Raw genomic sequence first — 230,686 nt, forward strand, 5'->3', positions numbered from 1 at the left:
GACCACCAATCAGATAATATTGCATAATCGGCAATCGGATATCCTATATTAAAATACAGCTGAGGAAGAACATAGTCGATCCATCCTTTTTCCTGCCACAACAGTATATCGGCATACAGACCATCATAGTTTGTCATGGCCTTTGTTTCTGATCCTCTCGGGTCCTCTGTCTTGTTTCTCCAGATAGCGAAAGGAGAGATTCCAAATTCAACCCAGGGTTTTACCGACTTTATAGTTTCATTTATTTCTTTGATGATAAGATTGACGTTATTTCTCCGCCAGTCTTCTTTATTCCCGAAACCCCTCGGATATTTCACGAAGGTCAGGGAGTCGGGAAATTCTTGTCCCGATATTTTATATGGATAAAAATAATCATCCATATGGATGGCATCGATATCATAATTGTTTACAATATCTTTCACTACTTTACACGTAAATTCACGAACTCCGTCTAATCCCGGATCGAAGTATTTTGCTTTCCCATAGTTTATCACCCAATCGGGATGCTTATTGATTATATGATCTTTAGCATATGTATTATAGGCAACCGTATCGTTATTTATACGATAGGGATTTAACCACACATGTATATTCAGTCCCCGCTTATGGCATTCATCGATTGTAAACTGTAAGGGGTCATATCCGGGATCTTCCCCCTGCACGCCTGTCAACCAATGGCTATAAGGTTCGTAGCTGGATTTATAAAAAGCATCTGCTGTAGGTCTTATCTGAAAAATAATAGTATTCATATTATAATCTTTTACTTTATCAAGTAAAAAGATCATCTCTTGTTTCTGCTCTTCCGAAGAAAGTCCCTGTTTGGCAGGCCAGTCGATATTGGTAACGGTAGCTACCCAAACACCTCTTAATGCTCTTTTATTAGTTTGGGCATGTGCAATATAAGCCGAAAATATCAGTATAATTAAATATAAACCAAGTTTTTTCATATGTCTAAAGTGTGTGAATATATATTTAACTTACAAAGATTAAAAAGCACTTCCCCATTGAATAGATGGGGAAGTGTTTTAATTATATAGGATTTTATTGCCAACCTGGCGTTTGAGTCAATTTATAACCCTGACCGGCATATAAGTCGATCTGATTCTTTCCCACAGGAGACAAATATACTCTATCTGTAAAATCATCTCTGTCTTTCACTCCTTCAGGCAAGTAATATCCGACCATAGCGGCGGCATTGGTTCCGTCAAATTTAACTATAGTCCCATCTTCTTTCATGACCTGTGTTATACCTTTTTTTGTTTCAGCAACTAACGAAGGTATCTCATTAGGAATGTCTACCCAAATGCCTTTCAAGATATCTGGCTTAACAGAACCTTTCATATAATTTATTTTCTTCCAACGTTTGATATCTAATAAACGAGCAGGTTCCATATACAATTCCATACGGCGTTCACGACGGATTTCCCAAATTAATTGAGTGACATCAGCATCGCGTGCTGGATCGTTAGGTAATGTACTTAGATTCATTGGAGCCGTTTTAACCACACCTTTACTAATGGCTTCCTGATCCAACGGTCTGTTACGCAAAACATTTACGGATTTGTTTATATCGGCCTGAGTAATCGCTGCCCCTCCTATTGTAGCCAATTCAGCTTTTGCTTCTATCCAGTTCAAAAGAATTTCTCCTAAACGAATAACCGGAGCATCATTTGTATTAGTATTACTATAATATTTGGCTGGGATCGGTGGTGTAAGCCTAGGTCCTTCCCTGTCTACAAATTTTACCGTAAAGAGCAAAGCTGCCGCTCTTTCATTTAATTGATCAAAAAATGAAGCTTCAAAGCGTGGATCACGTGTTTTTATCAGGTTAGCCAGATCAAATTTTTTCGCATCTGTTACCGTCGAACTTTGCCAGACATTTCCATCCTTACAAATAAAGGCTCTCACCACATCAAGGTTTGCCGACAAATCTTGAGCTTCATAACTACAGTTATAAGAAGCTATACAATGTGTTATCGATTGGGAGGCATCATAATGCCTGTACATAATACATTCTTTGTTGCCTGCCAAATTGTCAGAGCCAAAAAGTGTACGCAAATCGGTAGCTATTGCGTAACCCTTATTCGAATTCATTACAATTTCGGAAGCTTCGACTGCGAATTCAAGGAATTTTTTAGCTCTCGTTTCATCTCCATTATGATATTTCTGCCAAGTACCCTCAAACAACATCCATCTCGATATAAAGGCAGCAGCCACATCTCTGTTTAAAGTTTGATTTCCATCATTTTCACGAAGATTTTGCAACACTGATTTAAACTCGTTATACACATTATCCATGACCTCGTTGCGAGGAGTCCGGTCTTTGTACATAATATCTTTATCCGCAGTAGTAAATTCTTGTTCGAAATAAGGGACATCACCAAATACACTAACTAAACGACAATAGTCGAGCGCTTTGAAAAAGCGTGCTACTGCAATCCAATGATTTGACGCTTCCTGCGAAAGAATGCCTTGCATTCGTGTTTCTATACGATTAATCATAAGATTTGATTTCCGTATCCATCCGAAATACCATGTGGGCCCTGCATATTGGGATCGCCATGCTGGAGCGCTTGGTACACCACTCGTATTGGATGTATTGCTATTACTGCCCAATGTAGAGGGTACGCTGGTCTCGAACAAGGCCTGCACATTTTTTGAAACTACATCATCGCTGAAAACATATCCTTTAAAGTGGGAATAATCCAAAGTCCAGCTCGAATTGTATCCCACAAAGAACTGTGTGTAAAATTCATTTGCGAACAGACGCACATTACTCTCCTGTGTCCAATATGTTCCATCATCCGGACTATTTAACTGCGGACGATCCAAGTAATCACTACAACTTGATATAAGAAGTATAGACAGTAAAGCAAATGCAAATACTGCTTTCTTTGTTATGTTGATTATTTTCATAATTGCTTAATTTTAGAAAGTTAACTGAACACCAAACGATACATTCTTAAACATAGGCGCTCCAACACCAGTTCTTCCAGAATTGTAATTTGATGCATTATACATTGAATAACCATTAATCACTTCGGGATCGATAGGCAAACCTCTCAATTGATCCCATGTATATATGTTTTCCATCGACATATACACCCTCGCTTTAGTCAAATACGCTTTTCTAATTATATTTGGAGGCAGACTATAACCAAAAGTCACGTTCTTGAGTCTTAAATAGGCCATATTCAATAAATAACGATCTTGCACGTGAGTATTATTAGAAGCAGTGGAACCTCCGGCAACAGCACCTATATTGTAAGGCCGCGGATAGAAAGCATCCATTCTGTCTTCACGCCAAAAATCACCTGCAATCGCTTGAGACATAGCTCCATCTGATACGTTATAGCCGGGTATAGCCAATGCTCCGTCTCCCCATATATCACGTTTACCCACACCTTGGAAAAATAATTGGACATCAAATCCTTTGTAATCGGCCCCCAAACGGAAGCCATAGTTGTAACGAGGCGTTGTATTGCCTATCACAGCAAGGTCACCCGGTTCATCGGCTGTATTGCTACCATTCGTAATTTTCCCATCACCGTCCAAATCTTTGTATTTAACGTCGCCGGGGCCGAATCTAAAATTAGCAGAGTTTTGGACAAACGGTTGATATACAGGATTATCTCCTTTAAGTTTATTCATAGTTTTGCCATCTACTATAATAGTCTGGAAAGAACCGTCCGGATTATATTCAAAATCATCCGCCTGATATAAACGATCTGTTTTATATCCCCAGATATCGCCATAGCGTTTCCCTTTCCAATATGAATCGGCAGCGGTACCTTTGATCGCGCTTTCATCATAACCGGTAATATAGGTTTCGGCGTCAGATAAAGTAAACATAGCATTTACACTTAATCCGTTCGCAAATCTATGATTATAATCAAGGGTTATTTCCCAACCTCTTGTTCTTAATTCTCCATAATTACCGACAGGAGCCGGAGCGCCAAATGTGTACGGTAATGTAAGACCTGGTGTAATCATATTTCGTGTATAACGCTGATACCAATCAAAAGTGATATTAAGTCCATTAAAAACAACAACATCCACACCAAAATCCAACGTTTCGAAATCTTGCCATGTAATATATCGGTCTACGGGTAACGGAGTTCCATAATAAGGAAATTTAGTAGTTCCATCAAGCCAGGTAGAAGTACTATATGCTAAGGTCGGCATATACAAACCAGATGATACCGATTGGTCACCAATGACTCCCCATGATCCTCTGAACTTCAAAGAATTTAATGTCGGTTTCGCCCATTCCATAAATGCCTCTTCACTGACACGCCAACCTGCAGAAAAAGACGGAAACCAACGCCATTTCAGATCGGTAGGGAATTTAGAGGTTCCATCATAACGCAAATTGCCTTCTAAAAGGTATTTTTGTTGGAATGCGTAATTAACACGGCCAAAAAAACCGGCTTGTGACTCCCAATAGGTCTTACCTCCGGATGTTTGTGTACCGGTAGCCATATCAAACTGAGGATTAGTAATATCCAGTAATTCTGTTTTTTGTGCCCAATGGCTCTTTGTCTTCGATTTTACGGCATTCAAGCCCGCCATAAACTTAAACTGGTGAAAATCTGCCAAATTCAAATTATAAGTACTGTATAAATTAAAAGTATGTTGCTGTTTATTTTCTGATTCACGATAGATATGATCCGGATTAGCCCCTTTTGAAGTATAAGTACTTACAGGTAATTGATAAGCTTGCATAGCTCCGGTAGTTCCGGCAGGAACAATATCACCGTTTTCATTCACATAGATCTGATTGCCGTTTTCATCCGTTCTAGGTATCGCAGCCGACCAAGAATCTGCTGCAGTATAGCGTGTCCCGGGTCTATCCTGCAAATATTCATTGTTGGCAAATGTATAATCAAATTCCAAATTCCAATCTTTGGTAAAATTAAGAGTGGCACCAAGATTTACATTCATATAATTTGTCTGCTGAGATGCTGTATTTGCCTGAGCAGCTTCGGATGCGGGGCTTCTAACAAGATTGCCATTTTCTGTGCCGAATGGCTGTAACGGCCCCCATCTGTATAGATATAACCAAGGGTCAGCCGTTGTGGAATTAGTTATATAAGGATAATATTTGGTTCGCTGAGAGAATAAAAATCCACTTCTTACGGTAATGTATTTATTAATCTCAGAACTTATTTTTGCAGTAGCATTATAACGTTGGAATTCATCTTTTTTAGCTGTTTTCATTAAACCCTTCTGATCAAAATAGCCCAACCCTATATTATAATTTACTTTACCCGACATTCCGTTAATCGACAGGTTATGAGTTTGTGTTGGTGTCCATTCTTCAATCATATAATCATAAGGATTATACATACGCACTCCCATTTTATTAGCTCCATTAACATACCAGTCTCTGCCATATAATATTGGGTCGTTTGGATCTACACTGTTTCCATATTTTGCAACCCATGCCTTTGACTTTTCATAACTCGCCCGGTCCAGCTTCCAAAAGGCGCCCGTCATGTCAGTACCAACCCTTTCGATCGCCAACATGGCGTACTCAAGGCCATCCAATGTAGCCATATCAATATCTTTAGCCACTTTTGACCACGAGAAATTGTTAGAATACTGAACAGTCACCTTATCAGTTTGAGCACCTTTTTTTGTTGTAATTAAAATTACTCCAAGAGCAGCTTTTGCACCATAAATAGATGAAGCAGCCGCGTCTTTCAAAACACTTATTGATTCAATATCGTCAGGATTTACTAAAGAGATACTCGGGATTTCCACATTATCCAACAATATCAAAGGGCTGGAGCTTGCTGTACTATTAATAGAAGCTATCTGACCACGTATCCTGAATACAGGATCAGAACCAACTTCCCCACTCGGTATCACAATCGACAATCCAGGGACCGATCCTTGCAAACTGCGACCTACATCTGCTATAGGGCGACTATCCAACGTTTTACCTACATCAACAGAGGATACTGCTCCCGTAAGATTTTCTTTTCTTTGGGTACCGTAACCAACAACTACGACCTCACTCATCATTTGCGAATCTTCCTGTAGTGTGATATTGATGGTTTTATTATTGCCAACCGTACGTGATTCGGATTTATATCCTACGTATGTAAATACTACAACATCGGTAGATGCGACACTTATACTATAATTCCCGTCTATATCGGTCAGAGTACCCTGTGTGGTTCCTTTTACTACCACACTCACCCCGATCAATGGCTCCCCTTTTGCGTCTATAACTTTTCCTTGAACGGTAATTTTTGCTTGTTGTTGCTCGGTTATATCCTTCAGCAATGTACTCGTGTCGCTGGCGTAGCTATTTCCTAAGGACGAAAAGACCAGTCCTATAGCCAACAAACAAAGAATTTTCTTTGACAGCATTTTTCTGCTTTTTTTAGAGTTATTCATAATACTTTGTTTATAATTGATACTTTTTATTAAATAAACACAAATCAAAGACCAGCTCTGTAGTCAATATATAAAAAGATGCATATCTGAAGCATATAAAAAACTCAGACAGCTAACACTGATTGGAACACATCTTAGGGGAAATAATAATAGAGGACGAAAAGTAATTTTAAATATTTACCCGGTGTTTTTTGTATTCCTTCCTAATAAAATACAATTCACTACTACATCTCTAATAGAAAGAATGAGGATATTTATATTTTGTATTTCATCAAGCATAAATGAAGTTTGCTTATATAATTACTGACCTACTAAAATGATTAAATTTTGATTTGTATCTTAAGCACTAAAACATGAGAAGACTAGATTTTCAATTTAGGTTCAAGGCTTTTTTTTCATAATTTTTTTTTTAAGGTTTTACAAAATATTTTAGTATGTTTTTCCAAACTTAGTATACCTCAGATCTTATTTATCCTGAATGGATAATAAGCCGACAATTCCCTCACCAGATGTAAACAGGCAGGAGCGACCATTTAAAGGTACAACTGTGTTTATCAGTGAATTTCCCACTTTATGCTTCCATAGAAGTTTACCGGTATCGGCTCCTAAAGCGAAAATAATTCCGTTCTTCGTACTGCCAAATACAACATTATTTTTCTCCACAGGCATCGATGGTGCATGGTCATAGCCATAACCTGCATTTACCGACCATATTTTTCGGGGTTCAGATCCAACAGCTGAATAACAAACAACACTGTCCTGCATCGTTTTACTATACAATCTGGTTTTATCTGCAGACAGTCCTATTGTTTCGCGTACCATCGATTCTTTTGTACGCCAGATTGTTTTTCCGGTTTCAGCATCCAGAGCGGTCAGGACTCTATCTGGAGCAGTAAAAAAAACTTTTCCGTGAGCGGCCACAGGCCATACTGCAGCCGGAGAAAAATGCATCCGGGTCAATCCGCCATTCCACGACCATAACAACTTTCCTGTTTCTTTTTCAAGAGCATACATATTATTGTCCCAAGCTCCAAAAATAACTTTATCGTCATAGATTAGCGGGCGCGTTTCTATATAACCTTTTATTCCGCTATATTCCCATTTCAGTTTACCTGTTTTAATATTTATAGCCCTCATAGTATGGTCGCCGGAACCTATATAAGCTATACCTCCATCAATAGTCACAGCTCCCAGAACAGCTCCTTCAGTAAGATATTTCCAAACTAACTTTCCGGTTATGGCATTTATGGCATAAATACATTTATCTGCCGAGCCAAAAACAATAATATGATCAGATGCTGCAGGAGTTCCTATAATTTTATTATCTGATTTAAAATTCCATATATGTTTCCCGCTTTTCAACGACAAGCAGGACAACAAACCGGTATCGTCACCTACATATATTTTACCGTCATATACCACCGGTGAAGAATATATAGTATTTCCAATTTTAGTTATCCATTGTGGTTTCACTTTCGGATAGACTGTATTCACCGAATCGGATGGGCGTTTATAAGAAGAGTTGTCTTCTGTATAATATACTTTATTTAAATCATAACCGCCCCATTTTCGTGGAACACGTCCTATTTTTTGCTCATAAACAAGTATAGAATCATTGTTGACCTCATAAATAGAATATCCTCCTATATTATCTGTTTTATCACGCAAGTTGGATCGGTTTATCACAGCAGGTATTCCATCATAAAAAACCAACCTGTTACTATGATAATGCCCACCCAATATTGCCTTAACATTATACTTTCTGGCCAGATCAGTCACTTCATACCAATTATCCACATCTCCATCCAATAGCGGATAGTGTGTGACAAGAATAAAAGGAGTCCCTGCTTTTGCCTGCAAGAATTCCTTTTCCAACCATGTTATATCCTGAGGAGCTACATGCCCGTCCATCATACGAATAATGGGACCTGTATTAAATCCCAGAAATGTATATCCATTATGTGTAAACTTAAATCTTTCACTTCCAAATATGCGGCCGAAATCCGTAGCACCTGACTCACTCCATTTTGTTTCATGGTTACCAGATACAGCATAATATTTCACATTCAGCTTGTCCAGTAAATCTTTTACCTTTTGCAACGACTCTCCATCTCCCTCTTCGGTAAGGTCGCCGGTTACAAGAACGAAGCTAATACCCGGAGTTGAATTTACTTGATTCACCGACCGGACTAAATCATTATATGCCAATGAATCTTTAGTTACATGGGTGTCCGTGATCAGAGCAAAACGAAAATCTTGCCCCCGGAGAAATGTGAATGAGGAAAGCAAGAAAATTGTTATTATTATACGACCGGAAAAGTTCTTCATAGATTGTGGCGTTAATTAATTAAATTAATTCGTGAGCACTTTTCATTTTATGAGATATACAAATGTATAAGATTTCCTCATATCTTTTTCATGTTATTCATTTATTTTTATATATATTATATATTATTTATATATTTTAATTATTGTTAATATCAAGAATATCAACACTAATAATTGTATATCAAATATTTGATTCATTAAATGATGATACACAAACAAATAAAACCAGCAATATATTTAGTGTTAGATATTTATTTTAACTATATTTAACTATATAAAGTAATTTAATAATATAAACACCCAAACCAATCCTATATACTCAAAGAATAATTTGTACAAAAATCAAATCAGCAGCGTAAAAACATAAAAATAAAAAGAAATAGAACATTAATTTATGTATTTAATTATAAATAATAGTTAATTATAAATATTTATCAGGACATGTTATTCGATATTCAAATATATCACCTTATATTTGTTCATATAATTCACTGGGATACATCTTGGATAACGATTTAAGTCATGACCATTCATACCTGATAAAATATAAACCATTAAAAAAGATAATAAAAATATCCATTCTGTTATTAAGCATACCAACTTTCTGCGTTCAAAAAATATCAGCGAACTTGCAGGCGAGTATGCTCTTATGCCGGAATATCCGACCCGCATTTATTGAATTATTGATCTTTAACCGATAAGAAATCATAACGACATAAAATAAATAGAAATGAAAATCAATTGCTTTATATTTTTTCAAAACTCAAGTCAGTCAAAAGAAACCATAACCAATCTAAAAGGCTCATCGCTGGTCAATAAGATATTCTTACTGGCAGACAACGATCATGGGGATATAATCAACGGTTGCCAAACAATACCTGTCGATTCTCTCCACTCTACAGCCACGATCAAGAAGATAGCCGAAATGGCCGATTCTGATTACACCCTAATTTACACAAAACCGGCTGAGCTCCGCCTGGGTATGTTTGCCCTGGACCGCATGGCGCAGGTTATAGCAGATTCGGGTGCAGGGCTTGTGTATGCCGACCATTACCAGGTGGTGGGCGACGAAAAGAAAAACAATCCGCTTATCGCTTATCAAAAGGGCAGCTTAAGGGACGATTTCAATTTCGGGTCGCTACTGCTGTACAAATCTCTTGACCTGAAAATGGCTGTATCTAAAATGGACAGGGAATATAAATTCGCAGGAATTTACGATCTGCGCCTCAAAGTATCCCAGGAGGCGGATTTAGTACATATCAACGAGTACCTGTATACTGAAATAGAATATGACACACGGAAAAGCGGAGAAAAAATATTCGATTATGTTGACCCGAAAAACCGGGAGGTACAGAGAGAAATGGAACTGGCATGCACCGACCATCTCAAAAAGACAGGGGCCTATCTGACCCCGGATTTCAAAAACGTAGAGTTCGGAAAATCTGACTTCGAATATGAAGCATCGGTCATCATTCCGGTAAGGAACCGTATACGGACTATAGGCGATGCCATAAAATCGGCCCTGGAGCAAAAGACATCTTTCAAATTCAACATTATTGTTATCGACAATTATTCTACCGACGGTACAACGCAAGAAATCAGGAAATTTGCCTCTGACAGCCGGCTGGTGCATATAATACCCGATAATAAGGAACTGGGGATCGGAGGGTGCTGGAACCTAGGCGTGCATCATCCCAAATGCGGAAAATTTGCTGTACAGCTCGATAGCGACGATGTATATGCTCATGAAAAGACCCTGCAGAAAATTGTCGATGCTTTTTACGAACAGAATTGCGCAATGGTCGTGGGAACATATATGCTCACCGGTTTTGATATGAAAATGATACCCCCGGGCATTATAGACCATAAGGAATGGACTCCTGACAACGGACGGAACAATGCCATTCGAATCAACGGACTGGGAGCTCCAAGGGCATTCTATACCCCCATACTGAGAAATATAAAGGTACCCAATACAAGTTATGGTGAAGATTATGCGCTGGGGTTATATTTTTCACGCGAATACCAGATAGGACGTATTTATGAGGTCTTATACCTGTGCCGCCGATGGGACGATAATTCGGACGCGTCTCTCGATATTGTCAGGTTGAACGCTCACAATACATATAAGGACAGGATTCGTACATGGGAACTCGAAGCCCGCATTGCGTTGAATAGGAAATAAATAAAGGGGGATAAACATGGCGGAAGATCATTTCAACATAGACGGGCTATTCTTTTCCCAACTTCAAAAATGGGAACTGGCAAGGGCGAATTATAAGGCCTTGCAAAAAGTAAATACCAAAGATTTCGTTTTCGGCGACTTCACTGTCAGGGTACAGTTCAATCCCGGGAGGATCATTTCTTCGGCGGCAAAAGTGGATACGGAGTCTATACGGCAAAGGAAATGCTTCCTTTGCCCCCAAAATTTACCACCCGTCCAAGTGGGGATACCATTCGGTACGCAGTACCAGATCTTAGTAAACCCATATCCAATATTCCCGCGCCATTTGACTATAGCGGCTTACTCCCATGCCGACCAGCTTATTTTCAACAGGTATGGCGATATGCTGGACATGGCTAAAAGCCTCAATGGGTATACACTGTTCTATAACGGGCCAAAGTGCGGGGCTTCTGCGCCTGACCATGCGCATTTCCAAGCGGGGATAAAGGGCTTCCTCCCTTTTGAAAGGGAGATAAAGAATATTGGCAAGGAGATCATATACCACACCGATGAACTGATCCTGTATGCCATCAGAGACTATCTCAGAAACTGTTTCCTGTTAGAAACAGAAAATAAAAATGAGGCTCTGGCCTGCTTCAGGAAATTATATGCATTGCTCGAATTGAAAGACACGCATAACGAGCCCATGATGAATATACTCACTTGGTACGAAAACAAGAAGTATTACAGCTGCATATTCCCTCGCGAGAAACACAGACCGGAATGCTTCTTTGCCTTAGGGGACGAAAATCTGCTCGTCAGCCCGGCGGCCGTTGACCTGGCCGGAGTATTTATAACTCCGCTAAAAAAGGATTATGACAGGATAACAAAAAAAAATATCGTAAGCATTCTTAATGAAATATGCATCAGCAACGAAAAAATGATGGCTATAGCTAATTCAATGAAAATTATATAGCTAGAATGAAATAAGTTTTGTGCTAAATTATAATAATTACTGCATTACTTTGTAGATGCTATTTTTGAAAAATTGTACTAAAAACAAAACGATGAAAGAGAATAAAAGATCACCATGGGCATGGATTCCTTCGCTCTATCTGGCCGAAGGACTACCTTACGTTGCCGTAATGACTATTTCCGTGATTATGTACAAACGCATGGGTATATCAAATACCGACATAGCCCTTTATACCAGCTGGTTATATTTGCCTTGGGTCATCAAACCGTTTTGGAGTCCCTTTGTCGACTTGCTGAAAACAAAACGCTGGTGGATCACAACCATGCAGATACTTATCGGTGCCGGGTTTGGCGGAATTGCATTCACGATTCCCCTACCCTTCTTTTTTCAGGCTACTTTAGCTTTTTTCTGGCTATTGGCCTTTAGTTCGGCCACACATGATATTGCCGCCGACGGTTTTTATATGCTGGGACTCAACACCAATCAGCAAGCAAAATATGTAGGTATCCGCAGTACATTCTATCGTGTAGCCACCATCATGGGGCAAGGTGTGCTTATAATCCTCGCCGGTTTTCTGGAAAGCACATCCGGTTGCGAACCTGTAAAAATAAGTATTGATGCTTCACCCCAATATACACAATCTACTTTATATATTCCAAAAGCCAGAAATATAACACCGCAAGAAGGGGATATCCGTTTTATCGTAGATACAGATGTAGTCCGGATAGGTACGCACGGGGTTAATAAAGATAGCCTCGATTCTTTCCTGCAGGAGGTGATCGCGCTAAATGAGCGAAACGGTTTTACAACTAAAGATAAAGTCACTGATGAAGAAGCGGCGAACAAGGAACAGAGTATGTGGACGACTCATATTTCAAAGCCGTTCGGAAACTGGATAAAAGATAACTTCGGAGAGAAACGTTATACCATTAAATCCGAACATACAGGTAATGTAGCTGTTGCGATTGTCAGCTTATCGCAGCAACCTGAAAAAGGAAAGGAGATGGTATTAAATACAACCTTGAACAAGGGTGACAACAGTATATCCTTACTTCATGGCGACCGCCTTACATTTAATGAAAAGAATTGGAACAGGCAGGCTTATCTTGTTTTTCAGATCGATCCCAAACTCACTACAGCCAGTACAGCCGAATACAAAGGATTGTCAGGAAATATCCCATTTGCATGGTCAATTACATTCTTTGTTCTGGCCGGGCTATTTATATTCTTCAGCTTCTACCACAGGGTATTTTTACCAAAACCTGAATCGGATAAGCCTCATACTCATCTGACAGCAAGCTCAATAGCAAGTGAATTCTTATCTACATTCAAATCATTTTTTAAAAAACCACAAGCTGCCGCCGCAATATTCTTTATGCTGACATTCCGTTTTTCAGAAGCCCAGCTTTTAAAGTTGATCAATCCGTTCCTGCTCGACTCTATCGATACAGGTGGACTTGGCTTAACCACAGGGGAAGTAGGACTTGTATATGGTACTATCGGTATCATCGGCCTCACTTTGGGAGGTATTATCGGCGGATTTGTTGCAGCAAAAGGAGGATTACGCAAATGGTTGTGGCCTATGACATTCAGCATGCTGCTTACTATTGCCACATTCTTGTATCTGAGTTTCACGCAATCAGACAGCCTGATAGTTATAAACATATGTGTGTTTATAGAACAATTCGGCTATGGATTCGGATTCACAGCCTATATGCTCTATCTGATGTACTACTCCGATGGGGAACAAAAAACCGCTCACTATGCCATCTGTACTGGCTTTATGGCGCTGGGGATGATGATACCGGGCATGTTTGCAGGATGGCTACAAGAACAATTGGGTTATAATCACTTCTTTATCTGGGTAATGATATGCAGCATAATCCCTATCATTGCGGTTGCCTTATTAAAAATTGATCCCAATTACGGTAAAGCCAAAGAAGAAACAAAAGAATAAAATTATCAGAACATGAGAAGACCATTAATAATACTATCAGTTATGTGTTTTTTATCCCTGACGGCAATTGCTCAAAAGGTAAAGATAAAGACCGGAATTGAAGTATTGAAAGAACAGAAGTTCAAAATACTGGAAGGAAAGCGTGTAGGACTTATAACCAATCCTACGGGAGTAGATAACAGAATGAAATCGACCATCGATATTCTGCACGAAGCAGCCAATGTAAGACTGGTAGCTCTGTTTGCTCCCGAACACGGCGTTCGTGGTGATGCCCACGCCGGAGATCCGGTAGACAATGTAACCGACCCTAAGACAGGACTACCTGTCTACTCTCTACATGGGAAAACCAGATTTCCTACACCGGATATGCTGAAAGGCATTGACGTATTGGTATACGACATACAGGACATAGGTTGCCGCTCTTTCACTTACATCAGCACCATGGGGCTGGCTATGCAATCTGCAGCAGAGAATAATATCGAATTTATTGTCCTCGACAGGCCAAATCCGTTAGGAGGATTAAAAGTCGAAGGAGGCCTGGTTGAGGACAATTTTATTTCTTTTGTAAGCCAATTCAAAATACCTTATGTATACGGACTGACTTGTGGCGAATTAGCCTTATTACTTAATGGCCGGAATATGCTTAGTAAGCAATGTAATCTACAGGTGGTGAGAATGAAAGGATGGAAACGTAAAATGACATACGAACAAACCGGCTTGCAATGGATTCCGTCATCTCCCCATATTCCTCATCCCATATCAGCAGTGTTTTATCCGGTATCCGGTATCCTTGGAGAACTTGGATATATGTCTATCGGAGTAGGCTATACAATCCCATTCCAGATATTTGCTTCGGAATGGATAAAGGCTGAGGAACTGGCAAACAACCTAAACCGGTTACAACTTCCGGGCTTACATTTCAGACCGATATACCTGAAACCGTTTTACTCGGTAGGACAAGGGAAACAATTAGAAGGAGTACAGGTTCATATAATGGAATATGAAAAAGCCCGGCTATCTGAAATACAATTTTATGTAATGCAGGAAATCGCAAAACTATATCCGGATAAGGCCATTTTCGAAAATGCGAACGATAAACGATACAGAATGTTTGATCAGGTTTCGGGTAGTGACTATGTAAGACTTACCTTTGCAAAAAACAATAAATTTGACGATATTAAGAATTTTTGGTATAAAGAAACCGAACCATTCAAAAAAATATCAAAAAAATACTATTTGTATAAGTAAAGAGAATCACGAGGCGTCATATGATAGATCAAAAACCAAGTAGCAGACTTTTATCTCTTGATATACTGAGAGGGATAACGATAGCCGGTATGATAATGGTAAACAATCCCGGATCATGGAATTTTGTGTACACTCCGCTAGGACATGCTGCCTGGAACGGGCTTACCCCCACCGATCTGGTTTTCCCTTTCTTTATGTTTATAATGGGAATTTCTACATTTATTTCATTACGTAAGTTTAACTTTGAGTTTAATAAACCGACATTGTAGAAAATACTCAAGCGCACAATTGTTATCTTCCTGATAGGACTCGGGCTAGGTTGGCTATCACTGTCGTTTCGTACATATCATCAGTTGTCGGGTGAAGAATCCGGTTTTCTGGATATCTTTTTCAAATCCATCACCAATTTTGAAAATATACGCATACTGGGCGTAATGCAGCGGTTGGCTATCACATATGGTGCCACAGCCCTGATAGCCATATTAGTAAAACATAAATATATACCATATATTATAATTGTCACGTTGATCGGTTATTTTCTTCTCCTGGTATTCGGTAATGGATTCGAATTTAGTGAGAATAATATTATAGCCCTTCTCGATAAGGCTCTAATAGGTGCAAAGCATATGTACGTAGACAATGGGGTCATTCTCGATCCTGAAGGATTGCTCAGTACCATTCCCGCTATTTGCCATGTACTTACAGGGTTTTGCTGTGGTGAACTATTATTGAGTACTAAAGACAATTACGAGCGTATAAACAGGCTCTTTATCATTGGAACGATCATGACATTCATCGGTTTTTTACTTAGTTACGGTTGTCCTATTAATAAAAAAATATGGTCTCCCACATTCGCCATTGCGACATGCGGCCTCGCAGCCATATTGTTAGCACTACTAATCTGGATTATTGATATTAAAGGACATAAAAAATGGAGTATATTTTTTGAATCGTTCGGAGTAAACCCACTCTTCATCTATGTAGCGGCAGGCGTATTTTCTATCTTACTTGGCAGTACGCTGTTTATGTACGACGGATCGTTGATAAGTATTAAAAATTTCATATATAAAATCTGCTTACAGCCTTATCTGGGCGATTATTTCGGCTCGCTTGTTTACGCCCTGCTGTTTGTCGGATTCAATTGGGTGATCGGTAACATTTTGTATAAAAAGAAAATTTATATAAAGATATGATAATATTAGCAGACGGAGGTTCTACAAAGGTTGATTGGCGTTTTGTAGAATACAATAAAGAAACAAAACAGGTTTTCACAAAAGGTGCAAATCCATTTTTCCGTACAAGGGAAGATATAAGCAAGGAAATTAGTGCAACTATAAAACCCATAATAAACGGTCATAATGTAAAAGCTGTCCATTTTTTCGGTGCCGGCTGTGCCTCGCCTGATAAAAATCAGATTATCAGAGATGCAATCGCAGACAATATAAATACGACAGACATTGAGGTCGACAGTGATTTACTTGCTGCAGCCAAAGGTTTATGCGGTACAAACAAAGGTATTGCCTGCATCCTTGGTACAGGCTCAAATTCCTGCTATTATAACGGAGAAGAAATAGAAAAAAGCGTATCTCCTTTAGGATATGTACTGGGAGACGAAGGCAGCGGAGCCGTGATAGGCCGCCTGTTTCTGGGAGCCTGTCTCAAAAATCAACTAACAGCAGGCCTCAAAGAAAAATTCCTGAAAGAATTCGACCTCACTCCTGCCCTTATACTCGACAGGGTATACAAGCAGCCGATGGCAAACCGATTCTTAGCAAGCCTGTCTCCGTTTTTAATAGAGAACATTGATGACAAAACCATCTATGATCTGGTATACAATGCTTTCAAAGATTTCTTTGTAAAAAATGTAATGCAATACGATTACCAGCACAATGAGGCACATTTTACAGGTTCGGTTGCGTATCATTATCAGGAAATATTGAGGAAAGCCGGTTCGAGCCTCAATATTACGATCGGATCTATAGAACAATCTCCCATGGCCGGACTTATCCGATATTATACGAACTTGATAACTGTCACTAAATAGTAAACATATAACTTCTTGAATAAAATGACTTTTGTAAAAATTTCGGAGCAACCTTCATTATATGATAATCTCGAAAACAAATCGGTTTTGGAGTTATTGACTGATATAAACAAAGAAGACCAAAAAGTAGCAATAGCCGTAAAAAAAGCGATACCTCAGATTGAAAAGCTTGTATCACAAATCATTCCGCGCATGCAACAAGGCGGGCGTATTTTCTATATCGGGGCAGGCACAAGCGGGCGTTTGGGGGTACTGGATGCTTCGGAAATACCGCCAACATTCGGTATGCCTAATACACTTGTCATAGGGTTAATAGCCGGAGGTGATACCGCCTTGCGAAACCCTGTGGAAAAAGCCGAAGACAATTTAGACGCTGGTTGGAACGACCTGCAGACATTCAATATCAACGATAAAGACACAGTCATAGGCATTGCCGCATCCGGTACAACTCCCTATGTCATAGGTGCTTTGCATGAATCCCGAAAACATGGTATCCTTACAGCATCTATCTCCAGTAATCCCGACTCACCTATTGCTCAGGAAGCTGATATTCCTATCGAGATGATCGTAGGGCCTGAATTTGTTACAGGCAGTTCGCGAATGAAATCAGGCACAGGTCAGAAAATGATACTCAATATGATCACGACTTCTGCCATGATCAAACTTGGCAGGGTAAAAGGGAACCGTATGGTAAATATGCAGCTATCGAACGCCAAACTGGTAGACAGGGGCACACGTATGGTACAGGAAGAGCTAGGTCTTGACTATGAGCAATCCAAACGCTTGTTATTACTACACGGTTCGGCAAAGAAAGCAATCGACACCTACCGGGAAGAAAATAAGTTGTAAAAAATATAAACAAGGGGAAGAATAATAAATCCTTCCCCTTGTATTATTATATCGGCATCTCACGGTTAAAATTCAGGAGGACTAATTGAAATACTCTACAAAAAATACTTTTATTGCCTTCCTATAGAATTCCAGTCGATTGATAGCCTCTATTTTACCAGAAATGAATCCGGATATTTCACGTTATATAGAATATTGTTGTCACTAGAGTGTATCCAGGTATTAAATATTCGTTCATTGTCTGTAAGTTCAATAACTCTTGCCCCGTAGCCCAAGCTGGTATAAGTTGTCTTACTTCCTGAAAAACGACCGTATGCAAGGCAAATCCCATTCAGGTATCCAATGTAATCGTTGTCATGATCGTGTCCTGTAAATGTACCCATTACATCTCCACCTTCAACCATTGCAGCAAACATTCCGGTATTTATAATTCCGGGGCATTCTTTTTCAGTTTTATTGCCAAATACAGGAGTATTTTTTACATAGTTCTTAGTTGTATCAGACAATAGTGTGTATTCCTGTAAAGGAATATGGAAAAATGCCAGGGCCGGATATGGTTTACCTTTGTTTTCTCTCGTAAAAAAAGCACTGTTCGTTCTATACCAGTCTACCTGGTCAAAGCCGAACCAGTTATATCCTTTTTGCTCCCCTACTTTATTATATGCGTTAGAATCCATAAAATAAAGTATTGCACCTGTTTTCTCTTGGGTATTCCTTATCTCAAGAACATAGTTTCCAACACCGGTCAAGTATACAGGCCCTGTCTGCGCATAGCAATATGGCTTACTAATCACATAATCCATTATTTGCCGGCGGGTCCAGTCATGCTCGTCATCATGATTTCCCAATACGATCGCATATGGGATTTTTTGGCTGATAACGGGAGCCAGAACCTCATCCCAACCGTTCTTTGCAGGAGTATCTGTAACAATATCACCTGTAAATGCTACAAGATCAGGTTTCTCATTATCAAGCACCTCTTTCATCATTCTGATAGACTTTGCAGATTCTTCAGATCCGCATTTATAATGTATATCAGTGAACTGTACAATCTTGAATTTACCATTTTTATCGAAATATAACTTCTCCTGAGCATAAGTACTCGTAATGCATATAAGCATTAGCAATATTGATACTATTCTTTTCATCGACTGAATATTTATTTTAACCACCAGGTTTTTTGATTTATTTTATCATTGCCGTTTCCGAATTGTCTTGTTATAGCTGCTGATACATTGTCCGCATTGTAGTTATATTCCGATTGCGGATATATCCAGCGATAAGGAATTTCCACACCTTTTGTGCGGTGAAATTCAGGGTAACCAGTCCGTAAGTTTTCATAGAAAGGAGTCCATCCTCCCTGAAAGAAACTTTGAAAGTACTTTTGCAATACAATAGCTTCTATTTTCTCATCATTTGTCAATTTTGTAGAAAAATTATTCGTCGGATTAGTCAGGTAGCTATTTGCTATATCTTCGCTGACATAGGCACTTAGTCCTTTCGCATACGATTCATAAAATTTAGGTAATGATATACAAGTTTACACCAAACTCGATAACTAAAAAGGGATGCTGAAAACATCCCTTCTATTTTTCTTTATCTTTTGGATTATAATTTAAAGCTTTTTGTATCAATCTATCAAAATCACCCATTGGTCTTTTCTTTGGTGAGTTTTTCAAATCTTCATCAATTAAACCATTTAAACCAAATCTTGCAAACATCTGTAATGTTTTTAAATTAAGATGTTCTATTGTATCTCTAAAAGAATAAGCCTTAGTTTCATTGTTGTTTTCATCAATAAGGGTGTGTAATGTAACATCAGGATTATCTTTAAAATACATCCTTATACCTTCTCCAATATATCTGCTATTATCATATAGTATATATGAATATATATGCATTTGTTCAATTTGTATATGAACTGTATTTTTTATCCTCTTATTCATTAGTTTTTAGAGTATTGAACATATTTATAATAAAACATAAAGGTTATGGAAACTGAAAAAATTATTCAAGAAATTAAAGAATACCAAGATAAACTCAATCTATTAATAACAGAATTAATAATAAACGATAACGATTTAGATATTTCTGTACATTCCAATACTAAAAGGGGTAAATGTTATTATAACAATAAATATTCAAAAGAAAATACTAAACATTTTGGTATTGAAATTAAAAAGAATCTCCTTTATTATTAAAACTTGAATCAATTTCTGTTGTGTGTATAACTCTTTCACAACAAGCATAAGAAATTGTAACAAACTCTATCCATTCAGATTTATCAGAAACTGTCACAACTCTTTTGATAGATTCTAATACTGTCTTTTCTTCACAATAAGGACAGTGGATTTCTGTGTTTTTTTCGTCCATAACATTTTAATTAATCAGCAATTAAAACATGATACTTTAATCTCTTATTTCCTACATTACATAAGAAATGATTAAACCTACTGCTTTCACTTTCAAAGGTACGAGTATTGTATCTAAATACAAACTCATCTATATAATATTGAAGATGTTTCCTTGATACAAAATGATAAATTCCTACAATACCCCTCTTTAACAAACTCCAAAATCCCTCTATTGTATTGGTGTATATCTTACCATCTACAAACTGATTATCATTATGCTTCACATACAAACGATTGTATATTTTCCCTATTTGGTTATATCCATACCATTCATCTGTATATAGTGTTGCTGTATCTTTTATTACTTTTACAAGTTCAGGTGTTAGATGTTCTGATGAAGTCGATTTAACAACCTTTGCTACAAGTTTTCCTTTTCTTTCTACCATCCCCAAAACAGGTGTTTTATCTTTAAAACTTCTACCTTGTGAGTTTTCAACTTTTTTGCTTGCATGTCTGTTTTTATTCTTACCACCAATAAAGGTTTCGTCTGCTTCAACTTCATTTTCAAGTTCAGAATTATTTTCAATATCAAAACAATTCCTTATTCTTTGGAGCATAAACCAAGCTGTTTTTTGAGTTACATCAATATCTTTAGCAAGCTGATGAGAAGAAATACCTTTCTTATGAGAACATACTAACCATATACCCATAAACCACTTTTGTAATTCTATCTTAGTATTATCAAATAAGGTGTTAGTCTTAGCATTAAAGTATAGACCTGTATTCTTACACTTATATTTATTACCTGCACACTTATATACCTTTGACGCAGGGTCAAAGGGTGATATAGGGTTTCCATTCCATCTCATTTCCTCTAAGTACAATATACAAGTTTGTTCATCAGAGAAAGTTCTGACGAGTTCAATTAATGAGTTAAAATGCAATCCAAACATGATAATAATACTTTAATGTTTTTAATGCTACAAATATAAGTATTTAATTACACTAAAACAAATATTTGGTGTAGAATATTTCTCGCTTTTTTATGTAAGGTCAATTTTTTTATAAAAAATAGTGATAAAATATAAAATGTAAGTATTTATAATAAAATACAATATATAAAACATTGTTAGAACAATTGCAAGATAAGTCATGTAAACCTAAAATGAGAACAAAAGATAATTTTGTGACATTTGAGAAGCAAATAGATTACATGATTACTTGTGATGGGGATAGTGGAGATTGGGAAGACGCCTTAATTGAAAGTATTGAGTTTGATGAAAACACGAATACATTAACAATCACTCAAAAAGGTGGTAATGTACAAAGTGCAGTGTTAAATATGGCTTCCATATTGGAATGGTTGTATTTTTAAAAATAATAAAAGAATAAATAAGAATTATAAACAATGGCAACATTAAATTTTTTAAAAGGGTTAAAAGCTGATTTACCTTTACTTCGTCAACCTGATAACTTTTATATTACAACTGATGAGGGGGCTATATACTTGGATAATCATAAATGGACATCTGACAGTAGTGGTGCATCCTCTCCTAATATTTGGATTTTATTCTATAAAAATGGTGATTTACACCCAACTCCTGAGGTGGGTGATGTTTCCACACTTGATAAAAACGATTGGGATTTATATGACTATGGGGATTACCAAACTATATTAAGTGATTGGTCTGTGGTTAAAGTTGGAGACATTATTTCTTTAATCGACACAAAACTATACAAAAGGGAGTGGGTAGCAAATGTAGGTGTACAGGCAAACAACACAACATCCTTAGATGTTAAATTCGTAGAAAGTACGCAAGCCTTTGCTCACAAAGCAATTGGAGATTCCATTGAGACAAGTACATTAATACAATCAATACCCAGTTCATATCCTTATGGCATATATACAACACCTATTAAATATGGAGATGATATATTACTTCCTATATATGGTGGTGTTTATAGTGGTAATGCTGTGTTTTATGGTATAGCACCTGATGGAACATTAAAAACATATCCAACCAATTTAAATGAAGCTAATGACATCATTTTTATGGACTTTGATGGTTCTAATATTACATTGCTTCAACAAGGTTATATTTGGTATGGGCAGGACTTAAACAACTTGGTTAAGACACCTACATCAGATGTTCAATATTCTACATCAATATATAAGGATGGTACACAGTATGTATATGCCAACGTAGTAAGTAATAAATTAGTTATCAGCACATCAGATACATTATTAACTAATTTACAACAGGTAGCAGTATATGACAGTGAAACCATTAGTGAAAGTAATACCACTATAGAAAAAATTGGTAATTACTTCTATGTAGGTACTTCAAGTGGCTTATTCAGGATTGATTTGACAACAGGTACTATTGAAAAAACAATTCAGGATAATAGTAATGTTTCTTTTTACACTTATAAACCATTCAAAGCTAATGTTGGAAATACAGAATATATGTTTGTAAGTAATAATACAAGTGGCGGGACATCAGTATCAACAGATGGGTTGAATTTTACTGTAGCATCAGGTTTTGGTAATTTCCAAGCATTGGGCTATATCCCAAATGGTGAGTTCTTTTATGGATATAAGAATGGCTATTTGTGTTTTGCTCATGTTGACAGCAACTTGAATGTAAATATAAAATCAACCAATATTTATATTTCCAATTCTTCATATTCTAATATTGCATTAGGGAATACAATATTGAGTTATTACTATGGTACTTTATACAAAAATGTATTGGATGTACAAAGGGAATTGGATTTCTCTGATTTACCTAATACTGATAAAATAATAGCATTCAAGAACAATGCTTTTTATGAATTACCTGTTGCTTATGATACTGATTTTAAAGATACAAATATTGCATCAGTGGGTGTCATTGATAAGAAAATTTTAAATAAATCTGATTTGATTTATGTAAAACCACAAGAACCATCCTTAATAAAACAGTTTAATCCATCCTCAGCAATATATCCTCGTACATCGTCACAAGGTGGGGTGTATTGGGTAAATAATGCAGGAAGTGGAACATCTGCTTATTCTTCTGATGGTTTAACATTCCAAAACTTAAATACTACAATTAATTCGGCTAATTATAGTACTTATGGTGGTATTTGTATGACAGTATCTTTGACAGGGACTGACGATTGGCAGATAACAACCAATGCAGTTTACAGGGTTCAGGGGTTAAATGTTACTACCTTTTCAGCAGCCACAGTAGGTTTAAACAATGTTGGAACTAAGTTTGCCCCATCAGATGGTTATGTGTATATAACCAATAATACAGGTGCTGCTGTAAGGACTAATGATGGTAGTACATTCTCAGCATTACCTGCTGCCATAACAATTACTAATATTGATTATAATTCATTAGCAAATAAATATGTTTATACAAAAGCTAATGGAAAAGATATTTATCTAACTGATGATATAAACGTTAGTGAAGGAAATTTACTCTATTCTAATGCGAATAATATACGCTTTATCAAATATGTGAGTGTATTAGAAAATGACCATATCATATTTATTGATAATATGGGTGTGTGGAAACTTCCATTAACAAATGAATTACCAACTCTTATCTTTTCAATAGTAAATAATTTTACTACTTGGGGTCAATGGAATGGTTATATAGTTCTTTGGAATGGCGTTGATATACTTCTAACAAAAAACTTTGTGAATTTAAAAACCTTTAAGCTTTCACCACTTGAAAGTGGTGGTTATGGTAGTGGTGTAACTAAAATTGGGAATCAGCTTGTTTGGTATTCATCGTATGGTACAAGTGGTGGTGGACTAAAAATATACAGCTTAGGTAAGTTCCCTGTATTGACAAATTTTAGTGATGCTGTCAATGACCCATCCAAAGGCATTGTAGGTATAGATTCTGCAACAGGAGAATGGGAATCTATTGGATTACCAACAATACCAAGTGCTGATGGTTCATATAAACTTGTAATATCAGGTGGGGTAGCAACATGGGAAACTATATAAATCAGTATTAATAATCAATAATAGATACATTTATGGCAAATAGTAATTGGGAAGACGCATTAATTGAAAGTGTTGAGTTTGATGAAAACTCAAACATATTAACCATTACACAACAAGATGGCAACGCTCAAAGTGTGGTTATTGATGAAACTTCAAATGTTGAATGGGCGTATTTTTAAATTAAAAAAGTAAGAAGATGCAATAATAAAATTCCCAAATCATTCTTTAACATGATTTGGGAATTTTGATTTATTTGAAGTTGCTTTATTTTTTTTGTCAGATATTGTCATTTTATGAAAGAAATAAGTATTTATAATTATAATACTTATGTTAATGGCAAATTTAATACAAATTAAAAATGGTACGAATACTGTAAATAGTGAAGCAGATGCAACAACTACTTTAAATGGATTAGCCTTAAAAAAAGGTGAAATGGCTGCTATATCTTATATAGATACTGATAGCATAGAAAAAAGTTATTGGCTATTGGTAATGGTGAAATAAAAAGCCCTTCAATTTTTTATGACAAAAGTAAAGTTTTAGGTATAGAAGCTGATAAACAAAATAAGTTAGTTGCAGGTAGTAATATCACTTTAACTGATAATCCAAATGGTACTACTACAATAACATCTGCTGACCCTGAGTTATTTATTGTTTTACCTACGCTTCCACCATCAGGACAAGAAAACAAATTCTATTTTATTCCTAAAACAGGTACAACAACGAATGGATATGATGAATATATTTGGCATAATACCACAGGGTGGGAGTTAATTGGTAATGAGGTTTTTCAGGTCGATTTAACCAATTATTACACAAAAGGTGAAACCAATACTTTATTAGGAACAAAAGTTAATACAACAGCAACTGTTAATGGAAAATCTTTCTTAATAGGAAATATTGTATTGGATGCTACTGATATTGGTTTAGAAAATGTGGATAACACAAGTGACCTTGATAAACCAATTTCAACAGCTACTCAAACAGCTTTAAATGCTAAACAAACTACATTGGTAAGTGGAACTAATATTAAAACATTTAATTCTAATTCATTACTTGGAAGTGGAAATATAAATTTTACTGCTTCTGATGTTAATGCGTTACCAAACACAACAACTTATGCAGGTTCAAGTTCTATTGGTGGTTCTGCTAATTCAGCAGTTAAATTGGCAACAGCAAGAACAATAGCATTAACAGGTAATGTTACAGGTAGTGGTACATTTGATGGTAGTGGAGATATTTCTATCGCAACAACTGTTAATGGTGGTTCTGCTTCATCTGTTGCTAATAATATGATTGTAAAACTAAACAGTGGTACAACAGAAGGTACTAACCAATTTACATTTAATGGTTCAGCAGCTAAAACAGTAAATATTACACCAACAGCAATTGGTGCATATACCTCAGCACAAGTTGATACTGCACTTGCAGCAAAGGTTAATACTTCTACAACAGTTAATGGCAAAGCCTTATCAGGTAATATTACATTATCAGCAGGTGATGTTAGTGCATACACCAAAACAGAAACTGATACAGCATTAAGTGGTAAACAAGCTACGTTAGTAAGTGGAACTAACATTAAAACAATTAATAGTACAACGTTGTTAGGTTCAGGAAATATAGCTGTTCAACCTACATTAGTTTCAGGCACAAATATTAAAACTATTAATGGTGTTACATTATTAGGTACAGGTGATATTACTGTTAGTGGTGGTGGTACTACAACAGGTACTTTAACTGTACAAGGTAATGGTACTACTATTGATACATTTAATGGTTCAGTAAATAAAACTATTAACATTACTCCAACAAATATTGGTGCAGCTACAACAGCACAATTAGCTAACTACTTACCATTAAGTGGTGGGACATTAACAGGTAATTTAAGTATGCCATCATATACATTAACAACAGGTTATTTATCAGTAAATAATACTTCCAATTTTACAGGTGCTATAACTTGTGCTGCTAATATTACAGGTCTTGGTTTTTATCAAAGTTCAGATAAAAGATTGAAAGAAAATATTAAAGATATTGATGATAATTTAATTAAGAAAGTTAATGATATAGATTTCAAATCGTTTACTTGGGTGAATGATAGTAAAGAAGATATTGGTGTAATAGCGCAAGATGTTCAAGAAACATTACCTGAGTTAGTAAATGAAAATGAAGATGGCTTTCTTTCAGTTAATTATATTAAGTTATTAATTTTAAAAAACATTTCATTAGAAAATGAAATAAAAGAACTTAAAAATGTTGTTAAATCATTAAATAGAAGTTTCTCTACAAGAAACAATCTTTTTAACAACTCCTTTTAAATATGAAAACAATGTTTATCTTTGTCTTTGAATAGGTAAACATCAAAGAGTTGATATACCAATTCAGTTTTAGTTTGTTAAAATTAAGATGCATTTATATTATTATCCTTTGTATCAAAATCTCCTAAAATTTTAATTGCAATAAGGATAATAGGCAAGTGTGTTCCATGTCAAATATAAAAAAGGCATGGAACTGTTTGCTTATTCTGTTGCATGGGTTTTTAGGAGAACCTTGATACAGGAATAGGCGTATAACAGTTCCCATGCCTCTTTTCTTTTTTAGAACCTGTTCATTTTGGGGAATTGATGGATATTAATCTTTGTTTTAAAATTATGGAAAAAGTTAAGTCTCCTACGTTTACAGAAGAACAAAAATTAGGGATGCTTTATTGTCCTAAATGTGGTACAAAATGGGATGGTATAAAATGTTTAAATCCAAATTGTCCTTCAAATAAACCATTACATGGTAAACTAAAATGTGATAAAATAATTCCACCACAGAAACCAAAACCTGATAGAGGGATAATTCCACCTAAACAGCCTAATAAGCCACCACAAACAGAAAAGAAGGAAAAGAGAAAAATATTATTAGATTAAGTATTATAACAAAATGGACGAATCAAAAAAGTTCGTCCACTCATTTCAATGTCATTAATATTTGGTAATAAAAGTAATCTTGGAAAATATTCAATCCTAATTACCCCACCAATAACTATATGGTAGAAAAAATGTAAAATAATACTGATTTTTTTTATTTCAGGGCTGTTTTTTGAATAAATCAGATATTTATATATAAATAAAAGACATGGCGAATAAAATTGCAAGTAAAACATATTGTAACACCCTTAAAGCAAATTCATTCACATCTGATATGAATAAAATGCCTACAAAGAATGAAATTGAAGCAGTTGGTTTAACTGTTACAGGTACTTATGCAACTAATCAATTAGTGGTAGAAACAGATGTTTCATATACAACTCCTATAATTATGCCTAATTTAATTGTTGTTGGTTTGGGTGGTAATATTCTTGCTAAAACATCGCTACCTTAAATTTTAAAATTTTACAAATATGACTAAAAAGTTTTGTGTTTTTTTGATATTAAGTGTAATTACATTATTGTCATGTGATAATCAGGAAGATTCAATTATTGAACCACCTGTTATTGCAGAACAAGAACCTAATAACCCTGAAAAAACTGATAATCCAAATGAATGGATTACAGCAGAGGGGGGGGTATTTAAATATAAGATTAATGATATAAATATGATAGTAGGAACAAATGATTGGAATGGGGTTTGTCGAGGCACTAATGTTAGTACCCCATTAAAAGCGAAATATATAGCTTGTGGCAATCAAGGCTATATAGCTGTGTCTGATAATGGCACAAATTGGACAGCGACAAAATTAAGTGTCGTTAATGCAAATTTGAATGGGATTGCATATGGAAATTCTGTATTTGTAGCAGTAGGTCAAACAGGTAGAGTTGCAACATCTACTAATGGCGGTACTACTTGGACAAGTCAACAATTATCTCCATATTGTGATTGGTATCAAGTCAGGTATATCAATAATCTGTTTATAGCAGTGGGGGGACAAAATGGTTATGTAACAACGTCAAGTGATGGTATTAATTGGTCAAACCCAATACAAATTTCAAATATATCTACTTTAAATTTATACGATATTACCTATAATGATATTGGCAAATATGTAGCAGTAGGTGGTAATTATATAACACAGTCAGCAAATTTGGTTGATTGGACAACTCCTGTGGTAGTAGGTACAAGTAGAAGTTGGAATAGTGTTGCAGCTAACACTCAAAAATATATAGCAGGAGATACTAATGATGGCTATATAACAACATCCACTGATGGTATTAATTGGTCAAACCCAATAACAGTAGGTTATCCATATCCCAAATGGTATGATATTCTATATTATGGTGGGCAATTTATAATGATTGGTAATAGACCTGCATTAGCAACATCAACAGATGGTGTTAATTGGACGACTTATGACAGATTAACAGATGAATCAGGAAATGATGTGACAGAACAATTCAATGCTACATGTATATTGATTGACTTGTAAACTCAATCAGCTATTTAATAACAACAATAAAAATATGACCACCACAAATTAAACATGTGGTGGTTTTTTATTTACATTTGTTGAAATACGATTAATTTATAATAAAATAGTTTTGGTGTAAAATGGTATATCGTTACCAAAATTTAAATGATGATTTTATACCATTGTTGTAATATGTAGCCGCATCACCGGATATCCAGCCTCTGACACAAGCCTCTGATAAGATAAACTGTAATTCTGCATACCCTAACAAGATCGAAGGCTCATTGGTCGGGTCCTGATAGAAGCGTTCCAACACTTTCGAAACTTTTCCTTTTGTCGCTTTCTCATTCACCGTGCCATATGGAGCTGCCGGATCTCCACCTTCGTAAGCAGTAAAATCATCAATGGCTTTTCCGGCCTCTTTTGCCTCTTTCGTTTGAGTACAAAATAAGAATAAGCGAGGATCTTTATGCTCTTGAAGCCGTTTGATAAAAGTAGAGTCAATATACATCCCGGAACCGAAAGAACTTGAATTGAATTCAGGATAACGGTTGTCTGCCTGATCCAAATACACCAATTGTCCGTTATCCTGATTGCCTCTCATAAGTGGTTCACTTTGAACGATTGAAGCAAATTTGCTTTTGACATTCAAGTCTGTATCGCTTTCCTTATGAGATAAGGATAATAACACTTTCAGGCGGAACGAATTTATAAGGCGCTGCCATTTGTCTGTATCTCCGTTATAAATTATATCTCCTTTAATTGCAGCTTTCTCATTTTCAATAATAGTATTGGCCTCCTCCAGTTCATTGAGGATACCTGTTATCACGTCCTTCTGGTTATCATATACAGGCGCAAATATATTATCTGATTCACCTTTTAGCGCTTCCGAATAAGGTATATCTCCAAACCGGAGAGCCATATTGTAAAAATAATAAGCTCTAAAGAATTTTCCTAAAGCAATATAGCTGTTCTCGTTTATCTTTTGGGCTTCCTCCGTCATTTTACTGATATCTTTCATCTTTGTATATGAATAATCGCCCCTGTTCCATTTATAGTACTGATAACTATTCTCACCATCTGTCTGTACCAGCATTTTATTTGCATAAAGAGGCGATGTTCCAAGGAATTCCCTGAAAGCAGTCCATTGTATCTGCGTAAGCAAAAGTTGAGGATGGGTTTCTGTCGGATTATTCGGGTCCTTGTTTAGTTCTTCCAGGTCATTGCATGATGTGGCACAAACCAGAATAGTAAAAATAAAAAATATAATCTTTTTCATAAAATACGTTCTTATTTACAGGATAAATACTTCGATTAAAATTTCATTGTTGCAGAAAATCCGATATATCTTGACGAAGGATCCTGCAGATTATCATCATTACCATAATCAGGATCTACATAAGGGATCTTTTTCCACATCAACAGATTGTAACCATACAATGAGACATCTAATGATTTGATTTGTCCCAGATCAACAATTTTCTTCAGATCGTAACCAATAGATAGCCTTCTCAATTTGAAATAAGAGCGATCAAATACATTCGCAAATGTTTTATCATCCGAATCCAGTACCTGAGCCTGATAAGGATAAATCTGACTCCATGTCTGCCAACTCACAACTGTAGTATTAGGCGCATAGGTACGGGTATCAGACACAACTGCACCATTTACATCCCGTGTAAGCTCGCCTCCCGTAACATTTACTCCCTTAGGTACATATATAGCATGTCCGGCTTCATATTCTGCATCTCTGTATGTGATTGATTCCGGATGCTTTCCTCCCCACCACATCTTTTCGATAGTAACTGATCTTAGCAGGCCTCCCCAGGCTCCATCTATATCTATCTCAACCTTAAAATCTTTTATGTTAAACTTATTCTGGAACCCTAAACGCCATGAGGGATCGAGGTGTCCAAGTTTTTTCTGATATGCATCTTTTATCGGCAGTCCGCTATTGGGATCAATGATTAATTGTCCGTCGGCAGAAGTTTGCCATACAGTAGCATAATATGCATCTGCCCTGTCACCTTTACTTAATGCATTATACTTACTTTGTCCTCCATAAATATCGGTGAGGCGTCTGACATACCGGCTCCAGTTTACGGCTACATCCCAAGAGAAATCTTTCGTAACAACAGGTTTTGCGCCCAGGATTATCTCCACTCCATTTGTACTATATACATTTCCGTTTACCTTTCTGGAGGTAAATCCGGATGCCTCCGATACATTCAGATTGATGATCTGATTCTCATCTTTGATATGATAATAAGTAGCATCAAATGTTATCCTGTTTTTTATAAAAGCAGTTGACAGTCCGAACTCATAGGATGTCGATTTTTCCGGTTTGATATTTGGATTAACCAGACTGCTGGGATAAGTTACAGATGGTGTCGAACCATAAGTCACACCTTTTTGATAAGTCGCATATATACTGTACGGATCGAGGTCGCTGGATACCTGTGCCCATGATCCGTAAAGCTTTAAGTAATCTATTGCTTTAGGCATTTTCACATATTGCGATACAAGGGTACTTAGCGAAACTGAAGGATAAAAATATGAATTCCCCGAAGATGGTAAGGTAGAAGACCAGTCGTTACGGGCTGTGAAGTTTAAGAATACAGCATCATAAAAGTCTATGTTGGCAGAGCCGTATATACTATGTACCTCTCTTTTGCGGACAATATTTGTCGCATTTGTCGGCCCTTGCGAATTACCCATGTTATATAATCCGGGAACAATAAGTCCGTCTGTGGATTGATATTCTTCCTGATAATTGGTATTTAATATTGAAGCTCCGACATTTGCGGTCAAATTAATTTTACTTGTTACAGGTTGAAAATAAGAAGCTAAAACATCAGCATCGATATTCCGTTGATTTCGATTCCATATCTTTAAATCACCAACCCGTGAATCCCCATAGTTCATATAAGACTTTGGAGTCTGAAGGTCTTCATATGTCCCTATTTGATGCATCGCGGCACGTCCCTGTATTCCTAAGTTAGGAAGTATCTGCCAGTTGAGCCTCAACTTACCATCCAGTATGTTCTGGTCTCTCTTTTGCTGCAATTCTTCTGTCGCAAAGTATGGATTATTATACCAGGCATAGTTATAATTAGCTTGTCTATAACCTTCCAGTCCGGGAACCCATTGGTGTTTTTGAAGTTCTTTTCCATTCACATCGTTACCCATCCAGAGCAATATTGTGTACATGTGGTTTTTGGGCCCATATCCATATCTCGGATAATTAGGGGAATATACCTTATTATAGGCTAATGAAGCATCAAGTTGGATATTGTTGGTAATATCAAATGATGAGTTAAAATTCAATCCGGTTGTTTGAAGCGAAGTGTTAGGCACCTGTCCTTTTTGATAAGCGTATTTCCCCGAAGCATAATAGCGGGCTTTAGCTCCTTTGTATGATACAGAGAAGTTATTATTTGTAACCACGCCTGTACCTAAAAAATCTTCAAGATTATCGTGTGATACCCAATCAATAGGGACTCGTTCATACAACGATTTGTTATCGTAAATTGTACCGGAAACATTCCCGTACCATTCAATGACCTCGCCTGTTTGTTTATTCCGGATCGGGCTGTTCCATTGGGCAATCTTCTGTCCTGTATCCAATTTTGGCCCCCAGGTCATATCTCCGTCCGAAATACCTCCGTCGGCTCCGTCCCAAAATTCGTATTTACCATTAGACCCGCTACCATATGTTTTCTGAGATTCGGGGTACACTGTAAAACCGGCAGTAATCATATTGCTTGTGCTGACAGTAATTTCCAGTCCATCCTTTTTCGCAGATTTACTCGTGATAAGTATAGCTCCGTTTTTACCCCGGGAACCGTACAGGGCGGAAGCCGTCGGCCCTTTCAATACGTTTACACTTTCTATGTTCTCGCTTCCAATATCAAAAAAATCCGTTTCGATAGGAATACCGTCTAATACGATTAACGGATTTTTCCCTCTAAGAGAGAATGACGGAGCCTGAAACAGTCCGGTCGGGTTAGTCACAGTAAGTCCGGCAATTTGTCCCGACAAGGCACTACCCACATTCATAGTCTGAGACTCGCTGAGTGCCTCATTGTCTATCTGCTGAGTCGTATATCCCAGCTTTTTCTTCTGCTGTTTAATCCCGATAGCTGTTACAACAACTTCATCCAGATTTTGCGACTCTTCGGACATTATAATGTCTATAATAGTCCTGTTATCTACTTTCACTTCCTGAGAAACAAACCCCATATAAGAAAAAATAAGGGTTTCGTCGCCGGCAACTTTTATTTCATAGTTACCATCAAAGTCTGTAATGACACCTCTTGTTGTATTTTTAATACTGATATTAACTCCAATCAGTGTTTCTCCTTTCTTATCTTTTACAGATCCTTTAACCGTTTGGGCATGCACCATTCCCGGGAGCAGTAAGAATACTACTCCTAATAGCATTAGTAATGTTTTCATTTATTGGTTTTTAAGTCAAATTTATTTGATACTTAGTAGATATTGTTTATTTTCACCTGATTAAATATGCTGATTTGGTCTTCTATGCTTTTCTTGTTTCGGTCGAGGGCTTCCTCAAAAGCTTCGGTATCAGCTTCATTTATGATGGTAAGGCTAACTTCGAGAATGTGAGTAAAATCGTTAATCGCTTTTTCCAAAGGGATATTTCCTCTCTTCACTTCTTTTTTCAGGTGTTTTTCTATTTTGCGGGTCGTATTATAAATATTGGGTTTCTTTATTATCGTTCGTCTCATCGGGTCCCCGGGTACAACCTCTTCCTGAGTTACATAATATTCTTCCATCAGAACCTTGAAACATGCGACTTTAGATCCGAATTCATGCTCTTCTGCTTTTTGGATAGTGTTGTTATCAAATGTAGATGGTACTGAAGAATCGAACTCCCAGACATATCTTTTATTTTTTACATCGTCATCGCTTGTTGTGTTTGTGGTGATTATATCTGTTTTATTTTCAATGCCGCGATGATTGTTCGCATAATAGTTCTGAGCCGAAATATTGAGTATTATTCCGAGCAATAGAATAAATAGGGATAACCGATTAATTGCTTTCATACATTTTGTGCTATTTTAAGTTTATTGCACAAAAATAGAATGCCAATATTTCACTCTAATTAAAACAATGTGACATTGCGGTTAATTAACTATTATATAAAATTCGGAATAAAATCACAAAACTTTAACAATCAACTAAATACGATATAAATAGAGAAGACTTTCAGAGTATAACAGATAAAATTATTGAAGTGAGTGCCTCGAAAAAGAAGAAGAAAAGAATACCGTTTTGTAGCAGATCTGTCTTTGAAGTGATAAAAGAGATATGATTGCAGAATAATTAAGCAGATAGATATGGGAATGTGGGAAAAGTTGTTCAGAAAGGAAAGGACATATATAAATTTAGAGCAGAAGCTTGTGTAAATAGGGGTTGCAGGGTAAATTTCTGTAAAATGCGACAGATAGGATTATGAAAATCCGGCTCTCATAATCATCCAAATAGGAAACCTTTTAAAGATATCCCTTTAATTTATTAAATAACATCCATAAAACTTTTTCTATATATCGTAGACTTTCTAATATTTGATTTGAATACACATCATTCTTTTTGTACGCCAGCATATGATCCCGGAATATCTGCCTGTGACTTGATATACCTAATGTGGAGGCCCCTCCGGTACGCATTGTCACACAATCTACCGGCACATATTTTATTCGTATTCTATTTACAAAAATCAGCCGCAGGAGATTTTCAAAGTCTGCACCGATTTTAAAAGCACAGTCAAAAGCACCATATTTATCATACACCGACTTTCGGCAATAGAATGACGGATGAGCAGGCATCCACCCCATCCGCATTTTCCATCTCCGGAAGTTTGCTGATGAGTAGTAGCGGACGCACTTACCCAGATTATTATGCTTCACATAATGAATGTCTCCATACACTGCGTCAGCACCCGATAACCAGAGTTCTTTAACCAGAGTTTCTAGGATTGTATCAGATGTGTAGAAATCATCACTATTAAGAATACCTATTACATCACCCGTAGCCATCGCTATCCCTTTGTTCATGGCATCATATATGCCGTTATCGCATTCGCTTATCCAGCGCATTCTGCCTGCAAACTGAGGTTCATATTCTTTAATGATACTCATTGTACTGTCCGTTGATGCCCCGTCAACAACAATATATTCAATTTTCTTGTAGGTTTGGCACAAGACGCTTTCAATTGTGCACCGCACTGTTGTTGCACTATTGTAAGTAGCTGTTATGATTGAGATTTTCACCTTATAGGTAATTAAGTAATGATATTGCAAATGATTCAATTATATATTATTCTATTATTCTGTCCCTGATTTTTACGGCGGGTATCCCCAAATAGATACCATAGCCTTCTAAGTCGTGGTTGGCTACAGAATTTATACCTAAAACTGAGTGTGAATGCATTGTAACTCTAGGGCAAACTACCGATTGCGCACAAATCCAAACACCGTCTTCTATCTTTATTTTGCCTGTCATCAAATCAAATGCAGCAGATTTGTAATTATGGTTTCCGCACAACAACATAGCCCCCTGGCTTATACAAACATTCGACCCAATAGTAACTTGAGTGAGATTATCTATCCATACATTTTCGCCAATCCAGGAATAATCGCCTATTGATAAATTCCACGGATATTTGATATTGACTCTGGGTTTTATTACAACTTTTTTCCCTATTTTAGCACCGAAAAGACGTAGCAGGCGTACTTTAATTCCTGAAGATGGATTAAATGGATTGAGAATAAACAGTACATTGATAAAGTACCATATGATTCTCTTCATGCTACTGCCTCTTGTTTCGTACCATGAATTATCATAGCGGGATAAATCTGTTTTTATCATTTGGTAAACAAATTAATGTAATTTTGCTCGACAAGAGGATTCTCTCTGACCTCTTTTGCATATTGATAGGCTCTACCTGCCATGCTTTCGTATTGCTTCGATGACAGTTTCGCACATTCATCGATAGTTGAATAAAACAATTGTTTATTGTCCAGCGGCAAATCCCAACCTATATTTTTCTCCCTTAAATATCTCCAAGGTGTCTTATCACTAATTATCACAGGAGAGCTATTCATTAAACTTTCCAATATGGCATGACCGAAATTTTCCCCTGTTGAAGGTAAAAATAAGAAGTGATAACCCTTATATATATTCGGCATTTCTTGTGGGGATACCGTCCCTTTGTACTCCACTGTTACATTATCAGGTAAGTCTTTTATAACTTGTTCGCATTCGTCCCAATAAGACGGAGAATTTATTTGTCCGTAAATATGATACACCACTCGTTCTTTGCAGTACCTCAAACATTCAATAGCATACAAAGTATTCTTTTCTGAAGAAATACGAGCAAAACTGACCAATTTCACTTCTGCATTATCTTTCTTTGTAGCAAAGAAATTAAGATTCACTTTTCGAGGCAGATTTTCAACTGACTGAATTTTTCTTTTTGCGCCTAAAACCTGTTTGATATAATTTGCTTCTTCATCGTTTGTGGCATGAAATTTAACTTTATTAAATAACCCCAAACTTTTAGCAACAATCAGATAGCCCTTTTTTGCTGTTGATTTGATAGCCAATGCATGAGGAGAAAGCATTCCTCTTGCTGATACTATTACACATTTGGGATGCGTTATTTTTGCTAAAATTAAGGGAAAGACAGAGAAATATTTAGAATAGATTCCATTAATATACCAAGTACCGCAACCCGATTCTTCCACTGCTCTTTTTAGTGTCTTAAATGATAAATTTCTGTGGCTGAAATAATAGACGGAAAATCCATTTTGTTTCGTCCACCTGTCAGATAAAATATTTTGATAAGGTTTGGATTCGTGATAGTCTGTATCGGTCGTAACCACATAGAAATCAAACTTATCCTTTAAATGCTCTATAATGTTCATATTGGATGTGGTAGGGCCTCCTGCTTTGAATCCGGGAGCAAACCAATCAATAAAAATGAGAATTTTTTGCTTATTCATTATCTTACAAATCACTTTTTCCCTAATATGCTATTATATAAATCATTATACTTTGCAGCAATAATTTCGGGAGCAAATCGTTTCACATTTTGTAACCCTTTTGAAATTAGTTCTAATCTCAGTTCCGAGTTACCCAGCAACTCTACAAGTCCTTGCTTAATGGCATTGGTATCAGTTGGATCAACGAAATAAACTGCGTCTCCGGCTACTTCGTGAAGAACTTCAATATCTCCAGCCAATATAGGTCTACCTACGGCATTCGCTTCCAATATGGGCAAGCCGAATCCTTCATATGTGGACGGAAAACTTACTACATCACAATTACGATAGAGTTCAAGAACTCTACTGTATGGTAAATCGTAATAGTTCTCATAACAAATTTTAGAAGCCTTCATCAACCCATGTTGATTATAAGTCATTTTACCAAGGACTACTAATTTACACGTCAACCCTTCAACTGCTTTTATTACACGTTCAAGATTTTTATTCACCTTTGTCCCCAAGTGCAGTATGGTTGGTTGCAGACCTATCGCTTTACTTGCTGAATATTGAATATCTGAACAAAAAGGATCATGAATCACCACAATCTTATGTTTGGCAAAAGGGATAGTCTGTTCCAGTTCTTTACGAGTAAAATCGGATATAACTGTAATTTTCTTCACAATCAATGCAGGAAGATAAAACCACAATAACTTGATATAAAATCGCTTCAGTGGGTTAGTTATCCGTAAAGCAGACTGTACATCATGTATTGTCAAAATTGTATTTCGTCCTAATCCTATTGCTATATAATGAGTATCTCCTGTGATATGATTCACCTCCGTACGATGCTTATAAGCATATATAATGTTTTTAAAGAGACAGACAGGAGATGCTCCCTCATATGGAAGACTTACATTACGATGCGATAGTAATCGCCTGTCTATTATTTCAAATACGGTCTCAATACTATTAATACCAATCCGTTTCCAACGAAAAAAAATTGAAATCATTTATCCAAAAATAAACTTTGATTTTGGTAATAAGTTCACCAATCTTACAATAAAGTAAGAAATAACAATATTAAGGGAAACAACTAATAAATTTATCAGTAACACAACTATACCATTCAACTCCAGGCCACACACATCCCTAAAAAACAATGGGAAAATATAATATATCACAGCTTCATGAATCAGATATATTCCAAAAGAATATTTAGAGAGAGAATTAATTACTTTCATTATATAATCATTTGTCACTCTAATCTTCCATAATATCGAAAATGCCAAAATTGAAAATAGTACCGGTACTATAGTCACATAAGAACTAATTTCCACAGTAGTCATATTAAGATGGAAGTATCCGGCATATATAAAAATAATGCCTATCAAGAATATACTTCCTAATATCAGGCAATTTTTTAAATTCCAATTTCCAAATATCCATATTGGATTAAATCGTTTAATGTAGTAACCAAGAATATAGTAACCAAGATACCCGCCTATATAATATGTGATATAAGTGATGTTATGATCAAAAAAGGTATGGCCTGTTAAATGATAGTAATAAGTAAAAGTTGTACTTGCTAACCATACAATCAGATAAAATTGAAACATTTTCTGAGAGCATTTATGAAAATACTCCGAAATAATGGGAGTTATCATATACAAGGCTAATATTGCATAAATATACCACAAATGAGCACTTGTAGCGATTAAAAATAGATCTTCCGAATTAGGCCTTATTAATGCTCCATTTTCAAAAATAGCCGATAAAACACGATATATAATACACCAAAATAAGAAAGGTATAAAAACTCGTTTAAATCTTTTTGAGATAAACTCCATATCTCCATATTTCATAGGTAAATTCAAATATCCTGATATGATGAAAAATAAGGGAACACCGCACTTTCCTACAAACCATTTAAGCTTGACAATACCAGGCGATACATTTTCAAGTCCTATTTGAGTATGACATAAGATGATAAGGAATAGAGCGATACATCGAATAATGTCTAATTGAATGTTCCTATTTGCCATTATAAATATTTTTTGTATTTATTGAACGGTGAGATATATTTAATTAAAAATACATACACAAGACTCCATATAAAGAAAACGAAGCCGCCATCGGTGAAATTTTCAAAGTCTTTAAAAATCGTTTTTATGATTGTATAGAAAGCCCATATCGCTATTGGATCGAAAGGAACTCGTGGTCGCAAGAAATGCCAAAACCAGCAAACAAAAAGTCCTGCAATAAATGGAAAAATCAAAGTCCCAATTATGCCGAATGAAAAATAGCATCCCCCAATAAACCCTATGGTAACCGCAACATGAGATTTTGCTCCGGATATTTCCCAGTCATTGTGGCCTGTAGCCAGTTTATACATCATACCACCTATTGCTACAGGTGGCTTATTAGGCCATAATACTCTTGGAACTATAGCTGTAGCACAGTAATAAAAATATTGGGGCTGTAATCCATTTTCTTGAGCATAGTGAATAGACCATGCATTACATACAATAGAACCTGCTCTACTCAACGCATATTCCAGACCTTTATCTGTAGTTTGGTTTTCATTACTATATAGACCTTTACCGGTCACATAATCTATATATTCGAAAATAGTCTCCTCTACAGTGACTTCATTCCAGGAAATATGTTTTCTGTCTGCAATTTCTCTAAAAATATTTATGTATGGAAAAACGATAAAAACAATAAAGACGAATAATAATCCAAGTTTTGTGAGTAATTTAGTATCAAGAGGTATTTTCCCACTTTTATATCCTGCAATCAAATATATAATGTAAGGTAAAATATTGTGCAATATACTTTCTTTCATTCCATAGCCAAGTACGCATACTATTTCGATGACAGTTATCAGCCAAAACAATCTTTTAACATTACGATTTGTATCATTCTTCAACATTAAGAATACCAATAATGTAAGTGGAACTAATTGCCCTTGTGTGTAAACTAATGAGAATATAGACGAAATTGAAGATAACGGCAAAATGCCATATAATATTCGAGTTAACCAAACAATAATATAAATGATAACAGCCCATTTCATGTAAGGCACCTCTTGAGAAGAGATATTCGTGTAATCAGTTTCATAATCTTCTGAATATTTCATTTTTATTCTATCGTAATAAAAATACCCCAGAAAGATAAGAAAATGTTCAAGCGATAAAAATAATGCACCTTGTGTTATATAAGGACTTATCTCATAGATACCAAAGAATATGGGTATTTTTTCTACCATATTGAAATACAAATTAATACCATTAAACCCTATGTATTGTATGACAACTAAAGGGAAAATTATGAATGGATGAAAATAAGGAGCTAATTTTATCTCTTTATAAAATAAATATGCATATGATACACAATTCCAACATGATAGGAAAAGCAAAAAAATTGCTGATCCATTTAAATTAAATGCATAGAAAAATGTAAAAGCAAGAACTATAAAAAAGAACTGATAATATAAGAACCTACGTCTTACTATATCTAACGAATGTATCTTAGCCATATCCGCTATATTGTGTTAGCGTCCAATTTTTACGTATAGTGTTTCAGAAAGCTATTTTCAGCCTCTTCCATACAAAAAACATTAAAATAGACTTGATTTTTAAATTTTATCAGGTTTAATTCCGATGGTCATCGGGAGGAGATTTCCATAATCTCGACGTTCCATCACTATTTTTCGGAAGAACTTCTTGAAGAACTCCAGAGATGAGTACCATACATCCGGCAAATAGATTTCTCAAACAGATTATAAGGGACGTTGTTTTTTGAACAGAATGACTATATCGACTCTCCCCGGAGAACTGCTTCCGCTCTTTAACGAACGAACAGATGTCCAAATTCTCTAGAACTATACATATATTTCAATAGCAAAGATCCTTCTTTTACATTAGTAGCACAAGACGCCAGAATTGGATACTTACTAAACATAATTAATGTATATATTTAAGAAATTCAGAATAAACATTTTCACTAAATCTATTGTAATTGAAATTGTCTATTGTTCGTGGAGACAAATCAATTTTAGGAAACCGACTATTTTGAATATCTAACTCAACAATATCTGGCGCAAACACGCTTTTGTCCATCTCATGCAACAGGGTCATCTCCTTAGGATACCACACCTCTAAACCGTTTATCAGGTATTCATAGAATTTATTGGTTTCACAATATCTAACGTTTAAAGTTGTAGCCCGATATAACAGAAGTCCTACATCGTATTTGCATAAAACTTTTGGAACATCTGAGTAGGTGATTCCTTTTTCATGAAATGAAATATATGGCGAATCAATCTCTCTTATTGTAGTCTTGACATCTGCATGAAAGTTAAACGAATATATATCAAAAGTTACTTGCCCATGCTGCCTCGACACCCATTCGCAAAAATCCTTTATAAATGTGTCTTTCAATGAAAGAGATCCGACATATACACACTTGATGACCCTGTCCTCTACATATTTTTTCTTTTGTACATGCCAAGCTTTCGGTGGATAGTTAGGCATGATATGACAAACCGTTTGAGGTACAAACGGATAATCTTTCAGGAAAAAATCTTTCCTGTTCTGGTTCGTTTGTGAAATCCAATAGGCATTCTTATACAAATAAGAGATTTCAGATTTATGATTAAATTTCGATAATCTCATTCCCGGCCTATCATACTCCTCCGGTGTCATGTATTCATGATAATGGATACATAGTTTTACTTTTCTATTAATAAAACGTTTATATAAATAAGGTGCAAATGCCGAAATAGATTCATAATAGAGTATTACAGCAGGCTTTTCACAAAACAGTCGCCACAATGTATAAAAGGTAAAATAGCAATATTTTATCAGTACTTTTATGGAACTATCTTTTTTGTTTTCCTTGATAGGTCGGTAAATGCGAATTCTGTCAAAAGTATAGTCTGCTAATGAATTTGACTTTCGAATTGATACCACTGACAATTTAACTTTATCCTGCAATGCCTCTATCAGATTCATTACAGGAGGAAAATAATCAAGCGGATAATAATGTATTACAAATAATTTATTCATTAAATAGCTCCTCTATCTTTTGTGTATAAGTTGCCGGACTGCATAATGCTTTCATTTTTTTCTTCGCATTATAAAAACATTCAATTGTCTTTTCTTTATTGGTGATCAAGTTTATGATTTGGTTTTGAAAAGCATTTTCCCAATTGCTATGATCTGTTATCATATACTCCGCTACACTAAAATTCCGGGCCAGTTCGCCAATCCCGCCAGATTGAAATCCGATGAAGGGGATTCCGAAATCGAGGGCTTCCATTAAAATACGCCCAAGGGGTTCTACCTTATTGAAATGCAATAAAATATCTATTGATTGATAGATCTGGATTTTATCTTTGACAAAACCATGAAATACGCACTTTATCTGTTTATATGAGTTGGTTCTTTCAATAAAAGAACGAACCCCGGATATTTGACCGTCAATGTCACCATAAAAATGAAATTCCAATTGAAAGGGTGTTACATGCTTTTCGCAATATTCACAAAATCGTGATATATCATGCAAGCCTTTTGTTGTCGTAACCCGGCCAATAATTCCCAAACGGCATATTGTCTCCGGCTTCATATCCCTGATTTCATCAAACCCGGATATGGGTTGATAGATGTCATACAAAATTCTGCACTGTATATGTGTATTCTGCATTACTTCATGTGTTATATATTCCGATACAGATATGTACGAGATATTATTCCGTCTTTTTCCTAAGCGATGCACATGGCAATCTTCCAAAAGCCGTATATGCACAAAAAAACGCTTGCGGGGGAACAAGTCGGCCAAAAGATTCAAATACTTGATATGTCCTCCTTCGTTAATATATATACCATCATACTTATTGAAAAGGAGCATGAACATTAAACGTATATATAAAAACTTCACAGAGGAATACGAATGAGGGCAATGTTTATTTTGTCCCCTTATCTTATCATAAAACAATCCGTGGGAAAGATAGACTATATATTGATGCCTGGTTGCGGAAAGAAAATCAAACAAGACCTGCTCACTTCCATAGAATTTTCCGGACGGACTGACAATTGCAATTTTTTTCATACTATAACCGCCATATTTATCAGTAGATTTCTCATTATCGATTCATAGTCAAATCCGCCTGTTTGTACCTTTTTAAAGCTTTTTTCCATGAGTGTTTTCAGTTCATCCATGTGAGCGTTGTAATACTTCACCTTTTCTACGAGTTCTGTAATTCCTTCATAATAAATCACCTCGTCGTCTGCATAGAATTCTTCAATCTCCGAGTTTTTCTCTGTAAGCAAAGCCGTCTTGCACGCTGGAATTTCAAACGTTCGGGTAGTATGCTTTTCCGGAATCCACTTAGATATTGATCCCCAAGCATAGAGGCTGCTACTGATAACACATACATAGTCATCACCGAATACTCCCGAACCCAGATAATTCAGATGTTCTGATGGATGTGATTTCACGAACTTCTCCCAACCGATGCCGGCTAATGTCACATCAATACCATTTTGCAGCATAACCTCGATGGCTTCCAAACGTTCATCTTCATAATGCCCGATAAATGCAACCCCTTTTTTATGTTCCCATTCCATTATAGGACGATGCAGGTTCTTGTCGAATCCTTGAGTAACATACAGCACCTTATCTTTACTTCCCATCACACGAATGAAATCCTTCACCTCAAAACTTTTTGTTGTTACCATATAATCATATAATGGCATACTATCGTAGAAGAGTCTGGAACGATGGAAAGTAAAAGCAGGATCGGGAGTATAATGCACCAACTTATCAGCATGCTCGCGAAGCACTTGCGTAGTCTTTCGAGTCAGGTAGATAGCTTTGTCTACCCATATCAAGTCATAGTGTTTTCCTCCAAGATTCTCCAATACATATTGATTAACTTTGCCAATCAAGGGGCCCTTTTTATATCGGAACCCGATAGATTGCCACAGACGACACATTTTCTGTTTAGGAATATCCGTATTTATCACATCTATCTCCCAATCCAAAAGAATTCCTCGAATTTTCTCAGCTCTCATTTTCGAGGTAGATCCATCATTATAGATACCGATATATAATACCTTCATTTCTTACAACTTAATAAATGTTTTATGAATAAAACATTCCAAAACCCAATTAAGTAACAAAGAATTCTAAAAATAGATCCTCCAATATTAGGTTTATCCTTTATATTACCAAGAGCTTTTACTTGTTTTCTCGCTCTATCTACAATGTGATTATATATGACATATTGATATGCTACCGCCTGAAACAATTTTTTCAAGCCAACCTTAGCCATTGGTGTAAGCAAATTTCTGCTCTTTAGATATTCTAAAATTAATTCATAACTAAAAAGTAACGATGCGCCTTTGGCTTCTATCGGTTTGCGACGCGATATAGAATTGGGATTGTTGCTTCTATAGAATAGACAACCATGTTTGGAAAACTTAATTTTATCAGCATTAGCTATTACTCGAATAAAAAATTCACCGTCTGTATTAATTGTTAAAGTTTCATTCCATGTACCTGCTTTATCTATAATTGAACGAGGTGTCAAATAACATGTTAATCCAAACATTCCGTCATTAAGTAAGTCTTCAATTAAACCGATTGAAGATTCATAATCCTTATATACAGATTTCTTTTCAATGTTAAAATCATCAATGGAAGTATAAAAACGGCCCCATGAGCATGTCGCAATCACATTATCATTTGCCCCCTCTAATAATTCCATTTGAGACGATATTAAGTCCGAGGATATAAGATCATCAGAATCTAAATAAACAATGTAATCACCGGTAGATCTTTCAAAAGCAAGATTGCGAGCACAGCACACACCTGAATTTGGTTGTGAATACAGTTGAATATTATCGAATTTATGAACCCAATCTTTAGCTATTTCAACAGATTTGTCAGTTGATCCATCGTCAACAATAATTATCTCAATATTAGGATATTGTTGTGTAATACAACTCTGAAGTGTTTCCTGTAAATAAGTTTCAGAGTTATAACAAGGTATAAGAATTGAGACTTTGGGCTTATCCATAATTACTTCCGGGCATAAATATTTCACATATAGTGTTTGAAATAGATCAATTATTATAACTGCCTAATTGATAGATTCAAATCTTGAACAACCGAGTTCTTGGACGGTATACACTTGTTTGAAAGCGTCGTATTAAAACCAACTATTACATCTTCACCCAATATACACCCTTTTAATATTGATACTTTTTCTCCTAACCAACATCCATCACCAATTTTCACCGGCCGGGTTACCGGCTTTTCAGTTTCTTTTCCAAATGCGGGGAAAAAATCAACTGTCATTTTTCTTCTCACATCAGAGGGGTAAATGCAATGTGTATTGGTATCCCAAATTCTATTATTATAAGACACTTGGCAAAAAGATCCAATACTTACGCATTCATCAACTCTAATTTCTGTACCATCATTTATATTAATTCAAGTTGCTATTTATAGAATTATCCAATAAAAAAGGTCAATCCCTTAACTTTGCGGTGCTAACACACAAAAAAGGACTGACCATGGTTACAAAAACCATTGCAATATACGTATTTTTTGATGATATATTGAAATCGATGAACCACAAAGAGCCTGAGAGCCGTAAGACCAGTGATGCGGAAATCATTACGGTAGTTCTGATTGCCGCCCAGTATTTTGCAGGCAATATAGAGAAATCCATCTGTTTTGTCCGTTCTACCGGATTGATGCCTCGTATGCTTGGCAAAAGCCGCTTCAACCGCAGGTTGCACAATATAGGAGAATTTCTTAGCCAACTCTTTTTCTATACAGGCCAGGCAATAAAGGGTATGAGCCTTGAGACAACTTATAGCATCGATAGCTTTCCTGTAGAGGTCTGCCATAATATACGCATAAGTAGATCCAGGATTGTCAAAGGGGAACAATACCGAGGTAAATGTGCTTCCAAACGTGTTTATTTTTATGGTTTTAAAGTTCATATGATAGTTACTTCGGATGGTATTCCCGTAGAATTTACCTTTACAGCAGGCGGAATCCATGATATTGACGGTATAAAACAATTGCCGGTCAACCTGCCTGATGGAAGTCAACTTCTGGCTGATTCCGCTTACACTGATTATTTGCTTGAAGACATGCTGGCCGATAATAATATTTATCTGAAAGCTGCCAGGAAAAGTAATTCCACAAAGCCGCATAATCCGTGTATGGAATATCTGATATCTATTCACAGAAAGCGGATTGAAACAGCTTTTAGTGATATTACCAAGTATTTGCCTAAGAAAATTCATGCCGTCACTCAAAAGGGGTTCTTGATTAAACTTATTGCTTTCATTTGGGGATATACTTTTGATAAAATTTACAATCTATAAATAGCAACTTAAATTATATTAGTATAGTTCCCAATTTTACAGACTCCGCCATATCTGATCCATACCCTTTGACAAGCTAATTTAGTATGGTCACCAACAATTAAACTGCCATCATTAATAATATATTGGGGCCTTACTGAATTTCTATTTAATTCAAAAAAACTGTATTTATTAATTTCAACAATTGCCCCATTTGTAAGAAATAGTTCGACGCCTTCAAGCCTAACCTTTTCTTTAAGAATTAATTTTGAAGACGAGTCTACGAAAATATCAGAGTTTTTAACTATGGCAGTGTTGTCTATTTCAGCTACCCCTCCCCGAATTATGCGTACGTTTGATTTGTATCTTTTATACTTCCATCGAGTTTCACTGCATTTTTTTATTATTCGAGAAATAAATGATGACATATTGTATCCTTTTTTTGATGAATATCTGCAATGTTTATTACAATCTTTTCAAAAATCCAAGTATCAATGACTTACATATCCGAATCCCATCGTTTTTTACCAAGAAATTCAATGTAATATATAGAATGGCAAATAAACTACCATTTATTAAGAGATTTAATATATATATATTCGTGTCAAAACATAGATATTTCCAAAATATCAATATACTGGCAAACGGAAAAACATAACTAAGTATAGATTTTAATTGATCTTTAATGGGTAATCCGATAGTGGATCGAGTAGTAAACACCGAAGGAATAATCTTAATAATCCCTGCAATGGATATTGCCCATATATATCCTTTAAAGCCGAAATATAAACCAATCGGAATTGCACAAAGAACCAAGATATTCCGGAAAACACTTAGCCCAAGATACATTGTCATCCTATTTACTACTGTAAGTATGGTATCAAATACAATTGGTAGACATAATGAGATAGAAAATAATCCTAATATTTTAAATATTTCAATTGAGCCTTCCCATTGTTTACCGTAAAGGAAGAGAATTAAATCTTCAGCGCATACATACATCAAACCTGCAAATAGAAAAGTCAAAAAAGATATTACATGCAGTAGTTTCAAAACACTATATTTAAGGGCATTGAGATCATTTTGCAATTTACTTAAAGAAGGAAGTAGTACATTTCTTATTGAAGAGAATGAATATTCTATTACAAGATTATTTAATGATTGGGCTCTATTGAATAATCCTAATGTTGAAGCTGAATAAAGTTTTCCTATAATAAGGGTATCCAGTTGGCGTATAATTCTATTTAGCAATGTAGATAATGTCATTTTCCATCCAAAAGAGAACATATCAGACACTGATTTCGGGTTGAAAATAAATTTAGGACGCCATGAAGACATAAACCATATAGATGTGGTATAAATAATCCATCCAGCAAGATTTGAATAAACTAATGCCCAAACATTAAAATCAAATATCGCCAACACAATACCCAATATTCCTGAAGATACTCCAGAAATCAGTTTTGCAATAAACGGTTTACGGAAATTTAAGGAACGTTGGAATAATGCAGTCTGTAATGTTCCAAACGAACTGATAAGAAAGCACATTGATGTGACGGCAACGATACTACGTAACTGCGGTACATCATAAAACCATGCAAAAACAGGTGCACAAATGAAAACAAGCAGTGTACAACAGCCACCTATCAATATATTAATCCAAAATACAGTAGATGTTTCGGTATCAGTAACTTTATTTTTTCGTATTATAGCATTGCTAAATCCAAAATCAGCTAAAGTATCTAATATAGCATTTAATACCATTGCCATACTTACAAGACCAAAGTCCACCGGAGTAAGCAATCTCGCTAAGATCAATGTTACAATGAAGTTCCTCAATTGATTAATCATCATGCTAAGGAAGTTCCAGACACTGCCCTTAAGACCTTTGGTTTTCAGTTCTGATACATCAGGCATTTAAATGCTTTAATTATTTATAGTTGTACAACAAATTCCCACAATCTGTATGGCTGTAAATCTTTATTTTATCAATTTATAAACGTCCATCAACAATATCGCGAGGCAATAAACCCTTGACATCATAAATAACGCCATCCTTCTTAACGAGACTCTTGACATTGAGTTCAAGGAACTGTTTGTGAGCTACTCCAAGGATAATTGCATCGAACTTTCCAGTCGGTAATTCACTCACAATATCGATGTTGTACTCATGCTTGACTGCCGCAGTATTTGCCCAAGGGTCATAAATAGTTATATTATTGGTATATTCAGCAAGAGTACTATAAATGTCCACGATTTTAGTATTGCGAATATCCGGACAATTTTCCTTGAATGTTATGCCAAGTATGAGGATTTTTGCGGCCTTTACAATTACACCCTTCATATTCATATATTTGATCGTCTGATTTGCGACGTATGCTCCCATACCGTCGTTCAAACGACGGGCAGAAAACATGATGCGTGGCAGGACTCCATACACTTGCGCTTTCTGAATCAGATAGTATGGGTCCACACTGATACAATGTCCTCCTACCAAACCGGGATTCAGTTTGATGAAGTTCCATTTACTCGCAGCCGCATCGATGATATCTCGAGTATCAATGCCCATTGCATTGAAAATTTTTGCCAACTCATTCATAAATGCGATGTTTACGTCACGTTGTGAGTTTTCTATAATTTTGGAAGCTTCCGCTACTTTTATTGATGGGGCTTTATGGGTTCCATTGACGAGTACAGAGTTGTAAACACGATCTATTATGTCCGCAATCTCAGGAGTAGAGCCAGAGGTTACTTTCTTGATTTTCTCTACAGTATGTTCCTTGTCGCCAGGATTGATACGCTCAGGAGAATAACCGGCAAAGAAGTCTTCATTAAATTTCAAGCCACTCACTTTCTCTACTACCGGCAAACACTCCTCTTCGGTTACTCCGGGATAAACTGTAGATTCATAAACAACGATGTCTCCTTTGGCTATAACTTTGCCAACGGTTTCACTTGCCCTCCAAAGCGGCTTCAGATCCGGACGATTGCTTTCATCTACGGGCGTTGGGACAGCCACAGTATAGAAGTTACAATTTCGTATTTCTTCTATATCAGTGGTACACTTAAAACCATTAGTTATCGCTTCTTGCAACAATTTGTCTTCGACTTCGAGTGTAGCGTCATGTCCGTTCATCAAGGTATCCACACGAGTCTGGTTCATGTCGAATCCTATGGTTTCATACTTGGTTGAAAATAAACGAGCCAAAGGAAGTCCAACATAACCTAAGCCTATTACGGCAATCTTTATTTTGTCCATTGTTTTTATGAATTATTAGTAATTATGCAGCGAAGTCATCTTGACTTTTCGTTTTTGTTAATTTTGTTCAATAATATACTCATAAATGCCAGATAGTTGAAGGCTTTCCATGTTGATGCCTTGGGTTCAAATCTGTTAAGCAATGTTCTGCATGAATCCATCTAGGCATTTGCTTTTTCAATAGCATATCTTTGTTCATAAAGAAATTCATCAAATAATACATCTTCTTTCTTATCTTCATTTCTTTGGTTTAGAGCCGTGTTAGCTATTACATCATGTTCAAAGCGCTTATTTCTAAACCCTGCTGAATCGAATCCAGCATCAGCATTAATAAATAAACCATCAACAGCAATTCTGGCCTTGCTTAAAGTGCTAAAGAGTTCATCTAAACGATCTTCAATATCATTGAGGTCATGGTGGTTACCTGCTACAGGAAAGATAATGTCATAAGTGGGATGCCAATCTGTATCCATAACCATTCCATTTTTATATAAAGTCTGATTTTTGAATATCTCATATTACCAATTTTTTCAATATTTATTTTTATTAGAGAGTTATCCTACTCGGCTATACAGTTATAAATATCTTTCGTATGCAAAATTCCATCTATAGGAGATTTTTAACAGAAGAGCCTTTTTCTCAAGATGGACAGCATGCTGTCAGTGATTATTATAATTACCTCCATAGCCATAGTTATACCCATACCGCCCTTGCCTATATTGTGTTCCGTTCAGGAGCAGGGTCATATTATTGAATTGTTTCCTTTCATACATTATTCCTATCTCCGGAAGCATTCTCCGGTCCATAAGTCCTGACCGAACTACAAAAATTGTCAAATCAGTAATTTTACCGACAATAGAAGCGTCTGCGACTATCTCAGCAGGGGTGCAATCCAAAAACACATAATCATATTTCTCTTTCAAACTGTCCAATAGTTCTGAGAATTTATTGCTTAGCAGAAGCTCTGCCGGATTTGGAGGTATCGTCCCCACCGGCACTATATCCAGATTCGGATGAACAGATTCCTTTTTAATTATATATTCCACATTATCTATCATATTGCCCAGATAGTTGGATACCCCTATCGGAGGAGAACCTATATATGTGCTTAATGAAGCTTTTCGCATATCAAGATCTACAACGACAACCTTTTTCCCTTTTATAGCCATGCTTATGGCCAGATTCATTATTGTGAATGTTTTTCCGGAACCGATATTGAAAGATGTAAACATGATGACCTTTTGATGCTTCTCCCCGTTTGTGCTCAATATAAAGTCAAGATTAGTACGTATAACCCTGAACGCTTCATTCATGTAATCTTGTTTTCCTTCGCGAACAATAATGTCATCCCTATTCTTCGGCGGCTTGTTTTTCAACAACAACCGGTTCTTCCGGTTCATTATCAGAGGAATTTCCCCAATAAACGGAATGGACAGGAATGTCAAGTCTTTTCGTCCCCTAACTGTTGTATTCAGATTCTCCTTGATAAATATGATAATAACGGGTAGCAGAAATCCTATGATAACCGTGGCCAATAAGATCGGCATTTTTCGGGGAACTGTCGGGAACATGCTCCCCGCTGGGGGAACTATCAGTTTGGTATTGTAAGCAGTAAAAGCCTGGGATAATTCATTTTCTTCCCGCTTCTGTAATAAGAATAAGTAAAGGGCTTCTTTTACTTTCTGCTGCCTTTCTATAGAAAGAAGGTGTTTAGCTTGCTTTGGACTTGATGCGATACGACTGGTCGTTTCTTTGTCTGATTTTTGGATATCTTTTATTTGGGTATTAAGCGATACTGACAAATTTTCGACAGAATTTATTACTCCATTACGCAAGGTTTTTAAAGATTGGGCTAAGTCCTGCGCCAGAGGATTTTTGTCGCTGCTATTTGCCAATATAGTATTATACCGTAATAATATTGTATTATATTCATCGATCTGCTTTTCTATACCGGCGCTTTCAATTCCCATATTTGCAGGCAATAACTTATCCTTTGTATTAGAATCTTTGAGATAGGATAAAATATAGCCGGCAATAGTATATTGAGTACTCAATGCTAGCATCTTAGTACTATTCTCATTTGATTGGGCCATATACAAGTTAGAAGCAGCCTGAATATCCGGCATTAAATTCTCGCTTTTAAATTCCGATATATTGTCGTCAACATTGCCTAATTCATTTTCAATAACATTCAATCTCTCATTAATAAAAAGAGAAGTATTCACCGCTACCTGATTCTTGTCCTTAACCCAATTCTCGTTGTACACGGTAATTAATGTATTCAATATATCTTCTGCCCGCTGAATGGAAACATCATTTATCACAATGTCAACAATCGAAGCTTTTTCATCGGCTAAAAAAACATTCAGGGCCTTGGTATAGTAATTTACGACATTAGACAGCTTACCTTTTGAATATAATATTTGCTTACCTGAAAAATCTCCGGAACAATCCGAAGTTGCTGAAATAATAATTTTCCCCCATGGAGTATTAACCGGTTCGGACAAGGCGCCGTCTATTATTTCAGATACTTTGGAATCATCGCTGTTGAAAATCAACCTGGAAATTTTTATTTTATTTTGAGGCAGCAATTCTATTGAACAAGAAAAAGGCATTGCCTCTGATAATGAATCAACAGAAACACGAACCGGCGCATTTTTGTATAGTACTTTTTCTCTAAAGAAACCATCAATACTATAATTTTCATACAACTTCAGACGTTGTACAACTTCTTGCATCAACAATGGAGATTTTAATGTTTGTATTTCATTGTGGATGTTAGTATTAGATTTAAATAAGCCCATATCAGAAAATGTACTTATTTCATCCGACGACATCCCTCCTTTAGAATTGTCTTTAATTAACACTGACGCGGAACGGGTATATATCGGAGCTGTAATTGATACATATATAAATGCAACAAACAGGCTAATGGCAAGTGATATAGCAAACCAATGCCATTTTGCGACCGACATGTACCATAAATCTTGTATCCGGATGAATTCTTCTTCTGGACTCTTTTTCATTTTTAGTAATATTTTTTTAACAAGGATTCCTCTTTACTTGAATATCAACACACTTAATGTAGCTGCAAGGGATACAACCGACATCCATAATGATACAGACTTTGCATTGTTATCATTTACAGTAGACTGTCCAGCCCGCACATTATTGGGTTCTACATATACGATATCGTTTTGTTGAAGGTAATAGGCCGGGGAAGAAAATATCTCTGAAGAACGCAGATCCATCTTATATGTAATACGGCCTCCATCCTTCTCCCGCATGACAAAAATCCTGTCACGTTTGCCATAAATAGTGAGGTCGCCGGCCATACTTATGGCTTCCAGGATATTTATCTGATCGCGGTCTATACTATATTTTCCGGGAGATTTCACTTCTCCGAGCATAGATATTTTCAAATTCATGAAATCGACTGTTACAACCGGATCATTTATCAGATTCTCATTCAACAACCGTTCTTTTATCATAGATGACAATTGCTTCCTGTTTAACCCCGCCACATGAATACTCCCCAATACCGGGAAATCGATATTACCGTCTGAATCGACGGTATAACCCAAAATCTGATTGTTCGTATTTTCACTTGGGATCGTACTTCCCGCCTGGTAGGAAATTTTTGGCAAATTGAAAAGAGCGGCAAGCTCGGGATTCTTACTCGACACGACTATCGAAATCAAATCTCTCGGCATAACTTCTATATCAGAAGATTTAACAGTTGTAATATTTTGTCCGACAGGGATATCCTGAAAATATACAATATTTTTAGATGAATTACAGGATGAAAGGAATAAAATACAAATGGGCAAAAATCCAAATAAAGATCTCATAAAATTCTATACTTAATAAATGTTTGATTATTCTTATTAATAAATATCACTGGTATTGAAGTAGGTTATTCTGTATCAGCCAAGATTTATTCCAAAGAGCCTTAAGAAAAATTTTCACTGAAATTTGGACAGGCTCCTAATATCCCACGCTATATAATTTATACTAAAAATCCCTCGTTTCAGTTATTTCAGCTAATTGTCTCTTACGAATTTTCATTGTTATCAAGACATGCATGGCAGTCCACAACACAATATCGAGAATCAGCAAAATATTAATGTTCACATACGGCACTAACAAAACATTGCTTGCTCCAAAAAATACTGCGATTGACAATATTACTATCATTGTGGATTTATGGGACAGACCCAAATTCAGAAATTTGTGATGGATATGGTTCCTATCCGGTTTGAAAGGACTACGTCCGCAACGCACCCGGTGTATAACCACCCTTATTACATCAAACATAGGCACGATAAGCAAGGAAAATGCTATTACAATAGAATGAGGAATCTGTACCATTTCCGGCTCGAAGTAGCATAATTTTATCGTAAACACGGAAAGTAACATCGCTATAGTAAGAGAACCTCCGTCTCCCATAAAAATCTTATGTCCTTTTTTTACATTTCCAAAAACATTGTAATAATAGAACGGAACCAGCATCCCAAACGCAATAAAAGCCTGTATGCAATAAAACCATAAATGGAGATACATAAAAATACAACCATAAAAAAGAAAAGCGATCATGCTCAATCCGGAAGCCAGACCGTCAATGCCATCAATGAGATTTATGGCATTAAGGATAAAAATTATAATAAATATAGTAAGAGGTATCCCGCAATATAATGAAATATCATAAATACCGAAAATACCATATAAATTGTTTATCCATAAACCGGAAGCTACAAAAACAGAAGCTACAAAAGCCTGTATAAGAAGCTTATGCCGGTATCGCAGGCCTACCAGATCGTCTCCGATTCCGGTCAGATACAATATCATGGTGCAACATAATGTTAATATCCATTCTTTTATGGATTCAACACCAACAGAAATATCCAGTGTGTTCCTGAAAATAATATAAACATATAAGAATGATGACGATACAAGCATGAATGTCGGAAAAAAAGCGACACCGCCCAGTCGGGGGACAATACCTATGTGTACTTTCCTTTCATCTATAATATCAAATAGTTTTTTCTTAAACGCTATAAACCGGATTTGAGGTATAAGAAACCACGATGAAAGCAGACTAATGATAAATGGCAAAAAACAACAAATACATAATTCCATATTTTTCTACACTTTTTGATGATATCCAACTAAAAAACAAGTTATTATCCAGTTAAAGATTATCTATCTTTTCTAAAAGTGACGGATGAATGTGCGCGCTTACTACAGCAATCACCCCATCGATATTAACCATGATCCGCCTGTCTCGCTTTATTCTAATGATGGTGCCTTCTACCCCTTTAAAAATGCCGTTGGTAACTCTTACCCGCGTTCCATTTTTCAATACCGGAGCAATATGTGTTAAATAGAGTGTTTGTTCGTTCTGGGTACTGGATATAGCAATAAAATGTTTCATTTGCTCATCAGGAACAATGATTGGCATTTTCCTTGCTTTATCAATCATATACCGGATGGGGAGACTTCTCTCCAGCTCCTTTTTTAAAATATCCAGGGTCGAACGGTTGGTATGAATGAAAATCAGATTATGGATAGCAGGTAATAATTCTTTTTTGGTTTTTCCATTCTTAATGGTTTCGGTCAGTTTTAAAGGTATGAAACTCTCTGTTTTTATGGTATCCAAATATGCTTTTAGCTTAATTTCCCTACCATAAGTAACTCTAATGGCAAACCATTTGTATGAATCATTTTTTTTGACTGGCATACTTCACAAAATAATATACCTTGGGGACACCCCGATAACAACATTATCGGATTAATTTGATTATGAGTAAATTAAAAATTGAGTATATACCAAATTTGCACTATCCAGTAACAAATTCCCTCTATGAGTATTATTAAAAAGATTATTCCTTTGCTAATTCTTATTCCTTCACAAAATCAAGACTGTTTAGCAATTAAAAAATAATTATCTAGCTCATGACTTCATACTCTTATATAGATAAGAGACATTTTACTATACAAACAATTTTTTGTCAGGTAGAAAAGGTTCTTTTATTGAAAAGTATCAATAAATACCGCATTTAGTTTACAAAAATAATAGATAATTCTTTATTTATATACATATTTCATTTAAAAAATTTATTAAAAAGAATATGTCCGGACAACAGACTTTTTCTATTTGAATTCAGAATATAATTCATGCTAAAACATAGGTCAACTTTATAGATTTTTTGAAGTTTACTATAATTAATATGAAAGTGCTTCATCTCAGTTTCATTTGGGTATTTTATAGTAAACCTTAAACCTCCCGTTTTTTATAAAGCCGGCAAAAGGGCATGTTTTTATATACATTGGTCAAAGCACGTGGAAGTTCAGGAGCAGTTAATCGATAGTATTGAATTTCTGTAAGCCTGGGTATTATTTCCATAAGTATAATTTTATGCAGACAAAGTTAGATTCAATGTTCTACATATACAATTATCAAAGTATAATATACTATCAATCTGATTTTTAATCTCACAAAATGTAATTTAAAAAAAAATCGATAAACAATCATGTTTTCTTGATAGAATATGTTAATTTTGGACATTATCTATAACGAAAAAATTTATGAATGAAGTGGTTGAGAAAAAAAACTCCATACATCAGGGTAGGAATATCCGGTTTGCCAGAGAATTTAAAGGCCTATCCCAACAGGACCTGGGCGATAAAATAAATAAACAACAAAGTGAAATATCCAAAATAGAAAATCAAGAAGTAATTGAAAATGAAATATTAGACCGGATTGCGCTTGCTTTGGATGTAAGTGCAGATTTTTTGAGAAATTTTGATTTCCAGAGTGCAACGAAGAATTATTACAATGACACTACCATACATTCTGCTGAAAAATCACAAGATGTAGTGAATCAAGGTGACCAATCTCAAGTTTTTAATTACTATCCACTGGAACAAGTAATGGAAATGACAACCAAACTGCTTAATATGCAAAAAGAGCATTACGAGAAAGAAATGCGGTTGTTAGAAGAAAAGCATGAAATAGACAAGGAAAAAGCGTTGTTAAAACAGGAATTAGAATTCTTGAAGAATAGTAAATAAATAATCAGGATAGACATACTACCCGCTGATTTTTTTCAGCGGGTATTTTTATTTATAGTAAATCCCCATCATGAGTGGATATTACCATGAAATGATTGTTTGTTTTTTAGAAAATACTTTATCTATATATTAAGCCAATAGCCTTTAGCTGATAGCTCTTTGAAAGAATGAACGAGCCCCCTCAATCCCCCACCTTAGCTTTGAGGAGAGAAACCTTGGCTTTGAGGAGAGAAAATAATTGATAAAAGTGTAACTTTTGTGACTTTTTTGATATAGTTACGAGTTTGCCTCGCCTTCGCTTCGGCGAATGTTATTTCTGCGCCCTTTGGGCAGTTACAAGTTACAAGTTACAAGTTACGAGTAGACAAGATACAAGATACGGGTTGTTAACTGCTGACCGTTTACTGTTTACTGATATATCTGTTACCTTTGTTACCTTTTTTGAGTTGACAGTTACGGGTTTTGTCACTTCGCACCGCTAACGGCTAAAAGCTATCCGCTAATAGCTAATTCTGTTAACTGATGACTGCTAACTGTTCACTGATTTTGTGTTACTTTTGTTACCTTTTAACTATTAACTGTAAATATAGGTTAATTTAATAATGGCCACAGAAAGTATATTGTTAAAATAGGGATGATATCCGATAAGAGATTATATTAATTAATCAATAAATATTTCAAATGAAGCATGATCTTTTAAACAAAGCCAATTCGATCTTTTAAACAAAGTCAATACTACTAATACTATCTACTTTTGCTCTAACAAAACATATAAGAAATGAAACGGAATAATAATCAGGGAGCGTTACAAAAACCTATTGGTTCAGGATTTAACGCAAAATCGAATACAAGCGATGTAATTAAAGGCATTGACCTCACAGGAAAAATCGCCGTAGTAACGGGAGGAAACACCGGGATTGGTTTGGAAACAGCCAGAACACTTGCAACCGCAGGAGCCAGGGTTATTGTTCCTGTACGGGATATTGAAAAAGCTAAGAATAACTTACAAAGTGTTGCCAATATAGAAATAAGGCCTATGGATCTGATGAATCCCGTGTCTATTGACACCTTTGCTGAAACATTTCTTGCTTCAGGCAAACCTCTTCACATTCTCATCAATAATGCGGGGATCATGTGGGTACCGCTTCGCAGGGATAGCCGAGGCTTTGAATCTCAATTGGCCACCAATTATCTAGCCCAGTTTCACCTTACGGCAAGGTTATGGCCGGCCTTACAAAAAGCGGGCGGAGCGAGAATAGTCAATATCAGCTCATACGGGCACCAGTTCGCTCCTTTCAATTTTGAAGATCCTAATTTCCTAAACAGGGAATATGATACATTGCAAGGTTACGGACAATCAAAGACGGCTGTAAATCTGTTTTCCCTTGAACTGGACAACCGGGCCAAGCTATCAAAGGTTAGGGCTTATGCGGTACATCCCGGCTCAATCGGAGGGACAGAGCTGGGAAGAGAAGCACCGCGTGAGTTGTTTCAAAAAATGGGTTTCTGTGATGCGGAAGGGAACTTACTGCCGGAAATAACTTCATCATTGAAAACAATACCTCAAGGTGCCGCCACAACTGTTTGGTGTGCCACCAGTTCGAGACTGAATAATGTGGGTGGTGTATATTGCGAAGATGGTGACATAGCGGAACTGGCTTCCGATCCTTCGGTGCCAGGAGGAGTAAAACCCTATTCTCTGGACGAAGACAATGCCAAAAAGCTGTGGAAGTTAAGCGAAGATATGACAGGTATCGTATTTAATATCAGTTGATCCGGTCAATAAGAAAAGAATGATCTTTTAAACAAAGTAAATTGCATAATACTTTTTATCTTTGTAATCACACTTTACTTTGTTGATGAATTCTATAGGGTATGGAATATAAAGCCAGATATATAACGGAGGATATAAAATTATCCTGTTATGAAGACAATTTTTTTAAGTCAGACATCATGTTCGACCAACATATGCTGGTATGGTTCCTTTCAGGGGAAACAAAAATCGTGCAATCAGACACCACCTATCACTTCAGTAAGGGTGATATTTTCCTGATCCCCAGAAATCAATTAGCTACGATCATCAATTATCCCAAAGACGGGCAACCTCATAAAACAGTAGTGATGCATTTATCCGTGGAAAGGCTCAGAGATTACTACCTAAACCTGAATGTCAGGCCCAAGGTCTTTAAGTCTCAAAAGATCTACTGCTTTAAGGACCATCCGTTGCTCGAAAGCTGTCTTGCGTCCTTGTTACCTTACTTTGAGATGAAAGAAATTCCACCGGATATCGCTTCCCTCAAGATTACCGAAGCTATCAGTATTCTCAGAGTCATGGACGAGAGTATCGACAATGTGTTGGCAAATTTTGAAGAGCCCGGTAAAATCAACCTGGCAGACTATATGGAAAAGAATTTCATGTTTAATTTACCAATGGAAAAATTCAGTTACCTTACAGGCCGGAGTCTGGCAACTTTTAAGAGGGATTTCAAAAAAGTATTCAATACCACTCCACAGCGGTGGCTTACAAGGAAACGGCTGGAACTGGCTCACTACCAGCTTGCCGAGAAAAAGAAGAAACCTATCGATGTTTGCTATGAAGTAGGTTTTGAAAACCTGTCGCATTTCTCTTTTGCCTTCAAAAAACAATTCGGCTACCCTCCTACCGGGTTGCTCAAATAAAGAGTACGCTGTTTCACATTGCATGGCCGGGCGCGGCATTCAGCGATATATTATACAATGGCAGGATATGGAATAACATACAGCATTCTCAATACATCAGAAGATGGATAGAAAGGAGGTAACGAATTACCGGAAATTTATAGTGTTTAACCCCGATTTGCATCAGCTTAATTGATTTTTAACCATCTTGTCGTCATATGATAATATAAAATACCATCCTTTGTCTCAGACATTAGCAGAATTTGTCTCACGAATAAAAACAGATACAAATGGACAAGATAAAGGTTGTGTTTTTCGCAGATATCTTAATTGGGGATTTTGACGGGGCTTCGAGAACTATGTTCCAGTTAATAGACAGAATCCCTTCCGACCAGTTCGATTTTTTATTCATATGCGGACTTGGACCGGATAAGATAGGGAATTTCAAGTGTATCCATGTCCCTACAATGGGTGTCCCCGGTAATAAAAGTTACAGGTTTGCCACACCCTTATTGCAAAAAACGGGATTAGATAAAGAACTACAAGATTTTTCTCCGGATGTTATTCATATCTCCACTCCTTCCCTATTGGGTAATTATGCTTTGAAGACCGCCAGGAGATTAGATATACCGGTAGTTACGATCTATCATACTCATTTTATAAGTTATGTTGATTATTATATAAAGAAATTCCCCTTATTGGTAGATTTTACCAAGCAACGGGTCAGAGATATGCTTCGAACCTTCTATAACCAGTGTGAAACGGTTTATGTCCCATCAACTTCAATCATAGAGGAGCTTGCTCATGAGGGAATAAATCCTAACCTAATGAAACTATGGGAAAGAGGCATCGACCGAAACATATTCTCCCCGGGCAAGAGAAATCCTGAACTAATGAGAGAACTTACAGGGAATGACTATCCTTGTATCTTGTTCGTAAGCAGGCTCGTTTGGGAGAAGAATTTACAAACAATGATCGAACTCTATCAATCAATAGAACAGCAAGGCCTCAAATATAACTTCATCATTATAGGTGAAGGTGTTGCAAGAGATGAAATTGAAGAACAGATGCCTAAAGCTGTATTTCTCGGCCATATGGGGCATGACAGGCTATCGGAGGTTTATGCCTCCGCTGATGTGTTTTTCTTCCCTTCGGTAACGGAAACCTTCGGTAATGTTGTACTTGAAGCGATGGCTTCAGGGCTTCCCTGCGTTATCGCAAATAAAGGTGGCAGCAAGGACTTTATCAAGGATGGATACAATGGGTTTAAATGCGCCCCATATGATGCAGATTCTTACCTGGAGTATATTGTGAAGATATTGGAAAATAGCAGATTAGCAAAACAATTGTCAGAAAATGCAGTGGAGACAAGTAAAAAATACGTCTGGGAAAATCTGGTCTCGGCATATTTTAATGATTTAAAATCATTAGCCTTCGATCTATATATAGCATAAGGATGAGAAGATTATTACAAACCTTACTTATTATCAGTATATGCATTTGCTTTGTCTTTTTTCTAAAAGGAACCAATATAAAGGAGTCTATTCTCCTGATAAGGCAGTTAGGCATCTATTCGGCTTTTATAATTATCTCTACTTTTCTGGCATATATTTCGGGTACATTAGGTTGGAAGTATTGCATCGATTGTCCTGATAGGTTCCCGCTCGTTAAATTATTTATGGTAAGACACATCGGCAATACGATCACATTGTTTAATCCAACAAGCGCAATAGCCGGGGAAATGTTTAATGCCAAAGCCCTGATCAAGGAAGGAATGAAAGAAGAAGAAGCTTACAAGTCAGTCTTGCTAAGCCGTATTCTTATGATATTGAGCCAGCTTACATTGCTAATCATATTAGTCTCCTGGTTTCTCTTTTTTCTTTCCGGCAGGTTCCCTTCCGATATTATATACCCGGTTTATATCTGTTTTTTTATACTGTTAGCGATGTTTCCGGTATTAATATGTTTCTTGTTAAAAGAAGAGCGCCATGCCAGGACTTCTCTTCCTGACAGAAAATGGAAGACGGTAATACTCCGTATTATCAAAATGCGGTCTCTGTTAGCCAGCTATATCCGTATGCGGCCCCAAAAAACAATATTGGCATTTCTATTATTCTCTGCCCACTGGATACTGGGATCTCTGGAATTATTTTTCATACTGTATTTCTTACAGTACAATGTAGATATTTTGGACGGCCTGTTCTTGGATACTATAATTATTGTTTTGAAATCAACCGTATCATTTATTCCCGGGCAATTAGGCATAGAGGAACTGATAAATAAGTTTGTCTTACATCTGATAGGAATATCTTCTCCCCACTTATGGTTATCGGTTTCCATTCTTAGACGAGCCCGGCAATTGTTCTGGAGTGGAATAGCTCTCATATTCTATCTGTATATAAGAAACAGGAAAAAGATATCCGAAAATCATGGAAATATTATTCGTGAGTCATAAATTTCCGCCATCAACTGGGGGAATGGAAAAACAATGTTACGAACTGGTAACGGGCATGGAGAAAAAGAGTAAAACCCATCGCCTTGTTTTTGACAGGAAAGGATCAAAATTCACATTCTTTTTAACATTAGGACGAAAGATAAAAAGAGTATGTAAAGAGAATCCCGGTATAAATATCATTTACTTTAATGATGCTCTCATAGCCTGCTTTTGCTCATTTCTGAATCTTCCAAAAAATATTGCATATGTAGTTACATTGCATGGGCTTGATGTAGTTTTCCCAAGTCGCTTATATCATAAATACATCCTTACCCGGCTCAACTATTACCATTGCCTGATTGCCGTAAGCAATGCGACTGCCCGGAAAGCAATTGATTCTGGGCTAGATCGGGACAAGATAACTGTCATCCCTAATGGCGTGGATATTTCGATGTTTCAGGAAATTCCGGAAGAAATATTTACAACCTGGCTATCTGAAAAAGGTATCTGTCTATCAAACAGAAAAATTTTGATGCTGCTGGGCAGACCTGTCAAACGAAAAGGTTTTTCATGGTTTGCCGGACATGTATTTCCGTTATTGAGGCAAGACCAATTCTATCTGATAATCGCAGGACCGTTTCATAACAAAATAAGATTACAGGAGAGGCTTATTTACATGCTTCCTGCAATATTCAGAAATAAACTAATGTTATTTTCGGGTTATTTTTCTGACGAAAAGTTATTGAGGAAAATCATATATAAATCCGAAAACATTAAACATTTGGGAAGATTATCCTATTCCGAGATCCAAATGCTTTTCAGTAGAGCTGAAGCCTTTTTGATGCCCAATATTGCAACAGATGGAGACATGGAAGGTTTTGGATTGGTATGTCTTGAAGCATCTGTCAACAAAGCACTGGTGCTGGCATCTGATATAGATGGTATTCCGGATGCTATTATCGATGGTAAGAACGGCTTTCTTTTACCATCAAATGATGCCGGAGCCTGGGCTGAAAAATTAAATTATATGATTGGGGAAAGGGAACATGAATCTTTCAATCAGTACAGGTCAGAATTCAGCTCATTTACAAGAGCAAACTTTAATTGGGAAAGAATGGTAAATGATTATTATAAAGTTTTTACAGGTTTAAAATCTAATATGAAGTAAACATATCCTAATTTATGCAAGGACCGGAACCATACAAAATCAACATAAAAAATCTGCTTTCTGAAAGGCTGGAAAAAAAACTTCCTGAAATAGTTATCAAACTTTTAAAAAAGATAGCACGGATAGATGATATAAATATACTTTTTGTAAATGCCAGGGGGAAGAAAAATCTTGATTTTATAGACTCGTGCATGGAGCAGCTCCGCTTCTCCTGCAATGTCATTGGAAAAGAATGCCTTCCGCCATCTGTCAGTAATGAGAAGTTAATCTTTGTCAGCAATCATCCTCAAGGTGGAGCCGAGGCTATTTGTATTGCCCATATATTAGGCCATCAATATAACGGTAATATCAAATTTTATGCAAATGAGTTTCTTACTGTTCTGGACCCTCTGAAAGAAATGTTTTTACCGATATACAGACATCAGAGACAGAATAGGGACAGTATTCATATGATAAAAGAATTTTACCGGTCGGACAGTCACTTGATAGTTTTCCCCGCAGGGGTAACGGCTTCCCGGTCAAAGAGGAAGATTGTAGATCATGAATGGCGCAAGAATTTCATAAAAGCGGCCATTGAGCATCATAGAAATGTTGTACCTCTATATTTTGAAGCCAGAAATTCAAACTTATTTTATAATATAGAGAACTTCCGTAAATGGATTCGGTCAAAAGTCAACTTTGAGGTATTGCTTTTTGCTAATGAGTTTTTTAAACAAAAGGGCAATTCATTTACACTATACATAGGAAAGCCTGTCTGCTGGCAAACATTTGATAAAAAGAAAGCCCACCAGGAGTGGGCTGACTGGATCAAATACCAAGTTTTTGATCTGCCTAACCAATATAGCAGGCAGCTATAACCAAACAAACTCTTCTCTTCTGTTTACCTGATTTCCGGATTCAGCTATTTTAGCCAGCAGGTCCGGATAATCCGTTATAATTCCGTTTCCTCCCGCGTTTTGATCTTTATCAGGGTCCGGGGTTGTCTACTTATCATAGTTATGGCCATCTTATCCGGCTGCCTGTCCCTGTTGTCGCTGTGGATACAAGCCTCAAACGGGACTTTAACCTCTTTACGGGCTTCCAGACTATCTATGCCGGCCATCGGTATCGAGACTGTGAAACCATCAATCTTATTTTCCGCATTGCGATTAAATACAATACTCCCACCATATTGAGGCAAGGCAAAAGTTTCTCCCTCAACATATTTCAGGTCGCATTCTCCTACTGAGGCTGTAATATTGAGAACCGTATCATTTACGATTGAAATAACAGCGTCCTCAGCAAGGCTGCCTTCCGGAAAGACATAGCGCCCTGTATAATCCTGCAAATCCGTTTTAACCTGAGCGTTCATTACCGGAAATGAAACCGATAATATAATAAATAAAAAGATCTTTTTCATTGCTGTATTATAATTTTAGAATCCTACTTTAATCTGTACCCCGTATTGACCGGGATTACCTCCCACAAATGTCGGCATGCCTATGGTATTGCCACTGTTTCCGGCATCAATAATGTATTTCTTATCAAAAGCATTCTTACCATAAGTGCTGAACTCACAATACAACTTATTCATTTTAAATCCAATTCCGGCTGTATAATTAAATAGTCCGTAACCCTTTTGGCTCAACAACTCTGTATTGTCATCCTCAAAATAGACCTTCGATTTATAAGAATATGCGGGACGTAAAAATATAGTTTGTCCGCCTTTCAATGGTATATTCGCATCGACCCCTAACGAAAAAGTATGTTTGGGGGTAAGCCGGAATCTATTCCCTGCATATTCCTGGGGATTCCCGTCTTCATCTTCGTTATTAAATTTGCCATCAATGTATGCGTAATTTGCAAACGCACTTAACTGAGGCATAAAATGATATCTCAAGCCCGTTTCAATGCCGAAACTATGAGCTTTACCTGCATCATTAGCCTGATATTGAGGTGTGAGGCTGCCTTCGATCGTCTTTAACGAAGTGGTCTGGAAATGATTCCAGTCATAATAAAACATGGTGAAATCATAGTTAAGCCTACCTCTGAACACATTCCCTTTTATTCCGGTTTCATAACTCCAGATAATTTCAGGTTGAAGATAAGTCGTTTCAGAAGGTAACACGCTAACGACGCCCGGACGCCTGCCCCGTGATACGCTTGCATAAATATTGTTCCGGTTAAACATATAGTTTAATGCCAAACGTCCGACATAAGAGAAATAGTCTTTTGATGCTGAGATTTTCCCGTCCGAAACAGGATTCAACAAATTAGGAGATTGATTCATCAGTTGTCCAAATATACTTGGCTGTGCTGAACCGGCCGATTCGTATGATCCTTTCTGATGTTCGTAACTTAATCTGATACCGCCGGTAAGTCCCAGCCTGGAAGTAATTTTATATGTGCCGTCGGCAAAAAACTCTGCCGCGTTATTTATACCTGTATTTTTAGACGTCTCCTCATGGTAAGCATTTATAGGATGATTGGAGAGCAAATCAATGGTTCCGATCAGTTGTTGCCGTGTCTCTAAAGGCAATTGCGCGAATATTTGCTCCAGTTTCAGAGGCATACCCATCTGAGCACTGAATACCTGTTCTAATGTAGTTCTGATATCGGGAATATTACTTACATAATTCGGCTTGCCATCTGTTAATGCAGGAATAGGAGGAAATAGCATATCGGCAATCCCCGCAACCTGCTCTTCAGACAAAAATCCTGTTGCCGCGAACTGGTCGGTCAGCATTTTTTTCAATACAGGAGAAATATAGGCCGGATATAAGCTTTGCTCATTAATACGCATCGGTACTTCCTGAGAATTGTTTTCGTAAAAATAACTCGCTCCGACAAAGCCTGAAAAATTATCCTTATTGTCATAATTAAAGCGGAATTCCTGACTTAGCTGTGTCCCTTTCGCTTTTTCCGACACCCAAAGAATAGGGGCTGCGGTACCATCCGCATCGAACGATTCGTCTGAGTTGAACGCACGAAATCCGGATATAGAAGAGAATTTCCAGTTTGGATCAAGTGTATGATCAATTAAGAGGCCGGCTCCTCCGACATTTCTTTTTATATAAAGATTTTTACCTTGTTCCAGGTCTGCCATCGTATTCGGGTCTGTATTTCCTCCGGCAGGGGCATACTGTCCGTTTTTGAAAGAAGTTCCGGGATAATTGTCCCGTTGATAGTCTAAAATAAGATCGGCAATTGTGTTTTCTCCACCAAACAACCGCGTAGAGTTCCTGACTGCCCAGGTACTTTTACCATTCAGATCACCACCCGAAAGATTCCTGATAAAACCGTCCCGGTCTTCATAATTGAATGAAAAGCGGTTTAACAATTTATCTTTTATTATGGGAGTATTTATAAATCCGGAAGCTAACTTCTGATTATGAGACCCGTATCCAAGAGTAACCTCTGCACCCAAAGTATTTACAGGTTTATGGCGCACGATGTGTAATGCCCCTATTTCCGCACCACGCCCAAAGAGTGTTCCCTGAGGACCTTTAACTACTTCTATCCGTTCCAGGTCGAACAACTCTACAGCTGACCCTCTGGATCGGGATATAGATATACCGTCCTGAAAAACAGAGACTCTGGGTTGCGACCGGGAATCTCCGTCGTCTGACGTTACCCCGCGGATCACATAACCTGGATTGTTGGGACTTTGCAATTGCATCTGCATACCCGGAATGTATTCCGACAATTCATCCAATTGCCTAACATTCAAGGCTGTCAGATTTTCGCCGGATAATGCGCTTACCGCAGCCGGGACTTCAATATTGCTCTGGCTCCTTTTTTGAGTAGTTACAACCACTTCATTCAGTAGTTGTGTATCTTCCTGTAAAGTCACCGCCATATTCTCGTTGGCTTGTATCTCTTTTGTAATATAGCCTAATAACGAAAAAACAAGGATATCCTGTTTTTTTACATTCGAAAGAGTGAACAGCCCTTCCTGATCGCTATTAACTCCGGTTCTGGTACCTTTAACTATAATACTGACTCCGGCTAAGACCTCTCCTTTATCATCTGTCATTTTTCCGGATATCCTGTTTTGTTGCGCACTAAGCGTTACATTAAAACAGATAATAAGTAGTAAACTGAATAATAAACTGGTAAGCTTCATAGCAAGTTTTTAATTTGTTTATATGCTTTTCTATATACAGTTCAAAGCAACATAAATACAGTTACCGGCAGGTGACCGGACTATTACAATTTTGCTAATATTTTACAAATGCAGTATTATACGATACTTAAAAACCAGGTTGCTATATAAAAAAATAAGCGACTAATCTCTAGCCGCTTATTCCGAGTTAAGTAGTGTTTTTTATTTAGGAAGTTCCTTTATCTGATAACTGCTGTTTTGAGTAAATACCCGTCCAAACATATCAGTTGCCCGAACTTCTATACGGTGTTCCCCTACCGGGAGATTACTTGGTATACTGGCACGCCACAAATGGCGGCATATCTGCGCGTTCGAAGGTCTTCTTACAGGTTTCACTTCGTCCGAATAATCCCAGTCCTGCATATAACGGTAATAGGCAGGATCATAATCATCTATTTTTGTCATTTTTGTCCATGGCCCTTCATCGACACGGTATTCTACACTGTCGTTATTTGATCCCATAAAGAAATTGGCATATATCCCCGATGTGATCCATCTTCCTTTATAAGGTACCACTTTGGGATTATATATAGATATCTGGTAATCGTCCGGCTGCCCGGCTACTTTATAGTCCAATGTATATTTGTCGCCTTTTATATTTACAATTGCATACCCCTGAGGCGTTCCGTCGCGCATTGTAGACGTTGGCAGGCCTTTAGCATTAAGTGCTCCTGAATACCAGTCTCCGCAGGAAGTTCCCACATTATATTCATGAATCGGTTTCTCTCTGTTCAACCCATCTTCTTTTCCGATAAAATTATGGGACTGAATGTGTGTATGGGCAGATAATACCAATACATTCGGATAGCTATTCAACAACGAGTACAATTGTTGCCTGTCTGTTTCCCTGAAGGCATCTTTGTCCCGCCTGTCTAATAGTGGTATATGCATACTGATAATTATAAGTTGATCCGGCCGTACAAATTTAAGATCGTTTTCTATAAATTTCAATTGATCTTCTCTCAATCCCCCCATATACTCCTTGCCTGTAACAGGGTTAGGATAAAGTATATCGTCCAGTACAATGTAATGCACTTTTCCATAATTGAAAGAATAGTTCGCCGGGCCAAAATTAGATTCAAATGTTTCGTCAGAGAATATATCTTCCTTGGCATCGTAATTCATATCATGATTACCAATGACGTTATACCAGGGTAATCCCATTTGTTTAATGGCCTTTTTGTATGATAAATGCAGATTCAGATTATCCCCTACAAGGTCTCCTAACGTAATGCCGAAGCTAAGTCCGCTTCTCTCTTTTGCCTCATTTACAATACCTTTTGTAAAATATTCCACTTCCTGTTCAGAATAGGTCTGAGAGTCACCAAAGATAAATGAAGAATAAACTTCCGGTTCATTGTATCTGATAAGGCCGAAGTCTATCGATTCCGGCAATTCGCCTGTCGGCTCTACTCCTTTATAAAAAGATGATGGCGACCCTTTAGGTTTATGTATATAGTAAGATTTCGGGAAGTTATATTCATTCGCAGGAATTTTATATCCGGCTGGTTTTATTACAAAGATGATATTATCATCACCTACAGGTAAATTATATTTACCTTCGGAATCTGTCAATACAACATCCGTTCCGTTCGATACGGCAACATTGGCGATCCCTTTTTCTTTTTTTTCTTTTTGTCCGTCGTTGTTTATGTCTTCAAATACATATCCTTTTGCTATTTGCTGTGCCGACAAATTAAATAAACTTGTCAATAAGAATGTAGTAAGTAATATTTTTTTCATAAAAACTGTTTGTTTTGTTATTTTAATAAAGATAATAATATTAATAAGGAAGTAAAAGATTCTAACTTACCCAGGTTCTCAGCATCATCCGACTGTAATAATTCGAGTTTTTCGCGGATAAGGGCAATCGTCTTTTTCGACTTATAGCTCACCGTTTTTTCATTCATATTCAATCTTTTTGCCGTTTCCTTGATAGACAATTCTTCTTTATATAAAAGAGTGAATATTTCTTGCAGAGTTTCAGGTAAGCCGGCAATAATAGAATTGATGATGCTATTGAACTCCGTTAGTTCAAAATCCTCATATACATGAGTATAAGAGGATATTTCCGATATCTCTGCAATCGAACGTTGTCCTTTAAGGGACAACAATCGTGTTGATGCCGCCCTTAGGTAATCGATCATCCTGAGATTGAACAGATGGAGCAGGAATCTCTTTGCCGAAGCATTTTCGTCTAATTTTACAATCTCGGGTTCTTCCCATAACAAAATCCAAAAATTTTGAGATATATCGTCTGCTATGTCCTCATCCCCGATTCTTCCTAAAGCCCAGTCATATAACCAATCTGAATATTTATTATAAAATTGATTATAAGCTTTTACATCCTTTTTTGCAATCGCTTCTAATAATTTTTTATCGAACATGAAACTTGAATGTTTAGATAATTGTATACAAATCTAAGAGCCCGGTATTACATTACAGTTACGAAAAAAATAATTATGAAAAATAAGTCGCAAATATTTGACAACATATACTAAAATACTATCAATATGAATATTACAAACTACTTTCACAAAGTAACAATAATGTAACCCGATTTCTGCCCGATTCGCTTCTTCTTATTTCGATTAATATATAGATGGCAGAAAATATAAAACAGAAATATAAAACAGAAATATAAAACGAATGAAAAAAAACGATCCGCTACTCTGGGTATCAATATTACTTCACCGATATTTCAAGGGAGAAGCCAATAACGAGGAAAAGAACATTGTAGAGAACTGGAATCCCGAAGATACTAAAAAGAGATTTCCTACAAACTCGTCTCAGGTGGAAGAAGGCAGCAAAAGGGTTAAGGAAAATATCTTCTTCACTCTAGGCCTGAATGTGGATAAACACGCAGACGAAAAGACTGCAAAAAGAGCAGGATATACAATAATTTACAGATATGCTGCGGTAGCTGTATTCTTTATTCTGGTTTTAGGGACAGGCCTATATATAACTTCTATTGGTAAGGGAAATAAGAGTTATCGGGAATATTTCCATGTTGATATACAACCTGTATATTATGAAACGGATTACTCAGAAATTAAACAAGTAACATTAAGTGACGGGTCTATTATCCATCTCAACGGAGGGACAAAACTCGGCATCAAAGAATCTGAATTCGGCAAACAAAAAAGAGAAGTCTGGTTAGTAGATGGAGAAGCATTCTTTGATGTGGCCAAAGATCCTGACAGGCCATTCATTATATACAGTAAAGATCTGCAGGTAAAAGTAAAAGGAACATCTTTCAATGTAAAGGCATACAATGGGCTAAAGGAACAAACCGTCTCGGTTCGTAGCGGAAAGGTAGAAGTAAGTAATGAACAGCAACTATTGGGCATGCTTACGACCAATGAACAAATAAATTACGACAGCTCCGTTGGTCGTTTTTCCAAGAATGTTTGCGATTACCAGAATGCGATGGCATGGATAGATGGCCGCGTAGTTCTGGAGAATGCCAATGCACAGGAGTTGGCAATCAGGCTCAGGCAAAAATTCAATGTAAGTTTGACAGGTTATGCTGATCTTCTTCAAGAAAGACGCGTAAATGCTATTTTTAATAGTGAAGCGACCCTTGAAGATATAATGAGCAACGTGTGTGCGCTATATAATGTGAAATATAAGATTAAGGATAAAGAGGTTCTTATCTACCGGTAAACTTCACCTTTTTTCATAATAACTATTTATGCCTTCTTTCAGAGGGCACAGGCGAAGCCTTGCTATATAACAAAGTAGAAATATTTACTAATTTATTGATCAATATGAAAAAATTGTTATTTATTTTATTTATTTATCTTCTCCAGTTCAGTCTTCCGGTTGATGCACTGGGACAGACTATCGGGGTTTCTTATCCCAAAGAGCTCTTGTCTGAACGTATCAATCGAATAAGTAAAGACAGCGGTTATACTATCAGTTTCGATTCTCAAAGTCTTGGGGGAATCAGCGTCCCGTCATTAACCATGAAAGGAGATGTAGAATCTGTTCTGAGCAGGAGTCTGGAACTGACGGCTTTCAGGCATAAAAAAGTAGCTGATAAGTCGTATATAATTATACAGAGTAATCCGGCTACGGCTACATCGCAAGGTAAACATTCTCTATCCGGCCTGGTATCTGACAAAGAGGGTGAACCGTTAATCGGCGTCAGCGTAGGAGTAAAAGGAAGTGGAAAAGGAACCCAAACAGATGAAAAAGGGCTTTATTCTTTATCCGGCATATCTGAATCCGACATTTTGATTTTCAGATACGTTGGCTTTGAGACAAAAGAAATTGGTGTCGCGGCTAAACAAACAATCAATGTTATACTAGAGGAATCGCAGAAATCGTTGAATGAAGTAATTGTTATCGGTTACGGTGTTGCCCGTAAAAAGGACTTGACAGGTTCTATTTCATCTCTGGATGGTGCAGATATAACAAGCCGTCAGAATCCTCAGGCTTCTATGGCTCTGCAAGGAGTTATTCCCGGAGTTACGGTTACCCGTTCCAGTTCGGCCCCGGGGGCAGGAGCGGATATACGGGTGCGCGGGATTACATCTATGCGTAATAACGGCCCGCTTATCATAGTCGATGGAGTTGCCGCGAACAGTATCAACGATGTAAATCCTTACGATATTGAAGACCTGACTGTTTTGAAAGACGCTGCATCGGCCTCTATATACGGCGCGCGGGCAGCTTCCGGAGTTATTCTCATAACTACCAAGAGAGGTTCGAGACAGGATATCAATATCGATTACAATTATAGCTATTCTATGGACTTTGCCAGTGACATGCCTGATTATGCGGACGCGGTAACGTATATGAAGATTGCCAACGAGCGGGAATGGAATGGTTCCGGGGCCGCATCCGGAGTCGGAGAATATAGTATCTACGCTAAAGACCTGATAGATAATTACTGGACGTTGAACAAACAGGACCCGAATAAATATCCTAATACCAACTGGACAGACCTTATCCTGAAAAAGTATGCCCCCCGCCAAAGCCATCAGGTAGGCATAACAGCCGGAAACACCCGATACCAGACCAAGGTAGGGATAGGATACGACAAAGTGGACGGGCTTTTCGAAAATAATCTTTCCTGGGATAGGGTTACTTTGCGTGTCAATAATGATATTACGATAAATAATTGGCTGAGTACAAGCATTGATGCCAACCTGAAGAAAACATCGTCAATCAATCCGGCATACAGCCCGTCCACGCAAATGAGATACGCCGCTTCGGTGTATGCCGGAGTATACACTGACGGCCGGCTGGCAGGAGGAAAAGACGGAACTAACCCTTACGGGAAGATGAGGGATGGCGGAGATTCGAAGTCCGATGCTTATCTGGCCAGTATCAAGGCTAGCATTACTCTGAAGCCAATGGAAGGGATGTCTATTACCGGTATTTTTGCTCCTACATACAATTTCTCAAAAGATAAGACATTCACAAAGCAGGTGAAATATTATACCAGTTTTGAAGAAGAGCTTCCGACAGGCATTATGGATGGCACCAAGACAATGTCTCTTACCGAAAACCGGAACGACAGTCACTCTATCAACTCGCAAATATTTGTGAACTATCTGAAAGGAATAGACAAACATAACATCAATACAATGCTTGGCTATGAAGACTACTATTATTTCAATGAGTCTTTATTGGCCGCCCGCGATCAGTATCAACTGGCATACTATCCTTATTTAAATGCTGGTCCCGAAACATTGCAGACTAACAAGGGTGATGCCTACGAAAATGCCTATCGTTCCTTTTTCGGGCGATTAATGTACAATTGGGATCAGAAATATTATTTCCAATTCAATCTACGCCATGACGGCTCATCACGTTTTCACAAAGACCACCGTTGGGGAACATTCCCTTCCCTGTCAGCTGCATGGATTGCGAGTGAGGAGGCTTTTATAAAAAGGATTCCGGTAATATCAATGCTCAAATTCAGAGGTTCGTGGGGACAATTAGGGGATGAACGTATCGGTAACTATACCTATCAGTCTTATATGAAATTCAACAATCCAACTCTTTATGCAGGAGATATTCCAAGTTCTGTTCAGGGAGCCTCTGCAGATCAATATGCAATAAAAGAAAATACTTGGGAAACCACGACTACTGCCGATATCGGGCTTGACTTATACTTATTGAATAACCGCTTGCAATTCACCGGGGACTATTATTGGAAAAATACTAAGGACATGCTCATCGCAGTAGATATACCAAACTTTATGGGTTTTTCAGACCCCTATCAGAATATTGGCAAAATGAGAACCAAAGGATGGGAAATAGAACTGGGCTGGAATGATAAGATCGACCAATTCAGTTATGGGATAAGTTTTAACTTATACGACTATAAGTCTGTAATGGGCTACCTGAAGAATACCCGTGACTACGACAGTGATAACTGGACTATAATAACAGAGGGTTCTGAATATCTTTCTTATTACGGATACCTGAGCGATGGAATTTACCATAAGGGTGATGACCTGGGTGCCGTTACTTCTTCTGTAGTTGGCCCGGGCGATATCCGTTACAAAGACATTAGCGGACCGGAAGGGGTGCCTGATGGGAAAATTTCGGCAGATTATGATCGTGTTGTTATCGGTTCGTCCCTTCCCAGATTCAATTACGGAGGAAATCTGAGCCTCGCTTATAAAGGTCTCGACTTTCTGCTGACTTTTCAGGGCGTTGGTAAAAAGGATGCTATATTGACCGATCAGATGGCACAGCCCGTACGCGCCGACTGGTATAATGTGCCTGAAATTATATTAGGTAAATACTGGAGTAATTACAATACCGACGAGCAAAATCTCAGGGCTCAATATCCACGTATAATGCGGGATACAAATGCTAATAATTATGCGGCATCTGACTTCTGGTTATTCGATGGCTCATACTTCCGCATTAAAAATATAACATTAGGCTATACTTTGCCTAAACAACTAATCAGTAAAATTTCAGCAAACAGGCTGCGGGTATATGCAAATATACAGGACTTCCTCACCATCAGCCATTATCCCAAAGGCTGGGACCCGGAAGTAAGTACGACAGGTTATCCAATAACCAAATCAATAACATTCGGAGCATCAATACAATTCTAAATTAATATTCTATAAAACGAAAACTGATAGATTATGAAATTAAAAAAATTATATATCCCAATTCTTGGAATATCCTCTTTACTTTTTTCCGCATGCCACGATTTGGATTTGCAACCACTATCTCAGGCATCGAGTGAAACATGGTTTACAGACGGGCCACAGGTAGAGATGGCTTTAAATACTCTTTATCTGCATCAGTTCTGGCCTATGTTTAAATGCGACTGGGGTGAAACAGCCATCATGTCTTTAGACGAAGCATCGGATGACTGGATGAATCGTACAACTTTGGTTCCGCTTACTAATGGGACATTAAACGGGGACAATTCCACTTTCTTAAAAAACACGTGGAGTTATTCGTATAAAGCAGTCAGTAGGGCAAATACTATTCTTGAGAATATTGAGAGGTCAAAAGCAAATGTATCGGCGGAACACTATGAAAGGTATATTGCAGATGCCCGTTTTGTACGGGCGTGTATGTACTCCCGCCTGATAAGCCGTTTTGGGAATGTTGTGTATTATTCACAAAATATGGAACTGGAAGATGCTTATCATGCAGGAAAAACAGATAAAGACGAAATACTGAAATACATTTACCAAGACTTTGACTATGCCGCAGAAAGGCTTCCGGTTGAATATGCTTCTTCCGAAGTCAAAAGAGCTACTAAAGGGGCTGCATATGCGATGAAAGCGCGCGTTGCGTTGTTCTTTCAAGATTATGAAACTGCAAAAACTGCGACAAAGAAGTGTATAGACCTAAACTATTACAGCCTTTATTCCGATTTCGGCGAATTGTTCAAAAGTAAAACGAAAAATTCAAAGGAAACAGTCTTTGGCATACCCCGCGATATTGCCTACAATTCGGCTATTCCGGCAAATGGAGTGAAACCGTACCTCAGCCGCAATGTAACATCACCTTCGGCCACGGCACAACCTTCCTGGGACTTATTCTGCTCTTTTTTATGCACCGATGGCAAAACGATTGACGAATCTCCATTATATAATCCAAACGAGCCTTTCAAAAACAGGGATCCCCGATGCAGCTATACAATCGTAGAGTTCGATTCTAACTATTTCGGTTATAATTATACCGTACATCCGGATTCGGCTCAATGCTGGAATTATAATCTAGCACAGTTTGTACCCAACAAAGATTCCAAAGCGGGAGACCAGTATGCCTCTTACAATGGACTGATGCTGCGCAAAGGTATAGATGAAGACTGGGGCGACGACTTCTTTGCCAATAATGATAAACTGATAATGAGATATGCCGATGTATTATTGATGTATGCCGAAGCCAAAATAGAGCTGGGTGATATAGACCAATCCGTTCTGGACGCTATGAATATGGTTCGAGCCCGGGCATACAAAGTGGCTTACACTTCGAATAATTATCCGAAAATAACAGAAACGGATAAAAGCAAGCTGCGCCGGATTTTAAGGATAGAAAGACGGATGGAATTTGCATTCGAAGCCCTTCGTTACGATGACATTATCCGCTGGAAGATTGCAGAAACTGTAATGAACAGGCCCAATTACGGGCTTCCTACGTCTGTTACCGACTGTAAGAAACTCGTTACTTCGCAACTCTGGTTTTTTGGAGGAATTCCGGAGATAGATGAAAATGGTTGTCCGGATTTCTCCAAGATGAATAACATATCGAAATACAGGGTGTTGAGTAAGCGTGTTTTCGATGCACAAAAGAACTATTTATGGCCTATTCCGGCATCGGAAATACTAATTAATCCCGCTTTGGGGAATAATCCGAACTATTAATGTAAACAAGTATGCAAATGGAGACATATAATAAATTCAGGTTCTTAATAATTCTTATCGCATTGTTTATTACATCGTGTGATAAGTCAGAAGCTCAGATAGATTCTCAGGACGGTAAGGGAAATAATCCGGGTATTACAAACGAAGGTTATGTACGTAGCGCTCAAACGGGTGTTGCCAATGTTGTGGTAACAGATGGAACTAATTTTGCAGTGACAGATAAAGACGGTAAATATATATTGCCATATAACACTTCGGCATCGCTTATATACCTGTCCTCGCCGGCAGGATATACAGTCCCTGTAGAAAACAGTGTCCCTAAGTTTTGGATAAATATAAGGAATGTAGCGGATAGGAAAGCGATCAACTTTGAGCTTATAAAGTCCCCGGCATCAGACCAGAATCATTATTTTATCGCAGTCGGAGATCCTCAGGTAAGAAATACCAAAGAGCTTAATCTGTTGAAACCCATTTTATCCGAAATGGCAAATAATATAGATAAGAATAAACTAAACCCTGTCCATTTGATGGTAGTAGGAGATATTGTGTTCGACACGCCCAATATGCATGATGAAAGTAAGATGTATTTTTCAGTCCTAAAGCAGCCCGTATATTACGCGATCGGCAATCATGACCATCTGAAAACGACTACGACTTCTATTCTGAACGACCGTACTTCAGATTCAACTTATATCCGGCACTATGGCCCTACTTACTATTCTTTTAACAAAGGACAAGTCCACTATATTGCACTGGACAATATTCTTTTTGAAGGAGGCCCCGATACGAAATACAGCGTTGGCTTTACACAAGAACAACTCGATTGGGTGAAAAAAGACCTTTCTTACGTATCAAAAGATAAAGCTTTGGTAGTCATGTTCCATGCGCCCTCAATGTCCAGATTTCAGGAATCTTACGGCAATAGTGCCGATTTGCATAAGCTACTGGCCGGATATGCCAATGTCCATTTGCTGAGCGGACATACACATTATAATTCGGTAATGGATAATGGCGCCGGAATTATAGAACATATGGTAGGTGCTGCATGCGGTGGCTTCTGGGAAGGTCCGGTATGTCTGGACGGAACGAATCTTGGATACAAAGTTTTTAAAGTGAACGGAACTGAGATACAATGGGAATACAGGGATTACTTAAATCCGGATGATCAATTTTCAGTTTTCAAACCGGGTGAAGCAAGGCCTGATCTGGCTCCGGCATCGAATGAATTGCTTGTCAATGTATGGGACTGGGATACAAACTGGAAAGTCAGCTACTCCGAAGACAATGGAAAGACATACAAAGTGATGCCCCGCTACAATGAACAAAACCGCGTCTATGATCCATTATCTCTCACATACTTTGGCATAAAAGGGGATAATACTGTTCCCGGCAGGACCTGGATCGGGGCAAGCAAAACAGACCACATTTTTACAATGATTCCATCTGAAGGTGTATCAAAGGTAATTATCAAGGCAGAAAGCCGGTTCAAGACTTATATCAAAGAGGTTGTGTTGTAAAAAACAACCTATATCAGAATATTTCTGATTTAATGTGATTATAAAATAAGGATAGTAAATTTGTATACTATCCTTATTTTACTTATTTGGTTCTTTTTTATTTTTTACTGTATTTCTCCATACTTTTTACCTTGGTCTATTGCATATTAATAACTGTTTTCTTCATCCTCTGACATGATTTACCCTGAATTAGTTATTCGTTTTAACAAAATATCCATATATTTGCAAAACAATTTTAATATTAACGAAAATATAAAGCCCAATACTTAACTTCATTTTTGTTGTTTTTATATCTTTTTTCATATCATATAATTGCCCGATCTAAAGTGATTGAGTTCTTTATCAAAAAATGTACTTCAATATTATTGAATACAAAAGTACATCAGTTAATAATTTAGAATATAGATATGTTTAATACAGATACAAATCAAATCAAATACGGAGTTCTATTGTCTTATACCAATATATTCATCTCTGTTATATTGGGACTAGTACTAACCCCTTTCATTATCAGACACCTGGGTGATTCTGAATACGGGTTATATACTCTAACAGGTTCTTTTGTCTCATACCTATGCCTGATGGATTTTGGACTTAATAATACTATCATCAGATATGTGGCAAAATACAGGTCGATAAATGATAAAAAAGGAGAGGAGCATTTTTTGTCAACGATAATATCCACTTATCTTATCATTGCAGTCGGCATTGTTCTGGCAGGATTCCTACTCTATTTCAATATGGACGGAATGTTTTCAAAATCACTTACACCAACTGAATTACATAAAAGCAAGATTATGGTTGCACTTTTGATACTTAATCTCGCCATAACAATTCCCGGAGGCTCTTTCATCGCCATATGCAATGGTTATGAACGTTTTGTTTTTACACGGGGAGTAAATATCATCAAAGGCATTTTCCGAAGTGTCTTGATTGTCGGGATACTGTATCTGGGAGGAGATTGCATATCACTGGTTATTATCGATACTATTGTAAATCTCATCTTTATAGCAGTGGCTTACATGTATGTAAGCAGATCCATAGCTATAAAATTTGCATTTACTAAATTTAATAAAGTTTTATTGAAGGATATCTTAAATTACTCTTTCTGGATATTCATCCTTGCCATAACGCAGCAGTTTCAATGGCAATCGGGACAGATAATACTGGGAATGAATGCCAATACAATAGCTGTAGGTGTATATGGGGTTGGTATTATGTTGGGAACATACTATGGAACATTTGCCAATGCAATTAACAATCTGCTGTTGCCTAAAGCCACAGCAATGGTGGTACATAAGACCAATCGTGATATTTTTCAGACAATGGTCCAGATTGCCAGTATCAATAGCTATATCCTATTTTTTATCTTAAGTATATTTTTCCTCTTTGGCCGGGAATTTATTTATCTCTGGGTAGGGAACATTTATAGTCAGGCCTGGTATATAGCCCTGATAATTATGCTTGTAAACACGATCCCTCTATTGCAAGGTTTCGGCAATTCGGTACTCGAAGCCAAAGGTAAAATCAGGGCAAAAGCCATATGGGCTTTATCGATTATACTGTTGGTAATTGTCTGCGGCTATTTTTTATCATTCAGATATGGAATTATGGGTATGACCCTGTCAGTTGCTTCAGGATTATTTATCAATATGCTTTTTACCAATTGGTATTACTCCAAAGTATTTTCATTCAAGCCATTCAGCTTTATAAGGAAAGCTCTGCTGAAACCGGTTGTTTATATATCGGTATTAGTCTTTTTAGTAACAGTAATAAATACAGTCTACGCTAAAGAAGTTTCATGGCCTGTATTCCTTCTCAAGATCTCATTATACCTTTTCGCATATTTCATCATCGTTTATCTGTTCCTGATGGATAAACAAGAAAGAACATATTTAAAGAAGATACGAAATGAACAGCATATTATTTAACTTACGCCTTCTATTATGGAAAATATTAGGTGTAGATTACCAAACCTTATTAAAGAAGACAGACTATACTTTGTTGGAAGATGATAAATATACAACGATAGGTCACCGCACTATAAATAATAGCGCAAAGATATGGCGCTGGACGACTGCCGGAGTTTGGGTCGGGAAATATTCGAGTCTTGCCAATGATGTAAAACTAATAGTCGACGAAGGCTATCATACCATAATGCAAGTTACCAGTTTTCCTCTGATACCCAGCTTGTACAGGCATGGGTTGATAACAGAGCAGGAAAGAGGCCGCCTATTAGAAAACAGGAAACAAAGGACAGGTATAAAAATAGGTAACGATGTTTGGATTGGCATGGGGGTATATATATTGCCCGGGGTGACCATTGGAAACGGGGTGACTATAGCGGCAAATGCCGTAGTAACAAGGAACATTCCCGATTATGCAGTGGCGGGAGGGGTACCAGCCCGGGTCATTTCCATGAAACATAACAAAGCCATGATTGACAGGCTAAATCAAATAAAATGGTGGGACTGGGAGGATACCACTATAAAAGAACGGGTAGAAGACTTTTTTGATATAGAGCTTTTTATAAATAAATACGGCTAAGATTCCAAAGAAAATAATATATCGGAGGAAAAGACCTGAGGACTTTTTAAACACCTGCGAATGAGAATAAAAACAATAACCTGCCACGAAGTTTATAACTACGGCGCGACCTTGCAAGAATACGCATTATTGCACTATTTGCAAACTCTTGGATATGAATCACAAGCGATTCATTATAAACCTGATTATTTGAGTAATCATTTTGATTTAAAGATGATATCGAATCCCAGATTCCAAAAGTTTCCCTTAAAGTATTTTTATTTATTGGCAAAGTTTCCCGAAAGGATAACTTCTCTAAGAAAAAAGAAGTCATTTGATAAATTCACTGCCCGCTATTTAAATGTAGATACCGTTATTTACAAATCAAATAATGAGTTGAGAATGAGCCCTCCACAAGCTGATGTTTACATCTGTGGCAGCGACCAGATATGGAATCCACTTTTCCCAAATGGAAAAGATGCTGCTTTTTACCTTGATTTTGCTCCGGAGGATAAGACCAGGCTATCGTACGCTGCGAGTTTTGCAGTTGATAAAATAGCAGATGAGATAAAGTCTTTTGTGTACGAAAAAGTTAAGAAGCTGGATGCAGTATCTGTAAGAGAGAGGTCAGGCGTATCTATACTAAAAGAGTTAGGAATAAGTGCCACGCAGGTATTAGACCCCGTATTCCTGCTTCCGGGAACATTCTGGATCAAAACATTTGTTACTTATATTCCAGATAAATATGTTCTCGTGTATGATTTCGACTCTAATGAAATGATTGAAAAGTTAGTGAAGAAAATTGCGCGGACAAACAATTATAAGATATTCACAGTAAACCGGAATATCTCCTATGCCGATAAGAATTTATGGTATTGCGCCCCGGACATGTTTCTTTCACTGGTCTGTCATGCCCAGTATATCCTGACAAACTCTTTCCATGCGCTCGCTTTTTCTTTGATATTCGGGAAACAGGTCTGTGTAGTTAACCGGAACGAAGAAATAAATACGCGGATGAGAGATTTATTGGATTTAGTCGGGTTAAAACATTGCTTAGTAAAAAATGAAACCGACTTCGATCTCAGTACCACTATAGATTATAAAATTGTAAATTCTATTATTGAAAAACATATAGAAAAATCCAAATCGTTTTTAAAAGACAATTTACCATCTGATGAAAAAGCAAATATTGTTTGTCATTGAATCTTTACATTGCGGGGGAGCGGAAAAGAGCCTTGTAACGCTTTTAAACAATCTGGATTATACCCATTTAGATATATCTGTATTATTGTTTTGTAGAGGTGGACTATTTGAGAAGCTTATTCCTGAAGAAGTCAAGGTACTTACCAGGGAATTTCCTGTAGCTGGCAATAAAATAAAATATATTGGGGGAAGAATTAAATTCTGGATTTTAAAGAAAATGAGTTACAGAAAGAATATGCACGCTTCTCAATTGTTTTGGAAAAGCTTCGGTAAATATATTCCCGTTTTGGAAAAAGAGTTTCATATAGCTATTGCTTATAATCAGGGATTCTCCACTTATTTTGTTTCAGAATTAGTGGTATCGGATAAGAAATATGCCTGGATTAATACAGATTATATAAAGGCAGGTTATAATCCGTCATTTGATTATAAATTTTACAAATCATTCGATAAGGTTATTGCGGTATCCCCTGAGAGCTGTAATTCTTTCACCGTTTCAATGGCTCGTATCGGTGTCGGAATAAATACAAAGGTTATAAAGGATATCGTAGACAAAGACCTCATATTATCTATGAGCCAGGAACCGCTTGCGCAGCCTTTCAGCGATACCTGTATAAATCTGGTAACAGTAGCTCGCCTGACAAAACCCAAAGGCTTGGATCTGGCCCTTCAGAGTTGCCGCAAACTGATAGATAAAGGTTACAAAGTGCATTGGTATATTATAGGCGAAGGTATGGAACGTAAAAATATTGAATATGGGATTGAAAAGCTAGGGATTGCCGATGCCGTGACTTTAACAGGATTTACAGACAATCCATATCCTTATATTAAGGCCGCAGATATTTATATACAAACTTCGCTTTTCGAAGGACTCGGTTTGTCTTTAATAGAAGCTTCACTCTTAAATAAACCGATAGTAACAACAAATTTCGATACCGCCTGTTCAATCATCGAACATGGTAACACAGGACTGATTTGTAAAATAGATACAGATGATATAGTAAAGCATATAGAATTATATATTAACGATAAAAAGCTAAGGCGAACTGTAGCCTCCAATCTGAGAGATCAAGATACAAAGGATAAAGAGATATCATTAGATGCTTTTTATTCCCTTCTATAAGTATATCAACAAAGCAACTACCAAAACACATATGGACTATTCTTTACAATCATTTACAGAAAATCTGCTTCACATGATGCGCGGGGCATTTATGATGATGTGTATTATGATGTGTATGAATTTATACCCGAAAAGAACGAAAAGTTCAATACTGAATTCTCTCTTCTGGTTATTTGCTATAATACCTGTACCGATAGCATTAACGTTCGGATTTATGATTGAAGAACTACAAGAAAATGAAACATTCATCGTATTCAAAAAATTGGTTGACTTGTGCCTTGTCCCGCTAGCCGGGTCCTTTCTTCTGAAAATCATTAGGCCAAGCTACATGGATACTAAAAAAAGTTTTTTACTACAGGCTCCCACTATTCTTTTTGTAATAATATTTGTCATCACCCAGCATAAGATAATACTTATACTTTCCTTTACCTATACAACGATAATTGCTGCTATCATTTTCTTTCTTATTGTTTTTATTTCCGACCGTTACAACCGTAATCTGAGAAATAACCTGTCGAATATTGACACCAATACTATAGAATGGATACGGGTAGTCGTATATATATATTTGCAGTATGGTATCTGATGTGGGCTCTCCTGCTGAAAGAAAATGATAGCTGGCTATATCCGGTCTATTATCTGTTTCTCATCATTATTTGGACTTTTATATACAAATTTTCAATAAAACACGTTTCGGTATTCCATGAAGAGGAATTATTCATACCCGTTCAGGAAGAGAAAACAAAGGCATTACCGTTCAATGACAAGTTTATACATAATTTGGAAGTATATATGGAACAGGAACGCCCATGGCTAAATACTTCTCTATCTTTACAAGACCTGTCCTTAGCATTGAACACCAATCGTACCTATCTGTCAGAGTATTTTCATAAAACATTAGGCATTACTTTTTATGATTATATAAATAGCTTTCGCCTGAAACATGCTTGCAAAATACTATTATCAGATCCCGATCTATCAATTTTACAGGTAGGTGAGAAATCCGGATTTAATTCGATTTCTACTTTTCAGCGAGCCTTTGGGAAGCATATCGGATGCACACCGGCTATTTACCGCCGGCAAAATCTATCAATAAAAACTCGCAAAGCTGAAAAAAATGAAAAACATCCATAACCTGTAAATTTGACTTGTTATCTGTAAATTTGACTTGTTATTTGTAAAATCGACCCGTTATTTGTAAAATTGACTCATCCCCTATTAGTTTTATTTAATATTTTTGGCTTCATAAATGCTATATAATTAAATGAAAAAGAAAAACAATTTCTTAACTGAAAGCCGCAGATTCGGTTAAAATCAAATTCGTTTTTTGACAAACTATTTATACAGTTGTTGCTTAATATTTTTTGAAAAAATAGAAAACGTTAAAACAAAAGTTATCAATAAAATGGATATTAATATATATATGTTAATTATCTCGTTTTATTTTTTTCAAAAAGATGAATGGTATCAATACGACTAAATGTCCCATTGTATTTATTGGTACTAATTCATGGATTTCATACAATTTAAATTAATCTCCTGAGAGGATATTTATGTATCCTTCAATAGCGAAGCTTTTGCCCATTTCCAGAAACAATTAATGTATATTACCCTGTTCGTCTTTAATTAAACATTAGGAACAGAGCCGCACAATGATTTAAACAAAGCTATAAAAAGAGATTCCGGTAGCATCTTTCCGAATGTTAATAACGAACCTCTTATCTTATATTTAATAATTCCTTAAATGTCATATTACAAATCTAACGTCTGGTTTGCCGCCCGGGTAAGGCGCAATCAGGAAAGGACAGTAAAAGAAAAGTTGGAACACCTTGGTATAGAGAATTATGTTCCGTTTCAAAAGGAAATTCGTATACGAAAAGATCGAAAAGCTGAGGTCTGGACGCCTGTCATACCCAATATAGTCTTTATACATACAGATTTCAATACAGGCATGTCAATCGCTAATGAATATGGAATTAAAATCTCATTCATAAAAGCAATAGACGGTAAAGGCTTGCTTATAGTTCCACAAAAGCAAATAGACGATTTCAAATTAATATGTGAAAGTGGTGTAAAATATACTTTAGTAGAGACTTTCGAAAAAGGGGACCATGTGTTAATCAATAATGGATGCCTGAAAGGGCTTTCCGGAGAATTGTTAAGTATGAATGAAAACAATAGCAAAATGCTTGTAAGGATTGACGGAATTGCCACATTTAAACTAATAATTCCAGCAAAAATGTTAAATAGGCTAAATTAAATCACTTCACCAGTCTCATTTGAAGATGCTATCACTAAAAAAAATATTCTTTTCTATCAACATAAATTATAAAAATAAATTACGCAGTATACAATATCTCAACCGGAGTATTGTTTTTGTCATCGATTTATTTTTATCATCTTTCGGTACACTATGTGCTTTACAGCTTGTCTGGTTTATACTGGGGAAAAACGGGATAATGACCTATTGGGAGTTTATGATGGCTTTGACTGCCATCATTTCCATTATATTATTCTTTTTATTCAGAGTCTATAAAACAAGTATAAGATTTTCGAGGCTTAGGGAACTGAACCGTATATTCTTTTTATTGATTGTCAAATGCTCGCTGCTTTCATTAATTGTCATAAAACAAGAATTCTTAAGTGTAAAATATAGTCTTATCTGCTGTATATTAGATTTATTTATCTCCTCATTCTTTATGATCTCTTTCCGGGTATTTATAGTCAGTATATATTACTCTATAGTAAATTGGGATGACAAACAAGTCAATAATGTCCTCATATATGGAGATAACAAAAATGTTCCTCTTCTGGCTTCTCTGATAAATAACAATGATGAGGTTCCGTATAAGGTAGTCGGGATACTAAGCCGGATACACCGGAGAAAAGGATTTCAGGTCGCAGGATTCCAAGTCTATACATGGGACGGAGATTTAGATAAACTATTACTTTCCGTTAAACGGAAAATAACCCATATTGTGTTTACCAATAATGCAGACTTCAATCATGAATCCGATAAACTCGTATACAGTTGCATGGAACACAATATACAAATGCTGATGAGTGGCAAAATACAATTAATGAATAAGCAAAACCTGCTCCAGCAAATAAAAAACATAGAGATAGAAGATCTTTTACAACGGGATGAAATAACTATAGATGTAAAAGCCGTTTCCAGTGAAGTAAGTGAAAAAGTTGTATTGGTAACGGGCGCGGCAGGCTCTATCGGATGCGAGATTTCGATACAACTGGCAGGTTTCGGCGTGAAGGAATTAATTCTTTTGGATATAGCCGAAACGCCTTTACATAATTTAGAACTTGAAATGCTGAAGAAATTTCCAAAACAGAGTATAACATTTATACTCTGTGATGTCCGTTCAGATACAAGAATCAAAGATATATTCAAGCAACATAAACCCAACCTTGTATTTCACGCAGCAGCATATAAGCATGTTCCTGTAATAGAAGAGCATCCTTGCGAAGGGGTTCTCACCAATATCGGGGGAACCATAAACATTGCACGCCATTCGCAATTCAATAATGTGGAGAAATTTATAATGATATCCACTGACAAGGCGGTGAATCCCACTAGTATAATGGGGGCTACTAAACGCATAGCAGAGTTGTGCATACAAGGGATGAACAATATGTTCTATACCCAGTTTATCACTGTCCGTTTTGGTAATGTACTGGGGAGTAATGGTTCGGTCATTCCCCTGTTCAGGCAGCAAATAGCATATGGAGGACCCGTGACGGTCACTCATCCCGATATGATACGTTATTTTATGACAATCCCCGAAGCTTGCCGGTTGGTATTGCAGGCAGCAACGATGGGCCGGGGCGGAGAAATTTTCGTTTTCGATATGGGGGAGCAAGTCAAAATTGACAACCTTGCCCGCAAAATGATATTACTTTCGGGACTTATCCCGGACGAAGATATAAAAATAGAATATACAGGCCTGCGTCCGGGGGAGAAACTGTATGAAGAATTATTGACCGATGACGAATCAACCCAAATTACTAAAAATCAAAAGATACGGATAGCTAAGGCTGATAGAATAGACGAAAAGGAGCTAAAAATAAAAATAATAAAACTGATGAAGTACGCAAAAAGAACGGAGAAAGTTGATACTGTGCGTATGATGAAACTCATCGTCCCGGAATTTAAGAGTAGTAATTCGAAATTTGAGGCTTTTGACAAAGAAGAACTTGTCATGTACGAATAAATAGCGTTATAATCAAGAAAACTTAAAATTCGCGGGCAATGGAAGATAAGCCAATCAGGGTATTAATGCTTTTCACTATTCTCAACAGAGGGGGAGCCGAAACTATGGTGATCAATTACCTTCGAAGAATAGACCGTTCTAAGGTAATATTCGATTTTATTGTGCATCGTTCCGAAAAAGGAGCATATGACGATGAAGTAGAAAAAATGGGATGCAGGATATACAGATTTCCTCCTCTGAAATTATTACGTATACCATCATATAAAAGGTATATATCGGATTTCTTCGATTTGCACCGCGAATATAAAATAATACACGGACATTGTTCCGAATTAGGATATTATATATATAAAGAAGCTCATAGACGAGGCCTTCCTTTTATTGCAGCACACGCACATAACGAACCTCACGGCTTAGATATAAAGACTCCTGTAAGGAATATACTAAAATGGAGAATGCGCCCTTACCTCACTCATTATTTTACATGCAGCCAGGGTTCTGCTAAATGGCTGTTTGGAAAACCGTTAATGGAGAAGGCCATATTATTTCCTAATGCGATAGATACCTGCCGCTTCGTATTTAATCCTGTAAAAAGAAAAGAGATACGGGTCAGCTATGGATGGGAAGGCAAATTAGTCATAGGTAATATATCGAGATTCTCTTATCAAAAAAATCACCTCTTTCTGTTGGATATATTTTCCATAGTGGCCCGCTGCGAGTCTTCAGCATTACTCGTGCTTGTCGGAAGTGGAGGCGAATTACAAAAGAGGGTAAAAGAAAAAGTATTACAACTCGGATTAAAGAATAAAGTAAAGATAATGGGAAGCCGGGCCGATATTCCCGATCTGTTACAAGGAATGGATCTATTCTTATTCCCTTCCCTTTTTGAAGGGTTAAGCGTCGCTCAATTAGAAGCACAGGCTTCGGGGTTGAAGATAATAAACTCAACATCCGTATCAGAAGAAGGTACAATAATACCTGAACTCGTAGAATCTTTATCGCTAAAGCTTACCGCCGGCCAATGGGCAGAAAGAGTATTGCAAAGCATAACAGGCTATGAACGCAAAAACCGAATGCAAGAAATTACAGATGCAGGATTCGATATAAATAGAAATGCAGAATGGCTTCAAGACCTATATATAAGAGAAAGCCGATATTAACGGTATTTACCCCTACCTATAACCGTGCCCATACTCTGGAATTATGTTATAGGAGTTTATTGCGTCAGACATCTTCAGACTTTAAATGGCTAATAATCGACGATGGTTCTACCGATTCAACAGCCGTTTTAGTCAGAAGCTGGATGGCGGAAGATAAAATTACCATTGAATATCATTATCAGGAAAACCAAGGAATGCATGGAGCTCATAATACAGCTTACCGGCTGATAAATACCGAATTAAACACATGTATAGACTCGGATGACTACCTGGCTGATAACACGGTAGAACTGATCATTGATAAATGGCTAAAAGACGGCTCCGACAAATACGCAGGAATAATAGGACTGAATGCAAAATATAACGGGGACATAATCGGCACTGGGTTTTCGGTTCAGAGAACCACACTTACCGGTTTTTATATGCGGGGAGGCCGTGGAGATAAAAAACTCGTATATCGCACATCTGTAATAAAAAGTATACCGGAATATCCGGTCTTTAAAGACGAAAAATATGTAGGATTAGCCTATAAATACGAACTTATCGATTTGAAATATGAATTATTGACAATGAATAAGACCCTGTGCTATGTTGATTATCAGACAGATGGATCTTCCATGAATATGTATCGTCAATATTTCCGTAATCCGCGTGGATTCGCTTTTATCCGGAAAGAATCGATGATACACCACCCTTCACGTATACGAAGATTCATCGAGGTTATACATTATGTAAGTTCGAGCATTATTTGTAAAAACACGCAATTTATAAAAGAATCGCCCAAAAAGATAACAACGGTTTTGGCTCTTCCTTTCGGATTTGTATTGTATATCTATCTTTTATATCAATATAAACACTGCCGGCTGATAACTCCAAAATAAGTACGATACTTTTTACGTGCAATATATATGTTAGATTCTATCCCAATACAATTATATACTGATCTTTTCAACTACTTAATTTAAGTTGCTATTTATAGATTGTAAATTTTATCAAAAGTATATCCCCAAATGAAAGCAATAAGTTTAATCAAGAACCCCTTTTGAGTGACGGCATGAATTTTCTTAGGCAAATACTTGGTAATATCACTAAAAGCTGTTTCAATCCGCTTTCTGTGAATAGATATCAGATATTCCATACACGGATTATGCGGCTTTGTGGAATTACTTTTCCTGGCAGCTTTCAGATAAATATTATTATCGGCCAGCATGTCTTCAAGCAAATAATCAGTGTAAGCGGAATCAGCCAGAAGTTGACTTCCATCAGGCAGGTTGACCGGCAATTGTTTTATACCGTCAATATCATGGATTCCGCCTGCTGTAAAGGTAAATTCTACGGGAATACCATCCGAAGTAACTATCATATGAACTTTAAAACCATAAAAATAAACACGTTTGGAAGCACATTTACCTCGGTATTGTTCCCCTTTGACAATCCTGGATCTACTTATGCGTATATTATGGCAGACCTCTACAGGAAAGCTATCGATGCTATAAGTTGTCTCAAGGCTCATACCCTTTATTGCCTGGCCTGTATAGAAAAAGAGTTGGCTAAGAAATTCTCCTATATTGTGCAACCTGCGGTTGAAGCGGCTTTTGCCAAGCATACGAGGCATCAATCCGGTAGAACGGACAAAACAGATGGATTTCTCTATATTGCCTGCAAAATACTGGGCGGCAATCAGAACTACCGTAATGATTTCCGCATCACTGGTCTTACGGCTCTCAGGCTCTTTGTGGTTCATCGATTTCAATATATCATCAAAAAATACGTATATTGCAATGGTTTTTGTAACCATGGTCAGTCCTTTTTTGTGTGTTAGCACCGCAAAGTTAAGGGATTGACCTTTTTTATTGGATAATTCTATAAATAGCAACTTGAATTACTTAGTATTTGCTTTAATTATTATTGCTGTATTGGAAAGCTTCTCGGGCAAATTATTCAATCCGGAGATACGGGGTGTAAATAATATTATAGGAATTATAATTGTTATCGTGGTGATTATATATATGGGCTTACGCCCTGTATCATCTGTCTTCGGAGATACGCAGGCCTATGCAATTTCATTTCACAGGCTACAGTTGAGTGACAGTCAGTTCCACATACTAAATGATGGCGAATGGGTGTTCAACACCATAATGTTTTGGTTTGCCAAGAACGGCAATATCCATACTTTCTTTTTGTTTTGTTCTACTGTTTATGTGGGCACGCTTTGGTGGGCTTTGGTACGTATATTCAAAGAAGATTACCTGATACCGTTTATAGTGGCAATAGGGATGTTTACTTTTTGGAGTTATGGTGTTAATGGTGTTCGAAACGGGATGGCTGCATCAATTATAATTCTGGCATTTACTTTCAGGCAAAACCCTGTTTGGTTGGTAATATTATGTTTTTTGGGAGCAGGAATCCACAATTCCATGTATCTTACGCTGGCAGCTGGCGGAGTAGCATTTTTTGCAAAGGATTCAAAAATATATTTATCCATTTGGTTGGCATGCATTCTCATATCTCTGATATCAGGAAATTTGTTTGCTGATATGATAGCAGGTAGCAACCTCATTGAAGATGACCGTTTTGCAAGCTATATAGCAGGCGATAATACCCAAAGTGTATTCAGCAATAAAGGATTCAGATGGGATTTTCTGTTATACAGCTCAATTCCGGTCGCAGCAGGTTATTACTTTATATTCAAAGAAAAATATACCGATATATTTTACATCTGGTTATTTAACATTTACCTGATGACCAATGCTTTTTGGATCATTATTATCAGAGCGAGTTTTTCTAACCGTTTTGCACAAATATCATGGTTTCTAATGCCTCTGATATTGATCTATCCGTTCTTTATGAAAAAGTTCTGGAATGATCAATCCGTCAAAATCGGATATATTGTGATTATTTCCTATTCATATACGTTTTATCTGACATTTATTAAATAATGAAAAAACTAATGCGTATAGCCGCAGCGCCTATCTCTCTTGATGTATTGTTGCGCGGACAGCTTAAATTTTTCAATAATTATTACGAAGTTATAGCTGTAGCATCACCCAATGAAATAATACATAGGAAAATATCGGAACGTGAAGGTGTGCGTACTGTTGAACTTAAGATAGAACGCAAGATATCTTTGTTGGAAGACTTAAAGTCATTAATTAAATTATATTTTCTTTTCCGGAGAGAAAAGCCGGATATAGTACATTCGTTAACTCCTAAAGCCGGATTGTTATCCATGGTGGCGGCGAAAGCCGCAAATGTACCGGTCCGGATACATACTTTCACCGGACTCATTTTTCCCTGGAGAAAAAGAGCCGTAAGTATGTTACTGAAAACAATGGATAGGTTGACTTGTATGGCTGCGACAAATGTCATACCAGAAGGCCAGGGTATAAGGAAAGAACTGATAACGCATTCAATAACAAACAAGCTATCGGCGGTATTGGCAAATGGTAATATAAATGGAGTGGATCTCGAGTATTTTAAGCCTGTGCCTTCCACTTTTGAAAGGTCTTTTACACGCTTTATTTTTGTAGGGCGGGTGGTCCGCGATAAAGGAATAGAAGAATTGAAAGAGGCCTTCGAGCGGCTAAACAATGCTGAGTTGATTATTGTCGGCCCTTTCGAACAAAACCTTAATCCATTAAATGAAGACTGTTATAAATGGGTCAGAGAAGGAAAAGGAGTAACAAGTGTCGGATTTAAAGAAGATATACGTCCATATCTCGCAGATGCAGATGTATTGGTATTACCATCGCACCGGGAAGGTTTCCCCAATACGCCTTTACAGGCCGGAGCAATGGGTCTTCCTACCATAGCGACAGATATATGCGGATGTAATGAAATTATTATAAACGGAATAACCGGATTATTAGTTGAACCCCGTAATGCAGATCATCTATACGAAGCGATGAAATTGCTATCAGAAAATCTGGTTTTAAGAAAAGAAATGGGCCTAAAAGCCAGGGTGCACATTGCTGAAAAATTTTCACATTGGAATGTCTGGGACGCATTATTACATTTTTACCAGAATGTATCGTAGGTTTTTTAAACGTTTTTTCGATATCATAGGGGCTGTCACTGGTCTTATATTAATATTCCCGGTATTATTTATCACAGGAGTGGTATTAGCTATAGTCAATCACGGATCTCCTTTTTTTGTTCAGCAACGGCCTGGCCGGAAAGGAAAGATATTTAAAATAATCAAGTTCAAAACGATGAATGATAAACGGGATGAAAATGGGAATTTATTACCTGATATGGAAAGGATACATCAGGCCGGAAGATTTATCAGGTCGACTTCTATAGATGAATTACCTCAAATAATAAACGTCTTACGTGGCGACATGAGCTTTATCGGTCCGCGTCCATTATTGAAAGAATATCTCCCGTTATACACATCAGAGCAAGGCAGCCGGCACAAAGTGAGGCCGGGAATAACCGGATGGGCACAGGTTAAGGGACGCAATACCATTTCGTGGAGACAAAAATTTGAATATGATATATGGTATGTAAATAATATAAACTTAAAAACCGACATCAAAGTCGGATGGATGACCATAAAAAAAATAGTAGCACGTGATGGGATAAATGCAGAAGAGAATATCACCATGATACCGTTTGACGTATTCTATCACAAAACAAAGTCGAAATTGCAATAAAGAACCAATAATTCAATATGAAAAACTTAATTGTTTTCGGAGCAGGAGATCTGGGGAAACATATCGTTTACAATAAACATATGTTTGATAATAAATACAATATACTTGGTTTTATGGATGAAGACATCAACAAGGTTGGATCTCAACTTTGCGGAATACCTGTATTCGGTACAGACTATTTGCAATCAAATAAAAGAAATAATCTACATATGATTATTGCGATAAGTTCCCCTAAAGCAAAGGAAGAAATTTTAAAGAAAATGATGTCTTATGATATCACTTTCCCCAATTTTATTTCCCGTGATGCATGGATATCTAAAAAGGTGAAAACAGGACGTGGAATATTGATATATCCAAATAGTACTGTCGATTTCGAAACTGAAATAGAGGATTTTGTAACCATTAACGCCGGATGTTCTGTCGGACATAATGTAACAATAGGCCGTTTTTCTACATTAGCACCCGGAGTCAACCTTGCCGGACACACAAAAATCGGAGAGAAAGCCGATCTGGGTATTGGATGCTGTACTATACAAAAAATCAAAATTGGCAACAGGAGTATAATAGGTGGTCAGGCAATGCTGATACAAGATGTTGAACCCGGACAAACAGTTGCCGGAGTACCTGCAAAAACAATTAAATAATATGGAACTGAAAAAAATATGGTTGTCCCTTGCCCAAATGGGAGGACAAGAGCAGCAATATATCCATGATGCCTTTGATAAGAATTGGATAGCTCCCCTCGGGCCCAATGTTACCGGATTCGAGCAAGACCTAAAGGACTATCTGGGTGAAAATTGCCATGTAACAGCCCTTAGCGCCGGAACAGCAGCATTACATCTGGCTATGGTGCAATTGGGTGTCGGATTAGGTGATGAAGTTATATGCCAATCATTTACATTTTCGGCTTCAGCCAATCCCATCATATATCAGAATGCAACACCTATATTTGTAGACAGCGAACCCGAAACATGGAATATATCTCCCACGCTGCTGGAAAAAGCTATCATTGACCGAAAGATAAAAACAGGGAAATACCCCAAAGCTATTATTATCGTAGACCTCTATGGTATGCCTGCAAAAATGGATGAAATCACCACCATCTCCTCAACATATAATATACCGCTGATAGAGGATGCCGCTGAGGCATTAGGATCTGAATACAAGGGCCGAAAATGTGGCACATTTGGCGAATATGGCGTACTGTCGTTCAACGGGAACAAGATTATAACTACTTCTGGGGGCGGGGCATTGGTCTGTAAAAGCCGCGAACGAGCGCAACAAACTATTTTTCTTGCCACTCAGGCAAAAGAAAACAAGCCCTATTATCATCATAAGGAAATAGGCTATAATTACAGGTTAAGTAATATTTGTGCAGGTATAGGCCGGGGACAGATGAAGGTATTGCCCGGACATTTATTGCGAAGGCGTGAAATTCATTCTCTCTATTCGGAATTATTAGCAGATGTAAAAGGGATATCTGTCATGCAATGCAACAGGAGAACATATAATTCGAACTATTGGCTAACCTGCATCACCGTCAACAGCGAGCTATTGAATATAACAGCCGATAATATACGCTTGCACCTTGATTCTGTAAATATAGAATCGCGGCTGCTATGGAAACCATTGCATACTCAACCCGTATTTGAGTCTTATCCTGCATATACAGACGGTACTTCTGAGGGACTTTTCCAGATCGGGCTTTGCCTGCCCTCCGGCCCGTCACTAACAAATGAGGATATAGAAAGAGTGGTGGCAGAATTGAAGAAACGCATACAAAATCACAAATGTCAATAATCTCAATTTTTAATACTTAAGAAATATATTATGGGAATAGCCTCAAAATTACTTATTGGGACATGTATCGCAGTGATATCGTGTTCGTGCGCTTCATCGAAGAGAGTAGCTTACTTTCAGGATATAGACAAGAAGCATGATCTCACTGCTTATGAAAATTACGAACCCCAAATAAAGAAAGACGATTTGCTTAATATCGTTGTATCGGGTCCGGATAAAGATGTTATTTCACCATATAATAGTGATAGAAAGTCTTATCTGGTGGATATAAACGGTTTCATCAATATTCCTGTATTAGGGAAGATGCGGGTTGAGGGACTCACTTTGCGTGAACTGTCAAATGAACTTACCGCTCAAATATCCAAAGATATAAAGAATCCTATTGTGAACGTATCATTTATGAACTATAAAGTAACAGTATTAGGAGAAGTACGTACACCAGGCACATTCACCATGGAAAGCGAAAAGACAACTATTTTACAAGCCTTGGGCATGGCCGGAGATCTTACTCTCGGGGCCAAACGAAACGATATACTGTTGATCCGGGAAATAAATGGTAAATATGAACACATAAAAATCGACCTTCGCAAGACTGATATTCTTTCTTCTCCATATTATTACCTATGTCAAAACGATGTTATCTATGTAACTCCTTCATCCTCGAGGGCATTCTCAGGTTCCAGTCAATCTTCCTTTTTGCCTGTAGTTACATCCTCTTTAGGTTTAATAGTATCATTGGTGGCATTAATAATGAGTAATTGATTAAATATTACGGTTTAAACTATTAATAAAAATATTCTGAGACAAGCATGATTGATAGAGAATTCTTGAAGGACAAAGGGCAACTAACGAAAATCGACTTTCGAAAAATACGCATCATTATATGGAATATGAAGTATATATTATTATTGTCGGTAATAGTGTGCCTGGCAGGAGCTTATGTCTATCTCAGTTATACTGCACCGATCTATAAAAAGAATATTACGGTTGTGCTCAAAAACCAACAAAACCAATATTCAGATAATTATCAATTGATTTCAAATGCTTTAGGTGTTGAAAATAAGACAAGTTATGAAAATCAAACATTCATTCTGAGATCTGTGAAATTGATGAGCCGGGTTGTTGAAGCGGGAGAGTTTAATGTAAGATATTTCAATATCGGTCATTTTGTTGACACAGAGAAATATACCAGTTCTCCGATAAAATTCTTATTTAGTCCGGCAGAGGGACAGGAAATTGCCAATATCAATATGGAAATATCTTTCCCGGGGGATAAAGAAATACAGATAGACACCCTGCTAGTCAATAATACTCCTGCGCTCTTATCTGTAAAAACAGTTGAATTAGGACAAATAATCAATACTTCTATAGGTGATATGAAATTTATGGCAAAGAACGAAACTGATCTATCCGGACAAAAAGGAAAGATGCGTATTACACATTCCGGTATAGAAAAAACTGCCCGAGAGTTGGTTTCGTCTCTTGAGATTATATCCTCCATACAACAACCGGATGCTTTAATCATCTCATTAAAAGAAAAACATCCGAAGCGGGCAGAAGATATATTGAATATATTGATTGATGAATATAATATCCTGACTAAGGAAAATGACAGCCAAAGTATCCTAAGTACAATATCATTCCTTGATGAACGGATTATCGGATTGGAAGAAGAACTGAAGGAAGTCGAAGGATCATATACAGATTATAAGGCTGCCAACGGATTGCTCGATCTTAATTCGCAATCCCAGATAGCAGTAACCTCCAGCCAAAGTTATAAAGACCGGTTAAATGAGCTCTCTTTACAATTTAGTTTACTAAAAAGTATCAAAGAATCTTTTCAGGGCGATACTTACCAACTCATCCCAGTTAATATAGGTATTATAGATGCTACATTAAACTCGTCAATTTCGCAATATAACCAGCTTGTTATCGACCGGAACAGAATGTTGGCCGGGTCCAGCGAGAATAATCCTAAGGTTCAATCTACAAGCGATTTATTAGCTGCATTGAAAGGGAACATCATACAATCAATTGATAACCTGGAAGACAGTCATGAACTTCGGCTGCAATCTATAGCTCAACAACAAAACCAGAATCAACGCAAATTAGTAACGATGCCGTCAAAACAGTTGGCCCTGACACGTATGTCGCATTTACAGCAGGTAAAGGAGCCGCTTTATATTCTTTTGCAACAAAAGAGGGAAGAAGCATTACTGATGCTGTCATCATTATCTGATGAAGCTTATGTTGTAGATAAGGCCTTCGGTCCAAACGACCCGGTCTTCCCCAGAGGAAAGGATATTTACATACTTGCCTTCGTTCTGGCACTTGTTATTCCTATATTAATAGTATTTGTAATGAATCTCCTACGGGATAAGATCCTTTTCGAAAAAGATATTATCGACCGTACCGACATTCCTTTATTAGGAGTGGTACCCTCGGCTTTAAAAAACAAGAAGTCGCCAATGAAAGCCCAGATAGTGACCGATGCCGGCCGAGACCCTCTTACTGAAAGTTTTCGAATGTTACGGTCTAAATTAGAAAATATTGGAATTAATAAGAGAAAACAAGGAGGGCTAATTTTGCAGATTTCCTCATCCGGTCCATGGGAAGGTAAGAGCTTTATTTCTATCAATATGGCTTTGTCTTTGGCATATTTAGGAAAAAAGGTATTACTCATAGGGGCTGATCTTCATAAGCCCGCGCTTAGCAAATATCTGAACATAGACAGTAATAAGGCAGGCCTGTCTACATACCTGGCAGGAATGGAAAAAGATATACATAATAGTATAATTCAACATGAAGACGCCGAAAACTTAGATATTATTCCGGCCGGTCCGATACCGTTAAAACCCAGCGAACTACTTTCTCTGCCTTTGTTTGGCGAAACATTAGATAAATTGAGGGATGAATATGATTATATAATAATTGATTCGGCTCCATTCCTGGCAGTATCCAGCGGGTTTATTATCAGTAAATATGTCGATTGCACGCTGTATATTTTAAGATATGGCTACACCAGATTCTCCATCATCGATACTCTGAATAATATAATCCGGGAAGGCAGTCTTAATTCAGTCATGCTTATGCTAAATGCCGTGAATTTCAAGAAAAAGTCGATTTATGGAATGGGTGGATTAGGGGAAGGTTATAGTTATGGATATGGATACATCAATTATGGGAAAAAGTAAGAGCCGGAAAGTTGCTATTTTTTATCTGAAAAACTTATTTCGATTATAACGAAGAGAAAACCTATAAAATCTTCATACAATACGAATTCCTTCAATTTTCGAGTAATTATTTTATGAAGATTCTTATAAAGAAAATTATTAACCAAAAAGAAAAAAAAATGAAAAAGAACAGTGAAGATTTGAAAAAAGAGTATGTATCACCTCTTATTGAGATTATTGAGGTGGATGTAGAAGAAGGCTTTGCGATGTCAACCGGAACTGAAATTAAAGGGGCGGCTCACGACTTTACAACAAATAGCTTCGGTAGTAGAGACGGCGGCAGTACAATGGGTGATTTTTAATTTTTAAATTAATAGTATAAAAATTTGAAGGCAATGAAAAAAGTAATATTTGTAGCTTTAATTCTAATTATCAATTTGTGGTCGTGTTCTCAGAGTGATGAAACGGAGACCACTTCAGATGATTATGTGAATGTGACGATCGGTTCCGAATCAAGGAGCCTTAAAAGTATAATAGAACCTGGGGGCACAACGACATGGAATATTGACGATGAAGTAAAAATAATAGATGTAGATGGAGCTCCCAGAACATTTACTTATGGAGGTACGACGGCACAGAGATCGGCTGAATTCAAAGGAACATTGAAAGCCGGCCAAGGGAAAAAAATTTACAGGGCATATCATGTTTCTACAAAATCTAATTGTGTATTGCAAGATGGTCATATTCTTGCTGTCGAAAGGGAAAATCTTAATATAACTGAAGATTTGCTAAATCTAAGTTCGGCTTATTTCGGTACATATTGTCCTATGATAGCTATCCCTGTTGAGTTTAACGCCGAAAATCCAGATGATCCGAAATTATTCCAGTTTCACCATTTGACTTCAATGATTGAGGCCAGAGTCAGTTTGAGGGAGACTGAAGACGAAGAATTTTTAAATAAAATATGCGATAAGGTTGTGTTTGAGATTAAGGCGGTAAATTCAAAACCATTTTATACAAAAGTTGAATTTGATTTGAATTTACTTGGAACAAACAGTAATGTGGAGGACCTCAATGAATGTATAATAAATATGGATGATGAATCCGGGAAAGTGGATTTCATGTCTACTACAGTGAATATAAACGAACGTACCATAAGAGAGCTTATGCAGGAAAATGCGGGATTAAAATCTTTTCCAATCCCTATCTTTGCTTTTCCTACAAATGACAGTTTCGAGTATATAGCAACCGTATATTTTTATTATCAAGAGAATATTCAATTGCAAATGGAAGGTAGCCAGGTAGCGACCGGATTGAATCCTGTCGGGTTAAATGTTTTAGGATTCGATTATAAAAAGATTGTTAGATAATAACTATTAAAAAAATTATACTATAAAGGGTCAATACTGTTATTGCAATAGTAATGATCCTTTATAGTCGTATATAAACTATATCAGTATGAGAATTCGGGAAGGATTTAGAGTTCAGTCTGTTGGGGACGAGAATATAATACTCTTACAAGGTACATACGGCATTGATACCACCAAAATAGTTTCATTAAACGAAACAGCCCTATTATTATGGAACCTGTATAGGGATAAGGAATTTACAAAAGACCAGATAGCGTCTACACTTATCAAAGAATTTGGAGTAAGAGAAGAACTCGCAGTTAGAGATGCCAGCCTGTGGATTGATGCATTAGTCCGGAATGGATTTATAGAACAGTAATAATACATTTAATGGAAATGCTTTTTTTACTGCTCAAACTTAGCCTCAACATGAACAAAGATGAGGTTGAGTACTCCTCTCACGTACTTAAAAATAATAAGAATGAAAATTGGAAACAATTATTTAATCTTTCAATACGACAAGGGGTACTGTTACTTTCTTATGAGGGAATACAATATTTGCCGGCAAGTTTACAACCTCCCCGCAACCTCAAATTGCGTTGGTGCGTAAACGTGGTAAAAGGTAAAGAAAGGTATGACCATTATAAAGAAGTGATAACAAAATTATCCGGTTTATTCTTTAATAATAATCTGAAGCTTGTTTTAATAAAGGGCATTACTATTGCAGAACTGTATCCCGTCCCATCTCTCAGGGAAAGCGGTGATATAGACATTTGCTTATTAGAAAAGGCCGGACAGGTTGACAACCTGCTTGAAACCCTGGGTGTAAGAAAAGAAAAAGGTATACCTAAACATACAACTTTTTTCATAGATGGGATTCCTATAGAAAACCATTATACATTTTTCGATACTTCTTTGACGTTTCGAAGAGAAAGACAATTGTATCAGAAAATGGAGAATATACTCAAAGGTATGCTCTCCGAAGAATCTTATATCTCTATAAATGAGAACAATATCTTTCAGCTACCTCCACAGGCGGCAGCTTTGTACATTATAGGCCATACGTTCAGGCATTTTTGCTGTTTGGATACAAATATAAGGCAACTATGCGACTGGACAATATTTTTTAGTAAATACAAGAATAATATAGACTATGAGTTGTTGTCTTCTCAGGTATGCGAATTAGGTTTAAACGATTTTGTAAGCCATATCAATGATTTTTGCTTCCTTAAACTTGGGTTCAGGCCATACTTCATGGCCTCGCCAAAAATGGATACAAAAGCAGAGTTAATGATATTAAAAACAATTATGAGATATAGAGTGACTCCTGTTATACACGTCCCGGTTATTGGCGTCATAGCCTATCTCTTTCGAAGGAATAATTTGTATAAAAGATATTTAGGAAGAGTAAATCTTTCCGAGTTTTTACTTCCGGAACTCAAAAGTTATTTTCTATATCTGCTGAAAAAGAGATGGCGCCGCGTTAAAAAAGAAATAGAGGCGTAGAAGCCCTGAATAGTATAATTAGAATGAATAAAATATATTCCATCGCAGGATTGAATGTAAAACTGAGTGGGGAAGATACCCTGCAAAAAATAATAAGGTTGCCCGGATTTAAAATATTTGAAATTGAGAATAAAGAGACATTAACCATAGATATACACATCTATACTGACAGGAATATGGATAATGTTTACCGACAGAATATAAATTTTATACATCGTTTTAAGATATTGGATATACAGCATTCTTTTTCAATAAGCAAAGAGGGATATCTTTACGAAATGTATCACCGGGACGGTAGAAAAATAGCCGGCATTCTCCACGATACACGAAGCGATGATGTTTTTATATCTTCCTGCACATGCGACATGTATCTCAAATATATCATTTGGGTGGCGTTTACTGTATCTGCAATAAAAAAGAAAGTAATCCCGGTGCATGCATCATCAATAGTAAAAAAATCAAAAGCTGTCCTATTCCTCGGAGAATCGGGAACAGGCAAAAGTACACATACAAGATTATGGCTACAGCATATTGAGAATTGTTATTTGCTGAATGACGATTCTCCATTATTGTGTGTTAAAGATAACAATATATTTGTTTGCGGCTCCCCGTGGAGTGGCAAAGTCCATTGTTACCGGCAAGCCATGCTTCCCCTAAAGGCAATAGTCAGGCTTACCCAATGTTCCGAGAACAAAATTAGCCATAGAGATAACTTAACGGCTATAGGTGCTGTACACCCGTCTTTTCCTCCTTTTTTAGCTTATGATGAATCATTCTCGGAAAAAGTGATCCAGATAATAGACAAAATCGTTAAAACCACACCTATATATAGCCTTGAATGTCGCCCCGACAGACAAGCTGCTGAAATTGCTTCCGCGATGATATACCAGTTGGGATGAATGCTAAAGAGATACCTAATAATCTATTTTTTAGTAATATCAAAGATATCCTCAATTCGGGAAATTCTGTAGAACTGAAGATCAAAGGTACAAGTATGCACCCTACATTAGTGAATGGGAAACATAAAGTTGTACTGATACCATACCGGCAACAACAGATACGGATTGGGACTATAGCGCTTTTTGGATACAGGGGAAAATATATACTGCACCGGCTGATATCTATAAGTGAAGATCATCTGATATTTCAGGGAGATAATCTTCCGTCTGTGAGAGAATATGTTGAGGAAAAAGACGTAGTTGCGATCGTCGAATTCATCATTACGCCAGCCGGCAAAATTATAGATTATAAAAAGTTTAGCCCTCGCATTAAAGACAGATTGCGGCGATCTTTATACCAATATTATTTAATGTGTATTATTAAATTGAAGCGATTTGGTATAATCCATTATATAACACTATGAAAAAAAGGGAGCAATATTTGGATACATTAAGGTCTGTGGCTTGTATATTTGTCGTACTTACACATAGTACACTTCCCTTAAACACCTCGGATACAAGCTATACCCATGCCTTTATCTCATTTATTTGTTCTCCAAGCTCTGAACTTTTTCTGGCCGTTTCAGGAGCTTTATTATTACCGGTGTGCAGACCGGCTAAAGAGTTCCTAAAAAAAAGATTTATGCGGGTGTTTCCGCCATTGCTCTTCTGGTCTTGTACCATTGTTATCTACAGGTATTTTAGAAATTTCGTTTCGCTCGACGAAACTTGTATCTCTTTAATATGTATTCCTTTTAAACCGGTTTTAAGTGTTTATTGGTTTTTCTATGTAATTTCCGGACTATATATTTTTGCTCCTATTATTTCGAAGTGGCTGCTAAATAGTACACGAAATGAAATGCGTTTGTTCCTCTTTTTATGGATTATAACGCTTGCCTTAGCTTCAGTGAGCATATTATTGGATAATAAATTGGTGCCGGTAAATGGAAGTTATTATTTCATACTCAATAGTTTCGGAGGGTTTCTTGGCTTTATGATATTAGGCAGTCTCTTACGCAACCACACATCCGGGCGAACTGTAAAACATAATATTGTCATTCCACTTGTTATCCTGTTTTCATTGTTTATCGTTGCTGTTATTGGCTACAAAACGCGGATACTTACAGCCGGTTTTTTCATAGAGAATCTATCATTACCCACTGCATTAATGGTATATGCTGTTTTTATGCTTTTTAAAGACATCAGGTTCGATAATAAAATAATCATCAGAATTATAACCGAAATAGCTACTTGCTCGTACGGAATATATCTGATACATATTTTAGTTAACAGAAATATTGTCCGGAATCTACTCGGATATATCGGGGTAACGGATTACCACGCCATAATCACATCATCTCTTTCATTAATATTATCCTTGGGTATTTCGTATGGCATAATAAAATTAATAAAACTTTTGCCTTATAGCAAATACATTGTGGGATAGGTTAATGTAAACGGTAATACCTGAACAGATAATGAAAAAGCACTTGTTCATTTCCATCCAATATATGGAAATAGGTGGGGTCGAGCGTTCCTTATTGGGGCTGTTGGATAGCATAGACTATTCCCGGTACGAAGTGGATCTGTTTATTTATCGGCATTCGGGTGAGTTAATGCAATTTATACCCTCTAAGGTTAACCTTCTACCCGAGATTCCGGCCTATACAGCCTTAACGCGGCCTATTATACAGATTATCGGCGAAGGTTACCGGATGATAGCTTTGCAAAGACTGATTGCGAAATTTCAGGCCTGGCGCTTTAACAGGAAGGATAATAAAGATGAAAACTTCTCCATATATCAGTATGTAGCATCGGCCACAACGCCTTATTTACCTTCGATAAACGATACAAATTATGATCTGGCAATAAGTTTTATTGCCCCGCATAATATAGTAAAGGACAAAATAAAAGCAAAACGCAAGGTAGCATGGATCCACACTGATTACTCGAATGTAACGATAGATGTAAAAGAAGAATTGCAAATATGGTAGGAGTACGATCATATAGCGGCTGTTTCGGAAGATGTAAAAATAGCCTTCGTATCAAAATTCCCTTCTTTGGCATATAAAATTATTGTTATTGAAAATATTCTTTCTGTAAATTTTGTCCGCGAACAGGCTTTATTGGAAAAACCCAAACTGGATGGGCAAATTAAGCTCCTGACTGTCGGGCGTTTCTGCTACCCAAAGGCATTCGATCTCGCTGTGCGTATTTGTGCCGGATTGGTGGACAAAGGAGTACCTGTTAAGTGGTATGCCATAGGGTATGGAGATGAAAAGCCTATTCTGGATGCGATAAAAGAATATAATATGCAAGAACATTTTATTATATTGGGTAAGAGGACGAATCCTTATCCTTATATAGCCGCTTGCAACATTTATATTCAGCCATCCCGATATGAGGGTAAAGCCGTTACCGTAAGGGAAGCTCAAATAATAGGAAAGCCGGTTGTAATAACTGCCTTTAATACTTCCGAAAGCCAGTTGAAAAATGGATTCGACGGGCTTATTGTTCCTATGAACATCGAAGATGCAGTATCCGGAATCAAAACCCTTATTGAGGACAAATCCTTACAGGATAAATTCAGGGAAAATATGTCAGCCCGAGATTATGGGAACTCTAAAGAAGTGGAGCTTGTATATAAATTGATACCGTAAATTATGAAATTGTTATACATAACAAATGGCATTACAGGTGCAGGAGGGCTTGAACGTGTACTTTCGGTAAAGGCCACATACCTTGCGGATAATTTAGGTTACGAGATTTGTATACTATCACTTAACGAAAAAGGGAAAGAACCATTCTATAAATTTAGTGACAAAATAGCTTTTTGCTCTATAGATACAACAAAAAGCAAGACCATGTATTTTTCGGGAATATATTATGCCGTCAAAGAATTTGATCCTGATATTATTTCCGTTTGTGACGACGGTCTAAAAGGTTTTTTTATTCCCTTATGGATCAGGAGCAGTGCCAGGATTATTTACGAAAGACATGTTTCGAAAGAAATGGTCACACAGCTCCGGAAACCTTCTTTCAAGCAAAAAATAGCTTTTTTATTAATGGATATAGGGAGCCGCCTCTTTGATAGGTTTATAGTGCTCACTTGTGATAATAAAAAACAGTGGAAATCTAAAAATATAGAAATAATACCCAACCCTCTTCCTTTTTATCCTGATATTGTATCTAAATTGGACTGCAAGCGCATTATTTCCGTAGGAAAGATTACCAGACAAAAAGGTTATGACCGTTTAAGAGAAGCGTGGAAGTTAATTGAGCATAGCCATCCCGGCTGGAAGATCGATATATACGGTTTGGTTTCCGATGATTGCAAATCGCTGGAAGGCATCGAAATAACATCTATAAACATAAAGAACCCCGTGAAAGATATAGAAAATGAATACTTGTCATCATCCATTTATGCTTTACCCTCCCGTTTTGAAGGATTCGGCATGGTACTTATTGAAGCCATGTCGTGTGGAATACCATGCGTAGCTTTCGACTGCCCTTGCGGCCCTCGGGATATTATCACAAATGGAGAGGATGGTTTCATAGTAGAGAATGGGAATATTGAACAGTTTGCAGAAAAGCTTTCCATACTGATTGAAGATGAACAGTTACGTAAAAGCATGGGCGAACATGCCCGTCGCAATGTACAACGTTACGATGTTCATGTAATAACCAGACAATGGGATAAGCTTTTTAAAAGTCTATGATAAGTATAATTGTACCTGTTTACAATGCGGAAAACCACCTGCGTACATGTCTCGACAGCCTGCTGAGGCAGACATATACAGACATAGAAGTAATATGTGTCGATGACGGTTCGCAAGATAAAAGCGATTCTATCTTAGCCGGTTATTCATGCAGTGATAGCCGTTTCAAATTACTTACACAGGAAAACAGCGGGATATCTTCGGCTCGTAACAGAGGTATTGAAGAGGCTCAAGGCGAATGGATTATGTTTGTAGATTCAGATGACTGGATAGATATCACCACATGCGAGAAAGTAATGGACTTGGCTGAAGAGTATAACCCGGATGTCGTTTTCTGGTCATATATCCGCGAATTTGAAAATGAAAGATCATCTCCCCGTTTTTTAATGAATGAAAATAAGTTATTCGACGAAGGCAATATACAATCATTACATCGCCGGATAGTGGGTCCGGTAGGACAAGAATTGAGAAATCCGGCGTTGCTTCATTCATGGGGTACTGCATGGGGTAAACTCTATACCAAAAACGCCATATCTGAATTTAGATTTACCGACACCAAAGTTATCGGTACTGCCGAAGATGCCTTGTTCAACATAGAAGTTTTTACTCTTATAAAGAGGGCTTTATATATTAATCAGCCTTTTTATCATTACCGGAAAAGCCGGGATTCATTTACCGGCGGATACAATAAAGATTTGAATGAACGGTGGATAAATCTTTACACAATAATATCAGATATTATCACCGCGAATAATCTTCCGGCTGATTTCCATAAAGCTCTTGATAACCGTACCGCATTAGGTATGATCGGCCAGGGTATAAATGAATGCAGATCATCACGGAACCCGCTAGGCAAGATAGCTGCAATAAAACATATAATAATGCAAGATCATTATCGTATTGCAGTACAAAACCTGCCGCTCAAATATTTTCCTCCCCATTGGTATTTCTTTTTCCAGGCAGTTAAAACCGGTAAAGCCAGCATTCTTTATCTCCTATTACTTATTATGAAATATTGTAGATTTATCTGAATAAGGAGATCCACAATCATCATTATTCTGTATAATATACAGTTTGTCCTTTACAAACAATGCCAAGAATAAACGATAGACCGGCATCATTAATTTTTATCATTTCCCATATACTTCACTCCATTCCATCCGTGAGAAATAATACCGGTAATCATTCGTCCCTTTCCATTTCAGCAGAGGGATATATACACTCAATCCGCTAAATTTTGCCGGATCGATGCTAAACTTATTATCCGCACTGACCATAAAAGTAGCGGTGGCCGCTTTATAAAGGACAACCCGGGTAAGCTGTTTTTCAAATGAACTGTATTGTTCTGTTGTACTGTTTACTTTGATAAAGTTTGCGAAATCAAAAAATATCTGCGGGATATTTTTAGTATGGTATGTTTGGATACCATCGGTTGTGATACTTTCAATATCCGATACTTTCCCCGAAAGAATTTTCTCTGATTCCACGTATAACCCATCCAACTCTTTGGCATCTATCAACGTAATGCTTGCCGAACGAAGAATTTCATATTTCATTTCGTTATAATGCCTGTAATAGATTTTACAGGCATCCGTCAATTCGTTCTTACCCCCAAACAGTAATGGCAGAACCTTAGCATAAGGAACACCCGAGGCATCGTAATCTGCTGCAAACAATACCTCTGTCGGTGAAGCCACAAGGTAATCCGCCTTACTGCGAAACTCATACAAGCCCTCCACTGTCCCCATCAGGCAGACATCGAACCAGATATATTCGGCTACTTTGTCCGGCAATGCTTTTGCCATGTCATCCACTTCCATAAAAGAAATGGAGCTTTCCGGTATATCGGGATTTTCATCGATGGCTACATATTTCAACCTGATATTTTCATTACTCTCTTCTTCGATATAAGTGGCAGGGTACCAGCCCATAGAATGCGACCAGATTACCAGCCCGAATGTTTCGGAAGGCACCAATTGCTTTGTTTCCTGAATGACACGTACCAATGTTTCAGCATCCGCGGAATTTTCTTCTTCATAGCTTTTCAGGGCGGTTTCGGTCCCGTCCCGATTGACTTTGAAAAGCCGTGGGGAAGCGTCTTTCCTGTCCACATATATCACTGCTGTTCCTGCACTTTTCTTAGCTCCTTCTTTTATCTTCGCGATAGTATAATCCACATCACTGTCCAATGAATTATCTGCCGCCATATAAATCAATGTCGTGTATGAAATCGCAACAGGAACAGTATCATCATCGTCAGAAGAGCATCCTGTCATAAACAATAATGCAAAAAGGGATATGACAAGATAACTTCCCCGTTTTTGAAACCAAATATGTAAAAGACTCTTACCTTTCATAATATACAGATATTATACAATGTATTACAAAGCCATTAATTCTATCTGGGTAGTGCACAAAATCAATAGTTATAACTATTAATTAATTTTACATTAATTAACTATATAACGTTAAAACCTGACACATCTGACACTTTATTTACTGTTTTTATACTGTTATTTTTACATATATTAACCATACGTAGTTAAAAAGTAACAGAAGTAACACAAAATCAGTGAACAGTTAGCAGTCATCAGCTAACAGCTAAAGGCTACCAGCTTACCTATATAGATAAACTTTTCCTGAAAGATTCAGCTTCGCTTGCTCTAAAATACTATTAATCACCATTAATGACAGAATAAAAATAATTATTCCCATTTCTCTTCTAAGACTAAAGTTCCAGTTCCAACAAAATTTATATTGTAAGTCTCGAACTTATTTAAATATTTGTAAAAATCTCCTCCGCCCCAATCCGTATCATTAAAGGTTATTCCTGTTTGGTTTGGATCATGTTCCCTTACTACAGTCCCGTCTTTTGCAATCAGATCGTATGTAAGGAAAGCCGGCCCGCCATCACCATTTTCGTTTTCAAAAGTACGTCCGTACACTAAAATATAAGGAGATAATTCCCCTGCTTTAATTTCAAATTCATAGCCAATATCTACCACCTGTTCTTTATCGTATAACCATGAATCGAAGGTATAGAATTTGATTGTATAAGATTCTTCCCTTAAGTCGTCGTCTGTTATGGTGTAGTATACCCTTATCTTTTTATAATTATTTGACTCAGGGTCTTCTTCATCTCCCGGAGGCATAGCTAAAAATTCAGTGGATGACAACTGTAAGAATGTAAACGTTCCGTTTGGTTCCACAGTTATTTCCCTGTCGAGTACTAAATTTCCGTCATCTATCTTTTTCAGTTGCAATGAGCCCGTTAACGCTTCTGTCAATACATAATTGATATTCCCCTGCTCTGTATTTAATTCAGAACCATTAAATGTTGCTTTATATTTGTCCCGGTCTTCATTTGTAGCCCATTTTATATCCAGGCTGAATTTCGTGTATTTATCATCGGAATAGGTATCTATTTTGTCTCCAAGTTTGATGAATTGAACATTCATATTGCTTGTCAGCTTCAGCTCTTCCGTATAAACCGGCTCTTTGTTTCCTTTTTCAAAGACTGTCAATATTCCGGAGGGATTGGCCCTGCCTACATAGTATGTATTCTTTATTGTATCATTATTAAACAATATAGCGTAATTGCTTCTGATATTGGAAGGAGATACAAAGTCTGCATTTAATGTATAAAATCCATCAACCGCATCATTTAATTCTTCATCTGTACTACAACTCGTTATTGAAAGAAGGACGAGGCAGATAATACCCATCCATATTTTTTGTCCCATTTGTTTATATTTATTTTCAAACAGGGTACATAACCGATAGGTACCCATCGGTATGTACTCCTGTTTATTTGTTTATTTAATCAGAACTTGATCTTTTCATTATCCGTTATCTCACCCAGAGTCCTTGTGTTAACCAATTAGCACCGATACTAACTAAAGCACCTTTATATTGTGTATTGGTGAACCAGGCATCTGTATGTGAATAGTAACTTCCATCTATTGCTGCGCCACCGGTAGGTTGCAAAGCAGTTGATCTGTATGCGCCAAATGGACTAGAAAGAATCAGATTATTCCAGGCTCTGGCAAGATTGCTTACATCAGGAGTAAACGTGTTGAATTCCTGATTAGCAACTGTAGAAGAAACCACATTATTCAATAATGTGGACGGGTTGACTGTTTCTTTTAGCACACCTGAAGGAAATCCATAAAGTACACTGTTTACTAAAGTAAACTGTGCATTTCTACGGAAGTTAGCTGCAGACTTTAAAGCGTTGAGTGCCGAACCGGATTGTGTACCCGTGATTGTAAAATTGCTTAATGTAGGGTGTGTAAAAGGTTCTGCAGTTGATCCGGTTCCGTCATTATCACACTCGATACCATTAGGATCGCTGGAATAGCTCAATGAAGGATCAATCGTTGAAACGGCAAACTGGATACGTCCCTGGTAACCGAAATCGAAGTCAAAAGCATCATCGTCCGTCGCGGTAGAAACCAGATATTTAGCATCTACAGTCCCTCCGAAAAATTCAAATGCATCATCAGCTCCGCGGTAAGCTTGTAAATGGTCTAATGTTGTTCCACGACCTACTCCTCCGAAAGTAAAGGCATTTAATTCATTCGCTTCTGAGATTTTAGCCCCGGCATACTCCACACGCACATAGCGTAATGTTCCTGAACTATCCTCAGCATCACCAAGCCCGGCTCCGCCTCCTCCGTAATATACGTCAACGCCTGAAGGCACAACGGAAGGATTAATGCCCTCGATCACCTGATCGACTCTGTTAAGAGGAGCTTTTCCAAGAAGGACAAGTCCTCCCCAACCGCCTTCCAGTCCATTTTGAGCAGTCAGGATTACCGGATTAGTAAAAGTGCCAATAGCGCTGATCTTTGCTCCGCGTGTTACGATTAAGGCAGAGGCCAGTTCCGGATCGGCATTATATACACCTTTCACTGTAGTTCCTGCCTGAATAGTCAGTGTGGCAGGTGCCTTTACATAGACTTTTCCGTTCAGGATATACTCATTTGTATTGCTCCACGTAACATCTGAAGTGATGATTGTGTTGTGAGGGATGGTTACCGTCGCTTTCGTTGCCACATTTGCAGGGCCTTCGTCTGTTAAGTCATTAGAGCATCCTGTAAATAAAGCGGATACAATTGTTACAACGAATAAAAAAATAAGCTTTTTCATTTTTTCACTTTTTAAATTGTTTTAGACTCCCCTTTTACATTTAATATTCCCCTTGATTCTTATGAGGCATCATTCCCATTCTGCAGGATGGTAAATGCCCCGGATTCCGGGGATATCTTGCTTTTACTCTCTGCTCACGAACAGAATGTAACAGGAAAACAAGATAAACCTTCGGTTTTTGCTGATAGGGAGATAGCATCCGGATTCCGGGTATAAAAACCATAAAACCACCTTGTAGAAACCGTTGTTTTGTTGCTTTGCGGAAAACGATGAACATGCTTTTTTATGCATTGGTCTTTTCCTTCTTAAAGGTAAAAGCCTCTTATTTTTTCCATTGTATATTCCAGGTTTCGGCAAACGTCAAAACGGTTGATCTATTCTCCCTGCACACACGATAAGTACTCATCTGTTCTTACACCGGCGACGCCTCACCCGGTGATCATTATTCTCTAAAATTTATAACTAGCGCTTATTGACAGATTTATACCTTTCTTTATCCGGCTCATTATATAGTCGCCTTTATTGTAATCCATATCACCTGTCAGATCGAGATAGAAAGTACCGCCGGTTCCGGTATCCGGATTGGGATTCTCTGCGGTATAATCTACTACCCGTGTGTTACGGTACACAATAAAATCCTGATTGAAGATGTCGGATATATTGAACTTTAATTCCAGACGCTGGTCTTTCATCAAACGCGCTGAAAGTTGCAGGTCTAATACATCCCGTGAATTTTCATATTGGTCGTATTTTGTCTCTTCCCCCGCATACACCAGTTTACGCCCGTTGCGGTTATAGTTGACGGCAGCACCGATTATACTTCCCTCGTAAGCAATTCCCAGATTGAGGGTATAGGGACTTAATCCCTGTAAGGGACGGTCACGGTCGAAGTCCGGGTTAGAATCTTTTATATTCGGATTTAATAGTTTCTCCTGATTGTACTTTACATTGGCTTCCATCCATGTATAGTTTCCCGTGAAATAGAGGTCATGCAGCAACGGGGAAATAAATCCTAATTCTTTGCGCCAGTTGAGCTCAAAACCTTTGGCTGTAGAGTTATCGAGGTTCATACTATACATTTCAAAGTTCTGCGCATCGCTTAGCATACGCATAACCATTTCCACCGGCTTGATAAATTTCTTCCGGAAATAGCTGACGGATAATACTTCACCCGGATGCGGATACCATTCTACCCGGACATCGTAGTTATGAATGCGGCTTTGTTCGAGGCCGGAACCGTTAATTACCCATACGCGGTCATCCACGTTATAATACTTTGACTGGGACAATTCCCTGAAATCCGGACGGGCAAGGGTTTTACTGTATGAGGCGCGGGCATTCAGTTCAGGTGTTATGCTGTATATAAGGGTCGCAGCCGGCAGCCAGTCTGTTTTTTTGATAATTACGATACTGTCTTTTGGGGTCGCTCCTACTATTTTTTCTAATATCTCGGTAGTTACGGTCATATCTGTTTTCTCCATGCGTACACCTCCGATCAACCGTAATTTTTTAAAGAAACTGAGATCACCCATCAGATAGCCGGCATGGATATCCTGGCTCCCTGTATAATAATCTGCTCTTGTCGCTTGCATACCGGAAAGCTCATATACTAAAGGATTGCCGCCGAAGCGCTCCGGAGCATAATACTCATCTATAGGTAGTCCTATCGGTCCCCTGGGAGCATTGTCTTCTATCATCGCTTTCAGGTATTGTTGCTCAAAATTGGCCCTGCGGAATGCACCCAGGTATCCGGCTTTGATACTCTGGCGGTTGCCATCTATAGTAAAAGGATATTCCAGATTGGCTCCGATATTCTTTTTAGTCTCATGCAACCTGCTGTACATAATGTGCCCACTCCCCACATTAAAGCTATTTCCATAACCGGTAGCCCAGTTCCAATCGGCAAAACTGGCTCCCTCAGTTGATTCCCCGACAATAGCGCCCTGAGCCATGCGGTCGTCGGGGTTTGTCCGGGTGATATCATTATAGGAAGCATTCCATGAGGCAATCAACTTTCCTCCGAAGAGATCGTGTTTACCGTCTAACTGAGTTTGCCACAGGCTACTTACCAAGGGTACGCTGTATTGTTCTACAAGCTTGTAATTTTCATAATATTTATGGATAAACCGTTGCTGGTTGGTATGATTAAACCGGTTATTGAACAGGTTGCGCCAGGTAATACTGTGTCCCGATATTCGCCAGCCGGTATTCAGCACAGCCCCTATGCTTGTGGTTGCTTTATAGCGGTATGAACCTTTACCCGATGGCTTAAAAATGCTGTCGCGGGTAATCATGTGCGCTTCAAGGATCTCTTCCGTATTTTCTTCGTGACGATAAGTCAGAGCAGCCACAACGCCCAAAGAGCTTTTTCCCAGGTCTATAGGAAGCCCCGCCGTCAGGCTATAGTTCTGAAGTGGCTGCGCTGTATATTTACTCAAACCATATGTGTTTTTCTGTCCTGCATTGATGATATTCTGTGCGGTAGCCGCTTCATCTTTACCGGAATACCATTTCCGCTTATCGATTTCCCCTAAGAACCAGTCGGCTCCGAAACGTTTATTGCTGTAAAAATCTTTTCCGGTACTGATCGTATTCATCCCTGTTCCGATACCAATGTTCAGGAATTTCTCATCCGGAACGGCCAAAGTATTTACTTCTACCAATCCTCCGGTAAATTCTCCCGGCATATCCGGACTGAAAGTTTTACTGATAGTCACATTATCCACCAAACCTGAAGGGATTACGTCAAAAGCAAAGTTGCGGCGGTTAGGCTCGGTACTGGGTAATGAAGCCCCATTGAGCTGCACATTATTGTAACGCTCACTCATACCACGTACAGTCACATACTTTCCGTTGTCGATGGTAACTCCTGATACACGTTTGAGCACCTGAGCCACATTATTGTCGCTGGTCTTTTTAATCATATCGGCACTGACCCCATCGCTCATGGCTACCATGTTCTTTTGTCTGGCATACAGTCCTGTTGCTGATGCTTCATTGTATGTTGCCGTTACCACAACCTCCCCCAGTTGGGTTGTAGCTTCCTTGAGTACCACATCCAAAGGAGTTGCTTTATTTGCTGTTATCCTCACGTCTTTTACCACTAATGTTTCAAAAGACATAAAGCTGATCCGGATATCCGTAATCCCGGAAGGTATATTCGATAATTTATACTTACCGTCAGCATCTGTAGCCGTGCCGATAGTTGTTCCCGGAACACCGACAGTGGCTCCGATAACGGGTGCGCCTCTTTCATCGAGGACTGTACCTTGCAGGCTTCCCCTAGCCTTGGGTATCGCAGTCTCAGTTGCTGCATCCTGTCGCTTTTTTATAACAATCGAATTATCCGGCATATTTTTGAATATAAATCCGGTTGAAGCCAGGCTTTTTGTCAATAGTGAATTAATGTCCTTGCTGTCTCCGTCTATTGCCGGAACCTGAATATTGCTGAATGATTTGTCATCATAAATAATATTTTTACCACTATTCGCTGCAATTCTCTCTATACGGGCTTTTAATGATTCTTCCGGTAACCGGATCTTATTATTCTGGGCGTTCAGCCATACTGGTAACCCCATTGCTACGACCAGTAGTAATATGTACCGGAAAACTTTTACTGTTAGATACTCTTTCATTTGTTATTTTCTCTTCTTTTTTTGTTACTTAGCTATATTTAGATTCATTCATTCTTTTATAAAAACAGGACAAAAAAATGGCCGTTCTTCTTTTTAGAAAAACTCTGTTCATCAAAAATTCCAATAATCAAAAGGGGACTATCAACTGTTATATCCCTATTGTGTGCACTATTTGTAAATGATAACTCTTTGTGGGTTTTCGAACTTATATTTCACATCGTATACTTCAGAAATGTTCTGCAAAACATTCCCGATCTGTGCATCTCTTGGATAAGATGCATTGAAATGGTTTTGATCCAGGATTCCTCCTGTGATAACCATATCGACACCATAAATCTGTTTCAGCCTCAGTCTCAGTTCATCTACATTTGCCTGCTTCAGTACCAACCGATTTTGCATCCAGGCAGCTGCATCCTGCCAATTACCGGAGCTTTCATTGAATTCTCCGGTCTGTGTATCATAGGTAATTTGTTGATTGGCAATCAATGTTCCTATTTTTTTATCACCGCAGATAACTTCGACCTTGCCGGAACGTACCGAAACCTCATTTTTCCTGATTCCCTTATATGCCTTTACATTAAAAGATGTGCCTTTAACAGTGGTTTGTATATCTCCGGAATGTATAATAAAGGGTTTTTCAGGGTTCTTAGCGACCTCAAAGAAGGCTTCTCCGTCCTCAATCCATATTTCCCGTTTGCTGAGATTGTATTCCCTTTCAATAAATAATATTCTGCTGTTACGGTTAGCATGTAATATTGTTCCGTCGGCTAATGTTATTTGTTTTATTTCGTAGCCATCTGTCTGACAAAGCAGGCTCTTAGGGTTCATCCCGGCTAAAATATTATTCTTTTGATCTGATAACTGATAACGGGCATATATCCCTGAAAGGAGAGCCACAACTAAAATAGCAGCAATTGCAACATATTTACGCAGGAATATCAATTGTTCTGTTTTTTTAATCGTTTTATCCGGATTATGAATACCAAGCGCAGTAAATATGTTATCCTTTACCTGCTTACGACCGACTGTTAACAAATCTTCGTTTCCGCTGTAATATTCCGTTGTATCTTCCGGATTCCAGTCTTCGACCAATTTCTCATTTGTTCGATCCAGTTTTCCTTTGGTAAAATGCTCAAATATACGTTCTGTCCGGAGTAATGTTCTCAAATACTCCAGGTGCAATTGTTTCTTCCTGTTATTTGCCTTATTCATCTCTTACGTTATTTTGTGAGGTCCATCCCTTTGATATTACTGTCCCTCTATTAAAATAAACGAGTTGAGCATTGACAGATCGGGCAACGAAATTGTTAAGTGATTGTTTCTGTTTCGAAACAATAATATAAACAACTAAATTACAGAATATTACAATTGATTATTTTTTATTGAAAAGATTATTTTTTATAATTTTCAATATATTAATATTGTTGTAACATATAAAAAATATATTTACTCCCGGAAAATATACCAAATTATTGTAATCATGTCTGATAAAGAATTATTAGAGGCCATTTTTCTCAAAGATGAGTCTGCCTTTAATACATTTTACGATAGGTACGAACAGTTACTCTATAAATGGGCATATAACCGCACGGGGGATATTAACCTGACGAATGAGATCACGCAGAATTTCTGGATTAGCGTGTGGTCTGAACCATCTTTGATAAAGACTGACAACAAGGGTTCCGCCCGTAATTTTCTTTTACACCACTATACATACAGGATGCTCGACTATTTGAAGTCTTCTTATCTGAAAATCATAGGTGGAGACAACCGAAAGGATATAGAGGAAATAGGCACTACCCTACCCTATACACATATTGAAGAGGAATTTGATTTCAAAGAAATAAATGCAATAATAAATAATATAATAAAAATGCTGCCGGAGATTGACCGGAAAGTAATAACTCTTATCTGGCAGGAAGAATTATCTGTGAAAGAAATTTCACGGCACTTAAAGATTGATGAAAGAACTGTTAATTATAAATCTAGAGGAGGAATCTCATTTATAAAAATGAATATCAAGAATTTATACAAAATAGCAGATCAGAAAAAGAGAGAGAATAAAGACTCAAATCTTCTTAATGGAGCTTCATCCGGTCAATAAACGAAAAACTTATATACTTATGATCGCCGGGATCTTTTCATCAAAGTTTTATACAATATCTTCTTCACTAACCTATCCGGAAAAGGATTGCTCTTTTTAGTATTTTTCATCTATAAACCAGCTTTTTTGTGTAATTTATTTTTATTTACGTTTTCTACCGAAACCGAAAACATCCGCTCTTTCGTCCTTAATACCATTCAATTTATTTTTTATCAGTTGCGCGGCTATCATACTAAATGTAATTCCGTTCCCGCCATAGCCCAACGCATAGACCATTCTGTCCGCTCCGGGCCATGTACCTATATACGGTAAGCCATCATAGGTAGAACTAAATGTACCGCACCAGGCCATATCTGTTTTGAAAGGAATCTCAGGAAACAATTTGTTGAATTTCTTTTCCAGGATAGACACTTTCTTTCTTAACAAACTGTCTCTTTTTACCGGATCTTTGAAATCTTCGTCTTCCCCTCCTATAATAATACGGTTCTTGTTATCAGTACGTATGTAAATATATGGTTCCCGGGTTTCCCATATCAGGCTCTTTTTATGCCATATATATTTCTCATCCACAGGCTCCGAAACCAATGCATAAGTAGATGTAAGTTTCATTACCGGCTTTGGAAGGAACTTGCCTGCTTCAAATCCGGCTGCAATGATCACATACATAGAATTTATCTTATATCCATTGATCGTCTGTAGTTCATAACCGACAGATTTTTCCCTAAATTTGGTAACTTCAGTGTTTGTAAAAACTTTTAAGCCACTTCTATGAATATGAAAATCAATCAAATGGGTAGCCGCCTTATAAGCATCGATTTGTGCCGACTCATTGTTCTCAAGTGCACAGGATGCCTGAAAGCCATATTTATCAGTCAATGCTTTTTTGTTTAAAAAGGTTACAGGCAGTTTGTATCTTTTCCTTATTTCATATTCTTTTTCTATAAGTTTTACCCCCTTCTTGTCACTCGCGAAAAAGACGCTGGGTACCCTTTCAAAATCCGGATCAAATCCAATACCTTTAAAAACATTTTCTATATCCGTTATCGATTGAAGGCAGGATTGGTAAGCCAGTACAGCTAAATCTTCATCGATCATTTCCACCATATCACACAAGGGCGTATCTATTTCATACTGCAGCAGGGCCGTGCTGGCGGTGGAACTGCCGGTGGTAATACTTCGCTTATCCACTATGGCGCATTTAATTCCCGCACTGCATAATTCATGAGCAACTAAAGCGCCGGTAATCCCGGCGCCTATAATTATAACATCTATATTAAAGTCCGATACTAAAGGATTAAAATAGTTGTAAAGTGGATTTTTGGCTATCCAATACGGTAAGCCCGAATATAAGTCCATAAATATATATTTTGATATAATGTTATTCTATGGGATTATTTATATTTAGCCTTATCATTTTTTCTCAACAGAATGAGTTTCCTCACTGTCAAGAGCCTTATAAGACAGAAAGTCCATTAAAAAAAGCCACAAACTATGATCCTGTTTTTTTAAACAGTGATATTATCCAAAGTAAAACCACCGCCCCTATTACAGACATTAAAAGTACCCCGAGGATACCACCGGTAGTTATTCCAAGTAAAGTATACAGCCATCCGCCTAAGAAACTACCGGCTAATCCGACTATAAGGTTTACTATTAAACCAAAACCGCGACCTTTCATTATCCATCCGGCTATTGCTCCGGCAGCGATACCAATAATGATAGTCCAAAGAATTCCTAATCCTTCCATAATATTTCAATTTTTAAATTAGACATACATTCTGTTACTTCTTTCCTTTCTTATTCGCTTTCGGTTTAGAAGCAAAGTCTTCCAGTTCCTTTTCGGTCATACTATCTGCGACTTTTTTCACTTCATCACTTACATTCTTGGTTTCTCCCCTTTTATAGGCAAGGGCAGCCCCCATTAATCGTCTTTGCTTTTCACTTTTTGCAGGCATAAAATATTCTTTTAAATTAAACATTCTATGTATTAAGAACAGTCGGAAAAAACTTATTGTTCTTAGTGATAGTATCAATTCTATTTTTTTAAATTTCCGCCATTGCTGATTTCGCCTTTGATTATTAGGGTAGAAATATAAATTAGTACCGTTCTTTTCAATCTCAGTAATTTTATTTTTGCTGGAATTGCCCCCTTTAGATCGTTAATAAATTTTCAGTTAATACATAGAATAGTTTTCTTTTTAGTTTGTGCAATTTGTAACAAAAAATCATACAATTACCCTATGGCTTCTCTCGTCTCTTACTTAAAATATTCAGCATCGGCACTATGAAAATGAATAACAAAGGCAACAAGAGGAATGTGTTCTTATCTTCACCGCCAAAAGTAAATACATTTTCATTTGACATGGCCTCAACCATACATACAAATAGCAGATAGATCTCTAAAATCAGCATAATTACTAATGAAAAAAAATATGTTATATTATTATTCAGAAAATAAGAAAAATATGGATTGAATCTGTAAAAGAAGAAAACAGTAATGACCAGTAAGAGAATACCGATGAGTGCAAAAAAATAATTTTCCCAATCATTATACGGATAATCGGCATTTATAAGCGTACGAAGATTCTCCGGCGATACCCCCTCGTTTTTGTCTATTTGGGGAAACGGTTTGAGGGTAAACCGCGCTAAATAAAACTGGTTTTCAACTTTGGACCACCAAGATGCTTTTTCTGCATCGACCTTACTTACTGCTAATACCGAATCTCCCGGCCAGTAAACAGACTTGGTGTTTACAAGCAACGCACTATCTACCATTTGAGTAAGTCCCAGTATATAAGCATAATTATCTTTACCGTTGTCTCTATCGAATGTCACATATAATTTTAAGTCGCGGATAGATTTTACATTGCAACTATCGATAATAAGGCTCGCCGATTTTACAAATTGGGCCATTGCCCTTTTCTCTTTAAATGAGAAATCGGGAAAATAAAGATTTACTCCTTTTATATTGGTCAATCTTGTTTTATCTATGGATAAAAATAATTGTTCAAGACATGAAGAACGATAATACGGCGACCGGAGAAAATTATCGGTATTCACGTCTCCCCTGCACATCAGCATTACATCCATTTCCAATGAGTCCTGTAAAGAAAATAAAGGTTTCGATAAATTATTTATATCCATTTTCAAATAATTATCTATCACCTCAACAGAATAATTGCGGGCTATATACCTGTGCTTTATATAACTCGGATAGTACATCGGGAGAAGATAATTGAGATATATTCTTTCTTGTGACAACCTGCCGGCCGAATCTTTCTGCCCAACCGTTCCGAGTAAACGTTTCGAATATTCATCGAAAGACATACCGAAAATACGTGTAATATCGTTTAAGTGCGAAATGAACATAGTATCCTGAACGATAACTGTATCGTGCTGGATAATAACTTCCAACTTATAAAGATTGTCTTCATAGGCTACATATGAGGAATCCTGTCCCGATAAATGTACTTGTACCACAAAGAAGAACGTTATTGAGAAAAGTATAATATTCCTGCACATTTGATCCCGGTTGAAAGTTTCACTTATTATTAATCATCTTACCGTCTTTCGACTCTTCCTTAGCAATGGCCAGTTTCAGAATTTCATCAGTCAAAAGTGGCGGAGACATTCTGTATAACTTTATGGCACAATTTTGTATCACATTCACGATGCTACCTCCCGACAACTTATATTCGGCAGCTACATGCAACAATTCCTCATTGCCAAGCCATTCCTCCGGCATCATTTGTTTCCAGATCCGATACCGCAGGTTCTCGTCAGGCATAGGAAAATACAATATGGACTGGAATCGCCGGAAAAAAGCTTCATCTATATTCTCCTTCAGGTTAGTAGCAAGTATTACCATTCCCGGAAAATCCTCGACCCGCTGCAACAGGTAAGCAACCTCCTGATTAGCATGACGGTCGTTCGAAGTATTGGTATCGGTCCGCTTGCCGAAAAGCGCGTCGGCTTCATCGAAAAAGAGTATCCAGTTCTGATGTTCCGCCCTGTCGAATATATTGGCAAGGTTCTTTTCCGTTTCGCCTATATATTTGGATACGACCATCGATAAATCGATACGGTAGACATCCATGTCATGCTGCTTGCCTAATAATGAGGCTGTCAGCGTTTTCCCTGTACCCGGCGGGCCATAAAACAGGCACCGGTAACCCTGCTTGATTATTTTATCGAGCTGCCACCGCGAACGGATGGCCTGTTCGTTTTGCAGCCAAAACGATATATCATCCAAATCCTGTCGCAGATTGTATGGCAGCACCAAATCATCCCATTCCAAAGCTGTAATAACCCGTTTGGCCGGAAAGCCGGAACTGTAATCGGGGCGATATTTATTATCATGCAGGACTCTTGCCAGAAATTCGTCGGAGACTAACAGCCGTCCGCTCAGAAATGGTTCTCCCCTGCCCTGTCCTTCGATATGAAGGATATTCCTGGTATGAAACCAATGGTCTCTTTCGAACAGTCTGATAACATCCTGCCGCTTATCGGGATTATCCACTGACAATATAAAAGCGGCCGTTTCGCCTGTGGGCAGGAATCCCTGATGCGATGTACCTCTCCATCCGCCAAACTCGGTATATGGCCTGTCTAATTTCTTATTCTGTAAGAAAAGCGGATCGAGCGTTTGCGGACTGATATGCGGCATCAATGCGAGTAGTAAGACCGCCTGTTCATCGAATGTCATCTCCTGCCCGTCCATAAGGGAAGATAACCAATCGCTTTCGGGGAATGGTATATCCCGGATATGGGCGTAGTCGCTCTCCTGTCCTAAGAAGTAGGATAGGGAGGTGTGGAGGAGATTTTGATAATAAGGATGCATGTTCTTTTTTTAATTTGTAATTATTGGCAATTTTAGAATAAGCTTAAATCTTATCATTTATTTAATTTATAGTCCATTATACATTTAAACTCATATCAAAAGAGTCAGAATATTCAGTCTAGTTTTAAATCATTAATTATTAAATTGTAATATGGAATCATATTTTTAATAGGAATACTATCTCTTTGACCCAGACCTGCCAAGAATATTTCAATGACATATTTAATTTCAGATAAAGGTAATCCATATAATACTGATAAACAGGCATGCCTAATAGCTCGAATAACTAAATTCAGATAGCGTTCTTCATTATCAATAGTAAATTTAAAATCAACCAAATAAACGAGGTTAGCTCCAACTTCATAAAGTTCATGCTCACTAATAGCTTCATGTGCTTTTATTCTATCTGCGATACTTCGAATAAATCCGATCGACTGTCTTTCTCCTCCTCCTCCAATAGTCATTTCTTGACTTCTTAAATATGCTGTTCCAGGTCTTTTATTGGCTCTTTCAATATATTCCTGAATAAATTCTTCTAATAATTTATTTTTATCTTCACCATCCATTGTATCAAATCCCTCCCAATACTGTCCATATTTTTCTGAAATATAGGAGTAATCTATATCAGATAGAGTCAATTGAGATAGAACAATTAGATTATTTAAAGCTATCTTTCTTGGCATACCTATCACTTCTTGTTTAACCGATTCATTTATTAAGGTCTCCGCAACAGTATGATCACCTTGAGTTGACCCGGGAACATCTGTTGGAGCTCGACCTTCTAACCTTACTTCATCTATAATCCTATGAGAGTCCGACTGTACTGTTCTAACTCTAGCTATGATTTTCCTTTGAATATTATTCATATTAATAATATCCGATGTTTTAAGATTTCTATTACTTTTAACATTCTCATTAAATACTGCTTTTCCCCCCATCACATCCGCCTCCTTCTCCAGTCCCTCATTATCATTTACATTCACTCCCTGCAACTGTGTTGTCGGCTGAACCCGTCCCTGCTTTTGCTGCACCACATGCCAAGCCTCATGGGGTAAATGCTGTTCCTGTCCCGGTGCAATATGTATATCCGCACCCTGTGCATAAGCAAGTGCTTGCAGTTGCGCGGGCTTGGAGGAATTGTAATGCACCCGCACATCGTCCATACTATAACCCGAAAGGGATTCGATACCGCTTTTCAGATTGTCGGGCATACCTGTCAGATTTTCAGTTGAGGGCTGAGCAGTCTCAAACTTTCCTTGTAGCAACTCATCCTCGTCTATCTCTTTACGTTGAGCAATTTCAAACTTTCCTTGCAAAAGTTCGTCTTCATCTATCTCCTGCCGTTGCGCTATCTTGTCTTTATAAGCTTGCAGGATGTCATGCGCCGGAGCCTGCCGTGAAGCTTTCGGCTGCGCGGTATCTGATTTTGTTTCGGGTTGTCTGGAATATGTTTTCATATCAATCGGATTTTAATATTATCATTCTCTCAATTCATTGCCTATCTCCATTTTACTATAACGGGTTTCTTCATCCAGGGCATTCTTATCATTCTGAAATTCCACGGTATGCCGTCTATAAGCATATCGTATGCTTTTTCCTCCACGGTAAGACAATATGAATCTTCTTTTTCTTCAAGTCTGCCATTCCTTCTTAAAAAGGCTTCACGCAGAGTCATCAAAGATGAGTTTTTCAATTTCCCCCAATTTTGTAATACCCCGTTCAGCATGGATGTAACAGATTCTTTTTCCCAAGTGCTTAATTCCATCTTTTGAAGTACCGGATTGCTGATTCCCATGCCTGCAAATAGTTTATTCACCGGAAGTTCCAACTCACTAGCCTCTCCTTTTTCCCAAACAGCATAGTGCAGGAGGAACACAGCCTTTAACCGGGCATCTTCATTCCTAAAATCACCCTCCTCTGTTAATGACAGCATCGAGAAAAGGCGAGGTAAGTAAGGAGCCAGTATGACCACACCGGCATTGTTAACATCAATTAAGTCATTCTTTTCCATTATGTCGTTTTTATAATTAGTAAGTTCTGATTGTCCTGTCAGTAGATTATCCGTAGATGCCAGACTTTCTATTTTTCGTATAAACCGGGCTTGTTCGATTTCAGCTAATTTTCCGATTAAAAGATGGATAATATTAACAACAATCTCTTCTAAGTTCAAGGATACTTTCCTTTCTGATATGTCTATCAGATATCTGATTACACCTTTCCTATCTACAGAAATATTCAGTTCCGATTCCAGATAATGCAGCAAAGCCTGTATGGTATGCAAAGCCCTGCGGATGAATATAACAAAATCATATTGCCCGGCTAATTCGTTCAGCAGTTCTTTATATGTAATGTCACTACCAAAGTATAGTTCCAAGACCTTCCTGCTTTCAAGAAATTCGGCATCCTTCCTGTTTTTTATTCTTTTCTTATGATTGTCCGGGATATTCAGCTTATAATCAATCTTCAATTCGTTAAAGACCCTGACCAGATCATACGGGAGTGAAATATTTTCCAATATTTTTTCCTGATAAAAATAGTTAAGCAGATCTTGCACAGTAACATTATAATGCGCGGCAATCTTATTTAATGTCCTGTCTACAAAATATTTCTTATTGAAAACCTGATTACGGAAAGCAAGTAACACATCATAGATAAATTCCCATTTTATCTTACTGAACCCACTGCCCGCTCTGCCTTCCAATACATTGTTATTCCGCTGCTTGTCTAATATAACGGTATATGGTATAACGAAATGGCTTTCGGCAGGGATAATAAGAGAGACAAGATAATGATGCTGTTCTTCGGTAAGCATTTCCGCTATTTTCCGGCGGTTATTGAAATCCGATAATTGAGATATAAGATCTGTCACATCCATAACATTGGCCAGTTCCCTGTTCTTTATAATATCGCTTATCGACCGGATAACCGATCCTTTGGAAGAGAATATTTCATTCCCATTTTTCCCTGTCAGATATTCTGTCAATAAATCCTGAAAGATCGTATTAAGAGTACTATCGAAAGCCAACTCACCGATATATGAACATATATATTTCAATATATCTGATATTTCAACATTATAATGAGCTGCGACACGGCTTAATACATCCCTGACAAAATATTTCCGGTTAAATAACACTCCTCTGTTTTCGAGTAATACAGGGAAAATTATCTGCCATTTCAACAAGCGGAATTCACTCCCGGCTCTGCCTTGCAATGCCCCATGCTCATGTTGTCTGTCCAAAGATTGCGCATATGATATAACAAATCTGCTGTTACCGGGTACGACTACCGGAACCAGACCAAGAATCTGATCTTCTTTCATCTGTTGTAAAAACCGCCGGCAACTCTCCGGATTGACTAATGTTACCAACAATATATTCAGGGTATCTTCACTTAAAACATTCTCCCCGTTATTGTATAACTCCGATGATACCAATCGGTATAACCTGACTGTATCCGCTAGCAATTTTTCCAGATTCTTTTCCGAAAGCTCTTTCCTCAACTGATCCAGAATCAGGAATAATCCGGATGGCATCGATTGTTTTGTCTCCGATGTATCCAGCCCGGATACGATAACCGTAAGAAGATAGTCGTATGACAGGATAAAGCGGGCAGCTAACTGCACGATAGTAGATATTATAAAACTTTTCTTATTGAAATAAGAACTGCGGTTTGTCAGCAGATAAGCATAAACGACCAGCCATACGGCATTTCTATGACCCGATTCATGCAGAACGGGATTTTCCAATACACGGTATTTAACTTTAAGCAGGTTTATATAAGAACATATAAATACACTCTCACCGGGAGCTAATAACCTTACGCCTTGTTCCAGTCCCGGATCATTCAACTGATAGACCAAACGTTCCTGCAGACTCGTATAATGTCCATAGGTCTGCAAAAAGGCTTTCAATCGCTTACCCTCATTTTGCAAAACAGTAAGGAACAAATGATTTATATCTCTGTATTTATTTTCTATATTCCATGCTAATGAACCATGAAGAAGAAACTTGCATAATATATCGAAAAGATAGTCTTTTTCCGCCTGAGATGACACTTCCGTCTGGCGGGGATCACACAGCATCTGAATCAAAGCTTCTTCCATCCTTTCTTCCAGAATACGTGGAAAATATTCTTCGAACTTATCCTCCTCTATACTCCCCAAATCTATGTTGAGTTTATTTATATGAACTACAGTATCTTTTACATCATATTTTACTAACAGCCTATCGGCAATTTTCTCAAAATTAACAGCAAAAAATGTATCCCATCCGGCATATAGAGAACGGGCGAATGCTTCATTCTCCATTCGGAAATCAAATGCTATTGTGCCAATGGTGTTCATGTTTTTACTTTTTACTAAGAATACTCTTTATAGCCCCCGAGAACTGCAATATCTCCGGTTGGTTTCTATCGGCCATTGATTTTCTCCATCGATAATATACTTTCTCGAACTTATACATTTTACCGACTGCAAACCATACGAACTCAGCCTCTATATGTGCCGGAAGACGGGTCTTCAACAGCTCTTCATATCTCGTTTTTTTATAAATACCCTTTGTCCAGCGGGGAATAACGATAGTCAACTTATTATAATCGGAAGCGCCCGCCATACCATCATTTAACAGGATGTGTTCTATCAGATAGAAAGTCTGGCTTTTTACATTCAAATGTCTTATAAACTGACAAAAAAGATTCGCTGTTTTCTCCAGTGCTTCTTTTTCATAAAAACGACTGATAATAAACCAATCATTCTTTTTGGGTACCTTAAAAACCAACAGATAGCCTTTTTCATGCTGATGTATCAGTTTATAATTGTCTATATTAGCACCATATACCAGAAATGCTTCATAAAGCAGATTATGCCATAAGATACTTATCCGCATAGATAATTCTTTATAGTCTTCTTCTTTGTACTGTATATCTTGCTTGTGAACCTTTTCTGGCCTATTGTCCGAAGCTCCCTCAACAATATTCACACTCAACTTGTATTTATGTTTCGTAAAGAATATCCGGTCTTCGAGTAACTGCAGGCTATACCGTGCAAAATAGTTGGACAAAGGAATTTCTTTACCCGCCTTATATCCCAGCATTGCCGCGATAGTCTGCCTGAGGCCGGAAATACTACCGGACTCATCAAATATATTGAATGACCGGAAACGGTTTCTGTTCAGCCTGGGAAAGGCGGATATAATATCAGCGCGTTTCTCATTTTGAGATGACAGGTCCGGGTTATTAAATATCTTTCGGGTATCTTCTCCATAGACCGAATCCAGAGTATCAAAAAAACGGGATTTCTGAATGTGCCAAAACAGACTGGAATGTATATTACTCATTCCCCTGCGTCTCTCATCCACAATCTTTTCTATATCCCTGATATTGACCGGCAAAGTTTTTTTACCGGGTATCCTCTTCGATAAATCGAGTAATATCCTGATATCTTTAGCCTGATTCTCCGCATCGGCCAGCAGATAATCGAATATAAGAAGGTAAGCCTTAAGTTGGTAAACCTTTGCCTGATACTCCTCCGTTACCCCTCCTGACAAACCCCTCTCACTGATGCCGTAACATTCGGGAAAATGATTCTGTATGGAATAATAGCTTTGGGATATTTTCGGACAATAAGTACCCGGCTGATTTATTTTTAATGTTTTAGGATGGTTATCCGGCTCATCAGCCTCTAAATTTCCGATATGATCTACAATTGCTATTTCACCGAGATTCTCACATAGATTCCTGTTATTATGATAAAGTGTTTCCACATCTCTTCTTACTTGTCCTTCATCGGCACCCGCAAGCAATTGGACTTCTATATGATAAAGCATATTCTCATTCAGGGAGACTTTACATACTTCAACTTCTGAAATATTCCCGGTTATCAATCGCTCATAATCTGAAATTGTTACAATACTATCTCTGAAAATATATCCGGATGATAAAAATCCTTTTCTGTGATATGCCGCTTCTTTCCGCTCTTCTATATTTAAATAACTTTCGAAAGGAAATTGAAATTTATAATGTAATTCGTATAATGCGTAATTGAATATATCGGCAATAGTTACACCGGGGTCATGGACGTTGAAATCGGTCCAGACATTCCCGCTCAGGCGCTGAACCGAATCCAATGTCCGGCTTTGCAATACCTTGTAGTAATTAGCATTCTTATCGCGTCTTTCTATGAACATAATTTATATGTTTTCCATTAAAGGATTATCCCAGAGACTGCTTACCTGATAATAAATCTGGATATCGTCCCCATAATAGAATATACTTTTCACCTGTAGCTTGCTTTTCAATTCATTCCTTACCCATCTGATATTTAACTTATTACCGAATATACCATAATGAGACCTGATTTTCCTGATTTTCGGTTTATCTCCGAAACAATGAGTGGCCATTGCCACCAGTATGGCATGTTTGCCTGTATGCTTCCTCCCGCTGGCCGCAACAACTTCCAACGCGCATACACCTACCAGTTCTTCCGTAATGTCATGCCACTTACCATCGGCAGGGACATGTCCCTGAGCAAAAGTACCCTTCCTCCCCGGAATATTGACCATCCCATTCAGGCATATATCTTTTTCCTTGCAACCGATCTCTACCCCTCCATTTGTATTGAGAATGATAAGGGGCGCAGAAGAATCTTCTCCATAACGGCATATTTTTAACTCGCCCGATTTTCCAATAGACAATTCCCACTCGGGCTTAGGATCGCCGGATTCTCTGAATACAGACATGACGACCCTCTTTTCTCCAACTAAAGGGGACAGTTCGATTCCTGTTTCCGGACTTTTGGAGAATCCATCGTCTAGAATGTTCAGGGTAGAGTCTATAAGATTTTCAAAATCCCTTTCAGTAGGTTTCTGCCCGTTACTGAAACTCTTTTTGAGCGTCTGTCTGTTTCTTCTGGCCATATATTATCCTATACTCCGATTATAAATGTTTTATTTACCGACATCTCATTTATCCCAAAGTCCGGCAATATACCCGATCCTATTATATGATTATCTGCCGGAACGAATATCACATGGGGGTATTGGGGAACAACCATGTCATTATCCTTCCCATATTCGTATAAACTATAAGATTCATTTATATTTGCTATCCTTATTATTGACAAACTGTTTATACTCTTTACAAAATCCAGGGCTCCAATACTGTCATGCATTTTTTTCATATTGATTGAGTAACCGAATACCGGCAGTTTCTTTTTTGTCTGCCACGGAGCTATCATATCGTTTAAAACCCCACTCAACCTTGTCTGGGAAATAGCTTGTGAATAATCTTCGTAAAATGAAATATCACACCTCACCATCAGCTCTTCATAGACAGGATTTATTACATCAATACCTTTTACATATGCAGAAGTATGACGCAACATATACTCCTCAATCTTAAGCATAAAATATGACGGGGTCAACGGCATATATATTCTGTTATCATATTTTTCGATTTTTGGAATCACAACCAGTGTGACCACGCCTTTCCGGTTGTGTTTACAGTCAAAATCGGGGAGACACTTAACTTTAGCAATATCAGGAAAGGACTGTAACACAATCCGCTCGTAGTCTCTTGCCGTAACGGCCTTTCCACGATGGGTAACATATTCCGATATGCGGATTTGCATATCTGTCTCATTCTCTCCATCTCTGCCACTATAAAAAGAAGATATTTGCTGAAAGGATTTTATCCCCGGCAGTTTTATATCGGGAACCAACTCATACTCCTTATTTTCATAACCATCTATGTCCGACTTGTCAGCCAGATCTGCATCTAACTCCAGTTTGACTACATTAATATGTATTGTCTTAATTTCAGATATATTTTCTTCATATCTCTTTATACCGGCTCTCAACCACAACAGGTGATTTGCATCCAGCAAAGAATCATCTACCTTATCCGGCAATCGTATCTTTATATGCCCGGAAGCAAGCATATTTTGCGTGTGGTCTGACAATACCGTATTCGGAGAGACTTTGTGCCAGTTATATCCATTACCCCAATACCACACAATCCGGGGGATATTCTCCGTCGTACATTCTTTGCTGTCAGGCAAAAATTCAAAAAAGATTGTGAGTATCTCTCCTCCCTTTACATTCCTGAAGGATAACAATATATTCGCATCGGTGTCCAGTTTATAAACAAAGGGTACAGAACGGCTCTCTCCATCAGGCAATGCAGATATATACCCTAAAGGATAAAGCTGAAAAACATCCGTCTCATTGGTAGCCTTATGCTTTCTGAGATCGATCACATCCCGGGAATGATAATCCATCGTTATTTTCTCGATCAGTGGATTTACAGGTGGATTTACCGCTTCTTGCTTCTTCTTGCGAAAAGTATTTTTTATCATCTGTTCAGTGAACAAGTGCCTGTATTGCTTTTCACCAAAGCCAAACGATGGTTCATCCATTACAAAACGGATAAAACCCGACCTTGATTTTATGTCATAGTCATATTCCTCTTCTTCAGAGAAAGATACAGGCATTCGTTGAATGTCAATATCCGACAATATATTTTCCTGCGATAACTTAACATCAGGTAAAGGATTCCCAACTAAATCTTTCTTTACGCTCGAAAAAAGATAAAATGGCTTTGTCTCCGGAGTTCCAGACCATTTATAGTCGGCAAGATAATCGGCCTTCAACCTGAAAGAGCAGTTGTCGATTTTATCATTATAAGCTCTGTAATAGCCATATAACCCTTTCTCATCGTCCGGTAGCTGTTGCCAGTTTATATGTAAATTCACCGTCTGTACATCTTTCCTGCTCATCTCATAATTCCCCAATACAAACCATGCTCCCCGCTCCGTATTCACCCCAAACGGCATAAAAGGCTTCGAGTTATCTACACGCCCCAGTTCATTATAAATCAAAACGTTGCTTATGCCCTCTGCCGAAGTCTCTATTATAATCTTATCCAATAAAAAATTCTCCAGCCACGAGTAAGGATAAAGCCATGCGTCGAAATTGGGATATATCCTCAAAGCAGGATATTTTGATTGAAAATGATGAATTTCCTCCTCACATTCTTTTGTCGCAGGGAAATCTTCTGACAGGATAAATTTCAGGATCAGGTTACTGTCATCTTTCTTCACCGTATAATCTGCTATCTCCAGCCACCCGGCAGCGGTACTGACAGTCACATAAAATAAATTATTGAATAATTCAAATATTATTTTCTCTTTTGTCCAACCTTCGATATTTAGTCTCAGACTCTTAAGGATATCCTCCAGTTGTTTTATCCATCTTTCATCTTCGGGGCTAAATGTTACGGTCACGCATCTTTTACCCTCCCTGAGCAATAAGGAAGGGCCTGAAATTATTAAACCTAATGCTTTGGAATATATGGGATTTCTGTCATCCCCGAACATCATTTTCCGTGGCGACTTATCATTCAGCAAGTCTCTAATCTTTACTGAAGTTATGAAATTCAGGTGTGCTGCGGGTAAGATGTTCTTATTTCTTTCAAAGTACAACGAACAGGCATTGACAAGTTCGATATTTTGTACTTCCAGATCTTCTGTCAGGCGATAGGTGAACAATGCCTTATCATTACTCTTAAAACTAAAGACCGTTCCCTTTTTCAAAATCACGGGAATGGGACTATCCTTTAAAAAGGACAACCAGACTTTATCCGGTATGGTAGGTAAGGGCACAACGCCCAAAAATTCATTCAGATACCATTGGGCAAGATTATTCCATCTGTCATTAAACAGCCCGGTGGTTCCGTGTAGCTGTTCCAAAAAGGCATAAAGCAGGGCTTGTGACGGTTCCATATTACCATCGGCAAAGCTGTTATCTGAGCCGGCTAATAGCTTTATTTCATTCAATAATTCATCAAAATACCCGGCATGTATGTTCTGGGAATCATAGAATCTGATAAAGCGGGCTGTTTCCAGAACCTGGTTCAATAGAGATTTTTTGCTGTTATCGATAACAGCAAAAGGTTTTACCGAAGTTATCCTTCTTACCCTGTCTTCTCTGCTCAAACCGTCTTTTCTGCCCATATTGTACTATAAGTTAGTTCCTTCCCTTATGTAGAAAGGATAGACCATATTGCTCCGGCTATTTGTCTGGCTGACCAGATAATCGATACTTATCCACAATATGCCTTCACGTTCGTTTTTTATATTCACGTCCACAGATTCCAGTATTATTCTCGGTTCACCCTCCAGTATAGCCATCTCGATAGTATTGGCAATGCGGGTCTTTTCCGAAAGGTTCATCCTTGAAAATACCCATTGCCTGATATTGCATCCATATTCCGGCCTGAAAATACGTTCGCCCGGTATGGTTGACAGCAATACCTCTAAACTCTCCCTGATATCGCCGTCTCCATATGACATTGAGACGCCTTCCTTCTTATCGAAGGAAACAGGGAAAGACCATCCTATACCCAGATATGGTTTATCATCCATCGTTATCCGCCTATCATTACAGTAGGGCAACCCAGGACTATGCTACCGCCATGAGCGGTAGTATCACCCATACGGGCAGCGGGTTTTCCGCATATCATTACCGTTGCAGAGCCTTTTATTATAGAATCGGGCGGTCCCACACAGACACAATTATCACCCATCACCGCGGCGGGAAGCTTCACGATCAATACTGTCGGCGCACCGGGTCCGATAACAGGCCCTCCCACATGAGGAATAGGTACGGGCAAAGCCGGAGTTTGCATCGGACATGTGTGCATATCCGTTATTCTTGCTGCTGGAGGCATATCTTTTTCATTTTTATAGTTAATTAATCATTACCATAGCACCTTTTACCACAGTCTGCCCCGAAGCTGACAACTCAGCCTTAGCATTCCCTTTAGCTGTAAATTCCGTCTGAGCCTTCGCTTCTATTTTGAGTCCTTCGATTGTGGCATTTGATTTTGCTTTCAGGCTCAAATTGGCGCCTGCTTCTATATTAATATTCGTTTTGGCTTTCAGTTGTATTTCCTTCGCTGAGTCAATCAGGATTCCATCCGGCGTCAGTTCTATCTTATTCTTATTCTGGTCCGTCAGTTTTATCGCTTTGGCATCGTCATTGATTTCAATAATATTCTTTCCGGGTGTTTCTATCGTGATTATTTTCTTTTCCTCTTCGAATGAGATTTTCAGCTTCGACCGGGTAACGATTGCCTTCAGTTTATTATCGGCCTCTATTTTATACGGAGGAGCCTGTTTACTACTGTAAAGGCTACCTAACACAACAGGAAAACGCGGATCGTTATTAAGGAATCCCAGTATTACCTCATCGCCTTTCTCTGGTATAAAGAATGTCCCATACTGATTACTCGCCCAAACATTTGATAAACGTGCCCAGATAGTATTCTTTTCTCCATTCAATAATGGAAATTCCACCTGAATTTTATTTTCAGAGTCTGGGTCTCCATCCAGCTTCGTTACTTTACCTATATGCAAGCCGTTAATACCCGGCATCAATCCTGAAACCAGAGGCGATACGACATTATTCTCGTCTGTAATATTCACAGGAGAAATCCCGATGCCTGCGGTAGTAAACCAATTTCCGTTTTTTATTTCATGTTCGACAGAACCTACATAGACACTACCATTAAAACGATTTCCCAATCCGTCGATATCTATGATACATCCGGGGATAGCTTTTGCACTTCCCTGAAATTTAAAGTCTCCCTGTATACGAGCCAGTCCTGTTTTGAGCAGAAGCGCATCTGCCCACGATTGCAGTTCGCTTTCATCCGTGCAGCTTTCAGTCTGTAAGTTCCGGTCTCCCATTCCTACCGCTTCTGCAAGTTCTGCCGGCATACTATTTCCCTGCCCGTTCAGAGAAGGGTTTGTTCCGCTCACCTTTACCAGCTTCTGTGTGGTGCTGTCCCATGCCAGAGCTACCGCGCCGGACATCTGGGATGCTGTCTGTAAACGGCCGTTAAACTCTATAAGATCTGTGCCGTAAGTAACTTTCAACACGGCTGCCGCCTTTACATCCGGCTTTTTCACCGAAATATCTTTACCTTCCGTTATCACTACAAGGCCATTAGCATCTGCACGGGACAAGATAAAATCCCAATCGGAACAATAATACTGTATTATCCCGTTATGCTTTGCAGTCGTAGAATCTACACTTGCAGACAAAGCGGAATATTCTGCCAACATATTGGATATGACCTGATTATCTTTCGACTTCTCAAACAATCTGTTTTTCCGTCCAAGAGTAGCCGGAAAAGCAAAATCACGGCATTCTATTTCCAATGTGGCACATTCACCTCCAGGTATCACGATATTATGTGAGGTCACTATTCCCTCGAATATAACCTCTTCGGTACTCTGGTAGCCCGTTTCGATGCGAATAACGTTTCCCGGAGCAAATGTGTTGTCCTCGCTTTCGTCCATAGTTCCGGCTGCCAGATTTCCGGCTTCAAAAACTAATGTTGCTTTGCCTATCCTGTTCACTTCTTTCCGTACCCATATGGATATGAGCCCGAAACTGTCTTTGATCTTATTACCTTCACTGTATATGGTGAACGATATTAATCCCTGACTATCCTTTATCGGTGATTCTGCCATTTCTGCCAAGTGGTGGGAATATCAACGATACCCCGGGTTCTACATTTCTGAAACTACTTAATCCGTTACATTTTGCCACATCGCTGCAAAAGGAAGGGTCATTATAAATTTTATTGCACCATCCGGCAATACTTTCTCCGGCCTTGAGTGTTATCACTCTGGTCAGATCCGGCGATTTCTTATTCTCTTTTTTATTTGAAATCTTCTTATTCAAATGGCTCGAAAAAGAAAGCGATATAGTTACCCTCAAGGGCATTCCTTCGGGAGAAAAAAGAGTATAATCGTAACTTAATGAAGTAACACGCCCTTCAAAACAGAATGCACCCCATATTAATATCACATATCTGGGTTCATGGCTTTCGGAATCGATAGTATATAATACCGTCTCCAGCTGATTGACCATAGCGGGTATTGTTTTCCGTGAGCCTGATGCTGTTTGCCCTGCAGTCTGTCCGGGATTGAACAAGGCACCGGTATCATCAAGTACAATTTTAAACGAAAGTTTATCTTCCTTATGTCCTTTATACTTAATCTCACTGCTACCCGAACCTATGACACTATCCTCTTCATAAGCGATTTCTTTCGACCATGAAATAGAGGCCGGATTAATCTGAGCAGTAAATTCTTTATAACTACCTTTATAATCAGACTTTTCATAGCCTGTCATAACCATTTTTTCGAGTTCGGCCATTAGCGTTCACTGTTACGTTTTATCTCCCGTTTAACGATATCTTTTACGTCTCTCAATATTTCCCGTTTCAGCTGGTAAATATCCTTCGGACTCACGCCTTTATCCGTATTCGGACTACGTTCGATAGTCGTTCTCACATTTATTTCTTTTATTACAATAGCCATAGTATCTATTTATCAAGCCGCTTAAGAGTGGAATATACAAATTCCAGCGATTCAATCAAAACTGAATTTTTTTCCGCATCGAGGGTATCGACTTCCCATTTTACCGGGATTGCATTTGCACATTCCCATTTGTAAACAGGGATAGCCTTATCTTTTATCTCAATCACCCTGCCATCTTTCTTAACCTCCTCTCTCTCAACCGACAACAAACTGATATGAATAGTTCTGGTCAATGGAAGAGTCCGGCCTGTAATATCAAAAAAGGAACCTTCGTTCATAATTTTACCTATCCATTCTATCGCCGTATTGTTTGAAACCGGCATAAGAGCCCTTTTCAAAACAAGGTTTCCGTGCTTGATCTGTTTTGGAAGGCGGTGCTCATATTCATTTACCCCGCCTTCCTGTATGGTTTCCAGTTCCATTTCCGTTGATAATCCTGATACTTCCTTAAATGCGATTTCATCGTCGCCGATTGTAACCTGAAAATAAAAAGATGTCGGAATGGTCCAATTTACATCAATTGCATTAGCCATTTGCTATTTCAAGCCCTTCATGAGCGATTTCCAAAGTTTCCACTGCTACTTCATTACCGTCAGACTTCATATCAGTCCCGGTGATCTTAGTCGGCCATGCGTTTTTTAGAGTCCAGACCATTGTTGGATTACCTCCTTCATCCAATAGTTTTATTGTCACAGGTTGACGCTCTATCGTGTTCATCTTTATTTTATTGAACCAAGCCCAAAACTTATTGTCGCCCTTGAAAATCCCTTTCTTCAATGTCACATTTCCATATTTCTTGATGCCGGGCATCTTTATTGTAGAAAACTCCGGGCTATTCCCGTGACGGTATTCTATGATCTGTGCTTCCACATCCAGCCCCGAAACTTCCTGAAATGAGGCTTCCGGTAAATCGGCCACTTCCACTGCAAAGTAAAACTTGGGTAAAGGCCATACATTATCCTGTGCTTCTCCTGCCATAATATTCTGATTTTAATTATTATTACTTATTAACTTTTTTGCATTTGCTGCTGGAATGTAATTTCTATGAATTCCGCAGGGCGGGTAATAGCCACAAGGACGGTAATCCGCATAATGCCTTCCAATATGTCTTCTGGCGTCATTGTATCACCCAGACCGACATGTACGCTATACGCGTCATCGGGCACAGCTCCGGCCAATCCTCCACGCTTCCATATTCCATTCAGGAAATTGGATATCATACTTTTCACATTAATCCATGTGTTTGCTTCATTAGGGTCGAATACATACGCACGCGCCGCATTTTTAACGGACTCCTGTAGCATTATCATTGTACGGCGGACATTGATATACCTCCAGTCGAGGGAATTCCCATCCAGTGTCCTCGCACCCCAGACTTTAATACCTTCTCCGATGAAAGTACGAATAGCGTTTACGGACTTCCCGCTCAGAGGCACATTTAAATCTTCCTGCTCCTCGTGTGAGATATTGACAGTAGGGCTTATCGCGGTGGCTACACTTACATTCGCAGGAGCCTTCCATACGCCCTTAGTGTTATCGACCATCGTATAAACTCCGGCCATGGCAGCTGATACAGGAAGCAGATTCAATGAAATCCGCATTTCTTTCATAATTTCCCTGTATAGAAAACTCAGTTGCGACAATATTTTGTGTAAAGTACTGCGTTCCACATCGGTCAAACCTTCCTTCAGTCCATCTATATAATCTTTTACCTGCTTTTTCTTCTCTTCGTCAAGAGCCGAAGCTTCCAGTTCTTCCGTCAACAAGGCTTGTAAGTTCTCTATATCCAGATTTTCATAGTTCAACTCATTTTCCTGCACTATGGAAGTGTTCAGCCACGGATAATAAGCAGCGCCGAAATCAAGGAATTCACGTCCTATATTCTCCCTGAATTTTGCAACTACATCTCCGTCAGGGTCTTTCCTGTCCTTATATCCGTCATGTACATCCAGTACGGCAAAGCGGTTTCTCATCTCATATCCGCAATGTTTCAGTATTGCTGTCTGGAGCGCGTAGCAATCCTCTGCTTTCAAAACAATGGCTTCCGGTATAATCACCATCGTAGGCTCCTGTTCTTTAATCAACGGAGCTATACCCTGCTCCATTTTGTCTTCCTCTATACCGGAAGAATAATCACCAACCGAAACTATATAACAAGGGCCTCCACCATTTGCATAGAATAGCAGCATACTATAATAAAGTATATAGCTATCGGTTCTTTGCAGCAAGTAACTCTTTCCGTTAAAATTAATGGCTGAAGAACCGGCACCCTCAGCTAATTCAAACCTGGGTTTCGGAGCCTCTCCGAAGTAAGACCTGAACTCTGCCATGGATGTGATTCTCCAAGGCTTATTCAACAAAGATTTGTTACCATTGGCTGCTTTTTCCGTATAACCGATAAAAGCAGGTACAGCAGTTGCCACTTCCACTACAGAATTGGGGAATGCGTTTTTTTCAACGATATACACCCCTGGTGTTTTCATTGCACTCATAGGTTGAAATTTATTGGTTTATATATAAAAATATGTCGTCACGGTATCTTCCGGCTGCGTCATGGAGACTTCATCAGGACGAGGAAGCGGAATATTTCCACTTAACAGACGTTCACCGTTGCTCCTGATTTCATAGAGCCGGACAACATGTTCCTGTGTCTCCTTTATCTTATTTTTCTCAACGGTGGATACTCTGAAAGCCTTTCCCACACTGGGAAAACCGATCTCTTCCATATCTCCGAATGTTATCCGGTTACGTTTTTCTTCTATTCTAAGAATCACATTGTCATCGGCATATCGGGGAATAATTACAAACTCCCAATATTTGAATTTGGTTCTTAATCCTATATCTATTTCCTCTTTTACATTGTCAAACGGAATCAATACATTCATCCATTTCCCCACAGCGAGACTTTTCTCCAATATATAATCATCATTATCTTTTTTCTGTGGCAATTCGGTAATATAGTAAAATATATTGTCCTGAGGAATCATTTCAAAAGATAATATGCCGGCAGTTTCTAAGGCAAAATCCTTAGATTGTGTCAGCAGCACCCATTTGTTGTTCCCCGTCATCTTACAAATTATTCCATTTCGTTTGAAGAAGCTTATGGTTTCCCGCGATGGAGTCAATGCGACAGGACAATTCCCATTGTCATAATATTCATGAACCACACGGATCGAGAACCATATATCATATTTTTCAATACTATTCATGTGTTAACTTCTTTTTGACTTACAACGCGTTGTAATTGTTTTATTTCTTCCGAATCGATATCCAATACTCTCACCTTACATAATACAGAAGGGAAATAATTACTGCCATTGATACTCCACAAATTGGATAATTCGTTAAAAGACAAATTAACAGGCTCCATATTAAAAGTAATATTCGATTGTGGTATAGTGAATTTACTGTTAGTCTGTAAAAAAGCAAATAAGGCTGACAATAACTGCAATGATTCCTCATATTGTTTTTCTGAAAATACCGCTGCAAACATTATATAAAGATTCAACATCCACGATGGAGCCCCTTTCTGAGCATATGAGCCGGAAATAGAAGTTTTATTAAACTGGATTCCTCCCGCAGTCTCCCTTTCCACATTTACTAATGAAAGATGGATTTTATTATCCGGAGATGATCGGGATAAATTGAACAATGGCTGCAGACAAACGATATCCTCATCTACGTTGAAAGTTCTCCTTAGATAATCCGATGAAAAAAAAGATAAAGCTGATAATGTTCTGGCTATCATAAACCGGCATGATTTTTATTTTACACCCTGATATAATAGAAATATGCGTTTCTCTGATCAAAAGTCAAATATAGACAGGTATAACGAAATTTTATTTCGTCATCTGATAAATTCTAACAGTTAAACATTCTTATTTTAGCGACAATCTCTTTAAGCGACTCATAGTCATCATCCAGAATATAATTTCGCATCAATACCAATAAATTTTGCATAAGAGAAACCTCTTTATTAGAAAAGCGATGCGGGAATAGTCGAAATTCGCCCTCTTCATAATAATATGCCTTCCTGCGGCGGCAATATTCTATTGGGGCAAAATATCCAAGAAATGGATCATCCCTCATCGCCTCAATATCCATTTGAATAGTACGTTGAGTAATATTACACTTTAATTTTCGCCGGCAAATCTCGACAATATACGCAGTTTTAACATACTCATGTTTATGAAGCAGGCTATCAATCATACAATAACGGGCCAAAGCAAATTTGTTCTGAGGCATATCTCTATCATTTTAAAGTTAATCCGATTCCCTTAATTCTAATAAAAGAATATGCGCTATAAAAATAGCGATATATAAATGATAACACTTTTTAAGATATTATATCCGAATGAATCCAGATAAAAAATTTAAGAATAGCTTATAAGGCTGGTAATATTTTATTGATCCCCACTGAATCTCTTTCAAATTCCGGCCGGTCATTACCCTATGATTCAAGCTTATACCTTTACATTTTGCATGGGAATAATTTACAATGTCTTACTTCAATCACGGCGTAATCTTTGAGGTTTACTGACAGAAAATATGAGGAAATAAAATTGTTATTCAATAAGGAATACGACTAACGCCTCCGGCCTGAAACATCTATGCATCCTCTTGAGATATATAAACACTCCTTATCTCTGAGGCAGAGGTATATGTATTCTCCAGGTATATACACAATAAAAAAGATAAAAGCGGATGTGTATTTTTAACTGATAGCTCTTTGAATTGAAAATCGGCGGAGCCAAAGATTAATTAGTAAATTCGTGTATTAGCAGATTAGCAAATGGGCGAAAAGGTGTAACTTTTTCGAACGTTACGAGTTGTTGACTGTTAACTGAAGGTGTTACCTTTTGAAGAAAAGTTACAAGCAGAGAGATACAATGTATCCTGCGACAAAAGTTTCATTATTTTTTCTTCGTTTTTGTAACTGCATAGTACCAATCCAGATATGTATATTCTTGATTGAGCCGTGTAAATTCCTCCTGCATAATGTAAGTTGTCAGCCCAGAATGTTTATTAATTGTAAAACCATTATATCCCGGCATGAACGCCTTAGTCGCAAGTTTATGAGCTACCACATTGTTTATCAGGATATGTAAGCCCTCTCTCTTGTCTTCCGGCATCAACCGGCTGAAATAATCTTCGAAATCGAAAAATAAGTGATAAGAATATCTGTCGAAATGCTGAATATCCGATACGGGAACTTCCTTGCTAAAATCACAATTCTGCCTGATATACCCGGCTAGGGCATCTAAAGAGTCGGTTTTTATCAGTGAGAAAGAAGCAGAATTCATATCTCCTGTTTGCTGGTTAAAATAATTAAAGGCAGCATCTATAAACTGTTCATTATCGCTATGTACTAATTTACTTACTTCATGAGGGAAGATATATGTAAATCCCGGGGAAAGTATCTCTGCCGATGATGCAACAATATAGTTCGCTTTATCTTTGAGCTGATATGCCACTTCTATACCCGCCATGAAACAGGCCTCGAAGATTATCGTATGAAATGCCTTATCAGGAATAGCTTCTGCAAAATCCGGAAGTTCCATCTCATCATCTCCATCAGCCAGTATGGTCTTTACCTTGCCTGCGGATTTGGGAGATGATAAAGTTCCGGCCGGAAGCCAGCCGGAAGCGTGAGAAAAGACTAACAGATTGAAAGATGCCTGAGGATACAATGCTTTCGTATCGGTAATTACACGGCGAAAAACATTCTTGCCCGCTGAATTTTCTTCTTCATATTGCCGGAGTGTGCCGAACGAGCCTTTCCCGTCAATCTCCAGCAAACGGGGAGGCTTATCCCGGGAATCCAGATAAACAAGAATCTTTGATTTCGGGTCTGATTGCCATCCGCGGGATAGAGCATCTAATTTGAGGCTGGCTTCATCCGACAGGTTGTTATCTCCTCCCAGATATACGAGCAGTACATGGCCGATTTCTGTATATTTGCTATCTTCAGATGTACATGAATATCCTGACCAGAAGATAAATAATAAGGCATACAGAAGTATTGTCTTCCTTTTCTTTACCATACTCTTATCACTTTATCAGCATTATAAAATCTATCTCTCCTTATTTTATTCTACAACACACCGGACAGAGAAACCAAGTCCCCGAACTATGCTTTGTCCCGGATTTACAGCATTATTGTTGCCAAAAGATATGAAATAACCACTTGCATCTATAGAAGAGGAAGACCAATAACATGCGTTTGATCCGGTATTGATTAAAATACCGGTACCTAAATTGCGATAACCGGCGGCAGGGAAGAATGGCGCCCCTATGTCTGCCTTATTATATCCCATACTAAACGAGAAACTGCCATTCGTCTGGGTAGATGTCACATTTCCGAAAGTTCCTGCCATTGTATATGCACCTGATGCAGGATAAAACTCCGAGGAAGTTGGCATACGCCATTTTTTTCCTGCCGGAGCCCAACCTTTATCTGTGAGGTACTTGCAAATATCACCAACTCCGGTCGGTCCATCAGTCATTTCGTAAAGATGGGCGCGGTCCTCTCTTGATTTTCCGGCAGGAGGATTACTACCTGCAAGAGTGACAGTTAAATAAGGAATAACACCCCAGGTAGCCATAGTTGTTGTACCGCCTAACGGTGGATAGATGACTGTCGAAGTTAAGAAATCACCTACAGGCGAGATACCATAGAGGCTTCCCCCCAGGAAGTACACTCCCTGATAATTCTTATGAGTAGTAACACCCGTATCGTCGAAAGTAAGGTGGCCTGCGGCAGTATCGTAATAGATGTTACTTCCCGCCCAACCTTTGTGAGCAGCAGGATAGTATTCATTACTCAAATTGAGGACAAGGGTTACATCGTCAAATTTCTTAGGAGAATCGGGGCTCTCAAAAACGACGGTCAATTGACCGGCCAGACTGACAATATTACTTGCAACCCGGAAAGTAACCGGAGTACCGGGGTTGGTATTGCTGCTGCCTGTAGCTCCTACCACCAGATTATCCGATACCTGCAAATTAAGGAGAGAGCCTGTGCCCGAAGTCAGCTGCTGTGAAATGGATTTGATCCGCCAATTGGCATTGCTTCTGACATTGAAAGTATAGGCGCTGCCATTTGTCCAATAAGAACTGCTTACATTACTGAATACCAGATTATAAGTAGACTGCCGCAGGAATATACTTTTTGACAGGTAAGTTTCTCCGTTGAATAATGTAAAATCAACTTTTGATATTTTCTCCAGGAATGGATTGCTGGTAAGATCCGAACTGACAATAGCCGTTGGGCGGATCGTAAATAACTTTTCGCCCGACGGATCGCTTATATTCAGTAATGCGCCCGAACCCGGCTGATCGGATGCACCATCGAATGAAAAGGCGGCGCTACCTACAGCACTATTAACCGATGTGACTGTAAAAGAGGCCGGAGACCATTTTATCCTGAACTGCTGCGACACCGGCTGTGTATTTATCGGTGCGGCAAACACTAATTCGGTGATATTATTAGTTCCTGCTGCATTTTTTATATTCAGGGCAATATCTGTATTGATACCCTGTGTGACTTTCACTACATAAGCAAGGCGTCCGGCCTTCAGATGGATGAAGCCTATACGGGCAGAGCCGCTTATATTTTCTGTGAGCTTCAATTTCACATTTGTTGTGGAACCCGATGCTCCCGACACAACAGGAGTGCCTGACAGGGATACCAGACTCAGCCAGCTTATACTGCTCCCTCCGGTATCGACAATCTTATCCACCAGCCATCCCGAAGGATAATCGGTTGTAATCGAAAGTGCATTATTATCATTCGAGGCAGTAAGCTCGTTACGAGGCAACGTAAACTCTCCCTGAGATACTCCGAGCATATACTGGCCATCGAAAACGATATCTGAAATTTGCCCGTCGTTCCACTCTATAATCTCGGCTTTAATATTTACAGGGCGGGAATTAAAAGCATCGGCAGGAGTAGCCAATCCCGGGCCGCTGACTTCAGAAATATTGACCTTATAATGATGGTTCCGGAGTAAAGACAGGTAGGTTGTGGTAGAAGAAGTCTGGGCAAAATCGACACGGTAGTATGTAGGCTGGGAATCACCTGTATATATTCCCCCTATAACAAGGCAGGTGGCGTTTCCCAGCGACGACGGATTTGCTTTTACAGCCTCGAAGGTATATATTTCACCGATAGAGGATACATCGGTAGTAGTAATGGAAGTTCCATCATATAATAATGGCCCCAATGTAAGTGCCGACGTAGAGGGAACACTTGGATTAGTAACAATATTTTGCGACTGGTTCCAGTTTGCGGCATCAGGAGCAATACGTCCCTGGTTATTGTAATTATACAGGCGTATACTTTTCAACTTGAGATTATCAGTTGCAGCAGTGCCTGTAAGGGTAACATCAATCTTGGAAACCATGCGTATAAGATTGACAGGATTATTGGCCGGTGTGCTCTGGTTTATAGTGATGGAAGCAATTTCTCCCCACATAGGCATCGGGATATATCCTCCCGATGCAGAATTTGCATTCCATTTCCCGGCGTTGGTGATTATCAGTTTATCAAGGACTGATGCTTTCGTATCGCCAACACTGAAACTGCCGGAAGTGTTTGATAACGGCTGACGCGAATTGGCAAGCACCACTATGTTGTAAGTTCCTTCGGGTACTTTTACAGTAAAAGTTTTAATTTTGCTGTCGATAGGATCTGTATTGATCACATTACTGAATATCGGCTGGTAAACATATTTACCATTAGTATCGAACAATAGTATTTCAATGCTTTTAACCTCGTTTTCGTCATTTGTATTCAAGGCATAAGTGCTTGGTGTGGACGAACCGGGAACTTTTACTGAAAAAGTCACCATCGCTGCATCTGTATCAGAAGCTTGTATGTCATCATTATCCTGACAGGAACCGGAAAGAAAGCCGGATAGGATAGACAGACTGACGATCAAGCTGTATCTGATATATAGTTCTATTGTTTTCATACTGTATCTCGTTTTACTTTATGTATTATATTTGATTCAGGCCGGAGCAGACAGTAACATCCACCTGCCTGATTTATTCTTTATAATTCGGGATCTACCGGAGTTTGTCCCCATTCGGGAACGCTTATTATAATAGAGGCTTCTTTATATTCTACCAGTATGGGTATCACCGCCTCCGGGGTGTTATCTACTGTTATATTATTTTCTAACATAAAATTTTTCAGATTTATATTAGTCAGTATGCTGCCATCCGAGCCTTTCCTTATGATAACCTCTATGGCATTATTATCTGTGAAGCGGGGAGTAAGAAAGGTTATTGCTGTAAATTCTTCCCCTGAAATGTTTTGAAACGCGGATGTATCCAGATAGCTGATCGGATTGCCGGCGGTCTCCATTGCAAAATTATAACCGCCGGGGACACCGGTCATTTCAATTATCGGCGGTAAAAGTTCTCCTTGTGCATTTTTATCTACGAGTCCTTTTGTATATACCTGTACTGTAATGTGAGCGCTACGGAAATTGAGGATGCGTTCTATGACATTTTCAGCTTTAGTTGCCGTCTTCAGGCTTGGGGACAATGTGAAATTGTCGGACGCAAAATATAAAGAATCCCCGTTTGTAGTAGCTATGCCGCTTCTGGCAGCAGTATTGTATAAGAGCGCATCGCTCAGGCGATTGCTTCTTTTTAATGGTGTTATATGGTTTTTATCTGATACATTACCCCAGCAAACAATCTGATAGCTGCCCGGATCGAGGTTTAAGGTGATACCTGTAAAAGAGGTTAATGCCGCGAGGTCTGCACTCTGTACTGTAACGAATAGCCCGTCGTCAGTGAAAACAAATACATCCACCTTTTGTATCTTTTTGATAAAAAGTTCATTCGGGTCGTTGCCCTGGTAACGGAACTTCAATATAAAATTGTCTTCAGGTTCAACCGGACATCCAGCGTTTGCGCTGTCATCGATGCATCCGTTCCACATCAAGACGGCAAACAATACAAAAATCAGATGAAATAGTTTCATAAATAACCCTTTTATATTTTATAAGCAGTATACTCAAACAAGGCAAATTATCTCAGAGTTTATCAGATAAGTCTTATGGGGAAAATACTTTCCGCATTTCCCCATAAGATTTTATTTGGTTATAATTCAGGTGTGACGTCAACAATTGTCCATGTAGCCAAAGTGACGGTTACAGTCACGTCTATTGCGTTCATATTCGGAGCCGGAGTCAGATCTGTTTCTTTGAACGAAAATGCTCCCGCGCCGATATTATAAACCTTTCCTGCTTCAATCGCAGTCAGGCTTACGCCCGAATCCTTCAACCCTTTAATTGTAATAAACTGAGGGGAAGCGTATGTAGACCCGTCATTGGTTGTAATATTGCTCAACCGGATAATAATGCGGGGAACGGCAAAAGCGCCGACAGTCGTATTGGCAAACAGGTTATATGCCCATACATCTCCTGAGGTAGCCGGTGCGGCAACTTGCGATGATGCAGTTATTCCTGAAGTGTAATAGTCATAAGCAATAGTCTTAAGAGCTGTAGGGTATGCAACTGAATTATCCGTGAAAGTAGCAGGGACAGATCCGTTGCTCTTCAGATCACCTGAATCTACCGATCCATCGGCTGTCGCTTCTGAGTAATAATTGTCAATGAAAATGCCATCGACCCGGAAACCGGTTATTTCACCCGTTGAAGTCATATCGGTCAGTTCAATACGTGCTACAGTCGGCTTCAGGGTGATAGCACAATTGTAACTGTTTCCTGACGTCGGAGTAGGTATTGCACTTCCGTACAGGTTTACCTCTGCGATATCCGATTGTGATGTTATCTGCAAAGCTGTTGCTTTTACTGTTGATATGTTTCCTGATGTGGGAAGACCAGAGGTATTTCCTACTACATGCACGGCGGCTACCTGGCCTGGCAGATTACTAATGATTTTCCCGGCCTGGATATCTGTCAGGCTGATATTCGTGCCGCTTGTCAGTGAGGAAGAAAGTGTATAATGCTTTAGGATAGCGCCTGCTGCGTTTACAAAGTAGAGGTCGCCGGAACTAAATCCAACAGTCGAACTACTGCCGACCGGGGATTCTTCGGAATAAGTTATCGGGGCTTCTTTGTTAATCTTTAGAAACACACTTTTGGTTTCCGTAGAGTCTTCTCCTTCTATCTCTTCTTTACTGGAACAATTACTGAATCCCAGTAACAAGACCATAGCCGATAGGATTAAATAAACGAATTTTGTCTTCATACTTTTTAATTTTAAAATTGATTCAATGTGATTGATAAAATAATTTTTTATATATCATTCATTTAATTAGATTCACCTGTTTCTGAGGTTGTTTAGCAGTGTATTCTGGAGTTAGTCCTTTACCGAATAACAAATTTTATATTCTGCATGTCTTAATTCCGGAAGTATCTTATGACGTATGCTGAGATAGGGTAGTCCCTTGTCGAGCTGTTTTAATGCTGCTTCGCGTCTGTCGTATGAGCTGGCAGATGTTATAATTTCCAGAATTTTATCTTTTTTGATTATATCACTGATGCTTAAGATAGCTGTCAATCCTTCCCAATCTTCTGCAACAGAGCTTATCACAAACAAATCTTCGGAGATGCTGAATTTATTCTTTATGTAATCTTTTAAGGCATAAGCCCTTGCCTTAGATAATAAATCATTCTTCTCATATACGCCATCTGGTGAAGCATAACCTTCAATATATACATTTTGCAGTGTTACATTTTTGTTATTTAACATATATTGAAAAATACTATCTATTCTGGCTAGTTCTTTTGGGTTAGACAAGTATGCAGGAACGATAGCCGAGCGTCCAATGGGAAAATACAAATTGCCTTTACTATAGACGCAATGAAGCTTATCTTCTTTTGGCGGAGTAATAAGAGTCAGCTGAGGCGATACAGTCGACGGCTCATCAGAAGCAGGGATTATTGGGCTATTAATAGAGTCTGCCATATAAGTGCTTTTCCCTCTGTATCCTATAAGGTATTTGTTGACAGTCAGATATGCTGAATCTGTTTTTTGTTTGTAAGGTAAATATACATTGAAAAAGAGGGTCGTATCATTTTTTATATCGGCATTGATAAAATCTGTACTTAGTTCTTTTTTATAGTTATTTGCCCAACGCTTAAGAACCTTTAGCTTATTTTTACCCATGATAGTTATCGGCGGTAAGTCATAGAAAGAACTATCCGTGGCCAGTACCGGCGTGATATACAATGCTTCTCCGCTCAAGACCGGTTTCGTGCCTATTTTTACCCGATAGTTAGCTACCAGACTATCCTCTATTTCTTTGATCTCAGTAACATCGAACCGGATATTCTGCCCAAAGATGTTGTATGCGGGGAAGAAATGCAGAACGAGTAAAATGAGTATAATACGATATTTGATCTGATCCATAAATATTGTAAGCTAAGTTTATTTAAGTATATAAATCAGGGAAATACCTGCTTTGGTAGGGCCAAAATAGTTATGGCTGCCCTTTCCCAATTCCCGTCCACAGACTTCACATTCGTAGCGTGTATAATCCATATGGATATAACCGATGCCGAGCGAAGCCTCGATACTCCAGCGCGGAGACAATATCCACTGATAACCATAAGAGACGCCAAATCCATAAGCATCACCCTGATAACGGTAGTCTGCAAAGTCACCGAAAGGTAAGTTGCCTACATTAAAATGGCTGTACAGAAGATGACCTCCCCAAAAATGCCCGTTGAAAGGCTCGTTGATCCAATAACGAAGCTCGGGCTGAATCATGAAATGTTTGAATTTCCTGTTGTTGGAGAATGTCCACGGATTATAATTCAGCGATATATCCAGGGTCAGATATTCCGACATGCGGACTTCTGCTCCCAGATTTACAGTAGTTGTTAAATCATAGATAAGGTTACTTTTTAACCCTAAGAAAGGCATTGTTTCCTGCAAAGGCGGGTTAGTTTTTAGAGGAAACTGTCCGTAGCATCTAAAAAATAGGCTCCCAGTAAGAGCTGTAAGTAATACAACTATTCTAATCATTGGAATATTATTGAGTAATTATTCTGCGTATTCTGTGTATCGAATTTATCTGAGTACAATTAACCATACCTTGTTTTTCAGATACCGGTTATGCTTAATCTTTTTTTGATTCTGACTTTAGTATTCGTCCCAGTTATTTTTTCCGGTATTCCCGAAACTTAATGCCATTACTTTTGAATACCGGATTTATTTCTTTATTAACAGATACTAAGCATTCTTTATATACAGAAATAAACACGGGTTTAATATGTCATTTTTCTTTCTTTATTAATATCTGTTAAATCCCCTGTTATTAGAAAATAATTTCAAAAAATCGGAATGGACTTTTATCAGATATCAGGTATACTCTCAAACCTAGCTTCTTATTATTGTGATTTCCTTGTTACAAAACTAATGTTAAGGCATCAAAAAAAAATTATACAAATTCTCCTTTTTTGTTTATTTAGTTTCCCATTTTATCTTTTTCTCACCGGTCTCGAAGTTGCTTACGTATATATCCGGGGGATAAACCCAGTTTAGTTTTACAGAATTTGTGAAAATGCGATACCGACGAAAAGCCATAATCAAAGCTTATTTGCTTTATACTTTTCTGAGTCTTGGTTATTTCGTGATAGATATCATCAGCTCTTCGTAACGCAATCCAGCGTGAAGCCGAAACTCCGAATACCTTTAGGAAACGTTTTTCAAAACCCGACAAACTATAACAAGACATGGTCGCCAGTTCACGGATAGATGAGGCCTGTCTGTAATTCTTATATATAAGGTCAGAAAATTTTTTATCGCTGGATATTAAAGCTTGAAAGAAAAAAGTCCTTTCAGCCAGAGAATAACTTATAGACATCAGCTGAAAAAGCTCCCTGGTTTTTATACCAAAATAGAGCGGATCATTAAAGCCCGATTGTAGAAACCATTTTAAATAATCAACATAAGCTGTAATCAATGGAGTGAATTGTAATACAGATAATTTATTTTCTGACTTTTTATTATTTGACTTCTGTCGTTGACTGTAAAACGGATAATTGTAAAGGTTTAAAATATCCCCGGGCTTCAGGCATATAAGTGATACCCCCTCGGTAGTGCTTATACAACAACGAGATCCCATCGATATGAATACCATTCGTCCAGATCCGATATCTTCATCAATATATCCTTGAAGAGAGCAGATAAGGCTGCCGGAAGTCACAAATAAAATATTATGTTCACCTGCTATAAATTCGTGATATTGATTTTGTCCTAATATCCAAATATTAACCGATACTGTTGTCTCCTCAGTATCCATGATATAGCTTTCGGGCGAATTGTTTCGATAATTTGTCTTCATAAATATCAAATTCTCCCTGTTTTGCCTTAATCCAACTATAAAAAAGGCCGAAATATACAATTTCAACAGACAAAAAGTAAGATTGTTCATTTTATTCAAATTATCATATCCTTATTTCCAATTATCAATCCTCTGTTGAAAGTGATAATTTGAAAACAACAAACGACTAAACATTGCGATTAAACTGCTATCTATTAAATTATCAAACATTTATCGGCAAAACATCAAAATACGCCGGCATTTCTCAAAAAACTAAAACCCACGAATCCTCTCGACTCATGGGTTTTATAAATCTTTACAAAACTATACCACAACCAATATTGAAAGGCTGTGTTTTTTATATAACAGGCCTGAATAATTTATTTTATCAAAACCCGTTCAGACTTATTTATGGATTTATCTTCACTTATTACTTTCACAATATATATACCTGTGCCGATTCGTTGATTTCCGGCAAAATATTCATTGGAATTCTTGTATATAGCCTTTTCTCCAAGTAATCGGCCTGTTATATCATAAACCGTAGCTATACAATTTTGGTCAGACTGATTATCAATAACAATCTGATTACCGCTGATATAAACATTTACGAGAGAAGCCTCCTGGCCGGTTGAAGCCAAAGGAGACGGACTTACTGCAATTTTGAATCGTCCATTAGTGATACTGCTTGTTCCGGAAATAGTATATTCTGCATTATTTTCAACCGGATAACTACGTCCTGTATATACATCAAGTAAATATAACTTGCGTGCTTCTACGTCTGATGTTACAGAGAGTATTATAGTATAATTCTCACCTTTTCCTGCATTTACGCCAAACGTTGTTCCCGAAAACTCAGGAACAGTCGCTATCTGGTATTTGTACCCGGCATCATCAGAGATATATACTTGCGTCAATCCCTCTTCCTGTAATTTATACGCGTCCCATCCGTTATCAAAGCCTGCAGTGGATTCGGAGTTTTCAAATAGCCATACACGGTCGGCTGAAGTATTACTCATTGCATCCATGATTATATAAGGAAATCGCAGTATGTTGCTTTCAGTAGCGGCAGACTTCCATGGTTTTGTTGTGGATGCATTCAATTCGTTTTTTATCAATTCATTATACCTCAATGTCATATTACCGGGGGTTGTTACATCCAGCATGAATGTATGCATAGATAATATCCTGTCCGGTATTCCGGCTTGTCCTGCCAGATTAAACGGTACAGCCTGGTATTGACCTCCTGTAACCCCACTAACTGTCCCTCCATTAAGTTTTCGCCATTGGTCACGTGTTCCTGTATTGAAAAGATAGACCGTATTTTCACTCAATTGTGCACTACCTAGTTCAATCGCTGCCGAAGTAATAGGTATAGCCGCGGTAAACGAATTACCGACAAGATTCATTCCCGAATAATTAACATTGGATGTTTTAGTAAGCGAAACAGTAGCGTCCCCTACATTCAAAGTACCCGCAAAAGTATAAATATTTGTCGGCAGGGTATTGTTATTGTTTGTCATTTCGTAGCCTTTGAATGCTTTTAATCCCGTGTCCGGCATGTATGGAGCCGGTTGCCATTTATTACCATTAAAAAATTCTACCCACTGGTTTACAGTTTCGACTTTTGGTACCAGATAGGGAAAGTCCGATGACTGAACCGGAATACCGAAATATTGCCATTGCTTCTTATAAAATCCGCAGGTTGAACATTCATATGCCTTATTATAAAACTCTACCTTAGCATTTACGTTCCGGTTATTGTTAGGATTAGCAAATATGAGTGTGCCTGTAGGTTTATCTGTTGATGTCCGAACGATGATGGTCCCTTTATCCGGGTTGTTATCTTTTACCTCACCGTTAATAATAAGCTGATTTTCGGTAGTTATCAGTAGATCTACCTCGGAATCGTTGATCAAGTCTCCGATTACACGGTCTTTGTCAAGATACAAGTCTCTCACAGCCGGGCTTCCGTTGTTGTTGGCATTAGTGGCAAATTCAATATTTTCTCCGGGCTGAGGAACGTAATCAGCTGTCCAATTGCCTGTTTTGGCCCAATCGTTATCAATCGTTCCATGCCAGAAATTATTGGGGGATTTCATTATTATGATATATACAGTCGCTTTGTCACAAGAAGATTCAGGAATACCGTCATCACATACTTCATAGATAAAGCTATCAGTACCTGTAAATCCATTATTTGGGGTATAAGTAAAAGTCCCGTCAGCATTCAAGACTACCGAGCCATAGACCGGATCTTTCAGAGGAACTGTATTTACTATTTGCCCGTCTCCTTCCGGATCAAAATCATTATCCAATACATTTCCGCTAACGGTTTTGTTTTCTTGCGTGTAATATACATCGTCATTTGCATATGTAATGTTTATATTGCTCTTGGGTAATACTGTGATTGTCACTATTGCTTTGTCACAAGTCTCAGGAATTCCGTCATCACATACTTCATACTCAAAAATGTCCGTCCCAGTATAGCCCGGATCAGGCGTGTAAGTATAAGTTCCATCTGGCAGGATTGTAACCGTTCCATGCGACGGAGGATTTACGGGAGTGGTATTTAAAATAAACTGATCCCCATCCGGATCAAAGTCATTACTCAAAACATTACCCGACACCGGTTTATCCTGCTCTGTTATAGCTTCATCATTATTTGCTATGACATTGTTATTGGCCGAAGGGTTAAGGACAGGAATAACATTGATAGTAACTGTTGCTGTAGCGCAAGCTTTAAGCGGTGCAGGAACATCATCACAGACCGTGTAAGAAAAACGGTCTGTACCTGTAAAATTCTCTTTTGGTGTATAGATATATGTACCGTCAGCGTTAAGTTGTACATTTCCTCCTTCGTCAGTCGTTATCGAACCTGTTGAAGTTACGGTCTGGATATGGCCTTCCAAATCATAGTCATTGGTTAATACATTCCCGTTGACAGGGGTATTCTCAAATGTTATATTGATATCATTTACTGCATTTGTGCTGTTGGTAGGATTTACCGCAACGGTTGACGAATTATTGCCATGATTCGAGTCCGAAGACCTTACTTCCGGATACCCTTCGGCCGTATTGTTGTATATTCCGGATTTAAGCACTTTGGCCGTAATAGTCAATACCCTTTTATTTTTGCTTAAATCATCGGTATCATAAGGGATGTCGTGCACCGTCCATTTTCCTGTAAGGGGATCGTATGTTGTTTGCGTATTTCCCCATGTTTCCGGATCGTTACTTCCTATAGGGGCAGGAGTAACGGTTGATCCCATAGGAGCTGTATGACTCACATACTCATATCCGGAAGGTAACAGATCGTCCACCGTTACATCCTGAGCATACATCAGACCTTTGTTCGTTGCCGTAATTGTAAAAGTAACTTCACTACCTATGGCCGGAGTGGGATTACTAACTGTTTTGAGAATTTCCACATCCGATTTATCCCAGTTAAAAATGAAGTTCAACTCAAGGGTTTCCATCCATGAACCGGCATAAACGTTGAGCGTATTATTATTTCCGATGCCGTTATCTCCGCTTGCCCACCATATATTACCGGGGCTGTCCGCTCCCGTGGTGTTGATAGCAGGTGATTGCACATTATAATCAGCATAAGTTGTTGAATTGTCATTTCTTGGCACCGTACCCCATTGATTAGCTCCTAAAGGGTTATTGTTGGTAACCCTTGTACCCGGTACTCCGGTATAAATATTACTATGGTCCCAGAATAATTTCACCGTTGCACTCTCCATATCTATCGGCCTTATGTTTTTCATTGTTATTCCAAGACTTTGTTCCATATCGTAGACCGGAAAATGTACCGGGAAAAAGTTTGCAGATGTAAGCAATTTTATTTGAGTACCTGCCGGAACAACATTTCCGTTCCCATCTTTACCATCCCAGTATACATCATATGCTCCCGGTATATCAAAATACCTGAATATCTGGACATCTCCGGCTGAGTAATTACCGGAATTATCCAGGTCGACCAAGATATCCAAAGACCCGGGAGTATCCACTTCTACCATGAAATATGCTTCTCCTCCGGTTGCATCCGCTTTTCTTCTGAACCTCACGTCTGTACTGGCAACAGGGGCAATTGAAGTCTTCCATATTGATTCATCGGGTTCTTCTACAAATAATGGATACTGATAACGGTTGGATGTGCCTTTAACAGACTTGCGGTTTCCTTCAATGTCGGGGTCCCCATTCGGTAAAAAATTGTTTAACGGGCCGGAATCATTCGCAAAAAATACCGCATAGCCTGCGTTAGATCTTCCAAAATTGACATACTTGATATAATAATCATCTGTCTGATCGGTATAAGTATTGTCTACCGGAACATAGAATCCGAAATTATCGTGGTAAGCTGAAGTATTCGGTTGCCCGTTTGTTCCGGAAGGCAGACCATTATAGATACTCCAATATTTACAATACAGCCGCCCCGGGCGCTTAGTAGTACCTGAAGCAACGGTTACATCCCATTCCGATATTTCAAAACCACTATTACCGGGTGAAGTCATCTCCACCCAGAAAGCCCGGTTTTGTCCGGTATTATTTGTGAACTGGCCTCCGGGATTGGAACTGGAACTACTTGCTGTCCCACTGGTAACATAACCTCCCGACGTTAAAGCAGACGGGCCGGCAACAGCTTGTGCCTGAATCAAATTTGTGTTAGTACTCGTCCTGCCCTGTAAGTTACTGTTTGCTGTTGTAACTTCTGTCCTTCCGGAGCCTGATATCCCCGAAGGAAAAAATGTATTATATCCGGCTGTTGTATTATCATAATACCAGGTAAGGTTACTGCTGGTACTGCTTCTGAAGCTAAAGTAAACTGTTTCACCCGCTTTCACATAGACGTAAAAGCGATGATTCGAATCATAGTTGGAAGCAGCACTCGGTCTCATCATGCTACCGCGGGTATTATAACCTGAATTTCCCGTATTATTCCCCGGAACCCACAACGAACTTTGGCGACTTGTCTGAGTACCTTTCCACTTACCCGAACCTTCAGCTTGAATATTTACCTGCGGTACTGCAATAAGCAACAGACCCAGAAGCAGCAAATAGAGGTTTATTTTTTTACGACAAGCGAAAAGGTATTTCTCTGCCTTTAAACCCAGATCCGGAAAAACCGGAGTATGATATTTTTTCTTCATATATCAAATGATTAAAAGATTTACTGATTCCCCATCTGAAAATTTTAATTCAGCGGTCTATCAATATATCATTAATATCTTCTTTCAATTTGTATTGTAGAGTTTAGCCCGACTTTAATATTATATCTCCATATCATATATATACCAATGATTGCGCTCAATTTTAGCAGGCAATAGCAGCTTATAGGTTTCATTACCAAATTCAGGCGGAGGCAATGGTCCTGCTCCCTGATAAGGAATACTTATCTCTATCGCACTTCCCGCATTATCACGCTCATTAATATAAGTGGTAATAATCAATCCCGTAACCGTCCCGTTCTCCAGATTGTATGCTGATACAGTTCCGTTAGCCTGCCATGCTACCCAATCTGAAGAACTTACCAGATCATCAGTTTTGGATATATGCTTTAACGCATATGTATTCTTATCAAAATCAATGAATTTATAATTATACTGCGCGATACTGTTGAACAAGGGGCTACTTTGATGTCCTGCCGAGAGTTTTACATTAAGCTGTACTTTAGCTACAGCACGGGTTAATGGTATATTATTGAGTTGAAAATTAGAATTAAAATCGTGAGTCGTATTCCCCGACATCAATACAGGTGTAGTTATATTATCCGACCAAGGTTGGGACGTTTCCTTCAGAATCGATTGTAATCCTGTTAATGAGGCCACAGCATCAAGCTCTGATTTGACAGAAGAACAGTTGGCTATGATATAAACCTGTCTGTTACCGGCTTCTGCCTGAGTCAGGTTTAACGATATCTTGCCATTGCTACTGTTCCATGAGCCTCCGGTAAAAGTTGAAGTATTGACATAATACTTTTTCAAGGTTTGTGAACCTGTCGTAGGAAACAGGAACAAGTATAAATCGTCTATACGTTGTTCTTCCACTGTTCCGGCATCAACTGCCTTTGTCTGCTTTGTGATGTAATTATCTATTGTGAAGGATAATTTAATCTTATTATTGTCTAAGGCCGGATCACTTGTTTCCTCTTTCGAACAGGCCCAAAATAACAAGCTTAAAAACAATGATATATATACTATTCTTTTCATACTTCTTATCTGTTATTTCGTAAAGGTTTTAACGAGGTAACCATTATACCATACTTCAATATATGACTGACCTGCGGCAGGAACAGACTCTAACTGATAGTTTTCAGATGCCGTAGTATCCAGGCTATCGAATTCTTTTTCGACTGTACCGTCAGAAAACTTAAAAGGAGTTATGGTTTTCAATTTGACAGCATGAGGCGTACATGCTTCTACCGTATTACTGATGGTAACCTTCCCATTCTCGTCCACAGTAACATTATATCCGTATCCCATATAGGCTGAACTTTGTTTAATTTGCCACGGATCAATTGTATAAATTATTTCTATCTTCTGCAGCTTACTGATAATATAGAAATAATGACGGTTGCGATAAATATTATAATCCGGCTTATCTGCCTGCCGGCCTGTGGCAAAAGATAAATAATCAGTATCGGTTATAGTACGGTTATCCGTTATGATCGGAATTTCGTAGAAAGTACCATCCAAGGTTTCGATCAAAAAATAATTAACCGGCTTATGGTCTGCCGAAGCCGACCAATCCGGTGCCGTCATCAGAGCTTCAGGCATATAATAGATATATGTATTTCCTACTTTTTTCAAAGGTTTATCTTCATAATAAACCGGAGTAACAGGAGTAGCCGGTGATACAAGGTTGAATTTCCTCTGTGCATTTTTGTAGTATATGTTTTTCACGCCGGAACTGATTTCAGAGCCTTCGATCTGTACTTCCAGCTTTGCTGCTACACGAACAAGTTTTACCCTTTCTTCCCCATCCGGATGGAAAGGTTTTGGAGAGTATATATTACCTCCTTCGGTAATAGCCTGGTTCATATATACCCTTGACATGGGAAAACCTTTCGATCTTACCGCGTTCAGATATAAATCTGTATCCAGATCACGGAAAGTATTCATATAAACGTCCATTGCAGATTTCGTAGTGATATCTTTCAGTTCATCCATCGCCATATTAGCGATAAAATAAAAATCACGCAGACCAGTTGTCATCTGAACCGTAAAGGTTTTTTCCTTATCGGAAAATGGTATCCCCTCTTCATAAAATTCGCAGACCTTAGCCCCGGTTGACGAATCAAAGACCAGCATGGCTAAATCATGTACCCGGTCTTCATAATCCACATTATCGGTATTAAGAGATTCCAGCCCTGCAGCCTGCGCTTTCGTTATTGACAAAAAAACCTGGGGCTCCTTGCCTATCTCTTTATCTATTTCCTGATGATTATCGTAGATCTGTGACTCGCAGGCCGAAAAAGAAACCAGCATTCCAATAAGTGCTACATATAATAAATTCAATCTCATAATCATATTGATTATTTAAGCCCGACAGCTTAGATTTACAATTCTGTACTATAGCTGTGTACAAGCCAGTTATTTACATAAACAGCACAGCTAAAATGTGTCCAGCATTCTGAACAATAATCTTTTATCACGAATTTGATAGTAAAATCGTTTTCACAATTCAGGTTGATTCCACCTTCCACAGTCCTCAATAAAATGCTGGCAATGAGGTCTCCGTCAAAAACGAGTTCTTCTTTATCATTACCTGTATAAGTTATTTTAAGTTTATTATTATATCCGGTTACAAGATCGAGCATCGAATAATTCCATGTACCCGAATTGTCGACAAATTCAGTTTCAAGCGCCGGATATGTTAATACCTGTGTATTAAGTGGCATCGTACCATCTACACGTACTGTTCCGTTAGCAGAAGAAACAGCCACTTGCAGCTTTTGCGGATCATAACTCTTCATCGTAGCCTGATCGAATTCTACAATAACATTTAGCCTGTTGGTCAGCTCACGCAGATTTATAGCAGTATGTTTATATAATGAACCATACTTTTCGGGTTCCGGAAGAAAAACAATAGGACTTTCCCCTTGCCAGATACGTTCGTTTACAGCTAAACGGGCAGCCATATTATTTGTAGAATTGATGGCCAGCATTATATCCTTCTTGGTTGTTACCCTAGGAGAAAAGGTGCTCTTACTGAATTTTTCATTGACCCCAGCCCATGCTATAAATGAATAGTTGCCATTGGAAACAGGCATCAGAACCTCAAAATCATGGCTGAGAGTGACGTTTTCCTTATATACTGAGGCAACCAGTTTATTTTCTTCATCGAATGCAAACACTGTAAGCGATGACACATCACCAATAAAAGTAGAGTCTGCCGCACATGGTGTCATGGAATAGAATTTTACATAAACACCCTGGGGGCAATCTGCCAGATCATTGTAGATAAGGGAATCACAACTCCACAAAACTGTTCCCAGTGTGAGCAATGTCATCATAATCCTGATTCGCAAATTCTTCATCCGTTGCATTTTTAATTAATTGATGGTTGTTTAAATAACCGGGGAGGTAGTTATGCCTCCCCGGCAGCATTTTACATATCTGAAATTTCTATATTTAAATTCCCAGATCTACTTTATAAGAGTGTAGTTTCCAGGGAAGTACAGTAACATCCACGCTCATCCATGTTTCAGGAGAAGTTAACGGATCGGTAGGATCAATCGGATTTTCAGGTTCTGTTACTCCCGGTACACTTGGTTTTGGGTCCGGATTTTTCAGATTAGGACTGTTTGGATCTTCAGGATAAAGTGGATTCCAGTTAGTTCCTAAATTCTTAAAACCTGTAATATGAACATGATAAACATTGTTTCTCACAACAGGGGAATTATACCAGTTTGGTACATTATCCGGATTCACCCAGGCATAGTACAGTATTTTACCTCCTACATATTTAGCTACAGTCTGTCCGATAACACCGCCTTTTGCCGGATCTACAGCATTATCCGAAGTTGTGTAAAATCTTCCGTTTGCTCCTACATAGAAGTCGTCCCCAGCTGTATAAGATCCTCCGTCAATAAACGCAGCCGGAGTAAATTTAGCCCTCACCAGGACATATGCCGTGTTTCCCTTTTTAAAGTTTGAAGTACCAGCACCCCCAATGGCATGTGTATTCGCCAGTATGAACTTACCTGATAGTTGTGCATCCAGATCGGCAGTTACTGTTCCTTTAGGGTCTGTATTATAATCAGACATTGTTGGTACTACTGTTCCTCCAAACTGAGATGCCGGATCGTATGCTTCGAATAAGCCTGAATAGTCATATTTATTACCGGCGTCACTTATATATGCCGCATCTGTAGCAGGCGACCATTCAAAATTAGGTGTAGCAAAATCAGCTTTGCGCTGAACAAACAGGGAGTTCTCTCCCTGAGCCAGTACCCATTTTATATCTGAAACAGTACCCAAAGTAGCCGCTCCCGACTTTATATCATAAGTATTACTTTCCGTTGTCACCATCACCCTGGCCACAGCTCTTTCCACATTCACACTGGCACGGTTTTGCCCTCCGGAAATCGTCTGATTTTCTGTTATATTAGGAGCTACATTGATTGTGATTTCGGCAGTATTAGTCATCACAATTGTTTCATCAACAATTCCATTTTTCTTCGCCAGCTTATCGGCTGATGTGCTTACGGCAAGATCTGCACCCGAATTAGCAAGGCTCAGGGCCAAAGTCTTATAGGCATTTTCAAATGCATCGGCAGGAGTAGCAGCCAAAGCTGTCTCGACTTCGGATGTTCCGTTTACCAATACATAAACTTTTTTAATACCTGCGGATGTTTTAATCGCTGCAGATGTCTGGGGTGTTAAAACTACCTGATTACCATTCTTCGTCATTAAATAATCAGTACCTACAGTGAAAGGCTTCATCGCAACGGAGGTTCCGTCGACAAGGTAAATCGCTATTTTTTCTATTTTATCTTTTCCTGCCCACTCATCAAGATAATTATAATCCTCCGGTAAACCTCCCGCCTTGTTTGAATTTTTATTTCCGCTCAAAGACATACTCAGCGTAACACTTACGTTTGTGTTGGCTTCTTTTTCTCCACCCGATGATGTTATATCATCGTCGTTGCCACATGCTGTAAATCCTAAAGCCAAGGCCACAGCGCCAATCATAAATAATTTCCTAATTGTCATATTTCTACCTGTTTTAAAGAATTGTTGTTGTAAAATCTATTCTGTATTTATTACTTTTCACCTTTTTGCACCTGTTGACTTTTCTACTATTTCAAGGTTTGCCATTCCGTCCGGGTCCTTGGAATCCGCTGATTTTGTAAAGTATTTCAGAGCCTTCTCCACGTCTCCTTTAAGAATATATGCAACTCCAAGGTTATTCCATGATTGTGGTTTATTTTCTATTTTCTTCAGCCGTTCAATGGCGGTATCCAGATTTTTACTTTCGATGTCTGCGGCAGCAGAATTCATAATCGCTATTTCACTTTCAGGATATAACCTCACGGCGATATCGAATACTTCCCTGAACTCTTTACTATCGGACGAATAACTCTCCGCCACCAGATATATTTCATTTAGGCTGAGCAGCTTAGGATTCGTTTTAATTATTTGTCTGGCTTCCTCCACATTGAAGGCACGCACTACATATGCAACAGAGTATTCGGTCCGGCGCAGCACCGGATAATAATTGTTAAGCAATATACGGTAAGTATCTCCACCCGAAAGTGTTAAGAGTCTCCCATCACGTGCATCGGGATTCGAAACATTGTCAATAATATCTAATATAGCCTGTTTATCCGTTAATGCAGATGCAGCTACAGCTTTCCGCAATCCGGGCCAGTCTTCCCCTATCCCATCGACTGTAAATTTATTACGCGGGATACCAAATTTAGTTACTAGATAATTGGCAAATGAGTTAGCCCTGTTTTCCGCCAGTTTCCTGTTATGCTCAAATCCTCCTTCCGGTGAAGCATATCCGGCTATGCTAAACTCTGTAATCTCCAAGTCTTTGTTATCTCTTATTTCACCGATCACACTATCTACCTGAGCAAATTCCCGCGAGTTATTCTTGTAGTCGCGTAACAGCTCATAGCGGTCAACGATATAATTAAAAGTAGCTGTATGACGATCATTGCGAGCTTTAACAGGCTCTACCTCAGGCACAATAAATGTAAGTTTATACAACTCCGGATCTTTCTTAGGCAATATATTCTGTACAATCAGTTGGTTGTCTGTAGGTTCGGAACAGTTTGCACACCCCGACACATTCGTTTCAATGGCAAGTAATGCGTCATCCATCCAGGATTTATAAGGAACGCTTACACCGTAATTAATTGATTGTTCGGTTTTATTTTTTCTCTTAAGGATTATTTCCGGTTGCGTATCAAAAGGCAAATCTCCTCCAAGTTTATTCTTGCGGTTTATAATCTTATTCCGTAAACCTCCTGTTATAGCTACAGGTGGAAGATTTAGATAATCCATATTATTTTCATTGGATTTCAGCACAGGTGTGAGGATAAGCATATCATTGCTTCCAACATTCATTCCCTCAGGAATAACTATATCCATAGAAACTGATACCCGGCTGCCGTGCCTTACAAAACGCTCTGTCAATACCTGTATATTTGAAGCCTGTGTTTGCGAATAAACAGGTGTTAAGAATACTGTTAATAGTACGGATAAGGATAACTTTAATATATTTTTCTTCTTCATTGCTTCCTATTTTAAGAAATAAATAAAAGAAAGGCCTACTTTGGTTATACCCCAATAATTGTAATTGCCTTCATCTAATTTGGTCCCACAATCTTTACATGGATACTCATCGTAATGAATACGGGCATAACCTGCCCCAATATTGAATTCGAGGTTCCATCGGTTAGATAAGACCCATTGGTAACCATAGCTTATGCCTCCGCCATAGAGATACCCTTCGTAACGCTTGTCCTTGAAGACATCCAGACGGCCTACTGGTATATCCCAACCTCCGGCATTAAACTGTGCGCCATGCGCATGCAGACCTATAAAATGGCCATTAAAACTCTCGCAAAGCCACCATCGATATTCGGGTTGGATAAGCCAGTGTTTAAAACTCTTATTATCAGAAAACTCAAAGACGTTTAATCCCCCGGCGATTTCCAATGTGCTTTTCTTACCCAACCCAAACTCAAGGCCCAAATTGGGAGTAGTTGTACCCCAATATGCCAGATTGGTCTTTACACCTATTTCTTGAGATCTACTTACAGAATAAAAGCTTGTAAAAATCAAAATAACCAGGCAGACTTTTCTTAATGTTTGACTATTATTCATTTTCTTATATTATATAATAATTATCAGGTTTATACTCCTTACCCTATGAAAAGAAGTTCTACATTATTTATTAATATATTTGTGTTATGACTCTATATGATTTCATTCGTTTTTTTATTCTATAATAAAGAAATACCGATAAGGGTAAGCCATAATGACACGCATAGATCCACAGTTGCATTATTTTACGCAACCTCAGCAAAGTATTTCCGCACATTCAATATTGATATTATCTATATCCCAAAAATGATATATAGCCTGTAATTTAAAATCATCTTGCTATCTTTTGTTATACATCCAGAATCAATCATTAATGTAAAGTCTCACATTGTATTTCTTTTTACAAATATCTAGTTATATGATCTTATTAATGGTACATTTTTATAGTATTTCAAAGTAGTGGTTTTCTATTTTCAAATCTTAAAGCAGAATAATCACTATTGATATGATTTACAATTTACATATTCCCGTTAAATGTTTTTTAACCTATAAAAAACACAGGATAATGTATTTGACAAACGCATAATGCAAAAACAGAGGATTAAACTTTATCTCTTTATCATGCTATAAATCAAATAATTATAAATAAAAACTATTAAATATAGATATAATATATCAGCCCGTTTATATGAAATAAACTTATGAAACAGAAGATGAAAGTCTCTCACTAAAAGATGTATCATCTTATTTTTAATTTCTTGAAATATTAATTGATACATTATTTACATGGTATCAGACGCCATTTACAGCAGATTGGATGTAAAAAAATTCTTTAGCACATATTAATTATCCGGTTATAAATAAAAAACCTCCGAATCATCCCGACTCACAGGTTTTTGGAAGACAATAAGTATACACAAAAGCATATACATTAAAAACAAATCTTACGGTCATCACGACCATCTAATTCTCCACGTCATAAACTAATATAATTAGAGAGGCCTTTCACTCAAATACCCTGATAATCAAAGTCTTGTTTGTCAGTCAGATATTTAAGTATATTCTTCATCAACATCCTATTTCATACATTCTGGTATCATTAAGCAAAGTATTGTGAAATGATTTTTTAAAATTACAAAAGACACCGGCTAAAAAAGATATGATTAAAGTCCATATATTCTTCCATAAATACATAATAAAGATATTCATGCACAATTTACATAATTGAAAATCCGCGAACCATCCCGACCCACGGATTTCTCCTTAACACAAACTTTACAAAACTACACAGTAGCCAATATAAACTAGCTATCATTTTCCTATAAACTTTTATTCTATTCTTCTTTCACTTACATGTGTAAAAATATATAATCCAAAGTTTATAAAAGATACAAAATGTGAGCAGCAGTACACCCTCTACTTTCTATTTTAATATTTGCGGAAAGATTAAGAACATATATTGCATTTAATTTTCAAACATTCCATTATTTTGCATTCCGCAATTCTGTTATACCAATAATCGGGAATAAGTTATCTGGATGGAGATAATTTAGAGTTAATCAATTTCCGTTGCTCCTGGAAAAACTTATGCCTTTGAATCTCTCCACCAAATGTTATAAGGGTTGAATACCGTTTCAAAGATTCGATCCATAATGAGTGGTTCTTACAAATGATTGGATCAAGGGAATTAATGCCTCCTACGCCATATAATGCAATATGTGAACGCGAACTACCCTCACTCTCCAGTAACAGATAAGTAGCATCGATATCTATATTACACAAATACACGGCAATATTCGAATCTGTATTATTGTAAATTCCGGAAATCGATATATTTTCTATTTCTGATATCACTTCATTTAGCTCAGACTTAATGAGCTCGAGATCCTCTGCATCGAGCAAATTTAAATCATAAAAATAATTCATATCTCTTATCACAGATGCGAACATATCATGGTTAATTATTATCTGAGAATTTTTTACTTTCCGGATTTCTGTTACAAAGGCCCGGTGAGCAGTCATTAATTCTTTGTCTATCATGAAATCCCTAAAAGGCATAGACTGCATTCTCATAACCTGATAAGCCCATTTAAATAAGCGAAATTTAGCTAAGCTATCGTAATGGAGAAAAAATATAAAAGGAAGGCTGTTGAATGCACATTTAAACGTTGAGTTTTCCATTGTTCCAAACTTAGACGCTAATAATACATATTCCTCGATTCTTTTGGTATAATTCAGGTTAATATGGGTCATATCGACCAGATTCAATTCAAAGATCGCTTTCTTATCAACTTGTGAGCCTATAATATTATCTACAGAAAAACCCAATGCCTGTGATATTTGAGCTACTTCTTCAAATGAAAATCTTACTTCTCCCCGCAACCTCCTGTAAACGGATTCTTTACCCAGGCATAAAATATCGCCTAATACAGAGGCTACTTTTTCTTTCTCAGATTTTGTCAGATTCTCTTTTTCTGTAATCGCAGTCCGTATCGTCCTGATTAGTCTGTCATGCGCACTTGTCTCTTTCATAGAATTTATTCCTACATTCATGATTTAATTCCCTTTTAGTCTGTTTATAAATAAACTATAGAAAAGATTATTTACTTAACAACATTCTCATTTACACAATCCTTAAATCCTGTAAATTCAATATAATATAGCAATTGTAATTTTGTCGCAAAATTATAGATACAGACACTTTCGAAGAGTACATTTTGTGATTATTATCAAAGTATAATTTTCTTTTATAGCATTTAGAATATTATATATTTCATTTATAACATTTAAAACTTTTTACATGTCATTAAATGAATCAACACACAACATAGTGCAAATAACGAGCCTACCACGCATTACTTTTACTTTTTTTGACATTAATAAATAAATATATCAATTTATTAATATTTTCCAACCTTTACACGACTCCAAAATAAACCTTATACACTCAGCATGAAAATTTTTGACAGAAGTTGATCCATTTTATTCTGGAAATAAATTTAAAAATCACAAAAAAGTCTCTATCATCATTCTTTTTGCCAGTATATACAACATTTAGAATATTGAGTCTTTATCATCTTGAGATGGGGCAACCTATTTGTTATTATATGCTAAGAAGCATAGCAATGTTCTATGCTACCTAATTCATATCACTGATTATTAGAATGATGACGAAGTTGTACTATTTTTCCTCTATGAAGTTTGAACAAATCATTATACACAAGCAGACCGGGACCGGAATATCATATAATACAGAGAACTACAAGGGATAGCCCTTGTAGTTCTTCACTTTCAGATTATATGTAAATTAGCTACTATTATTTATTTGTGTAGCTTACGCTTTTATATTTAGAGGTAAATTGTAATGTCTTAAAATTGCTCTGTAATATCTCAATCCGGAATTGTTTTTCTTCACCGGGATCTAATTCATAATGGCGTGTGTCCCCGGCCTTCTTCCCATCAATATAGACCGTCAACTTTCCGGTATCTGTAAGTTTTCCTGTATTGGTAACCAACACATTCGCCACTTTTACGTCTTTTCCGGGCAAGTCTTCAACACCTACGACCGTTATGGCAAAATCTGCATTAAAGTTCAAAGGATAATCTATCTCCCCGTTGATACCATCCTTAGTTTCGATGAAACCGACACTGTCTTTTATCCGGTCTTTAGCTATGTAAGACGGGCTCTTTCCACCGACCATTATCTTGAATGATCCTTTTTCAACCACCCTGTCCATCTCATCATTAAGTAAAGACAATTGGTAAGGAGTGAGAACGAAAGACACTTTCTTCGACTCCCCCGGGTTCAGATGAATCCGTTCAAAGTCTTTCAATTCCATCACACGTGTTTTTACACTGGCGTACATATCGGTTATATATAACTGCGCAACTTCGTCTCCGGCTATTTTCCCTGTATTTGTCACCGTAGCATTCACAGACATATTCCCATTCTTTTCCAATGATATATTCAGATCCGAATAATCGAATGATGTGTAGCTCAATCCATAACCAAATTGATATAAAGGGTAATATGGCATATCTACATAATCATAAACCCGTCCCGATGTTTTGAAGTTGTAATACAACGGCAACTGGGCTGCATCCCTGGGGAATGTCATTGGTAAGCGCCCGGCAGGATTATAGTCTCCGAAAAGCACATCAGCGGTTGCATAACCTCCCTCCTGACCCGGCAACCAGTTTACCAGTATTGCCTGGCAATTTTCCGCTGCATATGACAGGTTATAAGGGCGGCCGGCCTGTAGTATTAACACGACCGGCTTTCCTGTTTTGCACACAGCTTCCAGCAATTTCTGCTGTTCTCCCGGTAATATCAATGTAGCAAGGTCGTGGTTTTCTCCCGAAGTATTGGTTATTCCCTTCAGGGCCTCACTTGTAGAACAATCGCCCAGCACAAGTACCGCCACATCGGCGCTTTCAGCCGCTTTCACAGCCTTAGCTATATCAGCCCCCTCTGTGCCGATAAAACGGCATCCTTCCTCATACACCACCTTTGTACTGTTATTCACTGCGGCTTTAATACCTGTAAGGACAGACTTTAACTGACCCGGCCGAGGCTTGGAAGTGTAGTCTCCCGGTTGCAGGTTATCTGCTGCCGGACCGATTACGGCAATCGTTTTAAGAGACTTAGATAACGGAAGGATATTCCCTTTGTTCTCAAGCAACACGATAGATTCCTGAGCCGTTTTGCGCGCCAGCGCCTGATGCTCCGGAGAATTCCATCCGGGATATATTTTATTCCAGTCGAGAGGTTTACATGGATTATTCTCGAACAACCCGTTCCTGAATAATGTGCGCAGGAGGGTTTTACATGTATAATCCAAATCTTCCATATTCAGCTCTCCTCTTTTAGCTGCCGCTATAACATCGGGGTCGTTGTAGGTGTCGCCGCAATTGGTGGCAATGCCTGCCGCAAGAGCCTGTTTTGCCGCTTCCACCTTGTCCTTCGCTGTATAATGTTTGCGGGCTGTAAGATTACCCAGGGCTCCGCAATCGCTGACAATGAACCCGTCAAAGCCCCATTCGTCGCGCAAGATTCCTTTCAGGAGCTCTTTACTTTTCGCAACAGGAACTCCCTGATAATCGGAGTAAGACATCATTATCGATTGATACTTGTATTTCTTAAAAATATTCCTGAAAGGTACAAGGTGTATTTCACGCATCTCCCGCTCGGAAAGTCCTATATCGTGGGAATCCCTCCCGCCTAAAGGCGCCCCGTGTGCCGCGAAATGCTTTGGAGTCGTCATCAAGCCTTTCGATTGGTATCCCTTTATCCATGCTCCGCCGATTTCCGTTACCAGAACCGGGTCTTCCCCGTAAGTTTCTTCACATCTCCCCCACCGGGCATCCTGTGCTACATCCAGTACCGGCGACCATGCCTGGACCGCATTTGCACTTACCGTTTCGTCCCCGATAGCCATAGCGACTGTTTCTATGAGTCCTTTATTCCATGTAGCGCCCATACCTATCGACTGCGGAAATATAGTTGCGCCGCTGCCATAAGAAAAACCATGTATCGCTTCCACTTTTTGTATAGCAGGAATCCCCAAATGTGGTATACCGGGTATTCCCCACCCTTCGCGAAGCAATTCCATTTTATCTTCTGCGGTCATCACGGATAGCAGATTTTCGACCCGAAGTTCCAGAGGCAGATCAGGGTTCATATAAGCCCTGTCCTTTAATGGTATATTTGCTATTTCCGCTTTTTTATCGAGGATAGATACTGATACCTCCTTAATTATCAAGTCTTTATTCAATATCCCCTCCTTGAATACAAAGCGGACATGTGCGCCATATTTCGGTGTAAACGACAGTACAGACGCCTTATCTTTCACCGACACTGTGTAATTCACCGCAGCACCCAGATTCATGGGATCGTATGTAATATACACAGATAATAGTTTTTGCAATTCCTGAGGAGTTATTCCCTCACAGTCTATGGTGATTGCATTTACATCTCCTGCTTTTTGTAACGAAAACATCAGCCACTCCGCTTTTTGCAAGTCTTTCGGGCTCAGTTTCCAATTCGTTTTCAGGCTGTTGTCAGCAACGGCGTTGACAGTCTTTTCATTGACCGATGTAGAAATTCCCGCTATGTTATTCTGCGCCACTGCTATTGTGGAGAAAAACAAAACACACAACAGGCTGATAAATGCTCTTGTCTTTTTTTTCATTGTACTCTTAGTTTTTTTATGATATTATATTCATGTATATTTTTCATATGGCACAAAGAAAACAGTATGGCATTAATAAATAGTCCGATGTAAGATTAACAGACACATAAAAATTCACTTAATGACGGATATCAACAGAGACATGAGATGAAAAGGTAACAAAAGTAACAAGAAATCAGTTAACAGTAAACAGTCAGCAGTTAACAACTCGTATCTTGTATCTTGTCTACTCGTAACTGCCTGTAGGGCAAAGTAACTCGTAACTATCAAAAAGTAACACCTTTTTAGCTATTAGCTGATAGCTGTTAGCCAATAGGCTATGTACAAAACTTGACAAACTTGACACATTTTCCACTTTTTTCTCCTGTCACTTTTCCTTATTCGGGCGTAAAACTTTACGTCCCTACAAATTCCAAAAAGTAACATAGGTTACAATTTTTTACACATATTCAATTTTTAAATCATTAAACCTTGAATCTTTAAATCTTTCCTATTCTTTCAAAGAACTATCAGCTGACGGCTATCAGCTAATAGTATAGATAAAGTTTTCAATTATTTATTCAATAAAAAGGCCATTAGTCCAGTGTAAAACTCTTTGTCAGTTTTATATCCTGAGACGAAGTTCCAACCATAAATTCGTAGTTGCCTTCAGGGGTAACAAATGTTTCCGTTGCATCGTCCCAGTATCTCAACAGGTCTTTCCTTATATTTATTTCCACAGTTTTTGTTTCACCTTTTTTCAGGGTGCTGCGCTGAAATCCTTTCAGTTCTTTTATCGGCATGACGATTCCCGGAGAAGGAATTTTTACATATACCTGAGAAACTTCATCCCCAGCCATACGCCCGGTATTTTTCAGTTCGAAGGAGACTTTGATATTATCTCCGTTGTCATTTACCTGTATGTTTTTGTAAGCAAATGTCGTATAGCTCAATCCATAGCCGAACGGATACAGCGGCTTCCCTTTAAAGTATTGGTATGTACGTCCTTTAGTAATGTCATAATCGTCAAAAGCGGGAATTTCGTCAAGGCTGTTATAGTATGTAACAGGCAATCGCCCGCCCGGATTATAATCTCCGAACAACACTTCTGCTACGGCTGCCCCACCCTGTTCTCCCGGATACCATGCATTCACTATGGCAGGGACATGCTCATCCATCCAGTTGATAGCCAGAGAGCTTCCTGCAACCAAAACGACTACAATATTAGGATTGACTTTGTATATTTCCTGTATAAATTCGATCTGGTCGGCAGGCAAAAGAATATCATACCTGTCCTGCCCTTCGCGCTCGATGGTTTTATTTATACCTAAAACAGCTATTACCTGCTCACATTCCCTTACTGCTTTTCCGGCCTCGCCGTACATATCCAGACGCTGCTTCGTACCTACATCCGGAACCTTCCAATATAGCTTGGCTACAGCATTGTCGCGGTTATTGAAATATTCGGCCCTGATGTCGTATTCTTTCCCTCCCTCAAGATATAAAGACACTGAATCGGTAGCAATGCTACGCTCAACCCATGCATCTATTAATTTCTTCCCATTGATGAAAAGGCGGCTGCCGTCATCGGCTGTATAATATATCGTATAATTTCCGGATACCCCGGGACGCAATTTACCCGACCAACGGATCGATACCGGAAACGGAGGTATAAACGGGTCCGGCGCCTGATTGGCTGGTTCGAAGTTTACCCATTCTTCGGTGCGCACTTTCGGTGTACCCGAAAGTTCCATATTACTGAAATACTCCGTCTTCAGACCTCCGGGAAAATAGCGGGCTGAAATCATCTCCTTACCGTCCATCGCCGATTTCCACGGCGCATATACTATTTTCATTTTATCCCCAGCCTTGCCTTTGATTCCCTGCAGAATAGAAACCGGAGCATTAGCCGGAATACCGCTATAATCTCCAAATTCGGAATTCCCGGCATTAATACCGACTACAGCTATAGACTTCACTTTTTTAGGATTAAGAGGTAAGGTCCGGTTGTTATTTTTCAATAAGACTATACTCTGGCGAGCCGCTTCAAGAGCCAGTTGTTTATGCTCAGCCGAACCAACAACCGACGGAGAGATTTTATTATACGGATTGTGGTTAGGATCGTCGAACAGACCCAGGTGCATTCTTGCCCTCAATACCCGGTATGCGGCCGTATCTATATCTGCCTGGCTGACCATATACCGGTTGTATGCATTGAGCAGTGGCTGCATATAAACATCATCGCCGCATTCGAGGTCTAGCCCGGCCTTTATCGACAGAGTAGCGGCAGCTTCCTTTGTTTTTACATATTTCATTGCCGACACTAAAAGACTTGGGCCTCCGCAATCGGAAACAACATATCCGTTAAAACCCCAGTCGTGCCGCAGAACCTTTGTCAACAGCCACGGATTGGCCGTACACGGAACATCATTTATCGCATTATATGCAGACATGACAGATGCAGATTTACCATCTTTCACGCACATTTCGAAGGCCGGGAAATAATACTCACGCAGTTGTCTCTCCGGTATTTGCGGGTTACAAACAAACCGGTTGTGTTCCTCATTATTAGCGGCGAAATGTTTAGGTGTGGAAACTATCTTAAGATAGCGGGGATCATCTCCCTGCAATCCTCTTACAAATGCTGTACCTAATACGCCCGACAAGTAAGGATCTTCCCCATAAGTCTCAGGTGTACGTCCCCATCGCGGGTCACGGGCCATATTCACGGTAGGCGACCAGAATGTAAGCAGGTCGGTAAAACGCTGGGTCTGCAACCTGCCCTGTTCCAGTTCGTTCCACCGGCCACGGGCTTCATCGGATATGGCAGTCGCTATTTTGTGGTGCAGCTCCGGATTCCACATACTTGCCAGACCTATTGCCTGCGGGAAAACCGTGAAACGGCCCGGACGGACAACCCCGTGCAATGATTCGTTGCCATGATAATACTTAGGTATCTGCAAACGGGGGATTCCCGGAGAAGTCGCCCTGAGAAGGCTTATTTTTTCTTCTATGGTAAGCCTCGGTAACAAATCCATTATTCGGTCGTGTACCGATGCTTTTTCATCCAGATATAAATCTTTTTGCTGCGCATGTAAACCGGCCGGCCGGAAAACCAACAGTAAAGGGAATAATCCCAATATTAAAAACTTTCTAAACATTGCTTTGTCTTTTTAGTATAAATTAATCGGTGGACAATAATTATATCTTATTATATGCATATCTTTCTTCTCTTCTGTGATGCAAACATAACTGCAGGGGATTAACAAGAACATAAAAAAAAGATAAATATTCCGGATGATTCCTCTTATAATTATCATATTCACATTTAGTTTTTTTATTTTTTGGCAAACATGAAGAATTATTCTAATTTTACATTATTCTATATATGTTTTCCTTAGTCGTACAGATAAGCCGCCTGATCAATGAATAAAGTAAGCTGCCTGATTTTAATATTTGTATTGAGCCTTTGTTCCGCACATGCACAAGATAAATTAAATAAACTGGATCATGGGTTATTCATAAAATCCTATCCGGAAAGTGACTCCCAAAAAACATCATTCATTTTGGAAAATGGCTCTTCTGTCAAACTAAGTAAAGAGCTTACCATGTCATTTGAAATGTATATCCGTCCGGAATACTTATTTGGCGTGGTATTCCGTATTATCACGGATAAAAAAGAAAATATAGATATGTTGATTACAGTCAGCGATGATGACAAGCGATATCCTCTGTTAGCTATTAATGAAGCGGCTCATGCACTATCACAGGAAGTTATCTGCGGGCAATGGGTTCCCGTCAGTATCACTTTATCCAGAGAACGCAGGGAAATAACTTTGTCATATGGCTCCGCAACATTGACTAAGCCTTACGATCTATCATCTTCATCGGGAGTTAATATCTCATTTGGAGTTTGCCCTATTGAAAACTTTGGAATTACAGATATTGCGTCCGTAAATATCAAGGACATTAAGATATTTCGTAACGGCAGCCTCACCCGTTACTGGAAACTCAAAGAACATAACGGGGATGTATCTCTCGATTCTATATCCCAGGTCCGGGCTGTAGCGACTAATCCAAAATGGATCACCGATGATTATGCTTCATGGAAAAAAATATATTCGAAAAAGATTAAAGATAATTCCCAGTTTACATTCGATCACGATCATCTGTTTTATATCGTGTCACCGGATTCGAAAAGTATCTCTGCCTTTGACTCTAAGTCCGGTAAAGAAACACAAATAGTATCCAGAGGAGGATATATGGTCGCTAATGTACCCAATATGATTTACTTCGATACTATCAGAAATCAGATAGTGACATATAATCTGGATGAAGATATAACTTCCAGTTTCTCTTTTGAGACCAATTCATGGAGCTATTCATCAAAACCGGTTAAAGAACCGGCTTACATGAATAATACGGCCGTCTATCTGGCCAATGAGTCAACGCTTTACTCTTTTGGCGGATATGGGTTTTATAAATATAACCACGACCTGGTAAAAATGAATACGGATGGAGGAAGCATGAAGAAGTTTCAACTATCTGAAATTCTGCCCAGATTTTCGGCTTCTTCTGCAATTGTAGACAATCAGATGTACATATTTGGCGGACGTGGCAGCAAATCGGGAAGACAGGAACTTTCTCCGCGTAATTATTACGACTTCTATTCTGTCAATCTCATTATGGGACAGGCGAATAAATTATGGGAAGAAGACAATACAGGCCAAGACTTCATGCCCGGAGAGAACATGGTTTATGATAAGGAGCAAGACTGTTTTTATCTGTTCACAACAAAAGACGGAGGAACTCTATTTAAAATCAGGGCCAATAAAAAAGGATTTGAGCAGATGTCCTTTCCCATTCATGAAGACCTTGAAGCCTTTTTCCTGTATACAAATTTGTATTATTCTGCATCTCAGCAAAAGCTGTTTGCTCTATTCTACAGGAAGGTATCCGATACGGAATCTTTTCTATCTATTTATTCTCTCGATTTTCCGCCGATTTATATAGCCGATTTGCAACAGGCTGTCATAAAACAAGAAGATGGTGAAAAGGATTATATATTGCCCATTGTAATTTCGATCCTATCCGTCGCTATAGTCTGTGTAGTATTCGTTCTATTAGTAAGAATAAGAAGCAGGAAGCAAGGGAGTTCTATTGGAAAGGGGATAACCATATCAGAGAATATACAGAGAAAGAGGACGGATACGGATAAAATGCCGGATGAGCTTGTTATCCGGAAACATAACTATTACAATTTTGAGAAACAATCGATCTGTCTGACAGGAGGATTTACAGTAATGGATAATGAGGGAAATAATATTACGGGAATGTTTACCCCTACTCTGAAATATTTGCTTATTTTACTCATATTATATACTCAAAAAGATACCAGGGGGATATCCGGTAAAAAAATAATACAACTTTTGTGGTTCGATAAAGATGAAGTTTCCGCTAAGAAAAACAGAAATGTATATTTTAGTAAACTCAGGTCTATATTCGAAAATGTAGGAGGTGTTGAAATCACAAGTGTGAGTGGTTTTTGGTCGGTTAAATTCGATAAAAGTATAACATGTGATTATTTTGAAGCCATGCGGTTATTCTCTGTAATAAGAGAGAGTCAGTTCGATGATCAGGATTCGGTTAACCGTCTTCTTGAACTACTGTTGAGAGGGGTTTTATTGCCTAATACGGAAACAGACTGGACTGATAATTTCAAAAGTGATTTTTCAAATCTGACTATAGACGTTCTGACCGATATATTACAGAGCGGAAAATATCAACTGGATGATAACATGAAGCTTAATATTGCCGATACAATTCTTTTACATGATTTTATAAACGAAGAGGCTCTGCATCTGAAATGCTCTATTTTGTTCAACTCCGGAAAAAAAGGAATAGCCAAAAGCATTTATGACAATTTTTGTAAAGAATATATGAACCTGATAGGTGTACAATATAAATATTCCCTGACTGATGTCATAGAGAAGAAGTATGAAAGCTAGCTTTTGTAAAATAAAAAACATATACTCTTTTCAGGGACTTATGTCTTACAAGTCCCTTTTTATTTCATTATTTTTATATAAATAAATAAGACTTTACATTTTAATCTTTTTTTTACCCAAAAGTTAACCGGGCTGTTAATCGGTTCCTTCTTTATTTGTATAATCCTTCTGGTAAAAGTTGTGTGCTTACCGGATGGTTAAAACGTATTGTCTTAAATTATTATACAAACACCAATTTCATGAAAAAAAATTATTTAAAACTTATGGCAGCTATCCTACTGTGTATGGTATGTACAAATAAGGTGCTGCCACAATCCCGGATAGACTATAAATTTCCGTTTAATCCCATAAAAGGATTAGTTAATGAAGAGGAAAAGCCTTACCGTCAGGAATTATGTTTAAACGGGAAATGGGATTTCATGCCCGTTTATAATGCAAAAGCTTCTGATTTTAAAGTCCCGTCCGTGTTCAAAAAAGATAATGTCTCAATAAAAATACCATCGCCGTGGAATGTAAACAATTTTACTGACGGACAAGGCGGTGATTTTGTCGCCTACCCGAGTTATCCTAAAGAATGGGAAAAAGCCCGGATAGGCTGGATGAAGAAAAATATATCAGTACCGGCCGGTTGGAACGGAAAACAAATAATTCTTCACTTCGAAGGTGTAATGGGGAAAAGCGAAGTATATGTGAACGGACAGAAAGTAACGGAAAACTTCGAATTATTCCTGCCCTTTGAAGCCGATATCACCCCGTATATCAAAGCCGGGCAGGAAAATGAAATCATGGTCGGCGTTGCCAAAGGAAGCTTGTTCGACGAGCCCGGGAAATACGGCCGTCGCACTTATGTGGGAGGATCAATGTGGGGTATAGAGATGGCCGGGATATGGCAGGATGTATATTTATTCGCATATAATCCTGTGTATATACAGGATATTTTTATTCAACCGGACGTAAAGGGCAGGAATCTCACGATAGAGCTCGAAATTAATAATACCACTGCCCGGAAGAAAACAATAACCCTGAGTACGGAGATAAGAAAATGGTATAACCTGGCAGGCCGCTCAATAAATGAAAGTCCCGAAGAAAAGAGCGAACTTGCCGCAAAAGCATCCCTCGTTTTTCCTGAAGAGAAAAGAGTGGTATTACCAGCAAATACCGTAACCAAAATAACCATACAAAGAGCTGTTTCGGATGAATTGGACTATTGGAATCCAGACACGCCTAACCTGTACGGCGCTGTAGTAAACCTGAAGGAAAACGACAAGACAATCGACATAAAACAAGACAGATTTGGCTGGCGGCAATTCACTATATCCGGCGACCGTCTTCTACTGAACGGGAAGCCGGTCTCATTAAAGGGTGACTCATGGCACTTTATGGGTGTGCCTCAAATGACCCGCCGCTATACATGGGCATGGTTCAGCATGCTGAAAGACGCCAATGCCAATGCAGTACGCTTCCATGCTCAGCCTTTTCCGCGCTTCTATCTGGATGTTGCGGATGAAATGGGAATATGCGTGCTGGACGAAACAGGAATATGGTCGAGCGACGGAGGCCCGAAAATCGATAGTGATGACTATTGGGAAAGTTGTGCCGCACACATCCGCCGGCTGATAAAACGCGATAAAAACCATGCTTCGGTATTTGGATGGAGTGTATGTAATGAGACTGTTCCGGTAGTGATGCATGTTTTCAAAGCCCCTGAATCACTTATCCAGAAGCAATTGGATGAAATTAACAGATGGGTACGAATCACAATGGAAGCAGACCCTACCCGCCCCTGGATTTCCGGAGACGGAGAGACTGACCGCCCTACAATACTACCTACGGTAATAGGACATTATGGGGGTCAGGACGGTATGAAGAAATGGTCATCGGAAGGTAAACCGTGGGGTATAGGAGAACAAAGTATGGCATATTACGGCACACCAAAGCAGGCTTCCGAGTACAATGGTAACAGGGCATATGAGAGTATGCAGGGGCGAATGGAAGCCGTTGCCATCGAGAGCTATGCGCTAATCAGGACGCAGCGGGAGCTGAACGCATCTTACAGCTCTATATTTAATCTGGCCTGGTATGCTTTGCAACCTCTCGAACTGGGGTTGAAGAACACAAAACGCGCGCCTGCAGCCGATGACGGTATTTTCTTCGGATTCGATGAAGGTGCATATGGTATGCAACCCGAAAGATTAGGGCCATATACCACCACATTAAATCCGGGTTACGACTCCTCGTTACCCCTGTACCGCACATGGCCGCTATTCGAAGCCGTGCGGAATGCAAATGCCACACCTATACTTCCTTATAGCGGAAAAATAAAAGATACGGCCGAAAGTGAAAATACAGTAAGTCCTGTAGATGCGATTATCTTATACACAGGCCAAAACTCCAGGTTGAAGGAAAATTTGGAAAACATTGGTTTAAAAGTTCTCTCGGACGGGAAAGTAACGAACAAGAGCCTCATTATTATCGATGGCAACAATCTGATGGACAATACTCAAAGCCAGTTAACCAAAATACAGAAAGCTATAGAAGCCGGGGCAAAGATATTTGTAATGGGTGTTAACAGGCAGTCGGCGGACTTTATTAATAAAATTATGCCATACGCTGTCGCATTAGAAGAAAGAGAGGCTACATCATTCCTGAAAGAGGGGGAACCTTTACTCCTGCAAGGACTGAATCATTCCGATTTTTATTTTTCGGAACTGATTCAGCGCGGCGGAACAGCCATGCACTATGGGCTATCGGGTGATTTTGCGATGAAAGCAGATGTTATACTGAGAGCATGCAACACAGACTGGCAGCGTTGGAACTACCGTCCTGAAACATCCAAGACGGGAAATGTTTTTCGCAGCGAACGTGAAGCAAAAGGCTCAGATATAGTAATCGCTTCCATAAAATCAGGAAATGCAGAGATTATCATTTCTTCGTTGGATCTCAGTGAAATCTCAACAGAAACAACCTCTTTGTTGACAAAAATATTATCCAATCTGGGAGCCACTATATCGAACGATAATATAAAGGATATGCAGGCTCTCGATGCCGGCGCCAAATTACACAGGGCATTATTGCTAGGCCCTTTAAGTAAAAACACTCAGAGTGTCGACAAGTTATTATCTACCGATTTTATAGATGGCGAATCTTCTATTGTTCCGCAATTAAAGACCATCTCCGGCAATGAGAGTTGGATAGTAACCACCAGTGACAATAACGGAGTTTTCACCTTAGCCAGACCCGAAAGAGACCGGGTACCTGTGGCCTATATGAGCTTTTGGATATATAGCCCGCGCTCTCTGAGCAATTTACTGGCCGAGCCGGATATGCCCAGCCTGGATATGTATTCAGTATTGGAAGGCGGTATAACCGTCTACCTTAATAATCATCAGATAGCTTCAATGGAAATTGCGGGGAAAGACGAGAACAGAATTCCTAATATCATGCTGGATAAGGGTTGGAACCATATGGTGATAAAGCTCGTGAATCCAAAGAATAATTTCCAGCTAAAGGCAAATATCCGCTTCGATTCTGCGGATAAAAACTTTATGAAACAGGTATTATCGTCTGTTGTAAGATAAGTTTGCCTTCAATACGGATAATACCAATTAAACCAAAGAAAACAATCCTGTCCTTCATGATAAGGACAGGATTGTTTTACAAAAACAGGATGCACTATGTGAATAAATACAAAAATTACCCTATATCATTTTCCATCTAAATATAATCAGATACATTTGTATTTCAACAAATAAATGGGCACCGCAACAAGGTTGTAAAGAACCATGAAAAACAAAAGAAGCATACGCCAAAAGTATTATATTATATCTCTTTTCTTCTTCATTTTTTCTATTTCATTATATGGAGAAGATGACCTTAAGTCCATGTCCGATTATCTGGATCATATAATCAATAACAAGGAACAGTTTACAGAGCAGAAGGAAAAAGGAATCTATAGCCTGAAAAAGCTATTGGAAAAGAAAGCTCCTTCATTGGAATATGAATATGAAATAAACCTCAAGCTATATAGCGAATATAAGAAATTTAAACTGGATTCGGCAATACATTATGCGGAAAGAAACGTACAGATAGCAAAATCGCTGGATAGCCAGAATCTGAAATATAATTCAGATATTAATCTTGCCAATGTTTATTCTTATGCCGGAAGATTGCTCGAATCGGAAAAAATACTGACAAGTCTCGATTCCCGTAAACTCCCTAAGGAACTTTTAGCGGATTATTATGAGACTTATTCCCGTTTTTACGAACACTACGGGGCTACAAGCAACCAAAGCAAATACTATCATCAGGTTGAAATGTACAGAGATTCGTTATTAAGTGTTTTAGACCAATCTTCTTTTCTATATAAAATCAATATTGCTCACAGATATATCACTTTGCGTAATACGGAAAAAGCATTGGAATTGCTGAATGATCTACTCAATACCGAAGATATCGACACTCCCGAATATGCCTTGATTACTCATTATCTTGGAGCAATAAACGGCATGAAAGGCAATGCCGAACTGGAAAAGAAATATTATACCATGTCGGCCATCGCCGATATAAAAAATTCGATCAAGGAAAACGCTTCTTTCCAGCGCCTGGCAGTAATATATTATAACAGTGACGATATCTCCAAGGCTTTCAAATATACACAATCCGCTATCGAAGATGCCGTATTTTCGGGGGTTCAATTCCGTACCGCTGAAATGTCAAAGTTCTATTCGATCATCAATGCCTCGTATCAGGCTAAGGAGGCAAAGACAAACAGTAAATTAAAAACTTACCTCGTTTTGATAAGTTTACTATCCCTGTTCCTGATTTTATTGGTTACGTATATCTATAAGCAAATGAAAAAATTATCCCGTATCAAGGAAGAACTGTCCGGAACCAACAAAAAACTGATTGCTTTGAATGAAGATATCAATGGAACCAATAACCTGCTGAACGAGCGGAATGAGCAGCTATGGGAGTCAAACCAAATCAAGGAACAGTATATCGCCCAATTTCTGGATCTCTGCTCGAACTATATCGACAAAATGGAGGATCATCGTAAAACCCTTTACAAATTAGGCATAAACAGGCATTACGAAGAACTGATAAAAAAATTAAAATCCACTACGGCCGTAGATAAAGAGCTGGATGAATTATATGCACATTTCGATAATACTTTTTTAAGCCTATATCCGACATTTGTTTCCGAGTTCAATTCCCTTTTAGCCAAAGAAGAACAAATTACACTTAAAACGGAAGATCTGTTAAATAAAGAGCTCCGAATCTATGCATTGTTACGGTTAGGAATAACAGACAGCAGTAAAATAGCAGGATTCTTACGTTGTTCTATGAGCACAATTTATAATTACCGGACAAAGATGAGAAACAAGGCCGCTTCCAATCGTGACGAGTTTGAAGAAATGGTCTTGAAAATAGGAACAATAAACAGGAAATCTGAATAAATTAATTCTAACCAGTCTACATTTTTTTCCATTTAAAAAAACATTACAAACTATATATCAAAACTATACGACTTATGCATTTCTACAAAATACTATTCAGAAAAACCTGCCATCATTATTTGGAATTAGCTTTGTTACAAGAGGAAGATCAGTTTGTTTTCTTTATCTTGAAAGACAACTGAAACATTTTTACCTGACGTTTTTCCTCTTATAAATTTACAAATGATCTTTTATCGTTAATAGCATGAATACTAGAATTAAAGTCGGGCTGATAGGCTTTGGCAGGATGGGAAGATTTTATCTTCAGGAAATGCAGAAGAGTGGACGGTGGAATATAGCTTATATATGTGATGTAAGCCCAAGTTCACGGGAACTGGCAAGAAAACTATCTCCTGAATCTGAAATTATAGAAAACGAACAGATAATATTTGATGACCCAACAGTACAGGTTGTAGGCCTGTTTGCCCTGGCCAATTCAAGAAAAGAGCAAATAGAAAAAGCGATCCAGAGCGGAAAGCATGTTATCTCCGAGAAACCAATTGCCGATACTATTACAAGAGAGTGGAGCGCCGTCAGCGCTGCAGAAAGTACAGATCTTTTCTCAACAGTAAATCTTTATCTGCGCAACTCGTGGTATCATAAATTAATCAAGGATTTTATACAGAAAGGCGAAATCGGAGAATTGGCCATCATACGCATATGCCATCTTACACCAGGGCTTGCTCCGGGAGAAGGGCATGAATATGAAGGACCGTCATTCCATGATTGCGGAATGCATTATGTAGATATTGCGCGCTGGTATACCGACTGCAATTTCAGAACTTGGAACGCGCAGGCTGTACGGATGTGGAATTATAAAGATCCGTGGTGGCTGCAATGTCATGGTACATTTGAGAACGGCGTTGTTTTCGATATTACTCAGGGACACGTATATGGACAATTATCAGCGAAGCAGACCCACAACTCATATATAGATATGATCGGGACAGAAGGTATTGCCCGCATGACGCACGATTTTAAAACAGCTGTGGTTGAATTACACGGAGTAACTCAAACTATACGGGAAGAGAGGGCATTCGGTGGTAAAAATATAGACGTATTATGTAATCTGTTTGCTGACTCTATAGAATCGGGTATCAGACATCCCGACTTACCTACACTGCGTGATTCGGCTATATCATCAGAGTATGCATGGGAATTTCTGGAAGATGCCAAGAGCAAGGATCTGCCGGCTATAGGGGAAATACAAACACTTGAGAAAATCCTGCAAAGAAGAAAAACAATGAAAAACGGGTATGGCCTGTTACAACAAATATAATATTTACAACAAGGGTTTGGTTGTCAGCTCCATTTGGGGAGTTTAAGGACTCTCCTGTGGAGTTGTTTTAGTATTTACAAATTAGAAATGAATATCATGAAAAATAAGTTTTATTTACTGCTGGTATTAGCTTTATTAATAATATTGCCGCAAGCAATTCCGGCACAGAACAAAAAAAATGTAAAAAAAGATATAGCGATACAATTATATTCTGTCAGGGATAGGATTGGCAGTTATGTGGATCAGACCGGTAAGTATGATACCGATTATACAGCTATACTGAAAGAACTGGCACAAATGGGATATACTGCTGTAGAAGCCGCCGGATACAATGATGGTAAATTTTATAACCGTACCCCGCAGGAATTTAGAAAAGACGTGGAAACTGCCGGGATGAAAGTGTTGTCTTCTCACTGCACAAAACCTCTTACTCAGGAGGAGCTGGCTTCCGGTGATTTTTCAGAATCGTTGAAATGGTGGGATATAGCGATTAAGGCACATAAAGATGCCGGGATGACTTATATAGTAACTCCATGGCTGGAGGTACCTAAGACTGTTAAAGACTTGAAAACATATTGCGATTACTACAATGAGATAGGTAAAAGATGTAAAGCGAGTGGTTTGAAATACGGATATCATAATCATGCACATGAATTTCAGAAAGTAGAGGACAAAGTGGTGATGATGGACTATCTGATAGAGAATACAAACCCTGAATTCGTGTTTATTGAGATGGATGTGTATTGGGTGGTAATAGGCAAAAATAGTCCTGTCGATTATTTCAATAAATACCCCGGCAGGTTCTCTGTCCTGCATATTAAGGACCATCGTGAAATCGGACAAAGCGGGATGGTCGGATTCGATGCCATCTTTAAGAATGCTGAAACAGCCGGAGTAAAACATATTATAGTTGAAGTTGAAAAATACAGTAGTACAATTGAAGAAAGTATTAAAAGCAGCCTGGATTATTTGCTCAATGCTCAATTTGTGAAAGCAAGCTACAGTAAGTAAGCAAATATCCTCTTTCTGTAAAAAAAACAATTAAGCCTTTTTATTTTATGAGTAGGACCATAATATTATTTATCATAAGTTTCATTTGTTTAAGTTCTTGCACGAACTCAAAAAGCAGGATATTATTCAATGGGCATAACGACAAAAACTGGAAAACCTCCGGTAATGTTTCGGTAAATGATAGTATGTTAATACTCTCGGGACCAGACTCCCGTGCCACCCTGAAAAACGGTGAATATAAAGACTTTGACTTAAATCTGGTATTACGGACCACACAAAACGGGAAAGGCTTTATAAGTTTCCATACAGACGAATCTTCGGGTAAGGGTTACCGGATAGCAATCAACAATAATATTTCAGATCCCATATGGTGGAGAATGACCGGTAGCCTGCTATCTGTACGCAATCTTACCAAAAGCCTGGTAAAAGACGATCAGTGGTTTACTATGAATATCCGGGTAGAAGGCCAATCCATTATTGTAAAAATAAACGGGGAACCTGTCGTTGAATATTTAGAACCTGCGCATCCCTTACGTATATCACCAAACGATAAATGCATTCTATCCGAGGGTACAATTTCACTGGCGAGCAAAGGTAGCGGAAATATAGAGTTTAAAAGTATTTCGATTGAAACCCTCAATAGAAAAGATATAAATATTCCCGCTCAACTAACCATTGCCAAAGACGAACAAAACGATGATATACTTCATCTCCACCAGGAAGATTTCCCTGTACTCGACTATCATGTACACTTAAAAGGAGGACTTACGAAAGAATCCGCAGCTAAACAATCAAGAAAGGCGGGAATCAATTATGTAGTTGCCCCTAATTGCGGAGTCGGCTTCCCTATTACAAATGATAAAGAAGTCTTTAACTTTCTGGATACGATGCGCACCCAACCTTTCATACTGGCTATGCAGGGTGAAGGGCGTGAATGGGTGACTACTTTCTCGGAAAAGGCCCGCGACGGGTTCGACTTCGTTTTCACTGACGCCTTGACCTTTAATGACATGAAAAACCGCCGGGTACACTTATGGATAAATGAGGAAGTTAAGATTAATGATGAGCAGCAATATATGGATATGATTGTAGATAAAATATGTTCGGTTTTGCGAGAACCTGCCGATGTATATGTCAATCCATTCTTTCTTCCAGAGCAAATGAATGACCGCTACGATGAATTCTGGACCGAAGACAGAATGAACAGAGTTATCGATGCCCTTGCTAAAAGCGGTATGGCTTTAGAAATAAATGAGTTGTATCGCATCCCCAATAAAGCCATTATCATGAAAGCTAAAAAAGCAGGTATAAAATTCACTTTTGGATCAAACAACATCAGCCCTGAGGTGGGAAAACTGGAGTATTCCATACGCATGAAAAAAGAATGCAACCTGATGCAGCTGGAGATGTATAAGCCCCAGATTAAACTATGAATATTGCATTACCCATACTGATTTGGTCCAAAAAATTATAACAGCACATATTGCCTGCATTGTAACAGACAGCCTCATCAGGGTATTTAATGCTGGTTATTCCAATTCATTTCCCCTCTTTCGGCTTCTTTTTCTTAAGCCATATCATAAAACCGGTCACAGGTAAGCTGGCTATGATAAAGCTTGCCAGAAACATGATTATTTTGCCCGGTAAACCACCTATCGCCCCAACATGGATATCATAAGTCATACGGTAAAACTTATCAGCATTGGAAGAACCCTCATAACTTATACCATATATACCTCCGCCTTCCAATTCCTGCAATGAGTTACGGTCAAAAAAACGAAAATGCCGCTTGTAATACGTCTCATTATTATCAGCCGAATTGAAACAAATACGGTAAGCACCTGTGTCCCCGATAGGAAAATCAAATATAAATACACCTTGTTCACCTATTTTGTATTCCTGCCTGACACGCTCCCACAATACGTCGTCCGGATTTGAAAATGAGGGAATCAAAGTAGTATCGGACAAAGCCGGAGTCCATTCTTTTAACTCCTCTCCTCCGGAGATTACTTTATAGTAAGCATTTGAATACCATTTGAAACTCCATGTCAGGCCTGTAAGAGCGAAAATAAAAGCAAACAGAACCGTATAAAATCCTAATACCTTATGCAACTCGTAGAATAGCATAAATGATCTGCTTTTCCGCTTTATAACCAATCCCGCCTTTACAGCCTTTTTCTTCCATTTGCGGGGAATCCACAGCACAATTCCGGTTATTGTCACTATCGCAAATACAACAACTGCCCAGCCCACTATCTGATGCCCTATTGCATAAGGTAGCCAAAGATTGCGGTGGCCGGAAAGAATAAAACCGAAAAAGTCGCCACTATAAGTTTGTTCTCCAATATATCCGCCCGAATAAGGGTTTAACAACAGAAGAGTATATCCTTTTTCGCTATGGTTATATGCCACTGTAACGGGTTTGTCGCGTTTACTATAGCTTACTCCATAAATTGCATTCAGGCTGTCACCGGGAGCTTTGAAAACATATGGTTCTGCCTTCTCTTTGAGCTGATGGGGTGACAAAAACGGCTTATCTTCCATTACAACAGATTGCTGAGGTTGAAAGATGCCACGTAGTTCTTCCTGAAATGTATAAATGCAACCGGTGATGGCTATAATAAAAACAATGATCCCGGATATTAAACCAAGCCAAAGGTGCGCCCAATGGCACACCTTACGGAGTGAAAAGCTTTTCTTTTGTTTTGTGTTCATTAAAAGTGAAATGAAATATTTCCGATTACCTGTCTTAATTTTTGAGGTTCAACGGTGCTCCAGCCTTTCCAATATTTTTTATCGGTCAGGTTATCCACCTTCAAGCCAAAACGGAATGCACCTGTAGAATAAAAAGCGGTGGCATTCAATATCGTATATGCAGGGATAACGAATCGGCCTGTTTCTGCAGTATTAGTTATTGCATTCTCACTTGCATAATTACCACCGAATCCGAATCCAAGCCCTTTAGCAACACCATTTTGTATAGTGTAACTTACCCATCCGTTTACTAAATTTCTGGGACCTGCACTTATCTCCCTGCGACCATCCACAGATGGACTTGTCTTTTTGTTTACGCTTTCGTTGTAACTATATCCGGCAATAATGCTAAGACCTGCTATGGGATTAACTGTAAAGTCAAACTCGACACCACGGCTATAAACATCTCCGTTCTGAATTGTAAAATTAGGTTGTTCGGGATCAGGACGAACCACATTAGTCACATATATATCATAATAGCTCGCTGTACCGACCAGTTTTCCATCAAACAATGATGTTTTAATGCCTCCTTCGATTTGATTCGCCTGCTTTGGTTTGAACGTACGGACAGAACCATCCGGCTGAAGCGAAGACTCTACATTTTCAAAACCATTCATATAGTTGGCAAAAATAGAAAGTTTTTCCGGTAATATCTGATAAACGGCCCCAAACTTAGGAGAGAAAGCTGTCTGACTGTAATCCCCTGATGTTTCACCACTGTTAACATCGTAATAACCTTTGTTGTCAAAGTAATCGAGTCGCAAGCTGGCCATTAACAAGAGTCGGTCGGTAACATTCAATACATCCGAGAAATATACGCTATATGTATTTGCATTCGAATTTGATAAATACGGACTATATCCCGACAACTTGGCATTTACGGCAGCCGCACTCAGATTTGTATAGTTAGGGTCGGCTACCTGACTATTGATGGTGTCGAACGCTACATAGTTGCTGCTGCTATTCGATTTGGTGTTGAAATAATCGAATCCTACTACCAGACGGTTTCTCATATTTCCTATTTTGAAGTCTCCTACAAAATTTTGCTGAATATCGACTGTTGTCCCTGTTGTATTCTGTGAACCTACCCATCTGCTCAATGAATCGTCTCTGAGAGGTTGGAGAAACATCACATACGAGTATAAACCTTTCGACTGACGGTTGCTGTACGAAACAGATGTTTGCGACGTCCATTTATCAGATAATTTATATTCCATCATACCAAACAGCTTAGTGGTAGGTGTTTTTATTGTTATGTCATTACTTGTAAATGAACGTTTATAATCCATCCCCAGTGCATCCGGTGTCTTATATTCCAGTTCCCGGCTTCTGTTGAGGAATACCATCAACGGATTTGTACTTTCCGATGTATAAAATTCAGTATTCACGGTAAACGACAATCTATCATTTGCTTTATATAGTAAAGATGGGGCAAGAAATACAGACTTCTTAAAACCTGCGTCCTGAAAACTGTTCTCTGACTGATAGGCCGCATTTGTCCTTAACAACAATTTCTTTTCCTTGTCTATCGGTGTATTTATATCGGCGGCGATCCGGCTTAGCCCGTAGCTACCCATGGTATATGATATATCACCGGCAAAATTCTCAAATGGCTTCTTTGTTACAATATTTATTAATCCGCCAAAAGAAACGAGACTACTGCCAAACAGTGTACCCGAAGGCCCTTTCAAGACTTCTATACGTTCTATATTGGCAGGGTCCAATCCTCCGTTTGTTTGTCCGCCCAACCCATTTACCATTGTCGGCTGAACAGCGAACCCCCTTATTGTAAAGTAGGCAGCACCATCCCCTCCCCGTCCGGTAGAAGACCAGAGTTTATCTATTCCCGGACTATTTTTAAGAGCATCGTCAAAATTGACGATTATTTGCTCTTTAATCAGATCCTTTCCGATTACGGAATATACCTGTGGATTTTCAAGATTCTTAAGCGGGAGTCTGGCTATATGCTCAGACTCTTTGTTCGAGAATCTATTTACACCGGCTTCAACAACCACTTCTGTTAATTCATGCGCCTTTTCCGTCAATACAATATTGAACGTACTTTCTCCCCGTTTTAGGTTTACAGCCGATTTGTAAGGCTTATGATCCAATGACGATACAACAAGCATATATTGGCCTATTGGCCCGCTGAAACGGAATTTCCCATTTTCATCACTTAAAGCCCCATAATGGGTGCCTTCAATCGAAACAGATACATTCTCCAATGGTATCTTATCTGGAGATACAACTGTGCCCGATACAGTAGAACGGGTATTCTGGGCATGTATAGATATACTGGTTATAAATAGCATAACCATGAAACAAAATCGCAAAGTTTTCATCGCTTTATTTAAAATGTCAATTTGTGAAATAAAATCGACACAAACCTACGATAATGACACATTCCAGACAATCACCATATATGATTATATATATACCATTTAATACCAAATTATAGTGATACCAAAAACGAAAAATTAAATTAAAGGGATAAATGTGGCAATAACATATATAACAAAGAAAATAGCGTACATAGTAACAGCAAGAACATTGACCTGATCTTACCCCGTACGAAATCTATCTCTTATACAATTATTATAAATCACGCCCTGACAAATTTAGAGAATGGACGCTCATCTGAGAATAACAATGCCGTGTTTATCAATGCCAGATGGGAATAAGCCTGAGGAAAATTCCCCAACTGCCTCTTCGTATCAAAATCCAAATCCTCACTGAATAAACCCAAATGATTTGAATATGTAAGCAATTCATTGAATATTTTCAAAGCTTCATCCGTTTCGCCCGTAACGTACAATGCCCTTATCAGCCAGAATGTACAAATAGTGAAAGAAGAAGAAGGCAAGCCAAAGTCGTCATTATTTTTATACCGGTACATCAACCCGTTATAAAACAATTCTTCCTTTATTTTCTTCACGGTTTTGATAAACTTCTCATTATCCGGTTCAATAAATCCGTATTGTTCCATCAACAAGAGGGAAGAGTCTACATCACAATTGTCATATGCCTGGGTAAAACTCTGTATTTCTTCATTCCACCCGTTTGTCAATACATCGTTTTTTATAAGTTCGGCCTGTTCTTTCCATTCTATCTCATATTCAGGCATATTCAGGAAGGTGGCAATGCTCACAGCCCTATCCAGTGCTACCCAGCACATTACTTTGGAAAACACGAAATGCTTCTCCGTATTCCGGAATTCCCAGATGCTCTGATCGGTATTCCGCCATTCCACAGCCACGGTTTTCACAATAGTTTTCACTACTTCCCACATCTCTTCTATTTCGTCCAAAGTTCCCGGGAAATGAATATAATAATTGTAGATAACATCCATAAGGTATCCCAACGAATCGTTTTGCCGCTGGTTATACGCTGCATTTCCGATTCTTACGGGCTGAGAATTCTCATATCCTGACAAATGCTCCAGTATTTCCTCCCGGAGAATGCGGTTGCCATCTATCGCGTACATAATCTGAAAAGAATCGGATTTAGATTTCAATATTCTTTTTATGAATCCCATAAAGCGCTTTGCCGAAGCCTGATGTCCCATTTTCAGCAAAGTTTCTATCGACATGGAAGCATCCCTTATCCAACAAAAGCGGTAGTCCCAGTTGCGCACCTCCCCTATCGTTTCGGGCATACTGGTCGTCAGAGCGGCGATTACCGCCCCTGAATCCTGAGTAGACATCAATTTCAATATCAATAAACTACGGGATATGACATCATTGTATTGGACAAATTTACGGGAACGGCTATTCCAGTTCAGCCAATAGACTTTGGTCCGCTGGTATTCGAGATAAACCCGGTCGATATCTATGGAGACAAGTTTTTGACTATAGGATAACATCAGAAACTCCTCTTTTTTGAGTATCATTTCTTCTTCATTTAGTATCGTATCAAAATCAATACTTGAATACAGATACATATTATCCCTGACATTTTCGCACGAAGATGTTTTTATGCAATCCTCAAATTTACGGTGAACCGCTGTTTCTTTCGCATAATTCATTACAGGTTCATATTTGACACGGAAACGCGGCTCGCCTGCAAGTAAACGGATATAGCGGTAAATCTCAGCAGGGTAAAAGTAATCCATTTGCATAGTCCTGTATCTGGGCATAAAATCAAGTACTTCGAAACTCCCTTCATCCGATGCAAATCTGGTACAAAGGATATTAGTACCTTTCAGATACTGCTGCGAACATTTATAATCTTCCGATACCAGGAAAGCGAAGCTTCCCCCTGACTTCTTATCCAGAATTTTAGAAAATACCGACGGAGAATCAAAATTGGGTACACATAGCCAATCTATGCTCCCGCTTTCAGATACCAATGCCGCCGACTTACAATTCCCTATAACTCCGTAATTTAGATTATGCATGTTTATATTTTTTTTATTCAATGATTATGACGTTCTTTACAACACAATATAGCCTTTGATTGAACCAAATACGCTATTTCTCTGTTTTAATTAGTATTAATTCACATTTCTACTCCTATCTATTTCTTTCCCTGATCTGAAAGAAATACATTGTCAGGAATATCTCCGGATACTCCGGCAACTTTTAATTATTAAAAATCGAAAAGATGAAACTTATTATAATATCTAACAGGTTACCACTCAAAATAGTTGAAAAAAATAACATATATAAAGTAATATCCAGTCCGGGAGGATTGTCTACAGGTCTCGATTCGTTGGAAATGAAGATGGAAAAGCACTGGATCGGCTGGCCGGGAATGTACCTCGACGATTGCAAAGAAAAAGAAATTATAGATGACCAGCTCGAAGGGCAAAACTTTCATCCGGTCTATTTATCTCCCGAACAGATAGAGAACTATTATGAAGGATATAGCAATAGCGTACTTTGGCCGCTCTGCCATTACTTCTCCAACTATATGCACTACGAAAACAAATACTGGGAAGCTTATAAAGAGGTCAATAATTTATTTTGTGAAGCAGCTCTGGAAATTATAGAACCCGGAGATATTGTATGGATACAGGATTATCAGTTGATGTTATTGCCCAAAATGATCCGGGATAAAGTATCCGATATCAGCATCGGGTATTTCCACCATATTCCTTTCCCCTCTTACGAATTGTTTCGCGGCTTGCCCGAAAGGGCTGAAATACTGAACGGACTGCTGGGAGCGGATCTAGTGGCATTCCATACTCACAGCTATATGCGCCACTTTATAAGTGCTGTTTACCGGGTATTGAAGCTGGATTGTAATCTGGATGAAATACAAATGGACAGGCGCGTGGTCGATGTGGATGCTTTCCCTATGGGTATCAACTATGATATGTTCCACAATGCTTTATTAAATCCCGATATAAACAAAAATGCAGAAGAGCTCAGGGCGAGTTTCGGAACAGGTAAGCTAATCTTATCTGTAGACAGATTGGATTACAGCAAGGGAATTATGATCCGGCTCAAAAGTTTTGAAGAGTTTCTCGACAATCATCCGGAATATACAGGTAAAGTTTCATTGGTAATGATTGTAGCCCCTTCCCGCGACAATGTGGATATTTATGCCGAACTAAAGAAGGATATAGATATGAAAGTGGGAGCAATCAATGGGAAACATTCAACGATCGACTGGACTCCCGTCTATTACTTTTACCGGGCATTCAATTTCGAGGAACTGGCTGCCCTTTACCATATAGCAGATATAGCCCTGGTAACCCCGCTCCGGGACGGAATGAATCTGGTTGCCAAAGAATATCCTGCTACCAAGAGAAATGAGCCGGGTGTCCTTATTTTGAGTGAAATGGCCGGAGCTTCCATAGAATTGTCTGATGCCATCATAGTGAATCCTACAGATACCAAAGAGATAGAGAATGCAATAGTACAAGCATTGGAAATGCCTTTGGATGAACAGTTAAAAACCATAGCATCTATGCAGGAAATCATATCCACTCAAACAGTCAATCAATGGGCCCAGGATTTTATAGAGGAGCTGACCAGCATAAAATCCAAAAACGACGCATTGCAACAAAAGATCGTTGAAAAAACGAACTTCGATATCATTAAGCAAGCGTATGATAAAACTCAAAACAGGCTGATTATACTTGACTATGACGGAACATTATCACCATTCAGAAAAGAGCCGATGCAAGCATATCCGACACCCGACCTGCTCAAAATATTGGAAGAATTAAGTACCTACCCGGGAAATCATGTAGTCATAAGTAGCGGGCGCGACAAGCAAACCCTCGATAAATGGCTTGGGCATCTGCCAATAGGACTGGCTGCCGAACATGGTGCCTTTTACCGGGAAGATGGGATATGGTATCAAACCGCCCAGAAAGTAGAATGGGATGAGGAAATACCAAACATAATCAAACAAATTGTAAAAAGAACCCCGCGTTCGAAAATGGAGGTAAAAGATACGGCACTGGTGTGGCATTACCGGAACGTGGACATCTGGCTTGCCGACCTGCGTGTCACCCAACTTATCAATGCTTTGCTAAATCCTTGTGCACGTAACAACTTACAGATAATGAGAGGAAATAAGATAGTAGAAGTAAAATACGGCGATATTAGCAAAGGTTCGGAGGCCAGAAGGTTGATCGGGAAAGGAAACTACGATTTCATAATGGCTATAGGAGATGATACTACCGATGAAGAGATGTTTCTGGCATTGCCGCAAGATGCAATAACAATTAAAGTTGGCCAGAGTTCCAATGCTGCATTGTACAATCTGCCGACACAGGAACAAACCGTACTATTTCTGAATAAACTAATGAAGGGAAAAAAGACCGGCTATATCTAAATATATCCGGTCCTTATCTTTTCTTTTATTTCCGGATTCCTGTCCGGAAATAGGTTTAAATAGCGACAGGTAATACTTTGCCTGTCAGCTTCTGGATATCTTTAAGCATCGGCCGTTCATCCTCAGCACAAAATGTCAGAGCCGTACCGCCATGACCGGCCCTCCCTGTACGTCCTATACGGTGCACATAAGTTTCAGGGACATCCGGCAAATCGTAATTGATAACCAGTTCCAACTGATTGACATCTATTCCGCGGGCGGCAATATCAGTAGCAATAAGTACACGGGTCTTATGCGATTTGAAATTTTCCAATGCTCTTTGACGGGCATTCTGCGATTTGTTCCCGTGAATGGCTTCACTGCCAATCCCCGCTTTACAAAGCAAACGTGCTATCTTATCGGCTCCGTGCTTCGTACGGGAAAATACCAGAACCGATTGTTTCTTATCTTTTTTCAGTAAGTTGATAAGCAAATCTTTCTTATCCTGTTTTTCTACAAAGTAAACACTTTGCTCGATCACATCCACCACGGACGAAACGGGAGCGACTTCCACCCTGACAGGATTCCTTAATATAGAACGTGAAAGTGCAGCTATAGCCGGAGGCATTGTAGCCGAGAAGAACAGAGTCTGCTTATCCTTTGGCAGTTTGGGCAATAAACGCTTTATATCATGGATAAAGCCCATATCCAGCATCCGGTCAGCTTCATCGAGTACAAAGTGAGTTATAGCATTCAGGCTTATAAAACCCTGATTCATTAAGTCCAGTAACCGCCCGGGCGTAGCAACAAGGATGTCGATGCCTCTATGTAGTTCATCGGTCTGGGCCTTTTGCTTCACACCTCCGAATATCACACAATGTCGTAATCCTGTATACAGGGTATATTCCCTGATGCAATCGTTAATCTGGATTGCAAGTTCACGGGTGGGAGTGATGATCAACGCCCTTATTTCTCTTTTCCTTCCGCTTATTTTATTCTGATACAAATGTTGTATAATCGGTATCGAGAATGCTGCTGTTTTGCCTGTACCGGTTTGTGCCAGTCCAAGCATATCTTGCTTTTTGAGAACTACGGGGATTGCGTCTTGTTGTATCGGGGTTGGATTTGTATATCCTTTTTCTTGCAGAGCCCTCAATATCGGCTCTATAATGTTTAATTCTTGAAATGATGTCATCTAATATTCAGTCTGCTCTTCCGGCAGTCATCTTTAATTTATTAATGTGCAAAATCGTGGGGGAAATAATCACAGGATAGAACCGACACAAATTGTTTGCGCCACAAAGGTAAGACTAATAATCGATTTAACAACATAAACCTGATTTATTCACCGATATCTCAGGTTCTTCGGATCAGAAAGATCAAACAATATTTCAATTAAGTTTAAAAAAGCCACCGACAAAATTAGTAGAGACTTTAGCTCCCCGCTCCGCTGTTGCCGTTTTAGGATCGATACGATAAATATAGACGCCTTCATCCTTTACCTTTACAGGGAAATAAACGTATCCACCGTCAACCAGGACAGAAAAGCGGCGTCCTCCATCCCCGTCATGTACAGGAATCTCCGGTATTTTTTTAAATGACTGGTTGTTCAGATCTATTATATAGCATGCCAGTGATTTATCTCCCCATCTGTCATTTGCTGTCTGGGGATTAATGGTACTAACCTCAGCGAATACCAGACCGTCACCAATATACTTTACATGGGCAGGTTTCAAGCCTCCCGACTTAGTCTCGAAATCGAAAAAATAATCGTCGAACCCGGTCGTGCCTGCCGGTATACGCAAAAATCCGGCTTTTTTCGTACTCTGCGAATATCCGTTGGCAATGGCAGAATTAGACATGATATACATATCCCCCGATTCGACCTTGAATATACCATTATGCGCATACCACGATCCGGCCGGGCCTGTACGCGTATCTTTCATCACCTTGTCCAATGTCATTTCAGGATAAGAATATACAGCAACATAAGTGGTATCGGTATATTTGGTTTCGTATGTCTTCGGATTCATATGGAAGTAAGTCATGTAAATCTTATTACCGCTCATACACAAGCCAGTAATACTCGGCCATTCGAATTGGGAAAGAGGCGCTATCGGGGCAGTCTTGCGACTGGTAATAGCAACACTGTTAATATCAACATTATAAAACGTTATATTACTTCCCTCTTCAGCATTACCGGGAATCTCTATTCCCATCATACTGTTATTGTCAATCTGTGTAAATGCACTGAGAGACTGATTGAAAGTAAATTCACCTTTTTCAAGCAAGTAACCGTCCCCTCCCCTTACTACTCCGGTAGTATTGGTAACTCCAAGACCGCCCACACAAAAAATAGTTTGGTTGCCCTGCTCATAATCATGGAATCCGCTTTGCTCTATTCCTTTGCCTACCGCATTGATGTTCCCCGACATAAGGTCTTCCGCCGTAACGAGATAATAGGCTGTTGTCCCACCGGATGTAATCCCCAGGCTTAGAACATAAGGAGCAAAAGGAATTTCTTCAGTGCCAAATTCATCGTCATCGCATGAGGAAGCAAATAAGACGATACATCCTGCGATTATATATGCTGTAATTTTATTTATATATTTCATGCTCGTTTTCATTAAGTAAATCTGATTGTATAGTTTATTATTTCAGAAAATAACGGAATTTCAGATTAAATGCCCTACCCGGCTTCTGTAATCTGTAGTTATCATATAATTTTTCATCCGTGAAATTCGTACATTCCAGCATAACGCTATAACGCCCATTCTGCATCGTGTAACCCAGGGAGATATCATGCGAAGTCTGTTCGGGAATTACATCTTTGGTCGACTTTGCCCCAAGACCGGGAAAAGACAGATAATACTTCCACATATAATTGATCGAATAGTCTAAAGACAATTCTGAATCTTTTAGCCCTATATTCTGAAACTGCACCCCTATGTCTCCATGACCGAAAAAGTAAGGGATATTAGGCAGACGACGCTTATAATTGAGATTCTCGGATTTTCCGTTTCCTACATAAGTGCCCGTATTCTCTTCATACTTCTGATTATCCTTTATGTCCTGATAAGTCAGATTTGCTCCCGCATGAAGGCGGTTTTTCCATTGATACTTTATTCCGCCCTCTACACCTTTAGTGAGAACTTTCCCCATATTTTTATAACCGGTAACAGCCGAAGCTTCTGTCAGGTCTTTTAATATAAAGTCTTTCGTATCCCTGTATATAAAATTACCTTCGAGGAAGACTGTATGTTCTTTTAAATTCTGTTCGAAGATAAAACCAAGATTCGCATTATTACTACTCTCGGGCTTGAGATCGGGATTACGCAACTGATTAAGTCCGTCACCAAACATTTCGGTGCTTTCCGGCAAGCGGTAAGCCTTTTCATAAGAAACTTTCGCCTGTAATCTGGGTAAAATAAAATAAGTAAATGCAGCCCCGTATCCAACATTTGTTTTATCGTCATCTACTTTATCGAGTCTTTCATCTTCTTTATACTGGTTTATTATCTTATAGGTAGAACTGCTTGTACTGTATAATTTAGTAAAAACATTGGCGTTCCACCTATCGTATTTTACCTGCCAACCCAGACCTGTTATGTTCTTCGTCAATTTTTGAGGTATTTTGTTCGATTCATTGTCAGGATCTACCTTGTCATGAATTTTCCGGTTTAAAGATGAAAACACATGATTCAGCGTAACGGACTGATGATTATTTATCATATAGCTGATATTGGCATTGGCTACCCACTCCCTATTCCTTATTTTGGAATCGGTATAAGAATTAGTTCCCCGTTCACCCTTTGTATCAGAAGGTTGCCATTCACCCAGCCAGTTATAGTTGCGTGCCAGAGTATCTGTGCTGAATGAATTGACCATGCTGTATGCTCCATAGAATGAAGCGGATAATCCTTCAACGAACAGATCATCCTTTTTGTAGCGGATAGACGGTATCATCGACTCGCTTTTGGATTTTACACCACCGTATACAGCATCTATCACAGCGCCGGTTTGTACATCTTTATCGTTCTTTGACAGGATAACGCCTGCTAACAGATAATCAGCGTATGATTTATTGGTTATCCCTGTTTCAAATTTTATCCCCATCGACTGGTAATCGTCATGGAAACGTTTCACCCATCGTTCTTCAATTGTTTTTCCGTTACTCAAATCCTTAATAGGAGCGAATACTTTATAGTCGTTATCCGAGTAATTGAAGAATGTATTGGCGCGGACGGTAAAGCCTGTTTTCAGGTCAGTATAAGCTCCATTCAGAGATATCCGGTGCGTATTGAATGACCCGATAGAGTATGATGCATCCAGATAGTTGGCATCTTTGCGACTGATTATATTCACCGCTCCGCCCAAGGCATCGGCGCCTAAGCTTACAGGCAGGACACCTTTATAAACTTCGATACGTTCAGCCATATTCACAGAGATATTACTCAGGTTGAACGAAGATCCGAAGTTATCCATCGGAATCCCATCCAGAAAGAATTTCACCTGATTTCCTGAAAAGCCATTGAGACTGAAATTGTAATTAGACCCTACTCCTCCGTCTTCCCGGATACGGACACTTGAGATATTGCTCAGCATCTTGCTTAGGGGGGCTACAGTATTGTACGACTGCTTAAGGTCGACCACGGTTATGGCATAAGCTTGTTCCTGCTTTTGCCGGGCTTCGGTTTTCCCTTCTACAGCTACTTCATGTAATTCTACGGAATTGTCTATTTCAACATCAGGGACACGGGTAGTTTTACCCGCTTCGACCAGTACATTTACTCTGACCGTCTTTGCCCCCACACCCGATACGACAATAGTCTGATTTCCGGGCGGTACGTTGACCAGCTTAAATTCTCCACTCTCGCTTGTATATTCCCCGATTGCAGTTCCTTCTACCGATACAGCTATCGAATAAACAGCTTTTTTCTGCGCATCCGTCACACGCCCGGTAATAATCCCACTTTTTGATTGCTGGGCCGATATATTTAATGTATTGCTTATAAAAAATAATAAAAGCAAAGAGCATAAAAGATTAGCTCCGAATAGTTTGTTACTCATTTTGATTCTTAATTTTCGAACGCGTAAAAGTAGTACACCGCGTCCCTCCTCACAATCACCATAAATAGGTATTTGCAGAGTATTTTATACCTAAATAGTATGAGTGAACACTACAACAAACAGGCCCATTAACTCCTATGCAACAACGTTTTAGTTACACGATACCATTTACAGTCCATCGTGGCTGCAGCAATTATTAACGCTATTCTGGCCTGGAACACAAGCAATTTTTGATTGCATACACCACATAGTACATGACATAAAATACAGCGATAAAAGTTACCTTGAATATAATAAATTATTTTTTTACAAATATTTTATCTATATAGTACGCCATTAGCTGTTGGCTATTGGTTTATAGTTCTTTGAAAGAATGAACAAGCCCCTAATTGACTCTGTCGAACGTTGTTTCCCCTCGGGGGATTTGCAGGGAGGGAAAAAAATGACAGATAGAAAATAGTAGAAAATGTGTCAAGTTTGTCAAGTTTTGTACATAAGCTATTGGCTAACGGCTATCAGCTAATAGCTAAAAAGGTGTTACTTTTTAACAGTTACAAGTTACGAGTTGTTTATTGATATATCTTTTACCTTTTGAAGAAAATCAATACTCCAAAATAACTTTAAGCGACCCAGAGAAATGACAATCCTCAAGTATATGGAAAAATACTTCCTTATATACCTGAGGATTAAATAGATTCAGAGTCCTGACCGATAATTTAATTATATTCCTTATATAGTAAAAACAGGTGTGCGGCCGACCAGCTGAAATGCGAGGCTTTTAGCCGTTCTCCAGTATACACATCATAGTTCTCATGTATCGGCGCATCGTCTTCCAGGCCTTGCAGCCGATCGAAAACCTGCTGTGTATACATATCTGCCTCTTTTGTATATCCATACTTCCGTATGCCGGATATGGCAAAATAAATCTGGTCGATCCATATAGGTCCCCGCCAGTATCCCCTCGGTGCAAATTCAGGATTATCTGCGGCAGCAGTCGGAAAAGGAATATATGTAGAGAACTTTTCCGCATCGAACATGATTTTAACTGTTTCATCTGCCTGCTCTTTAGTTGCCAGCCCTGTCCATAACGGAGTCCACCCTTCGGGACCGAATACTTTTATGAACGATTTATTCAGCTTCTTATCAAAAAAGTACCCTGTCTCTTTATCGAAGAAATAATCCTGAATAAGGTCTTTCCTGTCCGGCTCGTTAAAAGGAGTATTCAAAATTGCAGCAAACTCTTTCAACAGTGAATATTCGTATTGCAGATAAGCATTCAGGTCGACGGATTCCTGATCCATACTCCATGCTTTCTCACCGTTTTTCACCATTTTTGCGTCATCGAAACGTATGGCGTTATCCATGCCGCTCTCCCATTTGGCAGCTTCCAAAGTTCCATCGGTAGCTCCATATTCACAGATACCGTTCCGGTCGTGATCCCTGTATTTATACCACCACTGATGATACCTGAGGAGTTTCGGGTACATTTCAGCCACAAAAGAAGTGTCCTTATCGGCCTGGAATACTGCATTGACAGCCCAGGCAGCCAAAGGAGGCTTCGTATCACGGTAATTATTCCCGGCAGGATCGGTATAGATACAATCTGCAATCATTCCGGCATCATCCTGATAATCGAACATCGTCCGTATCTGGTCTTTTGCGAGAACCGGATCAAGATACGACAGGGCAACAGCATGCTTCCATGAATCCCATGCCCAGAATCCGACAAAGTAGTTCATCGCATGCGAAGGTACAATGCCCGCGTGCAGCAATGCCCCTTTGGGACTGCGCCAGTTACTCATAAGCGTCATGATGCTTTTTACCATTATCCGGTTATTCTTATCCGGCATATCCTGACGGAGATTCTGCCTAATATAATGATTCCAGCATATATTGCGTTCTTTGGCTTTAGCTTCGGAATTGGTCAAAATATCAACTATTTCCCCGTTCTTTTTTAAGAAATCCTCTTTTGTATTGAAATAAGAAATTACAATATCGAATTGCTTTCCGATATCTTTCGATGTAGCAATATAGCGGTCTGCCGATAGTTCCAATAAAATATCTTCAGGAAAACTAATCATTACTATTTCCCCGGTTCTTAAAGATGCCGTAATCCCGTGTGATTCTTTATTCCATATCAGGCTGTCATTCAGACATCCCTCTGTCACAAAATAAACTTCATTATCCGATTTACATTTCAATAGAGCATGATTGGCTGTTACGAAAACCAGTTCCTGCCGGATGCTTCGCGCATCGCCCGACAGGTTCAGAGTCAATTTGCCCGGATAATAAATTGCCGTATCTTGCTTTAATGCAACAGGCGTACCCTTTCCATCTAGAACCGAAACTTCACAAATGGAATTACTGATCCACTTACGATGGTCTAAATCGACAGGGCCGCAAAATCCACTGAAACCTGCTTCTTTACCGGGTATTGAAAAGCCCATCCACGAACCGCAATCGGTAAAATAGCCCTGCCCCTGCCTGACTTTTCCCTGTGGGGTATGAACTACATTAAGCAAATTGGGAAAATTGAGGGTCAAATCTTCTCTCTGAAGTTCTGCTTTGTCTCCGGCCTTACAGGAATGTAAAAGCATTCCCGTAATAACAGCCAGAAGTATAAATATCTTTGATCTATTCATTTCGCTCTTTTAATATTGTTTACCGGTCTCTACAAGGTTTGTGTCTTTATCTACCGGAATAATAGTGAATCCGTACGACATATCTTCCGGAGTAATCGTATATTCAGGGTGAGTCTGGGCTCCCCAAGTATTATCTCCGCCCACACCCATCTGCATATAGTCTATATTCAGCCATACCATATCCTGCTTTCTTACACTGCCGCCATGCTTGCGCTCTACATCGAAAGGTATATACATCAGGTCTTTCATCGGAAAATTCCATGCACTTATGCTCAGAGGCTGTTTACCTTTTATCAATAGCCCGTCTCCCGTTGCATTTTGCAGGCTAAACCACCGGACATCGGATTTATTTGCAGTTTCCTGCGGACGTATGTACGGGTGGAACTGGCTCCAAACATCACTTTTATACAAATCGACCATAGCTGATGTTTTCCTGTCCCAATAATTTTCATGAGGTCCGCGGCCAAACCATGTCATTTGGTCATATTCACCTTGTAATACCATATATAAGCCTACTTTCGGTATTTCGGGCAAAGCGATATCTCCTGTTGTCAGTTTATAATCCGTTTCGATAGTACCATCCGGGCAAATCATATAACTGATGCCAATCTTACAATTTTGTTTTTCCAGATTATAGGCAACCTTTATGAGCGTGTTATTACCGGACTTCTCACTTGTCAGATTTTCTAATGTCATTTCCCCGGTCGCTTCCTTCCATGTCAGGCAACGTGTACCCAGTCCGTTAGCTACGTCATTATCGGTCAGCGGTCGCCAGAAATTCGGAGTAATGCCCGTTTGCAGCAGTTCTTTCCCATTTCTCCTGAGTGAATACAATTGTCCGTTTTCCTTTGAGAATGAGACTTCGAAAGCATTACCCGACACAACAATACGGTTGGCATATTCAGCTGATTGGGTATTACCCTGTATGCTGTTCTTTACAATATCTTTACTGCCGGCAAGCAAAGGAAACTGTTCATATGCCTGTAAGTGTCCTTCAGGTATAAATGGATGGCTACCCCTGTAATAAGCATTAAGATGCAGAAAATATTCGGTGTTATTCCTGACGGCAAAATCAGGAATATCGAGTGTAATATTTCTCGATTGATGCGCATTTAATCCTTGTACATCAAAATTTTTCCGGGCTATAATTTCTCCGTCTGCTTTCACCTGCCATTCGAAATCAAAGTCATCCAGATTTATAAAATCGAATTTATTGGTAATACGGACTACATTATTCGTAAACGAAACAGATTCGAAACGTACAGGCTGATATACTTTTTTCACTTCCCATATATGCGGACGAAGCTTCCTGTCCGCCAATACCAACCCATTGGCACAGAAGTTGGAATCATTGGGAATGCCGACGAATCCCATATCTCCTCCATATCCCCAGATATCATTACCGGCCTGGTCTTTGATAGGGAAAGTCTGGTCTACCCAGTCCCATATAAATCCGCCTTGCAACTGGTCGTGCTCATCTATAAGATCCCAGTAATCCTTCAGATTACCGACACTGTTCCCCATCGCATGTGCATATTCGCAGAGAATCAACGGGCGGCTCTGGCGTTGATTGACATGCTCTCTCAATTGCCAGATGCGTGCATACATCGGACAATAAATATCCGAAAGGCCTGTCTTACGCGCACCTTCGTATTGTACAGGACGCGAAGCATCGAACTTTTTCAGCCAATGATATACCGTTTCGAAATGTTCTCCGTATCCGGATTCATTTCCCAGAGACCATGTAACTACACTGGTATAATTACGGTCGCGAAGCGCCATTCGTTCCACCCGTTCCTGAAACGGTACAATCCAGTCCGGAAAGTTTGCCAGCGTACGGGCTTCCGTTGCTTCCATTCCATGAGATTCTATATTAGCCTCATCTACAAGATACAAGCCATATTCATCGCATAGTTCGTACCAGCGTTCTATATTCGGATAATGGCTACAACGCACGGCATTGATATTGAATTGCTTCATCAGCCTGATATCTTCTATCATGCTGCTCTCGGTGATGGTACGGCCTGTTTTCGGCTCGAACTCATGACGGTTAACCCCCTTAATCGTAACAGGTACGCCATTTACCATAAAGAGTCCGTTCTTCATTTCCACCGTACGGAATCCGAAACGATGGGAAAAAGCTTCTGAAACTTTTCCTCCTTTGTCCAATGTGGAAACAGTCAGGGTATAGAGGTCAGGCGCTTCTGCACTCCAAGGTTTCACTGCCACAAATGTATTCTCCATGCTGATTGTGCTACCCATTATATCCGACAATTTTTTAGTTGAAGAATAAATGATTTTTCCGTTTTCAGCAACTTCTATTTGTAGCGAAGAATTGGTAAAAGAAGTATTCTTATCCATCTCTATATTGAGTCTGAACAGGCCGTCTTTATAGCCATTGACTAAATCGGCCTTCAATTCAAAGTCCTGAATTCTTACTTTAGGACGGGCAAGAAGAGATACGCTGCGTTCTATACCGCTATACCGCCAGTAATCCTGCCCTTCGAGATAAGACCCGTCGCTGTATCTGTACACTTCTACTGCGATGTCGTTAGTTCCGGCCTGCAGGTAATCATTGACAAGGAATTCGGCCGGGAGCCGGCTATCCTCACTATATCCTACATAATGTCCGTTTATCCAGCAATAAAAAGCGGATTCAACCCCTCCAAAGTGCAGGATTATATCCATTCCTTTCCAATGCGCAGGGAGTGTAAATGTGCGTTTGTACGAACCTACCGGATTGTAATCGTGCGGAACATAAGGAGGGTTTGCAGGGAACGGATAAGCCACATCGGTATAGATAGGCGAATCGAAGCCTTGTAGTTCCCAACTTCCGGGAACCGCAATTTTACTCCATTCCCTCACATCGAAATCCTTTTGATAGAAAGCGGACGGACGCGAAGCCGGATTTTTTGCATAATGAAAATCCCATGTGCCATCGAGGGATAATTCCCTGTCGCTTGCCTGTTGTTTTATTGCAGCTTCTTTAGTCGAATGCGGCCTGAAAAAAGCATGCATAGGCAAACGGTTGACCTGATTGACCAATGGATTTTCCCACTCTTTGGGCTGTTGTTGAGCCAGACTGTATTGTAAAAACAGAAACAGTCCGATTAAAAGATTTATTTTTTTCATAATGATTTAGGTCGCAGACCTATTTATTACTTTGTTAAGTTCAAATACAACAAGAAGTTAAACTGAAATAGCATGTCATTAAATCCTTATTCTACTTATTTACAAATAGCAGAAGAAAGTAACAAGAAACGGGACGGTAAGGTCGAGTGTAATTCCATGGAATATGGCGATTATTACAAATTCCGGCCCGGAATATTTGGTAATAATGGGAAGTGTAGTATCCATTGTCGTCGCTCCGCCGGATGAGACAGGCGCCAGTTTTCCGAAATAAGTAACAAGCAACGGTGCCGCGAGCAGCGTAAACAGTTCCCTTATAATATTTGAGACTAAAGCGATTGTACCTAATTCAGCCCCCTTATATTGAGTAATAAAAATACTGGATAACGAGTAATACCCGAATCCCGAACCTACTGCCATACATTCGAAAATGCTCCAGCGGGGAATAAACAGACCGACGATTGCACATCCTGCCAAAGTGCCGACCAGTGTAGCTGCTGGTACGAGTATCACCTTAAGCTTATTATTTTTGAGAGCGGATAATGCTTTCTTATCATATCCTATATTAATACCAACCAGAAACATAAGGCCATAAAGGATATACACGCTTAAATCGTTATCAAGAACGACCTGAGGCAATATGCCCATATATGAAGCAATGGCTCCGGCTATAAAAAACGCAAGGATTATCAGACTGCCTTTCATATTTATTCTTTTCCTTTTACAAAGAATTTTTTATAGACAAACCATGCCAGCAAGATGCTGCCTGCAATGGCTCCCATCGTGATGATGAGAGCCTGCAAGCCAATTGTTGTCAGATTGTTTACTATCTTTTCATTATGTCCTACCGATATCCCCAGAAAAAAAAGGAGCAGGAATATGAAACAGGTTATCAGTTTCCCGATTATTTTTATATCCGGGATGCGGCGCAGAAAGTATCCGGCACCAATACCGGCAAGCATAATAGCAAAGACTGTAAGCATTATTAAGTAATGAATTGAAAAGAGTTTATTAATTAATCTGGTCGTTCGATTTTATTTCCAACAAAGGTATGGGATAAAAATTATTTTTGTCGGGAGAAAAACCCGTCCGACCGACAGCGGTAAGGGCTTCCTTTACCTTACCCCAACGGCGCATATCGTAGAAACGTGTGTTTTCAAGAGCAAATTCCAGTATACGTTCATGCTCAATCTGCTTCTTCACAAAGTCCTGATTCGAGTCAGCAGGAATCCCCGGCATATCCGCCCTGTCTCTTACCTGATTGATAAGCGGTACAGCTTCCGGTGTCTTCCCCTGTTCGTTTAAGCTTTCGGCAAGGAGCAACAAGACATCTGCATAACGCATCAGAGGCAAATTGACCGCCGTCCTCGATTTATTCAGGTCTTCCAGAGTCGCAGGAAGATATTTTCTGAAACAGGCTTTTTGTGAAGCGGCCCCGAATAATTCATTATAGGTATAACCGTACACCTTCTTATCTGTCACATCATTGAAATATGAATCGTTAAAGAAGACGGTTTGGTACAGCCGGGAATCGTACAGGCCTGTCGTGGCTGTCTTTCCTTCTTTTTTATATTCATCGATAAGTATCTGGTTAGGGAATATTTCGTCCCATCCTCCCAGTTCCCCGGTCGATATCCATTTGTGCAATGCAGTTCTGTATGCCGCACCATTAGCAGTATTTTCTGTGAACTGCAACTCAAAAACAGATTCTTTGGAATTTTTATTTGTCCCGTTAAACATAGACAGGAAATTCTTTTCCAATTCATAGCCTTTCACCTTTTTAAAGGCGTCTTCAGCCTTAGCCAGATATTCGGATTTCCTGCCTGTTTCTTCATAAGCCCGGGTAAGGAGCGAATATCCCATGTATGCATAAACGGCTCCCTGTGTTGCACGTCCGGTACGTTCAGGAGTTTGTTTCTGAGGCAAACCTGTAGCCGCTTCAAATTCACCGATTATAAAGTCCCACGCGGCGGCCCTGTCTGACAATGGCTTGCTGATCTGCGCTTCACTCGTAATATATTCGTTACGGATAATTATTCTCTCCCAGTTAAGCAAAAGTTTCATGTGGTAATATCCTCTTAAGAAATGGGCTTCGGCCAGGATTTGATTTTTATACGTCTCATCCATGCTGATGGAAGGAACTTTTTCCAGCACCTGATTAGCATAAGATATTCCCTGATAATGGATCTCCCAATATGTGTAAAACTGGCTGTTGCCATTCGTATATGTGAAATTGAATAATTCTACCCATGTAGGATAATTAAGCGCGTCACTTCCGATATTACAAACGTCCTCCCTATAAGCCTCTACGGGGAACTTTACTTCAGCAAATTCCCAGGTTTCAGTCGCGCATTCCAGTTTTGAATATACAGCCGCGAGCCCTGCTTCCGCATCGGTCTGGCTACGCCAGAAATTAGTCGAAGTAAGTTTGTCGGGGGAGTTCATATCAAGCCTGTCATCGCAAGACGATACAAAAAGTCCTGTAAGTATCAGACAAAGTATAATATATAGATTTTTTTTCATGTCGATAAAATTTATAAATTCAACAAGCCTCATTTAAAATGTATATTGGATACCCAGTACATATGAACGTGTGAAAGGGAATATATAACGGTCTACCCCTGTATTCAACACACCTGAAGGTGCGAATTCAGGGTCAATCCCTTTATACTTAGTCCATGTTAGCAGGTTTTCACCACTGATATATATCCTCAGATTTTCGGATTTCATCTTCGCAAGCAATGACTTAGGTAATGAATATCCTATCTGTATCTGACGCAGGCGGATAAAGTCGCCGGACTCAAGGAAACGATCCGATTCACGGGTATTTCCATTAGGGTCCTGTAAGACAGCGCGAGGTACGTTGCTATTCGTATTTTCCGGTGTCCATGAATCCAGAGTGGATGCAAGGAAATTTGATCCGGAGTTCATGCCTTCGTAAAAATATCTGTTGGCATTGTATAACTTGTGTCCCCATCCGCTACCGATAAGAGCACTGAAATCAAAACCTTTGAATGAAGCCCCTAAAGTCAGGTTTATTTCTGCTTTCGGAAGACCTGTTCCGGAATATACCTTGTCGTTATCATCAATTACACCGTCGCCATTTGTATCTGCAAAGCGGATATCACCGGGTTTTGCATTTTCCTGCAACAATTCACCCTTATCGTTTCTGTGAGCATTAACTTCGGCTTCCGTCTGGAAAATACCGTCCGTTTTATAGAGGAAGAATGCTCCGATAGGATACCCCACCCTTGTCTGGTTCGGGAAGTGCTCTGTACCAAATTTCAGTCCGGTTCCCAATAATATCTGATCTTCATCGGCCAGTGCAACCATTTTATTTTTCAGCAGGGAAACATTAAATCCTACATTATATTTAAAATCCCCTGAACTCTCCGCATAAGTAAATTCAAATTCCAACCCGGTATTACGCATTTTTCCTACATTGAGTGTCGGATTCTCCAATCCGGCAGAAGGTGCAAGTCTCTTGGTTATCAGCAAATCCTCTGTAGTATTGTTGAAATAATTTATTGTACCCGTAATTTTATTGTTCAGGAATCCATAATCCAGTCCGATATTTTTCGATACTGTGGTTTCCCATTGCAGTTTTTTGTTCTCAAGTCCCATTGCTATACTTCCGGGCCAGGGGTTATTGCCATCGCCCTGTACATATCCCATATAGAGGCTGTTATATGTAGTTATCAACGCCTGATGGGCATAATATCCCAAAGCTACTTCATTTCCCAGTTTACCCCAGCTCGCTCTCAGTTTCAGGTTCGAAACCGGAGTATTTTCGGGGAAGAATGCTTCCTCGGTGATCCGCCATCCTAAAGCCAGTGACGGGAAGTTACCAAAACGGCTGTCTTTACCGAACTTGGATGAACCGTCGCGACGGAATGTAAACTGCAACAGATAACGATTATCGAATGAATAATTCACACGTCCGAAGTAAGACATACGGTTATATTTGTATTTGGAGCCATCGGCACTGTATGTACCACCTTTTCCAGCTCCTATAGTCATAAAGAATGGATCAAGGAAACCCTCTGGTAACTCACTGGTTATAATAGACCCGTTATCTATAGAGTAAATTGTCTTTTTACCTTCAACTCCGACGCTGTTCCAGTTGTACGACTGCAAATCGAGAGATGTTCCCAGCATTGCATTAACCGAATGCTTATTGAAGGTGGCATTATAGTTCAACAGGTTATCAAACACCTGTTCGTCCCAATAGCTTCTGTTCTCCTCATAATATGCATATTCGTACGGATTTTTGATATCAGAAGTAAAAGGCGGGTTGTGATAATATGATTGGGTATTGTTACCCCTGTATGAGTAGCTGGTTTTGAAGGTCAAACCTTTCATTATGTCCACTCCTACCGCAATATTTCCGGCAACCTCCTGACTCTTTGTCCAGCTTGTGATATAGTGATTGTTTGCCATCACATTCACATTATTTGGAATATCGCCCCAGTTTGTAAGAGCAAAACCGTCTTTTTCATTCTCATCATATACAGCCACCAAAGGGGAAATCATGTACACTTCCTTCAAGCTGAAATTCGGGGTTTTCCGCTTCTTTCCGGTAAAAGCCAGATTGCCATCAATGGTGAATATATTTTTCTTGGTGCTGATTTTCATTCTGGCATTCTGCTGCATAAGATTATTGGATAGAACGATTCCTTTTTCCTCTGTGAGATTACCTGATAATGCGTAACGAGTGTCTCCCTGCCCGCCCCGTACCGCAATACTCTGAGTAGAGGAAAGACCTGTTCTGAAAACTTCATCCTGCCAATTGGTATTGTTTGTACCCGGATTTGTAAGGTAAGCCGGAAGATTGACAGGCTGGGAAGCATATTTGTTATATTCATCATACATTCGCTTGTGTACAGTAAGGTAGCCGTCTGCATCAAGCATTTTGAGTCTTTTGGCTGTTTCTGTAATGCTGACATACGAATTTATATCTACCTGAATTTTTCCCTGCTTACCGTTTTTGGTCGTCACAATGACTACCCCATTGGCAGCTACGGAGCCATAGATAGCAGCCGCAGCCGCATCTTTCAGTATTTCCATCGATGCTATATCGTTCGGATTAACAGTAGATATGTCTCCGGGAAATCCGTCGATAACATAAAGAGGCTCATTGCTCCCGAATGTATTGACACCTCTGATTTTCACAGCAGCTCCGGCTCCGGCCAATCCGCTGTTTTTCTGTATATTTACACCGGCAACCACACCTTGTAATGCTTCTACTGGATTACTTGTCGCCTTGGTAGTTATATCTTTTGTATCGACAGACGCCAGCGAGCCTGTCAAATCGCTTTTCTTTAATGTACCATAACCGATAACGACAACTTCATCGAGAACTTTATTGTCTTCTTTCAGCCGGATATCAAATGAAGTCTGGTTTCCGATTCTGATTTCTTGTTTTTCGAAGCCTACATATGATATGAGCAATGTTTCGCCGGATGATGCATCGATATCGAAATTACCGTCCACATCGGTGGTAGTACCTCTGGTTGTGCCTTTGATAACAACGCTTACTCCAATTACAGGTTCATTAAGATCATCTACAATATTTCCCCTTATCTTTTTCTGAGGCTGCGTTTGTAGAGGTGTTATACTGCCGGCTTTAGTAAGAATTATTTTATTTGACGATATTTCGTAACTGATAGCCTGATTTTTGAGGGCACTGATGAGCAGGGAATTTATGTCTGCATTTTTTGCGTCTACAGATATACGTTTACTGTCATCTATATCGACATTACTATACATGAATGAATACCCCAGCTTTTTCTCTATCGTAGAAAAAAACTCCTTTAAGGTTACATTGTTCAGGGTAAGGTCTATTTTTTCTTTGCTCTGCGGAAAAACCGCAAGTGAAAAGCAAATAAAGAACAGAACGCAAAGTGAAAGTGTTTTTCTTTGCATAGCAAAACTTATTTATATTGTTAATAATTAATATATTAAGAAATAGAGTTGATGTCTATTCCGGAATCATAAAGAAAGGTTAATTAATCTATTTCAATAGTATTGATATCTAAGGTCACTTATTGATAATGGTCACCTCCTTTCCGTTTATTTTATAATCGATTGGGGTTAACTTATTAAATAATTCGAGCAATTCGCGCAAAGATTCGGTTTTTACCGAGAATGTATATTTCTGTTTTTCATCAGGGTTTACCAGTTTAATATTTATACCATACCAACGTTCCAACTTCTTGGTCACTTCATATATATCCTCATTATAGAATATCAGTTGATCCTGTGTCCATGAGCGATAAGTATTTGCATCATCCTTAAACAAGGTGTACTTCAGGTTTTGCCGCGAGATGATGACCAGTTCGTCCGGATTAAGGTCTGTCATATATTTTCCCGTTTTATCGGTAATGACCACCTTTCCTTCCAAAAGGGACACACTTATTTCGCGGTCGTCGTTATAAGCCGATACATCAAAGGAGGTTCCCTTTACTACTATATCGACATCCGATGTTCTTACCTTGAATTTTTTAGTTTGATTTTTTGTCACATTAAAAAAAGCCTCTCCTTCAAGGTTTACAATACGTTCGGAACGATTAAAGTCTCCTGCATATGTCAGCTTTGATCCGGAATTGAGCCATACTTTTGTGCCATCGGGAAGGGTCATTTGCATTTTCTGTCCCTGCATAGTTTCTATGATTGTGACAGATTGGGACAGAAAAGCCGAATCTATAGTAGATTTCACAAAAACAGTAGCTGCAACACCAACGATAATCGCAACCATAGCTGCAATACCGGCAACTTTGATAAGTAACTTCCTTGTATATGATTTTACTGGAAGCGATGTCCTTATGTGCGAAGATATACCCGACCATATTTTGTCCTTGTCTGCGCGAACCGACTGTTCCGGACTGTCGTAGATATTTTCCCACTCATTTAATAATTGCTCGAATAATTTACGGTTTTCAGCAGAACTATTAATCCACATATCTATTTTATGCCTTTCCTGTTCAGATAATTCCTGACGGATATATCCGGCTATTTCATCATATGGAATATGTGCATGATTCATATTTCTGCTTTGTTTTATTATTAGACACGTAAGCTATCCGAATACCCTTAAACTATTTTCATTTTTTTTTGATCCAATCAAAAGAACACTACCATAATACTAATTATCAATCAAATAACGACATAAATTGCAGAGCTAACGTAATTATTATTGTAGGTAAAAAATTTCTTCCATTATAATATTTAAGTATATATTCCCTCACTTTCTTTATTGCAATAGACATTTGAGCCTCCACTGTTTTTACAGACAAGTCCTTCTCTCCGGCAATCTCCTTATATGTTTTATTCTGTTCTCTGCTCAGGATGAATATCTCTCTGCATTTTTCAGGTAAACTATTAATAGCCTGCTGGTATACAGAGCTGAATTCTTCCATATTTACACAATCCCGCGCCTTTTGCTTTTCCAGTTCACGGCTGGCCCATCCTTCAAGCAAAAGAGACCTGTTTTGTTCGTCGCGAAGAAGATTTAAGACCCTGTTCCGGGCGGCATTGTAGAGGTATGTTTTTATGTAAAATATATTGATTGTATCCCGTTCCTCCCAAAGCCTGATAAAGACATCCTGTATGATATCTTCTATCAGTTGTTTATTGTGAGTATAATAGTTAAGAAAGGTACACAGGCTGTCGGAATATACATTAAAAAGCTCTTTCAATGTAAATTCATCTATAGTAACTCCCGTATTTCTAAACTCTTTCTGCATTTGTCCGGTAAAAAAAGAGAACTTACGAATCTATGAATTTTATTGATATATCTTTTCTTTTACTGTGTTATTTTTCCCTATCTCTTACGCAAAAGAGATTAATTCGCACAGTTGAGAGAGATGTTTATCTAATATTGGGCTTATTGCATCTTGCAATGGAAATCCTTTCCCATTTAGAAAACTAAACCATATAGTGTCCGGATAAATAATTAGTTTTGCTATTTTGTTATCAGCCAGGGGCCGGCTTTTAACACGGAAAAGACGGAAGCCTTACCAAATATATTCACCTGATATTATGTTACTTACATCACGACTTAACCATCAACCGTGAATATAGATTAAATAAATACGACCTTTGAGATACTTATTGTTAACATTCCGTAGAGAAAGTAGGAACAGGTGTCATCTGAAAGAATAATGCTCCTTGTATATAACCCTTTGTGCTCTCTGTGATGAAAAAGATTCAACCACTAAGGGCACAAAGGATTAAACAAAGAGCACAAGCTAAAGAATAATCTTTGTCATGTACTATGTAAAAGTTATTGCTTTAGTTATTTCTTAACTATATATTCGAAATATTGGATAATTCAATAGTATTTTCAGGTTATTCTATAGCCAGTACTTCCGGTACAAAAGCCTTATCTTGAACCGTATCCTGATCTGTTACCATCTTACAGGTACCAAAGAAATTAGCCCCTGCCTCTATTTCAAGATTTACAGCTGTTATCTCTCCTTTGAAATAGGATGAGGATTTTAGCCTTACAATATCATAAGCGATAACGTCACCATTAATCTTACCCATCAGTTCGATACTGGTACTCTTTATATTACCCTTTACACAGCCGTCAGGCCCGATAATAACTTTGCCTTCGCATCGAATATTGCCTTCGACATTCCCGTCAATCCTCAAATCTCCTTTAGAATTTATCTCTCCGGAGAACATTGTAGATTGAGACAAGACACTGGGTGTATTACCCAGAGATCCGGCTGATACGACACCTTGTATATTGTTTTTCTTATTAAACATATTCAACCTTTTACATTATTTAGACTTCTAATATTCAAAATAAGTGGGACACGGAAGACAATCATCGTTCAATCCTCCGGTTTACAACTTGCATAATGAGCGATAAAACTCCTGAATAATCTGAACAAAATACCGGTCTTTAAACAAAGTTATCCATCCGTCTTTCCATTGCTGAAAGCCCTTACATTTGATCCCGCAATTGAGGACCATCTGATGCTCGGTTCTTTCGACAACTCTCAGTTGAGGGTTACCGGCTTTCTCATACCCATTCTTTAAGACGGATATCAATATTGTTTTCTTATTTTCAGGCACTGTATATTTAAAAACTGCATCGACACAACAAATTGAATATAGATAAAATGCAGAATATTCGTATGCAAACCAATAATCATCAATTTTGTACAGATATATCTGGTTATTATCAGAACAGTTTTTACTTTCTTTCATTAATATTTGTTGCATGTTATCCATGAGCTGCTCACTTATTTTATAGATTATTATTTACAAAGCCATTATTTTTTCCACTTTTGTTTTACCATCTTCAGTCTGCACTTTTACAATATACAAGCCCTGGGCTAACGACAGAGGTTTGGTATAAACAGTTGAATTAATCTGCTTACCCGAGTGTATCAATCTTCCATATAAGTCATATACAAGAACGCTTTTTATTACCCGACTCGATTTTACATCCAATACATGATTTTGGTAAATTATACGGATATCATCACTTGCATCTCCAATAATGTCGCCTGAAGAAGCCAAACGCAACACAAACCGGTCTGCATCTATATATCTGTTTTCTGCAGTTGTTTTACGCTGATGGAAGTGATATGTGGAATTATCTGTCAGATCTTGCTCTATCGCCATAAATTTATCTACTAATACAGGGCGGAAACCATAGGCTGAATAAAATTCACTTACATTATCAAACGTGAATTTCAGCTGTTTTTGAATATCGGAGCATTTTACGCCTATACCTATTTCATGAACATCGTCCTCTAATGCCTGAACAAGATTATAATCTTTACCATTAGGCGTTATAAAGAATGTTTCAGGCACAACATGCCCTTCGGTGTAAATCATTTTCCTTACGTTATTCAGATTTTCATCCGATTGAGATGCATTCAATATGGCATAATCACCGGCCTTATCATTGCTGTCGCTCGTCTTCAGATATAAAGAGTTCCCTTCAGGTACCACCAGAGAACGTCCTCTGAAAGTAGGTCCGGTTAAAGCAAATGCTCCTTCAAATGGGTATAACAATTCTGTATTGCTCACGCCATCCGCCAATGTTACAATAAATGCCTGTTGAGGTTTGATATTGTTTGTGGCTGAGAAAGGAAGGTGTTCCCATGTCTGGGTCGTACTGTTAAATACATAGTATCCATCACTAGCCAATATTTTTGGAGTGCTTATATTATTCGCATCAAGGAAACGCTTTGAATTGATAGATGACATAAACGGATTCCCAATCATAATTCTCTGCGATGAAGCTATATGCTTCGTCACTTGTTGAGCATATCCCGGTACGCTATTTCCACCGACATTGATATTCGTTACTCCATTCGAAGAAGTTTCGTATACGAAGCGATAAGACTCCGCCCCACGTTTCATTCGTCCCACAGGCGAATATATTAATTGAAGCGTTTTGGTATCGAAATAGAAGAACTTACTTTCTCCGGTAAACTTATCATAAGTATGGGCCGGATGATATGGACTTTGTGTACTATTTTCAAAGTACGGGAATTCCAAGATACCCTTAAGCGCATCCATATGGCAGTGATTATCAAGACCTACCTGATTCTTGAACGAAGGAACTTTTATCGCAACTGCATTATTCGTTTCTGTCAAATTGATATCGTTTCTTGCATATGCCTTACCGAAATCTCCGGCTTCTACTCCCACAGATTCACCTGTCACAGGGTCTTGTATATTAAAACCGCCCTGCCATGTTACAGGGAAACCGCCAAACGAAAAGTCTCCCGATGCCATATTCTTCAATGGAGCCGCTAATGCATACCACACATCCCGCTCTTTTACCAGACATGGATCGCCCGATCCGTTCTGGTCGGGCTGAGTACCATCCGCCAAACCGCTTGTATTGCTATAATATCCCCAATTGTATTGAACAAATGCTTTTTCATAAGTTAACTTATGCTGGAACGCAACTTCCGCACCATACTGGAAAGTAATATTCCTACATTGCGGAATCCCATATATATCCACAGGCGTACTGCTTAAATCCAGGGAAGGATAATTTGCAGAACCTCCTGTTATCTGTACGTCCGTACATGCCAATGGCACCATTCCCAACTGATTGCCTTCTTTATCCACCCAGTTGTCCGGATTGTTCCAGTTGCTGTCCCCTGCCGTTGATTTCCAGTAAAGCGCTGTTGGCTGAGCCATGACCTTTATTGTAAAGACGTTACTTTCAAACTGCTGTCCACAGAACCCATCGATAGTTATTCTTTTGAAATGCGTATCTACAGAGAGGTGCCCCGGTGTATAGGAGGTACTGTTCGCTCCTGATATATCTGTCCATATCACACCGTCTATACTGGACTTCCACTGGTATGTGAAAGAATTACTTCCACCCGAAGCCGCTGTAATTTCTTTTATTTCCAACGGATTCTGATTTCCACAGACGAACGGATTACCCTTTATAGTTCCTGCTATAACAGGAGCATTTACCGTAATCCTGAAAGTCATTGTTGGTCCTGTGCAACTGTTATCATATTCCGGAGTAACCGTAATAGTAGCCGTCACAGGGGCTGTCCCGTTATTGGTGGCGGTAAAGGCCGGAATGCTGGAAGTTGTGCCTGCGGCTGCGATACCGATGCCGGGCTGGTCGTTCGTCCAGCTGTAAGTCACCAAATTAGCTGGTGTGGTCGGTGTACCGAAAGTTATTGCAGGTATTGAATTTCCATTACACACTGTCCTGTCGGCAATGGTATTTACCATAGGGGTAGGGTTTACCGTAATTCTGAAAGTCACCGGTGTACCAATACAACTGTTATCATATTCCGGAGTAACCGTAATAGTAGCCGTCACAGGAGCTGTCCCGTTATTGGTTGCGGTAAAGGCCGGAATGCTGGAAGTTGTGCCTGCGGCTGCAATGCCGATGCCCGGCTGGTCGTTCGTCCAACTGTAAGTCACCAAGTTAGCCGGTGTGGTCGGTGTACCAAAGGCTATTGCTGGCATTGATGTACCGTTACACACTGTCTGATTAGCAATGGTATTAACCTTCGCCGTAGGATTGACCGTGATATTGAAAGTCATCGGAACACCTATACAACTATTATCATATTCCGGAGTAACCGTGATACTGGCTGTCACCGGGGAATTACTGTTATTGGTTGCGGTAAAGGCCGGTAAGCTCGCACCTGACCCACTGGCCGCAAGACCGATAGCCATATTATTGTTTGTCCAGCTGTAAGTTACCAAGTTAGCAGGAGTAGTCGGTGTACCGAAGGTTATTGCTGGCATTGATGTTCCGTTACACACTGTCTGATCGGTAATGGTATTTACCTTGGCTATAGGGTTGACCGTGATACTGAAAGTCATCGGAGCGCCTGTACAACTGTTATCATATTCCGGAGTAACCGTAATAGTAGCCGTCACCGGGGAATTACTGTTATTGGTTGCGGTAAAGGCCGGAATGCTGGAAGTTGTGCCTGCGGCTGCAATGCCGATGCCGGGCTGGTCGTTCGTCCAGCTGTAAGTCACCAAGTTAGCTGGTGTGGTCGGTGTACCAAAGGTTATTGCTGGCATTGATGTACCGTTACACACTGTCTGATTAGCAATGGTATTAACCTTCGCCGTAGGATTGACCGTGATACTGAAAGTCATCGGAGCACCTGTACAACTATTATTGTATTTAGGAGTAACCGTAATACTGGCTGTCACTGGGGAATTACTGTTATTGATTGCGGTAAAGGCCGGAATGCTGGAAGTTGTGCCTGCGGCTGCGATACCGATGCCGGGCTGGTCGTTCGTCCAGCTGTAAGTCACCAAGTTAGCAGGTGTGGTCGGTGTACCGAAAGTTATTGCTGGCATTGATGTGCCGTTACACACTGTCTGATTAGCAATGGTATTAACCTTTGCCGTAGGATTGACCGTGACACTGAAAGTCATCGGAGCACCTGTACAACTATTATTGTATTTAGGAGTAACCGTGATACTGGCTGTCACCGGGGAATTACTGTTATTGGTTGCGGTAAAGGCCGGAATGCTGGAAGTTGTGCCTGCGGCTGCGATACCGATGCCGGGCTGGTCGTTCGTCCAGCTGTAAGTCACCAAATTAGCTGGTGTGGTCGGTGTACCAAAGGTTATTGCTGGCATTGATGTACCGTTACACACTGTCTGATTAGCAATGGTATTAACCTTCGCCGTAGGATTGACCGTGATACTGAAAGTCATCGAAGCGCCTGTACAACTATTATTGTATTTAGGAGTAACCGTGATACTGGCTGTCACCGGAGCATTACTGCTATTGGTTGCGGTAAAGGCCGGTAAGCTCGCACCTGACCCACTGGCCGCAAGACCGATAGCCGTATTATTGTTTGTCCAACTGTAAGTTACCAAGTTAGCAGGAGTAGTCGGTGTACCGAAAGTTATTGCAGACATTGATGTTCCGTTACACACTGTCTGATCGGTAATGGTATTTACCTTGGCTATAGGATTGACCGTGATAGTAAAAGTCACCGGGGTACCACTACATGTTCCTTGTTTAGGAGTGACTGTAATGGTGGCTACAATAGGTGCATTTGTATTATTACTCGTAGTTGTGAAAGCAGGTATGTTCCCCGATCCACTGGTTCCAAAACCGATATTCGTATTACTTGTCCAACTATAAGTAGTATTAGGTAATGTACTTCCCGAAAACACAAATGTATTTGCCGGAACTGAAGCTCCACTACAATATATTTGACTTGCCGGCTGATTTACAGTAGGCGTATCGTCGTCTATAATTGTAAAAACAGCATTTTTTATTGTACCGGGCTGAATAAGATCATTACATGCTTCAGTATCAATTGAAATATTGAATGTCCTGTTATTTTGGCAAGTAGTATTACCAATAATCGATATGTTGTTTAATGTAAGCGTTTTTGCTGTTGTATAATCACCTGCGGGAATAATAAATCCTTTCACATATGAATAATCTGTATTAGCTGTTGCCGTACCTCCCGAAACAGTAAAGTTACATACCTGATCCTGAGCCAGCCGACCTCCACCTACTATTATTTTTGCAGTAGTAGCTACATGCGTATTGTTTCCCTCATCCTCGCTAAATGTAGCAGATGAAAAATTAACCGTAACCGGAGAAGACAAACCTGACGGAGGGGTAGGATCTGCCATTGCTATATTATTAAATTCAGTTTGATTATCCCCATAAGCGTGCATCACCTGCTTTGCTCCAATCTGGCCCGCCGATAATGGACCAATAGTAAATTCGACGGCAACACCATCATCTATACAACTGACTGTCTGCACAGTATTGCTCAATTGTAATTGAGCATTCAGGCCATTACGACTGCTATACGCCCCACTATAATAACTTCTAAAACCACCTATAGTTTTAAATCCGTGAGCAGACGGGCTTACGCCTGAACTATATCGGGCACAAGTACTGGAGTTATCCGAAGCTGTCCGATAATTACCGACATAATGCCCTGTTGTATTAGTAACCATATATCCACGGGAACCATCGGACCCTTTAATGTTCGCATCATGGTCCAAATATATATGCACCGTTTCCGGTATAGCCAAATCATGCGGAGCTCTCACATAATAATCAACTAAAAAGTATTTATCAGGATGAGTGTACTTAAAATTCATAGTCACATAAAACTTCTTCTGGCTCAATCGTGATATAAAATAACCGGAAATACTGGTTGTCCATACATTCCCAGTCTGGACTGCTGCTGTAGTTGAACACGCCGTCCATTGATTCGCTGAAGAATTATATTCTGTTGTACTACCATTAACCCTACTAGACCTAAATGTTAATGCTACCCCACCGGTGCTACCACTCGGGTAATTATGGCTACAACAGTATTGTGCCAGATTCGCTCTGTATACCGCCAAGCTACCGGTTGTATTGACAACAATTTTCAACCCATCATTAAATGATGAGCTTGCGCCTCCGGTGGGATTTATAGTCTGGGCAATCTGTCCCTGTATCTCACCTCCTATACCTATATAAATAAGTAAAAGAATTAAATATTTAATATATTGATATTTATACATTTCGATTTAATTATTTAGTGTACAAAGAGAAAAAAGCCTAATACATCAGGAGAGAAAGAGTCATCTACTTTATATTTAACTTTCCCGAATAGATAAAGCGTGCCTTCATATAAAACTGCACATTCATCCTCTTTTCCGGAACCAGGCTCTACAATAGTATATCTTTGCACCTTATCCTTAGATTTGTAATAACCAACCATCTGATCTTCACCGTTAAAGTAATATGCTATATCACCTTTGCGGGATAAATGTCCTTTTTGTCCTTCCAACTCTCCGTTTGCAAGTAAAAAGAACTTATTGTTTTCAACCTTGTATGAAACCACCCCCGCCGGAACGGGTTCGTATAAATTATCTCCGATTTTACGGGCATATTCTTCGTTTGTATCTGCCCATCTTATACTTTGTGCTTTTATACTTCCGGCAAAACATACCAGAAGTATCATTATCATTATTGTGTTTATTCTTTTCATATCAATCTTATTTTCTATTGTCATAATCTATAATTAGTTTTATACATCAATGGCCAAGGTACTTTAAAAGAATCCTGCGAATCTCCCGACTCACAGGATTCACCTTAACACAAACTTTACAAAACTTCGATAACCCACTTTGGGCTACATCATTATTCGCTATTCGAATATTATATCCTGGTCTATGGACGTCTCCCAGTCTTTCACCGTCACCTTCACATCGAGATCGGTATCAGGTTCACCTCTGAATTTCAGCACTACCTGAACAATACGGTTAATCTTAGGTACAAAAGGTATTACGATAGGAGTTTTTCCATAATAACTGGCATTATTTAACGGCATACTTGCGCGCAAACGCAATTTGTGATGTGTAGTATCGCTATGTGTAGCATCGAATGCATCATCACCTCTGTGCGCCGGTACAATAAAATCGACAGTATCTGCTTTTAGCTCATTATTAAAATTAAAATATTCCCTTATTGGCTTATCTGACTTGTATGGAGCATCTCTGGTAGGAAGATACTTCCCGCTCCATGCCAAAGTTGTTGGCGCGTCAAGTAATTCTACAAAAGCAAAAGGATTCGTTCCTGCCACTATATTGCCAAAGCCTGTATATTCTTCTAATATAACCTGTATTTTAGCCACATTCCTGTTTAGGGAAGCATTCTTATAAGTTGTTACGCCTTGCTGGATTTCTGTATTGAAAATAGGTGCATAACTTAATTCGGCCGGGGTCTGAGAGAGAAACTGATTCGCAGGAGCTATCAATTTAGTCTCCCACATCGGAGAAGTATCGATATCGCCTCCGTACGGAAGATTTAATTGGCCTGAAATATCAGTATCGCAACTGAAGAGTACCAGATTCCATTCTCCAACCGGCATCGTAGTAGAAAGTTTATCCCCTGCTTTATTAACATTAAATTGTTCTTTGACAAATTTCCGGTCCTCATCAAACACATACAAATGCGAATTATTTATTAATTCAACAGGTAAGGATTTCGTTTGCATCGACAGATTAGATTCTCCGTCATCTTGCCTCTGATTCATTCGCATTACATCTTCACCTGTACAACCTTGTAGAAAAAGCATAAAAGCCAATACTATGAAGGTTAAGAAGAATAAAGTCATGCATGTTTTCAAAAAGAAAACAAAATGATGTGAAGATGCGTATATAATAGTTTTCATTCTCATAATCTTTCTTTTTTCTTACTGATAAGTATTTCCCACCCAAGGAAAGAGATTCTTACCTATTGTTTCATCTATCTCAATCGCCGTATCCGGGCTCTGTGCACTTTTTAAAAGGGCGGCGTTATTTCCATATACAGTCCCCAGACCCTTTATTGTAGCCTTGATGCCATACTGGTAATTACGTTTTATGTAATCATGTGTTGTTTTCCCCGGTGCCGGAGCATTCACTATTACCGGATAATAACACTTAACGGTTTTAATAACCCCTGCATCTTTTGTACTCTCAAAGTTGTACCTTACCCCTATTACAAAATAGGTGGGATAAAGAGTACTCTCATCGTTTTCGAAAACATAATACCATAAAGGGGTATCATTTGCTGTTACGTCAGATGTTATATCATATTTTTGTGTGAAGATTGGCTCTGTTAAATAGTTTGTCAATTGACTTGCCGGGTTAAGATTGCTTACTAATGCCGGACTGTTCAGGAACTGATATCCTGTATTACATCCATGCCCAAATTTTCCGGACAGCACGTTTCCGGATTCGGCAGGAAACCACGATGCTGTTTTTACGTTCATCATAAATACCGAATCGATATGATATGTATAATTACCCGTCGGATGACCCTGTTCAAATTCCATATTAGCATCCAAATCAAATGCAATCTTTTGAATCGCGACCCTTGCCACTAACCGCTCCAACAGGAACGGACTAGCACCGAACAATGCATGTCCGTGATCGGAAGCCACATCTCCTGGACGGCCGTTATTTGATGTATATCCCAGATAATGTTGTTCTTTAGTATTTACAAATTCCACATTTTCCTCGTAATGGCACATGGTTAAATTTGTTTTCAGATCTGACGGATTGATTCCTCCGATTGGAGGGTTATCATCAGGATCAGGAGCTACCGGACCCGGATGCGGGAACAAGCCCTGAGTAGACAAATTTTCATATTTTTGTAGAAACTGAGTAAGATTCTGAACAGATGCAAAGCATCCGTCCGGAGCGTTTGCGATAACATATATATCGCGCTTTCCGGCTGTAAGCCTGATTCCTTTTATTTCATCTATAGCTTTATACTCATTCCCGTTAATTATAGTGCGCGGAACAGAATCATGACCGTCAACTTTTCCCGCTTCATATTCTCCTGCCGATTTGAATATTAGGACATCGAGCCTGTAAATCTGGCTTTCGAAACCGGGATCATCAATATTCCCTACCGATTTTTCATTCATATCCACATCTGAATTCAGAGCCATGGAAAGAAAAATTTTCTTTTCAGTATCTGTATTTCCGCCCTCATCAATAAAGACGCTATCTCCAGAACAGGAACATACAAATCCCATTATCCCCAGAAGTATAACGGCCATATTTATATGTTCTTTTATTTTCTTTTTTTTCATTGCTTGTACCATTTATCCTTAAAATTGTATAGTCTTGTCCTCTATATCTTTATTGTTTGTGAGAATCAATAACATTATTATCTTAGGGATGTTATTGAAAGGTATAATGTACGTTACACCAGGCTATAGTTGCTTTTTTATCTTTCATATAGGACAAAGAATTTAAACCTGCATAGTTTAATGCACCAAAACAAGTTTCATCCGTATTCTTTACCCTGTGCTGTAAAAAAGTCAATTCATTCCCTATACAGGTAAGTCCTTGTTTTATCACCAGTTTACTCCTATTGCCATATGCAAAGTTATCCCAGCTATTATGCATGGTGTTGTATATTTGCAAAACCCCGTTTTCGAATCTGTAGGTATAAGTATATTTTTCGGGAAAGAAAGCCAATGTCGTTTCATCAATAAACGCCATCATTAATTCCTGACAAATATTTTCTTTTCGTACAATATATTGCTCCCAAATGGCCATCGGGTCAAATTCGGATGAATTTAACTCCACAGCTCCTTTGCGGGAACCGGTATATACCTTAAATTCTTTTATTGCAGAATGCCTAAAAGACAGAATAGAAGGGACGTTTAAATATTCCATATTTTCTCATTCTTTAATTTAGTAACTCAAAAACAGGGTCAGCAAATAAAACAAAACAGATGCTTTTAGTGCTTAATCGTTAATCACAAAGCTTGCTGATTTGCCTTCTGTCGAAATGGATATTTGTGGGCTATACTCCGGTGTTGTTACAGAATTAATTTCCATTGATAATTTTTTAGGTCCTGCCTTATCTTTGTCGTAGAGGACAATACCGTTCAGATTAACAGTACTGCGATTGCCGTCTCCCCAGATACGCAGGTCGTGCAGGTTGGTAAGGACAAAGTCTTTACCCTCTGTTGCCGTCGTTTCGGCTCCTATCGAACATGTCACATTAACATCTCCTCCTGTAGCATTGGTAAGTAACGCTCCGTCAGATGCTCTCAACAATGAGATACGATAAAAACCCGATACGATATTATTCATTCTTCCATGATCGCCCAAAGATGTAATTGCAATCATAGCCTGTTGGTCAATAATATTACCGGCACAACTCAGAAGTGAACTTTCAAAGTTGATATTCGCATCGTTTATAGCATGTATCTTATTGAAATCCACTACTACAGTTTTAGGTAATTCGTAACGTGTATCGTTAAGCGTCCTTACATTGAACTTACCTGTTTTTTGTCCTTTGGTTATTACAACACGGGGGATAATCCCCATATCAAAATCCAAAGCATCAGCCGTTCCTTTTCCATAAATACCATCTATAACAATGTCCGACCCGGTGGAATTCACCAGCATTTCGCCGTTCGTTTTAAATATCCCCAATTCGTAAGCCACATCTTTCTGATCCTCTACACCATCTTCTGTATTCACCAGTTTTACCAGTACTTCCTGATCTTCGATTGTACCTAAACCTACTGGTTTCACCAGATAACTGTGATTTACATTGGACAGATGCATTTCGAATATTTTGCGTCCCTCCATCAGGTTGTTGGCCTTGATAGGAACTTCGACATCCTGTTTTATCATATAGCGTGTAGCACCGTCATTGGATGGAACAAAAGACAGGCTTCCTTTTATAGGGGAATAGTTGTCAGCTTCCGTAGCTGTCCCTGCTTTAGTTCCGTACTCAACTGTCACCGGTACAGGGACACCTTGCTCTGTAGTTGAATATCCGGTAAGCGTAACCGTAAACAATGCTGTAGTGTAACCATTGACAGGCTTGTTTATTCTCACATCAGACACATATACTCCATGTCCCAGTTTCACTACACGATTGTTTTTTCCTTTGAATAATATATCACCGTTAGATGTAAAGTTGATTTCTTCAAAAATATTCCTTTCATTTTCGATAGCATAGCGATCGAAGAGCATCTCACCCATATTTGAGAGCATACAGATACGGCCTGTTGCTGTACTGGCAAGGAAAATACCATTCTGAGTCAATTGAGTCTTATCAAAATTACCGTCGGTAGATTTCTGATATATCTGACGGCCGTCCTTGGCCAGTCCTACAATTGTACCACGACCACGGTCAGCATCAAAGCCAACTACAACAGATTCTCCCGAAACTGGATTCATACCCATACCAGATATGCTTCCCCTTAGGATATACTTCAGTAAGTCGGTACCATCGTTACGTAAAAGCGAGTAATAGCATTTATCACCACCATTGCCACCAACCAGAATATTTCCATTATTTGCCAGATACAAATGTTCCAATGTAGAAAATTCAGACGCAGGCACAATCTCTTTGTTAAAGACAATATCACCTTCCGTTCTGATTTTAATGACACGGCCACCCGTAGAGACACTGCTTCCTATAAGGAAAATATGATCATCCGGCGCTGTTATCATTTTGTGTATATGAAAACCCTGATCGGGCAGATTAGTTGCAAAGAAGGGTTTTCCTTTACTATCTAACCGGACGACAGAAGCAGATGTACCATCTTCTCCGGTAAATGCCGCATGTATGTATTCCGTTGTGCTTCCTAATACATCGAAACCTACACAAGTCCCGCTTTCGCTGGAAAGATATTTATATATAACCTTCCCTGTAGCATCTACTTTCCCCAGCAATCCGGCCCTTACATCTCCAGTCTTGGGTTCATATCCACCGAGTACAAGGTTGCCGTCTTTCAATACTTTTCCGCAGAATAGTTCACTCCCGTCTTCTCCCAGATATACATCTGTCAGGATCTTCCCGGTATTGTCTACTATAATTGCACGGCCGCAGACCTTATTAGTCTTTGTTCTCAGAATCAGGTAATTCGACTGCCCCAGAATCAATATTTTATCTTTCTCTATATAAGAAACGTTATTCACTGATGTGAAACCCGATGGCAACGAATGAGAAAAGTATATGTCTCCATTGCGCTTTACCCATGTTATCGTTGTTTTTTCGCCAATAGAACCAACCAGTACAACCTGACCGTCTGAAGCCGGATATATATGCTGATATTGGATATCTTCGCCATCATATGTCCTGTCATAGACTACAGGCATATACTGAGCATTAGTTTTTTGTACTGAAAACCCAATCAATAGAGCACAAATCAGTAAACTTTCGAATATTTTTCTTCTGTACTTCATGTATATATTTGTTATGTTATTTAATTACTGCTTTTATATCTACCCGTCTGGCTTTGCGGTTCATCCATATCCGATGGTTCCAGATTGAAGTATTCTGTGTATCACTATAAAAAGGAACATCCAATGGCGACTCGTTATTGACAAATATCTTTCCTTTTCCTGTCACCCTTGCACGCGCTTTAATTCCCTGTTCGGATAACCATTGAGCGACAACCTCAGCCCTTCTTCTCGATAGATTGTAGTTGTAGGCATCTGTACCCATTTCATCTGCATATCCATCAATGATTAAAGATTCTATGTTATTGAGATCTGTCTCTGCAAGCCACGCTTTCAACTCCTGAATAGCAGAAGGAAGCAAAACTGATTTATCGAAGTCAAAATATATACTCAGTAAGGATTCCGATTCCAGGTTGAACTCAGGCACAGACTCCCTGCGAGGACTGTTATAATTGCCTTCGTTGTTCACTAAGACAATTGCTCCATTTGTTATTGCATCCGCTTCCGACATGCCGTATATAAGTTTTTCACCTTTGAAATTCTTATTACGTTCAAAATAATATATATCATCTTTATTGAAACGTTGCCTGTCTGACACCACATATCCTCTATCCTTATCTATCCTCAGCATACTGAAATCGTTAAGCACAGTATTTATAGGATAATCGAAATGAGTAAGACTTCCATTTATTATCTTACCATTTTCATAGCTGATACCATAGATATCATACCCCCCGAAACCAATATGTCCATTTGATGAGAATACCAGCATATCATTAAATACGGCCGGAGATATCTCATCACCTTCTGTATTGACCTGTGCTCCCAGATTAATGGGGTCGCCCCAGATCTGAAGTTTATCGTCCCAATGAACAATATATATGTCATAACCTCCATATCCCCCCTCCATATCGGATGAAAAGAGTACAGACCTATTTCTGTTAAAGATGAAAGGATGCGCATAAGAAGCTTCTTCCCGCTGAGGAAAAGCAGACTGGAATGCAGACCAGCCTTTGCGATTCTTATTGTATTCGGAATAACATAATTTTGTTTTATAGGCGTTCACCCCATCTGAAGACATTTCTACAGATTCTCCTTTATCGTATGCAACTTCCGTTACAATCATTTTCGACATATCGTCGGAGAACGATAAAGGTCCATTCTGTAAATCGACAGGAATCATATGTAATAATGATTTCGATCTGCCTTTTTTAGCCGAGTTGATCGAATATTCGGAATTTTCATCCAGCGAATAATATCTGGTTCTGTGATAAAACTTTTTGTTAGGATCATGAAACCGGCTATTGCTGCTAGCATAGAAATACTCATTCCTCATTTTCCCAACCCAGAATTCAGAATATTCAGTATTAAATTTATCAAGTTTTTGAATATTAAATTCAGGTGTTCCTACCGGCAAAAAACCATCCTCATAGTTTAGTGCATGCAATATATTCAGATAGCGCTGATCTCGCCTGTATACATCCCGATAGGCATACTCCCGGGCAACGATGATCGCCTTCGTTTTTTCACCGGAATATCTCAATGCATCCAAATAATTGCAGACGTCTACCGATGTTAATAAATTTTCGTTTGATGATATTGCAGCATCGTAATGAGGTATTGCCGCCACATAATCCAATAATGTAAGATATAATCTTGCCGTCTTCAGATGAAGAGTCGCTGTATAAACATCTGTTTTTACCTCTTTTATTGCCGACTCGTATAGTTTCATCGCTTTATCGAAATCTTGCTCTACAAACTTACGATCTGCCTTCACCTCTATTTTACGGGCTTTATTATCCAGCTTATCTTGTCGTACATCCTGTGAGTATGTATTAAAAGACAATGCTACCAGACAGCATAAGGATAAAAATCGCATTCTTATTTTTCTGTTTATCATTAGTTATATATTATCTGAATATATTATACACTAAGTGAACTCCAAATTTGGTCGGTCCCCAATAACTTTTCGTTTTTTTTCTTTCTAAAGGAAACTCAGCGAATTCTCCTCCCAATTCAAATTTGTCATATTGAAGATGGGCATATCCTACCCCGGCATTGATGTCCAATCTAAATCTGCTGGATAAATAGAACTTATAGCCGATAGTAGCACCGGTGGAAAGCCCCCACCCTTTTCTACGGTAACTGGTTTTAGTATCGTCGCTGTTTTTAAGACCAATATTAAAATTTCCGGCCATAGCATAAGGACCGATATATAAGCCATCCCAAAGATCGTTAGTATAGTAATATTTAGGGTTTACATAATATCGCAAATCGATGTTCCCTATCAGTGTTCTGAATACCTCCTCTTTCTTTTTGAACAGATAAGGCGCCCAAAGAATATCGCCGTTGACTGTAAACTGTTTACTGATCGACCATTCAATGCCTATATTAGGATTTCCTGTCGCAATCAGAGGAATGTTTGTTTTTATAGCCTGCGCGTCGGCTTTAGGACAACAGACTATGAATAAAAGTAAGCTACTGAATATATACCGTAAAGGACGTTTCATTTATTCTATCGTGTTAATTTATTAGTTATTCGTTTCTATCATATCTCTGTTCCTCCACCTCCGGGAGTGTTATTACCTCCTGATTCGATACCAGAATTCCAGTCAGACGGATCTTCTAAATGAAGTATCTGTATATTATTTCCGTCCACTGTTACGAGAAGAGTCTCTCCCGTATGGAGAATGATTGCTTCTCCGGTAAGTCTGTCTATCAGGTCTATAGCAAGTGTGCTTATTATATTGTTATTTCCGCTCAGAAAGTTCAACTGGAGGCTTATCGGTTCTGTTATACCATCCACTGCACTCAGAGAAGGGAAATAGTAATTATCAAATCCAAAATCAAAATCCGGATATGGATCTTGGGACAATTGTGATGTAAGTAAAATTTTATCGTCGATACTATAGCGTGAAGATCGTGTTTCAAGGGGATCGGTTATTTCTATTTGAGATAAGTATTGTGTAACTCCTACTCCCTTCGCCAATATTTCAACGTTCTTTATATTGTCAAATGTGAGAGAAGGACTCAGGTTGGTCATATTTTTGAAAGCAATACATATACGTCCTACATATACTTCTTCGAACCATACAGTATCTGTCACTATCGGTCCGGGAAAATGTATAAACGGTCTCTTACTTTCCAACAAAATTGCAGGCGGTTCTTCATAATATCCACTTTCATTTTGTTTCAATTCAAACCTGGCCGTGCTAAATGTTTCAATTTCCGGGAAATTGATCCCTGCTATATTCGTGAAGCAGTATGCAGAATGTTCACCAGGAAAAAGTTTGAAATTAAAATTCCCCAGTTTTGTCCGGGCATTATCCTCAAAAGGATAGGATGAATAACGCTCCTTTTCCAGATTGTTATTATATATAAGGATACTGATATTGTCTATTTTATAAGTATCGGTCCTCATATTTATGTCAACTTTTGGGACATATATCACATAGTTTGACTCATCTTCGAAATAATCGTATGTGCAAGATGATGCAAAACATATGCATACCGATAATATTATAAAATAAAGAAGACCGCTATATATTCTATTTGTCATTTGTTCTTTTGCTTTGTGAAGAGAAAGCTTCTGTTTAGGTAACCCCCTTCCTATGCAACGACCCGGATTCGATTCCGGATCATTGCATCTAAAGGAGAAGATCAAGTAATAGATTGATGTGTCTGATGATGTATTTAATTAAACTTCCTGATCTGTTCTTTGTATGTTATCATTCCAGTCCTGAGGTGGTTCAACTGTAATTATTAAATCACCTTCTTCTTCTGGTCCCGGAGGATTTACAATCGAGCCACGAGATCTTATCGTTAGATTTACTTCACGAATTACATTCGGAGTGAACCCTCCCTTGATATTTCCAGACCAGTATAGAGGAGTTGGGGTTGTTAACACCGTTCCATCATCAAGCTTATATCCTGCTGGAGCCAAAGCACTGATTACTACAAAGTATTTCCTGCTATCGTCTGCATCAGCGCTAATATCCATGCTGGCGGTTGTCAGAACGTTAGGCAATACAATTATATCCTGCCACAGAGTGAAGTCTGCATCTATGATTTCAGGGTTTTTATATTTATCTGCACCTGGATCAGCAGTATTGAATGTTGTATTACCGGTAGCACCTATCATTATCCGATTCTCGTTTGAATTCTGATTTAAAATACCACCCAAAAACACAGGAGTTGTATGCGGTGTTTTGACCCCGAAACCGGCAGGCAACCTATGAATCACAATCAAGTTTGAAGCATCGGCGAAGCTTACTTCTCGGCCTGTTTCATTAAGGAATTCAGCTTTTTTATTGATTCTCACACGCATAAGGGAAACATCGCGTTTAAGCCTTAAAGTACCTAAATTAGCTGGTGTTCCTTCCACTATATGTACATCTTCCGCATATGCGGTAAATACTTCCGGTGCAGGAGCATAAGCTTTTTTCCCTGTTTCAAAAATATGTCCCGTAGGAAAAGTAATTTCTCTAAGGTCCATAAATATCTGGGAATTCAGATTTCTCCCCCTGACATTAAAATCAGTAATTGCCTCGCTGGTTGCACCTCCGGCGACATAAGTGGTAATATTATTCTTTGCGGTATTTTTCATATTCGCAACCAAAGCCAGGTCATAATCCCCTACAGGAATATTAGACCACGGAAAAGAAGTATTGCCCGCAGAAGGCTGAACTTCATAAGAGAAAACTACTTTGCCCGTACCCTGCTCATATAAAAACATTTGTACTCGTTCAATATTCGCCCAACCTGTAATTGGTATAGCCCTTGATAAAGCAGCAGCTTTAATACCCGAACCTGCTTCTTCAAACGCAAGATCGAATGATAATGAACCTGTCTTGTTTTCGCCTCCATCAGGCTTCTGCGCGTCATCGTTACTACATGCAGAAAACAATAGTGTAGCTGTAATTAAAGTAATAAAAACTTTCTTCATTTGTTAAATAATTAAATTATACTCTGTTATTAATCATAAAATACCGTTAACATTGGCCTCGTAATATTTTACTTTAATAACTGTCTGGCTTCGCTTTTCATAAAAAAGACATAGCTTCAACATTTGATTTTAAATGATTAATTTTTTTTGTAGTTTGTCACAATTAAAAACTAAAAATTTACCTTTGTATCACAAAACAGTGATAGATGAACACTAACTGGAAAAAACCTCTGCAAACTTAGGCTAATAAACGCTTTATACACTTATTAATATTTACCCCTTATTACATAATTCTGACATATATTTTAGTTGATCCGATATAAAACAGTATATATTACCTTCCATCAGAAGTATTAAACGGAATTACAATCAGTCTCATAAATAGTAGCAATACAGCTAAAAAAAATGGCGCAACCGAAAAAGATCAGTTGCGCCAGTATTATTTTTTAACGCTTGCAGTTGATTCTGATTTATTTTTGTCAGAATGCTTTATTCTTTCTTATGTAACTAGGAGGATATCCAAAATTAGATTTACAGAAATCATTGAATTGCGACAAGGAGCTAAAATCATGTTCATCGCAAATCTCCTTTAATGTTTTATCCGTACAATTAATTTCATGAAGTATCCGGCTTGCCTTCTGTTGCTTGATCCATTGATAAGCCGGGACACCAAATGTTTTTTTAAAACGCTTTATAAAACCGGAATGACTATAATTAGACAATGACGCTAATTCCTGTACTGTTTTTACCTTACTGTAATTATTATATACAAACTCGGAGAAGCTTGTATCGTTACTCAATAACGGGTAAAAAAACCGGGCCAGCTCTTCCTTTGTATAATAAGATCTTATAAGAAAGAAGAATTCTTTCATTTTCAGTTCAAAATAATAACGGCAACGCAATCCATCTGCCAAACAAGCTTTCAGACCTATAAGGTAATAAGCGATTTCTTCTTTTATATCCAATAGATTAAAGGTCTGATCCGGTTCTTTAAACTTATGAAACAACTGTTCCAAACCTACACGATCACATAATTCAATCTTATCCCGGAGTCTAAAAATAAGGATGGAGGCATCTTCTTCTGCCCTTGCAATATATTTGCTGCTGGACGGAAGTAAGAGCATCTTCCCTTCCTTTACTCTTTTATCGATATGCCTCTCATACGATATACGAAATTCGCCTTTCATAACTAACATGATTTTAGATTCGGAGAGAGTTTTCTCCTTAATTTTCCCTTTCACGAATTCAGTAATTTCAATAATTGGTTTTTTATTTGAGTTAGTGTTAACATCCTCATAATTGACACATGTTTTATGCTCATGGAAGTCCGTAATGATACCCATAATCAATATATATGTTATTTTGACGTGTTAACAAATCCCAAGCGGAAGTACATATATGAGATAAAGAAACCATCTAAGAGATAGTAAATCATATCACTCACTTATACACTTCGTTTCAGGTAAATTATTTTATTCTCGGCTTATTCAGTTAAGATCTCTCTGTTTTATAAATACAATAGTTTTTGACATTTGCGAAATATTATCCCCTCTTTATTTATAGAAGAAGCCTGCTCCTATTTTTTATATTAGTGTACGCAAATATATTAATTTTTTTAATATAAACCGGGTACATTTTTTCATTCATAAAAAAATATCAACTGTATAGTTAGTGATGAATTTGCCTCATACCGGTAGTGTCTATAATTTTTATTTATTTGAGATACAGTTCAGAAATGACTATTAGTAAGCCATACAATCATTCTGTAATATTTAAACATCTATTGAATCTGATTACAAATGACATACAATTCAATAAAGTAACAAATTGAAACAAAAATGTATTTTTTAAAATTTTAAACTCCATTAAATAATATTAATATAAATATCAAAAAGGTAATTTCTATGTAATTCTAGGTAAGTTTAAATAACAAGACAGATAAAAAGTCCAATTACTTTTGTAACTGTAGAACGACGGTAAATCATTACAGTGCTCTTACTTCCTTATTTGTTAATATAGTTTGGCCTGTAATTGTAAAGAAAAATAATTATGATTTCACAGATTATTCAAAAAGATAAGTTTATAAAAAAAGGAGAATATCTGCAAATTGATATGCAAATTAAAATGCCTCCTTTTTCTATAAAAGAAAATGGATATATGACACTTACCCCCCTACTGACAGGAGGTAAGAATAAAAGAGAACTTCCTTACTTTTTGATTAATGGTAAAAGCCGGCATAAAGGTTATAAACAAATGGTACGTTCGGTAGGCAAAAAAAATGTAAACTCAGTATATAATATATATAAGGCGATCGATGGGAGTAAATCATTCAGTTGTACATATTCTGTACAGATCAATTATGAAAACTGGATGGATAATACCCAAATAAAGCTAGTATTGGAATAACGGATTTTCAGGTTAGAATTCAACAATCATAACAGCATAGAGCCCAGAATGCTTTTATAATTACCAATGAAAAGGATCAATTGCATGCAGATTAAATATGTTGCAATATATTCCTGATTAATAATTTCTTTCACAAAAAGTATAATCTACATAGAATTATTCTATGATTAGAATAGATTCCGTGTAATTAAAAATATTCTGATAACACAATTAATTTATTATTCATTAAAAACAATTGAAAATGAAATTTAAGTATGTAATGATTACAGCTGCTACTCTTCTTTTCAGCTTTGCGAGCTGTGGTAGTGATGAGACTGTCCCGGAAGATACCGGGGAACCGAAAAATGTAACAGTTAAAATCGTGAAGCCAACAACATATGCCGAAGAAGAAACCGCCGTAGGTGAGACCCCGGTGATCTATGACGCTGAAGTATTCTTCATCGGAGGTGGTAATATATTGAAAAGGGGTTCTATGAGCGATAGCGAAGCCGGATTCCCGGTTAAGCAATTTCAGGATGTCCCTGCGGCTGCTGACGAAATTATCATAGTTGGTAATACAGGGGCTTTAGGATCTCCGTTATTACCGGCTGCGTCCATAACAACCAAAGCCGAATTGGAAGCTGTAATGTTTGAACACAGCGCACAAACACATGCGGAAACAGATGTTAACTTGTTAGGTTCGGGTACTATTACAGGTACAGGAGATGCATCTGTAAACGTTCCGGTACGGGCAGCAGTATCCCGCATCGAAATTAGCGAAATAAAAGCCAAAACGACCGGAGCAGTATTACCTTTGGTAGATTTTAAACTAACTGGTATTTATATAAATAATACTTACACAAAAGTTAGTTTAAGCTATGCCGACATACCTACGCTGGCAACAGATATCTTACAATATGGAGCAAATGATATAGCATTCACAGACGGATCATATCCGGTACGTTTCAAAGATGAATGGACAAATGCAAGTGTTACTGCCGACGATTCTTTCAAACCAGCTAATGCACTCGCGAAATGGGCATACTTTATCATGCCTCCTGTTGCAGGCAAGGGTACAACTATCGATAGTGAAGTTCACACCTCTGTTCCCCATATTATTGTAAAACTGGAAGATGTAACTACTGGAAGTGGTAGTGGTAATCTTGGTTTTTCGCCGGCATATCTGACAATAACAAAATTGATAGACAGCAGTACAAGTTCTGAATTGACTCATCTTGAAGCCGGAAAAGTGTACAAAATCACATCTCTCGACATAGATGGTAAAGATTTAAATCCGAAACCGGAGACCGGAGCAAGAAATGTTGAAGTAACTGTTCAGGTACAAGCATGGGAAGGTGTAGACGTTGATCCGGCTCTATAATTTACCAATAGGCGCACTAGACTTAATTATAAATCTATGCAGGCAGGCTTTTCTGCCCGCTTGCATGGATTTTTTGAAACGAGGAAATTTAAAAAGAAAATAA

General features: G+C 38.5%; 171 protein-coding genes and 2 pseudogenes (1 of these 173 running past the window's edge). 67 read left to right on the forward strand and 106 right to left on the reverse strand.

What is annotated here, in order from left to right; translation table 11 throughout:
* The 4 genes from ACYQ3L_RS18830 to ACYQ3L_RS18845 all read right to left on the reverse strand — a co-directional run.
* On the reverse strand, positions 1-947 hold the 5' portion of the coding sequence (locus ACYQ3L_RS18830) for a glycoside hydrolase family 10-like protein (RefSeq protein ID WP_380001434.1). It extends 544 nt beyond the left edge of the window; 947 of the gene's 1,491 nt are visible here — the first part of the coding sequence; its start codon is at positions 945-947; its stop codon lies off the left edge, out of view.
* Between the two features lie 94 nt (positions 948-1,041).
* Positions 1,042-2,916 carry a RagB/SusD family nutrient uptake outer membrane protein gene (locus ACYQ3L_RS18835; protein WP_380001432.1) on the reverse strand — a complete coding sequence of 625 codons (1,875 nt, stop codon included), beginning with the start codon at positions 2,914-2,916 and terminating at the stop codon, positions 1,042-1,044.
* A 12-nt stretch (positions 2,917-2,928) separates the two neighbouring features.
* The gene (locus ACYQ3L_RS18840) at positions 2,929-6,408 is read right to left on the reverse strand and encodes a SusC/RagA family TonB-linked outer membrane protein (RefSeq protein ID WP_380001430.1); all 3,480 of its coding nucleotides are present in this window, start codon (positions 6,406-6,408) and stop codon (positions 2,929-2,931) included.
* Between the two features lie 465 nt (positions 6,409-6,873).
* Positions 6,874-8,736, reverse strand: coding sequence for an outer membrane protein assembly factor BamB family protein (locus tag ACYQ3L_RS18845; RefSeq protein ID WP_380001428.1), 1,863 nt, complete (start codon positions 8,734-8,736; stop codon positions 6,874-6,876).
* A gap of 724 nt (positions 8,737-9,460) precedes the next feature.
* On the opposite strand from ACYQ3L_RS18845, the gene ACYQ3L_RS18850 reads away from it, so the two are divergent.
* The 8 genes and pseudogenes from ACYQ3L_RS18850 to murQ all read left to right on the forward strand — a co-directional run bounded on the left by ACYQ3L_RS18850 (position 9,461) and on the right by murQ (position 17,974).
* Entirely contained in the window at positions 9,461-10,921 is a 1,461-nt protein-coding gene (locus ACYQ3L_RS18850) for a glycosyltransferase family 2 protein (protein ID WP_459952472.1), read from the forward strand.
* A gap of 16 nt (positions 10,922-10,937) precedes the next feature.
* Positions 10,938-11,876 carry a DUF4922 domain-containing protein gene (locus tag ACYQ3L_RS18855; protein ID WP_459952437.1) on the forward strand — a complete coding sequence of 313 codons (939 nt, stop codon included), beginning with the start codon at positions 10,938-10,940 and terminating at the stop codon, positions 11,874-11,876.
* A gap of 91 nt (positions 11,877-11,967) precedes the next feature.
* Positions 11,968-12,468, forward strand: a pseudogene (locus ACYQ3L_RS18860) (MFS transporter); the annotation flags it as partial.
* Between the two features lie 99 nt (positions 12,469-12,567).
* Positions 12,568-13,833 (forward strand): MFS transporter, encoded by a 1,266-nt coding sequence (locus ACYQ3L_RS18865; RefSeq protein ID WP_417323512.1) that lies wholly within the window; start codon positions 12,568-12,570, stop codon positions 13,831-13,833.
* Between the two features lie 42 nt (positions 13,834-13,875).
* Complete coding sequence (locus tag ACYQ3L_RS18870; RefSeq protein ID WP_379996713.1) at positions 13,876-15,081, forward strand: exo-beta-N-acetylmuramidase NamZ family protein; 1,206 nt, start codon at positions 13,876-13,878, stop codon at positions 15,079-15,081.
* A gap of 20 nt (positions 15,082-15,101) precedes the next feature.
* A pseudogene (locus ACYQ3L_RS18875) lies at positions 15,102-16,274 on the forward strand (acyltransferase family protein).
* Positions 16,271-17,125, forward strand: coding sequence for an ATPase (locus ACYQ3L_RS18880; RefSeq protein WP_379996655.1), 855 nt, complete (start codon positions 16,271-16,273; stop codon positions 17,123-17,125). The pseudogene ACYQ3L_RS18875 and the gene ACYQ3L_RS18880 overlap by 4 nt, the downstream one beginning before the upstream one ends.
* Positions 17,126-17,149: 24 nt before the next feature.
* The gene (gene murQ / locus ACYQ3L_RS18885; protein WP_379996657.1) at positions 17,150-17,974 is read left to right on the forward strand and encodes an N-acetylmuramic acid 6-phosphate etherase; all 825 of its coding nucleotides are present in this window, start codon (positions 17,150-17,152) and stop codon (positions 17,972-17,974) included.
* A gap of 149 nt (positions 17,975-18,123) precedes the next feature.
* Here murQ and ACYQ3L_RS18890 read toward each other — a convergent pair whose 3' ends face one another.
* From ACYQ3L_RS18890 to ACYQ3L_RS18900, 3 genes are all read right to left on the reverse strand, one after another.
* Positions 18,124-19,122, reverse strand: a complete 999-nt coding sequence (locus ACYQ3L_RS18890; protein ID WP_379996659.1) for a metallophosphoesterase family protein — start codon at positions 19,120-19,122, stop codon at positions 18,124-18,126.
* Between the two features lie 11 nt (positions 19,123-19,133).
* Complete coding sequence (locus ACYQ3L_RS18895) at positions 19,134-19,397, reverse strand: SusD/RagB family nutrient-binding outer membrane lipoprotein (protein WP_379996661.1); 264 nt, start codon at positions 19,395-19,397, stop codon at positions 19,134-19,136.
* Between the two features lie 163 nt (positions 19,398-19,560).
* Positions 19,561-19,920, reverse strand: coding sequence for an aldo-keto reductase family protein (locus ACYQ3L_RS18900; RefSeq protein WP_379996663.1), 360 nt, complete (start codon positions 19,918-19,920; stop codon positions 19,561-19,563).
* A gap of 45 nt (positions 19,921-19,965) precedes the next feature.
* Between ACYQ3L_RS18900 and ACYQ3L_RS18905 the strand changes: the two genes are divergently transcribed.
* Complete coding sequence (locus ACYQ3L_RS18905; protein ID WP_379996665.1) at positions 19,966-20,175, forward strand: hypothetical protein; 210 nt, start codon at positions 19,966-19,968, stop codon at positions 20,173-20,175.
* Here the strand turns inward: ACYQ3L_RS18905 and ACYQ3L_RS18910 are convergent.
* A complete protein-coding gene (locus ACYQ3L_RS18910) occupies positions 20,150-20,347 on the reverse strand; it encodes a hypothetical protein (RefSeq protein ID WP_379996667.1) in 198 nt (65 codons plus the stop codon). The two genes, ACYQ3L_RS18905 and ACYQ3L_RS18910, sit on opposite strands and share 26 nt — an antisense overlap.
* A gap of 10 nt (positions 20,348-20,357) precedes the next feature.
* Complete coding sequence (locus tag ACYQ3L_RS18915) at positions 20,358-21,281, reverse strand: IS1595 family transposase (protein ID WP_379996669.1); 924 nt, start codon at positions 21,279-21,281, stop codon at positions 20,358-20,360.
* 212 nt (positions 21,282-21,493) lie between these two features.
* Between ACYQ3L_RS18915 and ACYQ3L_RS18920 the strand changes: the two genes are divergently transcribed.
* From ACYQ3L_RS18920 to ACYQ3L_RS18955, 8 genes are all read left to right on the forward strand, one after another.
* A complete protein-coding gene (locus ACYQ3L_RS18920) occupies positions 21,494-21,703 on the forward strand; it encodes a hypothetical protein (RefSeq protein WP_379996671.1) in 210 nt (69 codons plus the stop codon).
* A gap of 33 nt (positions 21,704-21,736) precedes the next feature.
* Positions 21,737-24,334, forward strand: coding sequence for a hypothetical protein (locus ACYQ3L_RS18925; RefSeq protein WP_379996673.1), 2,598 nt, complete (start codon positions 21,737-21,739; stop codon positions 24,332-24,334).
* A 32-nt stretch (positions 24,335-24,366) separates the two neighbouring features.
* Positions 24,367-24,513 carry a hypothetical protein gene (locus tag ACYQ3L_RS18930; protein WP_379996675.1) on the forward strand — a complete coding sequence of 49 codons (147 nt, stop codon included), beginning with the start codon at positions 24,367-24,369 and terminating at the stop codon, positions 24,511-24,513.
* A 154-nt stretch (positions 24,514-24,667) separates the two neighbouring features.
* On the forward strand, positions 24,668-24,838 hold the full coding sequence (locus tag ACYQ3L_RS18935; protein ID WP_379996677.1) for a hypothetical protein: 171 nt from the start codon (positions 24,668-24,670) through the stop codon (positions 24,836-24,838).
* Complete coding sequence (locus ACYQ3L_RS18940; protein ID WP_379996679.1) at positions 24,814-26,652, forward strand: tail fiber domain-containing protein; 1,839 nt, start codon at positions 24,814-24,816, stop codon at positions 26,650-26,652. The genes ACYQ3L_RS18935 and ACYQ3L_RS18940 overlap by 25 nt, the downstream gene beginning before the upstream one ends.
* 333 nt (positions 26,653-26,985) lie before the next feature.
* Complete coding sequence (locus ACYQ3L_RS18945; RefSeq protein ID WP_379996681.1) at positions 26,986-27,249, forward strand: hypothetical protein; 264 nt, start codon at positions 26,986-26,988, stop codon at positions 27,247-27,249.
* 208 nt (positions 27,250-27,457) lie between these two features.
* Positions 27,458-27,703 (forward strand): hypothetical protein, encoded by a 246-nt coding sequence (locus ACYQ3L_RS18950; protein WP_379996683.1) that lies wholly within the window; start codon positions 27,458-27,460, stop codon positions 27,701-27,703.
* Between the two features lie 19 nt (positions 27,704-27,722).
* Positions 27,723-28,745, forward strand: a complete 1,023-nt coding sequence (locus ACYQ3L_RS18955; RefSeq protein WP_379996685.1) for a WD40/YVTN/BNR-like repeat-containing protein — start codon at positions 27,723-27,725, stop codon at positions 28,743-28,745.
* Positions 28,746-28,878: 133 nt separating this feature from the next.
* On the opposite strand, the gene ACYQ3L_RS18960 is transcribed toward ACYQ3L_RS18955, so the two are convergent.
* The 14 genes from ACYQ3L_RS18960 to ACYQ3L_RS19025 all read right to left on the reverse strand — a co-directional run bounded on the left by ACYQ3L_RS18960 (position 28,879) and on the right by ACYQ3L_RS19025 (position 45,103).
* Positions 28,879-30,006, reverse strand: coding sequence for a SusD/RagB family nutrient-binding outer membrane lipoprotein (locus tag ACYQ3L_RS18960; RefSeq protein WP_379996687.1), 1,128 nt, complete (start codon positions 30,004-30,006; stop codon positions 28,879-28,881).
* 35 nt (positions 30,007-30,041) lie between these two features.
* Positions 30,042-33,185: a SusC/RagA family TonB-linked outer membrane protein gene (locus tag ACYQ3L_RS18965; protein ID WP_379996689.1), complete on the reverse strand. Its 3,144-nt coding sequence runs from the start codon at positions 33,183-33,185 to the stop codon at positions 30,042-30,044.
* Positions 33,186-33,217: 32 nt separating this feature from the next.
* Positions 33,218-33,796 carry a hypothetical protein gene (locus ACYQ3L_RS18970; protein ID WP_379996691.1) on the reverse strand — a complete coding sequence of 193 codons (579 nt, stop codon included), beginning with the start codon at positions 33,794-33,796 and terminating at the stop codon, positions 33,218-33,220.
* A 450-nt stretch (positions 33,797-34,246) separates the two neighbouring features.
* Entirely contained in the window at positions 34,247-35,023 is a 777-nt protein-coding gene (locus ACYQ3L_RS18975) for a glycosyltransferase family 2 protein (RefSeq protein ID WP_379996693.1), read from the reverse strand.
* A 46-nt stretch (positions 35,024-35,069) separates the two neighbouring features.
* Positions 35,070-35,621 carry a WcaF family extracellular polysaccharide biosynthesis acetyltransferase gene (locus tag ACYQ3L_RS18980; RefSeq protein WP_379996695.1) on the reverse strand — a complete coding sequence of 184 codons (552 nt, stop codon included), beginning with the start codon at positions 35,619-35,621 and terminating at the stop codon, positions 35,070-35,072.
* Positions 35,618-36,757 (reverse strand): glycosyltransferase family 4 protein, encoded by a 1,140-nt coding sequence (locus tag ACYQ3L_RS18985; protein WP_379996697.1) that lies wholly within the window; start codon positions 36,755-36,757, stop codon positions 35,618-35,620. Before ACYQ3L_RS18985 ends, ACYQ3L_RS18980 begins: the two co-directional genes overlap by 4 nt.
* 11 nt (positions 36,758-36,768) lie before the next feature.
* On the reverse strand, positions 36,769-37,749 hold the full coding sequence (locus ACYQ3L_RS18990; protein ID WP_379996699.1) for a glycosyltransferase family 4 protein: 981 nt from the start codon (positions 37,747-37,749) through the stop codon (positions 36,769-36,771).
* Positions 37,750-38,781: an acyltransferase gene (locus ACYQ3L_RS18995; RefSeq protein ID WP_379996701.1), complete on the reverse strand. Its 1,032-nt coding sequence runs from the start codon at positions 38,779-38,781 to the stop codon at positions 37,750-37,752.
* Positions 38,781-40,007, reverse strand: a complete 1,227-nt coding sequence (locus ACYQ3L_RS19000; protein ID WP_379996703.1) for a hypothetical protein — start codon at positions 40,005-40,007, stop codon at positions 38,781-38,783. The genes ACYQ3L_RS18995 and ACYQ3L_RS19000 overlap by 1 nt, the downstream gene beginning before the upstream one ends.
* A 697-nt stretch (positions 40,008-40,704) precedes the next feature.
* Entirely contained in the window at positions 40,705-41,808 is a 1,104-nt protein-coding gene (locus ACYQ3L_RS19005) for a glycosyltransferase family protein (RefSeq protein WP_379996705.1), read from the reverse strand.
* Positions 41,801-42,850, reverse strand: a complete 1,050-nt coding sequence (locus tag ACYQ3L_RS19010) for a glycosyltransferase (protein ID WP_379996707.1) — start codon at positions 42,848-42,850, stop codon at positions 41,801-41,803. The genes ACYQ3L_RS19005 and ACYQ3L_RS19010 overlap by 8 nt, the downstream gene beginning before the upstream one ends.
* Positions 42,847-43,863: a CgeB family protein gene (locus ACYQ3L_RS19015; protein WP_379996709.1), complete on the reverse strand. Its 1,017-nt coding sequence runs from the start codon at positions 43,861-43,863 to the stop codon at positions 42,847-42,849. The genes ACYQ3L_RS19010 and ACYQ3L_RS19015 overlap by 4 nt, the downstream gene beginning before the upstream one ends.
* Positions 43,860-44,822 carry a glycosyltransferase family 2 protein gene (locus ACYQ3L_RS19020; RefSeq protein ID WP_459952452.1) on the reverse strand — a complete coding sequence of 321 codons (963 nt, stop codon included), beginning with the start codon at positions 44,820-44,822 and terminating at the stop codon, positions 43,860-43,862. Before ACYQ3L_RS19020 ends, ACYQ3L_RS19015 begins: the two co-directional genes overlap by 4 nt.
* 53 nt (positions 44,823-44,875) lie before the next feature.
* Entirely contained in the window at positions 44,876-45,103 is a 228-nt protein-coding gene (locus tag ACYQ3L_RS19025) for an LbetaH domain-containing protein (RefSeq protein WP_379996715.1), read from the reverse strand.
* Positions 45,104-45,321: 218 nt separating this feature from the next.
* On the opposite strand from ACYQ3L_RS19025, the gene ACYQ3L_RS19030 reads away from it, so the two are divergent.
* The gene (locus ACYQ3L_RS19030) at positions 45,322-46,146 is read left to right on the forward strand and encodes an IS982 family transposase (protein WP_459952367.1); all 825 of its coding nucleotides are present in this window, start codon (positions 45,322-45,324) and stop codon (positions 46,144-46,146) included.
* A gap of 8 nt (positions 46,147-46,154) precedes the next feature.
* On the opposite strand, the gene ACYQ3L_RS19035 is transcribed toward ACYQ3L_RS19030, so the two are convergent.
* From ACYQ3L_RS19035 to ACYQ3L_RS19070, 8 genes are all read right to left on the reverse strand, one after another.
* The gene (locus ACYQ3L_RS19035) at positions 46,155-46,553 is read right to left on the reverse strand and encodes a hypothetical protein (protein ID WP_379993688.1); all 399 of its coding nucleotides are present in this window, start codon (positions 46,551-46,553) and stop codon (positions 46,155-46,157) included.
* Between the two features lie 37 nt (positions 46,554-46,590).
* Complete coding sequence (locus ACYQ3L_RS19040) at positions 46,591-48,042, reverse strand: lipopolysaccharide biosynthesis protein (protein ID WP_379993689.1); 1,452 nt, start codon at positions 48,040-48,042, stop codon at positions 46,591-46,593.
* Positions 48,043-48,118: 76 nt separating this feature from the next.
* Positions 48,119-49,384, reverse strand: coding sequence for a nucleotide sugar dehydrogenase (locus tag ACYQ3L_RS19045; RefSeq protein ID WP_379993690.1), 1,266 nt, complete (start codon positions 49,382-49,384; stop codon positions 48,119-48,121).
* A 161-nt stretch (positions 49,385-49,545) separates the two neighbouring features.
* Positions 49,546-49,857 carry a hypothetical protein gene (locus ACYQ3L_RS19050; RefSeq protein ID WP_379993691.1) on the reverse strand — a complete coding sequence of 104 codons (312 nt, stop codon included), beginning with the start codon at positions 49,855-49,857 and terminating at the stop codon, positions 49,546-49,548.
* Between the two features lie 186 nt (positions 49,858-50,043).
* Positions 50,044-52,410: a GumC family protein gene (locus ACYQ3L_RS19055; protein WP_379993692.1), complete on the reverse strand. Its 2,367-nt coding sequence runs from the start codon at positions 52,408-52,410 to the stop codon at positions 50,044-50,046.
* Positions 52,411-52,443: 33 nt separating this feature from the next.
* Entirely contained in the window at positions 52,444-53,235 is a 792-nt protein-coding gene (locus ACYQ3L_RS19060; protein ID WP_379993693.1) for a polysaccharide biosynthesis/export family protein, read from the reverse strand.
* 163 nt (positions 53,236-53,398) lie between these two features.
* The gene (locus ACYQ3L_RS19065; RefSeq protein WP_379993694.1) at positions 53,399-54,523 is read right to left on the reverse strand and encodes an MraY family glycosyltransferase; all 1,125 of its coding nucleotides are present in this window, start codon (positions 54,521-54,523) and stop codon (positions 53,399-53,401) included.
* 52 nt (positions 54,524-54,575) lie between these two features.
* Complete coding sequence (locus tag ACYQ3L_RS19070; RefSeq protein WP_379993696.1) at positions 54,576-55,124, reverse strand: UpxY family transcription antiterminator; 549 nt, start codon at positions 55,122-55,124, stop codon at positions 54,576-54,578.
* Between the two features lie 848 nt (positions 55,125-55,972).
* On the opposite strand from ACYQ3L_RS19070, the gene ACYQ3L_RS19075 reads away from it, so the two are divergent.
* The 7 genes from ACYQ3L_RS19075 to glsA all read left to right on the forward strand — a co-directional run bounded on the left by ACYQ3L_RS19075 (position 55,973) and on the right by glsA (position 63,575).
* Entirely contained in the window at positions 55,973-56,458 is a 486-nt protein-coding gene (locus tag ACYQ3L_RS19075) for a helix-turn-helix domain-containing protein (protein ID WP_379993697.1), read from the forward strand.
* A 778-nt stretch (positions 56,459-57,236) separates the two neighbouring features.
* Positions 57,237-58,232, forward strand: a complete 996-nt coding sequence (locus ACYQ3L_RS19080) for an SDR family NAD(P)-dependent oxidoreductase (RefSeq protein ID WP_379993698.1) — start codon at positions 57,237-57,239, stop codon at positions 58,230-58,232.
* Positions 58,233-58,333: 101 nt separating this feature from the next.
* Positions 58,334-59,137 carry a helix-turn-helix domain-containing protein gene (locus ACYQ3L_RS19085; protein WP_379993699.1) on the forward strand — a complete coding sequence of 268 codons (804 nt, stop codon included), beginning with the start codon at positions 58,334-58,336 and terminating at the stop codon, positions 59,135-59,137.
* Between the two features lie 269 nt (positions 59,138-59,406).
* Complete coding sequence (locus tag ACYQ3L_RS19090; protein ID WP_379993701.1) at positions 59,407-60,570, forward strand: glycosyltransferase family 4 protein; 1,164 nt, start codon at positions 59,407-59,409, stop codon at positions 60,568-60,570.
* Positions 60,571-60,572: 2 nt separating this feature from the next.
* Complete coding sequence (locus ACYQ3L_RS19095; RefSeq protein WP_379993703.1) at positions 60,573-61,571, forward strand: lysylphosphatidylglycerol synthase transmembrane domain-containing protein; 999 nt, start codon at positions 60,573-60,575, stop codon at positions 61,569-61,571.
* Entirely contained in the window at positions 61,546-62,718 is a 1,173-nt protein-coding gene (locus tag ACYQ3L_RS19100) for a glycosyltransferase family 4 protein (protein ID WP_379993704.1), read from the forward strand. The genes ACYQ3L_RS19095 and ACYQ3L_RS19100 overlap by 26 nt, the downstream gene beginning before the upstream one ends.
* A 14-nt stretch (positions 62,719-62,732) precedes the next feature.
* Entirely contained in the window at positions 62,733-63,575 is an 843-nt protein-coding gene (glsA, locus tag ACYQ3L_RS19105) for a 1-acyl-sn-glycerol-3-phosphate acyltransferase (RefSeq protein ID WP_379993706.1), read from the forward strand.
* Between the two features lie 74 nt (positions 63,576-63,649).
* Here the strand turns inward: glsA and ACYQ3L_RS19110 are convergent, their stop codons facing one another.
* From ACYQ3L_RS19110 to ACYQ3L_RS19125, 4 genes are all read right to left on the reverse strand, one after another.
* On the reverse strand, positions 63,650-64,117 hold the full coding sequence (locus tag ACYQ3L_RS19110) for a hypothetical protein (RefSeq protein WP_379993707.1): 468 nt from the start codon (positions 64,115-64,117) through the stop codon (positions 63,650-63,652).
* A gap of 15 nt (positions 64,118-64,132) precedes the next feature.
* Positions 64,133-66,823, reverse strand: coding sequence for a TonB-dependent receptor (locus ACYQ3L_RS19115; protein WP_379993708.1), 2,691 nt, complete (start codon positions 66,821-66,823; stop codon positions 64,133-64,135).
* Between the two features lie 201 nt (positions 66,824-67,024).
* Positions 67,025-68,605 carry a calcineurin-like phosphoesterase C-terminal domain-containing protein gene (locus tag ACYQ3L_RS19120; protein ID WP_379993709.1) on the reverse strand — a complete coding sequence of 527 codons (1,581 nt, stop codon included), beginning with the start codon at positions 68,603-68,605 and terminating at the stop codon, positions 67,025-67,027.
* Between the two features lie 17 nt (positions 68,606-68,622).
* Positions 68,623-69,249: an RNA polymerase sigma factor gene (locus ACYQ3L_RS19125; RefSeq protein ID WP_379993710.1), complete on the reverse strand. Its 627-nt coding sequence runs from the start codon at positions 69,247-69,249 to the stop codon at positions 68,623-68,625.
* 262 nt (positions 69,250-69,511) lie between these two features.
* Here ACYQ3L_RS19125 and ACYQ3L_RS19130 point away from each other — a divergent pair, with 262 nt between their 5' ends.
* The 14 genes from ACYQ3L_RS19130 to ACYQ3L_RS19195 all read left to right on the forward strand — a co-directional run bounded on the left by ACYQ3L_RS19130 (position 69,512) and on the right by ACYQ3L_RS19195 (position 88,359).
* Positions 69,512-70,528 carry a FecR family protein gene (locus ACYQ3L_RS19130; RefSeq protein WP_379993711.1) on the forward strand — a complete coding sequence of 339 codons (1,017 nt, stop codon included), beginning with the start codon at positions 69,512-69,514 and terminating at the stop codon, positions 70,526-70,528.
* 104 nt (positions 70,529-70,632) lie between these two features.
* The gene (locus ACYQ3L_RS19135) at positions 70,633-73,950 is read left to right on the forward strand and encodes a SusC/RagA family TonB-linked outer membrane protein (protein ID WP_379993712.1); all 3,318 of its coding nucleotides are present in this window, start codon (positions 70,633-70,635) and stop codon (positions 73,948-73,950) included.
* 33 nt (positions 73,951-73,983) lie between these two features.
* On the forward strand, positions 73,984-75,723 hold the full coding sequence (locus ACYQ3L_RS19140) for a RagB/SusD family nutrient uptake outer membrane protein (RefSeq protein ID WP_379993713.1): 1,740 nt from the start codon (positions 73,984-73,986) through the stop codon (positions 75,721-75,723).
* Between the two features lie 17 nt (positions 75,724-75,740).
* Positions 75,741-77,240, forward strand: coding sequence for a calcineurin-like phosphoesterase C-terminal domain-containing protein (locus ACYQ3L_RS19145; RefSeq protein WP_379993714.1), 1,500 nt, complete (start codon positions 75,741-75,743; stop codon positions 77,238-77,240).
* A gap of 407 nt (positions 77,241-77,647) precedes the next feature.
* On the forward strand, positions 77,648-79,171 hold the full coding sequence (locus ACYQ3L_RS19150) for a lipopolysaccharide biosynthesis protein (RefSeq protein ID WP_379993715.1): 1,524 nt from the start codon (positions 77,648-77,650) through the stop codon (positions 79,169-79,171).
* A complete protein-coding gene (locus ACYQ3L_RS19155; protein ID WP_379993716.1) occupies positions 79,152-79,787 on the forward strand; it encodes a CatB-related O-acetyltransferase in 636 nt (211 codons plus the stop codon). The genes ACYQ3L_RS19150 and ACYQ3L_RS19155 overlap by 20 nt, the downstream gene beginning before the upstream one ends.
* A 60-nt stretch (positions 79,788-79,847) precedes the next feature.
* Complete coding sequence (locus tag ACYQ3L_RS19160) at positions 79,848-80,969, forward strand: polysaccharide pyruvyl transferase family protein (protein ID WP_379993718.1); 1,122 nt, start codon at positions 79,848-79,850, stop codon at positions 80,967-80,969.
* Positions 80,941-82,092 carry a glycosyltransferase gene (locus ACYQ3L_RS19165; RefSeq protein WP_379993719.1) on the forward strand — a complete coding sequence of 384 codons (1,152 nt, stop codon included), beginning with the start codon at positions 80,941-80,943 and terminating at the stop codon, positions 82,090-82,092. Before ACYQ3L_RS19160 ends, ACYQ3L_RS19165 begins: the two co-directional genes overlap by 29 nt.
* Before the next feature lie 214 nt (positions 82,093-82,306).
* Positions 82,307-82,678, forward strand: a complete 372-nt coding sequence (locus tag ACYQ3L_RS19170) for a hypothetical protein (protein ID WP_379993721.1) — start codon at positions 82,307-82,309, stop codon at positions 82,676-82,678.
* Positions 82,633-83,226, forward strand: a complete 594-nt coding sequence (locus tag ACYQ3L_RS19175) for an AraC family transcriptional regulator (protein ID WP_379993722.1) — start codon at positions 82,633-82,635, stop codon at positions 83,224-83,226. Before ACYQ3L_RS19170 ends, ACYQ3L_RS19175 begins: the two co-directional genes overlap by 46 nt.
* A gap of 610 nt (positions 83,227-83,836) precedes the next feature.
* The gene (locus ACYQ3L_RS19180; protein ID WP_379993723.1) at positions 83,837-84,352 is read left to right on the forward strand and encodes a UpxY family transcription antiterminator; all 516 of its coding nucleotides are present in this window, start codon (positions 83,837-83,839) and stop codon (positions 84,350-84,352) included.
* A 25-nt stretch (positions 84,353-84,377) separates the two neighbouring features.
* Positions 84,378-86,318: an SDR family NAD(P)-dependent oxidoreductase gene (locus tag ACYQ3L_RS19185; protein ID WP_379993724.1), complete on the forward strand. Its 1,941-nt coding sequence runs from the start codon at positions 84,378-84,380 to the stop codon at positions 86,316-86,318.
* Between the two features lie 38 nt (positions 86,319-86,356).
* Positions 86,357-87,478, forward strand: coding sequence for a glycosyltransferase (locus ACYQ3L_RS19190; protein WP_379993725.1), 1,122 nt, complete (start codon positions 86,357-86,359; stop codon positions 87,476-87,478).
* Positions 87,439-88,359, forward strand: a complete 921-nt coding sequence (locus ACYQ3L_RS19195) for a glycosyltransferase family 2 protein (RefSeq protein ID WP_379993726.1) — start codon at positions 87,439-87,441, stop codon at positions 88,357-88,359. The genes ACYQ3L_RS19190 and ACYQ3L_RS19195 overlap by 40 nt, the downstream gene beginning before the upstream one ends.
* A 92-nt stretch (positions 88,360-88,451) precedes the next feature.
* Here the strand turns inward: ACYQ3L_RS19195 and ACYQ3L_RS19200 are convergent, their stop codons facing one another.
* Entirely contained in the window at positions 88,452-89,276 is an 825-nt protein-coding gene (locus ACYQ3L_RS19200; RefSeq protein WP_459952367.1) for an IS982 family transposase, read from the reverse strand.
* A 79-nt stretch (positions 89,277-89,355) separates the two neighbouring features.
* On the opposite strand from ACYQ3L_RS19200, the gene ACYQ3L_RS19205 reads away from it, so the two are divergent.
* The 18 genes from ACYQ3L_RS19205 to ACYQ3L_RS19290 all read left to right on the forward strand — a co-directional run bounded on the left by ACYQ3L_RS19205 (position 89,356) and on the right by ACYQ3L_RS19290 (position 105,649).
* Positions 89,356-90,417, forward strand: coding sequence for an EpsG family protein (locus tag ACYQ3L_RS19205; protein ID WP_379995549.1), 1,062 nt, complete (start codon positions 89,356-89,358; stop codon positions 90,415-90,417).
* The gene (locus ACYQ3L_RS19210; protein ID WP_379995546.1) at positions 90,417-91,514 is read left to right on the forward strand and encodes a glycosyltransferase family 4 protein; all 1,098 of its coding nucleotides are present in this window, start codon (positions 90,417-90,419) and stop codon (positions 91,512-91,514) included. Before ACYQ3L_RS19205 ends, ACYQ3L_RS19210 begins: the two co-directional genes overlap by 1 nt.
* The gene (locus ACYQ3L_RS19215; RefSeq protein WP_379995544.1) at positions 91,504-92,133 is read left to right on the forward strand and encodes a sugar transferase; all 630 of its coding nucleotides are present in this window, start codon (positions 91,504-91,506) and stop codon (positions 92,131-92,133) included. Before ACYQ3L_RS19210 ends, ACYQ3L_RS19215 begins: the two co-directional genes overlap by 11 nt.
* Positions 92,134-92,150: 17 nt before the next feature.
* On the forward strand, positions 92,151-92,777 hold the full coding sequence (locus tag ACYQ3L_RS19220; protein WP_379995541.1) for an acetyltransferase: 627 nt from the start codon (positions 92,151-92,153) through the stop codon (positions 92,775-92,777).
* A gap of 1 nt (position 92,778) precedes the next feature.
* Positions 92,779-93,933, forward strand: a complete 1,155-nt coding sequence (locus tag ACYQ3L_RS19225; protein ID WP_379995539.1) for a DegT/DnrJ/EryC1/StrS family aminotransferase — start codon at positions 92,779-92,781, stop codon at positions 93,931-93,933.
* A gap of 30 nt (positions 93,934-93,963) precedes the next feature.
* Positions 93,964-94,695, forward strand: a complete 732-nt coding sequence (locus tag ACYQ3L_RS19230; protein ID WP_379995536.1) for a polysaccharide biosynthesis/export family protein — start codon at positions 93,964-93,966, stop codon at positions 94,693-94,695.
* Between the two features lie 47 nt (positions 94,696-94,742).
* Entirely contained in the window at positions 94,743-97,127 is a 2,385-nt protein-coding gene (locus ACYQ3L_RS19235; protein WP_379995534.1) for a GumC family protein, read from the forward strand.
* A gap of 158 nt (positions 97,128-97,285) precedes the next feature.
* A complete protein-coding gene (locus ACYQ3L_RS19240) occupies positions 97,286-97,468 on the forward strand; it encodes a hypothetical protein (RefSeq protein WP_379995532.1) in 183 nt (60 codons plus the stop codon).
* 33 nt (positions 97,469-97,501) lie between these two features.
* Complete coding sequence (locus tag ACYQ3L_RS19245) at positions 97,502-98,476, forward strand: hypothetical protein (protein WP_379995530.1); 975 nt, start codon at positions 97,502-97,504, stop codon at positions 98,474-98,476.
* 88 nt (positions 98,477-98,564) lie between these two features.
* On the forward strand, positions 98,565-98,834 hold the full coding sequence (locus ACYQ3L_RS19250; RefSeq protein WP_379995527.1) for a PqqD family protein: 270 nt from the start codon (positions 98,565-98,567) through the stop codon (positions 98,832-98,834).
* A gap of 11 nt (positions 98,835-98,845) precedes the next feature.
* Positions 98,846-99,961, forward strand: coding sequence for a nucleotidyltransferase domain-containing protein (locus ACYQ3L_RS19255; RefSeq protein ID WP_459952453.1), 1,116 nt, complete (start codon positions 98,846-98,848; stop codon positions 99,959-99,961).
* A gap of 23 nt (positions 99,962-99,984) precedes the next feature.
* The gene (locus tag ACYQ3L_RS19260) at positions 99,985-100,860 is read left to right on the forward strand and encodes a hypothetical protein (protein ID WP_379995523.1); all 876 of its coding nucleotides are present in this window, start codon (positions 99,985-99,987) and stop codon (positions 100,858-100,860) included.
* Entirely contained in the window at positions 100,857-101,324 is a 468-nt protein-coding gene (locus tag ACYQ3L_RS19265) for a S24/S26 family peptidase (protein WP_379995521.1), read from the forward strand. The genes ACYQ3L_RS19260 and ACYQ3L_RS19265 overlap by 4 nt, the downstream gene beginning before the upstream one ends.
* Positions 101,321-102,346: an acyltransferase gene (locus ACYQ3L_RS19270; RefSeq protein WP_379995519.1), complete on the forward strand. Its 1,026-nt coding sequence runs from the start codon at positions 101,321-101,323 to the stop codon at positions 102,344-102,346. The genes ACYQ3L_RS19265 and ACYQ3L_RS19270 overlap by 4 nt, the downstream gene beginning before the upstream one ends.
* A gap of 31 nt (positions 102,347-102,377) precedes the next feature.
* Positions 102,378-102,893 (forward strand): glycosyltransferase family protein, encoded by a 516-nt coding sequence (locus ACYQ3L_RS19275; RefSeq protein WP_379995517.1) that lies wholly within the window; start codon positions 102,378-102,380, stop codon positions 102,891-102,893.
* A gap of 66 nt (positions 102,894-102,959) precedes the next feature.
* Complete coding sequence (locus tag ACYQ3L_RS19280) at positions 102,960-103,559, forward strand: glycosyltransferase (protein WP_379995515.1); 600 nt, start codon at positions 102,960-102,962, stop codon at positions 103,557-103,559.
* A 3-nt stretch (positions 103,560-103,562) separates the two neighbouring features.
* Positions 103,563-104,618 (forward strand): glycosyltransferase family 4 protein, encoded by a 1,056-nt coding sequence (locus ACYQ3L_RS19285; protein ID WP_379995513.1) that lies wholly within the window; start codon positions 103,563-103,565, stop codon positions 104,616-104,618.
* The gene (locus ACYQ3L_RS19290; protein WP_379995511.1) at positions 104,615-105,649 is read left to right on the forward strand and encodes a glycosyltransferase family 2 protein; all 1,035 of its coding nucleotides are present in this window, start codon (positions 104,615-104,617) and stop codon (positions 105,647-105,649) included. The genes ACYQ3L_RS19285 and ACYQ3L_RS19290 overlap by 4 nt, the downstream gene beginning before the upstream one ends.
* 99 nt (positions 105,650-105,748) lie before the next feature.
* Here the strand turns inward: ACYQ3L_RS19290 and ACYQ3L_RS19295 are convergent, their stop codons facing one another.
* The 5 genes from ACYQ3L_RS19295 to ACYQ3L_RS19315 form a co-directional block, all read right to left on the reverse strand.
* Complete coding sequence (locus ACYQ3L_RS19295) at positions 105,749-106,975, reverse strand: clostripain-related cysteine peptidase (protein ID WP_379995509.1); 1,227 nt, start codon at positions 106,973-106,975, stop codon at positions 105,749-105,751.
* Positions 106,976-107,323: 348 nt separating this feature from the next.
* Positions 107,324-108,361: a hypothetical protein gene (locus tag ACYQ3L_RS19300; protein ID WP_379995507.1), complete on the reverse strand. Its 1,038-nt coding sequence runs from the start codon at positions 108,359-108,361 to the stop codon at positions 107,324-107,326.
* Between the two features lie 106 nt (positions 108,362-108,467).
* The gene (locus ACYQ3L_RS19305; RefSeq protein WP_379995505.1) at positions 108,468-109,769 is read right to left on the reverse strand and encodes a hypothetical protein; all 1,302 of its coding nucleotides are present in this window, start codon (positions 109,767-109,769) and stop codon (positions 108,468-108,470) included.
* Between the two features lie 449 nt (positions 109,770-110,218).
* Positions 110,219-113,404, reverse strand: a complete 3,186-nt coding sequence (locus ACYQ3L_RS19310) for a TonB-dependent receptor (protein ID WP_379995503.1) — start codon at positions 113,402-113,404, stop codon at positions 110,219-110,221.
* Positions 113,405-113,572: 168 nt separating this feature from the next.
* Entirely contained in the window at positions 113,573-114,616 is a 1,044-nt protein-coding gene (locus tag ACYQ3L_RS19315) for a FecR family protein (protein WP_379995501.1), read from the reverse strand.
* Between the two features lie 268 nt (positions 114,617-114,884).
* Between ACYQ3L_RS19315 and ACYQ3L_RS19320 the strand changes: the two genes are divergently transcribed.
* Positions 114,885-115,508, forward strand: a complete 624-nt coding sequence (locus tag ACYQ3L_RS19320; protein ID WP_379995499.1) for an RNA polymerase sigma factor — start codon at positions 114,885-114,887, stop codon at positions 115,506-115,508.
* Between the two features lie 141 nt (positions 115,509-115,649).
* On the opposite strand, the gene ACYQ3L_RS19325 is transcribed toward ACYQ3L_RS19320, so the two are convergent.
* The 38 genes from ACYQ3L_RS19325 to ACYQ3L_RS19510 form a co-directional block, all read right to left on the reverse strand.
* Positions 115,650-116,864, reverse strand: a complete 1,215-nt coding sequence (locus ACYQ3L_RS19325; protein WP_379995497.1) for an NAD(P)/FAD-dependent oxidoreductase — start codon at positions 116,862-116,864, stop codon at positions 115,650-115,652.
* Positions 116,865-116,997: 133 nt separating this feature from the next.
* A complete protein-coding gene (locus ACYQ3L_RS19330; protein ID WP_379995495.1) occupies positions 116,998-117,255 on the reverse strand; it encodes a GlsB/YeaQ/YmgE family stress response membrane protein in 258 nt (85 codons plus the stop codon).
* 34 nt (positions 117,256-117,289) lie between these two features.
* Positions 117,290-117,463: a DUF3008 family protein gene (locus ACYQ3L_RS19335; protein ID WP_379995493.1), complete on the reverse strand. Its 174-nt coding sequence runs from the start codon at positions 117,461-117,463 to the stop codon at positions 117,290-117,292.
* Positions 117,464-117,746: 283 nt separating this feature from the next.
* Positions 117,747-118,988: a hypothetical protein gene (locus ACYQ3L_RS19340; protein ID WP_379995491.1), complete on the reverse strand. Its 1,242-nt coding sequence runs from the start codon at positions 118,986-118,988 to the stop codon at positions 117,747-117,749.
* Positions 118,989-119,049: 61 nt separating this feature from the next.
* On the reverse strand, positions 119,050-120,348 hold the full coding sequence (locus tag ACYQ3L_RS19345) for an ATP-binding protein (protein ID WP_379995489.1): 1,299 nt from the start codon (positions 120,346-120,348) through the stop codon (positions 119,050-119,052).
* A 113-nt stretch (positions 120,349-120,461) separates the two neighbouring features.
* Positions 120,462-121,805 carry an eCIS core domain-containing protein gene (locus ACYQ3L_RS19350; protein ID WP_379995487.1) on the reverse strand — a complete coding sequence of 448 codons (1,344 nt, stop codon included), beginning with the start codon at positions 121,803-121,805 and terminating at the stop codon, positions 120,462-120,464.
* Between the two features lie 41 nt (positions 121,806-121,846).
* Complete coding sequence (locus ACYQ3L_RS19355) at positions 121,847-124,693, reverse strand: contractile injection system tape measure protein (protein ID WP_379995485.1); 2,847 nt, start codon at positions 124,691-124,693, stop codon at positions 121,847-121,849.
* A gap of 4 nt (positions 124,694-124,697) precedes the next feature.
* Positions 124,698-126,533 carry a hypothetical protein gene (locus ACYQ3L_RS19360; protein ID WP_379995483.1) on the reverse strand — a complete coding sequence of 612 codons (1,836 nt, stop codon included), beginning with the start codon at positions 126,531-126,533 and terminating at the stop codon, positions 124,698-124,700.
* A 3-nt stretch (positions 126,534-126,536) separates the two neighbouring features.
* Positions 126,537-127,262 carry a hypothetical protein gene (locus ACYQ3L_RS19365; protein WP_379995481.1) on the reverse strand — a complete coding sequence of 242 codons (726 nt, stop codon included), beginning with the start codon at positions 127,260-127,262 and terminating at the stop codon, positions 126,537-126,539.
* A gap of 8 nt (positions 127,263-127,270) precedes the next feature.
* Positions 127,271-130,357 carry a hypothetical protein gene (locus ACYQ3L_RS19370; protein ID WP_379995479.1) on the reverse strand — a complete coding sequence of 1,029 codons (3,087 nt, stop codon included), beginning with the start codon at positions 130,355-130,357 and terminating at the stop codon, positions 127,271-127,273.
* 6 nt (positions 130,358-130,363) lie between these two features.
* Positions 130,364-130,768 (reverse strand): GPW/gp25 family protein, encoded by a 405-nt coding sequence (locus ACYQ3L_RS19375; RefSeq protein WP_379995477.1) that lies wholly within the window; start codon positions 130,766-130,768, stop codon positions 130,364-130,366.
* Positions 130,769-130,770: 2 nt separating this feature from the next.
* The gene (locus ACYQ3L_RS19380; RefSeq protein WP_379995475.1) at positions 130,771-131,073 is read right to left on the reverse strand and encodes a PAAR domain-containing protein; all 303 of its coding nucleotides are present in this window, start codon (positions 131,071-131,073) and stop codon (positions 130,771-130,773) included.
* A gap of 19 nt (positions 131,074-131,092) precedes the next feature.
* Entirely contained in the window at positions 131,093-132,883 is a 1,791-nt protein-coding gene (gene vgrG / locus ACYQ3L_RS19385) for a type VI secretion system tip protein VgrG (RefSeq protein ID WP_379995473.1), read from the reverse strand.
* The gene (locus ACYQ3L_RS19390) at positions 132,858-133,574 is read right to left on the reverse strand and encodes a CIS tube protein (RefSeq protein ID WP_379995471.1); all 717 of its coding nucleotides are present in this window, start codon (positions 133,572-133,574) and stop codon (positions 132,858-132,860) included. The genes vgrG and ACYQ3L_RS19390 overlap by 26 nt, the downstream gene beginning before the upstream one ends.
* A complete protein-coding gene (locus tag ACYQ3L_RS19395) occupies positions 133,574-133,738 on the reverse strand; it encodes a DUF5908 family protein (protein ID WP_379995469.1) in 165 nt (54 codons plus the stop codon). The genes ACYQ3L_RS19390 and ACYQ3L_RS19395 overlap by 1 nt, the downstream gene beginning before the upstream one ends.
* A gap of 5 nt (positions 133,739-133,743) precedes the next feature.
* On the reverse strand, positions 133,744-134,271 hold the full coding sequence (locus tag ACYQ3L_RS19400) for a phage tail protein (protein ID WP_379995467.1): 528 nt from the start codon (positions 134,269-134,271) through the stop codon (positions 133,744-133,746).
* On the reverse strand, positions 134,264-134,716 hold the full coding sequence (locus tag ACYQ3L_RS19405) for a phage tail protein (RefSeq protein WP_379995465.1): 453 nt from the start codon (positions 134,714-134,716) through the stop codon (positions 134,264-134,266). The genes ACYQ3L_RS19400 and ACYQ3L_RS19405 overlap by 8 nt, the downstream gene beginning before the upstream one ends.
* A 29-nt stretch (positions 134,717-134,745) precedes the next feature.
* Positions 134,746-136,230, reverse strand: coding sequence for a phage tail sheath family protein (locus tag ACYQ3L_RS19410; protein ID WP_379995463.1), 1,485 nt, complete (start codon positions 136,228-136,230; stop codon positions 134,746-134,748).
* 18 nt (positions 136,231-136,248) lie between these two features.
* Positions 136,249-136,947, reverse strand: coding sequence for a hypothetical protein (locus ACYQ3L_RS19415; RefSeq protein WP_379995461.1), 699 nt, complete (start codon positions 136,945-136,947; stop codon positions 136,249-136,251).
* On the reverse strand, positions 136,944-137,486 hold the full coding sequence (locus ACYQ3L_RS19420) for a Pvc16 family protein (RefSeq protein WP_379995459.1): 543 nt from the start codon (positions 137,484-137,486) through the stop codon (positions 136,944-136,946). The genes ACYQ3L_RS19415 and ACYQ3L_RS19420 overlap by 4 nt, the downstream gene beginning before the upstream one ends.
* Before the next feature lie 113 nt (positions 137,487-137,599).
* Positions 137,600-137,983, reverse strand: coding sequence for a hypothetical protein (locus ACYQ3L_RS19425; protein ID WP_379995457.1), 384 nt, complete (start codon positions 137,981-137,983; stop codon positions 137,600-137,602).
* A 668-nt stretch (positions 137,984-138,651) separates the two neighbouring features.
* Positions 138,652-139,782, reverse strand: a complete 1,131-nt coding sequence (locus ACYQ3L_RS19430) for a clostripain-related cysteine peptidase (protein ID WP_379995455.1) — start codon at positions 139,780-139,782, stop codon at positions 138,652-138,654.
* Positions 139,783-139,827: 45 nt separating this feature from the next.
* Positions 139,828-142,713, reverse strand: coding sequence for a FimB/Mfa2 family fimbrial subunit (locus tag ACYQ3L_RS19435; RefSeq protein WP_379995453.1), 2,886 nt, complete (start codon positions 142,711-142,713; stop codon positions 139,828-139,830).
* Positions 142,714-142,793: 80 nt separating this feature from the next.
* Complete coding sequence (locus ACYQ3L_RS19440) at positions 142,794-143,735, reverse strand: FimB/Mfa2 family fimbrial subunit (RefSeq protein WP_379995451.1); 942 nt, start codon at positions 143,733-143,735, stop codon at positions 142,794-142,796.
* A 119-nt stretch (positions 143,736-143,854) separates the two neighbouring features.
* Positions 143,855-144,967: a hypothetical protein gene (locus ACYQ3L_RS19445; protein ID WP_379995449.1), complete on the reverse strand. Its 1,113-nt coding sequence runs from the start codon at positions 144,965-144,967 to the stop codon at positions 143,855-143,857.
* 111 nt (positions 144,968-145,078) lie between these two features.
* On the reverse strand, positions 145,079-146,131 hold the full coding sequence (locus ACYQ3L_RS19450; protein ID WP_379995447.1) for a DUF3868 domain-containing protein: 1,053 nt from the start codon (positions 146,129-146,131) through the stop codon (positions 145,079-145,081).
* A gap of 18 nt (positions 146,132-146,149) precedes the next feature.
* Positions 146,150-146,749: a DUF3575 domain-containing protein gene (locus tag ACYQ3L_RS19455; RefSeq protein ID WP_379995445.1), complete on the reverse strand. Its 600-nt coding sequence runs from the start codon at positions 146,747-146,749 to the stop codon at positions 146,150-146,152.
* Between the two features lie 466 nt (positions 146,750-147,215).
* A complete protein-coding gene (locus ACYQ3L_RS19460; protein WP_379995443.1) occupies positions 147,216-148,070 on the reverse strand; it encodes a helix-turn-helix domain-containing protein in 855 nt (284 codons plus the stop codon).
* A 359-nt stretch (positions 148,071-148,429) separates the two neighbouring features.
* A complete protein-coding gene (locus tag ACYQ3L_RS19465; RefSeq protein WP_379995441.1) occupies positions 148,430-153,205 on the reverse strand; it encodes a cadherin-like domain-containing protein in 4,776 nt (1,591 codons plus the stop codon).
* Positions 153,206-153,325: 120 nt separating this feature from the next.
* Positions 153,326-154,264 (reverse strand): fimbrial protein, encoded by a 939-nt coding sequence (locus ACYQ3L_RS19470; RefSeq protein ID WP_379995439.1) that lies wholly within the window; start codon positions 154,262-154,264, stop codon positions 153,326-153,328.
* 12 nt (positions 154,265-154,276) lie between these two features.
* Entirely contained in the window at positions 154,277-155,578 is a 1,302-nt protein-coding gene (locus tag ACYQ3L_RS19475; protein ID WP_379995436.1) for a fimbrial protein, read from the reverse strand.
* 35 nt (positions 155,579-155,613) lie between these two features.
* Positions 155,614-156,594 (reverse strand): FimB/Mfa2 family fimbrial subunit, encoded by a 981-nt coding sequence (locus ACYQ3L_RS19480; protein ID WP_379995433.1) that lies wholly within the window; start codon positions 156,592-156,594, stop codon positions 155,614-155,616.
* A 94-nt stretch (positions 156,595-156,688) separates the two neighbouring features.
* Complete coding sequence (locus ACYQ3L_RS19485; protein ID WP_379995431.1) at positions 156,689-158,272, reverse strand: Mfa1 family fimbria major subunit; 1,584 nt, start codon at positions 158,270-158,272, stop codon at positions 156,689-156,691.
* Positions 158,273-158,329: 57 nt separating this feature from the next.
* Positions 158,330-159,802, reverse strand: a complete 1,473-nt coding sequence (locus ACYQ3L_RS19490) for an OmpA family protein (protein WP_379995429.1) — start codon at positions 159,800-159,802, stop codon at positions 158,330-158,332.
* A 6-nt stretch (positions 159,803-159,808) separates the two neighbouring features.
* Complete coding sequence (locus ACYQ3L_RS19495; RefSeq protein ID WP_379995427.1) at positions 159,809-160,396, reverse strand: DUF3575 domain-containing protein; 588 nt, start codon at positions 160,394-160,396, stop codon at positions 159,809-159,811.
* A gap of 1,470 nt (positions 160,397-161,866) precedes the next feature.
* Positions 161,867-162,889 carry a hypothetical protein gene (locus ACYQ3L_RS19500; RefSeq protein ID WP_379995425.1) on the reverse strand — a complete coding sequence of 341 codons (1,023 nt, stop codon included), beginning with the start codon at positions 162,887-162,889 and terminating at the stop codon, positions 161,867-161,869.
* 764 nt (positions 162,890-163,653) lie between these two features.
* Entirely contained in the window at positions 163,654-166,527 is a 2,874-nt protein-coding gene (locus tag ACYQ3L_RS19505; RefSeq protein WP_379995423.1) for a glycoside hydrolase family 3 C-terminal domain-containing protein, read from the reverse strand.
* A gap of 575 nt (positions 166,528-167,102) precedes the next feature.
* Positions 167,103-169,667, reverse strand: a complete 2,565-nt coding sequence (locus ACYQ3L_RS19510; RefSeq protein ID WP_379995421.1) for a glycoside hydrolase family 3 C-terminal domain-containing protein — start codon at positions 169,665-169,667, stop codon at positions 167,103-167,105.
* Positions 169,668-169,931: 264 nt separating this feature from the next.
* Between ACYQ3L_RS19510 and ACYQ3L_RS19515 the strand changes: the two genes are divergently transcribed.
* The 6 genes from ACYQ3L_RS19515 to ACYQ3L_RS19540 all read left to right on the forward strand — a co-directional run bounded on the left by ACYQ3L_RS19515 (position 169,932) and on the right by ACYQ3L_RS19540 (position 181,732).
* Positions 169,932-172,514: a hypothetical protein gene (locus tag ACYQ3L_RS19515; protein ID WP_379995419.1), complete on the forward strand. Its 2,583-nt coding sequence runs from the start codon at positions 169,932-169,934 to the stop codon at positions 172,512-172,514.
* A 263-nt stretch (positions 172,515-172,777) separates the two neighbouring features.
* Complete coding sequence (locus ACYQ3L_RS19520; RefSeq protein WP_379995417.1) at positions 172,778-176,092, forward strand: glycoside hydrolase family 2 protein; 3,315 nt, start codon at positions 172,778-172,780, stop codon at positions 176,090-176,092.
* Positions 176,093-176,296: 204 nt separating this feature from the next.
* On the forward strand, positions 176,297-177,970 hold the full coding sequence (gene susR / locus ACYQ3L_RS19525) for a SusR family glycan utilization regulator (RefSeq protein WP_379995415.1): 1,674 nt from the start codon (positions 176,297-176,299) through the stop codon (positions 177,968-177,970).
* Between the two features lie 244 nt (positions 177,971-178,214).
* Positions 178,215-179,288 (forward strand): disaccharide 3-dehydrogenase, encoded by a 1,074-nt coding sequence (locus ACYQ3L_RS19530; protein WP_379995413.1) that lies wholly within the window; start codon positions 178,215-178,217, stop codon positions 179,286-179,288.
* Between the two features lie 96 nt (positions 179,289-179,384).
* On the forward strand, positions 179,385-180,299 hold the full coding sequence (locus ACYQ3L_RS19535; protein ID WP_379995411.1) for a sugar phosphate isomerase/epimerase family protein: 915 nt from the start codon (positions 179,385-179,387) through the stop codon (positions 180,297-180,299).
* 47 nt (positions 180,300-180,346) lie between these two features.
* Positions 180,347-181,732 (forward strand): DUF1080 domain-containing protein, encoded by a 1,386-nt coding sequence (locus tag ACYQ3L_RS19540; RefSeq protein ID WP_379995409.1) that lies wholly within the window; start codon positions 180,347-180,349, stop codon positions 181,730-181,732.
* Positions 181,733-181,838: 106 nt separating this feature from the next.
* On the opposite strand, the gene ACYQ3L_RS19545 is transcribed toward ACYQ3L_RS19540, so the two are convergent.
* The 3 genes from ACYQ3L_RS19545 to ACYQ3L_RS19555 form a co-directional block, all read right to left on the reverse strand.
* Positions 181,839-183,014: a PepSY-associated TM helix domain-containing protein gene (locus ACYQ3L_RS19545; protein WP_379995407.1), complete on the reverse strand. Its 1,176-nt coding sequence runs from the start codon at positions 183,012-183,014 to the stop codon at positions 181,839-181,841.
* On the reverse strand, positions 183,014-185,395 hold the full coding sequence (locus ACYQ3L_RS19550; protein WP_379995405.1) for a TonB-dependent siderophore receptor: 2,382 nt from the start codon (positions 185,393-185,395) through the stop codon (positions 183,014-183,016). Before ACYQ3L_RS19550 ends, ACYQ3L_RS19545 begins: the two co-directional genes overlap by 1 nt.
* 260 nt (positions 185,396-185,655) lie before the next feature.
* A complete protein-coding gene (locus ACYQ3L_RS19555; protein ID WP_379995403.1) occupies positions 185,656-187,449 on the reverse strand; it encodes a glycoside hydrolase family 15 protein in 1,794 nt (597 codons plus the stop codon).
* A gap of 206 nt (positions 187,450-187,655) precedes the next feature.
* Between ACYQ3L_RS19555 and ACYQ3L_RS19560 the strand changes: the two genes are divergently transcribed.
* The gene (locus ACYQ3L_RS19560; protein WP_379995401.1) at positions 187,656-189,842 is read left to right on the forward strand and encodes a bifunctional alpha,alpha-trehalose-phosphate synthase (UDP-forming)/trehalose-phosphatase; all 2,187 of its coding nucleotides are present in this window, start codon (positions 187,656-187,658) and stop codon (positions 189,840-189,842) included.
* Between the two features lie 55 nt (positions 189,843-189,897).
* Here ACYQ3L_RS19560 and ACYQ3L_RS19565 read toward each other — a convergent pair whose 3' ends face one another.
* From ACYQ3L_RS19565 to ACYQ3L_RS19680, 24 genes are all read right to left on the reverse strand, one after another.
* On the reverse strand, positions 189,898-191,016 hold the full coding sequence (locus ACYQ3L_RS19565; protein WP_379995399.1) for a DEAD/DEAH box helicase: 1,119 nt from the start codon (positions 191,014-191,016) through the stop codon (positions 189,898-189,900).
* Between the two features lie 196 nt (positions 191,017-191,212).
* Entirely contained in the window at positions 191,213-192,436 is a 1,224-nt protein-coding gene (locus tag ACYQ3L_RS19570; RefSeq protein WP_379995397.1) for a DUF4374 domain-containing protein, read from the reverse strand.
* A 37-nt stretch (positions 192,437-192,473) separates the two neighbouring features.
* Positions 192,474-194,891: a TonB-dependent receptor gene (locus ACYQ3L_RS19575; protein ID WP_379995395.1), complete on the reverse strand. Its 2,418-nt coding sequence runs from the start codon at positions 194,889-194,891 to the stop codon at positions 192,474-192,476.
* Positions 194,892-195,607: 716 nt separating this feature from the next.
* Positions 195,608-197,533, reverse strand: a complete 1,926-nt coding sequence (locus ACYQ3L_RS19580; protein WP_379995393.1) for an MGH1-like glycoside hydrolase domain-containing protein — start codon at positions 197,531-197,533, stop codon at positions 195,608-195,610.
* A 9-nt stretch (positions 197,534-197,542) separates the two neighbouring features.
* Complete coding sequence (lacZ, locus tag ACYQ3L_RS19585; RefSeq protein WP_379995391.1) at positions 197,543-200,665, reverse strand: beta-galactosidase, LacZ type; 3,123 nt, start codon at positions 200,663-200,665, stop codon at positions 197,543-197,545.
* A gap of 99 nt (positions 200,666-200,764) precedes the next feature.
* Positions 200,765-201,367: a LysO family transporter gene (locus ACYQ3L_RS19590; RefSeq protein ID WP_379995388.1), complete on the reverse strand. Its 603-nt coding sequence runs from the start codon at positions 201,365-201,367 to the stop codon at positions 200,765-200,767.
* A 2-nt stretch (positions 201,368-201,369) separates the two neighbouring features.
* The gene (locus ACYQ3L_RS19595; RefSeq protein WP_291113726.1) at positions 201,370-201,645 is read right to left on the reverse strand and encodes a LysO family transporter; all 276 of its coding nucleotides are present in this window, start codon (positions 201,643-201,645) and stop codon (positions 201,370-201,372) included.
* 28 nt (positions 201,646-201,673) lie between these two features.
* Positions 201,674-203,185, reverse strand: a complete 1,512-nt coding sequence (locus ACYQ3L_RS19600) for a RagB/SusD family nutrient uptake outer membrane protein (RefSeq protein WP_379995385.1) — start codon at positions 203,183-203,185, stop codon at positions 201,674-201,676.
* 33 nt (positions 203,186-203,218) lie between these two features.
* On the reverse strand, positions 203,219-206,587 hold the full coding sequence (locus ACYQ3L_RS19605) for a TonB-dependent receptor (RefSeq protein ID WP_379995383.1): 3,369 nt from the start codon (positions 206,585-206,587) through the stop codon (positions 203,219-203,221).
* Between the two features lie 115 nt (positions 206,588-206,702).
* On the reverse strand, positions 206,703-207,707 hold the full coding sequence (locus ACYQ3L_RS19610; protein WP_379995380.1) for a FecR family protein: 1,005 nt from the start codon (positions 207,705-207,707) through the stop codon (positions 206,703-206,705).
* 106 nt (positions 207,708-207,813) lie between these two features.
* The gene (locus ACYQ3L_RS19615) at positions 207,814-208,407 is read right to left on the reverse strand and encodes an RNA polymerase sigma-70 factor (protein ID WP_379995378.1); all 594 of its coding nucleotides are present in this window, start codon (positions 208,405-208,407) and stop codon (positions 207,814-207,816) included.
* Between the two features lie 604 nt (positions 208,408-209,011).
* Positions 209,012-209,434: a bactofilin family protein gene (locus ACYQ3L_RS19620; protein ID WP_379995376.1), complete on the reverse strand. Its 423-nt coding sequence runs from the start codon at positions 209,432-209,434 to the stop codon at positions 209,012-209,014.
* 81 nt (positions 209,435-209,515) lie between these two features.
* Positions 209,516-209,881, reverse strand: a complete 366-nt coding sequence (locus ACYQ3L_RS19625; RefSeq protein WP_379995374.1) for a hypothetical protein — start codon at positions 209,879-209,881, stop codon at positions 209,516-209,518.
* 54 nt (positions 209,882-209,935) lie between these two features.
* Positions 209,936-215,683 (reverse strand): PKD-like domain-containing protein, encoded by a 5,748-nt coding sequence (locus ACYQ3L_RS19630; protein WP_379995372.1) that lies wholly within the window; start codon positions 215,681-215,683, stop codon positions 209,936-209,938.
* Between the two features lie 14 nt (positions 215,684-215,697).
* Entirely contained in the window at positions 215,698-216,153 is a 456-nt protein-coding gene (locus tag ACYQ3L_RS19635) for a hypothetical protein (protein ID WP_379995369.1), read from the reverse strand.
* 159 nt (positions 216,154-216,312) lie between these two features.
* A complete protein-coding gene (locus ACYQ3L_RS19640) occupies positions 216,313-217,338 on the reverse strand; it encodes a FimB/Mfa2 family fimbrial subunit (RefSeq protein ID WP_379995367.1) in 1,026 nt (341 codons plus the stop codon).
* Between the two features lie 21 nt (positions 217,339-217,359).
* Complete coding sequence (locus ACYQ3L_RS19645; protein WP_379995365.1) at positions 217,360-218,748, reverse strand: fimbrial protein; 1,389 nt, start codon at positions 218,746-218,748, stop codon at positions 217,360-217,362.
* A 91-nt stretch (positions 218,749-218,839) separates the two neighbouring features.
* On the reverse strand, positions 218,840-219,340 hold the full coding sequence (locus tag ACYQ3L_RS19650; RefSeq protein ID WP_379995363.1) for a hypothetical protein: 501 nt from the start codon (positions 219,338-219,340) through the stop codon (positions 218,840-218,842).
* A 72-nt stretch (positions 219,341-219,412) separates the two neighbouring features.
* The gene (locus ACYQ3L_RS19655; RefSeq protein WP_379995361.1) at positions 219,413-221,875 is read right to left on the reverse strand and encodes a Calx-beta domain-containing protein; all 2,463 of its coding nucleotides are present in this window, start codon (positions 221,873-221,875) and stop codon (positions 219,413-219,415) included.
* 16 nt (positions 221,876-221,891) lie between these two features.
* Complete coding sequence (locus tag ACYQ3L_RS19660; RefSeq protein ID WP_459952454.1) at positions 221,892-223,772, reverse strand: OmpA family protein; 1,881 nt, start codon at positions 223,770-223,772, stop codon at positions 221,892-221,894.
* Between the two features lie 10 nt (positions 223,773-223,782).
* Positions 223,783-224,382 carry a DUF3575 domain-containing protein gene (locus ACYQ3L_RS19665; RefSeq protein ID WP_379995355.1) on the reverse strand — a complete coding sequence of 200 codons (600 nt, stop codon included), beginning with the start codon at positions 224,380-224,382 and terminating at the stop codon, positions 223,783-223,785.
* Positions 224,383-224,420: 38 nt separating this feature from the next.
* On the reverse strand, positions 224,421-225,293 hold the full coding sequence (locus ACYQ3L_RS19670) for a hypothetical protein (RefSeq protein WP_379995353.1): 873 nt from the start codon (positions 225,291-225,293) through the stop codon (positions 224,421-224,423).
* A 276-nt stretch (positions 225,294-225,569) separates the two neighbouring features.
* On the reverse strand, positions 225,570-226,817 hold the full coding sequence (locus tag ACYQ3L_RS19675) for a FimB/Mfa2 family fimbrial subunit (protein ID WP_379995350.1): 1,248 nt from the start codon (positions 226,815-226,817) through the stop codon (positions 225,570-225,572).
* Positions 226,818-227,296: 479 nt separating this feature from the next.
* The gene (locus ACYQ3L_RS19680) at positions 227,297-228,004 is read right to left on the reverse strand and encodes a helix-turn-helix domain-containing protein (protein WP_379995347.1); all 708 of its coding nucleotides are present in this window, start codon (positions 228,002-228,004) and stop codon (positions 227,297-227,299) included.
* An 862-nt stretch (positions 228,005-228,866) separates the two neighbouring features.
* Between ACYQ3L_RS19680 and ACYQ3L_RS19685 the strand changes: the two genes are divergently transcribed.
* Together ACYQ3L_RS19685 and ACYQ3L_RS19690 are read left to right on the forward strand one after the other, a co-directional pair.
* Complete coding sequence (locus ACYQ3L_RS19685) at positions 228,867-229,223, forward strand: DUF3868 domain-containing protein (protein ID WP_379995344.1); 357 nt, start codon at positions 228,867-228,869, stop codon at positions 229,221-229,223.
* 241 nt (positions 229,224-229,464) lie between these two features.
* A complete protein-coding gene (locus tag ACYQ3L_RS19690) occupies positions 229,465-230,583 on the forward strand; it encodes a hypothetical protein (RefSeq protein ID WP_379995342.1) in 1,119 nt (372 codons plus the stop codon).
* The last annotated feature ends 103 nt before the right edge of the window (positions 230,584-230,686 follow it).

Source organism: Dysgonomonas termitidis, from assembly GCF_054657735.1.

Coding starts and splice junctions, on each gene's coding strand:
- ACYQ3L_RS18955 (WP_379996685.1), top strand. CDS start 27,723: ATGACTAAAAAGTTTTGTGTTTTTTTGATATTAAGTGTAATTACATTA.
- ACYQ3L_RS19265 (WP_379995521.1), top strand. CDS start 100,857: ATGAATGCTAAAGAGATACCTAATAATCTATTTTTTAGTAATATCAAA.
- ACYQ3L_RS19275 (WP_379995517.1), top strand. CDS start 102,378: ATGAAAAAGCACTTGTTCATTTCCATCCAATATATGGAAATAGGTGGG.
- ACYQ3L_RS18910 (WP_379996667.1), bottom strand. CDS start 20,347: ATGGACGAAAAAAACACAGAAATCCACTGTCCTTATTGTGAAGAAAAG.
- ACYQ3L_RS19150 (WP_379993715.1), top strand. CDS start 77,648: ATGTTTAATACAGATACAAATCAAATCAAATACGGAGTTCTATTGTCT.
- ACYQ3L_RS19555 (WP_379995403.1), bottom strand. CDS start 187,449: ATGCATAATCTAAATTACGGAGTTATAGGGAATTGTAAGTCGGCGGCA.
- ACYQ3L_RS19215 (WP_379995544.1), top strand. CDS start 91,504: ATGTATCGTAGGTTTTTTAAACGTTTTTTCGATATCATAGGGGCTGTC.
- ACYQ3L_RS19435 (WP_379995453.1), bottom strand. CDS start 142,713: ATGAAAACAATAGAACTATATATCAGATACAGCTTGATCGTCAGTCTG.
- ACYQ3L_RS19470 (WP_379995439.1), bottom strand. CDS start 154,264: ATGAAAAGAATAGTATATATATCATTGTTTTTAAGCTTGTTATTTTGG.
- ACYQ3L_RS19110 (WP_379993707.1), bottom strand. CDS start 64,117: ATGAAAAAGATCTTTTTATTTATTATATTATCGGTTTCATTTCCGGTA.
- ACYQ3L_RS19640 (WP_379995367.1), bottom strand. CDS start 217,338: ATGAAAACTATTATATACGCATCTTCACATCATTTTGTTTTCTTTTTG.
- ACYQ3L_RS18935 (WP_379996677.1), top strand. CDS start 24,668: ATGGCAAATTTAATACAAATTAAAAATGGTACGAATACTGTAAATAGT.
- ACYQ3L_RS19605 (WP_379995383.1), bottom strand. CDS start 206,587: ATGCAAAGAAAAACACTTTCACTTTGCGTTCTGTTCTTTATTTGCTTT.
- ACYQ3L_RS19595 (WP_291113726.1), bottom strand. CDS start 201,645: ATGCTTACAGTCTTTGCTATTATGCTTGCCGGTATTGGTGCCGGATAC.
- ACYQ3L_RS19440 (WP_379995451.1), bottom strand. CDS start 143,735: ATGAAACTATTTCATCTGATTTTTGTATTGTTTGCCGTCTTGATGTGG.
- ACYQ3L_RS19315 (WP_379995501.1), bottom strand. CDS start 114,616: ATGAATAAGGCAAATAACAGGAAGAAACAATTGCACCTGGAGTATTTG.
- ACYQ3L_RS19365 (WP_379995481.1), bottom strand. CDS start 127,262: ATGGCCAGAAGAAACAGACAGACGCTCAAAAAGAGTTTCAGTAACGGG.
- ACYQ3L_RS19570 (WP_379995397.1), bottom strand. CDS start 192,436: ATGAAATATATAAATAAAATTACAGCATATATAATCGCAGGATGTATC.
- ACYQ3L_RS19170 (WP_379993721.1), top strand. CDS start 82,307: ATGATTGAAGAACTACAAGAAAATGAAACATTCATCGTATTCAAAAAA.
- ACYQ3L_RS19125 (WP_379993710.1), bottom strand. CDS start 69,249: ATGTTCGATAAAAAATTATTAGAAGCGATTGCAAAAAAGGATGTAAAA.
- ACYQ3L_RS18990 (WP_379996699.1), bottom strand. CDS start 37,749: ATGATTTCAATTTTTTTTCGTTGGAAACGGATTGGTATTAATAGTATT.
- ACYQ3L_RS19185 (WP_379993724.1), top strand. CDS start 84,378: ATGCTATCACTAAAAAAAATATTCTTTTCTATCAACATAAATTATAAA.
- ACYQ3L_RS19320 (WP_379995499.1), top strand. CDS start 114,885: ATGTCTGATAAAGAATTATTAGAGGCCATTTTTCTCAAAGATGAGTCT.
- ACYQ3L_RS19095 (WP_379993703.1), top strand. CDS start 60,573: ATGAGAAGATTATTACAAACCTTACTTATTATCAGTATATGCATTTGC.
- ACYQ3L_RS18945 (WP_379996681.1), top strand. CDS start 26,986: ATGGAAAAAGTTAAGTCTCCTACGTTTACAGAAGAACAAAAATTAGGG.
- ACYQ3L_RS19505 (WP_379995423.1), bottom strand. CDS start 166,527: ATGAAAAAAAAGACAAGAGCATTTATCAGCCTGTTGTGTGTTTTGTTT.
- ACYQ3L_RS19055 (WP_379993692.1), bottom strand. CDS start 52,410: ATGAAAAAGAGTCCAGAAGAAGAATTCATCCGGATACAAGATTTATGG.
- ACYQ3L_RS19460 (WP_379995443.1), bottom strand. CDS start 148,070: ATGAAGACAAATTATCGAAACAATTCGCCCGAAAGCTATATCATGGAT.
- ACYQ3L_RS19360 (WP_379995483.1), bottom strand. CDS start 126,533: ATGTTCATAGAAAGACGCGATAAGAATGCTAATTACTACAAGGTATTG.
- ACYQ3L_RS18920 (WP_379996671.1), top strand. CDS start 21,494: ATGAGAACAAAAGATAATTTTGTGACATTTGAGAAGCAAATAGATTAC.
- ACYQ3L_RS19160 (WP_379993718.1), top strand. CDS start 79,848: ATGAGAATAAAAACAATAACCTGCCACGAAGTTTATAACTACGGCGCG.
- ACYQ3L_RS19060 (WP_379993693.1), bottom strand. CDS start 53,235: ATGAGATCTTTATTTGGATTTTTGCCCATTTGTATTTTATTCCTTTCA.
- ACYQ3L_RS19550 (WP_379995405.1), bottom strand. CDS start 185,395: ATGAAAACTTTGCGATTTTGTTTCATGGTTATGCTATTTATAACCAGT.
- ACYQ3L_RS19135 (WP_379993712.1), top strand. CDS start 70,633: ATGAAAAAATTGTTATTTATTTTATTTATTTATCTTCTCCAGTTCAGT.
- ACYQ3L_RS19300 (WP_379995507.1), bottom strand. CDS start 108,361: ATGGGACAAAAAATATGGATGGGTATTATCTGCCTCGTCCTTCTTTCA.
- ACYQ3L_RS19455 (WP_379995445.1), bottom strand. CDS start 146,749: ATGATTAGAATAGTTGTATTACTTACAGCTCTTACTGGGAGCCTATTT.
- ACYQ3L_RS19520 (WP_379995417.1), top strand. CDS start 172,778: ATGGCAGCTATCCTACTGTGTATGGTATGTACAAATAAGGTGCTGCCA.
- ACYQ3L_RS19235 (WP_379995534.1), top strand. CDS start 94,743: ATGATTGATAGAGAATTCTTGAAGGACAAAGGGCAACTAACGAAAATC.
- ACYQ3L_RS19390 (WP_379995471.1), bottom strand. CDS start 133,574: ATGGCCGAACTCGAAAAAATGGTTATGACAGGCTATGAAAAGTCTGAT.
- ACYQ3L_RS19395 (WP_379995469.1), bottom strand. CDS start 133,738: ATGGCTATTGTAATAAAAGAAATAAATGTGAGAACGACTATCGAACGT.
- ACYQ3L_RS19335 (WP_379995493.1), bottom strand. CDS start 117,463: ATGCCTGCAAAAAGTGAAAAGCAAAGACGATTAATGGGGGCTGCCCTT.
- ACYQ3L_RS19045 (WP_379993690.1), bottom strand. CDS start 49,384: ATGGACAAAATAAAGATTGCCGTAATAGGCTTAGGTTATGTTGGACTT.
- ACYQ3L_RS19680 (WP_379995347.1), bottom strand. CDS start 228,004: ATGAAAGGCGAATTTCGTATATCGTATGAGAGGCATATCGATAAAAGA.
- ACYQ3L_RS19625 (WP_379995374.1), bottom strand. CDS start 209,881: ATGAAAGAAAGTAAAAACTGTTCTGATAATAACCAGATATATCTGTAC.
- ACYQ3L_RS19535 (WP_379995411.1), top strand. CDS start 179,385: ATGAAAAATAAGTTTTATTTACTGCTGGTATTAGCTTTATTAATAATA.
- ACYQ3L_RS19020 (WP_459952452.1), bottom strand. CDS start 44,822: ATGGATAAGCCCAAAGTCTCAATTCTTATACCTTGTTATAACTCTGAA.
- ACYQ3L_RS19450 (WP_379995447.1), bottom strand. CDS start 146,131: ATGGATCAGATCAAATATCGTATTATACTCATTTTACTCGTTCTGCAT.
- ACYQ3L_RS19345 (WP_379995489.1), bottom strand. CDS start 120,348: ATGCATCCTTATTATCAAAATCTCCTCCACACCTCCCTATCCTACTTC.
- ACYQ3L_RS19325 (WP_379995497.1), bottom strand. CDS start 116,864: ATGGACTTATATTCGGGCTTACCGTATTGGATAGCCAAAAATCCACTT.
- murQ (WP_379996657.1), top strand. CDS start 17,150: ATGACTTTTGTAAAAATTTCGGAGCAACCTTCATTATATGATAATCTC.
- ACYQ3L_RS19140 (WP_379993713.1), top strand. CDS start 73,984: ATGAAATTAAAAAAATTATATATCCCAATTCTTGGAATATCCTCTTTA.
- ACYQ3L_RS18880 (WP_379996655.1), top strand. CDS start 16,271: ATGATAATATTAGCAGACGGAGGTTCTACAAAGGTTGATTGGCGTTTT.
- ACYQ3L_RS19310 (WP_379995503.1), bottom strand. CDS start 113,404: ATGAAAGAGTATCTAACAGTAAAAGTTTTCCGGTACATATTACTACTG.
- ACYQ3L_RS19500 (WP_379995425.1), bottom strand. CDS start 162,889: ATGAATGTAGGAATAAATTCTATGAAAGAGACAAGTGCGCATGACAGA.
- ACYQ3L_RS19100 (WP_379993704.1), top strand. CDS start 61,546: ATGGAAATATTATTCGTGAGTCATAAATTTCCGCCATCAACTGGGGGA.
- ACYQ3L_RS19495 (WP_379995427.1), bottom strand. CDS start 160,396: ATGAATAATAGTCAAACATTAAGAAAAGTCTGCCTGGTTATTTTGATT.
- ACYQ3L_RS19530 (WP_379995413.1), top strand. CDS start 178,215: ATGAATACTAGAATTAAAGTCGGGCTGATAGGCTTTGGCAGGATGGGA.
- ACYQ3L_RS19030 (WP_459952367.1), top strand. CDS start 45,322: ATGGTTACAAAAACCATTGCAATATACGTATTTTTTGATGATATATTG.
- ACYQ3L_RS19415 (WP_379995461.1), bottom strand. CDS start 136,947: ATGAATAGTATTGAAAAATATGATATATGGTTCTCGATCCGTGTGGTT.
- ACYQ3L_RS18930 (WP_379996675.1), top strand. CDS start 24,367: ATGGCAAATAGTAATTGGGAAGACGCATTAATTGAAAGTGTTGAGTTT.
- ACYQ3L_RS19130 (WP_379993711.1), top strand. CDS start 69,512: ATGAAAAAAAACGATCCGCTACTCTGGGTATCAATATTACTTCACCGA.
- ACYQ3L_RS19295 (WP_379995509.1), bottom strand. CDS start 106,975: ATGAAAGGTAAGAGTCTTTTACATATTTGGTTTCAAAAACGGGGAAGT.
- ACYQ3L_RS19425 (WP_379995457.1), bottom strand. CDS start 137,983: ATGCCTCAGAACAAATTTGCTTTGGCCCGTTATTGTATGATTGATAGC.
- ACYQ3L_RS18950 (WP_379996683.1), top strand. CDS start 27,458: ATGGCGAATAAAATTGCAAGTAAAACATATTGTAACACCCTTAAAGCA.
- ACYQ3L_RS19615 (WP_379995378.1), bottom strand. CDS start 208,407: ATGCAGAAAGAGTTTAGAAATACGGGAGTTACTATAGATGAATTTACA.
- ACYQ3L_RS18965 (WP_379996689.1), bottom strand. CDS start 33,185: ATGAAAACATTACTAATGCTATTAGGAGTAGTATTCTTACTGCTCCCG.
- ACYQ3L_RS18980 (WP_379996695.1), bottom strand. CDS start 35,621: ATGATAAAAACAGATTTATCCCGCTATGATAATTCATGGTACGAAACA.
- ACYQ3L_RS19515 (WP_379995419.1), top strand. CDS start 169,932: ATGAATAAAGTAAGCTGCCTGATTTTAATATTTGTATTGAGCCTTTGT.
- ACYQ3L_RS19490 (WP_379995429.1), bottom strand. CDS start 159,802: ATGAAGAAGAAAAATATATTAAAGTTATCCTTATCCGTACTATTAACA.
- ACYQ3L_RS19430 (WP_379995455.1), bottom strand. CDS start 139,782: ATGGTAAAGAAAAGGAAGACAATACTTCTGTATGCCTTATTATTTATC.
- ACYQ3L_RS19445 (WP_379995449.1), bottom strand. CDS start 144,967: ATGAAGACAAAATTCGTTTATTTAATCCTATCGGCTATGGTCTTGTTA.
- ACYQ3L_RS19650 (WP_379995363.1), bottom strand. CDS start 219,340: ATGGAATATTTAAACGTCCCTTCTATTCTGTCTTTTAGGCATTCTGCA.
- ACYQ3L_RS19250 (WP_379995527.1), top strand. CDS start 98,565: ATGAGAATTCGGGAAGGATTTAGAGTTCAGTCTGTTGGGGACGAGAAT.
- ACYQ3L_RS19600 (WP_379995385.1), bottom strand. CDS start 203,185: ATGAAAAAAAATCTATATATTATACTTTGTCTGATACTTACAGGACTT.
- ACYQ3L_RS19655 (WP_379995361.1), bottom strand. CDS start 221,875: ATGAAGTACAGAAGAAAAATATTCGAAAGTTTACTGATTTGTGCTCTA.
- ACYQ3L_RS18855 (WP_459952437.1), top strand. CDS start 10,938: ATGGCGGAAGATCATTTCAACATAGACGGGCTATTCTTTTCCCAACTT.
- glsA (WP_379993706.1), top strand. CDS start 62,733: ATGCAAGGACCGGAACCATACAAAATCAACATAAAAAATCTGCTTTCT.
- ACYQ3L_RS19000 (WP_379996703.1), bottom strand. CDS start 40,007: ATGGTAGAAAAAATACCCATATTCTTTGGTATCTATGAGATAAGTCCT.
- ACYQ3L_RS18970 (WP_379996691.1), bottom strand. CDS start 33,796: ATGAAAGCAATTAATCGGTTATCCCTATTTATTCTATTGCTCGGAATA.
- ACYQ3L_RS19065 (WP_379993694.1), bottom strand. CDS start 54,523: ATGGAATTATGTATTTGTTGTTTTTTGCCATTTATCATTAGTCTGCTT.
- ACYQ3L_RS18835 (WP_380001432.1), bottom strand. CDS start 2,916: ATGAAAATAATCAACATAACAAAGAAAGCAGTATTTGCATTTGCTTTA.
- ACYQ3L_RS19200 (WP_459952367.1), bottom strand. CDS start 89,276: ATGGTTACAAAAACCATTGCAATATACGTATTTTTTGATGATATATTG.
- ACYQ3L_RS18985 (WP_379996697.1), bottom strand. CDS start 36,757: ATGAATAAGCAAAAAATTCTCATTTTTATTGATTGGTTTGCTCCCGGA.
- ACYQ3L_RS19685 (WP_379995344.1), top strand. CDS start 228,867: ATGATTTCACAGATTATTCAAAAAGATAAGTTTATAAAAAAAGGAGAA.
- ACYQ3L_RS19410 (WP_379995463.1), bottom strand. CDS start 136,230: ATGAGTGCAATGAAAACACCAGGGGTGTATATCGTTGAAAAAAACGCA.
- ACYQ3L_RS19120 (WP_379993709.1), bottom strand. CDS start 68,605: ATGAAAAAAATATTACTTACTACATTCTTATTGACAAGTTTATTTAAT.
- ACYQ3L_RS19040 (WP_379993689.1), bottom strand. CDS start 48,042: ATGCCTGATGTATCAGAACTGAAAACCAAAGGTCTTAAGGGCAGTGTC.
- ACYQ3L_RS19155 (WP_379993716.1), top strand. CDS start 79,152: ATGAACAGCATATTATTTAACTTACGCCTTCTATTATGGAAAATATTA.
- ACYQ3L_RS19620 (WP_379995376.1), bottom strand. CDS start 209,434: ATGTTTAATAAGAAAAACAATATACAAGGTGTCGTATCAGCCGGATCT.
- ACYQ3L_RS19545 (WP_379995407.1), bottom strand. CDS start 183,014: ATGAACACAAAACAAAAGAAAAGCTTTTCACTCCGTAAGGTGTGCCAT.
- ACYQ3L_RS19180 (WP_379993723.1), top strand. CDS start 83,837: ATGTCATATTACAAATCTAACGTCTGGTTTGCCGCCCGGGTAAGGCGC.
- ACYQ3L_RS19480 (WP_379995433.1), bottom strand. CDS start 156,594: ATGAAGAATTTGCGAATCAGGATTATGATGACATTGCTCACACTGGGA.
- ACYQ3L_RS19540 (WP_379995409.1), top strand. CDS start 180,347: ATGAGTAGGACCATAATATTATTTATCATAAGTTTCATTTGTTTAAGT.
- ACYQ3L_RS19175 (WP_379993722.1), top strand. CDS start 82,633: ATGGATACGGGTAGTCGTATATATATATTTGCAGTATGGTATCTGATG.
- ACYQ3L_RS19305 (WP_379995505.1), bottom strand. CDS start 109,769: ATGAAAAAGCTTATTTTTTTATTCGTTGTAACAATTGTATCCGCTTTA.
- ACYQ3L_RS19025 (WP_379996715.1), bottom strand. CDS start 45,103: ATGACAGTTGATTTTTTCCCCGCATTTGGAAAAGAAACTGAAAAGCCG.
- ACYQ3L_RS19085 (WP_379993699.1), top strand. CDS start 58,334: ATGGAATATAAAGCCAGATATATAACGGAGGATATAAAATTATCCTGT.
- ACYQ3L_RS19015 (WP_379996709.1), bottom strand. CDS start 43,863: ATGAAGGTATTATATATCGGTATCTATAATGATGGATCTACCTCGAAA.
- vgrG (WP_379995473.1), bottom strand. CDS start 132,883: ATGGCAGAATCACCGATAAAGGATAGTCAGGGATTAATATCGTTCACC.
- ACYQ3L_RS18905 (WP_379996665.1), top strand. CDS start 19,966: ATGGAAACTGAAAAAATTATTCAAGAAATTAAAGAATACCAAGATAAA.
- ACYQ3L_RS19510 (WP_379995421.1), bottom strand. CDS start 169,667: ATGTTTAGAAAGTTTTTAATATTGGGATTATTCCCTTTACTGTTGGTT.
- ACYQ3L_RS18960 (WP_379996687.1), bottom strand. CDS start 30,006: ATGAAAAAGATTATATTTTTTATTTTTACTATTCTGGTTTGTGCCACA.
- ACYQ3L_RS19630 (WP_379995372.1), bottom strand. CDS start 215,683: ATGTATAAATATCAATATATTAAATATTTAATTCTTTTACTTATTTAT.
- ACYQ3L_RS19580 (WP_379995393.1), bottom strand. CDS start 197,533: ATGAATAGATCAAAGATATTTATACTTCTGGCTGTTATTACGGGAATG.
- ACYQ3L_RS19635 (WP_379995369.1), bottom strand. CDS start 216,153: ATGAAAAGAATAAACACAATAATGATAATGATACTTCTGGTATGTTTT.
- ACYQ3L_RS19270 (WP_379995519.1), top strand. CDS start 101,321: ATGAAAAAAAGGGAGCAATATTTGGATACATTAAGGTCTGTGGCTTGT.
- ACYQ3L_RS18900 (WP_379996663.1), bottom strand. CDS start 19,920: ATGAATAAGAGGATAAAAAATACAGTTCATATACAAATTGAACAAATG.
- ACYQ3L_RS18840 (WP_380001430.1), bottom strand. CDS start 6,408: ATGAATAACTCTAAAAAAAGCAGAAAAATGCTGTCAAAGAAAATTCTT.
- ACYQ3L_RS19350 (WP_379995487.1), bottom strand. CDS start 121,805: ATGAAAACATATTCCAGACAACCCGAAACAAAATCAGATACCGCGCAG.
- ACYQ3L_RS19285 (WP_379995513.1), top strand. CDS start 103,563: ATGAAATTGTTATACATAACAAATGGCATTACAGGTGCAGGAGGGCTT.
- ACYQ3L_RS19035 (WP_379993688.1), bottom strand. CDS start 46,553: ATGTCATCATTTATTTCTCGAATAATAAAAAAATGCAGTGAAACTCGA.
- ACYQ3L_RS19610 (WP_379995380.1), bottom strand. CDS start 207,707: ATGAATCATGCACATATTCCATATGATGAAATAGCCGGATATATCCGT.
- ACYQ3L_RS19115 (WP_379993708.1), bottom strand. CDS start 66,823: ATGAAGCTTACCAGTTTATTATTCAGTTTACTACTTATTATCTGTTTT.
- ACYQ3L_RS19485 (WP_379995431.1), bottom strand. CDS start 158,272: ATGACAATTAGGAAATTATTTATGATTGGCGCTGTGGCCTTGGCTTTA.
- ACYQ3L_RS19645 (WP_379995365.1), bottom strand. CDS start 218,748: ATGAAAAAAAAGAAAATAAAAGAACATATAAATATGGCCGTTATACTT.
- ACYQ3L_RS19690 (WP_379995342.1), top strand. CDS start 229,465: ATGAAATTTAAGTATGTAATGATTACAGCTGCTACTCTTCTTTTCAGC.
- lacZ (WP_379995391.1), bottom strand. CDS start 200,665: ATGAAAAAAATAAATCTTTTAATCGGACTGTTTCTGTTTTTACAATAC.
- ACYQ3L_RS19225 (WP_379995539.1), top strand. CDS start 92,779: ATGGAACTGAAAAAAATATGGTTGTCCCTTGCCCAAATGGGAGGACAA.
- ACYQ3L_RS19400 (WP_379995467.1), bottom strand. CDS start 134,271: ATGGCTAATGCAATTGATGTAAATTGGACCATTCCGACATCTTTTTAT.
- ACYQ3L_RS19080 (WP_379993698.1), top strand. CDS start 57,237: ATGAAACGGAATAATAATCAGGGAGCGTTACAAAAACCTATTGGTTCA.
- ACYQ3L_RS19255 (WP_459952453.1), top strand. CDS start 98,846: ATGGAAATGCTTTTTTTACTGCTCAAACTTAGCCTCAACATGAACAAA.
- ACYQ3L_RS19220 (WP_379995541.1), top strand. CDS start 92,151: ATGAAAAACTTAATTGTTTTCGGAGCAGGAGATCTGGGGAAACATATC.
- ACYQ3L_RS19145 (WP_379993714.1), top strand. CDS start 75,741: ATGGAGACATATAATAAATTCAGGTTCTTAATAATTCTTATCGCATTG.
- ACYQ3L_RS19195 (WP_379993726.1), top strand. CDS start 87,439: ATGGCTTCAAGACCTATATATAAGAGAAAGCCGATATTAACGGTATTT.
- ACYQ3L_RS18915 (WP_379996669.1), bottom strand. CDS start 21,281: ATGTTTGGATTGCATTTTAACTCATTAATTGAACTCGTCAGAACTTTC.
- ACYQ3L_RS19660 (WP_459952454.1), bottom strand. CDS start 223,772: ATGATAAACAGAAAAATAAGAATGCGATTTTTATCCTTATGCTGTCTG.
- ACYQ3L_RS18845 (WP_380001428.1), bottom strand. CDS start 8,736: ATGAAGAACTTTTCCGGTCGTATAATAATAACAATTTTCTTGCTTTCC.
- ACYQ3L_RS19245 (WP_379995530.1), top strand. CDS start 97,502: ATGAAAAAAGTAATATTTGTAGCTTTAATTCTAATTATCAATTTGTGG.
- ACYQ3L_RS18870 (WP_379996713.1), top strand. CDS start 13,876: ATGTGTTTTTTATCCCTGACGGCAATTGCTCAAAAGGTAAAGATAAAG.
- susR (WP_379995415.1), top strand. CDS start 176,297: ATGAAAAACAAAAGAAGCATACGCCAAAAGTATTATATTATATCTCTT.
- ACYQ3L_RS19190 (WP_379993725.1), top strand. CDS start 86,357: ATGGAAGATAAGCCAATCAGGGTATTAATGCTTTTCACTATTCTCAAC.
- ACYQ3L_RS19675 (WP_379995350.1), bottom strand. CDS start 226,817: ATGAAGAAAGTTTTTATTACTTTAATTACAGCTACACTATTGTTTTCT.
- ACYQ3L_RS19405 (WP_379995465.1), bottom strand. CDS start 134,716: ATGGCAGGAGAAGCACAGGATAATGTATGGCCTTTACCCAAGTTTTAC.
- ACYQ3L_RS19665 (WP_379995355.1), bottom strand. CDS start 224,382: ATGAAACGTCCTTTACGGTATATATTCAGTAGCTTACTTTTATTCATA.
- ACYQ3L_RS19475 (WP_379995436.1), bottom strand. CDS start 155,578: ATGAGATTGAATTTATTATATGTAGCACTTATTGGAATGCTGGTTTCT.
- ACYQ3L_RS19240 (WP_379995532.1), top strand. CDS start 97,286: ATGAAAAAGAACAGTGAAGATTTGAAAAAAGAGTATGTATCACCTCTT.
- ACYQ3L_RS19070 (WP_379993696.1), bottom strand. CDS start 55,124: ATGCCAGTCAAAAAAAATGATTCATACAAATGGTTTGCCATTAGAGTT.
- ACYQ3L_RS18995 (WP_379996701.1), bottom strand. CDS start 38,781: ATGGCAAATAGGAACATTCAATTAGACATTATTCGATGTATCGCTCTA.
- ACYQ3L_RS19165 (WP_379993719.1), top strand. CDS start 80,941: ATGAAAAAGCAAATATTGTTTGTCATTGAATCTTTACATTGCGGGGGA.
- ACYQ3L_RS19370 (WP_379995479.1), bottom strand. CDS start 130,357: ATGGGCAGAAAAGACGGTTTGAGCAGAGAAGACAGGGTAAGAAGGATA.
- ACYQ3L_RS19465 (WP_379995441.1), bottom strand. CDS start 153,205: ATGAAGAAAAAATATCATACTCCGGTTTTTCCGGATCTGGGTTTAAAG.
- ACYQ3L_RS19290 (WP_379995511.1), top strand. CDS start 104,615: ATGATAAGTATAATTGTACCTGTTTACAATGCGGAAAACCACCTGCGT.
- ACYQ3L_RS19565 (WP_379995399.1), bottom strand. CDS start 191,016: ATGACATCATTTCAAGAATTAAACATTATAGAGCCGATATTGAGGGCT.
- ACYQ3L_RS19075 (WP_379993697.1), top strand. CDS start 55,973: ATGAATGAAGTGGTTGAGAAAAAAAACTCCATACATCAGGGTAGGAAT.
- ACYQ3L_RS19005 (WP_379996705.1), bottom strand. CDS start 41,808: ATGAATAAATTATTTGTAATACATTATTATCCGCTTGATTATTTTCCT.
- ACYQ3L_RS19260 (WP_379995523.1), top strand. CDS start 99,985: ATGAATAAAATATATTCCATCGCAGGATTGAATGTAAAACTGAGTGGG.
- ACYQ3L_RS19330 (WP_379995495.1), bottom strand. CDS start 117,255: ATGGAAGGATTAGGAATTCTTTGGACTATCATTATTGGTATCGCTGCC.
- ACYQ3L_RS19375 (WP_379995477.1), bottom strand. CDS start 130,768: ATGGATGATAAACCATATCTGGGTATAGGATGGTCTTTCCCTGTTTCC.
- ACYQ3L_RS19420 (WP_379995459.1), bottom strand. CDS start 137,486: ATGATAGCCAGAACATTATCAGCTTTATCTTTTTTTTCATCGGATTAT.
- ACYQ3L_RS19355 (WP_379995485.1), bottom strand. CDS start 124,693: ATGAACACCATTGGCACAATAGCATTTGATTTCCGAATGGAGAATGAA.
- ACYQ3L_RS19090 (WP_379993701.1), top strand. CDS start 59,407: ATGGACAAGATAAAGGTTGTGTTTTTCGCAGATATCTTAATTGGGGAT.
- ACYQ3L_RS19670 (WP_379995353.1), bottom strand. CDS start 225,293: ATGAGGACCGATACTTATAAAATAGACAATATCAGTATCCTTATATAT.
- ACYQ3L_RS19050 (WP_379993691.1), bottom strand. CDS start 49,857: ATGGATACAGATTGGCATCCCACTTATGACATTATCTTTCCTGTAGCA.
- ACYQ3L_RS19210 (WP_379995546.1), top strand. CDS start 90,417: ATGAAAAAACTAATGCGTATAGCCGCAGCGCCTATCTCTCTTGATGTA.
- ACYQ3L_RS18925 (WP_379996673.1), top strand. CDS start 21,737: ATGGCAACATTAAATTTTTTAAAAGGGTTAAAAGCTGATTTACCTTTA.
- ACYQ3L_RS18890 (WP_379996659.1), bottom strand. CDS start 19,122: ATGAAAAGAATAGTATCAATATTGCTAATGCTTATATGCATTACGAGT.
- ACYQ3L_RS19590 (WP_379995388.1), bottom strand. CDS start 201,367: ATGAAAGGCAGTCTGATAATCCTTGCGTTTTTTATAGCCGGAGCCATT.
- ACYQ3L_RS19010 (WP_379996707.1), bottom strand. CDS start 42,850: ATGAAAAAAATTGCAATTGTCAGTCCGTCCGGAAAATTCTATGGAAGT.
- ACYQ3L_RS19575 (WP_379995395.1), bottom strand. CDS start 194,891: ATGAGTAACAAACTATTCGGAGCTAATCTTTTATGCTCTTTGCTTTTA.
- ACYQ3L_RS19230 (WP_379995536.1), top strand. CDS start 93,964: ATGGGAATAGCCTCAAAATTACTTATTGGGACATGTATCGCAGTGATA.
- ACYQ3L_RS19560 (WP_379995401.1), top strand. CDS start 187,656: ATGAAACTTATTATAATATCTAACAGGTTACCACTCAAAATAGTTGAA.
- ACYQ3L_RS19380 (WP_379995475.1), bottom strand. CDS start 131,073: ATGCCTCCAGCAGCAAGAATAACGGATATGCACACATGTCCGATGCAA.